The organism is Flindersiella endophytica (assembly GCF_054779015.1).
The window spans coordinates 1-230686 of sequence record NZ_BAAGYY010000016.1 but is presented as its reverse complement, the minus strand read 5'-3'; the positions used below and the strand labels follow the sequence as shown (position 1 = coordinate 230686).

General features: G+C 69.4%; 208 protein-coding genes and 2 pseudogenes. 70 read left to right on the top strand and 140 right to left on the bottom strand.

Annotated elements, in window-relative coordinates; translation table 11 throughout:
• Positions 1 to 40 precede the first annotated feature (40 nt).
• Entirely contained in the window at positions 41 to 613 is a 573-nt protein-coding gene (def, locus tag ACYVF6_RS18345; RefSeq protein ID WP_460522794.1) for a peptide deformylase, read from the top strand.
• Positions 614 to 835: 222 nt separating this feature from the next.
• On the opposite strand, the gene ACYVF6_RS18340 is transcribed toward def, so the two are convergent.
• The 4 genes from ACYVF6_RS18340 to ACYVF6_RS18325 form a co-directional block, all read right to left on the bottom strand.
• Positions 836 to 3961: an AfsR/SARP family transcriptional regulator gene (locus ACYVF6_RS18340; protein ID WP_460522792.1), complete on the bottom strand. Its 3126-nt coding sequence runs from the start codon at positions 3959 to 3961 to the stop codon at positions 836 to 838.
• 100 nt (positions 3962 to 4061) lie between these two features.
• Positions 4062 to 4334, bottom strand: coding sequence for a hypothetical protein (locus ACYVF6_RS18335; protein WP_460522790.1), 273 nt, complete (start codon positions 4332 to 4334; stop codon positions 4062 to 4064).
• A 145-nt stretch (positions 4335 to 4479) separates the two neighbouring features.
• Positions 4480 to 4875 (bottom strand): hypothetical protein, encoded by a 396-nt coding sequence (locus ACYVF6_RS18330; protein ID WP_460522788.1) that lies wholly within the window; start codon positions 4873 to 4875, stop codon positions 4480 to 4482.
• Positions 4876 to 4894: 19 nt separating this feature from the next.
• On the bottom strand, positions 4895 to 5422 hold the full coding sequence (locus tag ACYVF6_RS18325; RefSeq protein WP_460522786.1) for a M48 metallopeptidase family protein: 528 nt from the start codon (positions 5420 to 5422) through the stop codon (positions 4895 to 4897).
• Between the two features lie 565 nt (positions 5423 to 5987).
• Between ACYVF6_RS18325 and ACYVF6_RS18320 the strand changes: the two genes are divergently transcribed.
• Positions 5988 to 6146: a DUF5679 domain-containing protein gene (locus ACYVF6_RS18320; protein ID WP_460522784.1), complete on the top strand. Its 159-nt coding sequence runs from the start codon at positions 5988 to 5990 to the stop codon at positions 6144 to 6146.
• A gap of 368 nt (positions 6147 to 6514) precedes the next feature.
• Here the strand turns inward: ACYVF6_RS18320 and ACYVF6_RS18315 are convergent, their stop codons facing one another.
• The gene (locus ACYVF6_RS18315; RefSeq protein ID WP_460522782.1) at positions 6515 to 6862 is read right to left on the bottom strand and encodes a DUF3817 domain-containing protein; all 348 of its coding nucleotides are present in this window, start codon (positions 6860 to 6862) and stop codon (positions 6515 to 6517) included.
• The gene (locus ACYVF6_RS18310) at positions 6859 to 7293 is read right to left on the bottom strand and encodes a hypothetical protein (RefSeq protein WP_460522780.1); all 435 of its coding nucleotides are present in this window, start codon (positions 7291 to 7293) and stop codon (positions 6859 to 6861) included. Before ACYVF6_RS18310 ends, ACYVF6_RS18315 begins: the two co-directional genes overlap by 4 nt.
• A gap of 110 nt (positions 7294 to 7403) precedes the next feature.
• Between ACYVF6_RS18310 and ACYVF6_RS18305 the strand changes: the two genes are divergently transcribed.
• From ACYVF6_RS18305 to ACYVF6_RS18295, 3 genes are all read left to right on the top strand, one after another.
• Positions 7404 to 8513, top strand: coding sequence for a ThiF family adenylyltransferase (locus ACYVF6_RS18305; protein WP_460522778.1), 1110 nt, complete (start codon positions 7404 to 7406; stop codon positions 8511 to 8513).
• A gap of 41 nt (positions 8514 to 8554) precedes the next feature.
• On the top strand, positions 8555 to 9421 hold the full coding sequence (locus tag ACYVF6_RS18300; protein WP_460522776.1) for an LLM class flavin-dependent oxidoreductase: 867 nt from the start codon (positions 8555 to 8557) through the stop codon (positions 9419 to 9421).
• Positions 9422 to 10091: 670 nt separating this feature from the next.
• Positions 10092 to 11441: an ABC1 kinase family protein gene (locus ACYVF6_RS18295; protein WP_460522774.1), complete on the top strand. Its 1350-nt coding sequence runs from the start codon at positions 10092 to 10094 to the stop codon at positions 11439 to 11441.
• On the opposite strand, the gene ftsH is transcribed toward ACYVF6_RS18295, so the two are convergent.
• The 5 genes from ftsH to ACYVF6_RS18270 all read right to left on the bottom strand — a co-directional run bounded on the left by ftsH (position 11434) and on the right by ACYVF6_RS18270 (position 17885).
• Positions 11434 to 13485, bottom strand: a complete 2052-nt coding sequence (ftsH, locus tag ACYVF6_RS18290; protein ID WP_460522772.1) for an ATP-dependent metallopeptidase FtsH/Yme1/Tma family protein — start codon at positions 13483 to 13485, stop codon at positions 11434 to 11436. The two genes, ACYVF6_RS18295 and ftsH, sit on opposite strands and share 8 nt — an antisense overlap.
• A gap of 600 nt (positions 13486 to 14085) precedes the next feature.
• A complete protein-coding gene (locus tag ACYVF6_RS18285) occupies positions 14086 to 14367 on the bottom strand; it encodes a WhiB family transcriptional regulator (RefSeq protein WP_460522771.1) in 282 nt (93 codons plus the stop codon).
• A gap of 192 nt (positions 14368 to 14559) precedes the next feature.
• On the bottom strand, positions 14560 to 14886 hold the full coding sequence (locus ACYVF6_RS18280) for a hypothetical protein (RefSeq protein WP_460522769.1): 327 nt from the start codon (positions 14884 to 14886) through the stop codon (positions 14560 to 14562).
• 178 nt (positions 14887 to 15064) lie between these two features.
• Positions 15065 to 17206 (bottom strand): ATP-dependent DNA helicase UvrD2, encoded by a 2142-nt coding sequence (locus ACYVF6_RS18275; RefSeq protein ID WP_460522767.1) that lies wholly within the window; start codon positions 17204 to 17206, stop codon positions 15065 to 15067.
• A 436-nt stretch (positions 17207 to 17642) separates the two neighbouring features.
• On the bottom strand, positions 17643 to 17885 hold the full coding sequence (locus ACYVF6_RS18270; RefSeq protein ID WP_460522765.1) for a mycoredoxin: 243 nt from the start codon (positions 17883 to 17885) through the stop codon (positions 17643 to 17645).
• Between the two features lie 215 nt (positions 17886 to 18100).
• Here ACYVF6_RS18270 and ACYVF6_RS18265 point away from each other — a divergent pair, with 215 nt between their 5' ends.
• Genes ACYVF6_RS18265 through ACYVF6_RS18255 form a run of 3 tightly spaced genes read left to right on the top strand, consistent with a single transcriptional unit; the run spans position 18101 to position 20405 of the window.
• Entirely contained in the window at positions 18101 to 19510 is a 1410-nt protein-coding gene (locus ACYVF6_RS18265; protein WP_460522763.1) for an ArsR/SmtB family transcription factor, read from the top strand.
• Between the two features lie 26 nt (positions 19511 to 19536).
• Positions 19537 to 19887, top strand: a complete 351-nt coding sequence (locus tag ACYVF6_RS18260; protein WP_460522761.1) for a VOC family protein — start codon at positions 19537 to 19539, stop codon at positions 19885 to 19887.
• Positions 19884 to 20405 carry a GNAT family N-acetyltransferase gene (locus ACYVF6_RS18255; RefSeq protein WP_460522759.1) on the top strand — a complete coding sequence of 174 codons (522 nt, stop codon included), beginning with the start codon at positions 19884 to 19886 and terminating at the stop codon, positions 20403 to 20405. The genes ACYVF6_RS18260 and ACYVF6_RS18255 overlap by 4 nt, the downstream gene beginning before the upstream one ends.
• Here ACYVF6_RS18255 and nudC read toward each other — a convergent pair.
• Positions 20389 to 21258, bottom strand: a complete 870-nt coding sequence (gene nudC / locus ACYVF6_RS18250) for an NAD(+) diphosphatase (RefSeq protein ID WP_460522757.1) — start codon at positions 21256 to 21258, stop codon at positions 20389 to 20391. The genes ACYVF6_RS18255 and nudC overlap by 17 nt on opposite strands.
• 94 nt (positions 21259 to 21352) lie before the next feature.
• Positions 21353 to 22144 (bottom strand): peptidoglycan DD-metalloendopeptidase family protein, encoded by a 792-nt coding sequence (locus ACYVF6_RS18245; RefSeq protein WP_460522755.1) that lies wholly within the window; start codon positions 22142 to 22144, stop codon positions 21353 to 21355.
• A 76-nt stretch (positions 22145 to 22220) separates the two neighbouring features.
• Here ACYVF6_RS18245 and deoD point away from each other — a divergent pair, with 76 nt between their 5' ends.
• The 3 genes from deoD (at position 22221) to ACYVF6_RS18230 (ending at position 24410) form a co-directional block, all read left to right on the top strand.
• Positions 22221 to 22928 (top strand): purine-nucleoside phosphorylase, encoded by a 708-nt coding sequence (gene deoD / locus ACYVF6_RS18240; protein ID WP_460522753.1) that lies wholly within the window; start codon positions 22221 to 22223, stop codon positions 22926 to 22928.
• Positions 22921 to 23370, top strand: coding sequence for an NUDIX hydrolase (locus tag ACYVF6_RS18235; protein ID WP_460522751.1), 450 nt, complete (start codon positions 22921 to 22923; stop codon positions 23368 to 23370). Before deoD ends, ACYVF6_RS18235 begins: the two co-directional genes overlap by 8 nt.
• A gap of 251 nt (positions 23371 to 23621) precedes the next feature.
• Entirely contained in the window at positions 23622 to 24410 is a 789-nt protein-coding gene (locus ACYVF6_RS18230; protein WP_460522749.1) for an NAD(P)-dependent oxidoreductase, read from the top strand.
• 22 nt (positions 24411 to 24432) lie between these two features.
• Here ACYVF6_RS18230 and ACYVF6_RS18225 read toward each other — a convergent pair whose 3' ends face one another.
• Positions 24433 to 24924, bottom strand: a complete 492-nt coding sequence (locus ACYVF6_RS18225) for a peptidase inhibitor family I36 protein (RefSeq protein WP_460522747.1) — start codon at positions 24922 to 24924, stop codon at positions 24433 to 24435.
• A 110-nt stretch (positions 24925 to 25034) separates the two neighbouring features.
• Between ACYVF6_RS18225 and ACYVF6_RS18220 the strand changes: the two genes are divergently transcribed.
• Entirely contained in the window at positions 25035 to 26435 is a 1401-nt protein-coding gene (locus ACYVF6_RS18220) for a phospholipase D-like domain-containing protein (RefSeq protein ID WP_460522745.1), read from the top strand.
• A gap of 56 nt (positions 26436 to 26491) precedes the next feature.
• Positions 26492 to 27724: a heparan-alpha-glucosaminide N-acetyltransferase domain-containing protein gene (locus tag ACYVF6_RS18215; protein WP_460522743.1), complete on the top strand. Its 1233-nt coding sequence runs from the start codon at positions 26492 to 26494 to the stop codon at positions 27722 to 27724.
• Here the strand turns inward: ACYVF6_RS18215 and ACYVF6_RS18210 are convergent.
• The 12 genes from ACYVF6_RS18210 to ACYVF6_RS18155 all read right to left on the bottom strand — a co-directional run bounded on the left by ACYVF6_RS18210 (position 27611) and on the right by ACYVF6_RS18155 (position 42155).
• The gene (locus ACYVF6_RS18210) at positions 27611 to 28285 is read right to left on the bottom strand and encodes a hypothetical protein (protein WP_460522741.1); all 675 of its coding nucleotides are present in this window, start codon (positions 28283 to 28285) and stop codon (positions 27611 to 27613) included. The two genes, ACYVF6_RS18215 and ACYVF6_RS18210, sit on opposite strands and share 114 nt — an antisense overlap.
• Positions 28269 to 29387, bottom strand: coding sequence for an ABC transporter ATP-binding protein (locus ACYVF6_RS18205; RefSeq protein WP_460522739.1), 1119 nt, complete (start codon positions 29385 to 29387; stop codon positions 28269 to 28271). Before ACYVF6_RS18205 ends, ACYVF6_RS18210 begins: the two co-directional genes overlap by 17 nt.
• Before the next feature lie 16 nt (positions 29388 to 29403).
• On the bottom strand, positions 29404 to 30525 hold the full coding sequence (locus tag ACYVF6_RS18200; RefSeq protein WP_460522737.1) for an ABC transporter ATP-binding protein: 1122 nt from the start codon (positions 30523 to 30525) through the stop codon (positions 29404 to 29406).
• A gap of 9 nt (positions 30526 to 30534) precedes the next feature.
• Positions 30535 to 31554: a carbohydrate ABC transporter permease gene (locus ACYVF6_RS18195; protein WP_460522735.1), complete on the bottom strand. Its 1020-nt coding sequence runs from the start codon at positions 31552 to 31554 to the stop codon at positions 30535 to 30537.
• Positions 31555 to 31585: 31 nt separating this feature from the next.
• Positions 31586 to 32536 (bottom strand): carbohydrate ABC transporter permease, encoded by a 951-nt coding sequence (locus ACYVF6_RS18190; RefSeq protein ID WP_460522733.1) that lies wholly within the window; start codon positions 32534 to 32536, stop codon positions 31586 to 31588.
• 4 nt (positions 32537 to 32540) lie between these two features.
• Positions 32541 to 34202: an ABC transporter substrate-binding protein gene (locus ACYVF6_RS18185; protein WP_460522731.1), complete on the bottom strand. Its 1662-nt coding sequence runs from the start codon at positions 34200 to 34202 to the stop codon at positions 32541 to 32543.
• A gap of 26 nt (positions 34203 to 34228) precedes the next feature.
• The gene (locus ACYVF6_RS18180) at positions 34229 to 35626 is read right to left on the bottom strand and encodes a WD40/YVTN/BNR-like repeat-containing protein (RefSeq protein ID WP_460522729.1); all 1398 of its coding nucleotides are present in this window, start codon (positions 35624 to 35626) and stop codon (positions 34229 to 34231) included.
• Complete coding sequence (locus tag ACYVF6_RS18175) at positions 35619 to 37190, bottom strand: TCP-1/cpn60 chaperonin family protein (protein ID WP_460522727.1); 1572 nt, start codon at positions 37188 to 37190, stop codon at positions 35619 to 35621. The genes ACYVF6_RS18180 and ACYVF6_RS18175 overlap by 8 nt, the downstream gene beginning before the upstream one ends.
• A complete protein-coding gene (locus ACYVF6_RS18170) occupies positions 37187 to 38305 on the bottom strand; it encodes an ABC transporter ATP-binding protein (RefSeq protein ID WP_460522725.1) in 1119 nt (372 codons plus the stop codon). Before ACYVF6_RS18170 ends, ACYVF6_RS18175 begins: the two co-directional genes overlap by 4 nt.
• A gap of 25 nt (positions 38306 to 38330) precedes the next feature.
• Positions 38331 to 39101: a phytanoyl-CoA dioxygenase family protein gene (locus tag ACYVF6_RS18165; RefSeq protein ID WP_460522723.1), complete on the bottom strand. Its 771-nt coding sequence runs from the start codon at positions 39099 to 39101 to the stop codon at positions 38331 to 38333.
• Between the two features lie 6 nt (positions 39102 to 39107).
• A complete protein-coding gene (locus ACYVF6_RS18160) occupies positions 39108 to 40151 on the bottom strand; it encodes a LacI family DNA-binding transcriptional regulator (RefSeq protein ID WP_460522721.1) in 1044 nt (347 codons plus the stop codon).
• Positions 40152 to 40550: 399 nt separating this feature from the next.
• Complete coding sequence (locus ACYVF6_RS18155; protein ID WP_460522719.1) at positions 40551 to 42155, bottom strand: alpha/beta hydrolase; 1605 nt, start codon at positions 42153 to 42155, stop codon at positions 40551 to 40553.
• A gap of 208 nt (positions 42156 to 42363) precedes the next feature.
• Between ACYVF6_RS18155 and ACYVF6_RS18150 the strand changes: the two genes are divergently transcribed.
• Together ACYVF6_RS18150 and ACYVF6_RS18145 are read left to right on the top strand one after the other, a co-directional pair.
• Entirely contained in the window at positions 42364 to 43035 is a 672-nt protein-coding gene (locus ACYVF6_RS18150) for a toxin glutamine deamidase domain-containing protein (protein WP_460522717.1), read from the top strand.
• 11 nt (positions 43036 to 43046) lie between these two features.
• A complete protein-coding gene (locus ACYVF6_RS18145; RefSeq protein ID WP_460522715.1) occupies positions 43047 to 43349 on the top strand; it encodes a hypothetical protein in 303 nt (100 codons plus the stop codon).
• 1 nt (position 43350) lies between these two features.
• Here the strand turns inward: ACYVF6_RS18145 and ACYVF6_RS18140 are convergent, their stop codons facing one another.
• The 7 genes from ACYVF6_RS18140 to ACYVF6_RS18110 form a co-directional block, all read right to left on the bottom strand.
• The gene (locus ACYVF6_RS18140) at positions 43351 to 46707 is read right to left on the bottom strand and encodes a UvrD-helicase domain-containing protein (RefSeq protein WP_460522713.1); all 3357 of its coding nucleotides are present in this window, start codon (positions 46705 to 46707) and stop codon (positions 43351 to 43353) included.
• A 46-nt stretch (positions 46708 to 46753) separates the two neighbouring features.
• Complete coding sequence (locus ACYVF6_RS18135) at positions 46754 to 49918, bottom strand: ATP-dependent helicase (protein WP_460522711.1); 3165 nt, start codon at positions 49916 to 49918, stop codon at positions 46754 to 46756.
• Positions 49919 to 50086: 168 nt separating this feature from the next.
• On the bottom strand, positions 50087 to 51001 hold the full coding sequence (locus ACYVF6_RS18130; protein ID WP_460522709.1) for a nucleoside hydrolase: 915 nt from the start codon (positions 50999 to 51001) through the stop codon (positions 50087 to 50089).
• 16 nt (positions 51002 to 51017) lie between these two features.
• Complete coding sequence (locus ACYVF6_RS18125; protein WP_460522707.1) at positions 51018 to 52091, bottom strand: protein kinase family protein; 1074 nt, start codon at positions 52089 to 52091, stop codon at positions 51018 to 51020.
• Positions 52092 to 52136: 45 nt separating this feature from the next.
• Positions 52137 to 52427, bottom strand: a complete 291-nt coding sequence (locus ACYVF6_RS18120) for an MGMT family protein (protein WP_460522705.1) — start codon at positions 52425 to 52427, stop codon at positions 52137 to 52139.
• Positions 52428 to 52448: 21 nt separating this feature from the next.
• Positions 52449 to 53621, bottom strand: coding sequence for an adenylyltransferase/sulfurtransferase MoeZ (gene moeZ / locus ACYVF6_RS18115; protein ID WP_460522703.1), 1173 nt, complete (start codon positions 53619 to 53621; stop codon positions 52449 to 52451).
• Positions 53622 to 53735: 114 nt separating this feature from the next.
• A complete protein-coding gene (locus tag ACYVF6_RS18110; protein WP_460522701.1) occupies positions 53736 to 54671 on the bottom strand; it encodes an aldo/keto reductase in 936 nt (311 codons plus the stop codon).
• A gap of 142 nt (positions 54672 to 54813) precedes the next feature.
• On the opposite strand from ACYVF6_RS18110, the gene ACYVF6_RS18105 reads away from it, so the two are divergent.
• The 6 genes from ACYVF6_RS18105 to ACYVF6_RS18080 all read left to right on the top strand — a co-directional run bounded on the left by ACYVF6_RS18105 (position 54814) and on the right by ACYVF6_RS18080 (position 59826).
• Positions 54814 to 57096, top strand: coding sequence for an immune inhibitor A domain-containing protein (locus ACYVF6_RS18105; protein WP_460522699.1), 2283 nt, complete (start codon positions 54814 to 54816; stop codon positions 57094 to 57096).
• 41 nt (positions 57097 to 57137) lie between these two features.
• Positions 57138 to 58055 (top strand): DNA polymerase domain-containing protein, encoded by a 918-nt coding sequence (gene ligD / locus ACYVF6_RS18100; RefSeq protein WP_460522696.1) that lies wholly within the window; start codon positions 57138 to 57140, stop codon positions 58053 to 58055.
• A 62-nt stretch (positions 58056 to 58117) separates the two neighbouring features.
• Positions 58118 to 58261, top strand: coding sequence for a hypothetical protein (locus ACYVF6_RS18095; RefSeq protein WP_460522694.1), 144 nt, complete (start codon positions 58118 to 58120; stop codon positions 58259 to 58261).
• Positions 58261 to 58884, top strand: a complete 624-nt coding sequence (locus ACYVF6_RS18090) for a TetR/AcrR family transcriptional regulator (protein ID WP_460522692.1) — start codon at positions 58261 to 58263, stop codon at positions 58882 to 58884. Before ACYVF6_RS18095 ends, ACYVF6_RS18090 begins: the two co-directional genes overlap by 1 nt.
• Positions 58885 to 59201: 317 nt before the next feature.
• Positions 59202 to 59423: a DUF3107 domain-containing protein gene (locus ACYVF6_RS18085; RefSeq protein ID WP_460522690.1), complete on the top strand. Its 222-nt coding sequence runs from the start codon at positions 59202 to 59204 to the stop codon at positions 59421 to 59423.
• A 130-nt stretch (positions 59424 to 59553) separates the two neighbouring features.
• Positions 59554 to 59826 (top strand): GlsB/YeaQ/YmgE family stress response membrane protein, encoded by a 273-nt coding sequence (locus ACYVF6_RS18080; RefSeq protein WP_460522688.1) that lies wholly within the window; start codon positions 59554 to 59556, stop codon positions 59824 to 59826.
• Positions 59827 to 59968: 142 nt separating this feature from the next.
• On the opposite strand, the gene ACYVF6_RS18075 is transcribed toward ACYVF6_RS18080, so the two are convergent.
• The 5 genes from ACYVF6_RS18075 to sucC are packed head-to-tail and all read right to left on the bottom strand — an operon-like array spanning position 59969 to position 64919.
• The gene (locus ACYVF6_RS18075; RefSeq protein ID WP_460522686.1) at positions 59969 to 61402 is read right to left on the bottom strand and encodes a hypothetical protein; all 1434 of its coding nucleotides are present in this window, start codon (positions 61400 to 61402) and stop codon (positions 59969 to 59971) included.
• A complete protein-coding gene (locus ACYVF6_RS18070) occupies positions 61399 to 62052 on the bottom strand; it encodes a hypothetical protein (RefSeq protein ID WP_460522683.1) in 654 nt (217 codons plus the stop codon). The genes ACYVF6_RS18075 and ACYVF6_RS18070 overlap by 4 nt, the downstream gene beginning before the upstream one ends.
• Positions 62053 to 62095: 43 nt before the next feature.
• Positions 62096 to 62818: a ferritin family protein gene (locus ACYVF6_RS18065; protein ID WP_460522681.1), complete on the bottom strand. Its 723-nt coding sequence runs from the start codon at positions 62816 to 62818 to the stop codon at positions 62096 to 62098.
• 11 nt (positions 62819 to 62829) lie between these two features.
• A complete protein-coding gene (gene sucD / locus ACYVF6_RS18060; RefSeq protein WP_460522679.1) occupies positions 62830 to 63714 on the bottom strand; it encodes a succinate--CoA ligase subunit alpha in 885 nt (294 codons plus the stop codon).
• A 17-nt stretch (positions 63715 to 63731) separates the two neighbouring features.
• Positions 63732 to 64919 carry a succinate--CoA ligase subunit beta gene (sucC, locus tag ACYVF6_RS18055; protein ID WP_460522677.1) on the bottom strand — a complete coding sequence of 396 codons (1188 nt, stop codon included), beginning with the start codon at positions 64917 to 64919 and terminating at the stop codon, positions 63732 to 63734.
• 165 nt (positions 64920 to 65084) lie between these two features.
• Between sucC and ACYVF6_RS18050 the strand changes: the two genes are divergently transcribed.
• From ACYVF6_RS18050 to ACYVF6_RS18035, 4 genes are all read left to right on the top strand, one after another.
• On the top strand, positions 65085 to 65444 hold the full coding sequence (locus tag ACYVF6_RS18050; protein WP_460522675.1) for a hypothetical protein: 360 nt from the start codon (positions 65085 to 65087) through the stop codon (positions 65442 to 65444).
• Between the two features lie 83 nt (positions 65445 to 65527).
• Entirely contained in the window at positions 65528 to 66976 is a 1449-nt protein-coding gene (locus tag ACYVF6_RS18045) for an integrin alpha (RefSeq protein ID WP_460522673.1), read from the top strand.
• Positions 66977 to 67065: 89 nt separating this feature from the next.
• The gene (locus tag ACYVF6_RS18040; protein WP_460522671.1) at positions 67066 to 68493 is read left to right on the top strand and encodes an integrin alpha; all 1428 of its coding nucleotides are present in this window, start codon (positions 67066 to 67068) and stop codon (positions 68491 to 68493) included.
• Positions 68494 to 68583: 90 nt separating this feature from the next.
• Positions 68584 to 70023 (top strand): integrin alpha, encoded by a 1440-nt coding sequence (locus tag ACYVF6_RS18035; protein ID WP_460522669.1) that lies wholly within the window; start codon positions 68584 to 68586, stop codon positions 70021 to 70023.
• A 96-nt stretch (positions 70024 to 70119) separates the two neighbouring features.
• Here ACYVF6_RS18035 and ACYVF6_RS18030 read toward each other — a convergent pair whose 3' ends face one another.
• On the bottom strand, positions 70120 to 70617 hold the full coding sequence (locus ACYVF6_RS18030) for a cobalamin B12-binding domain-containing protein (protein WP_460522667.1): 498 nt from the start codon (positions 70615 to 70617) through the stop codon (positions 70120 to 70122).
• A gap of 710 nt (positions 70618 to 71327) precedes the next feature.
• Between ACYVF6_RS18030 and ACYVF6_RS18025 the strand changes: the two genes are divergently transcribed.
• On the top strand, positions 71328 to 72356 hold the full coding sequence (locus ACYVF6_RS18025; protein WP_460522665.1) for a M23 family metallopeptidase: 1029 nt from the start codon (positions 71328 to 71330) through the stop codon (positions 72354 to 72356).
• Positions 72357 to 72467: 111 nt separating this feature from the next.
• Positions 72468 to 72695 (top strand): hypothetical protein, encoded by a 228-nt coding sequence (locus ACYVF6_RS18020; protein WP_460522663.1) that lies wholly within the window; start codon positions 72468 to 72470, stop codon positions 72693 to 72695.
• Between the two features lie 50 nt (positions 72696 to 72745).
• Here the strand turns inward: ACYVF6_RS18020 and pcrA are convergent, their stop codons facing one another.
• The 5 genes from pcrA to ACYVF6_RS17995 all read right to left on the bottom strand — a co-directional run bounded on the left by pcrA (position 72746) and on the right by ACYVF6_RS17995 (position 84706).
• The gene (pcrA, locus tag ACYVF6_RS18015; RefSeq protein WP_460522661.1) at positions 72746 to 75082 is read right to left on the bottom strand and encodes an ATP-dependent DNA helicase; all 2337 of its coding nucleotides are present in this window, start codon (positions 75080 to 75082) and stop codon (positions 72746 to 72748) included.
• Positions 75083 to 75309: 227 nt separating this feature from the next.
• Complete coding sequence (locus tag ACYVF6_RS18010) at positions 75310 to 77424, bottom strand: ABC transporter substrate-binding protein (protein WP_460523105.1); 2115 nt, start codon at positions 77422 to 77424, stop codon at positions 75310 to 75312.
• A 250-nt stretch (positions 77425 to 77674) separates the two neighbouring features.
• A complete protein-coding gene (locus ACYVF6_RS18005) occupies positions 77675 to 79828 on the bottom strand; it encodes an ABC transporter substrate-binding protein (RefSeq protein WP_460522659.1) in 2154 nt (717 codons plus the stop codon).
• Between the two features lie 108 nt (positions 79829 to 79936).
• A complete protein-coding gene (locus tag ACYVF6_RS18000) occupies positions 79937 to 80800 on the bottom strand; it encodes a polysaccharide deacetylase family protein (RefSeq protein ID WP_460522657.1) in 864 nt (287 codons plus the stop codon).
• Between the two features lie 219 nt (positions 80801 to 81019).
• Complete coding sequence (locus tag ACYVF6_RS17995) at positions 81020 to 84706, bottom strand: S8 family serine peptidase (RefSeq protein WP_460522655.1); 3687 nt, start codon at positions 84704 to 84706, stop codon at positions 81020 to 81022.
• 376 nt (positions 84707 to 85082) lie between these two features.
• Between ACYVF6_RS17995 and ACYVF6_RS17990 the strand changes: the two genes are divergently transcribed.
• Positions 85083 to 85664 carry a winged helix-turn-helix domain-containing protein gene (locus ACYVF6_RS17990; protein ID WP_460522653.1) on the top strand — a complete coding sequence of 194 codons (582 nt, stop codon included), beginning with the start codon at positions 85083 to 85085 and terminating at the stop codon, positions 85662 to 85664.
• Positions 85665 to 85886: 222 nt separating this feature from the next.
• Entirely contained in the window at positions 85887 to 86612 is a 726-nt protein-coding gene (locus tag ACYVF6_RS17985) for a PIG-L deacetylase family protein (RefSeq protein ID WP_460522651.1), read from the top strand.
• Positions 86613 to 86625: 13 nt separating this feature from the next.
• Here the strand turns inward: ACYVF6_RS17985 and ACYVF6_RS17980 are convergent, their stop codons facing one another.
• A complete protein-coding gene (locus ACYVF6_RS17980) occupies positions 86626 to 86970 on the bottom strand; it encodes a hypothetical protein (RefSeq protein WP_460522649.1) in 345 nt (114 codons plus the stop codon).
• A gap of 117 nt (positions 86971 to 87087) precedes the next feature.
• On the opposite strand from ACYVF6_RS17980, the gene ACYVF6_RS17975 reads away from it, so the two are divergent.
• Positions 87088 to 88023 (top strand): RNA polymerase sigma factor, encoded by a 936-nt coding sequence (locus ACYVF6_RS17975; RefSeq protein ID WP_460522647.1) that lies wholly within the window; start codon positions 87088 to 87090, stop codon positions 88021 to 88023.
• Between the two features lie 227 nt (positions 88024 to 88250).
• Here ACYVF6_RS17975 and ACYVF6_RS17970 read toward each other — a convergent pair whose 3' ends face one another.
• Together ACYVF6_RS17970 and ACYVF6_RS17965 are read right to left on the bottom strand one after the other, a co-directional pair.
• Positions 88251 to 88937 (bottom strand): transcriptional regulator, encoded by a 687-nt coding sequence (locus ACYVF6_RS17970; RefSeq protein WP_460522645.1) that lies wholly within the window; start codon positions 88935 to 88937, stop codon positions 88251 to 88253.
• Positions 88934 to 90283 carry a PspC domain-containing protein gene (locus tag ACYVF6_RS17965; RefSeq protein ID WP_460522642.1) on the bottom strand — a complete coding sequence of 450 codons (1350 nt, stop codon included), beginning with the start codon at positions 90281 to 90283 and terminating at the stop codon, positions 88934 to 88936. The genes ACYVF6_RS17970 and ACYVF6_RS17965 overlap by 4 nt, the downstream gene beginning before the upstream one ends.
• A gap of 96 nt (positions 90284 to 90379) precedes the next feature.
• Between ACYVF6_RS17965 and ACYVF6_RS17960 the strand changes: the two genes are divergently transcribed.
• The 3 genes from ACYVF6_RS17960 (at position 90380) to ACYVF6_RS17950 (ending at position 92689) form a co-directional block, all read left to right on the top strand.
• Positions 90380 to 92173 carry a PspC domain-containing protein gene (locus ACYVF6_RS17960; RefSeq protein WP_460522640.1) on the top strand — a complete coding sequence of 598 codons (1794 nt, stop codon included), beginning with the start codon at positions 90380 to 90382 and terminating at the stop codon, positions 92171 to 92173.
• A complete protein-coding gene (locus ACYVF6_RS17955; protein WP_460522638.1) occupies positions 92166 to 92399 on the top strand; it encodes a hypothetical protein in 234 nt (77 codons plus the stop codon). Before ACYVF6_RS17960 ends, ACYVF6_RS17955 begins: the two co-directional genes overlap by 8 nt.
• Positions 92400 to 92461: 62 nt before the next feature.
• Entirely contained in the window at positions 92462 to 92689 is a 228-nt protein-coding gene (locus tag ACYVF6_RS17950) for a PspC domain-containing protein (protein WP_460522636.1), read from the top strand.
• Positions 92690 to 92755: 66 nt separating this feature from the next.
• Here the strand turns inward: ACYVF6_RS17950 and ACYVF6_RS17945 are convergent, their stop codons facing one another.
• Positions 92756 to 93748 (bottom strand): ABC transporter substrate-binding protein, encoded by a 993-nt coding sequence (locus tag ACYVF6_RS17945; RefSeq protein ID WP_460522634.1) that lies wholly within the window; start codon positions 93746 to 93748, stop codon positions 92756 to 92758.
• Positions 93749 to 93845: 97 nt separating this feature from the next.
• Between ACYVF6_RS17945 and ACYVF6_RS17940 the strand changes: the two genes are divergently transcribed.
• Entirely contained in the window at positions 93846 to 96644 is a 2799-nt protein-coding gene (locus ACYVF6_RS17940; RefSeq protein WP_460522632.1) for a WD40 repeat domain-containing protein, read from the top strand.
• 11 nt (positions 96645 to 96655) lie between these two features.
• Here the strand turns inward: ACYVF6_RS17940 and ACYVF6_RS17935 are convergent, their stop codons facing one another.
• Positions 96656 to 97582, bottom strand: coding sequence for a glutathione S-transferase family protein (locus ACYVF6_RS17935; RefSeq protein ID WP_460522630.1), 927 nt, complete (start codon positions 97580 to 97582; stop codon positions 96656 to 96658).
• A gap of 45 nt (positions 97583 to 97627) precedes the next feature.
• On the opposite strand from ACYVF6_RS17935, the gene ACYVF6_RS17930 reads away from it, so the two are divergent.
• From ACYVF6_RS17930 to ACYVF6_RS17920, 3 genes are all read left to right on the top strand, one after another.
• Positions 97628 to 99028, top strand: coding sequence for an amino acid permease (locus tag ACYVF6_RS17930; RefSeq protein WP_460522628.1), 1401 nt, complete (start codon positions 97628 to 97630; stop codon positions 99026 to 99028).
• Positions 99029 to 99038: 10 nt separating this feature from the next.
• Positions 99039 to 99533 carry a GNAT family N-acetyltransferase gene (locus ACYVF6_RS17925; protein WP_460522626.1) on the top strand — a complete coding sequence of 165 codons (495 nt, stop codon included), beginning with the start codon at positions 99039 to 99041 and terminating at the stop codon, positions 99531 to 99533.
• Positions 99534 to 99611: 78 nt separating this feature from the next.
• Positions 99612 to 100526 (top strand): WD40 repeat domain-containing protein, encoded by a 915-nt coding sequence (locus ACYVF6_RS17920; protein ID WP_460522624.1) that lies wholly within the window; start codon positions 99612 to 99614, stop codon positions 100524 to 100526.
• On the opposite strand, the gene ACYVF6_RS17915 is transcribed toward ACYVF6_RS17920, so the two are convergent.
• The 5 genes from ACYVF6_RS17915 to guaA form a co-directional block, all read right to left on the bottom strand.
• Positions 100517 to 101047 (bottom strand): hypothetical protein, encoded by a 531-nt coding sequence (locus tag ACYVF6_RS17915; RefSeq protein WP_460522622.1) that lies wholly within the window; start codon positions 101045 to 101047, stop codon positions 100517 to 100519. The genes ACYVF6_RS17920 and ACYVF6_RS17915 overlap by 10 nt on opposite strands.
• A complete protein-coding gene (locus tag ACYVF6_RS17910) occupies positions 101044 to 101517 on the bottom strand; it encodes a VOC family protein (protein WP_460522620.1) in 474 nt (157 codons plus the stop codon). The genes ACYVF6_RS17915 and ACYVF6_RS17910 overlap by 4 nt, the downstream gene beginning before the upstream one ends.
• On the bottom strand, positions 101514 to 101858 hold the full coding sequence (locus ACYVF6_RS17905; protein WP_460522618.1) for a PadR family transcriptional regulator: 345 nt from the start codon (positions 101856 to 101858) through the stop codon (positions 101514 to 101516). The genes ACYVF6_RS17910 and ACYVF6_RS17905 overlap by 4 nt, the downstream gene beginning before the upstream one ends.
• Before the next feature lie 69 nt (positions 101859 to 101927).
• A complete protein-coding gene (locus ACYVF6_RS17900) occupies positions 101928 to 102974 on the bottom strand; it encodes a zinc-dependent alcohol dehydrogenase family protein (RefSeq protein ID WP_460522616.1) in 1047 nt (348 codons plus the stop codon).
• On the bottom strand, positions 102971 to 104524 hold the full coding sequence (gene guaA / locus ACYVF6_RS17895) for a glutamine-hydrolyzing GMP synthase (RefSeq protein ID WP_460523103.1): 1554 nt from the start codon (positions 104522 to 104524) through the stop codon (positions 102971 to 102973). Before guaA ends, ACYVF6_RS17900 begins: the two co-directional genes overlap by 4 nt.
• An 846-nt stretch (positions 104525 to 105370) precedes the next feature.
• On the opposite strand from guaA, the gene ACYVF6_RS17890 reads away from it, so the two are divergent.
• A complete protein-coding gene (locus ACYVF6_RS17890; protein WP_460522614.1) occupies positions 105371 to 105925 on the top strand; it encodes a hypothetical protein in 555 nt (184 codons plus the stop codon).
• 19 nt (positions 105926 to 105944) lie between these two features.
• Here the strand turns inward: ACYVF6_RS17890 and ACYVF6_RS17885 are convergent, their stop codons facing one another.
• Both ACYVF6_RS17885 and ACYVF6_RS17880 read right to left on the bottom strand, forming a co-directional pair.
• Positions 105945 to 107609 (bottom strand): GMC family oxidoreductase, encoded by a 1665-nt coding sequence (locus ACYVF6_RS17885; protein WP_460522612.1) that lies wholly within the window; start codon positions 107607 to 107609, stop codon positions 105945 to 105947.
• Positions 107606 to 109153 (bottom strand): succinate-semialdehyde dehydrogenase (NADP(+)), encoded by a 1548-nt coding sequence (locus ACYVF6_RS17880; RefSeq protein WP_460522610.1) that lies wholly within the window; start codon positions 109151 to 109153, stop codon positions 107606 to 107608. The genes ACYVF6_RS17885 and ACYVF6_RS17880 overlap by 4 nt, the downstream gene beginning before the upstream one ends.
• Before the next feature lie 116 nt (positions 109154 to 109269).
• Between ACYVF6_RS17880 and ACYVF6_RS17875 the strand changes: the two genes are divergently transcribed.
• Together ACYVF6_RS17875 and ACYVF6_RS17870 are read left to right on the top strand one after the other, a co-directional pair.
• Positions 109270 to 109848, top strand: a complete 579-nt coding sequence (locus ACYVF6_RS17875; protein ID WP_460523101.1) for a short chain dehydrogenase — start codon at positions 109270 to 109272, stop codon at positions 109846 to 109848.
• Between the two features lie 46 nt (positions 109849 to 109894).
• Complete coding sequence (locus ACYVF6_RS17870) at positions 109895 to 110404, top strand: hypothetical protein (protein WP_460522609.1); 510 nt, start codon at positions 109895 to 109897, stop codon at positions 110402 to 110404.
• A 134-nt stretch (positions 110405 to 110538) separates the two neighbouring features.
• Here ACYVF6_RS17870 and ACYVF6_RS17865 read toward each other — a convergent pair whose 3' ends face one another.
• Positions 110539 to 114027, bottom strand: coding sequence for an efflux RND transporter permease subunit (locus ACYVF6_RS17865; RefSeq protein WP_460522607.1), 3489 nt, complete (start codon positions 114025 to 114027; stop codon positions 110539 to 110541).
• 199 nt (positions 114028 to 114226) lie between these two features.
• On the opposite strand from ACYVF6_RS17865, the gene ACYVF6_RS17860 reads away from it, so the two are divergent.
• Together ACYVF6_RS17860 and ACYVF6_RS17855 are read left to right on the top strand one after the other, a co-directional pair.
• On the top strand, positions 114227 to 114697 hold the full coding sequence (locus ACYVF6_RS17860) for a MarR family winged helix-turn-helix transcriptional regulator (RefSeq protein WP_460522604.1): 471 nt from the start codon (positions 114227 to 114229) through the stop codon (positions 114695 to 114697).
• 10 nt (positions 114698 to 114707) lie between these two features.
• Positions 114708 to 115706: a phosphotransferase family protein gene (locus ACYVF6_RS17855; RefSeq protein WP_460522602.1), complete on the top strand. Its 999-nt coding sequence runs from the start codon at positions 114708 to 114710 to the stop codon at positions 115704 to 115706.
• Positions 115707 to 115748: 42 nt separating this feature from the next.
• Here ACYVF6_RS17855 and ACYVF6_RS17850 read toward each other — a convergent pair whose 3' ends face one another.
• From ACYVF6_RS17850 to ACYVF6_RS17820, 7 genes are all read right to left on the bottom strand, one after another.
• Positions 115749 to 116447 (bottom strand): hypothetical protein, encoded by a 699-nt coding sequence (locus ACYVF6_RS17850; protein ID WP_460522600.1) that lies wholly within the window; start codon positions 116445 to 116447, stop codon positions 115749 to 115751.
• 146 nt (positions 116448 to 116593) lie between these two features.
• Positions 116594 to 118714: an ABC transporter ATP-binding protein gene (locus ACYVF6_RS17845; protein ID WP_460522598.1), complete on the bottom strand. Its 2121-nt coding sequence runs from the start codon at positions 118712 to 118714 to the stop codon at positions 116594 to 116596.
• A complete protein-coding gene (locus tag ACYVF6_RS17840; RefSeq protein WP_460522595.1) occupies positions 118711 to 120444 on the bottom strand; it encodes an ABC transporter ATP-binding protein in 1734 nt (577 codons plus the stop codon). Before ACYVF6_RS17840 ends, ACYVF6_RS17845 begins: the two co-directional genes overlap by 4 nt.
• On the bottom strand, positions 120438 to 121085 hold the full coding sequence (locus ACYVF6_RS17835; protein WP_460522593.1) for a TetR/AcrR family transcriptional regulator: 648 nt from the start codon (positions 121083 to 121085) through the stop codon (positions 120438 to 120440). Before ACYVF6_RS17835 ends, ACYVF6_RS17840 begins: the two co-directional genes overlap by 7 nt.
• A 136-nt stretch (positions 121086 to 121221) precedes the next feature.
• Positions 121222 to 122328 (bottom strand): GuaB3 family IMP dehydrogenase-related protein, encoded by a 1107-nt coding sequence (locus tag ACYVF6_RS17830; RefSeq protein WP_460522591.1) that lies wholly within the window; start codon positions 122326 to 122328, stop codon positions 121222 to 121224.
• A 76-nt stretch (positions 122329 to 122404) separates the two neighbouring features.
• Complete coding sequence (guaB, locus tag ACYVF6_RS17825) at positions 122405 to 123922, bottom strand: IMP dehydrogenase (RefSeq protein WP_460522589.1); 1518 nt, start codon at positions 123920 to 123922, stop codon at positions 122405 to 122407.
• 3 nt (positions 123923 to 123925) lie between these two features.
• Positions 123926 to 125200, bottom strand: a complete 1275-nt coding sequence (locus ACYVF6_RS17820) for an MFS transporter (protein WP_460522587.1) — start codon at positions 125198 to 125200, stop codon at positions 123926 to 123928.
• 82 nt (positions 125201 to 125282) lie between these two features.
• Here ACYVF6_RS17820 and ACYVF6_RS17815 point away from each other — a divergent pair, with 82 nt between their 5' ends.
• The 5 genes from ACYVF6_RS17815 (at position 125283) to ACYVF6_RS17795 (ending at position 129778) form a co-directional block, all read left to right on the top strand.
• Complete coding sequence (locus ACYVF6_RS17815; RefSeq protein WP_460522585.1) at positions 125283 to 125831, top strand: SigE family RNA polymerase sigma factor; 549 nt, start codon at positions 125283 to 125285, stop codon at positions 125829 to 125831.
• Positions 125828 to 126985, top strand: a complete 1158-nt coding sequence (locus tag ACYVF6_RS17810) for a WD40 repeat domain-containing protein (RefSeq protein WP_460522583.1) — start codon at positions 125828 to 125830, stop codon at positions 126983 to 126985. Before ACYVF6_RS17815 ends, ACYVF6_RS17810 begins: the two co-directional genes overlap by 4 nt.
• Before the next feature lie 116 nt (positions 126986 to 127101).
• Entirely contained in the window at positions 127102 to 127659 is a 558-nt protein-coding gene (locus ACYVF6_RS17805) for a SigE family RNA polymerase sigma factor (protein WP_460522581.1), read from the top strand.
• Positions 127656 to 128852, top strand: a complete 1197-nt coding sequence (locus tag ACYVF6_RS17800) for a WD40 repeat domain-containing protein (protein ID WP_460522579.1) — start codon at positions 127656 to 127658, stop codon at positions 128850 to 128852. Before ACYVF6_RS17805 ends, ACYVF6_RS17800 begins: the two co-directional genes overlap by 4 nt.
• A gap of 89 nt (positions 128853 to 128941) precedes the next feature.
• Positions 128942 to 129778 carry an exodeoxyribonuclease III gene (locus ACYVF6_RS17795; protein WP_460522577.1) on the top strand — a complete coding sequence of 279 codons (837 nt, stop codon included), beginning with the start codon at positions 128942 to 128944 and terminating at the stop codon, positions 129776 to 129778.
• Between the two features lie 13 nt (positions 129779 to 129791).
• Here the strand turns inward: ACYVF6_RS17795 and ACYVF6_RS17790 are convergent, their stop codons facing one another.
• Entirely contained in the window at positions 129792 to 130346 is a 555-nt protein-coding gene (locus ACYVF6_RS17790) for a hypothetical protein (protein ID WP_460522575.1), read from the bottom strand.
• A 70-nt stretch (positions 130347 to 130416) separates the two neighbouring features.
• Positions 130417 to 131652, bottom strand: a complete 1236-nt coding sequence (locus ACYVF6_RS17785; RefSeq protein WP_460522573.1) for a class I SAM-dependent methyltransferase — start codon at positions 131650 to 131652, stop codon at positions 130417 to 130419.
• Between the two features lie 184 nt (positions 131653 to 131836).
• Between ACYVF6_RS17785 and groES the strand changes: the two genes are divergently transcribed.
• The gene (gene groES / locus ACYVF6_RS17780) at positions 131837 to 132133 is read left to right on the top strand and encodes a co-chaperone GroES (RefSeq protein WP_460522571.1); all 297 of its coding nucleotides are present in this window, start codon (positions 131837 to 131839) and stop codon (positions 132131 to 132133) included.
• A gap of 100 nt (positions 132134 to 132233) precedes the next feature.
• The gene (gene groL, locus ACYVF6_RS17775) at positions 132234 to 133862 is read left to right on the top strand and encodes a chaperonin GroEL (protein ID WP_460522569.1); all 1629 of its coding nucleotides are present in this window, start codon (positions 132234 to 132236) and stop codon (positions 133860 to 133862) included.
• Positions 133863 to 133958: 96 nt separating this feature from the next.
• Here the strand turns inward: groL and ACYVF6_RS17770 are convergent, their stop codons facing one another.
• A complete protein-coding gene (locus ACYVF6_RS17770) occupies positions 133959 to 134603 on the bottom strand; it encodes a TetR/AcrR family transcriptional regulator (protein WP_460522567.1) in 645 nt (214 codons plus the stop codon).
• 95 nt (positions 134604 to 134698) lie between these two features.
• Between ACYVF6_RS17770 and ACYVF6_RS17765 the strand changes: the two genes are divergently transcribed.
• Entirely contained in the window at positions 134699 to 135436 is a 738-nt protein-coding gene (locus ACYVF6_RS17765) for an SGNH/GDSL hydrolase family protein (RefSeq protein WP_460522565.1), read from the top strand.
• Here ACYVF6_RS17765 and ACYVF6_RS17760 read toward each other — a convergent pair.
• Positions 135420 to 135857, bottom strand: coding sequence for a rhodanese-like domain-containing protein (locus tag ACYVF6_RS17760; protein WP_460523099.1), 438 nt, complete (start codon positions 135855 to 135857; stop codon positions 135420 to 135422). The genes ACYVF6_RS17765 and ACYVF6_RS17760 overlap by 17 nt on opposite strands.
• Positions 135858 to 135956: 99 nt before the next feature.
• Between ACYVF6_RS17760 and ACYVF6_RS17755 the strand changes: the two genes are divergently transcribed.
• The 5 genes from ACYVF6_RS17755 to ACYVF6_RS17735 all read left to right on the top strand — a co-directional run bounded on the left by ACYVF6_RS17755 (position 135957) and on the right by ACYVF6_RS17735 (position 140000).
• A complete protein-coding gene (locus ACYVF6_RS17755) occupies positions 135957 to 136430 on the top strand; it encodes an Lrp/AsnC family transcriptional regulator (RefSeq protein WP_460522563.1) in 474 nt (157 codons plus the stop codon).
• A gap of 12 nt (positions 136431 to 136442) precedes the next feature.
• Positions 136443 to 136823, top strand: coding sequence for a RidA family protein (locus tag ACYVF6_RS17750; RefSeq protein ID WP_460522561.1), 381 nt, complete (start codon positions 136443 to 136445; stop codon positions 136821 to 136823).
• 184 nt (positions 136824 to 137007) lie between these two features.
• Complete coding sequence (locus ACYVF6_RS17745) at positions 137008 to 138576, top strand: alkaline phosphatase D family protein (RefSeq protein WP_460522559.1); 1569 nt, start codon at positions 137008 to 137010, stop codon at positions 138574 to 138576.
• Positions 138573 to 139556, top strand: a complete 984-nt coding sequence (locus ACYVF6_RS17740; protein WP_460522557.1) for a hypothetical protein — start codon at positions 138573 to 138575, stop codon at positions 139554 to 139556. Before ACYVF6_RS17745 ends, ACYVF6_RS17740 begins: the two co-directional genes overlap by 4 nt.
• Positions 139557 to 139619: 63 nt before the next feature.
• On the top strand, positions 139620 to 140000 hold the full coding sequence (locus ACYVF6_RS17735) for a rhodanese-like domain-containing protein (protein WP_460522555.1): 381 nt from the start codon (positions 139620 to 139622) through the stop codon (positions 139998 to 140000).
• Positions 140001 to 140109: 109 nt separating this feature from the next.
• Here ACYVF6_RS17735 and ACYVF6_RS17730 read toward each other — a convergent pair whose 3' ends face one another.
• The 6 genes from ACYVF6_RS17730 to tsaD form a co-directional block, all read right to left on the bottom strand.
• Positions 140110 to 140931 (bottom strand): hypothetical protein, encoded by an 822-nt coding sequence (locus ACYVF6_RS17730; protein WP_460522553.1) that lies wholly within the window; start codon positions 140929 to 140931, stop codon positions 140110 to 140112.
• 131 nt (positions 140932 to 141062) lie between these two features.
• Positions 141063 to 142685, bottom strand: coding sequence for a sulfatase family protein (locus ACYVF6_RS17725; protein ID WP_460522551.1), 1623 nt, complete (start codon positions 142683 to 142685; stop codon positions 141063 to 141065).
• Positions 142686 to 142778: 93 nt separating this feature from the next.
• Positions 142779 to 147365, bottom strand: a complete 4587-nt coding sequence (locus ACYVF6_RS17720) for an nSTAND1 domain-containing NTPase (RefSeq protein ID WP_460522549.1) — start codon at positions 147363 to 147365, stop codon at positions 142779 to 142781.
• A 52-nt stretch (positions 147366 to 147417) separates the two neighbouring features.
• Complete coding sequence (locus ACYVF6_RS17715) at positions 147418 to 148431, bottom strand: LacI family DNA-binding transcriptional regulator (protein WP_460522547.1); 1014 nt, start codon at positions 148429 to 148431, stop codon at positions 147418 to 147420.
• Positions 148432 to 148547: 116 nt separating this feature from the next.
• A complete protein-coding gene (locus tag ACYVF6_RS17710; RefSeq protein WP_460522545.1) occupies positions 148548 to 150668 on the bottom strand; it encodes an ABC transporter substrate-binding protein in 2121 nt (706 codons plus the stop codon).
• A gap of 130 nt (positions 150669 to 150798) precedes the next feature.
• Positions 150799 to 151845, bottom strand: a complete 1047-nt coding sequence (gene tsaD / locus ACYVF6_RS17705; protein WP_460522543.1) for a tRNA (adenosine(37)-N6)-threonylcarbamoyltransferase complex transferase subunit TsaD — start codon at positions 151843 to 151845, stop codon at positions 150799 to 150801.
• A 112-nt stretch (positions 151846 to 151957) separates the two neighbouring features.
• On the opposite strand from tsaD, the gene ACYVF6_RS17700 reads away from it, so the two are divergent.
• A complete protein-coding gene (locus ACYVF6_RS17700) occupies positions 151958 to 152548 on the top strand; it encodes a Uma2 family endonuclease (RefSeq protein ID WP_460522541.1) in 591 nt (196 codons plus the stop codon).
• A gap of 81 nt (positions 152549 to 152629) precedes the next feature.
• Entirely contained in the window at positions 152630 to 152866 is a 237-nt protein-coding gene (locus ACYVF6_RS17695) for a hypothetical protein (RefSeq protein WP_460522539.1), read from the top strand.
• A 588-nt stretch (positions 152867 to 153454) separates the two neighbouring features.
• On the opposite strand, the gene rimI is transcribed toward ACYVF6_RS17695, so the two are convergent.
• The gene (gene rimI / locus ACYVF6_RS17690; RefSeq protein ID WP_460522537.1) at positions 153455 to 153922 is read right to left on the bottom strand and encodes a GNAT family protein; all 468 of its coding nucleotides are present in this window, start codon (positions 153920 to 153922) and stop codon (positions 153455 to 153457) included.
• Positions 153919 to 154572, bottom strand: a complete 654-nt coding sequence (gene tsaB / locus ACYVF6_RS17685; RefSeq protein WP_460522535.1) for a tRNA (adenosine(37)-N6)-threonylcarbamoyltransferase complex dimerization subunit type 1 TsaB — start codon at positions 154570 to 154572, stop codon at positions 153919 to 153921. The genes rimI and tsaB overlap by 4 nt, the downstream gene beginning before the upstream one ends.
• 101 nt (positions 154573 to 154673) lie before the next feature.
• Here tsaB and ACYVF6_RS17680 point away from each other — a divergent pair, with 101 nt between their 5' ends.
• Positions 154674 to 155678 (top strand): Rossmann-fold NAD(P)-binding domain-containing protein, encoded by a 1005-nt coding sequence (locus ACYVF6_RS17680; protein ID WP_460522533.1) that lies wholly within the window; start codon positions 154674 to 154676, stop codon positions 155676 to 155678.
• Positions 155679 to 155964: 286 nt separating this feature from the next.
• Here ACYVF6_RS17680 and tsaE read toward each other — a convergent pair whose 3' ends face one another.
• The 5 genes from tsaE to ACYVF6_RS17655 all read right to left on the bottom strand — a co-directional run bounded on the left by tsaE (position 155965) and on the right by ACYVF6_RS17655 (position 160291).
• Positions 155965 to 156900 (bottom strand): tRNA (adenosine(37)-N6)-threonylcarbamoyltransferase complex ATPase subunit type 1 TsaE, encoded by a 936-nt coding sequence (gene tsaE / locus ACYVF6_RS17675; protein WP_460522531.1) that lies wholly within the window; start codon positions 156898 to 156900, stop codon positions 155965 to 155967.
• Entirely contained in the window at positions 156897 to 157997 is a 1101-nt protein-coding gene (locus ACYVF6_RS17670; RefSeq protein ID WP_460522529.1) for an alpha/beta fold hydrolase, read from the bottom strand. The genes tsaE and ACYVF6_RS17670 overlap by 4 nt, the downstream gene beginning before the upstream one ends.
• Entirely contained in the window at positions 157994 to 159139 is a 1146-nt protein-coding gene (alr, locus tag ACYVF6_RS17665; RefSeq protein ID WP_460522527.1) for an alanine racemase, read from the bottom strand. The genes ACYVF6_RS17670 and alr overlap by 4 nt, the downstream gene beginning before the upstream one ends.
• A 63-nt stretch (positions 159140 to 159202) precedes the next feature.
• Positions 159203 to 159430 (bottom strand): hypothetical protein, encoded by a 228-nt coding sequence (locus ACYVF6_RS17660; protein ID WP_460522525.1) that lies wholly within the window; start codon positions 159428 to 159430, stop codon positions 159203 to 159205.
• 42 nt (positions 159431 to 159472) lie between these two features.
• Positions 159473 to 160291, bottom strand: coding sequence for a hypothetical protein (locus tag ACYVF6_RS17655; RefSeq protein ID WP_460522523.1), 819 nt, complete (start codon positions 160289 to 160291; stop codon positions 159473 to 159475).
• 84 nt (positions 160292 to 160375) lie between these two features.
• On the opposite strand from ACYVF6_RS17655, the gene ACYVF6_RS17650 reads away from it, so the two are divergent.
• Positions 160376 to 161275, top strand: coding sequence for an alpha/beta fold hydrolase (locus ACYVF6_RS17650; RefSeq protein ID WP_460522521.1), 900 nt, complete (start codon positions 160376 to 160378; stop codon positions 161273 to 161275).
• Between the two features lie 536 nt (positions 161276 to 161811).
• Here ACYVF6_RS17650 and ACYVF6_RS17645 read toward each other — a convergent pair.
• A complete protein-coding gene (locus tag ACYVF6_RS17645; protein ID WP_460522519.1) occupies positions 161812 to 162015 on the bottom strand; it encodes a hypothetical protein in 204 nt (67 codons plus the stop codon).
• Between ACYVF6_RS17645 and ACYVF6_RS17640 the strand changes: the two genes are divergently transcribed.
• Positions 162014 to 163123: a P1 family peptidase gene (locus ACYVF6_RS17640; protein ID WP_460522517.1), complete on the top strand. Its 1110-nt coding sequence runs from the start codon at positions 162014 to 162016 to the stop codon at positions 163121 to 163123. The two genes, ACYVF6_RS17645 and ACYVF6_RS17640, sit on opposite strands and share 2 nt — an antisense overlap.
• Before the next feature lie 218 nt (positions 163124 to 163341).
• Positions 163342 to 165165, top strand: coding sequence for a bifunctional metallophosphatase/5'-nucleotidase (locus tag ACYVF6_RS17635; RefSeq protein WP_460522515.1), 1824 nt, complete (start codon positions 163342 to 163344; stop codon positions 165163 to 165165).
• Positions 165166 to 165217: 52 nt separating this feature from the next.
• Here ACYVF6_RS17635 and ACYVF6_RS17630 read toward each other — a convergent pair whose 3' ends face one another.
• Genes ACYVF6_RS17630 through ACYVF6_RS17620 form a run of 3 tightly spaced genes read right to left on the bottom strand, consistent with a single transcriptional unit; the run spans position 165218 to position 167306 of the window.
• Positions 165218 to 165499, bottom strand: coding sequence for a 4a-hydroxytetrahydrobiopterin dehydratase (locus tag ACYVF6_RS17630; protein ID WP_460522513.1), 282 nt, complete (start codon positions 165497 to 165499; stop codon positions 165218 to 165220).
• Entirely contained in the window at positions 165496 to 166956 is a 1461-nt protein-coding gene (locus ACYVF6_RS17625) for a bifunctional ADP-dependent NAD(P)H-hydrate dehydratase/NAD(P)H-hydrate epimerase (RefSeq protein ID WP_460522511.1), read from the bottom strand. The genes ACYVF6_RS17630 and ACYVF6_RS17625 overlap by 4 nt, the downstream gene beginning before the upstream one ends.
• Positions 166953 to 167306 (bottom strand): holo-ACP synthase, encoded by a 354-nt coding sequence (locus ACYVF6_RS17620; protein ID WP_460522509.1) that lies wholly within the window; start codon positions 167304 to 167306, stop codon positions 166953 to 166955. Before ACYVF6_RS17620 ends, ACYVF6_RS17625 begins: the two co-directional genes overlap by 4 nt.
• A gap of 155 nt (positions 167307 to 167461) precedes the next feature.
• On the opposite strand from ACYVF6_RS17620, the gene ACYVF6_RS17615 reads away from it, so the two are divergent.
• The 3 genes from ACYVF6_RS17615 (at position 167462) to ACYVF6_RS17605 (ending at position 171848) form a co-directional block, all read left to right on the top strand.
• The gene (locus ACYVF6_RS17615; RefSeq protein ID WP_460522507.1) at positions 167462 to 168259 is read left to right on the top strand and encodes an SDR family oxidoreductase; all 798 of its coding nucleotides are present in this window, start codon (positions 167462 to 167464) and stop codon (positions 168257 to 168259) included.
• A 1139-nt stretch (positions 168260 to 169398) separates the two neighbouring features.
• A complete protein-coding gene (locus ACYVF6_RS17610; RefSeq protein WP_460522505.1) occupies positions 169399 to 170943 on the top strand; it encodes a cellulose binding domain-containing protein in 1545 nt (514 codons plus the stop codon).
• 173 nt (positions 170944 to 171116) lie between these two features.
• Positions 171117 to 171848 (top strand): VIT1/CCC1 transporter family protein, encoded by a 732-nt coding sequence (locus tag ACYVF6_RS17605; protein WP_460522503.1) that lies wholly within the window; start codon positions 171117 to 171119, stop codon positions 171846 to 171848.
• Between the two features lie 146 nt (positions 171849 to 171994).
• Here the strand turns inward: ACYVF6_RS17605 and ACYVF6_RS17600 are convergent, their stop codons facing one another.
• From ACYVF6_RS17600 to glmS, 10 genes are all read right to left on the bottom strand, one after another.
• Positions 171995 to 172924 (bottom strand): type II secretion system F family protein, encoded by a 930-nt coding sequence (locus ACYVF6_RS17600; RefSeq protein ID WP_460522501.1) that lies wholly within the window; start codon positions 172922 to 172924, stop codon positions 171995 to 171997.
• A 1-nt stretch (position 172925) separates the two neighbouring features.
• A complete protein-coding gene (locus ACYVF6_RS17595; RefSeq protein WP_460522499.1) occupies positions 172926 to 174584 on the bottom strand; it encodes a VWA domain-containing protein in 1659 nt (552 codons plus the stop codon).
• A gap of 19 nt (positions 174585 to 174603) precedes the next feature.
• On the bottom strand, positions 174604 to 175989 hold the full coding sequence (locus ACYVF6_RS17590; protein ID WP_460522497.1) for a CpaF family protein: 1386 nt from the start codon (positions 175987 to 175989) through the stop codon (positions 174604 to 174606).
• Entirely contained in the window at positions 175986 to 176162 is a 177-nt protein-coding gene (locus ACYVF6_RS17585; protein ID WP_460522495.1) for a hypothetical protein, read from the bottom strand. The genes ACYVF6_RS17590 and ACYVF6_RS17585 overlap by 4 nt, the downstream gene beginning before the upstream one ends.
• Entirely contained in the window at positions 176159 to 177349 is a 1191-nt protein-coding gene (locus tag ACYVF6_RS17580) for an AAA family ATPase (protein ID WP_460522493.1), read from the bottom strand. The genes ACYVF6_RS17585 and ACYVF6_RS17580 overlap by 4 nt, the downstream gene beginning before the upstream one ends.
• A complete protein-coding gene (cpaB, locus tag ACYVF6_RS17575; RefSeq protein ID WP_460522491.1) occupies positions 177346 to 178185 on the bottom strand; it encodes a Flp pilus assembly protein CpaB in 840 nt (279 codons plus the stop codon). Before cpaB ends, ACYVF6_RS17580 begins: the two co-directional genes overlap by 4 nt.
• Before the next feature lie 37 nt (positions 178186 to 178222).
• Positions 178223 to 179305: a pilus assembly protein TadG-related protein gene (locus ACYVF6_RS17570; protein WP_460522489.1), complete on the bottom strand. Its 1083-nt coding sequence runs from the start codon at positions 179303 to 179305 to the stop codon at positions 178223 to 178225.
• Positions 179293 to 179691: a TadE/TadG family type IV pilus assembly protein gene (locus tag ACYVF6_RS17565; RefSeq protein ID WP_460522487.1), complete on the bottom strand. Its 399-nt coding sequence runs from the start codon at positions 179689 to 179691 to the stop codon at positions 179293 to 179295. Before ACYVF6_RS17565 ends, ACYVF6_RS17570 begins: the two co-directional genes overlap by 13 nt.
• 82 nt (positions 179692 to 179773) lie before the next feature.
• Entirely contained in the window at positions 179774 to 179965 is a 192-nt protein-coding gene (locus tag ACYVF6_RS17560) for a Flp family type IVb pilin (RefSeq protein ID WP_460522485.1), read from the bottom strand.
• A 356-nt stretch (positions 179966 to 180321) separates the two neighbouring features.
• On the bottom strand, positions 180322 to 182184 hold the full coding sequence (gene glmS, locus ACYVF6_RS17555) for a glutamine--fructose-6-phosphate aminotransferase (protein ID WP_460522483.1): 1863 nt from the start codon (positions 182182 to 182184) through the stop codon (positions 180322 to 180324).
• A gap of 143 nt (positions 182185 to 182327) precedes the next feature.
• On the opposite strand from glmS, the gene coaA reads away from it, so the two are divergent.
• Positions 182328 to 183335: a type I pantothenate kinase gene (coaA, locus tag ACYVF6_RS17550; RefSeq protein WP_460522481.1), complete on the top strand. Its 1008-nt coding sequence runs from the start codon at positions 182328 to 182330 to the stop codon at positions 183333 to 183335.
• A gap of 156 nt (positions 183336 to 183491) precedes the next feature.
• Complete coding sequence (locus tag ACYVF6_RS17545; RefSeq protein ID WP_460522479.1) at positions 183492 to 183782, top strand: hypothetical protein; 291 nt, start codon at positions 183492 to 183494, stop codon at positions 183780 to 183782.
• Positions 183783 to 183787: 5 nt separating this feature from the next.
• On the opposite strand, the gene ACYVF6_RS17540 is transcribed toward ACYVF6_RS17545, so the two are convergent.
• The 9 genes from ACYVF6_RS17540 to ACYVF6_RS17500 all read right to left on the bottom strand — a co-directional run bounded on the left by ACYVF6_RS17540 (position 183788) and on the right by ACYVF6_RS17500 (position 192664).
• Complete coding sequence (locus tag ACYVF6_RS17540) at positions 183788 to 184792, bottom strand: GNAT family N-acetyltransferase (protein ID WP_460522477.1); 1005 nt, start codon at positions 184790 to 184792, stop codon at positions 183788 to 183790.
• A gap of 37 nt (positions 184793 to 184829) precedes the next feature.
• Positions 184830 to 185843 (bottom strand): GNAT family N-acetyltransferase, encoded by a 1014-nt coding sequence (locus ACYVF6_RS17535; RefSeq protein ID WP_460522475.1) that lies wholly within the window; start codon positions 185841 to 185843, stop codon positions 184830 to 184832.
• Positions 185836 to 186843, bottom strand: a complete 1008-nt coding sequence (locus tag ACYVF6_RS17530) for a GNAT family N-acetyltransferase (RefSeq protein WP_460522473.1) — start codon at positions 186841 to 186843, stop codon at positions 185836 to 185838. The genes ACYVF6_RS17535 and ACYVF6_RS17530 overlap by 8 nt, the downstream gene beginning before the upstream one ends.
• A 9-nt stretch (positions 186844 to 186852) precedes the next feature.
• Positions 186853 to 187857 carry a GNAT family N-acetyltransferase gene (locus ACYVF6_RS17525; RefSeq protein WP_460522471.1) on the bottom strand — a complete coding sequence of 335 codons (1005 nt, stop codon included), beginning with the start codon at positions 187855 to 187857 and terminating at the stop codon, positions 186853 to 186855.
• Between the two features lie 2 nt (positions 187858 to 187859).
• Positions 187860 to 188879, bottom strand: coding sequence for a GNAT family N-acetyltransferase (locus tag ACYVF6_RS17520; RefSeq protein ID WP_460522469.1), 1020 nt, complete (start codon positions 188877 to 188879; stop codon positions 187860 to 187862).
• A 68-nt stretch (positions 188880 to 188947) separates the two neighbouring features.
• Positions 188948 to 190294 carry a phosphoglucosamine mutase gene (gene glmM / locus ACYVF6_RS17515; protein WP_460522467.1) on the bottom strand — a complete coding sequence of 449 codons (1347 nt, stop codon included), beginning with the start codon at positions 190292 to 190294 and terminating at the stop codon, positions 188948 to 188950.
• A gap of 102 nt (positions 190295 to 190396) precedes the next feature.
• Positions 190397 to 190846, bottom strand: a complete 450-nt coding sequence (rpsI, locus tag ACYVF6_RS17510) for a 30S ribosomal protein S9 (protein ID WP_460523097.1) — start codon at positions 190844 to 190846, stop codon at positions 190397 to 190399.
• Positions 190847 to 190945: 99 nt separating this feature from the next.
• Complete coding sequence (gene rplM / locus ACYVF6_RS17505; protein WP_460522465.1) at positions 190946 to 191389, bottom strand: large ribosomal subunit protein uL13; 444 nt, start codon at positions 191387 to 191389, stop codon at positions 190946 to 190948.
• Positions 191390 to 191611: 222 nt separating this feature from the next.
• Positions 191612 to 192664 (bottom strand): helix-turn-helix transcriptional regulator, encoded by a 1053-nt coding sequence (locus ACYVF6_RS17500; RefSeq protein WP_460522463.1) that lies wholly within the window; start codon positions 192662 to 192664, stop codon positions 191612 to 191614.
• Between the two features lie 54 nt (positions 192665 to 192718).
• Here ACYVF6_RS17500 and ACYVF6_RS17495 point away from each other — a divergent pair, with 54 nt between their 5' ends.
• The gene (locus ACYVF6_RS17495) at positions 192719 to 196786 is read left to right on the top strand and encodes a S8 family serine peptidase (protein WP_460522461.1); all 4068 of its coding nucleotides are present in this window, start codon (positions 192719 to 192721) and stop codon (positions 196784 to 196786) included.
• Here ACYVF6_RS17495 and ACYVF6_RS17490 read toward each other — a convergent pair.
• The 8 genes and pseudogenes from ACYVF6_RS17490 to ACYVF6_RS17455 form a co-directional block, all read right to left on the bottom strand.
• Positions 196755 to 197807 (bottom strand): annotated as a pseudogene (locus ACYVF6_RS17490) (glycosyltransferase family 2 protein); the annotation flags it as partial. The gene ACYVF6_RS17495 and the pseudogene ACYVF6_RS17490 sit on opposite strands and share 32 nt — an antisense overlap.
• A 702-nt stretch (positions 197808 to 198509) precedes the next feature.
• Positions 198510 to 198827 (bottom strand): annotated as a pseudogene (locus tag ACYVF6_RS17485) (polysaccharide deacetylase family protein); the annotation flags it as partial.
• A gap of 374 nt (positions 198828 to 199201) precedes the next feature.
• Entirely contained in the window at positions 199202 to 199984 is a 783-nt protein-coding gene (locus ACYVF6_RS17480) for an EI24 domain-containing protein (RefSeq protein WP_460522459.1), read from the bottom strand.
• Between the two features lie 158 nt (positions 199985 to 200142).
• Positions 200143 to 200610 (bottom strand): hypothetical protein, encoded by a 468-nt coding sequence (locus ACYVF6_RS17475; RefSeq protein WP_460522457.1) that lies wholly within the window; start codon positions 200608 to 200610, stop codon positions 200143 to 200145.
• Positions 200583 to 201128, bottom strand: a complete 546-nt coding sequence (locus ACYVF6_RS17470; protein ID WP_460522455.1) for a hypothetical protein — start codon at positions 201126 to 201128, stop codon at positions 200583 to 200585. The genes ACYVF6_RS17475 and ACYVF6_RS17470 overlap by 28 nt, the downstream gene beginning before the upstream one ends.
• A 96-nt stretch (positions 201129 to 201224) precedes the next feature.
• A complete protein-coding gene (gene pulA, locus ACYVF6_RS17465; RefSeq protein WP_460522453.1) occupies positions 201225 to 206966 on the bottom strand; it encodes a pullulanase-type alpha-1,6-glucosidase in 5742 nt (1913 codons plus the stop codon).
• A 90-nt stretch (positions 206967 to 207056) separates the two neighbouring features.
• Positions 207057 to 210341, bottom strand: a complete 3285-nt coding sequence (locus tag ACYVF6_RS17460) for a S8 family peptidase (protein ID WP_460522451.1) — start codon at positions 210339 to 210341, stop codon at positions 207057 to 207059.
• Between the two features lie 151 nt (positions 210342 to 210492).
• Entirely contained in the window at positions 210493 to 212175 is a 1683-nt protein-coding gene (locus tag ACYVF6_RS17455) for an ABC-F family ATP-binding cassette domain-containing protein (protein ID WP_460522449.1), read from the bottom strand.
• 132 nt (positions 212176 to 212307) lie between these two features.
• On the opposite strand from ACYVF6_RS17455, the gene ACYVF6_RS17450 reads away from it, so the two are divergent.
• The 3 genes from ACYVF6_RS17450 (at position 212308) to ACYVF6_RS17440 (ending at position 215304) form a co-directional block, all read left to right on the top strand.
• The gene (locus tag ACYVF6_RS17450) at positions 212308 to 213996 is read left to right on the top strand and encodes a hypothetical protein (protein WP_460522447.1); all 1689 of its coding nucleotides are present in this window, start codon (positions 212308 to 212310) and stop codon (positions 213994 to 213996) included.
• Between the two features lie 88 nt (positions 213997 to 214084).
• Positions 214085 to 214606, top strand: a complete 522-nt coding sequence (locus tag ACYVF6_RS17445; protein ID WP_460522445.1) for a SigE family RNA polymerase sigma factor — start codon at positions 214085 to 214087, stop codon at positions 214604 to 214606.
• The gene (locus tag ACYVF6_RS17440) at positions 214603 to 215304 is read left to right on the top strand and encodes a hypothetical protein (RefSeq protein ID WP_460522443.1); all 702 of its coding nucleotides are present in this window, start codon (positions 214603 to 214605) and stop codon (positions 215302 to 215304) included. The genes ACYVF6_RS17445 and ACYVF6_RS17440 overlap by 4 nt, the downstream gene beginning before the upstream one ends.
• 1 nt (position 215305) lies before the next feature.
• Here ACYVF6_RS17440 and ACYVF6_RS17435 read toward each other — a convergent pair whose 3' ends face one another.
• The 28 genes from ACYVF6_RS17435 to ACYVF6_RS17300 form a co-directional block, all read right to left on the bottom strand.
• Entirely contained in the window at positions 215306 to 215896 is a 591-nt protein-coding gene (locus tag ACYVF6_RS17435; protein WP_460522440.1) for a class I SAM-dependent methyltransferase, read from the bottom strand.
• On the bottom strand, positions 215893 to 216705 hold the full coding sequence (gene truA, locus ACYVF6_RS17430) for a tRNA pseudouridine synthase A (protein ID WP_460522438.1): 813 nt from the start codon (positions 216703 to 216705) through the stop codon (positions 215893 to 215895). The genes ACYVF6_RS17435 and truA overlap by 4 nt, the downstream gene beginning before the upstream one ends.
• Before the next feature lie 62 nt (positions 216706 to 216767).
• Positions 216768 to 217256, bottom strand: coding sequence for a bL17 family ribosomal protein (gene rplQ / locus ACYVF6_RS17425; protein WP_460522436.1), 489 nt, complete (start codon positions 217254 to 217256; stop codon positions 216768 to 216770).
• A 139-nt stretch (positions 217257 to 217395) separates the two neighbouring features.
• Positions 217396 to 218418, bottom strand: a complete 1023-nt coding sequence (locus ACYVF6_RS17420; RefSeq protein WP_460522434.1) for a DNA-directed RNA polymerase subunit alpha — start codon at positions 218416 to 218418, stop codon at positions 217396 to 217398.
• A 112-nt stretch (positions 218419 to 218530) separates the two neighbouring features.
• Positions 218531 to 219139 (bottom strand): 30S ribosomal protein S4, encoded by a 609-nt coding sequence (gene rpsD, locus ACYVF6_RS17415; RefSeq protein ID WP_460522432.1) that lies wholly within the window; start codon positions 219137 to 219139, stop codon positions 218531 to 218533.
• A gap of 46 nt (positions 219140 to 219185) precedes the next feature.
• Positions 219186 to 219593 carry a small ribosomal subunit protein uS11 gene (gene rpsK, locus ACYVF6_RS17410; protein ID WP_460522430.1) on the bottom strand — a complete coding sequence of 136 codons (408 nt, stop codon included), beginning with the start codon at positions 219591 to 219593 and terminating at the stop codon, positions 219186 to 219188.
• 36 nt (positions 219594 to 219629) lie between these two features.
• Positions 219630 to 220010, bottom strand: a complete 381-nt coding sequence (rpsM, locus tag ACYVF6_RS17405) for a 30S ribosomal protein S13 (protein WP_460522428.1) — start codon at positions 220008 to 220010, stop codon at positions 219630 to 219632.
• A gap of 176 nt (positions 220011 to 220186) precedes the next feature.
• Positions 220187 to 220300, bottom strand: a complete 114-nt coding sequence (rpmJ, locus tag ACYVF6_RS17400) for a 50S ribosomal protein L36 (protein ID WP_020575560.1) — start codon at positions 220298 to 220300, stop codon at positions 220187 to 220189.
• Positions 220301 to 220309: 9 nt separating this feature from the next.
• The gene (gene infA / locus ACYVF6_RS17395; RefSeq protein ID WP_460522425.1) at positions 220310 to 220531 is read right to left on the bottom strand and encodes a translation initiation factor IF-1; all 222 of its coding nucleotides are present in this window, start codon (positions 220529 to 220531) and stop codon (positions 220310 to 220312) included.
• A 186-nt stretch (positions 220532 to 220717) separates the two neighbouring features.
• Positions 220718 to 221167 carry a DUF1707 SHOCT-like domain-containing protein gene (locus ACYVF6_RS17390; protein WP_460522423.1) on the bottom strand — a complete coding sequence of 150 codons (450 nt, stop codon included), beginning with the start codon at positions 221165 to 221167 and terminating at the stop codon, positions 220718 to 220720.
• A gap of 42 nt (positions 221168 to 221209) precedes the next feature.
• Positions 221210 to 222049, bottom strand: a complete 840-nt coding sequence (locus ACYVF6_RS17385; protein ID WP_460523095.1) for an RNA polymerase subunit sigma-70 — start codon at positions 222047 to 222049, stop codon at positions 221210 to 221212.
• Positions 222050 to 222356: 307 nt separating this feature from the next.
• Positions 222357 to 223181, bottom strand: coding sequence for a type I methionyl aminopeptidase (gene map, locus ACYVF6_RS17380; protein WP_460522420.1), 825 nt, complete (start codon positions 223179 to 223181; stop codon positions 222357 to 222359).
• A 7-nt stretch (positions 223182 to 223188) separates the two neighbouring features.
• Positions 223189 to 223758, bottom strand: a complete 570-nt coding sequence (locus ACYVF6_RS17375; RefSeq protein ID WP_460522418.1) for a nucleoside monophosphate kinase — start codon at positions 223756 to 223758, stop codon at positions 223189 to 223191.
• Positions 223758 to 225071 carry a preprotein translocase subunit SecY gene (gene secY, locus ACYVF6_RS17370; RefSeq protein WP_460522416.1) on the bottom strand — a complete coding sequence of 438 codons (1314 nt, stop codon included), beginning with the start codon at positions 225069 to 225071 and terminating at the stop codon, positions 223758 to 223760. Before secY ends, ACYVF6_RS17375 begins: the two co-directional genes overlap by 1 nt.
• 180 nt (positions 225072 to 225251) lie before the next feature.
• Entirely contained in the window at positions 225252 to 225716 is a 465-nt protein-coding gene (rplO, locus tag ACYVF6_RS17365; protein WP_460522414.1) for a large ribosomal subunit protein uL15, read from the bottom strand.
• 2 nt (positions 225717 to 225718) lie between these two features.
• Entirely contained in the window at positions 225719 to 225901 is a 183-nt protein-coding gene (gene rpmD / locus ACYVF6_RS17360; protein ID WP_460522412.1) for an uL30 family ribosomal protein, read from the bottom strand.
• Complete coding sequence (gene rpsE / locus ACYVF6_RS17355) at positions 225901 to 226506, bottom strand: 30S ribosomal protein S5 (RefSeq protein WP_460522410.1); 606 nt, start codon at positions 226504 to 226506, stop codon at positions 225901 to 225903. The genes rpmD and rpsE overlap by 1 nt, the downstream gene beginning before the upstream one ends.
• A gap of 24 nt (positions 226507 to 226530) precedes the next feature.
• Positions 226531 to 226914 carry a 50S ribosomal protein L18 gene (gene rplR / locus ACYVF6_RS17350; RefSeq protein WP_460522408.1) on the bottom strand — a complete coding sequence of 128 codons (384 nt, stop codon included), beginning with the start codon at positions 226912 to 226914 and terminating at the stop codon, positions 226531 to 226533.
• 3 nt (positions 226915 to 226917) lie between these two features.
• Positions 226918 to 227457, bottom strand: a complete 540-nt coding sequence (rplF, locus tag ACYVF6_RS17345; RefSeq protein WP_460522406.1) for a 50S ribosomal protein L6 — start codon at positions 227455 to 227457, stop codon at positions 226918 to 226920.
• 28 nt (positions 227458 to 227485) lie between these two features.
• The gene (rpsH, locus tag ACYVF6_RS17340; RefSeq protein ID WP_460522404.1) at positions 227486 to 227893 is read right to left on the bottom strand and encodes a 30S ribosomal protein S8; all 408 of its coding nucleotides are present in this window, start codon (positions 227891 to 227893) and stop codon (positions 227486 to 227488) included.
• An 82-nt stretch (positions 227894 to 227975) separates the two neighbouring features.
• On the bottom strand, positions 227976 to 228161 hold the full coding sequence (locus ACYVF6_RS17335) for a 30S ribosomal protein S14 (RefSeq protein ID WP_460522402.1): 186 nt from the start codon (positions 228159 to 228161) through the stop codon (positions 227976 to 227978).
• A gap of 14 nt (positions 228162 to 228175) precedes the next feature.
• Positions 228176 to 228745, bottom strand: coding sequence for a large ribosomal subunit protein uL5 (rplE, locus tag ACYVF6_RS17330; RefSeq protein ID WP_460522400.1), 570 nt, complete (start codon positions 228743 to 228745; stop codon positions 228176 to 228178).
• Positions 228746 to 228747: 2 nt separating this feature from the next.
• On the bottom strand, positions 228748 to 229152 hold the full coding sequence (gene rplX, locus ACYVF6_RS17325; RefSeq protein WP_460522398.1) for a 50S ribosomal protein L24: 405 nt from the start codon (positions 229150 to 229152) through the stop codon (positions 228748 to 228750).
• Positions 229153 to 229521, bottom strand: a complete 369-nt coding sequence (rplN, locus tag ACYVF6_RS17320; RefSeq protein WP_460522396.1) for a large ribosomal subunit protein uL14 — start codon at positions 229519 to 229521, stop codon at positions 229153 to 229155.
• 8 nt (positions 229522 to 229529) lie between these two features.
• Positions 229530 to 229838, bottom strand: coding sequence for a small ribosomal subunit protein uS17 (rpsQ, locus tag ACYVF6_RS17315; RefSeq protein WP_460522394.1), 309 nt, complete (start codon positions 229836 to 229838; stop codon positions 229530 to 229532).
• Entirely contained in the window at positions 229835 to 230080 is a 246-nt protein-coding gene (rpmC, locus tag ACYVF6_RS17310) for a large ribosomal subunit protein uL29 (RefSeq protein WP_460522392.1), read from the bottom strand. The genes rpsQ and rpmC overlap by 4 nt, the downstream gene beginning before the upstream one ends.
• Positions 230080 to 230499, bottom strand: a complete 420-nt coding sequence (rplP, locus tag ACYVF6_RS17305; protein WP_460522390.1) for a large ribosomal subunit protein uL16 — start codon at positions 230497 to 230499, stop codon at positions 230080 to 230082. The genes rpmC and rplP overlap by 1 nt, the downstream gene beginning before the upstream one ends.
• Positions 230500 to 230501: 2 nt before the next feature.
• On the bottom strand, positions 230502 to 230686 hold a 185-nt coding region (locus ACYVF6_RS17300), incomplete at its 5' end, for a hypothetical protein (RefSeq protein ID WP_460522388.1).

The following is a 230686-nucleotide window of genomic DNA, read 5'->3' as shown; positions in this document are numbered from 1 at the left end:
GGACTATACGGTGATCACCGCTACGTGAAGGGAGCATGGGGTGGGCGGACTACCTGAGGGCGGCAAGGTGCTGGCGATCACCCGCTGGGGCACGCCGGTGATGCACCATCTGTGTGAGCCGGTCAAGACGTTCGACGCGGAGCTCGAACGGCTGGTCGCCGACATGACCGCGACCATGGAGGCCGCGGACGGCGTCGGACTGGCCGGCAACCAGGTCGGGCTGTCGCTCGCGCTGTTCGTCTTCCGCTGCCAGGACGATGACGACGTCATGCACGAGGGCGCGATCTGCAACCCCGTGCTGACGGTGCCGGAAGGTGTGGAACGCCGCCTCGACGAGTCCGAGGAAGGCTGCTTGTCCCTGCCGGGCGCGTACGTGCCGTGTGCCCGCCCCGACCAGGCCACCGTCCGCGGCGTCGACCACCACGGCGAACCGATCGAAGTGACGGGGACCGGCCTGCTGGCCCGCTGCCTCCAACACGAGACCGACCACCTGGGCGGCATCGTCTTCGGCGACCGCCTGTCCAAGCGGTGGCGGAAGAAGCTGTTCGCCGAACACGAAAAAATCGCCGACCACTACCCCGCCACCTGGCCCATCGACCCGATGACCGAGTAGCCGCCCTCCCGGTGGTTGGCGCGGCGTCGCCGCAGTCGGCGGCTCGAAGCCAGAGCCACCCGGCCCAGCTCAGCACCGGCGCGGCGAGACAGCGGCGGCCCGGCGCCTGAACAACCCAGCTCAGCTCCGCGCTCGGCGTGAAGACACACCAGCCACGGCGGTCCCGCCGCGGCGCCACAGCGGGCAGCGGCCTGACGTCTGAGCAGCCCGGCTCGGCTTCCCTCAGTTCGGCGCCGGGCGCGGGGAGGCGCCCACGAGAGTCGGTGGTGGGGCGTCGTCGGGGCGGAGGTGGGTGAGGAGGCGGCGGGTACGGCCGGCGAGCAGGCGGTAGCCCACTCGTTCCGCCAAAGCAAGCGCGTGGTTCGCGAGCGTCAGGGCGCGTTCGGCCTCGCCGGCGGCGTGCTGCGCCGTGGCCAGGCCGATCAGCGCCTCCACCTCCGGATAGCGGGCGCCCGTCTCGCGGGCGCGGCACAGGGCCCGGTCGAGGTGCTCGATGGCCTGCGTGTGGTCGCCCGACAGCTGGTGGGCGGCGCCGAGCTGGTTACGGATGACCGCCTCGGTGTAGCGGTCGCCCGTTCGCTGGATGAGCTCCATGCCCTGCTCAGCCAGCTCCAGCGCGACGTCCGGCCGGCTCAGGTCGTTGTAGACCGCGGCCGCCGACGCCAGCGACATCGCCTGGCCGTTGAGGTTGCCCAGCTGCTGGTACAGCGTCAACGCCTCCGACAAGTACGCCAGCGCCTCGTCGGGCAGGCCCATCCAGGCGTACAGCTGGCCGAGCTGGTTGCAGCTGAACGCCTGGCTGTGCCGGTCGTCCTGCCGCCGGTGGAGCTCCAGCGCCTGGTGCAGGTGGGTGCCGGCCTCGGCCAGCCGCCCGGCGGTCAGGTGGACGTGGCCGAGGTTGTCGAGGTTGACCGCCTCACCCCGCAGCGACCCGCTCGCCTGGTTCAACGTGAGCGCGCGCTGGTGGTAGTCGACCGCGAGCTCCAGCTCACCGAGCTCGAAGTGCACGATCCCGAGGTTGCCGAGGGCGTTGGCGCGGCCCTCGTCCCAGCCGCCGCGTTCGCACAGGGCCAGCGCCCGGCGCTGGTGGCCGATCGCCTCGCGGTAGCGGTTCAGGCACAGGTTGGCCATGCCGAGGCTGAACTCCGCCGCCGCTTGTGCCCGCGGCTCGTCCTCGGCCTCGGCGGCGGCCAGCCCGGCTTCGGCGATGACCAGCCAGTCCACGCCGTGCCGGCGGATCCAGCAGTAGCCGCGCAGTACGTCGGCGAGCAACCACGCCTCGCGCCGCGGGCCGTACTCCGCGGCGTGCACGGTCGCCGCGACGAGGTTGGGGCGCTCGGCCTCCAGCCAGGCCAGCGCGGCCTCCGGGCCGGCATGCTCACGCGTGGTCATCGGCTCCGACTGAGGCAGGCGCAGCACCTGCGGGTAGAGCAGCCTGGCGGCGGCGTCGGCGAGTTCGAGGTACCAGGCGTACAGCCGTTCAGTCGACTTCACCCGGTCGGTCTGGTGCAGCTCGCCCTGCACCCGTTCGCGGGCGTACAGCTTGAGCAGGTCATGCACCGCGAACCGGTCCGACGCCGACCGTTCGACCAGGTGCGCCGCGACCAGCCGGCTCAGCGAGTCGCGGGCCTCGACCAGTGGTACGCCGGCCAGCGCGGCCGCCGCCTCGACGGTGGTATGCGGTCCGGGTACGAGGCCCAGCAGCCGGAACATCCGCGCCGACGCGGGCTCCAGTGCGGCATAGGAATGGTCGAACGCGACGCGTACGGCACTCTGCTCGTCGTCGCCGACGGAGAGGACGTCCAGCCGGGAGCCCTCGTCGAGCTCGGCCACCTGATCGGTGATCCGGCGCCAGGGCTGGCCGATCAGCTGAGCCGCGGTGATCCGCAGCGCCAACGGCAACTGCCCGCACAGCCTGGCCAGTTCTTCGCTGGCCTGCGGCTCGGCGTCGATGCGCTCCCGGCCGACCAGCCGGCCCAGCAGCTCGCCGGCCTCAACCGTGTCGAGTACGTCGAGCGTGAGCAGCCGGCCGCCGTCGCGGGCGATCAGGCCGGCGAGCCGGCCACGTCCCGTCACCAGGACCAGGCAGCCCGGCCCACCAGGCAGCAGCGGACGGACCTGCTCGACGGTCTGCGCGTTGTCGAGGACGACCAGCATCCGCTTGCCGGACAGCAGCGAGCGGTACAGCGCGGCCGCCTGCTCCGAGTCGACCGGCAGCCGGTCGGTCATCACGCCCAGCGCGTGCAGGAAGCCCGCCAGCGCCTCGGCCGTGGCCATCGGCGCGGTCGGCGCGTAGCCACGCAGGTCTACGTAGAGCTGCCCGTCCGGGAAGCGGTCGCGTACCCGATGCGCCCAGTGCACGGCGAGCGCGGTCTTCCCGACACCGGCCGCGCCGGACAGCACGGCGAGCACCCGCTGGCCCGTTTCGGCTTCGGCCAGCAGGTCGTCGAGCCGCGCGAGCTCGCCGGCGCGGCCCACGAAGTCTGCCGGCGCCGCGGGGAGCTGGGCCGGCACGGACATCGGCTGTACGGCCTCCGGCTCCGTTTCTCGTACCACCGACTCGTCGCTGCCTGCCGGAACGACCAGCTGATCCGGCTCGAGGCCGGCCAGGATCTGCTGGTGGAGCTGCTGAACGGTCGCGCCCGGCTCGACGCCGAGCTGGTCGACCAGCAGCTCACGAAGCTGCCGGTACGTCGCCAGCGCCTCGGCCTGCCGGTGGGATGCGTACAGGACAGTGATGAGCAGCGCCCACAAGTGCTCTCGCAGCGGGTGCTGCTGGACCAGGCTGCGGAGCTCGTCGGCCAGCCCGCCGAGCGCGCCGCGAAGCAGGTCGGCCCCGATGCGCTGCTCGAGAACGGTCAGTCGGCGCTCCTCCAACCGCTCGGCGTCGACCCGGCAGCCTTCGAGATCGAGGTCGTCGAGCGCCGGACCCCGCCAGAGCGCGAGCGCTTCGGCCAGCATCCCGGCGCGACGGTCCAGGTCCGAGCTGTTGCCGGCGGCCTGCACGAGCTCCTCGAACCGCTCGAGGTCGAGCTCACCTGGCGCGACGTTCAACAGGTAGCCGGGCGGGCGGGTCAACAGCGGCAGCTGCTCCGGGGCCAGATCGGCCCACAACACCCGCCGCAACCTGGCGACACACCCCTGTAGCAGCGCACGCGCCTTCGGCGGCGCCGGATCGTCCCACAGCTGGGCGATCAACCGGTCCGTCGACACGACACGGTTCGCGTTCAGCAGCAGGATCGCCAGCAGCGCTCTCGGCTGCGGGCCACCAACGGCCAGCCGCTGCTCGCCGCGCCACACCTCCAGTGGCCCGAGAAGCTGGTATCGCAACGTTCCCCCCAAACGCACAAGGAACTCCCCCGCGACCCTTTGTACGACAATCGAGCGCGAACGCGCTAGGGGTCGCCGTACTCAGTTCACGGGTTGCGATGCCCGTTGGTTCACAGGATCAGCCCCACAGGAACGGCACCCGGACGGATCGCAACCGGGCGTGTCCTGTCTGGTGACTGACTGTGGCCGCGGCCGGATAGTCGCTGCCACCTCGTACGGTAGCGACTACCGGCCCGCCGGCGCCGGACTCGACATCGGCACCGGCGTTGGTGACCGCCGGCAGCCCAGCGGTGCGCGCGGCCGCGCTGCTCTGCACGGCATGGAACTGACCGACTTCAAACCACTGCCCCAACGTCGGTGAGTCGATGCCGGCTCCGAGCCTGCTGGCCATGGCGCGCCTCCCCCTGGGTCTGCCGACCTCTTCCCGCCGGCCTGACGGGTTGACGCGGACCGCGTCAGACCGGCGTGGAACCAAGATCGCGCAGAGCGCTGTCCAGCCGATGGGAACGCGATGGGAAGCAGGTGGAAACCGCAGGTCAGACGTTGAACGGATAGAGCTGGATCTCGGGGGCGCGGAAGGTGATCAGCTTCTTCGCGACCAGCTCGGAGCGTCGGTGTGGGATCTCGATCAGCAGGATGTCGGCTCCCAGCCTGGCTTCCACCACCGGATCATCGCCGTGGTCCAACTGGACGATCTCGCAGGTGACGAAGGTATCGAGATCGTCTGCCCCTCCCGCGTTCGAGAGGGACGTTGCGTTTGTGGAGGCCGGAGCCCAGTCCGTGACCTCTTGGGGGATCTCGAGCTCGACGTCGAACTGGCCCACGCCGGCGGGATCGGCACCCATCCAGCGCCCGGACGCCGTGCCCGACTCGCAGCGGAAGAACACGATCCCTTGCGAACCTTCGGTTGTCCGCAGGACTTCCACCCGCACGTTCTGCTCCGGGCCGCGTTCAGTCGCAGTCGGCGATGGGGAGCTGGGCGGCGGCGGCCACGCCCTCGAGGTAGCCGCGGGCGCGGTCGGCCTGGGGGTAGCGGCGTACGAGGTCCCAGAACTCCCTGGTGTGGCCGGGCTCGAGCAGGTGGGCCAGCTCGTGGATGAGGACGTAGTCGACCACCCATCCGGGCATGCCGCGGAGCCGGGACGACAGCCGGACCGTGCCGTCACACGGTGTGCACGATCCCCAGCGCGCGTCCTGGTTGCCGACCCACCGAACGCTCGCCGGTGACACAGCGTCGTCGAGATAACGCCGGGTCAACATCCGGGCGCGTTCCATCAGCTCGCTGTCGCTGGGGTGGCGTCGGCGTTCCTGAGCGGCCAGGCGCTCGACCATGACGTCGACCCACTGGCGTTCCTCGGCGCGGGTCATCCGGTCGGGCAGCAGCACGACCACGCGATCGCCGTCGCGGTAGGCGCTTACCGTGCGCCTTCGCCGAGCGCTGCGACGTACTTCGACCGGCCCGGCCGGTGTCTGCCTCACCACTGGCTCTTTCCTGGCACGCTGAGCCGCACCGCGGGCGCGCGGAGAAGCTGCGCTCGCGGCACTCCTACGCCCGGTCAGCCGGTCCGGACGCTCCGCGTCAGGCTGGGCCACGCACAGCACGGTACCGCGAGGCACCCCCAAAACGCGACGGCTCGGCCGTGGCCACTTTTTCTGTCCACAGCGAGTGGATAACGATTTGTGCAGGTCAAGTGGCTCCGGATCGGGAGAATTCCATGCGGGCTCCACAGTCCACCCACAAGCTTTCAACCCGTTGACCCGTACCTTTGCACAGCTCATCCACAACGTTGTCCACAGGCTGGGGCGGCTTCGGATTGACGGGCCGGGAAGCCGGCCATAGATTTTCCGGTATTGGAGCCCCCGATCTTTCCGGGCCGTCCACATGGGGAAGGTGGACAAGCACGGAGAGGAGTCGGGGGCTTCGTAGTGCAGTCGACGGCGTGCCGCGCCGCAGCTACGGGGGTGGCCTGGCATAGGGTGACCCGAGACCGGGCGGCCCGGGCGGGCCCGCCCTGCCCTGACCCAGCAAGACAGGAAGGCCGTCATGGCTGAGACCTATTCCGGCGAGTTCTACTGCGTGAAGTGCAAGGCCAAGCGCACCGCGACCGGCGACGTTCACGTCAACGACAAAGGTACGCGGATGGCGAAGGCCAAGTGCCCCGAGTGCGGTACCAACCTCAACCGCATCCTCGGCAAGGCCTGAGGAACACGCAGTTCACTCCTAAATCACACAAAGTCACATAATGCGGGGGCGGCCGGCACGATTCGGGCCGCCCCGGTTGGACGGGCGACGTGTGCTCGCAAGGCGCGCGAGCCCGGTCCAACCGGTTGTTTACACCGGGGGACGACCCCCGGAACCCCGCAGCATTGGGCGAGTTGGATGAGGGCGGCGGCGTGCTCGCCACGACGGCGAGTCGCCTCCACTCACAGCGGAACGCAGCGCTCAGTCACCTTGGTGAATGAATATTTTGAGCGTGCGCCTTCCGTCGGCAGGTCGGGCGTCGTCGCGACAGCGATCGGCGCACGGCCGCGCCTCTCCTCGCGCCCTCCCGGCGCCTCCCCCCGCTCTTTCTAGAGCGTCCCGCCGGCCCTCAACCTGCGCGTCACGATCCGTTCGGCCACGAACGAGACGAACGGCACGGTGCCCGCGAGCAACACCAGCAGCGTTCCCTTGAGCGACCAGCGCGCGCGGCGGGCCAGGTCGAACGCGACCGCGAGATAGACCATGTAGCCGAACCCGTGGATCGGCCCGACGATGCCGACCAGCATGTCCTGGTGCCAGATGTACTCCAGCGGCATCGCGACCAGCGTGAGCACCAGCAGGAACACACCGACGACGTACGCGACAAACCGGTAGCGCAGCAGCCGGCCGCGCAGGCTGGGCTCTACCTCAGCCGGCGCCGAGTCGACCCCGGTCAACGCCCGGACCTCTCCGACAGCCCCGCGAGGTAGCGGTTGTAGGCCGCGAGTTCGGGGTCTTCCGCTTCGTCGGCTGCGATCCGGGCGGCCACGGCGTTCTCCTGCTCGGCCTGTGCGACGACCGGCGCCGGCTCGTCGACGTCGATCTTGGTCTCGAGGCCGTCGGCGCCCTGCTCGGGCGGTCCGGACTGCTCAGGCTTCTCGAGCGGCTCGGGCTTGGACGCGTCGCGCAGCAGGCGCCACCACAAATAGATGGCGAACGCGCCGAAAACCGGCCATTGCAAGGTGTACCCGAGGTTCTGGAACGAGCCACCGGCACCTTCGTACCTCTGCAGCTGCCACCACGCGAGAAAGACCGCGACAGCCGCTGCCACGAACATCAACGCGGTGAACGCCAACCACCGCGGAGTGAGTAGCCGCCGCATCATCACGGCTACGAAGCTACATCAAGCGGCTGTGGATAACTCCGGCGGGATCTTTCGCCCTCCTGCCATGCTCACCCTCAGTGTTTGATTGGTTTCACAAACGGGGGGTGGCGCAGATGCGTCCACAAATCAAGCCGGCACTGTCGTGGATCCAGCGGGACGCCGAGACCGTCCAGATCGGCCTCGATCCCGAAACCGCGGTCGTCCTGACCGGCCTCGACGTTCGGCTGATGCGCGTGATCCGCAGCCTGAACGGCCGGAACAGCAAGGAGACGATCCTCACCAAGGCACTCGCACTCGGCGTCGACAGCCGGTCCGCGCAGCTCGTCCTGCGGATGCTGACCGAAGCCGGAGCGGTGACCGACGGTGAGACCCACCGCTCGCCGTTGCGCGGGCTGCCGCTGGCCGAGCAGGAACGGCTGACGCCCGACCTGCTCGCGCACGGCCTCGCGTACGACACGAAACAGCACACCGAGGGCTTCCGCCGAAGACGGGCGGCCGCGGTGAGCGTCCACGGCGCGGGCCGGGTCGGCGCCACCGTGGCCGGCCTGCTGGCAGCCGCCGGCATCGGCCGGGTGGTCGTACAGGACGACACGCCGGTGAGCCGTGGTGACCTGGCACCTGGAGGGCTGCGGCGTACCGATCTCCGCGGCTCCCGGGCCGGTGGCGTGTGCCGGCTGATCGGCGACGTGGCGCCATCGACGTCGGCGGAGTACTCGCCGCGATCGCGGGCCGGCGCACCCGCCGAGGGCGGGCCGGGTGGTCCGGGTGGGGCACAGGAACGGCTGGCCATACTGGCGCCCGACCATGAGCCGGACCGGCGGCTCGCGCAGCAGCTCATGAAGTCCGGCATTCCGCACTTGGTCGTACGCGTCCGGGAGAACACCGCGATCGTCGGGCCGTTCGTCGTGCCGGGTGAGACGTCGTGCGTACGCTGCCACGACCTGCAGCGCTCCGCCCGCGATCCGGCGTGGCCGCGGATGCTTTACCAGTTGATGACCCGGCCGCCTCGGCAGGTCGCGTGCGACGTCGTACTCGCCACGTCGGCCGCGTCGTGTGCTGTCGCGCAGGTGCTCGCGTACCTCAGCGGCGACGAACCGCCGGCGACGAACCGCACGATCGAGCTGCAACTGCCGCTGACCGAAGTCGAGACTCGTACGTGGCAGGCGCATCCGGGCTGCCCGTGCCAGTTCGACCCGGCTCGGGCCGAGGACGCCGGGAGCTGACGTTCCGTGATGTGTCGGTGGTCTCGATTAGCGTGCTCGGCATGACTTCGCTTCGCTATGGATTCGTACTCGCCTACGGCGACGCTCGTACCGCCGCCGAGCTGGCCGAGCTCGCCGAACAGCACGGATGGGACGGCTTCTTCTGCTGGGAGGCGATCTGGGGCATCGATCCCTGGGTCTGCCTCTCGGCGGCCGCCGTCCGCACCGAACGGATCCGGCTCGGCACGATGCTCACGCCGCTGCCGCGACGAAGGCCGTGGGAGCTCGCCAACCAGACCTCGACGCTCGACAACCTCTCCGGCGGCCGGGTGATCCTGTCGGCCGGTCTCGGAGTGTCGGGGGAAGACGTGTTCTGGATGTTCGAGGACGATCCCGGTCGCAAGGTCCGCGCGGAGCTGATGGACGAAGGGCTGGAGATGCTCCAGCACCTGTGGCGCGGCAAGACCTTCGACTATTCGGGCAAGCACTACCGCTCCCGCAGCCTCGACCACGACCCGATGCCACCGGTGGCGCCGCCGCCGGCGCAACAACCCCGCATCCCGATCTGGATGGTCGGCGCCTGGCCCCGCCCGAAGTCCATGCGCCGCGCCGCGATGCTGGACGGCTGGCTCCCGCACTACGCCCCACCGGCAGGCGGCGAAGGCGAGCTGACGCCCGCGTTGCTGGCGGAGGGGGTCGAGTGGATCCGCGAGGCCCGAGCGGGCAACGGCCTCGACATGTCGGCCTACGACATCGTGGTCGAAGGCAACACCGATCCCGACAACCCCTCTGCCGGCGCCGAAAAGGTCCGCCCCTGGGCCGACGCGGGCGCCAACTGGTGGCTCGAAGCCGACTGGAGCGAGATGGACCCAACCCGCGTCCGGGAAGCCGCCGAACACCGCCTCCGCGCCGGCCCCCCGCGGTTGTAGCGGCCAGCACCTGACCAGCAGAACTCCGGCACTGAGCCAGCGCCCGCAGTGCCGGGGTGGCAAGCACGACTCACGCGCGCTCCAATCAAGCCGAGCCAAGCCACAGCCAAGCCGCACATCCGCGACTCGGGTGTGCCCCGACATGCCCGCATCGCCGCTTGTCAGGGCCGCGAGCGGCCCGCCTGCGCACGTGCTCCGCACCAGCCCGGCACCCGCGATGGCGACCCGACCGCCACCGCGCCGGCCACCCGCGCCGACTCCGATCAGGCCGAGCAGCGGGCGGTGACCACGCGCTTATCTGCGCCGGCAGCCGACTCCACCGCCCAAGCTTGCCCGCCGCGCGGTCGCATCGCCGCTGCTCAGAGCGCCCAGCAGCCCGCCAGAGCGCCGGCCGCCGCGTGGGCTCGGCACGCGTGCGCCGGTCGGCCGCACGGCCTGGGCGGGGCGCGGAGGCAATCGCGCGTTGGCGAGACGCCACTCTTCATGACTCGGGGTTGCCAAGGCGGGGTTGCCGGGCCGTGGGTGGAATCCGGACGGTTATCCACAGCCCGGACGGGTGGCGGGGCAGGGACGGCCCTCGGCGACCCCGGTTTGGGTACCGCGGGGGGCGCAGGTTGGAATACCTCGAAAGGGGGAGGTCTTCCGCGGACCCAGGCTGGAGAATGATCTCGTGAGCGACGAAGACGACCTGCCACGCAACACAGTTGCCCGGACCGCACGCCTGGCCAGCCTCCCACTCGGTATTGCCGGGCGGGTGACGCTTGGGCTGGGGAAGCGCATCGGTGGTAAATCGGCGGAGGTCGTTCGGGAGGAGTTCCAGAAACGTACGGCCGACCAGTTGTTCCGCGTCCTTGGGGAGCTCAAGGGTGGGGCGATGAAGTTCGGGCAGGCGATGTCGATCTTCGAGGCCGCGCTGCCGGACCAGATCGCGGGGCCGTATCGCGCGACGTTGACGAGGTTGCAGGATTCCGCTCCCCCGATGCCGGCCACCGCGGTGTATCGGGTGCTCGAAAGTGAGCTCGGCAGCGGCTGGCGGCGCAAGCTTCGCAACTTCGACGACCAGCCGGCCGCCGCCGCGTCGATTGGGCAGGTGCATCGGGCGCATTGGCCGGACGGCACCGAGGTCGCGGTGAAGATCCAGTACCCCGGCGCTGCCGACGCGCTGCGGTCGGACCTCAAGCAGATCGCACGGCTCGGCAAGTTGTTCTCCGCGCTGGTCCCCGGCCTCGAGGTACGGCCACTGGTCGAGGAGCTGCAAGCCCGGATTGGCGAGGAACTCGACTACGCCCTGGAGGCCGAGGCCCAGTCCACCTTCGCCGAGGCCTTCGACCAGGACCCCGACTTCGCCATCCCGCGCGTGCACCTGAACACGCCGCGCGTTCTCGTCAGCGACTGGATCGACGGCACTCCGCTGAACCAGGTGATCACCGACGGCACCCAGGAGGAACGCGACCGCGCCGGGCTGCTGTTCACGCGCTTCCTGTTCTCCGGACCGGCCCGCGCCGGGCTGCTGCACGCCGATCCCCACCCCGGCAACTACCGCATGACGCCTGACGGCCGGCTCGGTGTCCTCGACTACGGCCTGGTCGCGCGGCTCCCCAACGGGTTCCCGCCACAGATCGGCCGCCTGCTGCGGATCGCGATGGACGACGACTTCGAAGCAGTGCTCGAAGGGCTACGCGAGGAGGGATTCGTCAAGCCGGGCGCCAACATCAACGCCGACGACCTGCACGCCTACCTCGCCCCGTTCATCGATCCGGCCCGCGCGGAGAAGTACAAGTTCACCCGCGAATGGCTGCGCAGCCAGTTCGACCACGTGAGCGACGTCGGCAAGAACGGTGCCTCGCTCGCGCTGAAGCTCAACCTGCCGCCGTCGTACTTCCTGATCAACCGGGTGTGGGGCGGAGGCGTCGGCGTGCTGTGCCAACTCGGCGCGGAGGCCCCGTTCCGCGCCGAGCTCGACAGCTGGCTGCCCGGCTTCGTCGAAGACAAGCCGGCCGAGATCGAGCCGGCTACGTAGGGCTGGTCGCCGGGTCGACACCGGCCGCGGAGTACGCCTCGGCCTCGTCGAGCGTCTCCTTTGAAAGCAGCGCCCGCACGATCGCGTCGAGCTTGGAGCGGTTGTCCCGCAGCTGCCGGATCGCCTCGGAGTAGCACTCCTCCACGATCCGCCGCACCTCGCGGTCCACGGTGTCCATCGTCGCCGGCGCGACCTGGATGGGGTACTGCCCGTTGGTCGCCGGATCCGGCAGTACGGTCACCGGGCCGATCGCCCGCGACATCCCCCAGCGCCCGACCATGCCGCGCGCGATCTTCGCGACCGTGTCGAGGTCGCTCTCCGCACCGGTCGTCACCACGTCGTAGACCACTTCCTCGGCGGCCATTCCGCCGAGCGCTCCGATGATCCGGCCGCGGAGGTACTTCTCGTCGTAGGCGTACCGGTCGTTGTTCGGTGTCGACAGCGTGACGCCGAGCGCCCGGCCGCGCGGGATGATCGAGATCTTGCGTACCGGGTCGGCGCCGGGCTGCAGCATGCCGAGCAACGCGTGCCCCGCTTCGTGATACGCGGTCCGTTCGCGTTCGGTGTCCGGGATCACGATCGTCCGGGCCGCGCCGAGCTGGATCTTCTCCAGCGCCTCGGAGAAGTCAGCCGGCGTCACCGACGGGCGTTCGCGCCGGGCGGCGAGCAGCGCGGCCTCGTTCACCAGGTTCGCGAGGTCGGCGCCGGTCATGCCGGGCGTGGTCTTGGCGATCTGCTCGAGGTCGACCTCGCTCGCGAGCGGAACGCCGCGTACGTGCACCCGCAGGATCGCGGCCCGGCCCACGACGTCGGGCGGCGAGACCATCACCGAACGGTCGAACCGGCCGGGTCGCAGTAGCGCGGGGTCGAGCACATCCGGACGGTTGGTGGCCGCGACGACGATCACGCCCTCGAACCCGGTGAACCCGTCCATCTCGGTGAGGATCTGGTTGAGCGTCTGCTCGCGCTCGTCGTGCCCGCCGAGAGTCTGGCCGCCGCGCGCCCGGCCGATCGTGTCGATCTCGTCGATGAAGATGATCGACGGCGCGACCTTGCGCGCCTCGCTGAACAGCTCGCGGACCCGGCTCGCACCGACGCCCACGATCATCTCGATGAACTCCGAAGCGCTGGCCGAGAAGAACGGCACGCCCGCCTCGCCGGCGGTCGCCCTGGCGAGCAACGTCTTTCCGGTGCCGGGCTGCCCGGCGAGCAGCACGCCCTTCGGCACCCGCGCGCCGAGCTTCTGGTACTTAGCCGGCTCGCGCAGGAAGTCGACCACTTCGGTCAGTTCCTGCTTGGCCTCGTCGATGCCCGCGACGTCGTTGAAGTCGACCCGGATCTTGGACGGCTCGACCGGCTTGGCGGCCTTGGAGCGCCCCAAGCCGCCAAGCCCGCCGGACGCGATCTGGCTCTGCCGGCGGATCAGCCAGATCCAGACGCCGGCAAGCAGTGCGATCGGTAGCAACGACATCAGCAGGCTGGTCAGCAGACTGCGCTGCTGGAGCACGGGCTCGGCCTGGACGGTGACGTTCTTGGCGGTGAGCTGCTTGTAGAGATCGTCCTCGGCGAACGTCGGCCGCTCGGTCGTGAAGTGGTCGTACGTCTCGTCGGCGGCGCCCTCCGGCACCTTGGCGGTCTTCTTCAGGTCACCCTGGATCGACTCGCCCTTGGAGAAGATCCGCTCGACGTTGCCGGCGGCGACCTGCTTGGTGAACTCGGTGTACGGGATCGTCGGCGCGCGCTCGCCGCCGATCATCCAGGAGACGAGGGTGGACAGCAGATAGACGGCCACCAGCGTGATCAGGAAGTACTTCCAGTTGAACCGGCGGCGCGGCGTCTTCCCGTCGGCGGACTCCGGGAGCCCTTCGGTACGCCACGGCTTGCGGGTGCGTTCCGGCTCGGCGCCCTGACCCGCGCCGGGACCGAGATCGGAGCCGGAACCAGGGCCGGAGCCGGTGCCCCGGCTACCGCCGCTCGAGCTGCCGGACGCTGGATCGACGCTGGTCTGCTCCGGCCGGTTGACCTGCGGTGTCGGCTCGCCCATGCCACTCCTCGATGGATCTTGTGAAGAGCTCGCATCGTAGTTGACCGCGCCCGCCGAACGCGGTGAAGACAAGGCGGCCGGGGTGCCGTCACTCGCCTGCACGTGCGAGGAGACACCCCGGCCGCGAGCCGTCGCCCGGGACGCCGGCTCTTCGGGTGGTCGTCGAGGTGAACCAGCGGCTTCGTGCAAAGCCGCTGTGCGCGCTGGGCGTTGGGATACCGGTGCGGTCCCGTGCAAGGACCGCACCGGTGTTACCCATCCCTAGGTGGCTCGAGCCGGACCAGGCCGGTTCGAGGTCTTACTGGACGCGCAGTAACTGGAGGGCGTAACTCCTCCATCCGGTCGCCTGCTCCTGCCGGCGGCTCCGCTTCAGCTTCTCGGCGGTGCGCCAACATCGCGCGGCTTCGACACGGGCGCGTATCTGCGCCCGTGCCAGGTCTTCATGAATCAAATGCATTTCGTTGCTCCTGCGAAGGCTTCGGGTGGGCACGGCCGAAGGGATCGGGCCGTCCTGGTGTGTTCTGGTCATCGTTGGTCTTTGGTCTCGGGACGTGAGGAACCGACTGTGCAGTGCCGGATCCACTCCGTCGGACGGGTGGTTCAGGCAGCTACATCGTTCTTGCGGGGACGGCCACGCGGCCGTTTGCGAGGCACCACGACTCCTGCGACGAACAGCTCGCCGCCCCAGACACCCCACGGCTCACGCCGGGCGAGAGCACCTTCAAGGCACTCACGCTTGATGGGGCAGCTCTGGCAGAGGGACTTCGCGAACTCGACGTCGTCAGGGGACTCCGCGAAGAACAGCTCCGGATCGAAGGAACGGCACGGCAGGTCGAGGTCCACTGCCACCCGCACGACGGGCTCGAGGACGCTGATACTCACTTCCACTCACCTCCTTCCTCTCTTGTGGAGAGGGCTTGCTGGCCAAGTGCGCTTCTCTTGGTCAAAGCGGTGGTCTTTCTTTGTCGAGACGTGTGGGTCTCTGCTTGCAAAGGCGGTCTCTTTGCGCAAAAGAAAGGGCCGCGGTCCCGGTGTCGGGATCCGCGGCCTGGAGGTGACCGGTCTGGGTGTGTTCTAGACCGGTGGTCTCCAGGCTCTGACTCCCGACAGAGCGCTCCCCTTACGGAGGGTGCTCGTGGTGGCCTGAACCGAGATGGCCTCAACTTCGGCGGCGTACGTGCGGACTGGGTTGATCGAAGCGGCGGAGAAGCCGTCGATCTTGGTGGTGCTGCCCTGAGGAGCTGCCTGAGCCACGCCCATGAACCCGGCGCCAGGCAGGGTGGTCCCCTGGAGCTGAACATGACGCGGCGCGACACGGCGCTCGATCCGCAGCAGATCGGAATCCCGCAGAGCCGGGCACACTGGTGCGCCAGTGCCGAAGTTGTGAGTGTCGGTGATCATCTGTCGCACCTCCTTCTAGTGCTCGACATGGTGAGTCCAAACCTGGCGGTTGGGGACTTGGAGAGCTTAAGCCCGCAGCCGCGGCCAGAGCAAGCTTATTTCCCGACCGAACTTCGTCCGTTACCGATTTGTTTCGGTATCGCCCTAATCCGAGTGACGGCTCTGCCCATGGGGTTGCCTAAAGGGGCAAGGTCTCGGTCGAATCGTCAACACCCACAGGCGTCTCGCCGCTGCAGATCGCCAGCACGTCGTCTGCGTATTTTTCCAACTTCGTCGCTCCGACCCCCGGGATCTTCGCCAGCCCGCCCCGATCGGCGGGGCGTTCCTCGGCGATCGCGACCAGCGTGGCGTCGGTGAAGATGCAGTAGGCAGGGAGCCGCTGGGCCTGCGCCTGGCTGGTGCGCCACGAACGTAACTGGTCGTAGAGCTCCTCGTCGTAGGTCGGCGGGCAGGTGGCGCACCGCCCGACCTTGCGCTCGGCCGCGTCGTGCAAGGGCGTCTTGCAGGTGCGGCAGGCGGCGACTCCCCCGCGGCTCGACTGGCTCTTGCCGCGGCGGCCGGTGCGCTCGCCGGCGGCCACCTTGTCGGCACTGGCGGTGCCCTGCGGGCGGATCGCGTCGAGGAACCGGGACGGACCGCGCCGACCGCGACCGCCTGGGTTGCGTGCCAGCGCCCAGGAGATCGACAGGTGCTCGCGGGCGCGGGTGACGCCGACGTAAAGGAGTCGGCGTTCCTCCTCGATCTGCTCGTCGGTCTGGGCGTAGGTGATCGGGACCGTGCCCTCGTGGATGCCGGCCAGGAAGACGGCGTCCCACTCCAGGCCCTTGGCGGCGTGCAGCGTGCCGAGCGTGACGCCGTCGGCGGCCGGGGCGTGCTGGGCGGCCGCGCGCTCGTCGAGCACCTCGAGGAACTGCTCCAGGCCGGCGTCGGAGTCTTCCTTGGCGACGTCGGAGGCCAGCGAGACCAGGGAGTTGAGCGACTCCCAGCGCTCGCGGACGGAACCGGTGCCGTCGGGAGCCTGCGGCGACCAGCCGGTCGAGGCCAACACGGCCACCACGTCGGCGACCAGGCCGTCGCCGGACTGCTCGCCTGCCCGGGCGGCGCCGCGCAGCAGGACCGTGGCCTGGCGTACTTCGGGACGATCGAAGAACCGCTCGGCGCCGCGAAGGGTGTAGGGGATGTTGCGCTCGGCAAGCGCCTGCTCGTAGGCCTCGGACATGGCGTTGACCCGGAACAGGATGGCGATCTCGCGATGGGGGACACCGCGCTCGACGAGCCGCTCGATCGCGCGGGCGATGCCGTCGGCCTCGGCGGGCTCGTCGGAGTATTCGGTGAACGACGGCTGCGGGCCGTCGGGGCGCTGGGCGCGCAGCGTCAAGCGATGCTTGCTGGCCGGACCGGTGGCGCCGGCCAGCACGCCGTTGGCGACCCGGACCACTTGCGGGGTCGAGCGGTAGTCGCGCTCCAGGCGTACGACGGCGGCGCCGGGACGGTGCCGGGTGAACTCGAGGAGATAGGACGGCGTGGCGCCGGCGAAGGAGTAAATGGTCTGGCTGGCGTCACCGACGACGCAGAGATCCTGGCGGTCGCCGAGCCAGAGGTCGAGCAAGCTCTGCTGCAGCGGGCTGACGTCTTGGTATTCGTCGACGACGAAGTGGCGGTATTGGCTGCGAACGGCCTCGGCGACCTTCGGCGAGTCGGCGATCAGGGCGACGTTGCAGAGCAGCACGTCTTCCATGTCGATGAAGCCGCGGTCGCGTCTTACTTCTTCGTAGGCGGAGAAGACGCGGGCGACGGTGGCGGCGTCGTAGCCGGCGAGCTGGCGGCCGGTCCTGGCGGCGACGGCGGGATAGTCGTCGGGGCGGACATTGCTGACCTTGGCCCACTCGATCTCGCCGGCCAGGTCGCGGCGGCCGGCGAGGTCGGCCTGCACGCGGCAGCGGTTGGCGGCCTCGGCGACGTAACGCAACTTGCTCTCGACGATCGGGGGGAGGTCGGTGCCGTAGACCTTGGGCCAGAAATAGCGCGCCTGGCGTAACGCGGCGGAGTGGAACGTGCGGGCCGAGACGCCGCCGACGCCGAGCTCGCGAAGTCTTGTGCGCATCTCACCGGCGGCGCGGGTGGTGAACGTGACCGCCAGCACCTGCTGCGGCTGCCAGGCGCCGGACAGGACGCCGTAGGCGATCCGGTGCGTGATCGCCCGGGTCTTGCCGGTGCCCGCACCCGCGAGGATGCACAGCGGGCCACGTAACGTGGTCGCCGCTTCGCGTTGCTCGGGGTCGAGCGCTGCCAGCACGGTGTCGGCGTCGGGACTGCTCATGGCTCACCATGATGACAGCCACCGGGGACATAGCTCAGCCGCCGAGCCCGTCCGTGGGACGGGCCTTGAACGAGGCTTGACCTGACGGCGCTCAAGCGACCGGCCGACGGCTGCCACGCCGGGTCGGGCGAGCGGCCGTCGGCCGGGTGAGTGCGGATTGGTGAGGCGGCGCCTGGGCTGGTCACAGGGCTGGCGCGGGAGCTGGAGCTGGGGACCTGAGCCAGATCTGAGCCGCCGGAGCCGGAGCTGAGCCGGAACGCGCAACCGGACGAAGCGCTGCAGCGGCAGTCGAAGCTGCGACCGCGAGCCGAAGCTGAGCTTCGACCCGGCGCGGAACCGGAGGCCGAGCTGAGCCGCAGCCTGTGCAGGAGACGGAGCCGGAGCTCAGCCGCAGCCTGTGCCGAAGCTGAGCCGCCGCCTGTGCGGGAGCCGCGGGTCAGGCGGCGAGCTTCTGCTGGACCTGGGCCAGCGACGGGTTCGTCAGCGCCGAGCCGTCGGGGAAGACGACGGTGGGGACCGTCTGGTTTCCGCCGTTCAGCTTGGCCACCAGGTCGGCGGCGTCGGGCTGCTGCTCGATATCGACCTCGTTGTAGGAGACGCCCGCGCGCTCCAGCTGACCCTTCAGCCGGCGGCAGTAGCCACACCACGGCGTGGTGTACATCGTGATCGAGTTCGACATCGATCGAGCCCCTCTGTCTTGGTTGAGGATTGAACTATTGCTGTACCTGGTCAACGTCAACGCCAGACCAGATCTTCCCGTGCTCCCTTGCGGCATCTGAACCGATCCGCTACCTTGCAAATGTGGCAAGTGCGCACAACGAGAGAGGTGCTGGTGAGCCGCTGTTGCCCGGCCGGCCGGCGCCGGTGCTGACGTTGGCGCCGCCGTCTTTGGCCATGGCACTGCCCACCGCGATGTTGCTGGTCGACTACGCCGCTCGCGGCAAGACCACGCCCGGGGCCTGGCCGCAGGCCGCGGCGCGACGGCTGCCGGAGTCGCTGCTCGATGACGCGCTCGGCGTACGTGCGGTGCTCGGGCACGGCGACGGGCTACGGCGGTTCCTGCTGCTGTCGCTGCCGGCCGGGCACGCGGGACACCGGTCGTGGCCGGCGTTGCGGCGCTACTTGGGCGAGTTGGGGACGGATGGGATCGCCGAACTGATCGAGTACGGCGTGGCCGGCAATATCGTCTACGGCGAGCGGACCGGCTACCCCCTCAGCGCTGCCGACCGGCGAACGCTGGCGACCGCCGGCAAGGCGACCGGCGATCGAGCGCGCGAGCTGCGGGTGGCGTGGCTGCTGGCCGGCTGGGGCGTCCCCGATCCGAGCCGGATCGCGGGGCGGGTCGCCGATCCGGAGTCGTTCGGTGCCCGGCTGCTCGACCTCCTGGACGCGATCGTCGAGGCCGGATTCGAACGGGTGTGGTCGGAGTGGCTGCCCGGACTGGAGGCAGCTGGTGTGGGTGCCGGGGTGCAGCCGGCGCCGCCGGGCACGCCGCCGAGGGAGTGGGTGAGCCGGGTCAGCGGGCTGGTGCCGGACCCGCGCTGGGAGTCCTGGTTCGAGCGAGCGACGACGGTCGCCTGCATCCCGTGCCCCTTGCTCGGCCGGCACCTCACGGTGTTCGCGACCGGACACCTGGGCGACTGGCAGCACGCGACCACGATCGGAGCCACCACAGCCGACACCGAAACCGGCAACGCCGGCGACACCGTGTGGGTGGGTTACGAGCCCCACCCCGCCCGCCGGGCGGCAACCGCCTACCCCGCCACCAGCGTCGTGGGTGGCGCAGCCGGCGCAGCCGGCGTGGGTGGGGCAGCCGGCGCGAGCGGCACGGCTGGCGCAGCGCGCGACGTGGGCAGGTCGGGCGACGTTGGGGGAGCAAGCGGCGCACGCGCAGCCGGCGCTGGTCAGGTCATGGACTCAGCAAGCCAGGCGGCCGGAGCAACCCACGCGCGCGATACGGCTGCGGCGACATCCGCCGGCGCGGAAGCGGGAGCACCCGTGCCACGCAGCGCGGGCGAGGCGGCCGCGGATCTCGGGCGGCTCGGACGCCTTGGCCAGCAGGTCGGTGCGCTTGGCGATCAGACCCGGCTTTCCATCCTGCTCACGCTCGCCACGGGTGCGCGGACAGCCCAGCAGCTGTCCGACGAGCTCGGCGTCCACCTTTCCACCGTTTCCCGGCAGGTCGGCCAGTTGGAGCAGGCCGGGCTGCTGATCGTCGGCCGGCAGAGCAATGTCCGGCACTACGAGGTCGACCGCGGGGCCGTACGTGTGTTGTGCCGGACCATCGAGCAGGCCCTCGGATAACCCCCTCGGACAACCAAGGAGCGCACATGTACCTCGACCACGCCACGCTGATCGTCAGTGATGTCGCCAAGGCCGTGGCGTACTTCCGGAACGTCCTCGGGTTCGCCGTCCACGGAGACGGTGACGGGTACGCCGAAGTCGATCTCGGCACGCTCGTGTGCGGTCTGATGAGTGACGCGATGGTGCCGGTCAAGCCCGCCGAAGGAGTCATCCTCCAGGTACGTGTCGAAGACGTCGCCGGCACGCTCCGCACCGTTCAGCAGCGCGGCGCCAACGTCCTGCTCGAGCCCACCACCACCGACTGGGGCACGGAGTCCGCGATGGTCGCCGGGCCGGATGGGATCGTGGTCGAGCTCTACCGCGAGGTCCCCGCATGACCTTCAGCATCGAGATCCGCGAAGAAGTCGACGGCATCCAGGAAGAGCTGGTCGAGGTGTTCCGGCAAGCATTCGGCGCAAACGAGGGCGACGAAGGCCTCACCCTGTTCCGCGACGACCAGCTGATCCGTCACCCCCAGCGCGAGGACTTCCGGATCGCGCTCGCGCGCAACGAAGACAGCATCGCCGGCTTCGCGTACGGATATACCGGTCGCGCCGGGCAGTGGTGGACCGAGCGGATGCGCGAGCGCGTCCCACCGGAGCTCTACGCCGAGTGGTTCGAGGGCCACTTCGAAGTCGTCGAGGTCGCGGTCCATCCGGACCATCAGCGCCAGGGCGTCGGCGCCGCAGTGCTTCGCGCTCTCACGAAAGACCTCCCGCACGAGCGGGCCCTGCTGACCGGCGCCCGCCATGACAGCCCTGCCAGGCGGCTCTACCTCCGGGAGGGCTGGCAGCCGCTCGCCGACGTCGACGAGGACGCCACGTTGATGGGCAGAGACCTCACCAGGTGTCGGTGATCTCCGACCCGAACCAGGCCTCCACCAGCCGCCGCGCGATCGACACCCCACCTGGCGGCAGCACGGTCCCCGACTGGAACGCCTCGGCCAGCTCCGCTCGCGAGAACCACTGGGCCTGCGTGACCTCCACGCCGTCCACCTTGATCTCGGTCGTCACCGCGCGGGCGAAGAACCCCAGCATCAGGCTCGACGGGAACGGCCACGGCTGCGAACCGGCGTACTCCGGGTCGGCCACCACGATCCCGCTCTCCTCGTGCACCTCGCGGATCACCGCCGACTCCAGCGACTCCCCCGGCTCCACGAAGCCCGCGAGCGTCGAGAACCGCCCCTCCGGCCAGTTCGCGCCGTGTCCGAGCAGGCAGCGGTCCTGGTCGTCGGTGACGAGCACGATGATCGCCGGGTCGGTACGCGGGAAGTGGTCGGTACGGCACGCCGGGCACCGCCGGACGTGCCCTCCCTGGATCGCCTGCGTGGGCTTGCCGCACCTGGCGCAGAACCCATGGGCGGCATGCCAGTTGGCCAGTGCCAGCGAGTGAACGAACAATCCCGCATCGCGATCGGACAGCAGCCCGCCGATCTCGCGCAGGCCCGCCCACTCGCCCTCGGGAGGTGCGATGTCGCTCGGCCGCTCGCGGACGGCGAAGAACGGCGCGCCGTCCTCGTCCTTGCCCAGGAAGTACCGCTCCAGAGGAGCCGCGCCGTTCAGTGACGCCGGCGAGACGAACCGCAGCGAGGAGCCGCCGTCGACGACCGGCACCCGGCCCTCGCGGACCGGAAGGACCAGCGCGCGCGGATCGGTCCAGGCCGCGTCCACGTTGGCGTCGTCGATCCGCTCCTCGGTCGCTCGGTCCATGGCGTGGCGGGACAGGGCTAGGTGTTCAAGACGAGGCACGTCTCACGACCTTAACCCTGTCCCACCCGCTATCCGGTAAGCGGAGAGGGTTTTGTCAACAATCGGGCACGCCTGGCAGGTGGGCGTTCGGATCGTCGATGTAGATGTTGGTCATGTAGCCGTTCTGGTCGCGCAGCTTCGACCACCAGTTGTTGGTGTAGCCCTCGGCCGTCACCGTGTCGCCCTGCACCTGGCAGAGCACGTAGACCAGCGTCGGCCCGGAGAGCGTCGTCACGACGCTGCTCGACACGTGCGGACCCGACCGGACGTTCACGCCGCTCCCCCACGTCATGAACGGCTTACCGCCGCCGCTGCAGCCGTTGTCGCTGGTGAGGTGCTTCGAGCCGTAGGTGCTCGGGTACGGCGCGAGCGACGCACCGTTGATCACGATGACCTGCCCGACACCGTTGTAGAGCTGCTCGTAGTGGATGTGCGGACCGGTCACGTTGCCGGTCGCACCCGTCGTCCCGACCTGCTGGCCCTGCGCGACGGCCTGGCCGTTTGCGACGGAGTACGAACCCAGGTGGAAGTAGTACGTCTTCCAGCCACCGCCGTGCTCGACCGCGATGTACTGGCCGGCGCCGCCCGGCTGGTTGAAGCGGTACGCCGTACCCGCGGCCGAGGCCAGTACGGGCGTCCCGTTCGTGGTGCCACCGTCGGAGCGGATGAAGTCAAGCGCCTGCCGGACTTCCGCACTGTGGTGGCTGTAGGTCCAACGCTGACCGCACGGGAACGGCGCCTTGAACACCGGCGCGGCCTGTGCGGTCGTCGGCACCGCGAGCATGGTCGCGGCGATCAAGCCCAGGACACCGAGGACATAGCCCCCGAGTCTCATCAGCGTTCGCATGGCATCAGAGTGAGGCGTACGCGGACGAGTTGACCAGATCGTGGCAGCAAGCTGCCCGCGTGACAGGATCGCTTGTGTGAGTACGCACATTGGGGCCGAGCCCGGCCAGATCGCCGAAACCGTGCTGCTGCCCGGTGACCCGCTGCGTGCGCAGTGGATCGCCGAGAAGTTCCTCGCCGGGTCCGAGTGTTATTCGACCGTACGCAACATGCTGGGCTTCACCGGCACCTACCAGGGCAGGCGCGTCTCGGTGCAGGGCACCGGCATGGGCCAGCCATCGCTGGCGATCTACGTCAACGAGCTCCTGACGCAGTACGGCGCCAGGAACGTCATCCGGGTGGGGTCGTGCGGCTCGCTGACCGAACGGCTGGGCCTGCGTTCGATCGTGCTCGCGTCCAGCGCGGGCACCGACTCGGCGATGAACCGGCTGCGGTTCGAAGGGCTCGACTTCGCGCCGGTCGCCGACTTCGGGCTGCTGCGGCACGCGTACGACATCGCCACCGCACGCGGGATCGCTGTGGAGATTGGGCAGATCTTCTCCGCGGACTCCTTCTACAACGACCGCGCCGAGCTGGTGGCCCGGCTGGCCGACTACGGCGTACTGGCGGTGGAGATGGAGGCCAGCACGCTCTACACGCTGGCCGCCAAACACGGCGCCCGCGCGCTGTCGATCTGTACGGTCAGCGACGTGATCCCCACCGGCGCGGAGCTCTCGGCCGAGGACAGGCGGAGCTCGTTCTCCGACATGGCCGAGCTCGCACTCGAGGTGGCGATCCATGAGTGAGCGGACCACCTGGGACGGCCTGCCGGTCGCCGAGGAGTGGCCGCACGGAGCGACGGTCGTGGTGTGGCGACGCCTTCCAGGTAACGCGATCGAGCTGCTGTTGCTGCATCGGGCGCACAACGGCCCGGACTACACCGGAGACTGGGCGTGGACTCCCCCGGCGGGCTCGCGTTTCCCAGGCGAGGACGTCGATGTCTGCGCGGCTCGGGAGCTGCACGAGGAGGCCGGGCTCGAGCTGCCGATGATCCGCTTCGGCGACCAGGAGAACTGGGCCACCTACATCGCCGAGGCTCCGGCCGGCGCGGTCGTCACGTTGCACGACCGGGAGCACGACAGCTTCCGATGGGTGGACGCCGAGACGGCCTTGGGGTTGGTGAAACCGGACATCGTGCGCCTGGCCGTCGAGCGCGCGCTCACCCTGATCCCGGATACCGCCGGCTGAGCCGTCGCCGGCGCGGTCGGCGGGTGCGGTGGAGATCGACGGCACGTCGGTGGGTGGCTTCCGGTTTGCGGCGGCAGGTCGGAGTGGTGTTCCAGCAGCCGCGGCTGTCGGTGCATCCACGGTTCACGCTGCGACCGGCGATCGCCAAAGCTTGCCAGGCGGTGGTGATCCGCGGCCACTTGCGGACCTGGTGAAACGGCACGGCGACCGTTGTCGAGTGGGATGGCCTGGTGACCGGCTAACGTCACAGCATGACTGTGATTGGACTGCTTCATCCTGGTGACATGGGCTCCGCGGTCGGCAACGTGCTCCGGCTGGCGGGCCACGAGGTCTTGTACGCGTCGCAGGGCCGGTCGGCCGACACCGTACGGCGGGCGACCGCGGCCGGCCTGGTCGACGCGGGTTCGGTTGGCGAACTGACGTCGCGGAGTGAGGTGATCCTGTCGATCTGCCCGCCGCACGCCGCGCTGGACGTGGCACGGCTGGTCGACGGCTTCGCGGGCATCTACGTCGACGCCAACGCGATCTCGCCGGCGACCACCCGTACGGTCGCGACCGTCGTCGAGACCGGCGGTGCACGCTTCGTCGACGGCGGAATCATCGGCGGCCCGCCGTCGCCTTCGCGTCCCGGAGCGACGCGGCTCTACCTTTCTGGCGCCTCTGCCGAGGAGGTGGCGGCCCTGTTCGCCGGCACGGCCCTGGACGCGAGGACGGTCGGTTCCGAAGCGGGACACGCGTCGGCGTTGAAGCTCTGTTACGCCGCGTGGACGAAAGGGACGGCCGCGTTGCTGCTGGCGATCCGTGCGACAGCGGAGGCCGAGGGCGTCGGCGACGCGTTGCTGGCGGAGTGGGCGATCTCGCAGCCCGAGCTGACCAAACGCAGCGAGGGCGCGGTGAAAGCGGCCGAGAGCAAGGGCTGGCGCTGGACCGGCGAGATGGAGGAGATCGCGGCGACGTTCGCCAACGCCGGCCTGCCGGACGGCTTCCACATGGCGGCGGCCGAGGTGTTCGGCTACTACCCCAGGCCGTCCAGCGACTGACGCGCGCACGGCGATCCGGAGGTCAGCCGAACCTGCGGCTGCACTTCTTCCCACTCACCCGCTTGTGCGAGCTGATGCTGTTGGACCAGCTGCCCTCGGAGTCGCCGTAGAGATACAGCTTGTTCACCCAGCGACCCGGACCAACGCAGAAGGCGTCGCCCTTGTAGTCGGGCTTGCTGTAGAACGCGACCCAGTACTTACTGTTGTTGATCAGGGAGTCGGCATCGTTGTCGAAGTCCTTGATCCAGCCCGCCCCATCGCCCCAGTCGCTGTCCGCGGGCGTCGGGTCCTTCGCCGCGTGCGCGTTCAGGCAGTCGCTGCGGACGTAAGCGTAAATCGTGTCCTTCGGCTTGCCGAGAACATGGTCCGCCGTCTCCGAGCAGCTGTACTCCTTCTTCCGCTCCTTCTGCTCGACCGCGCTCAGTGCGGCGTTGCGGTCGTCGCCGCCGCCGGTGCAGGCCGCGAGCATTGCGAAGGTCGCCGCCACCGTCAGGACGAGTCTCAGTCGGATCATCGGTTCACCTTCCCCGTCGTGGACCACCACGAAGGCTAGAACCGCCTGCTTACAACTCACTACACCGAGCGCGTAAGCGGCTGTGTAGCGCGCGCACGTACGGTCCGGGCATGAGACCACGAGAGCTGATCAGGGGAATCGCACTCGCGGCGGCAGCCATCGTCGTGGCCGTCATCACGGCGTGCCAACCGCCCACGACGAACGCCGGCCAGGCGAAGGAGCCCAAGGAGGACTGGTGTCACTCCCAGCTCCCGGGCCTGGACGGGACGTACACCGAGGTCTTCAACAATCCGCACAGCAGTGATCCGCAAGACCAGGTTCGGATCTCCTGCTATATCCAGTCACTGATCAACGACATGGACAGCGGCGAGATCACGATCGCGACCTACCGGTTCCTGGACGGAGACCTTCGCCACAACCTCTCGCGGGCCGTTGGGCGGGGAGTGAAGGTCAAGGTGCTGCTCAACGGGTCGGCCAAGCCTGACTCCCAGCATCCGGTCCCGTGGAAGTGCGAGGATGGTGTGGGCGAGGACAGCGAGGAGTACTGCAAGCTGAAGAAGGAGATCGGCGGCAACCGCTCGGCCGACTCGTGGATCTCCTACTGCGGCGCCGGACAGCCGAAGCCGCTGGACGCCGATACGTGCATCGGTGGCCGAACGCCCAACTACAAGAGCAGCTGGCCGATCATGCACAACAAGTTCTATCTGTTCTCGAAGACCATGGGCAAAAGCAACGTCGTCGTGCAGACGACCTCCAACCTCAGCGAGTCCTCGGGACCGGACATGTTCAACACCGCGCTCGCGATCGCCGGGAAGCCGGAGCTCTACAAGGCCTATCAGGACTACTTCGCCGATCTGGCCAAGGAAGACAGGGATCCGGAGTACTACGAGCACAACAAGCCGGTCCGGATCGACGGCCGGCTGGAGCTGAACTTCTCGCCGCGACAGAACGGGAACACGGTCCTGGGCTACCTGAACCGCGTGGACTGCCCGAAGAAGGGCAAGCAGACGAGAGTCCGGGTGGCAGCGGCTGACATCCGGGGCGGAACCGGCGCGGAGATCGCCAAGAAGCTCTGGGAGCTGGACAACGACGGCTGCTACGTCGACATCGCGGCCGACCTGATCGGCTACGGAGAATATTCCAAGCCCCGGACCGACCCGCTGCGACGGCTGCTGAAACAACCGACGGGCAAGTACCACGGCCCGGACGTCCGCGAGTTCAGCAAGCACCGCAAGGGAGTCCACGAGAAGAACCTGCTGATCGACGGCCAGTTCGACGGGAAGGACCAGAAGGTCGTCTTCACCGGGAGCCTCAACTTCAACAACAAGTCCCGGTACGCCAACGACGAGATCTGGCTGATGGTCATCGACGACGAGGTACACGACGAGTTCCGGAAGAACTTCTGGGACATCCGCGAGTGCGCCAACCTGGTCTGGCAGGCGAGCAGCCCCGACCGGTACTGGGAAACGCCGACGCACATGCACAAGGACTGCCCGAAGTCACGGAAGTAGAGCGACAGCCGCCGGCATTTCGTGCGGCTTTCGAGTGGATCGGCCATGCTGGACGGGTGGAGCCAGTGACCGCACCTGCCGAGCGTGACGAGGCCGCCGGTACGCGTGGGCGGTTGATCGGCGTCGACGCGGCTCGCGGGGTGGCGCTGCTCGGCATGATGGCCGTCCACGTGCTACCGATGATCGGGCCGGATGGCGGCATCACGACGTCATACCGGGTCGCAGGCGGCAAGTCGGCGGCGGCGTTCGCTGTGCTGGCCGGCGTGAGTCTCGCGTTGTGGAGTGGTGGTGACCGGCCGCGGACGCAGGGCAGGGGCAGCTCGCTGGCGATCCGGGCGTTGATGATCGGCATCATCGGCCTGTTGCTCGACCTGGTGAACTCCGGGATCGCGGTGATCCTGCCCTACTACGCGCTGCTGTTCGCGTTTGCGATCCCGCTGATCCGGTTGCCGCGCAGGACGCCGGCCATACTCGCGGTGGCTGTCGCGGTCGTCGTGCCGCCGGTCAGTCACCTGATCCGTGCCGGCATCGACCCGCAAGGCGGGCAGGACCCGCTCAGCCGGCTGTTGCTCACCGGCTACTATCCCGTGCTCGGCTGGCTGGCCTATCTCTGTGCCGGGCTCGCCGTCGGCCGGCTGAACCTGCGCTCCAGCAGGGTCGCCGTCGGGCTGCTCACGGGCGGAGCCGCGCTGGCCGTCGTCGCCGCGGGCGCGACGTGGCTGTTGCTCGACGTCGCGGGCGGGCGGGAGCAGATCGCCACGGCCGAAGGGGTGGCGGTCGGCACGCAGGAGTTCGACCAGTTGCTCGGCACCACGCAGTACGGCGTCGCGCCGACGAGCACCTGGTGGTGGCTGGCCGTCGACACCCCGCACTCGACGACCACGCTCGACCTGGCGCACACGATCGGCACGTCGCTCGCCCTGCTGGGCGCCGCGCTGCTGATCGCTCGCCGGCTGCGCGGGATGCTGCTGCCACTGGCGGCCGCGGGCAGCATGACGTTGACGCTCTACACCGCGCACGTCCTCATCGTCGGCACGCACGTGCTGCCGGACGACGAGCTCTGGTCGTACGCCGTCCAGGTCGCGTTCGTCGTCGGCTTCGCGCTACTCTGGCGGCTCACCAGGCGGCGCGGACCGCTGGAGCAGCTCGTCGCGATCGTGGCCGAACGCCGGCCGTCACCGCAGCCGCGCGTACCGGTGGGTCTGCAGGATCGCGATCAGCATCGGGACGATCAGGACGAGCCCGCCGACCGAGACGACGCCGGCCAGCGCGGCGAGCACGACCACTAGCCACGTCACCAGCGCCTGCTCGGGCCGCCGCCACACCAGTCTCACCGACGCCCGCGCCAGGCCCAGCGCCGACAGCGACGGCCGGTCCGCGAACAACGGACCGAAGTACGTCGCAACCACCGACCACAACAGCGCCGCCGCAGTCAGCGCCGTCACCAGAGCCGGAACGCCCGCCGCCATCGCGAGCACGAGCAGCCACACCAGCACGCCGAACGTGCCGTACAGCGGCGCCAGCACCAGCAGGCTCCGCCGGACGTACGAGCGCAAGAGCTCGCGGGCCAGCCCGGCGTCGACGTGCTGGCCTTCGCACGCCTCGGCCGCCAGGCCGTACAACACGGCGGTGGCGGGCGGCAGCACGGTCGCGGAGTAGAGAGCGAGGACGATCCGCAGCCAGCCCGGCAGCTCCGGAAACCCCAACGCCACCAGGCCGGGCGCCAGCTGCACCGCCCACACGACGTTCGCGGCCACCAGGCGTTCGACCTGGCTCGCGACCGTCGCGAACGCGGCCCACACCGGCCCGCGCGGCTCGTCGCGCGGTCCGGTGTCATCCAGAAATGGCATCGCCGGTCTCCGGGTCGAACAGGTGCACCTTGCCGGTGTCGATGCCCAGCGGGATCTGCTGGTCGAGGTACGACGCGGGCAGCCGGACCTTGAACGTGGCGACGAAGTCCTGCGGCTCGCGCTCGTCGGTTGCGAGATAGACGGTGCAGCCTGTCGAGGTCGGCTCGATCAGCGTCACGACGCCGTGGATGGTGTTCTCCGGCGTCACCTCGAACGGAGCGAGCTTCGGCACGTGCAGGTGCTCCGGCCGGACGCCGAGCTTGATCTGCTTGCCCACATAGGGTTTCGCGCGCTCTGTCAAGCTGGCGTGCAGGTGCAGCTCGACGCCACCGCCGGAGGCGACCACCACGCCGTCCTCGAGCCGCAGCGTCATGTCGAACAGGTTGATGCTCGGCGTGCCGATGAAGAACGCGACGAACAGGCTGACCGGATTCTCGTAGAGCTCGGTGCCCGTTCCGACCTGCTGGATCCGCCCGTCCTTCATGACCGCGATCCGGTCGCCGAGCGCCATCGCCTCCGACTGGTCGTGCGTGACGTAGATCGTCGGCTTCTGCTTCTCGCGATGCAACGTGAGGATGTCCTCGCGGGCCTGGTGCCGCAGTTGGGCGTCGAGGTTCGACAGCGGCTCGTCGTACAGATAGAGCGAGGCGTCCTTCACCATCGCCCGCGACAACGCCACCCGCTGCCGCTCGCCGCCGGAAAGCTGGCGGGGCTTGCGGCGCAGGAGATGGTCGATCCGGAACTTCTCCGCCGCCTCCGGCACCAGCGTGCGCACCTGCTCCCGCGGCACGCGCCTGGCCCGCAATCCGTACGCGATGTTCTCGAACACCGTCAGGTGCGGGAAGACGGCGTAGTCCTGGAACACCATCGCGACGTTACGATCGCGCGGCCGGATCTCGTTGACCACCCGGTCGCCGAACCGGATCTCGCCGGACGTCACCGGCTCCAGGCCGGCCAGCATCCGCAACGTCGTGGTCTTGCCGCAGCCCGACGGACCGACGAACGCCAGCAGCTCCGACTCACCGATCTCGAAGCTCACACCGTCGACGGCCCGCTTCTCGCCGAATCGCTTCACGATGTCGTTGACGACGATCGCACTCATCACAGCACCACCTGCCTCAGAACAGCTCGAGCGGACCGGGGACGTGCAGCGGATCTTCGGAACCGAACGCGAAGAAGTAAGCGCGCTCCCAGTCGGGCAGCAGCCGCACCTCCGAGCTCTCCGGAACGGCGAGCGGCGCGCTCGCCGTCACCTTCGCATCGGCCACCGTGCCGTGCACGAACGCCGCGCGCTCGGTCGGCAGCCGCTCCAGATGCCTGACAGGCATGGCGAAACCCTCCGGCACGTCCAGCAACCAGCCCTCCGGCCGGACGCCGAGCCGCAACGCACCCTCCGGAAGCTTCGCGGCCAGGCCGTCGGGCAGCCGCAGTCGCGTCTCCCCCACGGTGATCCAGCCGGCCTGCACGTTCGCCGGGAGCACCGACATCGGCGGCGAGCCGATGAACGTGGCGACGTAGAGGTTCACGGGCGTGTAGTAGAGGTCGTCGAACGTGCCGGCCTGCTCGATGCCGCCGTCCCGCAGCACCGCGATCCGGTCCCCCATGAACACGGCTTCCTGCTGGTCGTGCGTGACGTAGCAGGTCGTGATGCCGAACTTCCGCAGCAGCTTGCGGATCTCCACGCGGGTCTGCTCGCGCAGCTTCGCGTCCAGGTTGGAGATCGGCTCGTCCATCAGGAACAGCTGCGGATCTCTAACGATGCACCGCGCGATCGCCACCCGCTGCTGCTCACCACCCGACAGCGTGGTCGGCACCCGCCCCAGCAGGTGCTCGAAGCCGACGCCCATCCGGTCGGCCGTCTCTCGCATCCGCCGCTCGGCCTCTTCCTCGGTGCGGTCGTGCACCTCGAAGTAGTACGCCAGGTTGCCCTTGCTCTTCATCGACGGGTAGAGCGCGTAGTCCTGGAACACCATGCCGACGCCGCGTTCCTGCGGGCGTACCTGCGTGACGTCGGTGCCGTTGAACGAGACCGTACCGCTGTCGGGGAACTCCAGGCCCGCGATCACCCTGAGCAGCGTGCTCTTCCCGCTGCCGGACGACCCGACCAGGCTGACCGTCTCACCGTCGGCGATCGAGAGGCTCACGCCGTCGAGTGCCGGCCTCGCCCGGCTCGCGCCGGTCTCGACCAGCCGCTCGGCGGCGTACCGCTTGGTCACGTGGTCGACGTCAATCCGCGCCATCGCAAGCCCTCACTTCAGCCCGCGCAGGCGGATGCCGCGCAGGAGGTATTCGCGGCAGACGATGAACGCGATGAACACCGGCAGCGACTGCAGGATGCCCAGCACCATCAGCCCGTTCCACGACAGTCCGGCCGTCAGGATCTCCTGCATCTGCTGGGACTGGGCAGACGCCTGTTCCGCGCTCATCGAGCCGGCATTGGCGAACCGGGAGATCAGGTGGTAGATCTCCACCGACGCCGGCACCTTCTCCGGCGACTGGATGACGATCAGCGGCCACAGGAACTGGTCCCACGCGCCGGAGAACGCCGTCCAGATCGCCACGGCGTAGACCGGAACGCTCATCGGCAGCACGATCCGCCGGAAGATGTTGAACTCCGAGCCGCCGTCGACGCGCGCCGCCTGGATCACCGAGTCGGGGATGGTGTCGAAGAATCCCTTGAACAGCAGGAAGTTGAACGCCTGGAACACGATCGGCACGATCACCGCCCAGAGAGTGTCCCAGATCCGGACCGTCGGAAACTCCATGCCGGTGCCGGGGATGTCCGGCGCCTGCGGCAACGCGAACGGGAAGTTCCGCGTGAGCAGGTAGCTCGGGATCAGCGTCAGCGCGGCCGGCATCATCAGCGTGCCGATGAAGAAGATGAACGACCAGCGGGCCAGCGGTCCGCGCTGCAGCTTGCTGTTGGCGTACGCCGCCAGCGACGTGATCGGAATCCCGAGCACCAGCACCCAGAACGTGATCTGGATGGAGTTCCAGAAGAACACGTAGAACGGCCCGTCCATCAGGTTGCCGACCGCCGAGCTGCCCTGCACCAGGCTGATCACCAGCTTCCAGCCGGCGAAGTTCGTGACCTCCGGCCACAGCGTCGGCGGGAACGCCAGCGCCTCCGACGCCGGCTTGATCGACGTGATCAGCATGAAATAGAACGGGAACAGGTGCAACGTGATGCCGAGCAGCAGGAACGCCACCACCGCCCACCATGCGATCCGCAGCGCTGGTTGCTTGCGCCCGACTAGAGGAAACAGCATCGTCGTCGCCCCTTCGTTGGTGATACAGCCTTCACTGGTCCGGGTCCTCGCGGAAGAACCGCCGCAGGACCAGCACGACCACCATCGTGCTGACGAACAGGAACACACCGAGCGCCGTCGCGTCGGCGTACCGGAGGTTGCCCAGCAGGTCGTAGAGATAGATGACGACGGTCCGGCTCGCCCCGCCCGGACCGCCGCCCGTCATGATGAGCGGGAACTCGAACGCCTGTGAGGATCCGATGACGGCGAACACCAGCAGCATCGAGATGACCGGCCGCAGCCGCGGCAACGAGATCGTCCAGATCTTCCGCCAGAAGCCCGCGCCCTCGATCTCGGCCGCCTCGTAGTACGACGCCGGAATCCCCTGCAGCGTTGCGAGATAGATCAGCCCCGGGCCGAAGAACAGGATGCCGGGGAACACCAGCCAGAACAGCACCTGGTCGCTGGAGTTCAGGAACGGCTGTTCCGGCAGGTGCAGCACGTCGGTCGCCACCCACTGGAACAGGCCGTACTGCGCGTTGAACATGTACCTGAACAGCATCGTCGAGGCGATCCCGGACAGCGGCAGGAACCACAGCAGCATCATCCAGCGGATGTGTCGCCTCGGCATCTCCATCAGCAGGATCGCCACGACGATCGGGATCATGAACGTCAGGCCGATGCTGAGCGCGGCGTAGATCGCTGTCACCTTGAACGACTGGGCCACCAGCGGGTCGTTCCACATCCGCTCGTACGACTCCAGTCCGGTGAACTCGATGTCACCGCGGAACCGCGCGTTGGTGAAGCTGATGACGAACGCCATCACCAGCGGGTACCAGCCCCACGACAGCTGGAACAGGAACGCGGGCAGCAGGAACAGGAACCCCTCCAGCCGCCGGCGCCGGCTCAGCTTCGGCCCGCTCGCCGGCGCCTTCGTGTGCTTCTCGTCTCCGAACCCGACTTCCTCGAGTTCTCCCTGCTTGTCGGTCTGTTGTGTCGACAAGAGCTCAGCCCTTCAGTGCTGGGAGAACGGTGTTCTCGTACCACCCCTTGAAGACATTGGTGTAGTAGTCGGGTGCGTTGGCCTGGAAGTAGTCCGCGGTCGCCTTGTAGTACTCCTCGGCGCCCTTGACGAACACGTCGTCGGGCACGCTGGAGTTGAAGCTCGCCGCCTGCTGGTTGCGGGTGTCGGTGAGCTTCTTCAGGTCGGCGCGGATGTCGATCGAGCCGCGCTCGTTGGCCCAGCGCGACCGCATGTCCTCGCGGATGGTGTTGGCCGGAGCCGGGTTGGTCTCGGCCGGGAAGTACCACGCGTCCCTCGGCACCAGAGGGGTCTTCGCCGCGCGACGCACCTGGTCCATGTACGGCTTGCCCCACGCCTCGTCCGGCGAGCTCGGCAGCTGGGCCTGGACGTCCTTCATCAGCGGCATGATGTTGGCCCAGTCGTAGACCCGCTTCGGGTCCTTCGTGGTGTCGTAGACGTTCTTGCGCAGGTGCACGAACCCGGGACCCTGCATGTGCAGCAGCAGGCTGACGGCCTTGTCGAGCTCGTCCTCGTCGAGATCCGGCGAGAAGCCCACCAGGTCGCACTGGCCCTGGGTGTTACCGGTGCGGCCGTTGGTGCCGTTCGGCTGCGTCATCCAGCCGACGACCTCCTCGATCGGCTTGTCCAGCTTCTTCGCCAGGTCGGCCGGCGCGTTGTCGCCGCCCGGGGTGACGGTGTAGTAGATGACGGTGTTGTTGTGCATCGCCACGTCGCCGCGGAAGAACGCCGCGAGCGTGTCGCCGTCGGCCATCGAGACGTCGGCCATCACCGACTTGTCCTGCTCGATCATCGCGCGGACCCGTTCGATCAGCGGCACCCACTGGTCGGCCAGGCCGAGGTAGTCCCACTTGCGGTTCCAGCCTGTGCTCGGCGCGGGCAGCTCGCTGTGGAAGTCGAACCCGTTGGCGTTGAGCCCCATGTCGACGCCCCAGCCCTGCAGCACGATGCCCTTGCGCTTGCCCTGTGTGAGGCCCTTGGCCAGCTCGCGTACGTCGTCCCAGGTCCAGTCCGGCGCCGGTTCCTTCAAGCCCAGCTGGCGGATCAGGTCGATGCGATAGTGGATGCCGGTGCCGACGTTGTAGATCCAGGGCGCGGCGTAGTACTTGCCGTCGATCGCCCACTTCTGCCAGATCGGGCGTACGTAGTCGGCGAGCTTGTTGTCGATGTCGTACGCCTTCAGCGGCTCGGTCACCTCGGCGGTGAGCCCCTGCGCCATGGCAGCGCGGACGTTGGTGGGGTTCCAGCTGCCGATCACGTCGCCGGGGAACGCCGATGGCGCGGTGCCGCCGGTGATCGCGGTCTTCAGCGCGTCGGTGTTCCAGACGTCGAGCGCGACGTTCTTGATCTTGACACCGGGGTTCTTGTCCATCCACTCCTTGAGCGCTTCGGCGTAGGCCTTCTGCCCCGGGTCGGCCTTCTGCTGCTTGGCGCTCGGCAGCACGCCGTACGGCCAGCCGTCGTGCGTCGTCAACGTGACGTCGACAGCCTTGCCGCTGCCGCCGTCGCCGCCGCCGCTCTGGCACGAGCTGAGCAGCCCGCCTCCTACGGCCAGAAAGCTCCCTGCCGCCATCGCCTTCAACAACTGCCGTCTGGTCGCCGTCGTTTCGATGTTGCCTGTCGACATGGAGCTTTCCGCCTCTCTACATGGTGCTAGATTCTCATTCCTGCTGACTCAGGGCCCTGCCATACGACTTCCCACGACGTTCCGTCGTCGCGGGATCCCCACACCGTGAGGATGTTCGTCCGCTGGTTGAGGGTCTTGACCATCACCGTCTCTTCGAACATCCGCAGCTCGATCGGCGCGAGCACGCCGAACGGCGTCGGAATCGGCTGCCAGTACGTGCCGCCGTCGCGCGTGCGCAGCAGCTGCCCGCCGTGCGTGGCCGACGACGCGAGGCCCGTGCCGTCGGGCCGAAAGCTCATCCGGCCGATCTGGCCGTCGTCGCCCTCGACCAGGCTGGTCCAGCCGTCGCCGTCGCGCAGGAACAGTCCCTGTGGCCCGGACGCCAGCAGCGCGTCCTTGGGCGTGACCGCGACGCACAACAACGGGAGCGGTGCGCCTTCGAGCACGTTCCAGCCGCCGTCCTGGGCCTGATGCGCCAGTCCGGAACGAGTGCCGGCGAACAGCGGCCTGCCCTGCCACAGAATCGACTGGCTGAAGTCGTGAGTCGGAGGCGCGGGAACCGCCTGCCAGGAAGGAGCATGGGACGGTCCGGCGCCGGTCCGGAACTGCAGGCCCAGTGCGGAGCCTGCGAAGACCCGGCTCGGATCCCCCGCCAGGCAGTAGATCTCGGGCGCGTCCTCGAGATCCACGGTCCACGTGTCGCCGTTGTCCGTCGAGGACCAGATGCCGGCGTCGACCGTTCCCGCGAGCAACCGGCCCACGGCCTCGACCACCGAGGTGACGGTTCCGGGCACGTTGCCGGCCGCCGACCAGGTGATGCCTGCGTCGGCCGAACGCAGCACGGCGCCGTCCTCGGTGAGCGCGATCGCCGGGCCGGCTTCGGTGTAGGTCAGCGCGGCGATCGTCCGTCGTTCCGTCCCCTTGGCCCGGCGCCAGCCCTGCCCGTCGCGGCTGTGGAAGACTCCCCTGGCCGTACCGGCGAGGAACGGACCGTCGTCAGGCCCGCACGCGACCGCGATCACCTCGAGGTCGTCCAGTCCGAAGTTGGACGTCACCCACGTCTTGCCGCCATCCGTACTGCGGAGCACGCCGTCGCCGAGCGTTCCGGCAATCAGCGCGTCGCTCTCGTAACCGGCGAATGCCGCGATCGGGGAGCCTCCGCTCTGGACTTCGGCGCGCTCCCACTCGGGACCGTCCGGCGTCTGAACCCGGCGCGCGATGCCTTCGGCACCGCCTGCGATCAGCGTCTCGTCGAGCGCCGTCAGCGCGGCGACCGCCGTGAGCAGCCCCTGCGGCGGCTGTCCGGAGGCTCCGCCGTGGCCGACACCGCCGAGACCACCGAGCCACAAGCTGCCGCGGAGGAAGCCGAGCGCCAGCACGGGCGACGGCAGGTCAGGCAGCACTGAGGTGTCCGATTCAGCCACGGCCGCTCACCACCTCGGCGGACACCAGCATCCCGGCGGTCTCCCCTGCAGCCCTGAGCGCTCCCGTGGCGACGGTCGTGACGTCGCGAACACCTGCTTTCACCATGTGGGCAAAGGTATTGGTTCGGACGTCGACGCCGTGGCCGGGCCCGAGCTCACGCGCCCTCGCCAGCGCCGTCCGCGGCTCCAGCCCGCCGGAGTTTCCGACCAGTTGCAGGAACGGCGCCTCCAGGCCGGCGCAGACGGCATCGAGCCCGGCGGCTTCGTCCTCACTCGAACACCCCGCCCGGGCGGCGCGAACCGCGGGCACGCAATCGAGGTAGGCGACGCCGCCGCCGGGCACGACACCCTCCCGCAGTGCGGCGCCGGCCAGCCGGACCGCCTTGCGAGCCTGGGCCTGGTGGGCCTTCAGCAACTGTTCGGTCTGCGCACGCACCCGCAACACGGCGACCTTGCCGGCCAGCCGCGCCTGCCGCAGCCACAGCCGGTCGCGGTCCCGTACGTCGGCGAGCTCCGATGCTCGGGTGCGCAGGCGGCCGGCCCGGTCGGCGACTGCCGTCTGGTCGCCGCCGCCGTTACGGATCGTCAGGTGCCCGCGCTGGACCAGGGCCCGGTGAGCGGTGCCGAGCTGCGACTGGCGTACCCGCTCGGGCGGTGTTCCGGCCTGCTCCGACAGCACCTCGGCGCCGGTGAGCAGCGCGAGGTCGGCGAGGTCCTCCGCCATCCGGGTGCGGGCGGTGGTCAGCACGACCGGCGCACTGACCAGCAGGCCGCGCCGGTCGTTGACGGCCAGCATCGTGAGCGCGTCGTCACTGATGTCGCGCGCGACCAGGAGTAGCGGTGGCCGACCGGGGAGCGCGGGGGCGAGTTCGAGCAGGGGGCGAATCTGCTCGACGCGCTGCAACACGCAGTCGGCCACCACGACGATGGGCTCGATCAACGTCAACTCGGTCTTGCCTTCGGGTAGCAGGTCCTTGTGCGCGGGCCGTCCGCGCCAGCGCGCACCGTCGACGTAGCCGTAGGTCGGCTTGGCGTCGAACCTCGGATCGGGGATCTCCTCGACCTGGATCGCACCGGTGGCGCCGAGCAGGTCCAGCAGCTCACCGATCAGCGCGCCGAGCCCGGCGTCGGCGGTCACGGCCGTGGCCAGCCCGGCCAGCTCGCGTTCACCCTCGACGGGCTCGGCCTGTGCCCGCAACGCGTCGCACGCGATCCCTACGCCTGTGCGGATTCCGCGGCGTACCAGCACCGGGCTGGCGCCGGCCGCGACGAGCTTGGCCGCGTAGGCCAGCATGCCGCTCGCCAGCACGGCCGCCGTGGCGCCGCCGTCGCCGGGCTCCTCACCCAGCCGCAACACCATGTCGCGCACGATCGACGCGCCCGCCGTCGCACGCCGGCCGGGCAGCGCGGTGATCCGGCGTACGACCGTCGCCGAGTCGCACAGGGTCTCGCTGCCGGTGCTGCCCACCGCACTGAGCACGTGGCCCCGCACGGGTCCGAGCGTGCCGGCCAGCAGACGGGTCATCGCGTCCACGCCGGCTGTCAGCTCGGACCGGGCACTCATGGGACCAGCGCCTGTTCGGTGTCGCTGTCGAACAGCCGGACGCGGCCGGGCTCGACGCCGAGCCGGATCACGTCGCCGGCTGTGAAAGCGTTTTCTTCACCGGCTGAGAACACCGCGGACAGCTGCAGCCGGGCCGGTGTCCGCAGGCGCACGACCGCCTCACCGATCAGCGGCTCGATCTCGACCACCTCGGCGGCGATCGTGCCGTGACCGTTCAGCTCGTAGCCGGCGCCGGCCTTGTGGGAGAGCGCGTCCGGGCGGATCCCCACCAGGACGGTGTCCTTGTGGTAGCCGTCGAGCGCGCGGTTCCACTGCTTGGCCAGCGGCAGCGCGGAGTCCTCCAGCTGGGCGAGGTACGTGCCGTCCTCGCTGCGCAGCTCCGCGCTGATCAGGTTCATCGGCGGCGAGCCGACGAAGCCCGCCACGAAGGCGTTCGCGGGGTTCTCCAGCAGCTCCTCGGCCGTGCCGGCCTGCTGCAACCGGCCCGCGGACATCACCGCGATCGTGTCGCCCATCGCGAACGCCTCGGTCTGGTCGTGCGTGACGTAGACGCTCGGCCGGTCCTTGTCGCGATGCATGGCGAGGATGTCGCGGCGTACGCGATAACGCAGCTTCGGGTCGAGGTTCGACAGCGGCTCGTCGAAGAGGTACGCGTCGGCGTCCTTCACCATCGCCCGGCCGAGCGAGACGCGCTGCTGCTCGCCGCCGGACAGGTCGGTGATCGGCTCGCGCAGCAACGGCTCGAGACCGAGCTTGCGGGCTGCCTCGTCGACGCGGCGTTCGATCTCGGCCTTGGAGAAGCCTCCGCGCGCCTGCAGGCCGTAGGCGAGATTGCCGAACACGTCCATGCTCGGATAGAGGCCGTACTCCTGGAAGACCATGCCCAGGTTGCGTTCCCGCGGCGGCAGTCCGGTCACGACCTTGCCGTCGATCAGGATGTCGCCGGCGTCCGGCTGCTCGAGCCCGCAGATCAGCCGCAACGTCGTGGTCTTGCCGCAACCCGACGACCCCAGCAGGACGAAGAACTCGCCGGGCTCGACGGTGATGCTCAGGTCGTCGACGGCGACGTGGTAGCCGAGCCGCTTGACCAGACCGCGCGTCTCCAAGCCGGGCACGTGTGTTCCTCCTCCCTGCCGGTCTTCAGTACGTCGCGAACGTCGCGTGGGCAAGGTCCTGCATGCCGTCCCACTCCCGCCAGATGTCGGTCATGCACTCCCAGCGCACGGACGTGTGGCCGAGGCGGTGCAGCCGGAAGAAGACGGCGTAACGGATGTTGGGCGAGGCGTTGCCGGCGATGCCGTGGCCCAGTTGGTAGTGGGCGAGCACGGCGTCGCCCGCGCGTACGGTGAGTTGCTCTGGCTCGGGCACCTCGACGTCCGGCATGCCCCTCAGCAGCGCATCCGGGCCGTGCTCGCGGAAGTAGCTTTCGTACGTGCGATGTGTGCCGCGCCAGACGGTGAAGTTGCCGGAGTACGGCCCGCGTACGTCGCTGAGGAAGACGCCGATCAGCGCGGTGAAGTTCTCGATCGTTCCCGCGGGCACGCCGTTGGTCGGCGTGTGCATGCCGTCGATGTGCGGGTACGGGTCCCGCGGCGGATCCATCGACGGAAACCGGAGCGCGATCTGGCCAGAGGAGACAGGGGCGACCTTTCCCTGGCCGATCGCGGACTCCGCCAGATCCCACAGTGGCGTCGTGGTGAGCAGGTCGGTGATCCACTGGGAGTTCTGGAGCTCGGGGCAGAACGACTGGGCGTTGAACGTGGTGAGCCGGTCAGGGTGGATTCCCTCCGAACCCAGCGAGGAGTTGATCGCCCACAGTGCCGCGTTGACGGTCTCGTCCGGCACGATGCCCGGCAGCCGGACGAGCCCATCTTCGTAGAGAGACTTCTTCTGCGTCCTCGTTAGCTCCATGTCTCCTCACCTCCGAGTGGCTGTGGAGCTTCGTTCGAGCAGGTCAACTCGCAAGCAGGTCTCGCGGACCGCGACACTGGGATGGGTGATCCGCTGGATGAGTGTCCAGACCGCCTGCATGCCGAGCAGTTCCTTGTCGACGGCGATCGTCGTCAACGGCGGAACGCTGTAGGACGCCATCGAGATGTCGTCGTATCCGATCACCGAAACCTCGTCGGGTACGGCGATGTTGCGTACTCGGAGGGCTTCCAGCGCGCCAAGCGCTGTCGCGTCGTTGCAGCAGAAGACCGCGGTGGGTGGCTTGGGCAGGTCGAGCAGGCCGTCCATGACTTCGCGGCCGACCTCGGGGTGCAGGCCGCCCTCACGTACTTCACCCACGTAGTCCGGGTCGGGTTTCAGGCCCGCCTCCGCGAGTGCTCGGTGGTAGCCGTCGAGCCGCGCCCGGATCGAGGAGATGTACTGCGGACCGGTGATGGTCGCGGGAATGGGATCGCGATGGCCGAGCTCGATCAGGTGCCGGGTCGCGATGTAGCCGCCGTGCTCGTCGGCTTGTATGACGCTGTCGACAGGCAGCTCGTCGGACCGGTAGTCGACCAGCACACAAGGGATTTCCGCGTCGAGCAGGTCCTGGATGTACGTGTGGTCGATGTGGCCGATCAGCAGCAGTCCCTGTGCCTGCCGGCGCTGCACGACCAGCGGCGGCCGGATGTCGTGCAGGTCCTCCTCGCGAGCGATGTCGAGGACGACGGACAGGCCGAGCTCGCCCGCGGCCATCTGGACGCCGTGCAGGACCGGACCGTAGAACGGATTGGCCGGGCCGACGTAACGCTTGTTGAGCGCCAGCAGCCCGATCGTCGTGAGCCCGTTGGCGACCTCAGGAGTCGGGCGACGCCTGTGCCGGTAGCCGAGCTCGTTGGCGGCGGCCTGGACGGCGGCTCTGGCCTCCTCCGAAACGGAGGTGTTGTTGGTGAACACAGCGGATGCCGTGCCGATGGACACACCGGCCAGGCTGGCGACTTCTCGCAGTGTTGTCCGTTGGCGTGCGGCCACCTTGCCCCTACCCGATATGAGGTGTTCGGTTGAAGGCGTTCATTGAATTTGTTCAATGAACGTTCAGACAATCCTTGCACTGCACGTTACGTGCATGTGACGAATGCATCTACTAGATGGCCGAAACCGGTCAATTTCAAGGATTGAAGAGAGGAATGCGCTTGCCGAAGTGAGTGCTGAACATTCAGCGAACTGAACGTTCAGCGCGTTATTCAAGCCGGTCGAGATGACGGAGCGGCCCTGGCCGAGCAGGCTGTCGGCGAGCATGTTGACGGCCCGGCGGGTCCTGCAGAGGCGGCAGTTCTTCTTCCAGGCGAAGAAGAACGCGCCCCCGGCATGGGCATTGCCGGGGGCGCACTCGGAAAGAACCGAGAGTGGTGCACTTCAGGGCACTTTGGCTCAGTCAGCCACCACACTGTCGCGGTCGTCACTCACGTGCGTCGGCCGATCGGCCGATGTGCCGGTGCTCGAGGGCGTCGTGCTCGAAGCGGGCTGGGTCGGATAGTCCGCCGGGCAGTGCGTCCCCGCCGGGGGCATCGTCAGCCCGATGAGGTACGCCTCGATGTGCCTGCGCGCGCAGGTCGGGCTGTTCCGGAACGTGCTGTGGCCGGCGCCGTCGTACGTCAGCAGCGTCGAGTTCGGCACCTGCGAGGCCGCCGCGAGGTTCCAGGCGTACGGCGTGGCGACGTCGTATCGTGAGGTGGCCATCAGGATCGGCGGCGTTCCGCTGATCGCAAGCCGGCGTTGCGGATTCCGGAGCGGACCACTCCAGCCGAGGCAGGAGGTGATGTCGGCCCAGAACGGCGACAGCTTCGTGTGAGGTGCGACCGTCTGCGCGAGCCGCGTGCGATACGACTGCAGCTGCGCGAAGCTGGTCACGTCCCAATGCCAGTCGGAGCACCAGATCGCGGGGTAGGAGTTCTCGACCTGATCCCCGGCGGCCGCCCGCAACGCCGGTACGGCAGGGTTGCCGTCGGCCAGCGCGGCGAGCCGGGTCGCGAGCGTGAACCACCGTTCACGTGGCCGGTACATCGCGTCGAACATCTCCACGCGCAACGACTCGGCGCTCATCGCCTCGCCCGTGCTCGGGTCGATCAACTGGCCCGCTTCGGCCTTGGTGTGCAGGGAATCCCACACCGCCACGGTGTCCCGGCCGTACAGCGCGCATGCCGCCGTCTTGTCGCACCATCCGGCGAACTGCAGGAACGACTTCTCCTGGTCCTCGGTCGTGGTTTTCAGGTAGTCGTAGGCCGAGGTGATGCTGTGGTCCATGTTGGAGTCGATCGCCATGGCGCGGATCTGGTTCGGATACCGTTCGGCGTACTGCTGCCAGAACTGCGTGCCGTAGGACACTCCGTACAACGAGACCTTGGTCTCACCGAGCGCCTGCCGGAGCGCGTCGACGTCACGCACGGCAGTGGTCGTGTCGACCAGGTCGAACAGCGGACCGGTGTTCTTCCGGCAGTCCTTGGCCAGCGTGTCGTTGAACGTCAGCAGCTTGTCGTAGTCGGCTTGGCTGGCAGGGAACTCCACCGGCGTGTTGTCCACAACATCGGAGCTGCAGACGACGGGGTTGCTCCGGACGACGCCACGCTGGTCGAACGAGACGATGTCGAAGTACTGCCGCAGCGGGCTGTCGTCCGGAATGCCGCGGCCGACGATGTAGGAGTTGATGCCCGAGCCACCCGGCCCACCAGGATGGACGAACAGCACGCCGATCCGCTTCGCCGGATCGAGCGCCTTCAGCCGCCCGATCGCGAGCTGGAACGTACGCCCGGTCGGGTTCCCCCAGTCGACCGGAACGGGAATGGTCGCGCACTCGCCCTTGAAGGTCGTCCCGCACTCCGACCATTGAATCGCCGCCGCGGGACGCGCAGTGGCCTGCGTCACGACCTGCGCGGCGCCTCGCGTTTCTCCTTGCGGATAAGCATATGCGGCGCTTGCCAGCGCCGTCGTGGACAGCACCAGCGCCGCCAGCGCCGTGCCGAACACACGTCTCTTCACTCAGCCTCCCCAGTTGGTCGCGTGGAGCAGTTCCACGCCGGGGATGAGTTGATCATGTGACGCCAGGCACGCACCAGGGAAATATGCGAGTAACTTCGCCTTGCGTACAACGAGATGAGCCGGCGGCTCCGAGGAAAAATGCGGCAGCTTCGGGCGTCTTGGTGCCAACGCCTTGACCGCGATGTTCCACGCTGGCCAGGATTCTGCGATGGCCAAGACGGGTGCCGCCACGAAGGCGGCCGGCGGATTTCTGAAGAAGATGCTCGGTGACCTGATCCGCCCGGCGAAGAAGCGGTTGGGCGACATCGCCGACGGCGCGGGTGACAAGGTGCGGCGCGAGGTCGTCGACGGTGTGAAGAAGTCCGCGGACAACGTCAACAAAGAGGTCGACGACACGCTCGCCAAGGTCAATCCCAAGTTCAAGAAGGGCGAGTCCGCGTACACCGAGAACTGCACCAGCGTCGTGCAGGCCAACGAGCTACGCCGGCGCGGAATGGACGTTCAGGCCGGGCCGTTGGAGAAGCACCTGTGGTCGAGCGAAGGCGGTCCTGGTGGGCGCTCGAGCTACGACATCATCAAGGACGTCTGGGGCCGGACGATGGCCAAGGGCGACAAGGACGACATCGTCAAGGCGTTCGAGGGCTACGGCGACGGCGCCCGGGGTGTGGCGCGGATCAGCTGGAACGGTGGTGGCGGGCACATCTTCAGCATCGAGAACGTCGGCGGTAACGTACGATTCGTCGACGCCCAGCCGCCCGGCGGCGTCCGCGACGTCTCCAACTACTTCGGCTTGGGCAAGGACACGATGTACGCCCGGCTGGACGACTTGCCCACCCCCGACAGCTCCAAGCTCGCGCCGTATCTTGAGCCGAAACCGTAGGAGAGATAGCCATGACAGTCACCTACGAACAGGCCCGCGAGACCGTACGCGGGGCATTCGAGCCCGGCTGGCGGCACGGCACGTTCTGCCTCGACGACCGGCAGATCACCGAGACCGACGAGGTCTACGCGTTCTCGGTGGGCGCGCGCGAGTTCCTCGTCGACGGCGACCTGTCCTACGCCGTCGAGGGCGGGATTCCGGTTGTCTACAAGGCCGATGGGCGGCTCGGCCAGCTGCCCTCTGTGGAGGTGGCGACCGACCCGACGACCCGGATCACGCCGAACCCGAATCCCACCCTGCGGCTGACGCCCTGACCTACGGGTCTTCGGTCTGCAGCGGGACCGAGGTCACCAGGTCTTCCAAGCCCTCACGATCGAGCAGGTCGACCGGGCGGACCGTACGGCGATGCCGGACGTAGTGGAACGCCGCCGCCACGCGTTCGAGGGGCAGCCCCGACAGCTGCGCCCACGCCAGCCGGTACGCCGCCAGCTGCACCGCCCGCGCGGCCGCGTCCTCGGGATCGGTCGGCGGGCGGCCGGTCTTCCAGTCGACGACCTCCAAGCCCGGCAGGCCGTCCGGGCCTCGGACCGCGAACACCGCGTCGGCCCGCCCCCGGATCACGATCCCCCCGACCACGACCTCGAACGGCACCTCGATCTCCGACGGCGTGCGATCGGCCCATTCTGACGCCAGGAACGCCTCCTGCAGACGTTCGAGGTCTTCGTCGGCCGCTGCCTGCTCATCGGCCGCACCGGGAAGCTCATCGAGGTCGAGCAGCTGCGGCATCCCGAACCGTGACTCGAGCCAGGCGTGGAACGCGGTGCCCCGCCGGGCCAGCGGGTTGGGCGCGTGCGGCACCGGCCGGCGGATCGACTCCGCCAGGCTGCTGGGATCCTTGCGCAGCTGGACCAGCTGGCTCACCGACAGGTGCTCGGGCAGCTCGACGACGATCTCCGCGCGCGCCGAGCGGCGGGCGCGTTCGGTCAGCAGCAGCTCGACGTCGCGGTCCCAGCGCAGGGCCGCCTCGGCCACCGGCTCGGCCAGCGGTGTGCCGGCCGACAGCGCCTGTTTGGCGGCCGCCACCAGGGACGCGCCGGCCTGGACCTCGGCGCGGCGCTCCGGGCCCATCGGGTCGTAGGGCCACGCGTGGCTCGGCGGCTCGGCGGACACGGGGTTTTCGGCCGAACGTTCTTCCTCGGTCACCCAGATGGCCAGCTCGCCATGGTCGTCAGGGCGTTGCCGGCACGCGTCGGCGAGCGCGGTGAGGAACTCCGAGGGGGTACGCGGCTGGGTGTTCTCCTCCCACCAGTAGCCCGACCAGACCAGCAGGCTGCGCGCCCGGGTGGCGGCGACGTAGGCCAGCCGCCGCTCCTCCTGCCTGGCCCAGGCCCCGGCGTCGAGCTGGAAGCGCTCGAACGCCTCCTTGACGTCGGTCTGGTCGGCAGCGCCGGAGAGGTCGAGCACCGGCAGCGCGTCGCGGTCGCCGCGGAGGGGGAACGGCAGCTCGCCGGGTTCGGAGAGCCAGGCCTTGTCCTTCTCGCCGGCCGACGGGAAGACGCCTTCGACCAGGCCGGGTACGAACACGACGTCCCACTCCAGGCCCTTGGCGCCGTGGACGGTGAGCACCTGGATCCGGTCCTCCGACACCTCGACCTGGCCGGGCTCGAGGCCGCGTTCCTCTTTCTCGGCGGCCTCGAGATAGGCGAGGAACGAGGTGAGCGACGGGTCGTCGCCTTGTTCGGAGAAGTCGGACGCGACGTCGAAGAAGGCGTCGAGGTCGGCACGGCTGACCGCGATGTCGCCCGTACGGGCGGCCACCTCGACGTCGAGGTGGAGCGTGCGGATGACGTCGGCGATCAGGTCGACGAGCGGCTGGTGGGTGCGGCGGCGCAGGCCGCGTAACTCACCGGCGAGCACAGCCAGCCGGCGGCGGCCTTCGGGCGAGACACCGGACTCCGGCGGCATCGAGTCGAGCGCGTCGACGGCGTCGATGATGCTGGCGGCGTCGGCATCATCGGACTCGGTCTCGGTGCCGTTGGTGCCCGGCTTGGTGCCTGGCTTGGTGGCCGGCGGCGCACCAGGGTCGGCACCTCGCCGGGTGGCGGCGAGCCGGCGCGACCAGGCGCCGAGCAGATGCAGGTCCCGCGGCCCGATCCGCCAGCGCGCACCGGTGACCAGCCGCATCAACGCGTTGCCCTGCGTGGGATCGGCGAGCACCTGCAGGGTGGCCACGACGTCAGCGACCGGTGGCGCGGTGAGCAGGCCGCCGAGCCCGATCACCTCGACCGGGAGCTCGGCCTCGCGCAGCTGGTGGGCGATCCGGTCGACCTGCGCCCACTTGCGTACGAGGATCGCGATCGTGCGGCCCTTGCCGCGGGCGCGCTTGCGGGCGTCCGCCTTCCAGATCTGCCGCGCGCGGTCGGCGATGTCGGCGGCTTCGTCGTCGATGGTGTTGTGCAGCGCGACCACGACGTCGCCGTCGCCGGTGGACGGGTGGGCGCTGAGCTCGGGTACGTCGAGCCCGTCGTTGCGTAACGGCTCGGCCAGCAGGTTGGCGGCACGCAGGATCCTTGCCCCGTTGCGGAAACTCGTCGTGAGTGACAGCGTGCTGCCGCCGAAGTGCTTGCCGAACGAGACCAGCGTGCCGGCGCTCGCACCGCGCCAGCCGTAGATCGACTGGAACGGGTCGCCGACCGCGGTGATCGGATGCGCACCGCCCTGGGCGCCGAACAGGCCGCGCAGCATGACGAGCTGGGCGTGCGAGGTGTCTTGGTATTCGTCGAGCAGGACGACGGCGTAGCGGTCGCGCTCGCGCTCGCCGACCTCCTCGAACCGGTCGGCCAGCCGGGCTGCCAGCGCGGCCTGATCGGAGAAGTCGACCACGCCACGCCTGCGCTTCTCGGCCTCGAACGCCGTGACCAGCGGCAGCAACTGCAGCCTGGCCAGCTGGCGGCGCAGATGCTCGGCGGTGTCGGCGTGGGTGGCGCCCTTGAGCCTGGCCCGGCCCGGCGGCCTGGCCATCACACTGGCGTGGAGGTTTTCGGTGTAGCGCTGCAGCTCGTCGGTGTCGACGAGGTGACCGGAGAGCTCGCCGTGCAGGGCGATCACGTCGCTGATGACGTTGACCAGCGCCCTGGTGACCTCGTCCATCGGGCCGTCGTAGGCCTCGACAACGCGGGTCGCGAACTGCCAGACCATCGCCGGCGTGATCAGCCTCGAGCCGGGCTCGTGGCCGAGCCGCAACGCGTGCTCGGCCACGACGCGCTGGGCGTAGGCGTCGTAGGTGGAGACCGTGACGTCGCCGGCCAGCCCGTCGGGATCGTCGCCGGTGCCGACGTAGCCGCGGTTGCGGAGCTGTCCGAGTCTGCGGCGGATCCGGGCGGCCAGCTCGCGGGCGGCCTTACGGGTGAACGTGAGGCCGAGCACCTGCTCGGGGCGTACGAGGTCGTTGGCCACCAGCCAGACCACGCGGGCCGCCATCGTCTCGGTCTTGCCCGACCCGGCTCCGGCGACGACGACGCCGGGCTCGAACGGCGCCTCGATCACCTCTGCCTGCTCGGGCGTCGGAGTGGGCAGGCGGAGCATCGCCGCGAGCTTGGTGGCGGAGTAACGAAGGCCGGCCTGGGTGAGCGGCAGCGCCAGCTGGTCCGGGTCGGAGGAGGAGACAGTCATGGCGTCACCAGCCCTCGGGGCTCGGCAGAGCTCGGCAAAGGTGCGATCACGGTGTCACCTGCGCACCCTCGGCGTGCAGCGGGCAGCTGCGGCGGACCGGGCAGATCGTGCAGTATTTGTTCTTCTTCGCACCGAACTCGGTGCCGGCCATCCCCTCCGCGGCCTCGTCGACCAGACGCTCGGCCCACGCCGGATCGTCGGACGAACTGAGGGGTTGCTGGGCTTGTTCGGCTGCTCGCTTGCCGTCCTTGCCGAGCTGGACGAGCATCGCGCCACCGGACTTGGTGCCTGGCGGGACGACCTGGCGGAACGCGCCGTGCTCGAGCGCGAGTTGGTAGACGCCGAGCTGCGGATGGCGTTCGAGATCGGCCCGCGGGACGGGCGACTTGCCGGTCTTGTAGTCGATCACGATCAACTCGCCGTCAGGCCCGCGGTCGATCCGGTCGACGGTGCCCTTCAGCCGGGCCCGGCCGATCGTGACCAGGAAGCTGTGCTCGGCGACGACCAGCTCGCGTGGGTTCGAACGCAGCCAACCGGCCAGGCGTACGACCATGTCGCGCACGCGATCGTGCTCGCGGCGGGCGTTCCAGCCCCGGCCGGCGTCGAGGCTCGGCCAGTGACGCTCGAACGCGTCGGGGAGGTCGTCGACACTGAGCCGGCCGGTCGCGACGTCGTAGGCCAGCCCGTGGATCAGCGTGCCGATCGCGAGGCTGAGGCCGGACGGCCCGGCGCCGCCGGAGCCTTCGAGCAGCCAGCGCAACGCGCAACGGTGATAGGCCTCGACCTTGCTGGGCGAGACCGAGACCAGCTCGCCCGGCTGGCGCAGCGGCGCGTCGTCGGACAGCGGTGGAAGGGCGTACCAGACACCTGGGTCGGCACCGCGTACGCCGGCGGCTGAGAGCCTGGCCAGCTGGTGGGCGGCGGCTTCTCGTTCGGCGGCGGCGTGGTCGCCGCCGGACGAGCACACGACCGAACGCAGCTCGGCGACGACGGCGGGGAGGTCGAGCCCACGGGGTACGCGGGTGAGCGGGCGTTCCTCGTCGTCGCCGGCGTAGGGCAGCAGCTCCTCCAGGAACCGGGACGGCTGGTCTTCCTCGTCGCGGATCGCGGTGACCAGCAAAGTGCGCCTCGCCCTGGTGACGGCGACGTAGAACAGGCGACGTTCCTCGGCCAGCGCCCGGCTGATCGCCTCCATCCCGCCGACCCGGCGGTCTTCGCTGTGCCGGCCGGCCAGGACGTCGACCAGGAACTCCGAGCCGAGCAGCGAGCCGCGCATCCGCAGGTCGGGCCAGGCACCGTCCTGAACGCCGACGACCGCGACGACGTCCCATTCCAGGCCCTTGGCGGCGTGGGCGGTGAGCAGAGCGACCGCGTCGCCTTCGGGTGCGCGCGGTGCGAGCGTGTCGGCCGGGATCTCCTGGCCCAGCAGGTGGTCGAGGAAGCCGTCGGGGCCGGAGTAGGGCATCCGGTCGACGAAGCGCGCCACGGTGTCGAACAGTGCGGTGACGGCATCGAGGTCGCGGTCGGCGGCGGCCGAGCCGGGTGCGCCGGACGCGGCAAGCATCGCCCAGCGTTCGGCGACCCGGCTCTCGGACCAGATCGCCCAGAGGATGGTCTCGGCGGTGGACTTCGGCGCGTCCTTGGCTTCGTGGGCGGCGGCGAGCAGGCGGGCGACCCGCGCGGCGGGAGCTACAGCGTCGAGGTCGAGGCCGTCGAGCTCCTCGAGGTCGCCCAGCGCGCCGACGAGCAACGCGTCGGACCCGCGGCTGCCGCCGGCGGCGAACTCCTCGCGGCGCAGCTCCTGGCGCAGTCGTCTCAGGGCGAGCGCGTCGGCGCCGCCGTAAGGGCTGGCCAGCAGGTCGATCGCGGTCTGCGGGTCGAGCTCGCGGCGGCCGGAGATCAGCTCGAGGACGGTGAGCAGCGGGCGGACCGCGGGCTGGTCGACCAGCGGCATCTCCTCCAGCCGGATCGCCGCTGGGACGCCCGCCGTGGCCAGCGCCCGGCGTACGACCGGCAACTGGGTGGCGGCCCGGACGAGGACGGCCATCCGCTGCCAGGGGATGCCGTCGACCAGGTGGGCCTTGCGCAGGCGCTGGGCGACGTAGGCGGCCTCGGAGTTGGCCGAACGCAGCAGGTGGACCTCGAGCTCGCCGTCCGGAACGTGCTGCGCGGGCTCGAGCCTGCGGTGCTTCGGCGGGCCGCCGAGCCGCCCCGCGACTCGCCTGGACGCTTCGAGCAGGGTCTTGCCGGACCGCCGGCAGGTGCGCAGGGCGACGGTCGGGGCCTCGGCGCCGTCGGCCTGGCGGAAGCGTTCGGGGAACCGGCGGATCACGTCGACCTCGGCGCCGCGGAAGGCGTAGATCGACTGGTCAGGATCGCCGACGGCGACCAGCTCGCTGCCGTCGCCGGCGAGCAGCCGGAGCAGCTCCTCCTGGGCGGGGTCGGCGTCCTGGTATTCGTCGACGAACACGACCGCGCGGGAGGCGCGTTCCTGGGCGAGGATCTCGCGGTCGGCGCGCAGCAGGTCGACGGCCGCCCGGACCAGCTCGGCGGGGTCGTAGGCGGGTGCTTCCGGACGCAGCGCGGTGACGGCGGCGTACTGGTCGGCGAACGTGGCGGCCGCCACCCAGTCGTCGCGCTTGTGCCGTCGTCCGAGTTGCCGAAGCGTCGGTGGGTCGATCCCGCGCTCGGCGGCTCGCAGCAGGAGGTCGCGCAGCTCCTCGGAGAACCCGCGGGTGGCGAGTGCGGGATGCAGGCGTGGCGGCCAGGCCCTGGCCTGGAACTCCTCGATGTCGCCGCGCAGCAGGTCGCGGATCAGGAGATCCTGCTCGGGCCCGGACAGCAGGCGTGGCTGCGGGGTGCCGCGCAGGACGGCTTCCTTGCGCAGGAGACCGAAGGCGTAGGAGTGGAACGTGCGCGCGACGGGGTCGCGGATGGTGCGGTCGAGCCGCGCGGCGATCCGGTCGCGCAGCTCGACGGCGGCCCGGCGTCCGAACGTCAGCGCCAGAATCCTGGACGGATCGATGCCGTCGCTCTGCACGCGGTCGATGATGCTCTCGACCAGCGTGGTGGTCTTGCCCGTGCCAGGACCGGCGAGCACCAGCAACGGCCCACCCCGATGCTTCACGACCTCCTGCTGGGCAGCGTCGAGCGCCGGCGCCGGTGTCTTGCTGACCGGGCGCCGCACGAGGCGATAGGCCGGGCTGGGCATGGTTGGTATTCGACCAGACGCCACCGACAGCCGTGGGCGAGGCCCGGCGACCACAGCGTCAACGGCTGATGACACTTCGCCGCCCAGCGGCCGGAACGCGCAGGTGGCCGCGCGCGCTGCCAAGGTCAGGGGGGTTGAGCCCTCACGCTGAGACGTCAGACGACCGATTCAGCGGTCTCGCATCCCGGGCGTGTCGCGGGTGAAGCGGCGCAGCTTGGCGAAGAAGTCCTCGTGGATGAACCGGGCATCGATGTTCTCGTACACGCGGATACCGCGGTTGGTGCCCCGATGCACGTAGTGCATGTCCTCGGTGAAGTCGGGCGCGGGACGCATCGACCAGTCACCACAGGCCGGATACATGATCACACCCACCGCCGGCGAGTCGCCGAGGGAGCGGTGTTCGATCGGGCTGCTGGAGTGGGTCGCGTTGTACTCGACGAGCTGGTCGACGAGGTAACGGCCGAGCGGCCCGCAGGGTGCGACCTTGTCCTCCAGTTCGGCGTAGGAGACCGGCATGCGGCGGTAGACCGGCGACGGGATCTGCCAGACCTCCAGCTCGGAGCGGAAGACGACGTTGGCGGCAGTGATGTCGTTGGAGAGGTTGAACTCCGGCCCGCCGCCCGGGTACGGCCCACCGCCGATCCACACGACACGGACGCCGCGTTCCGGCTCGGCGATGCGCGGCTCCATCAGCAGCGCTGAGGCCATGTCGGTCAACGGCCCGTAGAACGCGACGTGCAGCGGCCGGTCGTCGCCTACCTTCATGGCCGACTCGACGATCAGATCGGCGCCCGGCGACGGCACCGGCGTCCGGTCATCGGGCAGCGCGGTGGGAGCCCCGTTCTCGACGCGGACCTTGCCCGGGTCGTTCATCAACTCGAGCAGGAGGTCGATCTCGGCCCGGCTGTCCAGCATCGACGTGGCGGACTTCCGCGTGCCGAAGTGGGCGGCGATCACGCCCTCGATCTCGAAGCTCGGCGTCAGGAGAGCGTGGACGATGGCGAACTGGTCGTCGGCCTCGTTCTTGGCGTCGGTGTCGACGATGACGCGTGCGCGATGTGGATGTGGGTTCACTCCTGCCATCGTGCCCAACCTCAGCTCAGCCGGGAAGCACGCCGGAAGTCCGAAGCAGGTCAGCCAGCCCTTTGTCGTCGTATGCCGTGTCCTTGCGCGGGTTGGCGTCGAGCCGGGTGAAGAAGTCCAGCATGTACATGGTGATGTCGCGATACCGGACGGTCGCCGCGAACACGGCAGGCTTCACCAAGCCGTCCAGACGTTCGATCATGCTGACGATCAGCCGGATCAGCTCGGTCTGGTCCTCGCCGGCTCCGAGCAGAGTGCGTACGGACTCCTGCTCCTCCGGCGGGAGCGCGTGGTACCAACCGTGGATCAGCATCCAGGGCGCGCTGAGCACGACGCCGTAGTCGTAGTGCTCGTGGCGCTTCAGGAAGTCGCGCTCCTCGTCGGTCAGGTCGAACTCGGAGTCCGACGCGAGCCCGAAGTCGGTGAGGTAGGCGAGCTCGCCGTCCGTCACGACGTTGAGGACGTGGGCGTCGAAGTGAACGATGCCGTGGCCACGCAGGAACGTGACGGTCTCGCACAGCTGCGACAGCATGGGCTCGAGGTCTTCGGGATGGTCGGTCAGCCACTGGCCCAGGCCGTACGGCAGGTGCTCGAGGAAGACGGCCACCTGGTGGGTACCGGTGACTCGCTCGGTCATGAAGCGTCCGATTGCCTGGCTGGAGTTCCAGTTGCGGAGGTAGTCGTCCTGCTCCTTCTGGCTGGGCAGGTCGGCTCGGGCCGGCCGCTCGACGACGCGGTGGTGATACATGACCGGGAAAGCGGCGTTGGTGCCCTCGAGAACCCAGTTCGTCGTCCTGATGTGGGCGACGAGCTCGCGCCAGGTACCGAAGCCGGCCGAGCCGACTCCGTACTGGTAGAACAAGGGCAGGTCGTAGTGGTTGCTCGTGGAGTACGCGCAACCGCGCTCGAGGTCGGTGAGCGGGAGCAGCTTCACAAAAACCCGCTCCCCCGCCACCTCGACGGTCGTCGTGGTCCCCCAACTCGCCGGCGTCTTCTGGTTTCGGAGCAGGTCGCCCAGTGCGGCGTCGTCGAGTTGCGCCAGCGCTGCGCTGACCTTGGAGTATCTCGCCCGCCGGGCCGCCGAGTCCATGCCCAGCGTTATATCCCGGCAGACAGCGCCAGGCCCAGTCGATTTCTAGCCGAAGCGGGCTTCGCGCATGTCGATCCGGCCGGACTTGGTGAACGGGACGCCCTCCGCACGCAGGCGGCGGATCGCCTCACCGGCATGCGCCGAGTGTGGCGTCCCGTCCGCGCGGACCACCCGCCACCACGGCACAGCTCCACCGTGATGGGACATCACCCACCCGACCTGCCTCGGCCCGCCGACGCCGATGAACTCGGCCACGTCGCCGTAGGCCATGACCTTGCCGGCCGGGATCTGCTCCACGGCCGACAAGACCAGCTCGACGTATTCCTCGGACGGCACGCGGCCAATCGTAAGGAAGGCTCAGTACGCGGGCTTGTCCGGCTCGATCTGCCGGACCCAGGCCAGGACCCCGCCGCCCACGTGCACGGCGTCGCCGAATCCGGCGCCCTTGGTCGCGGCCAGAGCCTCGGCCGAGCGGCCGCCCACCTTGCAGTGCAGGACGATCTGCTTGTCCTTCGGCAGCTTCTCGAACGCCTCGCCCGTCAGGAACTCGCCCTTGGGGATCAGCACCGAGCCCGGGATGTTGACGATCTCGTACTCGTTGGGCTCCCGCACGTCGACCAGTACGAAGTCGCGTTCGCCGCGGTCACGCGCGTCGAGCCAGGTCTTCAGCGTGCGCACGTCGATCGTGGAGTCGACCACCGCGTCGGCGGCTTCCTCGGAGATCGCGCCGCAGAAGGCCTCGTAGTCGATCAGCTCGGTCACCGGCTCGGTCTCGGGGTCCTTGTTGACCTTCAGCTCGCGCCAGGACATCTCCAGCGCGTCGAAGACCAGCAGGCGGCCGACCAGCGGTTCGCCGATGCCTGTGATCAGCTTGATCGCCTCGTTGACCATCACCGAGCCGATCGAGGCGCACAGGACGCCGAGCACACCACCCTCGGCGCAGGACGGCACCATGCCGGGCGGCGGCGGCTCGGGGTAGAGGTCGCGGTAGTGCGGGCCGTGCTCGGCCCAGAAGACGGAGACCTGGCCTTCGAACCGGAAGATCGAGCCCCAGACGTACGGCTTGCCCAGGATCACCGCGGTGTCGTTGACGAGGTACCGCGTGGCGAAGTTGTCGGTGCCGTCCAGGATCAGGTCGTAGTCGGCGAAGATCTGGAGCGAGTTGGACGAGTCGAGCCGTTCTTCGTGCAGGTTGACCTGCACGAACGGGTTGATCTCGGCGATCGACTCCTTGGCCGACCGCGCCTTGGACTTGCCCACGTCGCTCTGGCCGTGGATGACCTGGCGCTGCAGGTTGGACTCGTCGACGGTGTCGAAGTCGACGATGCCGAGCGTGCCCACTCCGGCGGCCGCCAGGTAGAGCAACGCCGGACTGCCCAGGCCGCCGGCGCCGATCACCAGGACCTTGGCGTTCTTCAGCCGTTTCTGCCCGGCCATCCCGACGTCGGGAATGATGATGTGCCGCGAGTAGCGGCGCACCTCGTCGACGGTCAGCTCGGACGCGGGCTCAACCAGGGGCGGCAGAGACACGATTCATACTCCCTCGAGTGGTCAGGGGACCTCAGCTTCGTCCAACCCACAACTCCGCGATCATCTTCCCGTACGTGTCACGATGTGGACGCTCGCGGTCGCCTCACAGGGTTGTCAGACGATCGGGGCGAGCTCCTGGATCTCCGCCAGCTCCGCCTCGGTCGGCTCCCAGTCTCCCGCCACGGCGTTGGCCTTGACCTGCTCGGCCGTCGTCGCGCCCGCGATCACCGAGCCGCACTCCGGGTACGCCGCGAGCCCACCGATCGCCACCTCGAGCACCGAACGCCCACGTGCCTCGGCCCAGGCGATCAGCGCCTCCACCCGGTCCAGCTTGGACTCCGTGACGTAGCTCTCGCGGCCTGCCAGCCGGCTGTTCTCCGGAATCGACGCACCTCGTCGCACCTTTCCCGTGAGCAGGCCGTTGGCCAGCGGGAAGTACGGCAGCACGCCGACGCCGTAGTGGCCGGCCGCCTCGACGACGTCCTTCTCCGCCGCCCGTTCGAGCAGCGACCAGTGGTTCTGCGCGGAGACGAACGGGGTGACGCCGAGCTCGCTCGCGACGTGTGCCGCCTCCGCGAGCTGCCAGCCCTTGAAGTTGGAGTGCCCGACGTAGCGGACCTTGCCCTCCTTCACCAGCTCGTCGAGCGCCGCGAGCGTCTCCGAGATCGGGGTGTCCGGATCTGGCCGGTGCATCTGGTACAGATCGATGTAGTCGGTGCGAAGCCGCCGCAAAGAGGCCTCGACCGCGCGCCGGATATACGAGCGGCCGCCGGCGGCGCCCGCGACCGGGCCGTACCCCATGTCGCCCGCCCACTTGGTCGCGAGCACCACCTGGTCGCGCCGCCCGGCCAGCACCTGGCCGAGCAACTCCTCCGAACCGCCCTTGTTTCCATAGACATCGGCGGTGTCGAACAACGTGATGCCCGCGTCCAGCGCGGCGTCGACGACCTCGCGGGTGCGATCCAGGTCGAGGCGGCCGCCGACGTTGTTGCAGCCGAGCCCGACAACCGAAACCTTCAGTCCCGAATGTCCCAATGCTGTATATCGCATGAGTTTGCAGCGTACTCACCTGAGCCGAGGATCCAACTTTGCCGATTCGTCAGACAAAGCCGGGAGGGCGTGCGAACTTTCTCCAAGACGAGAGCCTCCGGCGAGCGATCCTTCGCCGGAGCAGCTCGGAGGAGGGAGTGCAGTGAACCCACGCAGGACCACCACGGCATTGGCGGCGGCAGCGGCAGCCGTCGCTCTCGCTGTCGCGAGCACCCAGCTCCCGGCAGTGGCAGCACCGCCACCGGCGGCCGACGCAGCACCGGCCGCTCGCAGCAACGCACCAGATGATCTGCCCAACCCGCTCGGCGACAAGCAGCGCGCCATGCGCAAGGCAGCCGTCGAGAAGGTTCTCCGCGGCGAGGCGACGGTCGAACGACGTGGCAAGTCCGACGTCGTGCGCGTGAGCAAGAACCAGTTCGCCCAGGTCAGCATGGAGCAGACCGACAAGATCTTCACCATCCTGACCGAGTTCGGTACGCAGACCGACCCGCGGACCGCTGGCACGCCAGGCCCGGTACGCAACCAGATCCCCGCGCCGGACCGCACCCGCGACAACACGACGTACTGGACCTCGGACTTCAGTCGTGACCACTTCATGGACCTGTTCTTCAACAGGGACAGCGAGTCGTTCGCCGACTTCTACAGCAAGCTGTCCAACGGCCAGTTCTCCGTCGCCGGCGACGTCAGCGACTGGGTGAAGCTGCCCTACAACGAGGCCCGTTACGGCAGCAACGCGATCCCGTCCAGCGACGGCTACTGGAACTACGTCAAGGACAGCGCGACCGCCTGGTACAACGCCCAGGTCGCCGCGGGCAAGACCCCGCAGCAGATCAAGGACTACCTCGCGCAGTTCGACTCCTGGGACCGCTACGACTACGACGCCGACGGCAACTTCGACGAGCCCGACGGCTACGTCGACCACTTCCAGGCCGTGCACTCCGGGGAGGGTGAAGAGGCCGGCGGCGGCGCCCAGGGCGGCGACGCGATCTGGTCGCACCGCTGGTACGCCTTCTCAGGAGCGCAGACCGGCCCGAGCTACAACCAGCGCGGCGGCGTTCCGCTGGGCACGAGCGGCCTGTGGATCGGCGACTACACCACAGAGCCCGAGAACGGTGGCCTCGGTGTGTTCGCCCACGAGTTCGGCCACGACCTCGGACTGCCCGACCTGTACGACACCAACGCCGGCCAGAACGGCACCGGGTTCTGGACGATCATGTCGTCCGGCTCCTGGCTGAACCACGGCACCGACACGATCGGCACCACGCCCGACTACATGGGCGCGTGGGAGAAGCTCATGCTGGGCTGGCTGGACTACGAAGTGGTCTCGCCCGACGAGGACAGCACCACGGTCCTTGGTACGGCCGCCGGCGGGCAGGGCATGCCGCAGGCCCTCGTCGTGCCACTGCCGAAGGAAGAGATCACCACGGAGTACAACACGCCGTTCTCCGGCTCGTACGAGTGGTGGGGCGGCAGCGCCGACAACCTCAACACCGCCTTGCGGCGCACGATCAACCTGACCGGGAAGACGTCGGCCTCGCTCACCACCAAGGCGTGGTACGACATCGAGGAGGACTTCGACTTCCTCTACGCGGAGGCGTCCGCCGACGGCGGCACGACCTGGGAACGCGTCGGCGACCCGGTGACGGGTTCGTCCAACGGTGCCTGGGCCGATCTGACGTATGACCTGTCGAAGTACGCCGGCAAGCAGATCCTGTTCCGCTTCCGCTACACCACCGACGGCGGAGTGCACCTGGCCGGTCCGATGCTCGACAACGTGGCGATCGTCGCCGACGGGCAGACCATCTTCACCGACGACGTCGAAGCGGTCCGTGGCTGGACGGCGGTCGGCTGGAGCCGGATGTCCGGCAGCGTCACGGACTACAAGGGCACGTACTACCTCGCCGAGAGCCGGCAGTACGTCGGCTACGACGCGACACTGAAGACCGGGCCGTACAGCTTCAACCGCCCGATCAGCAAGCCGGACTGGGTGCAGCGCATCCCGTACCAGAACGGCCTGCTGATCTGGTACTGGAACGAGAAGGTCGAGGACAACGACAACTCGCTGCACCCTGGTGAGGGCCTGATCCTGCCGATCGACTCCAGCTCGAAGGCGCTCCGGTACGACAACGGCCAGCTGGTGAGCAACCGGCTGCAGCCGTTCGACGCGACGTTCGGTGTGGAGAAGACCGACAGCATCACGTTGAGCAACGAGGTCCGCAAGGGCAACCGGGTGCAGGTCATCATGGCCAACGTCCCGTCCCGCGCGGGCGTGCGCGAGTTCAACGACACCAACCCGAACGCCTACTGGGACGCGTCCAACCCGCAGAACAGCGTCAAGGTCGGCGGGTACGGCGTCAAGATCGGGGTGGTCGAGCAGTCGGCCAAGGCCGCCGAACTGACCGTCCAGGTTCAGCCGGCCGGCTGACCGGCTGGCCGTTCCTGATCCAGGTTGGGCAGACTTGAGGCATGGTGCGAGTCAGTGTCGACGACCACATCCTCGAGCTGTCCAACCTGGACAAGGTGTTGTATCCGCACGTCGGATTCACCAAGGGCGAGGTCCTCGACTACTACGCCAGGGTCGCGGCGGCCATGCTGCCGCACATCCGCGACCGCGCCGTGACGAGACGGCGCTGGCCGGACGGCGTCGAGGGCCCGACGTTCTTCGAGAAGAACGCACCGCGCGGCAGGCCGAGCTGGGTCCGCACGATCATGGTGCCGTCGCCGGGGAGCACGCGCGGCACCGAAGAGGTCGAGTACCCCCTGATCGAGCACACGGCCGCGCTGGTCTACTTCGCCAACCTCGCGGCACTTGAGCTGCACGTTCCGCAGTGGCGGATCGACGAGGACGACGGCCTGCACGACCCCGACCGGCTGGTGATCGACCTCGACCCCGGCCCGCCGGCGTCAATCGTCGAGTGCTGCCAGGTCGCGCTTGCCCTGCGTGACCGGCTCGCGGCCGACGGGCTCTCGGCCTGGCCGAAGACCTCGGGTGGCAAGGGCATGCAGCTGTACGTCCCGATCGCCGAGACGCCGGCCGATGCCGTCGAGGGCTACGCCAAGGGGCTGGCCGGTCAGCTGGCCAGGGCCCAGCCCGACCTCGTGGTCGCCACGATGGCCAGACGGCTGCGGCCGGGCAAGGTCTTCCTCGACTGGGACCAGAACAAGCCGACCAAGACCACCGTGGCGCCGTACTCCCTGCGCGGCGAGGCGGAGCCGAGGGTCTCGACGCCGGTGACCTGGGAAGAAGTCGAGGCCTGCCGTACCGCGGGCGACCTCAGGTTCGGTCCTGCCGAGGTGCTGGAACGGGTCGAGAGCGACGGCGATCTGCTGGAGCCGATGTTCTCCATGGCCCAGCACCTGCCAGATCGGGTCTCCTCCCCCTAAACTGCTTGGACGAGCGTTTGCAACACGGCAGGTGACGGCACCTGACAGCTGAGGAGATCGCGATGTCCGACATCGACATCCCCTACGAGGGCGTACGGGAAGCCGAGGAGGCGCTTCCGCGTGCGGAGCTCGGCCCGGAGGCACCCGAAGCCGATGCCGTCGACCAGCTCCTGTCCGTTGATCTCGATGAGGACGACTACCGCTAGTGACTACTTCCGACGCGCGGCCTCGCAGCAGCCGGCTTCCCCGGCAGGCTCGGCGTGCTCAGCTCCTGGATGCGGCCCGTGCGGTCTTCGTCTCCTCCGGCTACCACACCGCGGCGATGGACGACATCGCCGACCGCGCCGGGGTCAGCAAGCCCGTGCTCTACCAGCACTTCCCGAGCAAGCTCGAGCTCTACCTCGCGCTGCTCGACAGCTCCAGCGACGCGCTGACCGACGCCGTACGCTCCGCACTCGACTCCACCCACGACAACAAGCTCCGGGTCCAGGCCACCATGCAGGCCTACTTCGACTTCGTCGACGACGACCTGGCCGCGTTCCGGCTGGTCTTCGAGTCCGACCTGACCGGCGAGCCAGCCGTACGCGAGCGCGTCGACCGCGTGGCACGCGAGTGCGCCGAAGCGATCGCCGTCGTGATCGCCGAAGACACCGGCCTGCCCCGCGACGAGTCCATGCTGCTGGCCGCGGGGCTGGCCGGCATGGCGCAGGTCACCGCCCGCTGGTGGGTCGCCGAGAACCGCCCCATCCCGCGCGACGCCGCCTCCGCCCTGCTGGCCACGCTGGGCTGGCGAGGCATCCGCGGCTTCCCGGCCCGCTCAGACGGCTGATCCGGCCACGCGAACCCGCCGACCGCTCCGCTCTGGCGCCGCCCGAGCGCGCCACCACGCGAGCTCACCGTCCACCCGAGGCCGTCGGCCGCTGTTTCTCGTTGCGCTGCCGACGCCGGCCTTCCCGGCTGCGAAACGTGTCGAGACGTGGCGCTGTGCCGATCATGCGGCTCCGCCGCGTGGCCGGATTTCCGTGGTTAACGTGGTCATTCGGCTCTCGGCGTAGTCGAGTCGCGGAGGCTTGGCGGGCAGGTAGATTTGGCGGACGTCATTCCGTTCCGCACAAGCAGATGCTTCAGCCACGAAAGAGGTGACCCGTGGAGGTCAAGATCGGCGTCCAGCATGCTCCGCGCGAGATCGTGTTCGAGAGCAGCGAGCAGCCGGAGGATGTCGAGGCGGCCGTTCGCCGGGCACTCGAGGACGGCTTGCTGACGCTGACCGACGAGCGCGGCCGGCTGGTGATCGTTCCGTCCAACCGGATCGCCTACGTCGAGATCGGCGCCAAGAGCGAGCGCAAGGTCGGCTTCGGCGCGATGTAGCGGTTGGGATCGGGGCTCAGCCCTGATCTAGCCCTGATCCCGTCCCGAGTATCTGGCGTCGAGCAGGGCTCGTTTGGCAGTCTCCTTCGAGGGAAGCTTTGGATAGCACCTTCCTCGAAGGAGACAGCACATGATTGGCACGATCATCGGAGCGTTGATCGCCGGACTGATCTTTGGTCCACTTGGCCGGCTCGTGCTGCCGGGCAAACAGAACATCGGCATCGGCTGGACGATCCTCGCCGGAGCCGTGGGTGCCCTGGTCGGCGGCCTGGCCGCTGACGGCCTGGGCCTGAGCGACACCGCGCACAACATCGACTGGCTACGAATCATCATCCAGATCGTCGTCGCCGCGGTCGCGGTCTTCATCGTTGCCGCCTGGCGCGGCAACCGACGCGCCGCCTGACGACCCTGCACGACTGCGCCACCTGGTCGTTCCGCGCCCTCTCCCGTCGGCGTCAGTGCACCGTTCGGTGTGCTCCGCCGGCGGGTTTGGCCGCGGCGACCTCTGTCTGACCCCTGCCCCTGAGCGCGGGCCGGCGCATCTCCTAGACCTTGGAACTATTCCAGGCGTCGATCAACTCACGGCTCGCGATGCCATACCCCGTCTCCGACCACGGCTTCACGTCGAGCATCCAGTACGGCTGCATGTGGCCGTTGCCTGAGTCGAGTACGAGGGGGTCGGCGACCGCGACTCCCTTGCGGGCCGCGGCGTGGCACGTCGCGCAGACGTCGGCCTGCTGTGGGGCCGAGGCCGGTGGGCGCTCCGCGGCGAGCGCGATGGTGGGTACCGGGCCGACCGCGGGGCCGTGGAACGGGTTGGCGAAGCAGTCGGCCGACCCCGTCAGTTCGCTGCCAGACTCAGCCGCGCCCGCGGCTTGCCGGCCGCGCGCGACGAGGACGAGGCCCGCCACGACGTCGGCGTGGGTCGAGAGGCTGTCACCGGTTTCGGCAGCGTCGGCGGTGTCGGCGATCCGGCCCGCCGTCTCGTAGCAGTCCAGCGCCAGTGCCCAGGTGTCGCCCGCGACGTCGTGCGTCGATGCGGACAGGCGTTCGCCCAGGGCGAGCAGCTCGTCGCGCAGGCGTTCGGCCCGCTCGGCGGCACGGACCTTGTTGAGCCGGACCAGGACGTCGTTCGGCGGCCGGTAGGCGAGGCGGTTCGCACGCCGCCGTTGCGCCGGCCTGGCCTCGATGTTCGCGATCGCCGGGCCGGCCTTGCGGCTGCGGTACGCCAGGGCGGCCAGCAACCCGAACATGACGACGAGCAGGACGGAGCTCAACGCCACAACAGCGCCGCTCGCGGCGACGAGGACGATCAGCAGCCCGAGCCCACCACCGGCCGCGGCGGCGAGCCAGATCGAGCCGACCGGCTGCCCGCCGTCGTCGTACTCCTCGCGCTCGCCCCGGAGCGGCACGGCGTCGAGAGCCTCGAGCGCCTGGGTGGCGGCTTCGGCAGCCGGTGACCCTTCCGTGCCGGGGATCGACGGCTCGGACTCGGCAAGCGTCGACGCGACCGCGGTCCGCCCGTTCCCGTCGACGAAGAGGAACCTGCCCTCCACGTTCGTCCGAGCCGCGACGTACTCGGCGATGTCGGGCAGCCATCCACGGTCGAGCGGCCAGACCACGACCTTCGTCGGCCGATTCGCCTCGGTCGCCTGCGCCCGCAGGGCCGAGAGGTCGGCCTCGTCGAGCACGCCGGCCGCCCGGGGATCCACGTAGACGCGATCCTCGCCCAGCGCCGCCGCGGCGGCGACGAGCGGGGCCTCGTCCTTCTGCTCGTCGAGAAACATCGATGCCGTCCACGCCGCGCCGACGTAGGTACCGGCGGCGAGCACGCCGGCGCCACCCCAGATCGCGACCTGGCGAAGGCCGCGGGCCCACAGCGGCGATGCCGGTGCCGCCGTCGTGGCCTGCTTGATCCCCAGCTGCCGCATGCGCCTGGTCCGGCGCTTTCGCAGCGCGCGCTCGCGCTTGGTCGTCACGGTGTGGTCTCCCGCCTGGCCTGCTCGTACCGGAACAACGCGGTCGGCAGGTCCTCGACGAGCGCTCCGTACCCGGTGACGGCCCACTGGTCGTCACCGCGGAAGTACGGCCCGCCGGGTCGCGTGTCGCTCGGCACCACGTCGAGCTCTCGCACACCCCGGCGGATGTCACCGTCGCACCGACGGCACGCGGGTACGGACACGGCACCGGCGTCGAGCGTGAAGTCGACCCGCTTGGTGGCCTGGTCGTGCAACGGGTTGAAGAAGCACGGCTGGTATCTGGTGTGGGAGCGCCCGGCGGCGACCCGCAGGTCGTCGAGACCGGAACGGGCGAGCGTGATCGCACCGACGACATCGGTCAGCCGCGAGGAGTCCAGTGCGCGCTCAGCCTCCGAACGGGCGAGCCCGGCGCGCTCGTAGAGGTCACGATCCACCTCGGCCGGGTTCGTCTCACTCAACTCGTGGGCGAGCCGGTTCAGCAGGTCGTTGGCCCGCTGCCGCAGGTCGGCTTCCGTGAAGACGGTCGCCGGGCGCGACGGCATCCGGCCGGAGAGCCGTACGAAGCTCGCGGGCGTCACCTTGCGGAGGACGAGAGCGGAGACGGCGAACACGACGACTGCCATCACGAGGGCGGGAACGTACGACTGCACGCAGGAACGATATGCGGCGTTTTCGGTACCGGCGGACTCGGGCTCAGGCTTGCAGGCCGAGCGTCGCCATCCGTTCCGTGTGCTTCTCCGTCAACCGCGAGAACATCCGGCCGATCGCCGCCAGGTCCATTCCCGGGCGGTCGACGCCACCCACCAGCAACGCGGTCAACGCGTCGCGTTCGGCGGCCACCCGCTGCGCCTGCGACAAGGCCTCGCCCACCAGCCGCCGGCCCCACAACGCCAGCCGGCCGGACACGCGTTCGTCCTCCGCGATCGCCTTGCGGACGCGGTCGACGATGAAGGCGACGTGGCCGGTGTTCTCCAGCACCTCGGCGACCAGCGCGCGGGTCGAGGCGTCGACGTAGGCCGAGACCTCGGTGTAGAAGTCGGTCGCGATGCCGTCGCCGACGTAGGCCTTCACCAGGCCCTCGAGCCAGGTCCGCGGCGCCGTCTGCTCGTGGAACGCGTCGACCGGGCCGCGGAACGGCTCCATCGCCTGCACCGGGTCGACGCCCAGCTCTGCGAGGCGGTCGCGCAGCCGCTCGAAGTGGTGGAACTCCGTGACCGCGAGCGCCGCCAGCGCAGCGGTGTCCTCGAGGGCCGGCGCCAGCTTGGCGTCCTCGGCCAGCCGCTCGAACGCGGTCAGCTCGCCATAGGCGAGCACCCCGAGCAGGTCGATGACCGCGGGCCGGTAGTCCGGGTCGTCGTACGCCGAACCGCCCGGCCCCTTCGGGGTGCTCTCCATAGCCTCACCAGCCTCGCCCATGGCAGGACAGCCTAGAGGCTGTTGACGACCTCGCGGACCAAACGAGCGGTCTCGCTCGGCGTCTTTCCGACCTTGACGCCACACGCCTCGAGCGCTGCCTGCTTGGCCGCCGCGGTGCCGGACGAGCCGGACACGATCGCGCCGGCGTGGCCCATGGTCTTGCCCTCAGGTGCCGTGAAGCCCGCGACATAGCCGACGACCGGCTTGGTGACGTTGGCCTTGATGAAGTCGGCCGCCCGCTCCTCAGCGTCGCCGCCGATCTCGCCGATCATCACGATCACGTCGGTCTCGGGGTCGTTCTGGAACGCCTCGAGCGCGTCGATGTGGGTCGTGCCGATGATCGGGTCGCCGCCGATGCCGACGGCGGACGAGAAGCCGATGTCGCGCAGCTCGTACATCATCTGGTACGTCAGCGTGCCGGACTTCGACACCAGGCCGATCCGCCCCGGGCCGGTGATGTTGGCGGGGATGATGCCGGCGTACGACTTGCCGGGCGACGCGAGACCGGGGCAGTTCGGGCCGACGATGCGGGTCTTGCCGGAGTTCTTCGCCAGCGTGAAGAACTCCGCGCTGTCGTGCACGGGCACGCCCTCGGTGATCACCACGAGCAGCGGGATCTCCGCCGAGATCGCCTCGATCGCGGCCGCCTTGGTGAACGGCGCGGGTACGAACGCCACGCTGACGTTCGCGCCTGTGTCGGCCATCGCCTCCGCGACCGTGCCGAACACCGGCAACGCGGTGCCGTCGACGTCGACCTTCGTTCCGGCCTTACGCGGGTTCACACCGCCCGCGATCTGGGTGCCGGCCCGCAGCATCTTCGTCGTGTGGTTCATGCCCTCGGAGCCGGTCATGCCCTGGACGATGACCTTGCTGTTCTCGTCGAGAAAGATCGCCATGGTCTTTGAAAGCCCCTCTACTTCGCAGCCGCTAGCCCGGAGGCAAGTTCCGCCGCGCGCTGCGCGGCGCCGTCCATCGTGTCCACCTGCTCGACGCCGGCCAGGGCGGCATCGGTGAGAATCCGCCGGCCGAGCTCGGCGTTGTTGCCGTCGAGCCGCACGACCAGCGGACGGTCGACCGACTCGCCGCGGTCCGCGAGCAGCTTGAACGCCGACACGATGCCGTTGGCCACCGCATCGCAGGCGGTGATGCCGCCGAAGACGTTCACGAACACCGACTTCACGGCGGGGTCGGACAGCACGATCTCCAGGCCGTTGGCCATCACCTCGGCCGAGGCACCACCGCCGATGTCGAGGAAGTTCGCGGGCTTCACGCCCCCGTGCGCCTCACCGGCGTACGCCACCACGTCGAGCGTGCTCATCACGAGGCCCGCGCCGTTGCCGATGATGCCGACCTGGCCGTCGAGCTTGACGTAGTTGAGGTCCTTCTCCTTGGCCGCGGCCTCCAGCGGGTCGGCGGACGCCTTGTCCTCCAGCTCCGCGTGGTCGGCGTGCCGGAACCCGGCGTTGCCGTCGAGCGTGACCTTGCCGTCCAGCGCCTCGATCTTGCCGTCGGGCCGCTTCACCAGCGGGTTGACCTCGACGAGGGTCGCGTCCTCCTTGACGAACGCGTCCCACAGCTTGACGATCTCGGCCGCCGCGTCGTCGTGGATCTCGGCGGGGAACTTCGCCTCCACGCAGATCTCGCGGGCCTTGGCCTCGTCGACTCCGGCCACCGGGTCGATCGTGACCTTCGCCACGGCGTCGGGGTTGGTGTGCGCGACCTCCTCGATCTCCACGCCGCCCTCGGCGCTCGCGATCGAGAGGTAGGCGCGGTTCGAACGGTCGACCAGGAACGAGAAGTAGTACTCCTCAGCGATCTCCGCCGCCGGCACGATCAGCAGCTTGCGAACGATGTGGCCCTTGATGTCGAGCCCGAGGATGTCGTTCGCCCGCGCCTCCGCCTCGTCGGGGTCCTTGGCCAGCTTCACGCCGCCGGCCTTGCCCCGCCCGCCGGTCAGGACCTGCGCCTTGACCACGACCGTGCCGCCATACTCCTCGGCTGCCGCCCGAGCCTCCTGCGCGGTCTCCACGACCTTGCCAACGGTGGTTCGTACGCCGTGCCGGGCGAAGAGCTCCTTCGCCTGGTACTCCATCAGGTCCACGGATGCTCTCCCGCTCTCAAAGATGCGCGTTCAGGTGTTGGTCACGCCCAGTTCGGGAGCCTAACGCCGCTCGCGGCCGGCCTGCCGTCCGGGGGCAACCATTCCGGCCGCTGGGAAGTCGGTATGGGCACACGAGGTGACTCGCAGGTGTCCAAAGGGGGGACCATGCGTAAACGTATCGCTACCGCGGCGTTGCTGGCCGCGGTCAGCGCCCTGCTCCTGTCACAACCGCTCAACTCGGTCGCCGAGGCCGCGACGTGCTCCGGCGACCACAAGGCCCATCCCGACTTCGACGGCTCGGGGGAGTCCGTCCGGATCTCGCGATCGGAGTACCCGGCGAAGACCTCGGCACGCAGGCCGACGCGGGCGTGGTCGAGGTCCGTTACGCAGGCGACACCCGCAGCCCGCAAGGCCTGTTCGGACCGTCCTTCCGAGCCGGCGACCGCTTCGGCACGGTGGCGGCAGGTCGCCGGCGCGCCGGAAGCAGGTGACGGCTACGGGCTCGAAGTCGACGACTTCTCCTGAGCCCCCAGCTCTTCCACCCCTCAGCTCGAACCATCCATCAACCAACCGATCAACACTCAACTCTCGTCCCGAAGAAGGGGACCATGCGCAAACAGATCATTTCCCTCGCGGTCGTGGCCGGCCTCGCGGTGGCCGGCGCGGCAGCCGCACCGCCACTGGCGTCGCCAGCCGCGGCGGCGACCTGCACCGGAGGGCAGAAGGCCTTCCCCGACTTCGACGGCTCCGGAGGCGACCGTCCCGACGTGGCGGTCGGCATTCCGGGTGAGGACCTCGGCACGGAAGCCGACGCCGGAATGGTGGAGATCCGCTACGCCGGCGACTCGCCGGCACCACAAGGGATCCACGGCCCCGGCTACCACGCGGGCGACCGCTTCGGTACGTCAATCGCCGCGTCCGATGTCAACCAGGACGGGTGCACCGACCTGCTGGTGGGTACGCCGGGCCGCGACGTCGGCGGACTGGCCGACGCCGGCTCGGTCGAGGTCTACCTCGGCTCGCCGACCGGAGTGCGGTGGTCGAAGACCATCACCCTGGAGGGACGTGGGCAGGCCGGCGCCCAGTTCGGCAGCGTCCTGTCGGTCTACAACGACGGGCAGGGGCCGTTCCTCGCCGGGCTTCCGCTGTACGACGTGTCCGGTGCGAAGGACGCCGGTGCGCTGGTGGAGTTCGGCATCGAAGGACTCCTCGGCGGGCCGTACACCCAGAACGAGGACTCGATCAGCGGTGCCGCCGAGGCCGGCGACCACTTCGGCGCACAGGTGGTAGCCGTCTTCTACGAAGGCGACGACCGCGGGTTCGAGACCAGTGCCCCGCTCGAGGACGGTGGCGGCGCGGTCGACGCCGGTGTCGCGTTCGAGTGCCGAGGGTCCACGACCGCGGCGCCCGACTGCACGGGTGTCAGCCAGGACAGCCCCGGCGTACCCGGCAGCGTGGAGCCGGGCGACCGGTTCGGCGCGGCGCTCGCCTACCGGTACATCGGTGTCCCGGGCGAGGACATCGGGTCGATCCAGGACGCCGGCATGGTCGTGTCGTACGACATGCAGGGCATCAGCCAGGACACCCCCGGCGTGCCCGGGGCTCCCGAGGCCGGCGACCAGTTCGGTGCGTCGCTGGCGGTCTTCACGCCCGTCCAGCCCGAACTGTCCACGCAGACCCTCCACGTCGGCGTGCCCGGAGAGGACATCGGCAGCGCCACGAACGCCGGCATGGTCGTGACCGTGCACCAGCCGCTGGATCCGGTCGACACTCCTACCGGCCTCAGCGCTCTTTCCGCGGACACGACCGCGGGCACGGTCGGTGCGGGTGACAGGTACGGCGCGGCACTCGGCTCGTACCGCATCCTCGACGGCGACCAGTGGTCGGAACTGCTGCTGATCGGCTCCCCCGGCGACCGCTCCGGCGCCGGTGAGGCGATCGCCGTGGAGACCGGCGACAACGGTGCCGGCTTGCTGGGCTCCCAGGCCTGGTCGCAGTTCTCGGGTGCGCCGGAACCAGGCGACGGCTACGGCTCGGAGGTCAGCTCCCTGTCCTGACCGGTCCCGCACAACCTTTGCGTCCTGCTCGGTATCTGACCCAGTGGAGGGCCTTCACGGGTCGGGGACCGAACAGGGGAGCGAACGGGATGAACGAGGGTGGCCACAGCGGCAGGCGCCGGATCGCCTTGGCGGCGATCACGGCGCTTGCCTGCGGGATGGGCGCGGCGGCCGGCGCACCGGCGTCGGCCGCGGCGCGGACCATGCCGCACGTGGAGATCGGCATCCCAGGGGAAGACCTCGGCACGCAGCGGGACGCCGGAGCGGTAGAGGTACGGCACACCGGGGGCGCCGTCAAGCAGCTGCAGGCTCCGGATCACCAGGCAGGCGACAAGTTCGGTACGGCCACGATCGCGTTCGACGTCGACCGTGACAACCGGCAGGACCTGTTCGTCGGAGCGCCAGGCAAGGACGTCGGCGGTAAGGCGGACGCCGGCGCGATCTACGTCTTCCACGGCACGGCATCCGGGTTCGTCCACTGGACGACGCTGACGATGGACTCGCTCAGCGTCGAGGGCGGCTCGCAGGCCGGTGCGGGGTTCGGCTCCAGCCTGTCGCGCGACTGGCGGCAGGGCGACAACCCCACCTACAAGTGGTTCGCGGCCGGCGCGCCCACCTACGACGTCGACGGCGCCGCCGACGCCGGTGCGGCCGTCGAGATCGGCATCGGCCAGGGCGCGCAGCCGTCGTTCGGCGGCCGGCTGTGGACCGCGGCCGACTGGCCCGGCACGACGCCCCGGGCCGGCGACCGGTTCGGCGCCGCGATCGCCGAGATGGACTCGATGCGCGCGGTCGGCGCACCCGGCAGGGACGTCAGCGGGCAGGCCGACGCGGGCGAGGTCTTCTTCGTCACGCTGCTGGCCGACGGCATCCAGAGCACAGTCACCCAGGACACGCCTGGCGTGCCCGGCGCGGCCGAGGCCGGCGACCAGTTCGGCGCCGCGCTGACGATGAACTGGCACCGGCTGTACGTCGGCATCCCAGGTGAGGACATCGGGACCGCCGCCGACGCCGGCATGGTGCAGGCCATGAACCTCCAGGGCTGGGAGAACCCACCGGCGGGCGGGCCGGGGTTCTCGCAGAACTCCGCCGACGACGTGACCGGCAAGCCGCTTGCCGGCGCGGCCGAGGCCGGTGACCGCTTCGGTGCCGCACTCGGCTGGTACTCCGAGCAGGGCGCGGCCTCCGACGCCGCCTCGTACATCCTGCTCGGTGCTCCCGGTGAGGACATGGGCTCGGCCAGGGATGCCGGCATGGTCAACGTCCTGCACGACCCGGCGATCGACGCGTACAGCGACTCCAGGCTCGGCGGCACCAACGAGGCGGGCGACCGGTTCGGCGCCGCGCTCTACGGCCGCGACGCCGAGCTGGCCACCGCGGCGATCGGCATCCCGGGCGAGAACGGTGGGTCCGGCGTCGTGAAGCCGGTCTTCCCGGTCAGGACCACCTGGTGGCAGGCCGGCGACCCGCGGGAGGCGGGCGACGGCTACGGAAGCTTCGTGGAGGGCTCCTTGTAGCTCCCCACGTGGACACCTCGGCCGGTGCTGCCCCTGCCGCAGCACCGGCCGAGGCGTCGAATCTTCAGGTGGACATTCGGGAGGGGACCCATGCATACGAAACGGGCTGCGGCACTACTGACCGCGGCCGGCCTGGCCGTGGCCGGGCTCGCCGCCGCCGCGCCGGTCCAGGCAGCCAAGGCGTTGCCGCTGGTCGCGATCGGCGTACCCGATGCCGACGTCGGCTCGCAGGCCGACGCGGGCAGCGTCGAGATCCGCAACCAGGCCGGCGTGGTGCAGCGGCTGACCGCGCCGAGCGCCAAGGCGGGCGACCGGTTCGGCGCCGTCACGACCTCAGGCGATCTGACGGGAGACGGCCGGCCCGAGCTGATCGTCGGTGCGCCGGGCCGCGACATCGGCGGCCTGCAGGACTCCGGCGCCGCGTTCATCTACCGCGGTACGGCGACCGGCTACCAGTACTGGCGGATCCTCGGCCAGGGCTACTCCGGCATCCCCGGCCGGGCGCAGGCGGGCGCCGCGTTCGGTGCCAGCCTGTCGTTCCAGTCGCCGTACCGCCTCGAGACCGGCGAGTACACCTTCGACGGCAGCCGCCTGTACGTCGGCGCACCGTTCACCGACATCGGTTCCGCCACCGACGCGGGCACGGTCGTCGAGCTGGACATTCCGCACGGCACTACGCCGGCGATCACCGGACGTGTGCTCACCGAGAGCTCGCATCCGGAGTGGGGGACGCCGGCCTCGGGCGAGCGCTTCGGCCAGGCCGTCGCCGCGGGAACGGAGCTCAGCATCGGTGCACCGGGTGAGACGGTGAACGGCCAGGCCGGAGCGGGTGCTGTGTTTCACAGGAGGTGGGGAGGCGACGAGTTCACGAACATGGTGATCACTCAGGACCTCGTGGTGGGCCAGGAGGACGTGCCGGGTGCCGCCGAGGCCGGTGACGAGTTCGGTCGTTCGCTGCTGGACTTCTCCGGGCACCTGTGGATCGGTGCACCTGGCGAGGACATCGGCACGCAGGTGAACGCCGGGTTCGTGAACCACTTCATCCACGGGATGCTGAACGAGCTCGACCCCGCCGAAGGGCTCACGCAGGGCAGCTACGACCCCGTCGCGCGGCGGCCCGTGGGCGACCAGGCCGAGGCCGGCGACCGATTCGGCGCGTCGATGACGGGCTACTGGCACGACATCGTGAACCACCCGTGGGTCTACGTCGGCGCGCCCGGCGAGGACATCGGCGGTGCCGTCGACGCGGGCATGGTGAACTCGCTGTACAGCCGCGGCAACCAGGACGTCCCGGTCTTCACCGACGCGACGCTGGGCGGCACCAACGAGCGCGGCGACAAGTTCGGCTCGGCGGTGAGCTCGGTGCTGCTGAGCACCGACCAGAGCCCGATCACGTACGGCCTGGTGATCGGCATCCCGGGCGAGAACGGCTACGGCGTGGTGAAGGTGGCCAGCCCGTTCCGCGTCACCTGGCGGCTCGCGTCGCCGAAGGCCGGCGACGGCTACGGCAGCGCGGTGCGCGTGAGCTGAGCCGGCTGATCGTCTGCTGAGCCGCGAATGACCACGTTAACCACGGCTTTGGCGGGTTAACGTGGTCATTCGCGCACTTCGCCCTTGTGCAGGGGGTCAGGCCGGGTCGCCGGCTGCGGCGGCTTCGGCGCCTGCTTCGGCGGCGGCTTGCGCCTCGGCCGGGGAGTCGGCGCCGAGGTGCTGGCGTACCCAGGCCACGATGTCCTGGGTGGAGCTGCCCGGCGTGAAGACCTTCGCCACACCCAGCTTGGTCAGCTCCGGGATGTCGGCGTCAGGGATGATGCCTCCGCCGAAGACGGCGATGTCGTCGGCATCGCGTTCACGCAGCAGCTCGACGACGCGGGCGAACAGGGTCATGTGCGCACCGGAGAGTACCGACAGGCCGATGCCGTCGGCGTCCTCCTGGATCGCGGTCTCGACGATCTGTTCCGGCGTCTGGTGCAAGCCCGTGTAGACGACCTCGACACCGGCGTCGCGGAGTGCGCGCGCGACGACTTTCGCTCCGCGATCGTGTCCGTCCAGCCCGGGTTTGGCCACGACGACACGAATCTGTCCCCCGGTAGTAGGCACCGACGTGTGGGTCCGCACGCTCATCTGCGCCTCCTCTCTAGGTGCCGAACCTATCTCGGGGACGCGGCTTCGACGGCCATGGAGTGACATCCAGACGGCTCGCGTGTGTCGGCTGGATTACGGCCAGTCATGCGCCTATTGTTACGAACACATCACTACCCGTAACTAGGAGCGACTGGATTGCGTTAAACGACCGGATTGTCCCCTAGGCCAGTGTCCGGATCCGGCACACACCGTACGGTCGGAGTTGGCAAGAGGAGACCGATCCGTTATCGTCCCTCCCATTCGCTCTCCAACCGGCTACCAACTGGTAGCCCTGCAGGAAGGCACAAGCGCAGGTGGCCGAACCCGGGAAGCATCGTGGCGTAGCTCAGCCGTCGCCGCGTGCAGGCGCCCCTGAGGCGCCCGCTCCGGCATACACGGCGACGAGCCCGCGGCGGAGCCGCGCGGCCGACTCTCGTTCCTCCGCTTACCCAACGCCGAGCGCTTCCACACCGGCGTATCAGTCCCCGGCTCCCGCTCCGGCGCCTCGTTACGCCGCACCGGCACCGGTCTGGTCCCAGGCGCCGATGCCCGCTCCGGCTCAGGCCTCGGCAGCTGTGCCCGACCGGCCGGCTCCGGCCGCCCGGCACTCGGCCCCTGCCTGGTCGCCCCAGCCGTTCCCGGCCCCCGCGCCCGCTCCGGTCCAGGCTCCGCCTCCCGCGTTCACAGCCCGGCCGGCGTACGAGCCCGCGATGGACCTGCCGCCCGCCTACCTTCCGCCCGTGACGCTCGCTCCGCCGCCCGCACATCCGGGCGCTGACAGCCGCCGCGCCGCGCGCGCTCCGCAGGCCGAGCCTTTAACCGACTTCCGGGCCACCCAGCCCGAGCCCCGCCGCTCCCCCGCTCCCGCCTCCGGCGAGCCGCGCGACGGCGGCAACCGCGCGACTGGTGGATCCGCAGCGGTGTCGTCCGCCGGACGACGCAAGCAGCCGGCCGGCCACCGCAAGCGCTCCCGGCGCAGGGCGTTCCCGGCCGTTCCGGTGGCCGCCAGCATGGTGACGCTGGTCGCCGCCGCCTCCGGCGCGATGAGCCTCCACCCTGGCCAGAAGGCCGACGTCAAGTCGGCCTCGGAGGAGCGGGCCATGCCCGCCGGCATCGCTCTCAGCCTCACCCAGCTCGGCACCGAACGCGACAAGGCCGCTGCCCGGTCCGACCGTTCGGATCGCAACTCCTACGCCGGCACCGTCGATCGTTCCAACTTCGACCGCGAGCAGCAGGCCGACGAGGCCCGCGACCGCGCGCAGTGGGAGCAGGAGCGCGCCAAGGAGCTCTCGGGCATCCGCGGCACCGGCGACGGCGAGACCGGCGTCGTGCTCGACCGCGCGATCCACTGGGTGCTGCCGGTCTCCGGCTACCGCCTCACCGCCGGGTTCGGCGACGGTGGCTCGCTCTGGAGCAACAACCACACCGGCCAGGACTTCGCGGCGCCGCTCGGCACCCCGGTTCGCTCGGTCGGAGCCGGCGAGATCATCTCGGCCGCCTACGACGGCCCGTACGGCAACAAGATCGAGGTCCGGCACCTCGACGGCACGGTCACCTGGTACTGCCACCTGTCGGGCTACGCCCAGAAGAGCGGCTACGTCGCCCCGGGCGAAGTGATCGGCTACCTCGGCAGCACCGGCAACTCCACCGGCCCGCACCTGCACTTCGAGGTCCGCCCCGACGACGGCGACCCGATCGACCCGATGCCGTGGCTGCGCGACCTCGGCCTCAACCCCTGAGCTTCTCCCCACGCTCGCCTGCTCGCTGAGCAGCAGTCTGTCCAGAGGCCCCGACCCTGCCCAGGCGGACAACAAGAGCCTGCAGGTGGCGGCGAGCTGCCGCTCGAAGAGATGCGCGCACTCATCGAGGAGATGACCGCCGGACCCGGCGGTGTCGCGACCGGCGTCGTGCCGTGGCTCGCGGAGGCAGGTGAGCGGAAGCCGGCGCCTGCGGTCCAGTCGTTGCCGGTCCAGCGTGCGGCACCGGGCGCGCCCGTCGTGACACCGGCGGCTGCCACGCGTGGCTCGAAGCCGGGTGGTGAGCTCGCTGCAGGGCACCTACGACGCATGCTCGGGTGAGCTGTACGCCAGCGGGGGCCCTGGCACGACGGGCGGGTTCCCGCGGGCGGCTACAGCTTCTCGATCGGGGCGTAGCGGAGCAGGAAACGCTTCACGCCCTCGGATCCGAAGTCGATGCTGGCCTCCGCGTCGTCGCCGGCGCCGCGGGTGGTGACCACTGTGCCGAGGCCGTAGGAGTCGTGGATCACGCGGTCGCCCGCCTTTACCGAGACCACCGACTTCTGGGCCTCCGAGCGGCGCGCGCGGCGGCCGGACGCGGACGTGGAGTGCCACGTGACCTGGTCGACCTCGGTGCGGCGCCAGTCGACCAGCTCGGCCGGGATCTCGGTGAGGAAGCGGGACGGGTCGTTGTGGGACGGCGCTCCCCACGCGCTGCGTACGCCGGCCCGCGAGATGTAGAGCCGCTGCCGGGCCCGGGTGATGCCGACGTAGGCCAGCCGGCGCTCCTCCTGCAGCTCGTTGTCGTCGGTGCGGGAGCGCTCGTGCGGGAAGATGCCTTCCTCCAGGCCGGTCAGGAACACGACCGGGAACTCCAGGCCCTTCGCGGTGTGGAGCGTCATCAACGTCACCACGCCGTCGTCCTGCGCGGCGCCCGGAATGGAGTCGGCGTCGGCGACCAGCGAGACCCGCTCCAGGAAGTCGGCCAGCGCCGCCGGCTGGTTCTCGGCCTCGGCGTTCTCGGCGAACTCGCGCGCCACCGCGACCAGCTCGCCGACGTTCTCGATCCGGGTCTTGTCCTGCGGGTCTTCGGACTGCTCGAGCTCCTCGATGTAACCGGTGCGGTCGAGCACGCGCTCGAGGACCGTGGCCGGCTCGGAACCCTCCTCGACCATCGCGTGCAGCTCGTCGATCAGCGTCACGAAGCCGGTGATCTGGTTGAGCGACCGGGTGGCGAGGCCGGGTGCCTCCTCGGCCCGGCGTAACGCCTGCCAGAACGAGATCCGCTCGCGCTGTGCCAGCGCCTCGACACACGCCTCGGCCCGCTCGCCGATCCCCCGCTTCGGAACGTTGAGGATCCGGCGCAGCGAGACCGTGTCCTCGAGGTTGGACAGCAGCCGGAGGTAGGCCAGCGCGTCGCGCACCTCGCGCCGCTCGTAGAAGCGCACGCCGCCGACCACGCGGTAGGGCATGCCGACCCGGATGAACACTTCCTCGAAGACCCGGCTCTGGGCGTTGGTGCGGTAGAACACCGCGACGTCCTTGGGCTTGGCCTTGCCGGCGTCGTTCAGCCGGTCGATCTCCTCGGCGACGTACTGGGCCTCGTCGTGCTCGTCGTCGGCGACGTAGCCGACGATCTTCTCGCCGTCGCCGGAGTCGGTCCAGAGGTTTTTGGGCTTGCGGCCGGAGTTGCGGCTGATCACGGCGTTGGCCGCGGACAGCACGGTCTGCGTGGAGCGGTAGTTCTGCTCCAGCAGGATCACCTTGGCGTCGGGGAAGTCCTGCTCGAACTCGTCGATGTTGCGGATCGTCGCGCCCCGGAAGGCGTAGATCGACTGGTCGGCGTCGCCGACCACCATCAGCTCGCCGTGCTTGGGACTCTCCTGGTCAGGGATCGTCAGCTCGCGCACCAGGGTGTATTGCGCGTGGTTGGTGTCTTGGTATTCGTCGACCAGCACGTGCGCGAACTTCTCGCGGTAGTAGTCGCGCGCCTCCGGGAACGCCTGGAACAGGTGCACCGTGGTCATGATCAGGTCGTCGAAGTCGAGCGCGCTGGACTGCTGCAGGCGGTTTTGGTATTCGGTGTAGGCCTCGGCGTAGGTCCGCTCGAGCTGCGTGTGGGCCCGGGCGCTGGCTGTCTCGTGGTCGATCAGCTCGTTCTTGAAGTTGGAGATGTGGTTGAGCACGGCCCGGGGGTTGAACCGCTTCGGGTCGAGGTCGAGATCACGGCACACCAGCGTGATCAGACGTCTGCTGTCGGCATCGTCGTAGATCGAGAACGACGAGGACATGCCGAACCGCTTGATCTCGCGCCGCAGCAGGCGCACGCAGGCCGAGTGGAACGTGGAGACCCACATGTATTGCGCGGCCCGCTCCCCCACCAGCGCGGCGACCCGCTCGCGCATCTCACCGGCGGCCTTGTTGGTGAACGTGATCGCGAGGATCGAGCTCGGCCGGGCGTCGCGCTGGCCGAGCAGCCAGGCGATTCGCCTGGTGAGCACCCTGGTCTTGCCCGAACCCGCACCCGCGACCACGAGCAGCGGTGAGCCCTCGTGGATCACCGCGGCCCGCTGGGCGGGGTTGAGCCCGGCGAGGATCTCCTCGGCGTTCTCGGCCTTCAGAGCGGCCCGTTCCTCGGGCGTGAGCTTGGGCCGAGCGGCCGGCTTGGCGGGCTCAGCGGGCTGTTCCCCGGCGGGGACTTCGGTGGGGTTCTGGGCGGCTGCGCTCATCGCGGTCCAGCCTACGGAACCCCACCGACATACGTCGCGTCAGCGGCCCATGCGGCGAGACGGCTGCTGGTCGATCACGGTCACCTTGGCGGCCGGGAGCCGCTCAGGGCAAGCACCTGGGCCCTGGTCAGGCCGCCCACGACGTCCCAGCCTCGGCGTCGCCCACCGCGTGCCGGCCGCGACTTCGGTCGCGGCCGGCACGATGGTGAACCAGGACGAGCGAGGTGCTACGTCGAGTGCTTGTCGGGGTTGCTCCAGAAGTACGTCTCCGGGTCGTAGACCGCCGGCGAGGGAAGGATCCACGGGTTGACCCAGCCGCCGAGCGCGAGGTTCTCCTTACGCGGCACGTTCTGCAGGTCCTGGTGGGCCAGCACGATCCGCGGCACGTTGGCGACCGCGCCGAGGAAGAACGGGCCTTCCTCCACGTGGATCTTCACCACGTCCCACAGCAGCTGCGTGCGCTTCAGCTCGTCGGTCTCGACGCGCGCCTTGGCGTAGAGGTCCCACAGCCGCGCGACCGGCTCCTTCTCGTTGTCCGGCACGATCCACGGCGGCGTCCGCTTCCACGGCGAGACGTTCGCCTGCTTCTTCAGCGCGCCCGGGTCGCCGGTCTGCAGCTGGAACGCCTTGCCGTGCAACGGCGCCCAGTGCCCGGTCTCGACGGGGATCACCCAGCCGGGGTAGATCAGCGGGCTGTTGTCGCCCACCTCCCAGGCCGTCGTGGTCATCAGTTCACCACGGCCCCAGCGGTCGCCGAACGTGTCGGGCGAGACGGGGTTCATCTGGGTGGCGATGCCGACCGCTTCCCAGCTCCGCTTGACGAACTCGTTCTTCTGCTTGTGCTCGTCACCGGCGTCGGCGGGGTAGTCGAGCAGCATGAGGAACTTCTTGCCGTTCGGCAGCTCGCGCATGCCGTCGCCGTTCTTGTCGACCATGCCGAGCTCGTCGAGCATGGCCTTGGCCTTCTCCGGGTCGTACTTGACGTAGGAGTCGCGCCATTCCGCGTAACGCTTCTTGGACTCGGCGTCCTTGGAGAAGATCGCGCCCTTGGGGCTGAGCGTTCCCGTTGTCAGCTCGCCGGAGTTGAAGTAGACGCCCTTGCGTACGTCCGGCCGGTTGTAGGCGTGCGAGAGCGCCTGCCGGAACTTCTTGTCGCGGAACACCTTACGAATCTCGGGGTCCGGGTGGTCCTGGTTCCAGAACAGGATCGAGCCGGTCCCCGAACCACCGTCCCAGAAGAACAGCTGGACGCCGGTCTTCTTCTCGCCGCCGCGAAGCGCCTGGACGTCGCCGAGGATGAGGTCGGTGTGGCCGCCGTGCACGTAGTCCGCGGCGCCCTGGATGAACTTGAGCTTCTGCACCTGCTGGTCGGGGATCAGCTGGTAGCGCAGCTCGTCGACGTAGGGCAGCTGGTTGCCCTTGGTGTCGACACACCAGTAGTACGGGTTGCGCTCGAACGTCGCGTTGCGGCCCTCGTTGTAGGACTTCAGCCGCCAGCCGGTCATCGTCGGGCAGTCCTTGTTGAGCGACCAGTCAGACATCGAGTCGTGCTTGTCGTACCAGTTGCTGCTGGCCTTGATCTTCTTGTTGTACTTGGGGTGGAACTGCGAGAGGTAGTGCTTCGGTTCCATCCAGCGCGGGCCGTTGCCGCGGTTGGTCCACGCGGCCAGGCGTTCCGGCGTGATCGGCGCGGGTGCGTCGAACGTCAGCACCAGCGTCGTCTCGTCGGGCGCGGTCACCTTGGCCACGGTGTCGCGGCCCGAGCGGGTGTCGTCCGGCGGCAGGTCGGGGTGCTGCTCGTTGAGCACCATGTCCTCCCACCAGTACATGATGTCGGCGGTGCTCCACGGCTCGCCGTCCGACCACTTCAGTCCCTTGCGGAAGTGGAACGTCCACACCGTCGCGTCCTCGTTGGACTCCCAGCTCTCGGCCAGGCCGGGGCCGATGTCCAAGCCGTCGTTGAGGAAACGCAGGATCGAGTGCCCGTACATGTACTCCTTGAAGGCGTACGTCGGGTCGTCTCCGAGGATCATCTGCAGGTTGCCGCCGTACTGGCCGGTCTTGACCCAACGGTGCGGGATGACGTACGGCTTCTCCGGCAGGCGTTCGGCCAGCGCCGGGATCTTCCCGGCCTTGGCGAGCTCGGTGAGCTTCGGCGACTCGGCGAACTTCGCCGGTGTCGGCATCGGTTTTGTCTCCGAGCCCTTCGCCTTGGTCTCTGGCTTGGCACCCGGTTCCTTGTTCGACGAGGAGCTGGTTCCAGGCGAGCAGGCTGCGAGTGCGGCCAAGCCGGCGGCTGCGGCCGAGGTTCGAAGCAAGTCTCGACGAGTCAAACCCGGCATACGGTCGTTGAACAAACTGCTCATGCAACACTCCCTGTTCCCGGCCACGCTCCCACACGGGGAGACCGATGCCGATAGGAAATAGCATTTCCTGTGGAAACCGCTAGGCCTTCAGCTCTCCGATACCGGACACACGCGTGAACGCTGTCCGAAACGTTACTGAAATCGGACAGTCCGTGTCCCGGTAATCGCCGTTGGAACGCGTTCCGTGTTCGGTTGGGGACGCTGAGAGGCGGCGCCCTTGTTCCTTCTAGTCGGTGTGGTCGGCCGGGTTGTTCCAGAAGAACGACTCCGGGTCGTACGCCGCCGGCGACGGCAGGAACCACGGATTGGTCCAGCCGCCCAGCGCGAGGTTGGCCTTGCGCGGGACGTTTCGCAGGTCCTTGTGCGCCAGCACGATCCTCGGCGTGTTCGACACCACGCCGAGCAGGAACGGTCCTTCTTCCACATGGACCTTGAAGATGTCCCAAAGCAACGAAGTTCGCCTCACCGGGTCGATCTCGATCCGCGCCTTGGCGTACAGCTCCCACAAGCGGGCGATCGGGTCGTCGTCGGAGTCGGGAAGCATCCATGGCGGCGTCCGCTTCCACGGCGAGAGCTTCGCCTGCTTGGCGAAAATGCCCGGGTTCGCGACCTTCTGCTGGTAGGCGTTGCCGTGCAGCGGCGCCCAGTGCGCCGGCTCGACCGGCACCACCCAGCCCGCGTAGATCAGCGGCTGGTTGTCACCGATCTCCCAGTCCGACTTGATCATCAGCTCGCCGCGGTCCCAGCGCTCGCCGAACGAGTCGGCCGAGATCGGGTTGAGCTGCGCGGCGATGCCGACCTTGGCCCAGTCGGCGACGATGTGCCGGTTCTTCTCCTTGTGCTCCTCCGCCGCGATCGCCGAGTGGTCGAGCGTCAGCAGCAGCTTCTTTCCGCTCGGCAGCTCACGCTTGCCGTCACCGTTCTTGTCGACCACACCGAGCTCGTCCAGCAGCGCCTTTGCCTTGCCGGGGTCGTGCGTGACGTAGGAGTCGCGCCACTCGACGTATCGCCGCATGCCCTCCTTGCTGCCGACGAACGAGGTGCCCTTCTTGCTGAGCGTCCCGGTCGTGAGCTCGCCAGAGTTGTAGTAGATCGCCTTGCGGACGTCGGCGCGGTCGTAGGCGTACGACAGCGCCTGCCGGAACCTCTTGTCGCGGAACAGCGTGCGCAGCTCGTCGTCGGGATAGTCGTGGTTCCACATCAGCAGCGAGCCGCTGCCCGTCCCGCTGTCCCAGAAGAACTGCTCGACGCCCGTACGTTCCTGCTCGCGGCGCAGCAGCTGCACGTCGGACAGCGGCAGCGGACCGTGCACGTAGCCCTGCACGAAGTCGAAGGCGCCCGCGACGAACTTCGTCTTCTGGACCTGCTCGTCGGTGATCAGCTCGAAGTTCAGCTCGTCGATGTAGGGCAGCTGGTTGCCCTTGGGGTCGACGACCCAGTAGAAGGGGTTGCGCTCGAAGACCACGCTGCGCCCTTCCTCATACGACTTCGAACGCCAGCCGCACATCGTCGGGCACGCGGGGTTGAGCACCCAGGTTGCCATCTGGTCGTGCTTCTCGTACCAGGTTCTCGAGGTCACCTTCTTGTTGTATTTCGGGTGAAACTGGGAGATGTAGTGCTTCGGCAGCATCCACCACGGTCCGACACTGCCGGAGCTGTTGACGTACGCCGCCAGCTTCTCCGCGGTGATCGGTGCGGGCGCGTCGAACGTCAGCACCAGCGTGGTCTCGTCGGGCGCGGTCACCTTGGCGGTGGTGTCGCGGCCGGAGCGTACGTCGTCGGGTGGGGTCGCCGTGTGCTCGGTGTTGAGCACCAGGTCCTCCCACCAGTACATGATGTCGGCGGTGCTCCACGGCTCGCCGTCCGACCACTTCAGCCCCTTGCGGAAGTGGAACGTCCACTCGCTGGCGTCGGAGTTGGACGACCAGCTCTCGGCCAGTCCCGGTCCGATGTCCTTGCCGTCGTTGAGGTAGCGCAGGATCGAGTGGCCGTACATGTTCTGGTTGAGCGCGTACTGCGGATCGTTGGCGGTCTGCGTGAGGTTGAGCGTCCCGCCGTACTTCCCGGTCGTGAGCCACCTGTGCGGCACCACGTACGGCTTGTCCGGCAGCCGGTCGGCGACCTTCGGCAGCTGTCCGGCTTTCACCAGTTCGGCGAGCTTCGGGGACTCGCCGAAGCGCTTTGGCAGCTCCAGCGGCTTGGTCTCGGAACCCTTCCCGGTGCCCGTTTTCTCCTCACCCGCGGCGGGCTGGTCGGGGCTTTCGTCCTGTCCACCACCCGAGCAACCAGCCAGCAGGGCGGCACCGGCGGCGACTGCGGAGAGGTGCAGGATGCTCCGGCGGCTCAGGCCGTCCGGGGCAAGCTGGGTTGGGGTCGACATGCCGTCAGGAAATAGCATCGCGGGCGGTTCGCCAAGTGCGGCGGCTTCGCCGATTCCGGACAGCTCGTGGGACAGGCGTCGAAATCCCGTCGAACCTGGCCGTCCGGCTCAGCAGTCGAGGCTGCGGAAGAGGTAGCCCTGGCCGTACAGCTCGCGGAGGATGGTGTCGAGTGCCGCGACCGTCTGAGCGCGGTTGGCGCCGCCGTCGTGCATGAGCACGATGTTGCCGGGGCGCGCGTGGCTGACGACCGTCTGCGCGATCCGGTGCGAGCCCGGCCGGGTCCAGTCGAGCGTGTCGATGTCCCACAGGACGATGTCGTGGACGCCCTCCGAGCGCAGTACCGAGCGCACGCGGTGGTTGATCGCGCCGTACGGCGGGCGGAAGCAGGGCGAGTCCGGGCCGTTGCGAACCTCCCAGCGGATGGCGCCGTCGGACAGCATGGTCAGGTCCCGGTGGATCGTGCTGTGGTTGGCGATCGTGTGACCGGCCGCTCGCACCCGGCGGGCGAGGGCCGGGTACGCCCGCTGCGCGCGGCCGAGCTCGAAGAAGGTGGCCTTGGCGTCGTAGCGGTCGAGCACCTCGAGCACCTTCGGCGTCCATTCCCGGCTCGGGCCGTCGTCGAAGGTCAGGTAGAGCACCTTCACCCGGTCCCGCCGCTGGGTCGCCTGGCGCTGCGCACCGGCGGACCCCGGCCCGCTGTGCCCGCCCGGCCCGGTGAGAGGAACGGCGGTGGTCGGGCCGACCCTGGGTGCCGGACGCCTGCGCGGTACCGGATCCGCACTGGGGGTGGCCGGGCTGGGCGTGGGCGGCTGCTGCGCACGCACCGACGGCTCGGCGATCGTTCCCGACCCGGCGAACGCGGGCAGCTCGGACCGCTCGTGCTGCCCGGCGACCCACGTGCCGAACCCGACGACGGCTGCGATGGCGATGAGACGCCAGGTACGACCGGCTTGACCACCCGTGCGGGACATCTGCGTGCTGTGCTTCCTACTGCTTTGCCGAATCGGAACACTTATCCGATTCGTCCCCCATCAGACGTCAAGCCAATCTTTACGGCACTTCGAGACTACGAGAGTTTCGGTTACCGGCCGCCAACCCGCGCTGCCGGCGAGCAGGGCCGCGACGCCCGGCCGGAGCGCGAGGGCTCCGGCCGGGCGTCGCGAGCGATGGTGCCGAACCGGCGGGCGGGCTTACAGGTCCGGCCGCTGGACCACGCGGATGCTGTTCACCACCGACGGCTGGTATCCCCGCCGGTCGCTGAAGTTCACCGCGAGATCGCCACCCTCGGGCACCTCGACCCGGTAGGTGTAGCTGTCCGCGCTACGACCGCCGACCTTCTGCGCGATGTCGTAGCCGACCAGCACGTACGAGCCGTTGATGTCGACGTCGAACCGGCGCCAGTCGACGCGCGGCGAGATGCCGAGCTCGGCGAACCCGAGCGTCACCTCGTACGTGCCGGCGGGCAGGTCGTCGAACCGGTAGGCGTCCATGCCGATCCGCTGGCTGCGGAACAGGGCGTCGTCGGACGTGTTCTTGATGTCGACGTTCGTGCCGACCGACCGCGTCGTGGCGTCACCAACGGAGTCGACGAAGCCGTACGACCCTTCGGCGTACGCCTGGTCGGTCGTCCACGGCAGGCCGGCCGCGTCGAGCGACTCGCCCGCGGCTCCGGCGTCGACGCCCTTCCAGTAGGCCGAAACCACAACCTGGACAGGGACCTCGACGCGCGGCGTCCGGCCGCTGTTGGAGTCGATCGCGATCTTCGCGTCGTGCACGCCGGCCGGTACGCCGGTGGTGTCGATGCCGACCGTGATCTCGCTCTTGCCGCCGACCGGCAGCTTCGCACCCAGCAACGAGAGCGACAGCCACGGCTGGTCGGACTCCAACTCGACACTCGACCAGTCGAGCACGGCCGAGCCCGTGTTGGTGACCGTGAACTTCTTCACCTGCTGGTTGCCCTGCGGGAGCACCCACGAAAGTTCCGGCGAGGCGACCGACGCACGCGGCGTCGCGAGCGCGAAGTCCGTGGCGACGAACTTCCCGGCGCCGACGGCCTTGCTGACCGCCGCGGCACTGACGTAGTTGGTCGCCGCGGCGTCCACGTCGTAGTCACCGGTCCAGACCTGCGCCATGTACGTGCCGTCGGCGGCGGTCTGGAGCGTCTTCGGCGTGCCACTGCCCTGCTTCACCGTGACCGTTGCACCCGCGACCGGCTGGCCGTCGTTCTTGTCCGTCACGGTTCCGAGCAGGAAGCCGTTCGCGGGCAAGCTGAACTTGACGGCGCCGTTGCGCAGCGAGGTCGCGTTGAAGGCGTACTGCATGGCGTCGGTGCCGGCGGCGTTCTCGACGCCGACCGTTGCCGAACTGCCGGTCTCGCGGGCGTTGGCCGGGTCGATGTTGCGGTAGGCGACCTCGACGTCGGAGTTCTCCGACAGCTTGATCTCGGCGTCGATCCGGTTGGACGTGCCGTAGATCAGCACGTTCCGCCACTCGATGATGAACGTACGATTGGGCGCGGTTCCGACGGTCTTGGTGTAGACCTTCGCGCTGTCGTCGACGTTCAGGTCGTCCCAGAACGCGTAGATCGCGGCGTTCGGAGCCGCGGTCGTCGGGATGGCGGTGTTGGAGTACGACGTCGAGGCAGCGGTGAAGCTGAGGTGCCCGTTCGTCGACACGTTGGCCCTGGTGTAGGCCTGGCCGTACAACCACGCCCGGAACGGCAGGTCGACCGCCTGGCTGGCGTCGTCACCGGTCAGCGCGAGCGCGCTGTCGGCTTCGGCGTAACCCGTGGTCGCGATCGAACACGTGTAGCCGTAGGTGTCGCTGCGGTTGCCGAGGCGGAAGTTCACGATCTTCCGGCCGTCGATCGTGACCGACTTGTTCGCACCGGCGAGGCAGCCACCGGGGCTGGCGACGCGGAACGTGTACGTACCAAGCGGAACCGCGTCGAATCCGTACGTACCGTCGGCCGCCGTCGTCACCGGAGCGAGTGGCGTGCCTTCGATCGTGACCGTCGCGCCCGCGACCGGGTTGCCGGCGGAGTCGGTCACCTCACCGTAGGCGGGGTAGGACGCGACCGCTGTCAACGCGATGTTGCCGTTGGCCGTTTCGCCCACTGTGACGGTGAACGTGCTCGTACCTGTCTCGTAGCCGTACTTGCGTGCGGTCACGGTGTACGTCCCGACCGTCAGGTTGACGGAGTACGTGCCGGTCGTTCCGGTCGTCACCGTCCGGCTGTTCGGGCCGGTGATGGTGAGCTGCGCGCCCTGCAGTGCGGCACCGCTGGCCGAGTCGGTGACCGTGCCGGCCAGGACTCCGACGTCGCCACGCGGTGCGGCCTGGACCGCGGCGAGCGCGTCCAGCTTGCCCTCGCCCCAGACGTTGTTGTTCTCGGCCGTGCCACCGCAGGTGGTGTTGTTCTGGTCGACCGCGGTCTCGTTCAGGAGTGCCCGCGTACCTTCGATATCGCCGACCAGGGCGGGCGATGCCGACCAGATCAGCGCGACCGCGGCCGCGACGTGCGGTGCGGCCATCGAGGTGCCGTCGGCGAGGCCGTACTGCCCGCCCGGCAGCGCCGACCGGACGCCCTCACCGGGTGCGGAGATGTTCGGCTTCACCATGCCGTTGCCGCCGGGGCCGCGGCTGGAGAAGCTCGAGATCGCGCCGCTCTGCTGGAAGGCGCCAACGCTGTAGGTGTAGATCGAGTCGCCCGGCGAGCCGGCCGAGTCGCAGCCCGGGCCGCTGTTGCCGTTGGAGTAGACGCCGAAGATGCCTGACGCCGTCCACGCGCGGCTCACGTCGTCGAACTCCGGGTCCTCGACCGAACCGTTGGCCGCGCCCCACGAGTTGTTCACGATGTTCGGGCGGAGGTCGGCGCGCGGGTTCTGGTTGTCGAGGTCGGTCGGCGCGAGGATCCACTCCGCCGAGTCGAGCAGGGCCTGGTCGCTCGGGCAGCAGCCGGCCGCGGTGATCCACTTGGCGCCCGGTGCGACACCGATCTGGTTGCCCTGACCGTCGTCGCCGGTCATCGTGCCCATCGTGTGGGTGCCGTGCCAGTGCGAGTCGCCGCACGGCTCGTCGTCACAGAAACCGGCAGGGTCGAACCAGTTGTAGTTGTGGTCGAACGTGCCGTCGCCGTTGTTGCCGCGGTAGGAGCCGATGAGCGCCGGGTGCCGGAAGTCCGTACCGGTGTCGATGCTGGCGACCGTGATGCCCTCGCCGCGGTCACCGTACTGGTCCCACACGTCATCGGCGTTGATCGCCTGGACGTTCCACTCGATGGCGTCGGCGGCCGCGTCGGCCTGCTTGTCGATGTCGTACTTGCCGCGAACCGGCTCGACCAGGTCCATCTTCGTCGGGGCGGCGATCTCCTTGACGCCGTTGACCGTGGCCATGGTGCCGGCCAGCTTGGCGTCGCCGTCGTGGACGATGATGCGGTTGCTGATCCAGTAGGTGTCGAAGTCGGCGCCTGCCTGCTGCAGCTTCTCCACAGCGCCCTGCTGGCTGGCGGTGGCGGCCTGCTTCAGCGTGTCGACGACTGCCTGGCCGCGCTTGTTCCAGTCTTTGACGGCGGCGGCCTGGCTCAGGTCCGCTCGCTGGTTGAAGACCACCCAGAAGTCGGTGGCCTTGTCCTTGGCCAGTTCCTTGCTGACCGCCGCCGCGATCGGGGCGGGCTTGGGCGCGGGCGCGTTGGCCGGCTCGGACGTCTGCGTGTCCGGATTCGCCGGCGACACACCGTCCGGGCCTGGGTTCGGCCCGGCCATCGCCGCTGCCGGCATGAGGGCAGCGGAGAGCAGCGCGAGCGCTGCCGTGGCGGTCACGGCCAGCGTGGATCGCACGCCGCGCCGCTGCCCACCGGTTCGTACTCGGTTTCTCAAGGACGTTCCTCCCTGGTCTGCTCCCGGCCGCAGCCTCGTTCGAGGCTTTTCGCGTCCAGGGGGTTGGCGGCACAGACATCGGACCGCCGGTTGGGCTTACGAAGGCAGCAAACGCGACCGGCGATGCCGTTTCCAGGTCTGGTTCCGGGCGTTCGGCGGGCAGTTCGTGGTCGCGGGGTCGCGGGCTGGCCAGCCGGGGCCAGCGGCCAGAGTTGGCCAGCCGCCGTTCGTGACATCTCGGTTAAACGAATCCCGGTTGGGGTTTCGCGGTGCGAAACTTAGTTTCTGTCACAGGGCGTCACCCGGTTGTACGTTCCTTGGCAGTCTTTCCGACGGCCGCGTAGCGCCGGTGGAACGCTCGGTGGGGGGTGGGATAGTGCGTCAGAACGACCAGTTGGGCGACGGCGCCATCGGAAACACCGCCGTCGTCGCAACTCAAGCGCTCGTGCTCTGCGTGGGCAACGCCCACGAACTGTTCTCCACGATCATTCGGAGCGTCGGTACAGCGGCCGTCGTCCTGGTGATGCCGGACGCGCGGACCGCGGCCGAGGTGCTGCGTACCGGCGTTCGCGAGCCGGCATCCGTGCCGGACGGCGCGAGGGCACCCGAGCCCTCGGTGGCGTTCGGCGGGCTGCGGCTGTCCAAGCCGTCCCGCGCGGCGAACTGGCGAGGCCGGACCCTCCAGTTGTCGGAACGGCAGTTCGACCTCTTACTCACCCTGGCCGGCGACCCCGGCCGCGTCTGGACCTTCGCCGAACTGACGGAATCGGTGTGGCAACGCCGCTACGTCGGCGACGACGACGCGGTCGCGTCCACCGTCAAACGCCTCCGCCGCGCGATCGCCGGCGTCACGCCGGAACTCGTCATCGAATCGGTGCGCGGGGTGGGCTACCGGCTGGCCTTACTGACCACACCCCTCGCCCCCCGCGAACGACCCCGCCGAACGAGAGGACGGTGATCCGAGCTCGAGCCAGCCGGCCCTGAGGGGGACGGCGGCACCCGCACCGTCGGCAGCGGCGACTTGCAGCACGTTTCGCTGTGCTTCACCGCCGCCACTCCCGCCGGTGCGGTGCGAGGGTGTGCTGCAGCGAACCCGACCGTGCCTGGGGTGGCCCGGATGCCGCTCGCCAGGCCCATCAGGACGAGCGCCGGCGGCCGACAGCGGGTACATTCCTGCGTCGTGGTGCTTTCTGACTCGGAGGTCTCGCGGGCGCTGGTGATCACGGCGCATCCCGACGACGTCGACTTCGCCGCGGCCGGCACGATCGCAGGCTGGACGGCGGCCGGCATCGAGGTCGTCTACTGCATATGCACCGACGGCCAGGCCGGCGGCTTCGACGTGGACCTCGACCGTGCCGAGCTGCCCAGGATCCGGCGGGCCGAGCAGGAGGCGGCCGCGCGGGCCGTCGGCGTCACCGACCTACGCTTCCTCGGCCGGATGGACGGCGAGCTGGTCGCCGACGCCGGCCTCGTACGCGAGCTGACCGCCGTGATCCGTTCGGTACGCCCGGACCGGCTGCTGACCCAGAGCCCCGAGCGGATCTGGGAGCACCTCGTACGCAGCCACCCCGACCACCTGGCCGCGGGCGAGGCGGCGATCCGCGCGATGTACCCCGCCGCGCAGAACGCGTTCGCGTTCCCCGACCTGCTGGCCGGGCAGGGCTTGGAGCCGTGGAACGTACGCGAGTTCTGGCTGGCCGACCATCCCGGCGAGCCGAACCACGTCGTCGACGTTACCGAGACGTTCGAGACGAAGCTGACCGCGGTGTTCAGCCACGAGAGCCAGCACAAGGAGCCGGAGCAGCTTCGGGCCGCGCTGAAGCAGGGCTTCACTCAGTCGGCTGTCAGCGCCGGGCTCGGCGAGGGCAGGCAGGCCGAGACGTTCAACGTCTACCCGACGCCGTAGGCGAAGGCCGGGCTCAGGTCCAGAACACCGCGATCGCGACGTTCAGCAGCGCGAGCCCGCCGAGTCCGAAGAACAGGCCGTTGGACAAGCCGCCCCGCTTGCGCAGGACGAACGCCATGACCGTCACGAACAGCGCGATCACCAGCTTGACGCCGATCTTGATCTGGTTGACGTCCTTGTCCATGGCCTCCAGCACGCCCACCAGGAGCACGCCGGTCACGACCTGGGTGATCCCGCCGTGCAACATCGCCGCGACGACGCGCCGGTCGGGACCCTTCAGCTGTACGAGAAAACCGCCGAGCAGGCTGGCCAGGCCGACGAAGTGGAGAACCAGCAGCAGGTTCCGTACGAACACCATGACGGCGCAGCTTACTCCTACTACCCCGCGTCGTAGAAACTGCCACGTATCCTCCGGCCGGCGGCATCCGTCGATACGGGTAAAGGATTCTTCGCCCGCCCGAGGAGGCTGTTCGACGTGCTGGACAACGAGCTGCGGAAGACGATCGGCGAGGCCCGGCGCCGATTCCTGGCCCAGGTCGCGCCGCTGCGGCCCGACCTGCACCGCTACTGCCGGCGGCTGACCGGCAACGTGTGGGACGCCGAGGACCTGCTGCAGGAGACGCTCACCCGCGCGTTCACCGCGGCGGCCCAGGCCCACCAGGAGATCGAACGCCCGCTGGCCTGGCTGCTGCGGATCGCCGGCAACACCTATGTCGACTGGGTACGGAAGTCGTCGCCGCTGCCCGCGGCCGTGCCGGACAGCGCGGCGGCACCCGCTCCCGCCGATCCGGCCGAGGTACGCGACGCCCTGGCCGAGGTGGCAACGCGGCTGCCACCGCAGGAACGGGCCGCGCTCGTACTCAAGGACGTCTTCGACCTGCCACTGGCCGAGATCGCCGGCTTGGCGGGCACCTCCGTCGGCGCTGTCAAGGCCGCACTCCACCGCGGCCGTGGCCGGCTGGCGGAGCCGGACCGCGCGTACCGGCCGAAACCGGATCGCCGGGTCGTCGACGCCCTGGCGGCAGCGTTCACCGCGTACGACCTGGACGAGCTCGCGCGTCTCCTCCTGGCCGACGGCGTGGTCGAGGTCGTCGGCGCGGTCCGCGAAGAGGGCCGCGAACAGGCGCGTTCGGGCTCGCTGCGGCACACCCTCGTGCTGGAGACCCACGTCCGCTACCGAGCCGAGGTGCGCGAACTCGATGGCGAGGCGCTCGTACTGCTGTTCGGCACTCGCACCGACGGCAGCGGCGGCGGCGAAGCGCTGGAAGACGTCCTACGCGTCGACACCGCCGACGACGGCGTGCGGCGGCTGCGCTGGTACTACTTCTGCCCCGAGACCCTGACCGAACTGGCCGAGCACTGGCGCGTGCCGGTGCGAACGAACGGGTACAGCGTGAACAGCCAGAGCTGAGCCGGATCACCTGCCCCTCGCCCCGCCTCGCCGGTCTCGACCGGCGAAGGGATCATCGGCGCCCGGGCAGCGGCAGGCGAACGGCACGCCTAGCCGCCGTCCTCGAGTGCTCGGAATCGCGGCGGCCACGGCCTGTTGGCCGCACCGCCCGGTGGCTCGCCGTGCTGATGCGAGCTCGACGGCAGGGCGCAGGCCCGGCCGACAGCGGCGAAGCTCCGGCGGTGGGCTCAGACCAGGCGACGGTCGGTGGCCCAGCGGGTCAGCTCGTACCGGTTCGACAGCTGCAGCTTCCGCAGCACCGACGACACGTGCGTCTCCACCGTCTTCACCGAGATGAACAGCTCCTTGGCCACCTCTTTGTAGGCGTACCCCCGCGCGATCAGCCGCAGCACTTCGCGCTCGCGCTGGGTGAGGCGGTCGAGCTCCTCGTCGATCGAGCCGGGGTCGACGGCGCCCGCGAAGGCGTCCAGGACGAAGCCGGCCAGCCGCGGCGAGAAGACCGCGTCCCCGTCGGCGATCCGGCGGACGCCTGCCACGATCTCCGCGCCCGTGATGGTCTTGGTGACGTAGCCTCGCGCACCCGCCCGGATCACGCCGATCACGTCTTCGGGGGCGTCCGACACCGACAGCGCCAGGAACTTGATGTCAGGCTTCACCGCCAGCACCTGGCGGCACACTTCGGCGCCACCACCGCCCGGCAGGTGGACGTCCAGGAGTACGACCTCGGGCTCGGTCTGCACGATCACCTTGACCGCGCTGTCGACGTCCCCCGCCTCTCCTACGATGTCGACGGCATCACCGATCTCGGTGCGTACGCCGGTACGGAACATCGCGTGGTCGTCGACCAGCACGACACGGCGTCGGTCAGCCGAGCCGCCGGCGGTGCCGGTGGGGCTGCCAGGGGAAGCAGTCACGAGTTGTTCTCCTTGCCATTCAGGTCAACGACGAGCCGGACCTCGGTGCCTTCACCAGGCGCGCTCTTGATATCAGCCTTCCCCCCATGACGTTCCATCCGCCCAAGGATGCTCCGCTTGACGCCGAGCCGGTCCTCGGACACGGAGTCCAGGTCGAAACCGACCCCGCGGTCGCGGACGAAAACCTCCACGCGGTCGGACTCGGCCTCGGCGTAGACGTCGATGCGCGGCGCCCCGGAGTGCTTGGCCGCGTTGACCATCGCCTCCCGCGCGGCCTGCACCAGCGCCAGCACCGGCGGCGCCAGCGGAGCGTCACCGACCGCGACCACCTCGACGGGTACGCCATGGTAGTCCTCGATCTCGGCCGCGCCCTTACGCAGCGCGCTCCGCAACGTGGCGCTGGAGTCCTCCTGCTCGCCGTACAGCCACTGCCGAAGATCGCGCTCCTGCGCCCGGGCCAGCCGCTGAACGGTGCGCTGGTCGTGGGCCTGCTTCTGGATCAGCGCCAGCGTCTGGAGTACGGAGTCGTGCAGGTGAGCAGCCATGTCGGCGCGCTCCTGCGAACGAATGCGCTCCTGCCGTTCCTCCGACAGGTCAGTGGTGAGCCGCCACACCCACGGCCCGATGATCAGCCCGATGCCGAACAGCCCGATCAGCACGGCCGCCAGCGCCTGGGCGATACCGCTCTGCTCGCTCGCGACCAGCGCCCACGTGGCGGCACCGATGATCAGCGCGATGCCGGTCAGCGCCCGCATGATGCCGGACAGCCCACCGGTGAAGACCCGGCGGATGCCCTTCGGCGCGCCGGACGTCCAGCGCACGCGCTGCGCCTCGTCGACCTGGCGCCACAGCACGGCCAGCCCGACGCCGCCGACCAGGATCGGCCAGAACACGCGGGGGTCGAAGTTGCCGAGCTGCTGCAACAGGAAGATGAGCCCGATCGCGAGCGCCACGATCGCGATGACCGGACCGGCGTCCTCACGACGGAACCGGCCGCGTTCCTTGCGCAGCCCGCGCCGGGTCGCGGCGGCCACGCCCGCCGGCTGGTTGACGTTGGCGAGCATGGTGTCCTGCGGCAGGAAGATCCACAGCGCGGCGTAGACGAAGATCGAGAACCCGTCGAACATCATCAGCACGACGAACGCCAGGCGCACGTACATGGCGGGGACGCCGAAATGGTCGGCCAGCCCGCCCGCGACGCCGCCGATCACCTTGCCGTCGGTACGCCGGGCGCAGCGCCGATACGCGCTCGCCTGCCGGGTGCCGGTGTTGTCGACGAAAATGGTGCTCTCCTGGGTCTTAGGATCTCTACATCGATCGTCACACGCCGAGCGCGTGGTGACCACCCGTATAGTCCCGCAAATCCGGGGTGGGAGCCGTCGGGAACAGTTCAGGGTCCTCCCCGATGTCCTCACCCACCCACACGTCGCAGTATCGAGTACATGACCGAGAGTCCGTCCACACCACCGCCGCCACCGCCCGACCAGGGCGAGCAGTCGGGGCCGTCTGGGCAGTCCGGACATTCCGGGCAGCACGACCAGCGCAGCCATCACGGGCAGTCCGGCAGCACGCTGTCGGAGTTCCGAAAGCTGCGCCGGGCCAAGGCCGGCCGCGTCGTCGGTGGAGTGTGCGCCGGACTCGGGCGTGACCTGCGGATCGATCCCGTGATCCTGCGCGTCGTGGTCGCCGTCATGATCTTCTTCGGTGGTGCCGGCCTGCTGATCTACGGCGCAGCCTGGTTGCTGATCCCGGAGGAGGGCGACGACGCTCGGTCGATCCTCGAACGTCAGCTGGGTCGCCGGCCCAACGGACAGCCCGACAACGCGGTCGTGGTCGGCGGCGTGGTCGTGCTGTTCCTGCTGATCGCCTCGGTGCCTTGGTGGGGTTTCTCCTGGCACCCGGCTGCGCTACTGCTACTCGCCGGTGCGGGACTCTACTTCCTGCTCCGCCGGAACGCCGGCAGCCAGCCTGGTGACGGGTTCGGCGCGACGCCACCGGGGCCGCCCAGCGGTTCCGGCGACGGCGTCCAGTCGTGGTTTGGCGAGCAGTACCCAGCGACCGGACCGGCTGGGGCTGGTGCCCCTGCGACCAGACCGGTCCAGGACCGGGTCAACGGCCCGGCTGATAGCCCGGCCGGTGCCGGTGGGCAACGGCCCGCCGGCCCGGCAGGGGCGCCGGGCGCACCCGTACCCTCCGTTTCGCCCGCCATGGGTGCCACGAGCGGAGTTACGGCTCCCCTCGGTCCCGCTGGCCCGGGCGGTTCCGGTCAGCCCGGCGGACCCAGTGGCCCCGGCAGCCCGCAGGGCTCTGGGCGTCCGAACGGTCCAAGCGGACCAGCCAGTCCAGCCGGCCCAGGTAGTCCGGGCGGCCTGGCGATGCCGGAGCCGTCGCCCACCGGGTCCTGGCGCGACTTCCGGCCACTGCCCCGAGACTTCTGGAACCAGCCCGACCCGCTCGGACTCGAGTCCGACTCGCCCGGTGAAGCGCACACGCCCGTCCAGTGGACGGCACCGCTCCCGCCCGTTCCGCGCCGGCGCTCCCGGCTGTTCTGGGTGACGTCGGCGTTCGCGCTGATCGTGCTCGGCGCGATGGCGCTGATCGACCAGGCCGCCAACGTGAGCTTTCCGGCCGCCGGCTACGTCGCCGCGCCGCTCGCGGTCGTCGGTCTCGGCCTGATCGCCGGCGCCTGGTGGGGCCGTTCGCCAGGGTTGGTCGTCAGCGGCGTCCTGCTGTCGCTCGCGCTGGTTCCGACCACGGTCGGCGAGTACGTGAGCGAGGCCGGCGCGGGCTCGGTCCTCTACCAGCCCAGGTCGGTGAGCGAGATCAAACCGTCGTACGACTACGGCGCCGGCCAGTTCACCCTCGACCTGCGCAACGTCACCTTCGCCGACGAGGACACCGTGAAGACGGCCATCGACTGCGGTGCCTGCGACGTGCAGGTGCTGCTTCCAGCCAACGTCGACACGACTCTTTCGGCCGACGTGGCGCTCGGCGACATGCAGCTGTTCCCGCAGTACGTGTCCGAGCCCGACGCGCTGAAGCGACCGGAGATGCCCGAGCGGCCCGACCCGCGCGACCAGGTGGTCGACGAGTCCGGCCGGCCGATCGAACCCGATCTCGACGGCGTCGATGACCAGCTCCGTACGACCGACCTCGGCGTCGACGGTGCCGGTGGCGGAAAGCTCAACCTGAACGTCGATCTGGGCGTTGGAAACCTGGAGGTGTCCCGTGGCTAAACAGAAACCAACTGCCGGCAGACACCCGCTCAGCGTCGGTTCGCTGGTGGTCGGGCTGATCTTCTGCGGCATCGCGCTCGCGTGGTTGTTGAACGCCACCAACGTCCTGCACGCCGACGACCTGCAGTGGGCGATCCCGATCCTGCTGGTCGGAGTCGGAGCGATCGGTGTCGGCGCCTCGATCGCTCGTGGGCGCAACCGCGGCTCCGGGGACAGCCGGGGATAGCCGGGGTTGAGACCGGAGCATTCCGGATGGTCCGCGAGAGCCCTGGCGGAGAGGCTTGGGACATGAACGCTGTAGACATGAACGAGGGCGAGTACAAGAAGATCTACCGCCAGCGGGAAGGCCGGATGGTCGCCGGTGTCTGCGGTGGCCTGGCTGACTATCTCAACGTCGACGTGGCCATCGTCCGGCTGGCGATGGTGGTGCTCGCGCTGCTCGGCGGCATCGGGCTGGTCGTCTACGGCGTGGCCTGGATCCTCGTTCCCGAACGTCTTTCCTCCACCACCCCCTGAAAGATCACGTCCGCCACCCCAAAACGTATGAGGTGGCGGACGTGATTAGGTCCGGGCGGTCTCGGTCTACCTCTGCGGATCGACGCCGAACGTCTTGGCCAGGTCGTCGAGGATGTACTCCGCGCCCTGGATGCTGCAGGGCGTCATCCACAAGGCGTCGTCGACCTCGTGCACCTGCCCCGAAAGCAGCTTCCACAACGGGTTCTGCTCGAACTTGGCCTTCGTCTTGGCGCCGGAGCCGGCCTCGTCGGCGTACGTCGTGACGAAGATGTGGTCCGCGTCGGCGTCGGCGATCCGTTCCTCGGAGATCTCGGCGGCGAAGTCCTCGACGTCCTGCGACTTCGGCCGGGCCAGTCCGGCGTCCTGCAGCACGATCCCGCTGAACGAGGCCTTCTGGTAGAGGCGGGTCGGGCCGTCGACGAACCGTACGACGGAGATCGTCGGGTTGCCGGCCTTGGCGTTGATCTCGTCACCGATCGCCTTGGCCCGCTTCTCGTACGCGCTGATCTCGGCGTCGGCCTTCTTCTCCTCGCCGAGCGCCTTCGCCAGCAGGCGTACGTTCTCTTTCCAGGTCGGGCCGGTGCTCTCCGACATGACGGTGGGCGCGATCGCGCTGAGCTCCTGGTAGATCTTCTCGTGGCGCACCTTCGCGGACACGATCAGATCGGGCTTCAGCTGGTAGATCTTCTCCAGGCTGGGCTCCTCCAGCGTGCCGACCGAGACCGCGTCGGCGGCGTAGGTGTCCCGGTCTGCGCCGAGGTAGTCGGGCAGCTTGTCGTGGATCGCACGGTACGACGTGAAGCCCACGACCTGGGTGTCGAGGAGCAACGCGTCGTCGACGTAGCTCGCGTCCAGGGCGAGCACGCGCTTCGGCTTGCTCTTGATCTCCGTCGAGCCCATCGCGTGCTCGATGGTCCGCGGAAAACCCTCCGACGCCGCAGTGGCCTCGGCGGAGGTGGTCTTGTCGGGGGTCGCGGCAGCGGTGTCCGAGTCGGTCGAAGCACCGCAGCCCGCGAGCGCCACCAGCGCGAGTCCGGCCAGGGCAGCAACTATCTTCATGGCGGCGAGGTTAACTTAGGCACACCTAACCAGGCCACCTCGAGGTCCGGCCTCGGACGTTTGGCGGATGTTTGGCGCGCGGGCCTAGTGTGCTCCGGTGCATATCTCGACGCCTGGATTCGCTGAGCTTCCCGCGCCCGCGAGCGGCCCCGACCACTTCCTGACGGCGCTGCTGAACGCCGACTGGGCCGCGTTCGAGCCCGCCCGTGATCTCGTACCGCTGCGCTCTGCCCTGGCCGAGCTCGAGCGGCAGTACGGCGTGACGGACGCCCACCGGTTCGCGACAGGGCACGTCAAGACTCGCGGTGCCGCGGTGCTCCGTCACCCCGACGGGCACCTGGTCGAGATCGACGCGTTCGCGCTGAGCCCGTGCGCGCGGTATCTCGCGGTCGGTTCCTGGTGCGGTGACGATTACGAACGCGGTGGCGTCCTGCAGGTCTGGGAGCTCGCAACCGGGCGTTGCGTCAACAAGCTGGACGGCATCGAGGGTGGCGTGGGCTGGCCGGGTTACGCACGCAGCATCCAGTGGTCGCCGGACGGCCGGCGGGTCGCGCTGGCGTTCAACACCAACGGTGTCGGGTTGTTGGATCCGTTCGGCGAGGACGGCGACCCGATCGCCGACGCCTACGTGACCGACGGCGGGTCTCGTCCGCCCGAGTTCGCGTTCGCGCCGGACGGGACGCGTGCGTACATCGGCATGCGAGCACGGGAGCCGCACGAGGTGCACGGCTGTATCGCGCCCCTGGAGGAAGGGAACTTCTTCTACAACGCCTACGACGAGGACGGGCCGCAACCGGGCTGGCTGGCCCGGACCCTGCCGCCACAGATCAAGGAGCGGCTCGGCGACGACGAGCTCTTCTTCGAGCAGGTCTTCTGGTCGCGCGACGGGTCGCGGATCTACGGCTACAGCCGGCGCAACTGGGCGGCGTCGATCGACGTGGCGAGCGGGCAGGTGGCGTGGCTCGACCAGGCCGAGACCCACGGCCAGGCTCCGGCCTGGAGCCTGGACGAGCGCCTGCTGGCCGTCCACCTTTCCGGGCGCGTGCTGATCGCCGACGCCCGTACCGGCGCGCTGGTGACCGAGCTGCCGGGACCCGCGGAACCCTCGCGGCTGTGCTGGGGTGCCGGCGGCCGGCTGGCGGTGGTCGTGGCGGAGGGCTACTTCCCTCGCGTGGTCGTCCATGACCCCGACCGGCGCAGCCATCACCTCCGCGTAGCGCCGAAGGACGTCGCCTGGGAGCTTCCCGACGCCACCCCCTGGGCGTGGTCGCCCAACGGCGCCTACGCCGCCTGCCTCACCACCGACGACCAGATCGAGGTCTGGTCGCTTGCTCCGGGCGAGCAACCGCGGCGAGTGGACGCCTTCGACGTACCCGAGGAGACCGCCGGCGTGGTCTGGGGCGCGAGCGGCGTGCTCGTGGCGGTCGGCCGGAAGACGCTGCGCTTCCTCCGGGCGGCCACCGGCGAGGTGCTCAGCGACTTCCACTTCCTGCGCGAGCCCTACGCTCAACGCCCGCTCGAGCTCGACGGCGACGACGCCGGATCGGACCTGCGGTACGAGGAGTACGGCGACCCCACGTTCGTCCTCGACGACGACAGCTGGGCCGCGGCGTTCGCGCCGGGACTGGTGATCGCACCGGACGGACGGCGAGACGACCTCGACGCGCTGCTCGCGTGGGTGGTCGACCGGCGCTACTCCTGGCCGACGCGGTGGAGCGAGCTCGACATCGTTCCTTCCGCGGCGGCCGCGGCCGAGCGGCTCGGGCCGCCGTACGACGAGTACCTCGAGCCGTTCCTGAACGCGCCGGAGCCCGCGGCCGCCGAGAGCTGGCCGCCGCCGAACACCGCGACCGTAGAGGATCTGTTCCGGCTGGCGCTGGAGTCGACCGCGCCGCTGCACTCGGGCTGGGACCACCACGTGAGCCAGAACATCCGGCACGCGGCCCGGTTGCGGGCCCGCCGCGGCGAGACCCGGGGCGCTCTGGAACTGCTGGATGCCATCCCCACACCGTTCGAGCTGGTCCGCGGCACGGCCGAGGTCGCGCTGATCCTGGCCGCCTCCGGGCGGGTCGACGAGGCCCGGTCGGTCTTCCGTTACTCCGACGCGGACGTGGAGGACGTGCTCGACGAATACAACGTCGCCTTCGTCGCGTCCGCGGTCGGCGGTGCGTGCGCGGCCCTCGGCGACGCCGCCCGTTCCGATGCATGGTTCGGCCGGGCGATGGCCGCGATCGAGCCCGAGACGAACGCGGGCGAGCATCGCCTGGCCGTCGCCTGGGCCCTGCTCGAGTGCGGCCGGGTCGAGGATGCCCGCGCCGTCTGGCAGGGAGCGACCACGACGCCGTCGAGCTTCTACACCACGCCGTTCCTCGCCTACCTCGTCCTGACCCGGCGGGACGACCTCGCCCGGGAGGTCCTCGCGATGAAGGGCACCTCGGGGACGGACTACGTCTCCTACGCCGAGGACGGCACGCAGGAGTACCTCGGCTATCCCGAGGAGGGCTGGTACGACGGCTGGGAAGGCGTCGAGGTGCTCGCGGCGCTGGGCCGTCCGGACCTGATCCAGGTCTGGGCCCGGATCTACGGCGACGGGTACGCGTACGAGGACAAGCTCGAGCAGGCGGAGGTCAACGCGCGCCGGCGGCGGAACACCAGACCGACACCGGCGGACATCTCGGGACTGGTCGACGAGTACGGCACGCTGCTGAAGACGCCCCGGGCCAGGCGCGAGCACCCGACCGAGCTGCTCGCCCGGCAAGCCGCCGAGTGCCACCACCTCGGCGCCGTACTCAACCTGATCGCGGCGCTACCCGCGGACGACTTCAACGGCCGCCCCGCATCCGCGTTCCGTGCCCTCTGGATCGCCACCACAGGCGTGGACGTGGAGACCTGGTGAGGCGGTGAGTCCTAGGCCGGCTGCTCCCAGCCCGAGAGGTCGGGGCCTTTGGGGACGATGCCGGACGGGTTGATCTGGTGGTGGGTGGCGTAGTAATGGCGCTTGATCTGGTCGAAGTCGACCGTTTCGCCGAAGCCGGGCAGGTGGTAGAGCCGGCGTGCGTAGGCCCAGAGCGCCGGCAGCTCGGTCAGCTTGTTGCGGTTGCACTTGAAGTGGTTGTGGTAAACCGCGTCGAAGCGGACGAGGGTCGTGAACAGGCGGACGTCGGCTTCGGTGAGCTGGTCGCCCACCAGATAACGCCGGTCGGTCAGGCGCTGCTCGAGCCAGTCCAGCCTGGCGAACAACGCGTCGTAGGCCTCTTCGTACGCCGACTGTGTGGTCGCGAAGCCGCATTTGTAGACGCCGTTGTTGACGTCGTGGAAGACGAGCTCGGCCACCTCGTCGATCTCCGAGCGCAGCGACGCGGGATAGAGCGAGGGCGCGTCGGCGGCGTGGAAGGCCGTCCACTCGGTCGAGAAGTCGAGCGTGATCCGCGGATAGTCGTTGGTCACCACGAGCCCGCTCGGTACGTCGACCAGGCAGGGCACCGTCACCCGTCCGGAGAACGACGGGTCGGTCGCGAGATAAGCCTCGGAGAGGTACGAGATCCCCAGCACCGGATCGCGCCCGTCGGCGTCGAGTGTGAAGCGCCAGCCCTTCTCGTCGCGCAACGGGTCGACGGTGGCCAGCGAGATGACGGAGTCGAGGCCCAGCAGCTTGCGGACGATCACCGCGCGGTGCGCCCAGGGGCAGGCCCGCGACCACACCAGGCGATACCGTCCCGCCTCGACCGGCCACTGTGAGGAGACCCCGATCCGGTCGGTGAAGCGGTTGGCCTGCCGGACGAACTCGCCCTTGCTACCCGATTCCTTGACGAACTGTGCGCTCGGTTGTCCCATGGAATCAGTGTCTCCCAGTGCACCACCCATTCACTGGAGGTACCCATGGCGTTCGGTCGCGAGCTCTTCCGCACCCAGTCGATCACCGACGAGGCGCCACCGGGCGCTCCGGGCACGACCCTCGTACGCACCCTCGGTCTTTGGCAGCTCACCGCCATCGGCCTCGGCGCGATCATCGGCGCCGGTATCTTCGCGCTGGCCGGCTCGGTCGCTAACGGTGTCGCCGGCCCCGCGGTCAGCATCTCGTTCGTCATCGCGGGGATCGCGAGTGCCGCGGCCGCGTTCAGCTACGCGGAGTTCGCCGGCCTGATCCCGCGCGCCGGATCCGCGTACACCTACGGTTACGCCGTTCTCGGCGAGCTCCCCGGCTGGCTGATCGGCTGGGACCTGCTGCTGGAGTACACCGCGATCGTGTCGGTCGTCGCGATCGGCATCTCGGGGTACTTCGGCTTCCTGCTGGAGCAGCTCGGCATCCACCTGCCGGCCTGGATGCTCGGCGCACCCGGCACCGCCCCGGGTCACGTGGTCGACCTGTTCGCGATGCTGCTCTGCCTGCTGATCGCGTTCCTGCTGAGCCGCGGCATCAAGACCGGCGCGCGCGTCGAGACGGTCCTGGTGTTCGTCAAGCTGGCGATCGTCGTCGCCGTCATCATCGTCGGCGCGTTCTTCGTCAAGGGCGGCAACTTCGATCCGTACTTCCCGTACGGCATCGGCGGTGCGATGACCGGCGCGGCGACGGTGTTCTTCGCGGTGTTCGGGTACGACGCGATGTCGACGGCCGCCGAGGAGTCGAAGGACGCGCAACGCCTGCTGCCCAAGGCGATCGTCTACTCCCTCGGCATCGCGATGGTGCTCTACCTGCTGGCCTGCACGGTGCTCACCGGCATGATCAGGTTCGACCGGATCGACACGAAGAGCGCCTTCGCCACGGCTTTCGCGGACGTCGGCCTGCCCGGGTTCGCGACCGTCATCGCCGTCGGCGCGATCGTCGGCATCCTCACGGTCATGTTCGGATTCATGCTGGGCGCGTCGCGGGTCTGGTACGCCATCAGCCGCGACGGCCTGCTCCCCCGCTGGTTCGCCGAGACCCACCCGACCCGGCACGTGCCGCACCGTACGACGTGGATCCTCGGCGTCGTCTCCGCGCTGATCGCCGGCCTGATGCCGATCGAGGAGGCGGCCGAGCTCACCAACATCGGCATCCTGCTCGCGTTCGTCGTCGTCTGCGCGGCCGTCATCGTGCTGCGCTACCGGCGACCGGACCTGCCACGTTCCTTCCGTACGCCAGGCATGCCCGTCGTACCGCTGATCGGCATCGCGTTCTCGCTGTGGCTGGTCACCCAGCTGCAGCCGCTCACCTGGCTCCGGTTCGGCGTGTGGTTCCTGATCGGCCTCGCGATCTACGGCCTCTACGGCTACCGCCACTCCAAGCTCCGCGGTCCGTAAGGTTGGCCGGGTGGAGATCAGGGAAGCCACCGACGCCGACTGGCCACGGATCTGGCCGTTCTGGCACCAGATCATCGCGGCCGGCGACACCTACGACTGGGACCCCCAGACCGACGAACGGACGGCCCACGGCTACTGGATGATGCGGCCGCCAGGCCGTACGTTCGTCGCCGTCGCCGATGGTACGGACGGGGAGATCGCCGGCACGTACAAGATGGGGCCCAACCGCGCCAAGCTCGGCGACCACATCGCCAACACGAGCTATATGGTCGACCCCGCGCTGCACGGCCGGGGCGTCGGGCGCGGGCTCGTCGAGCACAGCATCGCCCGGTGCCGGAACGACGGCTATCGCGCGATCGTGTTCAACGCGGTGATCGAGACCAACGTGCACGCCGTGAAGCTCTATCTCGACCTCGGCTTCGAGATCATCGGAACGATTCCGGAGGGCTTCCGGCACCCGACCAGGGGGTTCGTGGGCTACCACATCATGCACCGCAAATTGTAGTCAGCCGATCACAACTCTTTCGGGGTCCGGCGCATCTGGCCGGGCATGACGCTTACCAGGGGCACGGAGAGAGTTACAGTGCGCAGGCAGGCCGCGGTCGCCGTACTGGTCGCGGCGGCGATCGTGATCGGACTGTGGAGCGCTCCGCCGACGACGACGCCGGCGAGTGTCACGATCGACCTCCAGCGCCTGCCGGTCGGCGCGGCGACGGACGTGTCGTGGCAGGCCAGGAAGGCTTTCGCCGGTGTGGCGGCGCGGGGCGAGCTCGACCGCCGGCGGCAGGAACCCGACCAGGTGATGGCGCTGGTCGGCGTCTCGCCGGACGGGAAGTACGAACTGGCGCGCCAGGACGACAGAGTCGTGTGGGTGCTGCGAGCCGACACCGGCTACCCCCTGTTCGACCTCGTGGCCGGCACCGGCTCGATCCGGCGAGTGGCGTGGGAGCCCGACGGCAACCTCGTCCTCGACATCTGGCACAGCGGTCAGGCTGCGTCCGTACGCTGCACGCTGGCGCGCACGTGCGAACGAGCCGGCGGCAGCACGACACGTAAGACTCCGCCCCGGGTCACCAAGGTCATGCTGAAGACGTCGACCGAGCTCACCAGCGGAGTCCACCTCGCCCCGGAACAGAACGACGTCAAGAAGAACGACGACCGGATCACCCGACGACCGGAACGCACCCAGCAGATCAGCCAGACCGACCCGCCGGCCGACCATCAGCGACGGCCCACGACGCCGGCGGCCACGGATCAACGCAGGGCACGTGACTGGATGTCCGCGGCGGTCGAGCAGTACCTGCGCGCCCACGCCGATCAGTACTCCTACGACTTCGGCGGGGTCGACGACGGCCGAAGCGGCGAAGAGTACGAGAGCTCAGAGCGCGACAGTTCCGAGCGCGACGGCGAGTACGACGGCTGGTCGCGCGACTCCGACGACCACGACTGGGACTACGACTGGGACTCCGGCTACTCCTACGGCGACCATCACCGCTGAGCGCCCGGCCCGCCGGCGGACCGGCGGCGGTCTGTGAGCAGCAGCACGCCCACCACGATCCACGCTGCTCCGAACGCGGCCGTGCCGCCGTAGTCCCGCACCACACCGCTGGTCACCACGCCCGCGACGAGGACGGGGCCGATCCAGCGGTGTCCCGTGCCGGCCCGAAACACGGCGACGGTCAGGACCAGCAATCCGGGCAGGAACAACACCGAGCCGGCCACGAACAGCAGCAGCGCCAGGCCCTGGCTCGAGTCCCCGGTGAGGACGCCCGCGACCGCGCTGGCAGCCTGCAGCAACTGGCCGGCGCCGGTCGCGGCCGCACCGAGCAGCCCGAGCCGGCCGTACGCGGCGCGGTAGTGCCGGTGGATTCCGGCGACGCCGATGAGGCCGACCAACAGGCCGGCCGCGAGCAGCAGATCGGCGAGAGCCTGCGCGGCGTTCGCGAGCTGGCAGATCCCGGCGGCGACCAGCAGACCGCCACAGCCGAAGGCACCGAGCGCGCCGGGCGCCTGCTTCACAGCTCGTCCCGGTGCTGCTCGAACCACTCCTGCCCACGCTCCCGCAGCTCCTGCGCCGCGGGATCTTCCACCCGGCTGGCCAGCGACCACTGATGACCGGAGATGTCCTCGATCTGGGCGTACCGGTCGCCCCAGAACGCGTCGTACGGCTCCATCAGTACCCTCGCGCCGGCCTCGACAGCTCGCGCGAACCAGGCGTCCACATCGTCGACGTACAGGTGGAGCCGCACCGGTGTGCCGCCCAACGTCTTCGGCGAGATCGAGCCCGACTCAGGGAACTCGTCGTGCACCAGCACGCGCCCGCCGTTGATCAGCAGCTCGCAGTGCATGATCCGCCCGTCCGGCAGCTCGGTTCGCAGCAGCTCGTCCGCCGCCAGCGCGGCGACGTAGAACGCCACGGCTTCGGCGGTCCTCGGAACGACGAGCTGGGGCGTGACGCCGCCGAACTCCTCGGGTACCGCTGTGGTCACAACACCCCTCGTTTCCTTGCCGCGTCGACGAGGACAGCCAGCCGCTGCGCCTCGGCAGCCACCGCCCGGCATCCGTCCGGCGTGATGCGATAGCTGCGCCGGCGCTCGGAACGGCGATCCGGACCGGGCTCGGAGGCGTCGTCGTCGATCTCCTCGATCAGGCCGTCGACGCGCATCCGTTGCAGGGAACGGTAAAGCGTGCCCGGGCCCAGCCTGATCGACCCGCCGGTGATCTGCTCGACGTCGGCCATCAACGCGTATCCGTGCCGATCGCCTTCGAGCAACGCGAGCAGCAACGCGAAGACGGCAGGCGTGAGTGGCTGATCCAAGCTGATCCTCACGGTGACTGAACTTATATCTGTGATGGATACTATCCACCTCGGATATAACTCCGCAAGCAGCGGCGGCGGCTAGGTGAACGAAACCACCGTCAGTCCGGGCGTCGCAGACGCGAGCGTGTCCATCGCAGCCAGTGCGGCCGGCAGCTCACCCAAGCCGATCCGCCGCTGGATCAGCCTCTGCGGCCGCAGCCGTCCGGATTCGATCCGGGCCAGCAGCCGCGGGTACTCATGCGCCTGCAGCCCATGGCTGCCGACGACCTCCAGCTCGTGCGCGATCACCAGCTCCATCGGCACCGCGTCGGCGTACGAGCCGGCCGGCAGCAGCCCCACCTGCACATGCCTCCCCCGCCGCCGCAGGCCTCGGACCGACGCCGCACACGTGAGCCGATGCCCCAGACAGTCGAGCGACACGTCCGCCCCTCCGCCGGTCAGCTCCCGTACGGCCGCCGCCGTATCCCCCACGGCCGACGCGTCGACCGTGACCTCCGCGCCGAGCTCCTGCGCCAGCTCGAGCGCCCCCGCCGCCACGTCGACGGCGACCACCCGCGCCCCTGCCGCCGCCGCGATGTCGACCGCGGCCAGCCCCACCCCGCCGCAGCCGTGCACGGCCACCCAGTCGCCGGCCCGCACGCCGCCCCGCCTGAGCACGGCACGGTACGCGGTGCCGAACCGGCAGCCGAGCGACGCCGCGGTCTCCACGCCGAGCTCCCCGGGAAGCTCCACGAGGTTGACGTCAGCGTGATCGATCGCGACCAGTTCGGCGAACGAGCCCCAGTGCGTGAACCCCGGCTGTGTCTGCGAAGGACACACCTGCTGGTTGCCGGACGCACACTCACCGCACCGCCCGCACGCGCAGATGAACGGCACCGTGACGCGTTTCCCCAACCAGGGCTGGCGTACGTCGCCGCCCACGGCGACCACCGTTCCGGCCAGCTCGTGGCCGCCGACGTGCGGCAGGCTCACGTCGGGGTCGTGCCCCTTCCAGGCATGCCAGTCACTGCGGCACAGCCCGGTCGCGGCAACCTGGATGACGGCACCGTCAGCCGGCGGCGCCGGGTCGGGCAACGTGCGAACCTCGGGCAGGACCCCGAACTGCTCGTAGTAAGCAGCTCTCATTCCCACTCGATGGTGCCGGGCGGCTTGCTGGTGACGTCGAGTACGACGCGGTTGATTTCCCTTACCTCGTTGGTGATCCGAGTGGAGATCCGCTCCAGCAGGTCGTAGGGCAGCCGCGACCAGTCGGCGGTCATGGCGTCCTCGCTGGAGACCGGGCGCAGCACGATCGGGTGACCGTAGGTGCGGCCGTCGCCCTGGACGCCGACCGAACGGACATCGGCCAGCAGCACAACGGGAAACTGCCAGACGTCGCGATCGAGACCGGCGTTGGTGAGTTCCGCCCGCGCGATCGCGTCGGCCTCGCGCAGCACGTCGAGCCGATCGCGCGTGACCTCACCGACGATCCGGATCGCCAGGCCAGGACCCGGGAACGGGTGCCGCCACACGATCTCCGGCGGCAGGCCGACCTGCTCGCCGACCCGGCGTACCTCGTCCTTGAACAGCGCACGCAACGGCTCGATCAGCTCGAACTCGATGTCGTCGGGAAGACCGCCGACGTTGTGGTGCGACTTGATGTTGGCGGTTCCGCTGCCGCCGCCGGACTCCACGACGTCGGGATAGAGCGTGCCCTGCACGAGGAACTCGAAGTGGGCCTGCTCGTCGACCTCGCGGGCCGCGCGCTCGAACGTACGGATGTATTCCCGGCCGATGATCTTGCGCTTCTGCTCCGGGTCGGTGACCCCGGCCAGCGCTCCGAGGAAGACGTCGGAGGCGTCGACGACCTTCAGCTGCACACCGGTCGCGGCCACGAAGTCCTTCTCGACCTGCTCGGCCTCGCCCTTGCGCAGCACGCCGCCGTCGACGAACACGCACGTGAGCTGGTCGCCGATCGCCTTCTGGACAAGGGCGGCCGCGACCGCGCTGTCGACACCGCCGGACAGCGCGCACAGCACGCGGCGGTCGCCGACCTGGGCGCGGACGGCCTCGACGGTCTCCTCGACGATGTTGACCATCGTCCAGGTCGGGCGGCAGCCGGCGATGTCGTAGAGGAACGACTCCAGGACCTTCTGGCCGTGCTCGGAGTGTGCGACCTCGGGGTGCCACTGCACGCCGGCGAGCCGGTGCTCGCGATGCTCGAACGCGGCCACCCGGGCACCGTCGGAGGAGGCGACGACCTCGAACCCCTCGGGCGCCGCGATCACCTCGTCGCCGTGCGACATCCAGGCGTTGAACCGCTCGGGCAGGCCGGCCAGCAACGCGTTTCCGCCGTTGATCGAGACCGGCGTGCGGCCGAACTCGGACTGGCCGGTCCGCAGCACCTCGCCGCCGAGCGACTGGGCCATCACCATGAAGCCGTAGCAGATTCCGAACGTCGGAACGCCGGCCTGGAACAGCCCCGGATCGACGCTCGGCGCACCCTCGGCGTAGACGGAGGCCGGTCCGCCGGACAGGATGATCGCCTTCGGCCGGCGGGCCAGGATCTCGGCCACGGGCGTGGTGTGCGGAACAATCTCGGAGTAAACCTTCGCCTCGCGGACGCGGCGGGCGATGAGCTGGGCGTACTGTGCGCCGTAGTCGACAACCAGAACAAGATCGTGTTCGGTCACGATGACCCTTCGGACGGACCTACTGAAGACAGGAGTCTACTGGTCAGCCGGTGATCACCGGCGGTTGCCCCGCAGGGGTTCACCCCTAGGCCTCGAGGCTGATTCACCCAGGTCCCGTGACCTATCCGGCGGACGTCAGGTTGATCCGTTCAGCCGATGCCCGCAGCACCTTCGCGAGCGAAGCTTGACGACATGAACGCGATCGACTTGGTACAGGTGCTCTTCGTGGTGATCGGGATCCCCGCGATCCTGGCGGCCGCGACCATCGAGCTGTGGCGCAACTAGGCCACAAGATTCCACACTGTCAGTTCCGACCGGACAACACGGAGTAGTTCCGCGCGCAGCTCCCGCTTGACGCGACAACTTGCCCGAAACGGCACGTTCAGCCGAACGCAAGGTGCGCGGAACGCCCGATTCATACCGATGCGCGGAAAGCGCCGAACAAAGTTCCACGCAAATCCGTGGACCCGCGTAACCTCCTCCGTCCACGGATCGTTGTGAAAAGCGACGGAGCGATCGGGCACTCAGTGCTCGCCGTCCGTGCCGGACACACCGCTAGCGGCCTCGCGGTTATCCGGTACGAGTTTTGGGGCCCGGCCTCTCGCCTGCTGGGGCCGGGCCCGAACTCGCGAGATGGGTGAATTCTGTTCGCTGAAAAGCGCGAACCGGCTCTCGCTCGTCATCTACACGGGGGGACGACCCCCCGAACCCCCCGCGGAGCGCACGGTCTGCCCTGGCTCGCGTAGTGCCGCGCCTCGACCCCCGGACCTCGGCGGCTGGCTCGTCTGGGCGGCGGTGGTGCTGTGGTCGGCGTGGGAACCGGCTGGGCACCACCTACGTCGCACAGGTATGAACGTTTCAGAGCTTCGACGCGGCACATCCGCGGCAGTAATCGCGGGTCTGCTGGCCGTCGGGGTGTTGGCCTGCGGCACAGAGCAGTCGCCGGGCGCAAAGGTGGAGACTCCAAGCGCGTCACCCTCGACAGCACCAGCAGATCAGCAGTTGACCTCACCGATCACCTATCGGCGGACCGGCGGCTTCGCCGGCTTCAACGACACGTTGGTCATCCAGCCCGATGGCAGCGCCACCTTGACAGACCGGCAGGGCAGCTCATTCCAGTGCCATGTCGACAAGGGTGCACTGGCGCAACTCAGCGTTGCCACCAATGCCATTTCCTCGACCTCGACACCCACCGGAAAACCCACACCCAAGACGCCAATGCCGGATGCCTTGTATTACTCGATCACAATCGACGGCCAGACCTACAGCACGCGTTATGACGTGAAATACGATGACTCGGTGAGTGACGTGTTCGGTTTGCTGCACCGTGTATTCCAGTCCGCTGCGGACGGCCAGAAAGGCAAGAAGCCTTCCGCCAAGGCCAGCGCTCTTTGCGCAGTCTGATCTCAGCCCCGTCAGCGATTTACGGGAGTTTCAGTTCGCCGGGGGCGCCTAGCGGAACCGCTGGGCGCCACGGCTCCACCGATTTCACCAGACGATAGGCCGCACCAAGCGGCGGCCGCTGGTCCACCTCTCCCTTGTTCGGCCAGAAGGCCATCGCCCGCTCCGCCTGCGCGGTAATTGTCAAGGATGGATTGACGCCAAGGTTGGCCGAGATCGCCGATCCGTCGACGACATGCAGGCCGGGATGGCCGTAGACCCGATGGTAGGCGTCTACGACACCATCGTCGGGAGTCGCTCCGATCACCGCTCCACCGATGATGTGCGCCGTCAAAGGTATGTTGACAATCTCTCCGATGGTGCCGCCGGGCACTCCGTCGATGATTTCCGCGAGCCGGCGTACGACGTCGTTGGCCGCGGGAATCCACGCCGGGTTTGGGGTTCCGTGCCCCTGCCGAGACGTCAGCCGGCCGCCGCGCAAGCTCACCGTGAGGGAGTTGTCGAGCGACTGCATGACCAGCGCGATGATCGTCCGCTCCGACCAGTTGCGCAGGTTGAACGACTGCGCGAAGTGGTACGGATGCCTGGCCACCTCGCCCATCCAACGCAACCAGCGCCGCTCGCCGCCGTCGGTCAGCAGTGTCTGCAGCATGCCCATCGCATTGCTGCCCTTGCCGTACCTCACGGGCTCGACATGGGTGTGCGCGTCGGGGTGGAACGACGAGGTGATCGCAACGCCCTGGGAGTAGTCGACGTCGCGCCCCCGCGTGACCGCACCGACGATCGACTCGGAGTTGGTCCGGGTGAGCTCACCGATCATCGGCGACAGCCGCGGGAGTACGTGGTCGTCGCGCATCTGGTGGAGCAGCCGCTGGGTTCCGAGCGCGCCGGCGGCGAACACGACGTGCGCGGCGGTGAACGTCCGCCGGCCGCGGCCGGCCCGCGCACCGGTTCGCGTGGTGTCGATGGCGTAACCGCCCCTGGCGAGCGGGCGTACGGTACGCGCGGTCGTCAGCGGGTGGACCACGGCACCGAGCTGCTCGGCGAGGTAGAGGTAGTTCTTCGTCAATGTGTTCTTGGCATTGTGCCGGCAGCCGGTCATGCACTCACCGCACTGGATGCAGCTGCGCCGTGCCGGGCCGGCACCACCGAAGTAGGGGTCGCCGACCTGCGCACCGGGCGGCGTTCCTTCGTCGCCGAAGAACACACCGACCGGCGTCAGCCGGAACGTGTCTCCGACGCCGAGATCGTCGGCGACCTTGCGCATCGCGACGTCGGAGGGCGTCATGGTCGGGTTGACGTTGACGCCGAGCATGCGGGTGGCCTGGTCATAGAACGGTGCGAGCTCGGCCTTCCAGTCGGTGATCCCGAGCCACTGGCGGTCGGTGAAGAAGTCGTCGAGCGGCTCGTACAGTGTGTTGGCGTAGACCAGCGAGCCGCCGCCGACGCCCGCGCCCGCCAGCACCATCACGTCGTCGAGCAACGAGATCCGCTGGATTCCGAAGCAGCCGAGGCGCGGCGCGAACAGGAAACGCTTGAGCTGCCAGGAGGTCTCGGCGAACTCGTGGTCCTCGAACCGCGCGCCGGCCTCGAGCACAGCGACGCGATAGCCCTTCTCCGTAAGGCGAAGCGCCGCGACACTGCCGCCGAAGCCGGAGCCGATCACGACGACGTCGTAGCTGGTCATCGACGGCCGATCCTGCGGAAGGCCTTCAGGCCGAGCTCGAACGACTTGGCGAACGTGTCGTAGGTCATCGAGCCGATCGGCTTCAGCGGCACCCGCTGGGTGGCGACGGTCTGGCCCTCGGTGTACTTCAGCAGGCCCTCGGCGCCGTGCCGACGGCCCAGGCCGGAGTCCTTGAACCCGCCCATCGGCGAGTCGATGCTGCCCCAGGCCGGGGAGTAGGCCTCGTTGACGTTGACGGTTCCGACCTGGAGACGCGAGGCCACGGCCCGCCCGCGGCTGACGTCGCGGGAGAAGACGGCGGCGTTCAGGCCGTACGACGAGTCGTTGGCCGCGGCGATCGCCGCCTCGTCGTCGGCGACGCGGTAGACCGAGACCAGCGGACCGAACGTCTCCTCGCGGTGGCAGGTCATGCCGGCGGCGACGTTCTCGAGCACGGTGGGCTCGAAGAAGTACGGCCCGATGTCGGGGCGGTGCTCGCCGCCGGTCAGCACCTTGGCGCCCTTGTCGCGGGCATCGGCGAGGTGCGTGGAGACGGTCTTCAGCTGCTGCTCGGAGATCAGCGAGCCCATGTCGGGCCCGAAGTCGTAGGTCGCGTCGAGCCGGATCGCCTCGACATTCCTCACGAAACGGTCGACGAACGCGTCGTAGACCTTCTCGGCGATGTAGAGGCGTTCGGTGGAGATGCACAGCTGGCCGGCGTTGGAGAAGCAGGCCCTGGTGGCGGTCTCGGCGGCCAGCTCGAGGTCGGCGTCGTCCAGCACCAGAAGGGGATTCTTGCCGCCGAGCTCGAGTGTGCAGCCGATCAGGCGCTCGCCGGCCCGCTTGGCGATCTGGCGTCCGGTGGCCGTCGATCCGGTGAAGCAGACGAAGTCGGCGTGGTCGACGATCGCGCCGCCCACGACCGAACCCTCGCCGATCACGACCTGCCAGAGGTCTTCGGGCATGCCCGCCTCGGCGAGCAGCTCGACACCGTAGAGCGCGGTGAGCGCGGTCTGGCTGGCCGGTTTGGAGACGATCGCGTTGCCGGCGGCCAGCGCCGCGATGCCATCGGAGAGCGCCATCGTGAAGGGGTAGTTCCAGGGCGAGATCACGCCGACGACGCCCTTGGGATGGCGCAGCTCCTGCGTACGCGTGAGGCCGGGAATCAGGCCGGCGCGGTGATGGGGCCTGAGGAGGTGTGGCGCGCGACGGGCGTAGTAGCGGGAGTTGAGCGCGACGTCGCAGGGCTCCTCGAACGCGTGCTTGCGGGCCTTGCCCGACTCGGCCTGGATGACGTCGAGGATGTCCTGCATGCGGTCGAGCACGAGGTCGTGGTAGCGCAGCAGCATGGCCGAGCGATGGCGTACCGGCGTGGCGGCCCACTCGGCCTGGGCCTTGCGGGCTCGGTCGAACGCGACAGCGACGTCTTCCGGCGTGGAGACCGGGATGGTGGCCAGCGGCTCGCCGGTGGCGGGCGCGGTGGTCTTCATGGTCTCGCCGGAGTCGGCGACCACGCGGGTGGTGAGTCCGGCGACCCGGCTGGAGACTGTGGCAGGCACCGTCATGTACTCCACAGTAACCAGCCGGGTGGCTCCCGGCTACGGTTCGGGGCCGATCCGGGGTCCTGGCGCGCCCGCGGCGGCTACCGTGGGCGGGCCGTAGGATCGCGGGCGTGCAGATCATGGTCATCGGGGCGACCGGCGTCATCGGATCGGCGGTGGTGGCGGCGCTGTCGGCTGCTGGGCACGAGGTGGTCGCGGTCTCACGTTCGTCGTCACCGTCGGTGGACCTCGGCTCGGCGCGGTCGGTGGCCGCACTGTTCACCGCCGTGGGCGACCTGGACGCCGTGGTCTGCTGCGCGGCCAACACGCCGCTGGGCGACTTCACCGCCCAGACCGACGCGGACTTCACCCGTACGGTGTCGGCGAAGCTGTTCGGCCAGGTGTCGGTCGCTCGTTCTGCGGCCGCTTCACTGCGCGACGGAGGTTCGATCACCCTCACCTCCGGCGCGATTCCGGAAGGCCTGCCCGGCAGCGCGGCGGGAGCGCTGGTGAACGCGGGCCTGGAAGCCTTCGTCCGGGCGGCCGCCGTGGACCTGGCCCGCGGCATCCGCGTCAACGCCGTCAGCCCGGGCTGGGTTGCCGAAACCCTCACCAACCTCGGCCTCGACCCGGCGGACGGCACGCCAGTGGCGGAGGTCGCCCAGGCGTACGTGAGATCCGTGGAAGGCAGCGCCAGCGGCGAAGTGCTCCGCCCATAGCTCTGGCCGGGGACCGGTCCCGGCTGCCTGGGGCCACGGTGGTGGGGTGGAGCCGGATCAAGTGGTGCGGTGCGAGTCCCGTTACTTTCCGACCGGGGTCGCGGGGGTCGGGCTGATGTGGCTCGTCGGCCTGGTGGCGGCGGTGGTCTACCGCCTGCGCGATCCCGGTTCGTTCGAGCGCTACGGACCGGCGGCGTTTCCCCTCACCCTGCTGGTCTTCGGTGGGCTGTTGGTTCTCACCATCAGCCTTGGCGTGATTCTGGACCGGTACGTCGTACGCGCCATCGAGTTCGGCAGGACGCACGTCCGGCTGGAAAGCCGCGCCCGCGTACGGACCGTACCCGTCGCCGAGCTCACCGGCGTCCGCGTCAGCCATGGCGGCGACACCGAGCGCGGCTACCAGCAGACCTCGCTCACTCTGCGCTGGCTCGGCGGAGGCCGCACGATCGACTGCGACCACGATCCCGCGCTGGGCCAGGCACTCACCCGGCTACTCCCCTCCCGCGTCGCGATCACGGAACAGTGGAACGAACTCGACGAACCGGACCCCAGCTAGCCTCCACGCTGCCAGCACCGGGCCGACGACTGACAGCGGCACGATGACGCCGACCAGCCACACCGCCGCGCCGGGCCGGACACGGCAGCAGCCCGGCCTCGTTCCCGAGACCGGGCTGCTGGTTCGCGCTTCTGCTACGTGGTTTCGTTGCGTACCACGACCTCGACCGTGATGTGCGCCGGCTGGTCGGGGCTCACCACCGTGGTCGCCGTGGCGGTACGCGGGGCGGTGGGCTCCGCCGCATGGGTCGGCGAGAAGCCGTTGCCGGCCCGGACCACAGTCCCGACCGGTGTACGCACCGGCGCCTCCCCGGGCTCCTCGGCCCCTGCCGACGACGACGCCTGCTCGGCCACCGGCGCCGCCGGCGCCTCGCCGCGCTTGCGGGCGCGCTTCTCCCGGCGCCGCTCCTTGAACGACTCGACCATCGTGTAGAGCGTCGGCACCAGCACCAGCGTCAGCAGCGTCGAGCTCACCAGCCCGCCGATCACCACGATCGCCAGCGGCTGCGAGATGAACACGCCGCCACCGGTGAGCCCAAGCGCCATCGGCACCAGCGCGCAGATCGTTGCGAGCGCGGTCATCAGGACCGGGCGCAGCCGCTGCCGCCCACCCTCGATCACCGCTTCCCGGATCGGACGGCCCTGCTCTCGGTACTGGTTGATCAGGTCGATCAGCACGATCGCGTTCGTCACCACGATGCCGACGAGCATCAGCAGGCCGATCAGCGCCGGTACGCCGAGCGGCGTGTCGGTGAGCAGCAGCAGCCCAATCGCACCGGTCGCCGCGAACGGCACCGACACCAGCAGGATCAGCGGCTGGATCAGGCTGCGGAACGTCGCCACCATTACCAGGAACACGATCGCGATCGCGGCGAGCATCGCCATGCCCAGTTGGACGAACGCGTCGTTCTGCTCCTGGCTCACGCCGCCGATCTCGTACGACGCACCGTTCGGCAGGTCGAGGTCGTCGAGCCGCGTGGTGAGGTCGGTCGTCAGCGCACCGAGGTTGGACGTGTCGGACGGGGTGGCCGTGACCGACGCCGTACGTTCGCCGTCGGTGTGCGTGACCTGGGCCGGCGCCGTCACCTGAGCGACGTTCGCGACGTCGGACAACGGAACCGTCTGCCCGAGCGGCGTCGCGATCTCCAGCTTCTCGATCGCCGACACCGTCGTGGGTGCCGTGGTGCCGCGCAACAGGACGTCGATCGACTGCCCGTCGAGTACGACCTTGCCGGCCTGCTCACCCTCGAACGCCGAACGGACGGCCTGGCCGATCTGCGCGTCGGACAGGCCCAGCGCGGCCGCCTTGGACCGGTCCGGCGTCACCGTGATGCTCGGCTGGTCGGTGGCGAGGTTGTTGGTCACGTCGGTGGTGCCCGGCGTGTCCTCGACCACCTTCGCCACCTGGTCGGCGGCCTTCTCCAGCGTCGCGTTGTCGGACGCCTTGACCAGGACCTCCACGTTGGTGGAGCCGAAGCCGCCACCGCCGCCCGAGCCGATCGTCAGCTCGCCGGCGTCCTTCACCTTGTCGAGCTCCCCACGCAGCTTGTCCTCGAACGCCACCATGTCGGTGCCGTCCTTGACCGCGACCTGGAAGTCGGCCTTGTTGCTGCCGCTCGGCCCGAAGAACGCGTTGTTGGTCGAACCGACCGTCGCCTGGTACGTCTCGACCTCCGGCAGCCCGGCGATGACGTCCTCGACCTGCTTGGCGGCCTCGTCGGTCTTCGCCAGCGACGTCGCCACCGGCATCTCCTGCGTCACGGTCAGCGTGTCCTGGCCGCTGTCGTCGAGGAAGTTCGTCTGGACGCGGGTGCCCAGCGCGAACGTGCCCGCCAGGATCGCGATTCCGGTGAGCACCGTGATGACGCGGTGCTTGGTCGTCCAGCGGATCACCGGCACGTACACGCGCTGCAGCGGGTTGCGCCGCTCCTTGGCCAGTGCCTCCTCGCGGGCGCGGGCCTGCTCCTCCGGCGCAACGGTCCTCGGCTTGACGAACCAGTACGCCAGTACCGGGATGATCGTCAGCGCGACGAGCAGCGAAGCGAGCAGTGCGACCGCGATCGTCACACCGAACGGGCGGAACAGCTCACCGGTCTGCCCTCCGACGAACGCGATCGGCAGGAAGACGCCGACCGTCGTGATCGTGGACGCGGTGATCGCGCCGGCGACCTCGCGTACGGCGGTGAGGATCGCGTGGATCTTCTCCTCGCCGTACCCGATGTGCCGTTTGATGTTCTCCAGCACAACGATCGAGTCGTCGACCACCCGGCCGATCGCGACCGTGAGCGCGCCGAGCGTGAGGATGTTGAGGGAGTAGCCGCCGGTGTAGAGGCCGATCATCGCCACCAGCAACGAGAACGGAATCGACATCGCGGTGACCAGCGTGGTGCGGACCGACAGCAGGAAGATCAGGATCACCAGGATCGCGAACGCCAGGCCCAGCATGCCTTCGGTCGTAAGGCCTTCGATCGAGTCCTCGATGAACGGCGCCTGGTCCCAGACGACGGTCAGCTTGGCGCCGCCGCCGATCTGCTCCTCGAGGTCGGACAGCTTGTCCTTGACGCCGTTGGCCACGGTGACGGTGTTGCCGTCGGGAGTCTTGGTGATCGCGATGCCGAGGGAGGGCTTGCCGTCGGTACGGCTGATCGACGTGGGCGCCGCCAGCTCTTCCTTGACAGTGGCAACGTCGGACAGCTTGACGGGCTTCGGCGTGGCCGGCGGTGCGGTCTGCTCCTGGCCGGTCTGGCCCTGCTGGGTTTCCTGGCCCTGACCCTGCTGGCGCTGGCTCTGGTCACCCTGTTGGTTCGGCTGGCCCTGCTGTCCTTGTTGGTTCTGCTGCCCCTGGTTCTGCTGGCCCTGGTTCTGCTGGCCCTGCGCGGCCGCGGTCGGCATGACGCGCAGGTCTTTCAGCTGCTGTACGGAGGTGAACTGCGCGCCGACGTCGACCGGGAACGTCTTGCCGCCGGCCGTGACGTTGCCGCCCGGGATGCTCACACCGTTGGCCTGCAGCGCCTGCGAGATCGACGAGGTGGTCAGCCCGGCCTTGGCGAGCTTGGCGTCGTCGAGCGCGATCGTGACCTGCTCGGTACGCGCGCCGCTCACCTGCACGTCGCGTACACCCGAGATCTCCTGCAACTCGGGCACGGCGACGTCGTTCAGCCGCTGCGTCAGCTCACGCTCGTCCAGATCGGAGCTGGCGGCGAGGGCCATGATCGGGATGTCGTCGAAGCTGCCGGCCTGCACGGTCGGGTCCGCGTCGTCGGGGAGCTGGCTCTGCACCCGGTTGACCGACTGCTGCAGGTCCTGGACGGCCTTGCCGATGTCGGTGCCGTACGTGAACTCGGCAGTCACCACCGACATCCCGTTCGAGGACGTCGAGGTCGTACCCTCCAAGCCGTCGACGCCGGAGATGGCCGACTCGATCGGCTCGGTGACCTCACGTTCGACGATCTCGGGTGAAGCGCCCGGGTAGGTGGTCATGGTCACAGCCATCGGCAGCTGGAGTGAAGGGATCAGCTCCTGCTTCAACGAGGTGGTTGCGACAAAGCCGAAGATCACCACCGCGATCGAGGCGAGTGCTACCAGGCTTCGGTTGGCCAGGCTGAGTTTGGCCAATCTGGACATGATGGACGCTTCTCCTTCATCGGTCATTCCCCACCAGTCCGGAGGCATGGACGCGCCATTCTCGGACCGTCCCCGGACGCGGTCGACGATACTTCGCTTCGTACGAACTATCCTCGCCGCAGTGGTCATCTCAGGGTTTTCCCAGGGAAGCGTCATGCGGTAGTAACCGAGAGATCATTCGGAAGGAGGAGCGGCGAGGGTGTCAGAGTCTCAGGACGAGCTGATCGGTCGCATCGAGCAGGCGGAGTCTGCGCTGCGCAAGCTGGCGATCCAGAAGGGCGACCTCGGCCTGTTCTCGATGGACCTCACGATGCAACAGCTCAAGGTCCTGCTCGTACTGGCGGCATCGGGCAGCCGTACCTCCCACGACCTCGCACAGGCCCTCGGCGTAGGCGCGACGACGCTGACCGGCATCGTCGACCGGCTGGAGGCACGTGGGTTGGTCGCCCGCAAGCCGGACGTACGTGACCGGCGGGTCCGGCTGGTCGCGCTGTCGGAGCACGGAGAGCAGCTGGTCCGAGACGCGCACGAGATGCACCGGGAACACTCGCGCCGCCTGCTCGGCCGCCTCGAGCCCCGCCTGCTGGCCAACCTGGCCGAAGTACTGGAAGCCATGGCCTCCCTCATCGACGACGACTGCCCGACCAGCCAGCCGCCACCGTCGAGCTGAGTGCCGTGCCGTGACGCCCAGCTCCCACCGCGACGCGAACCATCCGGAGCACGCCCGCCGCGCGATCGACCTCGTTCTGAGGGCCGCCGGTCTTCCGACGGACGGCTACACCTCCACGCCGCTAGGGCCGTTGCTGGTCAACGCCACCTACCTGATCCAGTTCGATGCCGGTGACCGTTACGTCGCACGGATCTATCGCTGGCCGTTCGACGGGCCGGATGACCTTGACCGAGCGGCAAAGGAGATGTGGCTCTCCGATCTACTGCGTCGGTACGGCATCCCCGCTCCGCGAGTCCTGACAAAGGTCGAGACGGACGACGGTACGGCCGTCCTGTGTTCGTTCCTGCCTGGACAGACCCTTGGCGACCTGTCCGAGATCAACGACGGCGCCTGGCGGACAGTTGGCGAAAGCCTGGCGCGCGTACACGAGATCCAGGTCGGCGACGGCAGCGCCGGTGTCATCGTGGGCAGCCGAGTGCGGCCGTTTTCCGAAGGCAGCTGGGGCGGCTGGCAGCTCGCGAACGCCCTCGCACACAGCGAACAGGTTGCCCGCCACGGCGAGTACGACATCGACCCGGACCGGGTGGGCGCGCTCTACCAGCGCGCGGTGACTCTGTTCGATGAGCGACCGGTGAGGCTCCTGCACAACGACCCGCATGCATGGAACGTCCTGGTCGACTGCGAGCCGGCCGGCTGGCGCTGCACCGGCTGGCTGGACTGGGAGTTCGCCTGGGCCGGCGACCCCGCCTGGGACCTCGCGCGTCTCGACATCTTCCGCCTCAAGGACATCGGTCCCACGCCGCTCTCGTTCTATGAAGGCTATGCGGCCGGACCCGCACCGATTGTGAGCGAGCTCTACGAGTTCGCGATCCTGCTCTGGATGGCCAACCAGGCAGCCACCGGCGACCAGACGCTGCTACCCACCTACCGGCGGGCGCATCGCCACCTGCTCCGGGCGCCGGCCGTCCTGGCAAATCTCGAACAACTCGTGCCCCAAGCCGAGGGCTAGGCGATCCACCAAGCCGACAGCCGGGCGGACGCGGTTCGCCCGTCAGTATTCGAAGACCGTGAGCCACTCCGCGCTGCGCGGCAGGTAGTGCAGCCGGGCGCCAAGAGCGTTCACCACGCCAGGCACGTGCCCTGCCCCGTAGACGACGGCGACGGTGATCGGCTCCGAGTGGCGCTCGTCGTGGATGGCGGTGAGTGCATCCACCACGAGGGTGTCCCGCCGGTCGACCACCACGTCGTCGTGCTCGGTGAACATGTCGCCGATGAGCTCGTCCGTCGGCGTGGGCAGGTCGTCCATGGCCAGGTGGGAGCCGAGCAGCTCCCGGCTGGCGAACAGCCTGATCCCGAGGCCGACTACCGGCCCGGCCACGCCCAGAAGGAAGCGCTGGCCGAGCGGCACGCGGCTGTACTGCCGGCTGAACTCCTGGCCGGTCAGGTCCGGGTAGATCACAGGTACGCCCAGTCCACCGAAGTCGATCGACTGGACGACCAAGCCGAGCCGCGAACTCGAACCGGCGAGGCGGTAGGAAGCCGTCAGCAGCGACATCGGCGCCGACTCGCCCTTCACGCCCTCCGCGACGATCAGGTCGCAGATCCGCAGGCGTTCGGCCACGGCGTCGTAGAAGGCCGGCTCGGCCAAGTGCACCATAGGGAACAGGATGAACCGCAGCTGCGTCTCGCGCCGTCGCAAGGTGAGCACCGCCGACCGCAACCCGAAATCGCTCGACTCCAGGATTTGCATCCACCACCGCCCCCGGTAGAAAGGTCGCGAACGGACCTTCGTGGAGTCCATGGTGCCAGCGGAGCGGTGGTTTCGCAGGCGACCAGACGTTCGGAGCCGGCGGCGGAGCAGCGAGGATCGCGCGCTGCCGCCGGCTCCCTGGTCGGTCAGCGACCGGCCGGCATGGGTTGGCGGCCGCCCGGGGGTTCTTCGGCGTCGATGTCGACGTCGGGGGCGGTGAACTGGGCTTCGTACAGGGCTGAGTACGCGCCCTTGCGGTGCAGCAGTTCCGCGTGTGTGCCCTGCTCCACGATCTGCCCGTCCTCCATCACCAGGATCAGGTCGGCGTCCCGGATGGTCGAGAGGCGGTGCGCGATCACGAAGCTGGTCCGGTCGGTACGCAGCGCCGCCATCGCGTGCTGCACCAGCAGCTCCGTACGCGTGTCGACCGACGACGTGGCCTCGTCGAGGATCAGCAGGGCCGGGTTGGCGAGGAACGCCCGCGCGATCGTGATCAGCTGCTTCTCGCCCGCGCTGACGTTGCTCCCCTCCTCGTCGATCACCGTGTCGTAGCCGTCCGGCAGGGAACGCACGAACCGGTCGACGTACGTCGCCTCGGCGGCCGCGATGATCTCGGCCTCCGAAGCGTCCGGCCGGCCGTAGGCGATGTTGGCCCGGATCGTCCCGCTGAACAGCCAGGTGTCCTGCAGCACCATGCCGAGCTTCGACCGCAGCTCCTCGCGGGTCAGCGCCGCGATGTCGACGCCGTCCAACGTGATCCGCCCGCCGTTGAGCTCGTAGAAGCGCATGACGAGGTTGACCAGCGTCGTCTTCCCCGCGCCCGTCGGCCCGACAATCGCCACCGTGTGGCCTGGCGACGCGACCAGCGAGAGGTCGGAGATCAGCGGCGTGTCCGGGTCGTAGCTGAACGAGACGTGCTCGAACCGCACTTCACCCCGCGGCGCGGACACCGGCCGAGCGTCGGCCGGGTCGGGGATCTGCTCCTCCTCGTCGAGCAGCTCGAAGACGCGCTCCGCCGACGCCACACCCGACTGCAGCAGGTTCGCCATCGACGCGACCTGCGTCAGCGGCTGGGTGAACTGCCGGGAGTACTGCACGAACGCTTGTACGTCGCCCAGCGACATGGTGCCCGACGCGACTCGCAGGCCGCCGATGACGGCGATGCCGACGTAGGTGAGGTTCCCGATGAACATCATCGACGGCATGATGATCCCGGAGATGAACTGCGCGCCGAACGAGGCCTTGAACAGCTCGTCGTTCTTCTCGGTGAACCGCTTCTCGACCTCCTTCTGCCGCCCGAACACCTTCACCAGCGAGTGTCCGGTGAACATCTCCTCGATCTGCCCGTTCAGCTCGCCGGTGTGCCTCCACTGCGCGACGAACTGCTTCTGCGACCGCTTGGCGATCACGGTAGTCAAGACCACCGACAGAGGTACGGCGACCAGCGCGACCAGCGCCAGCAGCGGCGAGATCACCACCATCATCACCAGCACACCGACGACGGTCAGCAGCGAGTTGAGCAGCTGGCTCATCGTCTGCTGCAGGCTCTGGCTCACGTTGTCGATGTCGTTGGTGACCCGGCTCAGCACCTCACCGCGCGGCTGCTTGTCGAAGTACGACAGCGGCAGCCGGTGCAGCTTGTCCTCGACGTCCGAGCGCAGCTTGAAGATCGAGCGCTGCACGACGCCGTTCAGGATGTACGCCTGCAGCCACTGGAACACCGAGGCCAGCACGTACACACCCAGCGCGAACAGCAGGACCTTGCCGAGGTGATCGAAGTCGATTCCCTGCCCTGGTACGACATCCATCCCGGACAGCAGGTCGGCGATGCCGTTGTCACCACGGTCGCGAGCGGCCTGGATCGCCTGCTCCTTGGTGATGCCGGCGGGCAGTTGCTTGCCCATGATGCCGGTGAAGATGGCGTCGGTGGCCCAGCCGAGCACCTTCGGACCCAGCACCGCCAGCGCCACACTGATCACGGCGAGCCCGATCACAACGCTCACGAGCATGCGCTCGGGCGCCAGCCGGCCCAGCAGGCGACGTGCGGACGGCCAGAAGTTCATCGCCTTCTCGGCCGGAATGCCGGCTCCCATGCCACCGGGGCCACCGCCGAACCCGGCGCCGCGCGGCCGGTTCGCGTCTCTCGCACGCGACTTCGGCGCCGCGCCGTTGCCGCCCGCGGCCTGCGCTCCGTTCCCGGAGGCGCCGTTGCCGGAAGCGCCGTTCTCGGCCGGCGTACCCTGACGATCAGGCGTCGGCGTCGTCATGCGGCCTCCCTCTCAGTGAGCTGCGACGAGACGATCTCCTCGTACGTGGGACAGGTCGAAAGCAGCTCGTCGTGCGTGCCCTTGCCGACGATCTCGCCGTTCTCCAGCACGATGATCTGGTCGGCGTCCATGACCGTCGACACGCGCTGAGCCACGATCACGACCGTGGCGTTCCGGGTACGGGGACGCAGCGCGGCCCGCAGTCGCGCGTCGGTCCCGAGGTCGAGCGCCGAGAACGAGTCGTCGAACAGGTAGAGGTCCGGCTTGCTCACCAGCGCCCGCGCGATCGCCAGCCGCTGCCGCTGACCGCCGGACACGTTCGTACCGCCCTGCGCGATCGCCGAGTCGAGCCCGTCCGGCATCGCCTGTACGAAGTCAGCCGCCTGGGCGACCTCGAGCGCGTCCCACAGCTCGGCCTCGGTGGCGTCCGGCTTGCCGTAGCGGAGGTTCGAGGCGACCGTGCCGGTGAAGAGGTACGGCCGCTGGGGCACCAGTCCGATCCGTACCCACAGCAGGTCGGGCTCGAGCTCGCGGACGTCCACGCCGTCGACGAGCACCGACCCGCCGGTCACGTCGAACAGCCGCGGGATGAGCGACAGCAACGTCGTCTTGCCCGCGCCCGTGCTCCCGACGATCGCGACCGTCTGGCCCGGCCGGGCCTCGAACGCGATGTCGCGGAGCACGGAGTCGTGCGCGCCGGGATAGCGGAACTCCACGTCGCGGAACTCCAGGTCGCCGTGCCGCGCCAGTTCGGTGACGGGATTGTCGGGCAGACGTACCGACGGCTCGGTCTCGAGCACCTCGACGATGCGTTCGGACGAGACCGCCGCGCGCGGCACCATCACCGCCATGAACGTCGCCATCATCACCGACATCAGGATCTGCAGCAGGTAGTTGAGGAACGCGATCAGCGAACCCACCTCGACCTGTCCGGCGTCGACCCGGTGGCCGCCGAACCACAGCACCGCGACGCTCGAGGCGTTCAGCACCAGCATCACGGTCGGGAACATCAGCGCGAACAGCCGGCCGGCCTTCAACGCAGTGGTGGTCAGCTGGTCGTTCGCGGTCCTGAACCGGTCGGTCTCGTACGGCTCCCGGACGAACGCGCGGACCACCCGGATGCCGGTGATCTGCTCGCGCAGGACGCGGTTGACGTCGTCGATGCGCTCCTGCATCGCCCGGAACTGCGGAACCATGCGGACGACGATCTGGGAGATCGCCAGGATCAGCACGGGTACGCAGATGAGCAGCAGCCAGGACAGTCCGGCATCCTCCTGCAGTGCCATCACGACGCCGCCGACCATCATGATCGGCGCCATCACCATCAGCGTGCAGCTCATCATGACGAGCATCTGCACCTGCTGGACGTCGTTCGTGGTGCGGGTGATGAGCGACGGCGCACCGAAGTGCGACACCTCCCTGGCGGAGAACTCACCGACGCGATGGAAGACCGCCGACCGTACGTCGCGGCCCAGCCCCATCGCGGTACGCGCGCCGAGGAAGACCGCTCCGATCGAGCAGACGATCTGAGCCAACGTGACCAGCAGCATCCAGCCGCCGGTGGTGAGGATGTAGCCGGTGTCCCCGCGCGCGACACCCTTGTCGATGATGTCGGCGTTGAGGCTCGGCAGGTAGAGCGATGCGATCGTCCCCAGCAACTGGAGGAGGACGACCCCCGTAAGTGCTCCGCCGTATGGCTTCAAGTGAATGCGGAGCAGGCGAATCAGCACTGATGACTCCCCTCGATCTGGTCCGATGTCGAGCAGCCGTCCGGGTCGGGACAGGCGACTCCGTGGAGAAAGGTGTCGACGAGTTCTGCTGTGGTGAACGGCGGCTCGTCGGTGGGCTCGGCGCGGGCTTGGTGCAGCGTCACCATGAGCATGGGGCCGACCAGCCGCGCCGCCTTGCGTGGCGTCACGCGGAGCCGGTGTGCATCCGGCTCGAGCAGCTCCGCCAGGGCTTTCGTGAGCGGCTCGAAGCTACGGCGGACCTCCATCAGCGGCAGCTTGTTCTTGTCGGTCTCCGTCGCCCGGATGGCCGCGAACAGTTGCCAGGTGGCTTCGATGCCCTCTCGCATCAGGTCCAGCACCGCGGCCAGGCGTTGCTCGAGTGGCAGCGAGCGGTCGACCTTGGCCAGCGCCGCGGCACCGGCGTCCGGATCGAGCGCGGCCTCGACCGCGGCCTTCAACAGTGCCCGCTTGTCCGGGAACACACGAAACAGCGTCCCCTCGGCGACGCCCGCGGCCTTCGCGATCTGGCGAGTACTCACAGCGAGACCATGCTCACGTACGAGCGGCACGGTCGCGTGCAGGATCGCCGCTCGGCGCTCCTCGGGCGGCAACGGCCGTGCTCGGATGTTCCTGCTGGTCACAGGTACGAAGGTAACTGAGTGAACACTCACTCACAAGCTCAATTATGGCCGCCGACAGTTCGCAGGTAGACCCGTGATTTGCCGCCGCCGGAGCGGTGAGTGCCGGACCTGATGGCCCGGAGCACTCACTTCACAGCTACTGGACGACGACCTCGATGCGCTGGAACTCCTTCAGGTCGGTGTAGCCGGTCGTCGCCATCGCGCGGCGCAGGGCGCCGATCAGGTTCATGGTGCCGTCGGACTGGCGGGACGGGCCGAACAGGATCTCCGACATGGTGCCGATCGAGCCCATCTCCACCCGCGCGCCGCGCGGCAGCTCACCGTGGTGTGCCTCCTGGCCCCAGTGGAAGCCCTGGCCCGGCGCCTCCTCCGCCCGCGCCAGCGGCGAGCCCAGCATCACCGCGTCGGCACCGCAGGCGATCGCCTTCGCGATGTCGCCCGAACGGCCGACCGAGCCGTCGGCGATCACGTGGACGTAGCGACCGCCCGACTCGTCCAGATAGTCCCGCCGCGCCGCCGCGACGTCCGCCACCGCCGAGGCCATCGGCACCGCGACGCCGAGCACCGTACGCGTCGTGTGCGCCGCTCCCCCTCCGAAGCCGACCAGCACGCCGGCGGCGCCCGTACGCATCAGGTGCAACGCGGCCTGATAGGTCGCGCACCCACCGACGATCACCGGAACGTCCAGCTCGTAGATGAACTGCTTGAGGTTCAGCGGCTCGGTCTGGTGCGAGACGTGCTCCGCCGACACCGTGGTGCCGCGGATCACGAAGATGTCGACGCCCGCGTCGACGACGGTCTTCCAGAGCCGCTTCGTACGCGACGGCGACAACGCGCCCGCCACGGTCACGCCGGCGGCGCGGATCTGCGCCAGCCGGTCGGTGATCAGCTCGGGCTTGATCGGCTCGGAGTAGATCTCCTGCATCCGCCGGGTCGCCGTGGCGGCGTCCAGGCCGGTGATCTCACCGAGCAGCGGCTCGGGGTCCTCGTAGCGGGTCCACAGGCCTTCGAGATTGAGTACGCCGAGCCCGCCGGCCTTGCCGAGGGCGATCGCCGTGTCGGGCGACATCACGGAGTCCATCGGCGCGGCGACCACGGGCATCTCGAAGCGGTACGCGTCGATCTGCCAGGCCGTGGACACGACCTCGGGGTCACGGGTGCGCCTGCTGGGCACGATCGCGATGTCGTCGAAGGAGTACGCGCGGCGACCGCGCTTGCCGCGGCCAATCTCGATCTCGGTCACCGACGAATTGTCCCAGGTGGATACGCATCCGGCCCTCCCGGGCTGGACTCGGGAGGGCCGGCACTGCGCTCTGTGGTCAGCGCGTCCAGTAGTTGGGCGCCTCGACCGTCATCTGGATGTCGTGCGGGTGGCTTTCCTTCAGCCCGGCCGAGGTGATCCGGGTGAACCGGCCGCGTTCCTGCAGCTCGGGGATCGTGCGGCCGCCGACGTAGAACATCGACTGCCGCAGCCCGCCGACCAACTGGTGCGCGACTGCCGCGAGCGGCCCGCGGAAGGGCACCTGACCCTCGACGCCTTCGGCGATCAGCTTGTCGTCGGCGGAGACATCGGCCTGGTAGTAGCGGTCCTTGGAGTAGGACCGCGCCTTGCCGCGAGAGCTCAGCGCACCGAGCGACGCCATGCCGCGATAGGTCTTGTACTGCTTGCCGTTGATGAACACCAGGTCGCCGGGGCTCTCCTCGCAGCCGGCCAGCAGCGAGCCGATCATCACGGTGTCGGCGCCGGCGACGATCGCCTTGGCGATGTCGCCGGAGTATTGCAGCCCGCCGTCGCCGATCACCGGAATGCCGGCGCGGCGCGCGGCCTGCGCGGCCTCGAAGATCGCCGTGACCTGCGGCGCGCCGATGCCCGCGACGACCCGCGTGGTGCAGATCGAGCCGGGTCCGACGCCGACCCTCACCCCGTCGGCGCCGGCGTCGACGACCGCCTGCGCACCGTCGCGGGTGGCGACGTTGCCGCCGACGACATCGACGTGTGCGGCCGCCGGCTCGACCTTCAGCTTGTGGATCATGTCCATCACGATGCTGGTGTGACCGTGGGCGGTGTCGACGATCAGCAGGTCGACGCCGGCCTCGATCAGCGTCATCGCGCGCTTCCACGCGTCCTCGAAGAAGCCGACCGCGGCGCCGACGCGGAGCCGGCCGGAGTCGTCCTTCGTGGCCAGCGGGAACTGGTCGCGCTTGACGAAGTCCTTCAGCGTGATCAAGCCCTGCAGCTTGCCGTTACCGTCGATCAGCGGCAGCTTCTCGACCTTGTGCTGCCGCAGCAATGCCATCGCGTCGTCGGCCGAGATGCCGACCGAGCCGGTGACCAGCGGCATCGGCGTCATGACGTCGCTGACGAGCTTCGTCGGGTCGGCCTCGAACCGCATGTCGCGGTTGGTGACGATGCCCAGCAGCTCGCGGTTGGGCGCGACCACCGGCACGCCGGAGATCCGGAACTGCGCACAAAGGCTTTCGGCCTCACCGATCGTGGAGTCGGGGCCGATCGTGATCGGCTGGGCGACCATGCCGGCCTCGGAACGCTTGACCAGATCGACCTGCTGCGCCTGGTCCTCGATCGAGAGGTTGCGGTGCAACACGCCAAGCCCGCCTTGGCGCGCCATCGCGATCGCCATCCGGGCTTCGGTGACTGTGTCCATCGGACTGGACAGCAAGGGAATCTTGACGCTGATCCGCCGCGACACGCGGCTGGTCGTGTCTACTTCACTGGGGATGACGTCGGAGTGCCCGGGCAGCAGGAGCACGTCGTCGAACGTAAGACCAAGGGGGGCGAACTCGGAAACTGCGGCGTCTGGGCGGGGGCTCAGGTCCATGCCTCATGCTAACGAACCGCTGCCACCTGAATCCCCACGGCTCGGTAAAGCTCCGCCACCTTCTTGGTCGTCGGCGGCTACGGCCGGCTTCGCCCGTTTCGGTCCGGGGATCCGGCGCGGAATCCAGTAGCCCAGCATGGTCGCGGCGACGACCCCGACGACGCCCATCATCGCGATTCCCGCCCACAGTGCGAACACTGCGGCGACCGCACTGATCGCCACCGGGCCGAGGCCGTTGCCGATGTCGGAGCACAGCCGCCACGCGCCGAGGAACTCCGGCCGGCGACCAGGCGGCGAGAGGTCGGCACCGAGCGTCATCACCAGGCCGCTGCCCATGCCGTTCCCGATCCCCATCAGCACGGCGACGGCAGCCAGGCCGGCGACACCGGTTGTGAGCGGCAGCAGCGCGATCGCCAGCCCGAGCAGGGCCATCGACGGCACCGCGACCCAGTTACGGCCACGTCTGTCCATCAGCAGACCTGACGGATAGAACAACAGCATGTCGACGGCACCGGCAACGCCGAAGATCAGGCTCGTGTGCGCCGGGTCCATGCCGAGATGGTCCGCCCACAACGGGATCACCACGTTGCGGGACGCACGGACGGCTCCGACCATCAGCACGCCGAGCCCGAGCGTACGCAGCACCGGGAACGAGTCGCGGCCCATCCGCAGGACGTCCTTGATGCTGCCGCGCCGGGCGTCTCCGGAGTTCGCGCCGCGCGGCTCCGGCAGTCCGACCAGCACGATCAGTGCGATCCCGACGGCCGCGATGAACAGCAGGAACGGTCCTCGTACGCCGAGCAGGCCGACCACGGCCGCGCCCACGAACGGCCCGGCGAACTGGCCGATCCGGTGCACACCGCCCAGCGTCGACAGCGCCCGTGCCCGCAACTCCGGAGCGACGGCCTCGGCGATGTAGGCCTGCCTGGCCAGCATCCACACCGAGCCCGCGAGCCCGATCGCGAAGATGCCGAGCCCGAGCGCCCACACCGACGGCGCGAACCAGCACAGCACCAGCGCCACGGCGATCAGCCCGCCGGCCGCCAGCATCGCCTTGCGCTCTCCGATCCGGGCCGCCAGCGCGCCCGCGGGTACGTCGGCGACGAGCTGGCCCAGCCCGAGGAAAGCGACGATCAGGCCCGCCGTGCTCACCGAGGCACCCAGGTCGCGCGCTGCCAGTGCGATGATCGGCGCGATCGCGCCCTGGCCGAAGCCGTAGAGGGTGGCGGGCACGTACACCCGGATACCGACTGCTCGAAGACTCAGTTCACCGGCCATCGGAAACTATTTTCCCATGCAACCTTCGCGGCACCACGTTCCATCCAGGGAACACAATGGCCGATAGCGGAGGGGCGGAGAGGTGCCTGGAAACAGCACGGAAACAAACGAGGCGTTCAGCGCCTACGTGGCGGCCCGGCAACATGTCCTGGTCCGGACAGCGTTCCTGCTGACCGGCGACCACCACAGCGCCGAGGACCTGGTGCAGGCCGCGCTTGCCCGGACCTACCTCGCCTGGGGCCGGATCCGCGACGAGTACGCGATCGACGCATACGTACGCCGGATCATGATCAACGAGCACACTTCGTGGTGGCGACGGGCCTGGCGGCACCGCGAACGCGTCACCGACCAGCTACCAGAGCCGCCGCCGGCTGCCGAGCTCGATCTCGGCCAGCGCGACGAGGTGTGGGAGCTGGTCCAGACCTTGCCACCCAAGCAGCGCGCGGTCGTCGTCCTGCGCTTCTACGAGGACCTCACCGAAGCCGACACCGCTGACGCGCTCCGATGCTCGGTCGGCAACGTGAAGAGCCAGACCAGCCGCGCACTGGCCAGCCTGCGGAAACGCCTCGCGCCGGGCTCCGGCACACCCGGCAACGGCTTCATCTCCACTGAAGGGGGGATCACGCGATGACGTCCGACCTCCAGGACAAGTTCACCGAGTCCCTGCGGCGGCACGCCGAACCAGTGAGTGCCGGCCCCGGGCTGGCGCAGTCCGCCCACCGGCGCGCGCTTCGGCTGCGGATGCGCCGGCGGATCGCGGCCGGCGCGGCCTGCCTGATCGCGCTGGCGGTCGCCATCCCACTCGGCTACAACCTGCTCGGCGGGCCGGTGCGGACCGACATCGCGCCGGCCGGCACGAACGAGGTCAGGATCGACGTCGGCACCCTGTCACGCGGCCCGGATCCCCGGATTCCGTGGTTCCAGGACGGCGCGATCCACGACGGTGACCGCACGGTTCCGATCCAGGGCCGCCCGGGCGCGACGTACTCCTTCGTGCCGACCGCGGGCGGCTATCTGCTCCTCGACGAGGACAACCAGGCGTTCCGGTGGGTCGGCAAGGACGGCGCGGTGATCAGGTCGATGCCGAACGAGGCGATCGAAGGCCTGCCCGTCGTGTCGGCCGACGGGCGAACGCTGGCCTGGACCCAGATAGTAGGAAACGGGGAGGGGTCGACGCTGGTCACCGCCGATGCCGTGACCGGCACCCTGCTGCACCGCAAGCCGGTGCCGGGGCACGTTGCCGTGGCGGTCGGCTTCATCGGCGACGCTGTGGTGTCCTCCGAGGAAGCACCCGACGGCGGTACGACCCGCTGGTGGGAACCGAAGACCGGTGTCTTCGTCACCGTCGACCACGTCGCCGCGGCGTACGGCACCAACGGCCGGAACGTGCTGGTCGCCGACTCGGCAGGCTCGCCCGTCGAGCCGTGCCTGGGAGTCTTCGATCCCACCAAGGACTCCAGCAAGCTCTGGGACAAGTGCTCACTCCAGCTCGCGCTGTACGCCTCGTCGGCGGACGGGAAGCTGCTGGCGTTCATGAGCAACGACGAGTCGCCGAAGATCTACGTCTTCGACGCTCGTACCGGAAAGCTCCGGCTCACCGTCGACGGCGTGGAGAGCGTCCACAACATGACGTTCGAGCCGGGCGGCAGCCTGCTCGTCCACGGGGCCGAGGGCACCGAGAGGTTCCTGGTCCGCTGCACGCTGAGCGGGACGTGCGAAGCCGCCTCCGACCCGATCGACGAGCGGAAGGTCCCGGCCCCGGTGCTGCCCGGGCCCAACAACTGAACCACAGGCGAAAAACACCGCGCGCCGATGAACCTCGGCGCGCGGTGCTCGCATCCTCTTCCTTTCGAGAGTTCCTTATCGAGTGGTGGACACGAGAACGTGGAGGGAGGTGGACGATGATCCAAGCCGCAACCGAACCCGGCACCACGACCGGCCGGCGGGCGACCGCCGCGGAGGTGGACGAGGAGTTCAGCGCGTACGTCGCCGCTCGTCGCAAGGCACTGATGCGGACGGCGTACCTGCTCGCGGGTGATCATCACGCCGCCGAGGACCTGGTGCAGAGTGCGCTGGCGCGCGTCTATGCGTCCTGGCGCCGGATCCGGCACAGGGGCGCGGTCGACGCGTACGTCCGCCGGACGTTGCTCAACGAGCATCTGGGCATCTGGCGGCGGGCCTGGCGACGCTTCGAGCACAGCACCGACGAGATCCCCGAGAACGCCGCGCCGCCGCCGGTGGTCGAGGACACGGACCTGGACGTCGAGCTCTGGAACGCGATCCAGGTCCTGGCACCACGGCAGCGAGCGGTCATCGTGCTGCGCTACTACGAGGACCTCAGCGTCAACGAGATCGCCAACGCTCTGGGGTGCTCGGAAGGCACGGTGAAGAGCACCTCCGCCCGCAGCATCGCGAAGCTTCGGGAACAACTCGGCACCGGCAAGGAGGTGGACCGATGACCGACCAACTCGAAGAGCGCATCAGCCGGCTGCTGCGGGAACGGGCCGGGCAGGCCGGCAGCGGTGACGAGGTGGCAGGGGTCGCCCATCGCCGAGGGCGACGGATCATCCTGCGCCGGCGGATCGTCGCCGGGGTGGCGGGTCTGGCCGCCTTGGCGGTCGCCGTCCCAGTCGGGCTCAACGCGCTCGGACCGGAGACACAGAAGATCGAGCCGATCGAGACCTCGACGCCACTCCCCCGTCGTACGCTCCCGGCCAAGGAGACCAAGGTGACGCTGGACATCGACAAGCTTCAGCAGGGCAAGACGCCCGCTGTCCCGTACTACTCCGACGGCGCGATCCACGACGGCGCGAAGACCATCCCGGTTCCCGGCGCGAAGACGGACTCCTACGTCAACTTCGTCCCGGCTGCCGGGACGTACGCCGTGCAGATCGGCGACGGGCCGGACGGGAAGAGCATGCTGCTCGACTCGAACGGCGCGAAGATCCGTGATCTGCCGGTCCTGTCGGCGCACGTGTCGTTGGTCCTGCCCGCGATCTCCGCCGACGGGCGCACTCTGGCCTGGCCCGAGTGGGACGCCAGCGGCTCGGGCGAGATGGTGGTCGCGAACGCGTCCACCGGGCAGGAACTGCATCGCCGGCGGGTCGACAGCGACCAGTTCCCGTACCCAGCCGGCTTCATCGGCCAGCAGGTCCTCCTCACCGACGACTACGGCGGCTACGTCCGGCTGTGGGAGCCGGAGAGCGGCCGGCTCAGCTCGATCGCCGGCGTACGGCACGCGCTCACCACCGACGGCAGGCAGCGGCTGGTGGCCGACGAGGACGGTCGGTACCCCGTTTTCGACGCCCGCACCGGCAGGCGGCTGTGGGACACCGCCGCGGGGATACGGCTGCTGCGTGGCGGGCAGTACGCCTACTTCGCCGACGAGGTCAGCAGGCCCGGCACCGATGAGGTGACCATGCAGACGACGATCGTCGACGCGGCGACGGGCCGGCACCTGCTGGAGGTCACAGGGACGAAGGACGGTCCCGTGGCCGCCGAGCCTGACGGGACCATCCTGTTCGGAGCGGACAGCCCGACCGGCGCTGGTGCGGCGCTGGTCCGGTGCACGATCGACGGGAAGTGCGAACGTGCGACGGAGAAGAGATCCAGCGACAACGGCTTCCCCTGGACACTGCCCTGGCCGCGCTGACGTCGCTCGCGTTCTCGTGAGCTGCGGCGGGCTCCTCGATCCGAGTGCCGGACCGGGGAGCCCGCCGGCGTTGCGGTAGAAAGGCTCGCGTGAGAGTCGCGACGTGGAACGTCAACTCGGTGGTGGCCCGGCTGCCCCGGCTGGAGGAATGGCTCGACCTCGTCCAGCCCGACGTGGTGTGCCTGCAGGAGACCAAGTGCGCGTCGGACGCGTTCCCCGGCGCCGGCGCGATCGAGCGGGGCTACGAGGTGGTGGCGCACGGGGACGGGGCGTGGAACGGCGTCGCGATCCTGTCGCGGGTGGGCTTGTCCGATGTGTCGCTCGGGTTCCCCGGACAGCCGGGGTTCGCGCGGGCCGCCGCGGGCGCCGACCCGGCCGAGCCGGCCCTGCTGGACGTGGCACCGACGCCGGTCGTCGAGGCGCGGGCGCTCGGTGCGACGTGCGGGCCGCTGCGGGTGTGGTCGGTGTACGTACCCAACGGCCGGACGCTCGACGATCCGCACTACGCGTACAAGCTCGAGTGGCTCGCCGCGCTGCGGTCGGCACTCCAGCCCGAGATCGCGGCGGCCGAGCACCTCGTACTCACCGGAGACTTCAACGTCGCCCCGACCGACGCCGACGTCTGGGACCCGTCGCTGTTCGTGGGCTCGACCCACGTCACGCCGGCCGAACGGGAGGCGCTGGCGGCGTTGCGCGAGCTCGGCCTGACCGACGTGATCCCGCGGCCGCTGAAGTACGACCAGCCGTTCACGTACTGGGACTACCGCGCCGGACGGTTCCACAAGAACCAGGGCATGCGAATCGACCTGATGTACCTCACCGCCGCCACGGCCAAGCAGGTCACCGACGCCTACATCGACCGGGACGCGCGTAAGGGCAAGGGCCCGTCCGACCACGCCCCAGTCGTCGTCGACCTGGACCTGTAGCGCCGCCGTCCGCTCAACCGGCCACGACCGCCGCCGCGAGCGCGATCCGGTGGTCCCTGGTCCAGGGCGGGCCGAGCCTCGCCCGCGGCCCGTCGAGCACCTCGCCGGCCCGCTCGCCGAGGACGTGACGAGCCTGACTCTCCACGTCGCGGGCGGTGTAGAGGTGGACCGCCCAACCCCGCGCCTCCGCGAGCTCGGCCAGCACCTGGCAGTACATGACCGAGTCGGCGCGGGAGTTGTACGGCGCCCGGCGCAGCACGCCGATGTCGCCGGGGAAGTCGAGCGGCCACGACCGCAGCGACATCGACACCATCGGCTCGGACACACCGGACAACGCGATGGACAGCTCGTCGAGCGCCGCAGCGGCCGCTCGGAAGGCCGAGGCACGTACGTTCGCCACCAGCAGCTCCGCTGCTGCGTCGTCGAGCGACCTGCTGTCGTGTTCGAACGGCGCAGTAGGCACGCCAGGCTCGACCAGCTCGATCCGCCGGCGGTCCAGCACCCGATGGCCGGCCGACGCCGTGACCGCCACTGCCCAGCCAAGATGATGAGCGATGCCGAGCCGCATGCGGCCGACCCTACCGACGCCCGGCCGCCTTGCGAACCAGCCGAAGGGCAGTCAGCACGCCGGCGCCACGTCATACCGGCTGGGCCACCGGGTCGACCAGGAGTGCGAGCGTGCGCTGTTCGGTACGGGTTATGACAAGCGTCGCGGTGGCTGGGCCGCGGGCGATCAGCTGCTTGCGTAGCTTCACCGGATCGAGGTCGAGGCCACGCCGTTTGATGGTCAGGGTGCCGACCTGCCGGGCGCGCAGCTCGCGCTTCAGCAGCTTCAGGTCGTACGGGAAGACGTCAAGCACCCGGTACGCGGTCGCGAACGGCGTGGCGGTCAGGCGATCGGACGTCAGGTAGGCGATCTTGGGGTGGAGCATGCCGCCGTCGATCAGGGGTGCGACGGCGGTGACCAGGCCGGCGCGGATGACGGCGCCGTCCGGCTCGTACAGGTAGGTCTGCGGCTCGCGGACGTCCGCCTCGCCGGGGTCGTCGGCCTCGGTCAGTGTCGCGTCCGCCGGCAGCACGGTGGCCCGGCGGCGCGCGCCGGTCGCGTAACGGCCGGACCAGAGCGCGGCCTCCTTGACCTCGCCGCGCTCGCTGACCCACTCGGCCTCGACGCCGGGCGGCACGAGCGCGTGCGGCAGGCCCGGTGCCGTCTTCACGCAGGCGTCGCCGGCGAGCACGTCCAGCACGAACGACCACGGCGGCGAATAGTCGTCGGGATCGAACGTCCGGCCGCGTGCGTTGCGCCGGGCGGGGTCGACCACGACACCGTCGTACGGCGAACGGTCGTGGGTCTCGACGTCGGCGACCTCGACCGCGACCTTTCCAGGGCGAGCGAGCCCGAGCGCGCTCAGGTTGGCGCGGGCGATCGCGGCCGTCAGCGGGTCCCGGTCGACGCCGGTCGCCTCGATGCCGGCCCGGGCCAGGCCGAGCAGGTCGCCGCCGATCCCGCAGCACAGGTCGGCGACGCTTCCGCCGCCCAGACGCCCGACGCGTCCGACGCGTCCGACGCGTCCGATGCGTTCGGCGCGGTGGGCCGCGACGGCCGCGGTCGTGGCCTGCTCCATGCCGTCGCGTGTGAAGTACATCGCAGCGGAGTCCGCGCCGAACTTCGCCGCCGCCCGTCCACGCAGCTCGACCTGGGTCAGTGCGGCAGCCACCAGCTCGGCGGGGTACGTTTTGCGTAACCGGGTCGCGACCGCGACCGCATCGCTTGCACCGGTGTACGAGGCGTGGGCCAGCTCCAGCAGCTCCTGCCCTTCCGGCCGCAGTAGCGCCTCGAACGTCGCCAGATCCAGGGCGAGCTCCCCAATCAACTCGAATCTTTTGGCACTCGGGTTGCGTGAGTGCTAAAGACGTCATAGATTCTCGTTAGCACTCTCGACCTTAGGGTGCCAGCAACGCCGCACGACACGAGGTCCGGCACCCGCGACGACGGGCCTTCGGGTCGTCCATATGGTCAGCAATCCGTGACATCCCGTGAAAGGGGAGGTCAGACAAGTGTCGGTCTCCATCAAGCCGCTTGAAGACCGGATCGTCGTCCAGGCTCTCGAAGCCGAAGAGACGACGGCCTCCGGGCTCGTGATCCCTGACACCGCGAAGGAGAAGCCCCAGGAGGGCGAGGTCATCGCGGTCGGGCCGGGTCGTATCGACGACAACGGCAACCGTGTGCCGCTGGACGTCAGCGTCGGCGACAAGGTGATCTACAGCAAGTACGGCGGCACCGAGGTGAAGTACGCCGGCCAGGAGTACCTCATCCTGTCCGCCCGTGACGTCCTCGCCATCGTCGAGAAGTAAATCAGCCGCCGACTTAGCTGAAGCGCGACGATTTGCCCGGCCCCGGATCCCAACGTAACGGGGCACCGGGGCCGTCGTCGTGGGAAGGACGAGAACCGCAATGCCGAAGATTCTGGAGTTCGACGAGGACGCCCGCCGCGCGCTCGAGCGCGGCGTCGACGCCCTCGCGAACACCGTGAAGGTGACGCTCGGCCCCAAGGGCCGCAACGTCGTCATCGACAAGAAGTGGGGCGCTCCCACCATCACCAACGATGGTGTGACCGTGGCCCGCGAGGTCGAGCTGGACGATCCGTTCGAGAACCTCGGCGCCCAGCTCGTCAAGGAGGTCGCGACCAAGACCAACGACATCGCTGGTGACGGCACGACCACCGCGACCGTGCTCGCGCAGGCCATGGTGCACGCCGGCCTGCGTTCGGTCGCCGCCGGTGCCAACCCGATGGGTCTGAAGCGTGGCATCGACGCCGCCGTCAAGGCGGTCAACGACAGGCTCCTGGAGACCGCGAAGCCGGTCGACACCAAGGAAGACATGGCGGCTGTGGCCACCATCTCCGCGCAGGACGCGGAGATCGGCTCGCTGATCGCCGAGGCGTTCGACAAGGTGGGCAAGGACGGTGTGATCACCGTCGAGGAGTCCAACACGCTGGGCACCGAGCTCGAGTTCACCGAGGGTATGCAGTTCGACAAGGGCTACATCGCCCCGAACTTCATCACCGACCAGGAGCGTATGGAGGCCGTCCTCGACGACCCGTACATCCTGATCAACCAGGGCAAGATCGCCGCGATGGCCGACCTGCTCCCGCTGCTGGAGAAGGTCGTCCAGGCGTCCAAGCCGCTGCTGATCATCGCGGAGGACGTCGAGGGCGAGGCGCTGGCGACGCTGGTCGTCAACAAGATGCGCGGCACGTTCACCTCGGTCGCGGTCAAGGCGCCGGGCTTCGGTGACCGCCGCAAGGCCATGCTCGACGACATCGCCACCCTCACCGGTGGTCAGGTCGTCGCGCCGGAGATCGGCCTGAAGCTCGACCAGGTCGGGCTCGAGGTGCTCGGCAAGGCGCGTCGCGTCGTCATCACCAAGGACGACACGACGATCGTCGACGGCTCGGGCGAGGCCGCTGACGTGGCCGGGCGCGTTGCCCAGCTGCGTGCCGAGATCGAGAACACCGACTCCGACTGGGACCGCGAGAAGCTCCAGGAGCGGGTCGCGAAGCTCGCCGGTGGCGTGTGCGTGATCAAGGTCGGCGCGGCCACCGAGGTCGAGCTGAAGGAGAAGAAGCACCGCATCGAGGACGCCGTGTCCGCGACGCGGGCGGCCATCGAAGAAGGCATCGTGGTCGGCGGCGGCACCGCGCTGGTGCACGCGTCGACGGTGCTCGAAGGTGGTCTGGCTGACGCTTCCGAGGGTGACCCGAAGGTCGGTGTCGAGGTCGTGCGCAAGGCTCTGTCGGAGCCGCTGCGCTGGATCGCCGAGAACGCCGGCGTCGAGGGTTATGTCGTCGTGGAGAAGGTCAAGACGGCGGGGCCGGGCACCGGCTTCAACGCCGCGACCGGCGAATACGGCGACATCGCGGCGCAGGGCGTCACCGACCCGGTGAAGGTGACGCGTTCGGCGCTCGCCAACGCCGCTTCCATCGCGGGCATGCTGCTCACGACCGAGACTCTGGTCGTGGACAAGCCCGAGGAGGAAGAGGCAGCGGCTGGTGCTGGTCACGGCCACGGGCACGGCCACTAAGACAGGCCGCGTTCGCGCAAGCTCTACATCGAAGGGCTCCTCGATCCACTGGATCGGGGAGCCCTTCGGCCTTTTCGGAGCATGGTGCCGAAGATTTCAGACCAGGCTCGACCGGGCCGCCGCGTCCACGGCCGCCCGCGCAGGGGGCGCTGGGCAGCCGGCGCCGACGTGGAGGGAGTAGACCAGCTGGTCGAACGCCGCGCCGGCCGCGTCCGCTGCCAGGAAGTAGCCGTTGAGCTCGAGCATCACGTGCCCGTGAACAGCTGACCAGATCGCGAACGAGACCGGCCACGGGTCGCCGGCGGTGTAGACGCCCTCGGCCATCAGCCGCCGCACGGCGTCGACGCCGACCCGGAACGCCTGATGTCCGATCAGCCGATCGTCCTTCGACAGCGAGAACCCCGCGATCCCCGACCCACCGAACATCACGCGGTAGATGTGCGGGTCGGCCAGCGCGCTCCGCCGGTACACCCACAGCAAGCGCGTCGCATCGAGCAAGGCGTCGTCGGTGGGCTCGGCCTGGTGCAGCCGGTCGTCCAGGCGGGTGAACCCCTCCCGGACCACCGCGCGTACCAGTTCCGGCATCGCGCCGAAGTACGTGTAGACCGCCGTCGTCGACACACCGGTCTCGGTGGCCAGCCGACGCGTGGACAGCGCCGCCGGGCCGTCCTCCGCCAGCACGCGGGCGGCGTTCTCCAGCAGCGCGGTCCGGATCTCGGCACGGACAGGTCGCGGGCTCACTCGCTTGACACCTCCTCGCCCGTATGGTGTCATGACCGTTAAGTAACAGCGTTACGCAACATCGTCATCTTACGTCTCGGGGAGAGGCAACGCAGATGAGCGCACTGCTCGCCAAGGCCGCGCGGACCGTACGCCGCCGGATGTTCAGCCAGGTGCCCGTCCTGCCCGAAGCGACCGGCGACCGCGGCCGGACCGCCAACGGAACCGAGCCCGCCCTGCGGCTCGCCGTGCTCGGCGACTCGTCCGCGGCAGGCGTCGGAGCGACGACGCACGACGAGGCGCTGGCCGGCCGGCTCGCCACCATGCTCGCCGGGCTCACCGGCCGGGCGATCTCGTGGCGCGTGATCGCCGAGACCGGCGCCACGACGGCCCGCGTCGCCGGGACGCTCACCCGCGACCTCACCATTCCCGTGGAAGGCTGGCGGCCGGACGTCGTGCTCGTGGCGACCGGTGTCAACGACCTGCTGCGCTGGCGGCCGCTCCCGGCCTTCCGGGCCGATGTCGAGGAACTCTTCCGGCAGATCCACCACCGCACGCCCGACTCCGTGGTGGTCGCGTCCGGACTGCCGCCGGTCGGCAGCTTCCCGTTGCTGCCGGGACCGCTGCGCCCCGCCGCCGGGCTCCGTGTACGCCAGCTGGACCGGATCCTCGGCGAGGTCGCGCCCAAGCTCGGGCACACCCACGTGCCGTTGCGAGGGTCGACGCGGGAACGCTGGTTCGCAGAGGACGGCTTCCACCTCGCGCCCGCCGGCTACCAGGCCTGGGCCAGGCTCCTGGCGCTCGCCGTCGCCGACACCCTCGACGCCACGGCCGCCGTCAGCAGTCGCAGCTGACGGCCGTCACCGGACCAGGAACAGGTACGGTCAGCGGATCGGGCGCCTGCCGCACCACACCGTCGTCGGTCTCCAGCGGCAGGCCCTCCCGGATCCAGTACTCGATGCCGCCGATCATCTCCTTCACCCCGAACCCCAGCCGGGCGAACTCCAGCGCCGCCCGGGTCGCGCCGTTGCAGCCCGGGCCCCAGCAGTACGTCACGACCGGCACCGCCGGATCCAGCTCCGCGGGTGCTCGCGCGGCAATGGACGAGGTCGGCAGGTGCAGCGCGCCAGGCACTCGGCCCTGCCGCCACGCCGCGTCGCCGCGCGAGTCGACCAGTACGAACGAGCCGGATCCCAGCTCGGCATGCACGTCCGACACATCGGTCTGAAAGCTCAACGCCGCGGTAAAGAACGCCACGGCGGATTCGGAAGTCATCGTCACGCCGGAAACGCTATGTGGGCGGAAGCCGGCGCAGAACCAACGATCCACGGACTTCACCTGGCCGACCACCGCTTTCCCTGGTATCCACGCAGCATGACCGCTGATTCCCTGGACGATACGGACTGGCGCCTGCTGATCGCTCTCCAGCACGATGCCCGCGCCAGCTATGCCGACCTGGCCCGCCAGGTCTCGATGTCGCCGAGCGCGGTCACCGAACGCCTGCGGCGGCTGGAGGACCGCGGCGTCATCGCGGGCTATTCCGCGGTCATCGACCCCGAACGCCTCGGCCTGACCATCACGGCGTTCGTCCGGCTGAAGCACCCGACGTCCAACTACAAGCCGTTCCACGACCTCCTCGACCGCACGCCGGAGATCGTCGAGGCCCATCACGTCACCGGCGAGGACTGCTTCGTGCTCAAGGTGCTGGCCCGTTCGATGCGCCATCTGGAACAGATCAGCGGCAAGCTGGCGGGCTTCGGCTCGGTCACCACCAGCGTCGTCTACTCCAGTCCGCTCCCCCGGCGAACGCTCGGATCTGACACGCTTGGCCCACTATCTCCCACTTGAGAAGGGCTCACCATGGCACGGGAAGAGGTCCGCACCGACAAGGCACCGGCACCGTCGGGTGCGTACTCACAGGGCATCGTCGCCAACGGATTCCTTTACACAGCAGGCGTTGGGCCGATCGACCCGGTGACGCGTGAAGTTGTCGGCGAGAACGTCGCCGAGCAGACGGAGCACGTGATGCGCAGCCTGGCGGCGATCCTGGCCGAACGTGGCGCGACGTTCGGCGACGTTGTGAAGGCGACCGTTCACCTGGCCGACCTCGCGGATTTCGCGGAATACAACCGGGTGTACGAGTCGTTCCTGACGCCGCCCTACCCCGTGCGCACGACCGTCGGGTCCACGCTGAACAGGATTCTCGTCGAGATCGACCTGGTGGTCGCACTGCCGTCCTGAGAGTCCTCACTCACGCCCGGATCCAGCTCGAGACCCGGGCGTCGAGCGGGCGTTGAGCTTCGGCCAGGTTCCGTTCTCCTGAGTGAACGGTCGTGTTCATCGTGTAAGGAGTCTTCGCGCGTCGTTCACCAGGCTGACACGCGCATACACGCCGGGTGTCGTCTGACCTGCCGAACCTGTGGCTGTGCATCCCATCAGCCGCAGGGGTTTGCTCATCACCGCTGTCGCGGGCGCGGTCGGTAATCGGATACCGGCCGCGCCACCACCGGCTTCCAAGGCACGGCTTCGCTATCCGTTCACGTTGGGCGTCGCCTCCGGTGAACCCACCTCTGACGGCTTCGTGCTGTGGACCCGGCTGGCTACCGACCCGCTTGCCGCCAACGGCAGGGGCGGCATGCCGGACCGCGATATTGAGGTTGAGTGGCAACTCGCCATTGACGAGAAGTTCGCCTACGTCATCCATCAGGGCACCGTGCCGGCTCGCCGAGCCGACGCGCACAGCGTGCACCTCGAGCTGGCCGGCCTGCAGCCCGGACGCGAGTACTTCTACCGCTTCCGGGTCGACTCGCACGTGTCGCCGGCCGGCCGCACCCAGACCGCTCCGGCCTGGAACGTCTTCGGGCCTCCGCTGCGGATGGCGGTCGCGTCGTGCGCCCACTACGAGCACGGCTACTTCAACGGCTACCGGGCGATCGCCGCCGACGAGCCGGACGTCGTCGTTCACCTCGGCGACTACATCTACGAGTACGCCAAGCACAAGCAGGACTTCGCCGTCCGCGACCACGAGGGCGGCGAGACCCGGACGCTGGCGGACTACCGGCGCCGGCACGCGCAGTACAAGACCGACCCGGACCTGCAGGCCGCGCACGCGGCCGCGCCCTGGATCATGATCCTGGACGACCACGAGGTCGCCAACGACTGGGCCGACGAAATACCGCAGAAGCCCGAAGCCGGCTTCCGGGCGCGCCGGGCCGCCGCGTTCCGCGCGTACTACGAGAACGCTCCGCTGCGCGCGAACGCCAGGCCGCGCGGGCCCGACATGCAGCTCTACCGCCGCCTCACCTGGGGGCAGCTGGCCCGCTTCCACCTGCTCGACACCCGGCAGTACCGCGACGACCAGCCGTGCGGCGGCCGGTGGGCGACGCCGAGCTGCGAGGAGCTGGACTCCCCCAAGCGGGAGATGCTGGGCGCGACGCAGGAACGCTGGCTGGTGGACGGGATCCGCAGCTCGCCGTCGGCGTGGAACTTCCTCGGCCAGCAGATCCCGATGATCGTCCGCGACTTCGATCCCGGCCGGTCCTGGAAGGTACCGGTCGACGGGTGGGACGGGTATCCCGCCGCTCGTGGGCGGCTGCTCGGCCAACTGGCGTCGGTCGGGTACAAGAACCCGGTCGTGCTGACCGGCGACGCGCACATGCACCTGGCCGGCGACCTGCACGTACACGGGGACGACCCGGACTCCAAGCGCGCCGCGGTCGAGCTGTGCGCGACCTCGATCTCGTCCGAGGGCGACGGCGTGGCCCGTACGCCCGACACGGACCTGCTGAAGTCGCAGAACCCGGCGCTGCGTTACGTCGACTCGCGGCGGGGCTACCTGCGGGTGCGGGTTCAGCCGGACAGCATCGACGTCGACTTCCGGGTGGTGCCGTACGTCAGCCGGCGCGGCGCCGAGGCCGAGACCAGCCGGTCGTTCACCGTGGAGTACGGCAGGCCGGTGTTGCAGCGGACCAGTTCGGGAACCAATCCCGTGTGATCGAGCTTCTCCTGGGGGTTCTGGCGCTGGCGCCGGTGCCGATCGACTTCGAGCACCTGCCGCCCGGCCAGGCGCCGACGATCTCCTGGTACTCCGACGGCGTGATCCACAGCGGCGACGGGGTTGGTGAGGCCGGGCTCGGCGGCCGCGACCCCGCGAGCTTCGTGGAGGTACATGGCGGGTACGTCGCGCACGTCTGGGGCGGACCAGGTGAGCCGAGCGCCGACGATGCCCTGGTGTTCCTCTCCCGCGGCACCACGCGGGTGCTGGCGACCGCGCCGGGCGACTCGGCGGAGATCTTCGGCCCGGTGCTCTCCGGCGACGGGCGGCGGATGGCCTGGTCGGTGGTCGAAGGACTGGACGGCTTCGGCTCCGATGCGGACGGGCCGCTGTCCACGCTCGTACTCGCCGACACCGAGACCGGCGACACGATCAAGACGTTCCGCGTCGACGACGACCTGTGGGCCAAGGGTTTCGTGGCCGATGCCGTCGTACTCAACCGCGGCCTCGACACCGGTGTGGTGAGCTGGAGCCCGTACCTCGGCACGCTGCTGGAGTGGAAGGACGCCGGCGAGGTCACCGCGGTCTCCGACGTACGCGGGCTCGCCGCCGTGTCCGACGGGCAGGGCTGCACCTCCGTACGCGACGTGCGCCGGGAGCGGGAGCGCTGGCGGACCTGCGAGGGTACGGTGGCCGGTTTCTCGCCCGACGGGGAGTTCGCGGTCGTACGGCAGGACGTCGACGACGACACGGTGATGGTCGGCGTACTGCAGGCGGCGACGGGCCGGCCGATGCTCCGCCTCTCGACCGGCGGCGGCACGCCCGAGGTGGCCTGGGAGTCGTCGCGCTCGTTCGTCCTGACCGCGTGGGACACCGGCCGGATGGCGATCGTCCGCTGCACCACGACCGGCGAGTGCGGCCTGGCGACGCCCCCTCGCCCGACCGACGCCGGCTGGCCCTACCTGCTGCCGGACCAGTAGCCAATCCGTACTCCCGCGAATGAGTGTCCCGGGGCTCCGGTCGTAGGGCTTAGCATCGTTCGGGTGGAGGCCGAGGAGATCGATGTCGCTGCGGCGCACTCGATGTGGCGGCTGGGCGATGTGTTCGTCGATGTTCGTTCGGCGGAGGAGTACGCCGCCGGGCACATCCCTGGCGCGCTGAACATCCCACTGGACAAGCTGGCGTTCCGGCTGGAAGAGCTGCCCGAGCACAGCCAGGTCGTCACGGTCTGCTCGATGGGCAACCGCTCGATGCGCGGCGCGGAGAAGCTCGCCCGGCTCGAACGTGCGGCGCTGTCTCTACGTGGCGGCACCAAGGCCTGGGCCGCGGCCGGCCACCCCGTCGAAACGGGCGGTGTGTCCGGCGAGCGCACCGCCTCGAGCGGATCCGGCCTGCGCGGCCTCCTCCGTAGGCTGCGCCGCTAACCGCGGCGGGTTTCCAGCAGACCGTACGCCGCGGGCAGGAGCAGCCCGAGTATCCCGAGCACCCCAGCCAACGCGACGACGTTCGTGGCCTGGTTGATCCGCCACGCCATCACGTCTCCCGCCCGGCCGCTGCTCGCTCGACGGCGTCGAGATCATCGGAGGTGACCAGCTGGTAGTCCGCGACCCGCTTGCCCACGGCGTAGCGAGGGTTCTGGATCCGGCCCGTCCGCGCCTCCGCGTAAGGGTCCTCCAGCTCCCCGAACGCGATCCGTGAGACCGAACGGATCGCGTCGTCGACCCGCTGCGAGCGCTCGAGGTTCCAGGCCTCGCCCCGCCAGTGCAGGATCCGCTCGTAGATCCGCCGGTTCGTCGGCGGGAACGGCGCGTCGTCCTGGCCGGCCAGCCACGGCTCGGCCAGCGCGAGCGCGACGTACCACTCCTTGCTGTGCGGTGCGAGCCGGTGCTGCTTCAGGTGCGGCTTCGGCTCGGTCAGGCCGTGGGGTACGACGCCCAGCGGGTCCTCCGTGTCGCCGGAGACCGCGCCGCTGAGCAGGAACGTCAGCTCGAAGTCGGCGTACAGCCCGCTCACCTTACGACCGGACAGGATGAGCAACTCGTTCTTGCCGCCGTCGAGCATCGCCCGCAGCCCGCGCGTCAACGTGACTCTGCGGGCGCCGCCGGGTGCGTCGAACAGGCTCGACAGCCGGCCCTCGCCCGCGCCGAGCCACCGGATCCACGCCGCCTCGACGCCGACCACCAGCTCCGCCACGACCGCGGAGACGTGTGGAGCACAGCCGGGCAGCCGGATCGCCGTGACACCGGGCGTTCCGGCGTCGACGGCGTTGTGCGGGTCGCGGCCGAACAGCAGCCGTTCACCGGTACGGAACGCCACCGGATGCAGGTCCCGGCCGCGCATCAGCACGTGCAGCATCGCGTCGCCTCCAACCGCCGCCGAGGGTACCGGCGGACCCAGACACGGACCCGGACCCGGGTGCGGTGCCGGACGCGAACTCCGGCACCGCACCCGACGCCCCCACTCCCCCGCTGTCCAACCCCCGTACGTCAGGTCCGCCGGCCGAGCTGCCAGCAGCTCTGCCTGCCCTTCTTCCCGCAGTCGACGTACTTCGTCATCCACTCGTTGAACTGTTTGACCACCTTCGGGTGGTCGCGCCACACGTTGTGGTTCTGGCCCGCGTCCTTGCGCAGGTCGTACAGCTCTGGCCGGCTGCCGTCGTTGTACCGCACGTACAACCACGCCTTCGTCCGGATCGCGTTGTACGGATGGAAGGCGGGCAGGAACGTCGCGCGCTCCGCGGCCGCCACGTCGCCGTCGAGGTCCGGGTCGGTGCTGGTGGTCGTTCCCGCCTTGTTCTTCGCGACCTGCGGCTTGTGCTCCATCAGCGCGCCCTCCCGCCACTTCGGCTTGCCGCCGCGCAGCAGGTCCATCAGCCCGTGTCCGTTGCTGGGCTCGGGATCGCGGCCGGCGATGTGCTGGAACGTCGGGTAGAAGTCGATGTTCTGCACCAGCTCGGAGCGCTCCTGCCCCTTGCGCACGCCCGGCCCTTCGACGACGAGCGGCGGGTTGCTGTCGTGGTCGTACGCCGTGCCCTTGCCCCGCAGCATTCCGTGCTGCCCGAGGTGGAAGCCGTTGTCCGCGGTGAACACGAAGTACGTGTTGTCCAGCTGGCCGTTCTTCGCCAGCTGCTTACGCAGGTTGATGATCTGGTCGTCCAGCGACTGCATCATGCGGACGCGGTTGCGGAAGTCGTTGTCCAGCTTGTCGTAGGTCTTGCTGTCGAACGCCCCGGTCCGCTTCACCTTCAGGTCCTGGCAGTCGTAGCGTCCGCCGCCGGGCTTGGTGCCGCAGTCGCCGTGTGCGTACTGGCCGCCCGGCCGGTCGCGCTCGGCCGGCGGGAACAGCGGCTGGTTCTTGTGGTCGTTGCCGACCTTGCTGTGCGGCGCGAACGAAGAGATCTGCAGGAAGAACGGCTGCTCGCCGCGATGGGCGCGGTCGACGAACTCCCTGGCGCGCCGGCCCAGCAGGTCGTTGAGATACATCTTCGGCTGGCTGAGATGCTTCGCGCCGCCTTTGCGCTGGACGTCGGTGATGCTGTACGTCCCCGCCATGTTCGTGTAGCCGTTGGAGGCCACGTGCCACTCGTCCCAGCCGCGCGGCACCACGTCGTCGGCGACCTTGTAACCGTTGAGGTACTTGCCCATGAAGCCGGTGCGGTAGCCCGCGGCGTCCAGCTCGACGGCGTACGTGTGCTTCTGGTTCTCGTACTTCTCGAACGCCTCGTACCCGCCGGGGAAGTCCTTCCGGTTGCCCTCGTTCACCAGCACGTGGGTGTTGTGCGGGTAGTCGCCGGTGAGAATGCTCGACCGCGACGGGCAGCAGAGGCTGTCGGCGACGAAGTAGTTGGTGAACGTCGTTCCGTTCTTGCGCATCGCGCGCACCGACGACATGTACGGGATCAGGTTCTTGGAGAGGTCGTCGGTCAGGATGAAGACGATGTTGGGCTTGCCCTTGGCCTGCGCCTCGGCGTCCGGGCCAGGCATCGCGGTCGCGTTGGCCCTGGACCGCTCCGGCCGCAACATCGCCGATGACGTACCGGTGAGCAGCCCGCCGGCCAGGCCGGCCGCCAGCAGCACGGCGAGGGCCCTGCTCCGCCATGGTTTCCGCATGTTTTCGTCACGCCTCCTTGTCCCCTGTCGTTGGCGTGCCCATCACAGCGGACTCCGGCGGTCCGGCGGAAGCGGAACGTTCCTCCCGTACGGCTAGCACTCGAGCGGGCGCTCGCCCGCGTCGGCCAGGTCGGCGCAGATCTGCTCGGCCGCGTCGGTCGTACGGACGAGCCACAGGCCGACGTCTGTGTCGGCGCCCGCGCTGGCGAGCATCCGGCTGTCCGGTGAGAACTCCAGGTCGCTGATCTGGTCGTGGTGCCACGTGAGCTGGCCGACCCGCTGGCCGGTCGTAAGATCCCAGAGCCGGATGATCCGATCGTCCGTCGTCGCGGTCGCCGTCAGCCTGCCGTCCGGCGAGACGGCCAGCGCCTGGATGGCCGCCGGGTGCGTGCCGAACGCCTTCAGCACACGGCCGGTCCGTCCGTCCCGCAGCTGCATCCGTCCTCCGCTCGTCGTCGTGACGAGCCGGCCGTCGGGAGTGAACGCGGCGTCGTCGATGACACCGGATCCGATCCGCCTGGTGCCGATCCGCTGCAGGTCCGGCGATCGCCAGGTCCGGATCTCCGCGCCGTACGGCTCGCCCAGCTCGGCGATCCGGATCACGCCGGCCAGCGAACGGCTGTCGGGCGCGAACTGGAGTCTGGTCGGCAGATGGTTCCGGCCGATCTCGGCGACACCCCGCTGGCGTCCGGTCGCCCGTTCCCAGACGCGGATCTCGTACGTCTCGCGTCCCGGCACCACGGTGGGGTCCTGCAGCACGGCAGCGACGAGCGTGCCGTCCGGCGACACCACCAGGTCGGCGAGCCGCCGGTCCGGCACGCGCAGGGTCCGGCTCGCCGTTCCCTTGCCGGGCGGGGTGATCGTCACCGTCGCGTCGTCGCTGCCGACGACCTGGGTGCCGTCCTTGGTGTATGCGACCGCGACCGGCTTGCTCCCGCTCGTCGCGGTCAGGGCCGACCGTGCTCCCGTCGAGGTGTCCCAGGTGAAGACGCCGTCGCCGGCTGCCGCCGACAGCTGCTTCGTACCCGGCACGAAGGCCACATCGCTCACCGCAGCAGTCGGGTCGGCGTACCAGTGCGGATTGCGCCCCCAGCGCCGGACGGTCCCGTCGGCGAGCACCGCCACGACCTCGCCGTCGCCGGAGGCAGCGATCGCGCTGATCGCCGAGCGGCCGCCGTTGCTGCCCACCGGACCGCGCACGTAGGTGGCGTACTCCTCCGACCGCGGTTCGTCCGGGCTCAGGCCGACGACGACCGTGCCGTTGACGTCGGGCGCCAGCAGGCTCCTGCCGTCGGCGGTGAAGACGACCGGACCGCCGCGCTTCCCGCGCGGATCGTCGTAGGTCGGGTCCTCGATCTCGCCGGCCGGCTTGCCGGTTCTCGGATCCCAGAGCCGGATCAACCGGTCGTTGGCGGCTCCGCTGGCGAGGTACTGGCCGGAGAACGTGACGTACGCGGGCGACCTGCGGCCGCCGGCCGCCTGGACGTGCGCGCGCGTGAGCAGCAGCCGCTTCCGGCCGGCGGTGTCCCACAGGTCGACCGTGCCGTTGACCAGCCCGAGCGCGAGCCGGGTGCCGTCGCGGCTGTACGCGATCGTGTGCACCGGGCGGCTCGCCAGGGTCGGCTCGGTCAGCCGGCGCAACTCGGCGCCGGTGCGGGCCTGCCGTTCCGCGATGACGTAGCCGCCGCCCGCCTGCTGTGCCGTGGCGACGACCTCGCCGGAACGCCAGGCCACCGCGGCGCCGACGCCCTGGATCGTGCGGACGGGCCGGCCGGACGGCACCGCCCAGATCCTGACGTCGGCCGCCGTCGCCGTCGCGAGCAGCCGGCCGTCCGGGGAGAACTCGGCATCGGTGACGGCCTGGCCGTGCTTCAGGCCGGTGGCCACCGGCTCGCGGCTACGGGAGTCGACGACCGCGACCTCGCCCTCGACGCCGCCGACCGCGACGTACCGGCCGTCCGGGCTGAAGTCGACGGCGGTCGGCGTGTCCACGCCGGACTCGAACGTCGCCGGATAGCCGGGCACGACGTTGGAGAGCAGCGCGCTGCGTGCCTCGCCGGTGCTGCCGGTCCGCCAGGCCTCCAGTGCGGAGCGCCTGGCGCGTACGGGGTCGTTGTCGACGTGGGTGAGGGACTCGGCCGCGAGCCGGCGGGAGTTCGCGAGGGCGGCGGCGTGCTCGGCCGTGGCCTTCTCCCGTTCGGCGGTGTTCCGGGACATGACCGCCAGGGCGCCGGCGACCAGCGAGAGCACGAGCAGGCCGGCCAGCGTCACGACGGTCGCGCGGAGCCGGCGGGTGGCCCGCCGCTGCAGGCGGCGGCTCTCGGCGAGGAACGCCTGCTCCTGCTTCGTGAGATCGGTGCGACCGTCCGCCCATTCCAGTGCGGCGGCCAGCCTGGCGCCCCGATAGAGCTCGCCCTGGTCGCGACCGCCTGTCTCCCAGGAGGTGACCGCCTCGCCGAGCCGCTGGCGGAGCAGCAGGCCCTGCCGATCCTCCTCGACCCACTGCCGTAGCCGCGGCCACGCGGTCAGCAGCGCGTCGTGCGACAGCTGGACACCCTCGGTGCCGGCGCTGGCCAGCCGCGCCTCGACCAGGCGATCCACCAGCTCGTCCGGGATCTCGTCGCGGCTCGCCCGGCGTCGTGCCAGCCCGCCGCTGTCGACGACGGCGACCATCCGGAGCAGGGCGGCACGCAACCGCGGTCGCTCGGCCTCGGGCAATCGCTGGTACACGCCGTCGGCCGTCTGTGCGACGGCCCGGTCGACGCCACCGGTCTCCTGGTAGGCGCGCAGGGTCAGGACGTTGCCGGACCTGCGTTCCCAGGTCTGGCGCAGCGCGTGGGCCAGCCGTGGGAGTACGCCGGGTTCGTCGAGCCGGCCGCCCTGCGCGCCCACGTCGGTGATCAGCCGGTCGACGAGACCGGGCTCGAGCTCCAGCCCGGCCAGGCGGGCCGGCTCGGTGATCACCCGTTCCAGGTCGGTGGCTTCGAGCGGGCGGAGGAGGTACGGATGGGCGAGCGCCGGCCGCAACGGAGGCAGCCGCAGGCACTGCTCGAGGAAGTCGGCGCGGACGGCGACCACGGTCAGCGCCGGCCATGCATGGGTGAGCGCGGTTGCGAACGCCTCCCGCTCGGCAGGATCCGCGACGGCGGTGAACAGCTCCTCCGCCTGATCCACGACGAGCACCAGGCGGTCCGGGAGCGCGCTGCCGAACCGGTCGGGGTGTTCGCGCAGCCGGCTCGCCAGCCGGCCGGGGTCTGTACCCAGGATCGGCGCCAGCCTGGCGGCCAGTGTGCCGAACGGGTTCGAGCCCGGCGTCAGGACGACCTGCGGCCAGGCTCCCTCGGCGGCCGCGAGCGCGGGCAGCACACCGGCTCGCAGCAGCGACGACTTGCCCGTACCCGACGCTCCGGTCACGAGGAGCAGGCTGTCCACCCGCGTGAGCCGCGACATCCGTACGAGTACGTCGGTCACGGCCTGCTCGCGGCCGCGGAACAGCTCGGTCTCCTGGCCGCTGAAGCTGCGCAGGCCGGGGTACGGGCACCGGTCACCGGGCGGCGGCGCACTCGTGGGAGGCCCGGCTGGAATTAGTTTGTTTGGGTGACCCGTAAAAACTAATTCCTGGCGCCCTCCACCGGGCGGCGTCGCACTCGTGGAGGGCCCGGCTGGGATTAATTCGTTTGGGTGACCCGTAAAAAACAATTCCTGACGCCCTGCCCCCGCTGCTGCCGGCATGCGGTTGCCGGCGACCGAGACGATCGCGCGCAGGATCGGTGCGGCGGCCGCGTCCGTCATCGGGCCCAGCGCAGGCTCGAGGGTGGGCGCGGGACCCGCGTTCACCGCGTTGACCACGCCTGGTGCCGGCTTCAGCGCGGCCGCGGCGGCGGCCATCAACTGGCCGGCGGTCGGGTAGCGGCGGGCCGGGTCCTTGTCCATGCCGGTCGCCACCACGAGGTCCAGCGCCGGCGGCAGGCGGCCGAACAGCGACGGTGCCGGCGGCGGATCGTTGAGCTGCGCCGCGAGCTTGCCGGCGGGATCCTCGGCGGGAAACGGCAGCTTGCCGGTCAGGCACTGGAACAGCACGCAGGCGAGCGCGTACACGTCGGCGCGACCGTCGACGTCGGCGCCCAGCAACCGTTCGGGAGCCATGTAGTCGAGCGTTCCGATCTGGCCGGCGCTGGTGAGCTTCGTGGCGTCGGCGCTCAGCGGCTTGGCGATCCCGAAGTCGGCGAGCACCGCCTGGTCCGCAGCCGGTCCGGCCAGCAGGATGTTGGAGGGCTTGACGTCTCGGTGCACGATGCCGGCCCGGTGCGCCGCGTCGAGCGCGTCCGCCACCTGGGTCAGCACCCGCACGGCATACCCCGGTTCCAGGACACCGCTGGCCAGCCGGCGTTCCAGGTCGGTGCCCTCGACCAGCTGCGTCGCGAGGTAGGGCTGACCGCTGACCTCGCCGTAGTCGAGGATTCCGACCACGTGCGGATGCCGCAGGGCGTTCAGCAGCTCACTCTCACGGCGAAAACGCTCTCCGGCGGCGGGATCGGCCGTCGGCAGCACGAGCCGCTTCAGCGCGACCCACGTGTCGTTCCGGGTGTCGTAGGCACGCCAGACCTCGCCCATGCCGCCACGACCGAGCGTCTCCTCCAGCCGGAACGGCCCGAACGGCTCTCCGTGGGTCGTCGGCATCGCTACCAGCCTCCCGCGTCTTCGCGGGCAGCATAGTGACCGGCTGCCTGACCTACGCCCCGCCCGGTGGCCGCGGCCCCTTCGAGCTCTCCCGGATCCTGAGCGTCGTGGCCAGCGTCACCAACTGGGGCACGGCGCTCTCACCGCCCAGCCGGTCGAGCAGCAAACTCGCCGCCGTCTGGCCGAGCTGGTACGTCGGTTGCTCGACCGTCGTCAACGCCGGTGCCATCAACGGCGCCCACGGCGAGTCGTCGAAGCACACCATGCCGAACTGGTCCGGGATCTTCGCCCCTCGCTCGACCAGCGCCCTCATCGCGCCGGCCGCCATCAGGCTGTTCCCGACGAAGAACGCGTCCGGCGCCGGGCTCTGGTCCAGCAGCTCGCACGCCGCCGCGTAGCCGCCGGCCACCCGGTAGTCGGTCCGCCGTACGTACCGCTCTCCCACAGCGCCGTGCCCGCGATCCTCCAGCGCCGCGAGGTACCCCAGCCGCCGCTCCTCAGCCGTGCTCACGTCCGCCGGTCCGGAGATGCACGCCACCCGCTCGTACCCGTTGTCGAGCAGGTGGTTCGTCGCGTGCTGCGCGCCGGACCGGTTGTCGACGACAACCGCGTCGAGAGCCACGCCACCGATCCGGCGGTCGATCGTCACGACGGGAACGCGATGGGCCTGCAGCACACCGAGATCCGTACGTTCGGTCGCCGGCGCGATGATCACGCCGGCGGCCTGCTCGGCGAGTACGACGTCGAGGTAACGCCGTTCGCGCTCGGGGTCCTCGTTGGTGTTGCAGAGCACGACGGAGTAGCCGTGCTCGAGCGCTGCCTCCTCCACACCGCGAGCCACCGAGGTGAAGAAGGGGTTCTCGATGTCGGAGATGAGCAGCGCCCAGACGCTGCCGGCCCGCCTGCGCAGGTTTCTCGCGACGCGGTTGGGGCGGTAGCCGAGCGCGTCCGCCGACCGCCGAACTCGCTCGGCGAGCTCGGGGTCGACGGTCGGCGCGTTGTTCAGGGCGCGGGAGACCGTCGCCGTCGAAACGCCCGCGTGGGCCGCGACGTCTCGGATCCGCACCCGTCTAGCGTCCATGGCGAGTCCGCCCGTATCCGATCAGGCCGAGCAGACCGACTGGCCCGGCCGGCCGGCTGTCAGGCTTCGTGCGCACGGGCCCCCGCTTCGACTGTTGCCGCTCACACATGCTGGTCTGGGTTCTCCCAGTACCACGTTTCGGGGTCGTACACGGCGGGCGAAGGGTGGATCCACGGAGCGGCGAAGCCGCCCATGGCGAGCTCCTCCTGCTTGGGGACGTTCTTCATGTCCGTGTGCACCAGCACAACATACGGCGTGTTGGCACAAACTCCCAGGAGCCATGGCCCGTCGGTGATGTGGATCTTCGCCATCTCCCAGACCAGCCTGTGCCGTTTGAGCTCATCTGGCTCGACTTTGGTCTGGTCGTACAGCTTCCACAGCTTCTCGACCGGTCCGCCCTCTTCGGGCTCCATCCGCGGCGGCGTCCGCTTGTACGGGTCGACGTCGAGCTGCTTCTTCTCGTTCGGCGTGCCGCGCTGGTTGTAGAACTCGCCCTGCAACGGCGCCCACCGCGACGACTCGATCGGGACCATCCACTGCGGGTAGACCAGGCAGTTCGGGCCGTCGCCGGTCTCCCAGTTGGTGTTGGTCATCATCTTGCCGAACCGCCACTGGTCGGCGTAGGTGTCCGGCGGCACGGGGTTGAGCTCGGTGTCGACGCCGATGGCGTTCCAGTCGCGCTTGAGCAGCTCGTTCTTCGACTTGTGCTCCGGAGCGCTGTCGGCCTGGTAGTCGAGCCGGATCCGCAGCTTGGTCCCGTCGGGCAGCTCGCGCTTGCCGTCGCCGTTCTTGTCGACGACACCGATCTCGTCGAGGATCTGCTTGGCCTTGTCCGGGTTGTACTCGATGTAGCTGTCGCGCCAGTCCTTGTAGAGCTTCTCGCCCTCGTCGTTGACGTGGAACTCGATCCCCTTCGGGCTCATCGTGCCAGTGGTCAGCTCACCGGTGTTGTAGTAGACCGAGCGCTGCACCGCCTTGCGGTTGTACGCGTGCGAGAGTGCCTGGCGGAACTTCGCGTTGCGGAACAGCTTGCGCAGCTTGGGGTCCTTGTAGTCCTGGTTGAAGAACGTCAGCGAGCCGCTGCCGTCACCGGCGTCCCAGAACCGCACCTCGAGCCCGGTCTTGGCCGTTGCCTTGCGCAGCGCGGACACGTCGTCGAGGAAGATGGCGGTGAACCCGGCGTACTGGAAGTTCACCTTGCCCTGCTGGACGTTGAGCTTCTGGATCTCGGTGTCCTTGACGACCGTCAGCTCGATCTTGTCGATGTACGGAAGCTGGGCACCGTCCGGCGAGACGCACCAGTAGTAAGGGTTGCGCTCGAAGACGACGCTGCGGCCCTCGGCGTACTTCTGCAGCTTCCAGCCGGTCAACGTCGGGCAGTCGGGGTTGCGCGTCCAGGCCCGCTTGGTGTCGAACAGGCCGTCCGTGGTCGCCCAGGTCTTGCCGACCTTCTTGTTGTACTTGGGATGGAACTGCTTCATGTAGTGCTTGGGTTCCATCCACGTCGGGCCGTTGCCGCGCTTGACCCACATCGCGAGCCGGTCGGCGGTCAGCGGCGCGGGCGCGTCGAACTCCATGAGGATGGTCAGCGCGTCGGGCGCCGTCATCTTCATCACGCCGCCCGTACCCGACTTCGCCTCATCCGGCGGAACCTCGGGGTGCTCCTCGTTGAGGACCATGTCCTCCCACCAGAACATGATGTCCTCGGTCGACCACGGCTCGCCGTCGGACCACCTCAGGCCCTCGCGGAAGTGCAGCGTCCACTTGGTCGCGTCCGCGTTGGACTCCCAGCTCTCGACCAGGCCCGGGCCGACGTCCTGGCCGTCGTTGAGCCAGCGCAGGAGCGAGTGGCCGTACATGTACTCCGCGTGGCCCGCGTCCTCGCTGGAGCCGGTGATGGACAGGATCGTGCCGCCGTACTTGCCGGGCTTGATCCAGTTGTGCGGCACGACGTAGGGATTCTTCGGGAGTCGCTGCTCGACCGGGTCGAGCTTGCCGGACTTGACGAGCGTGGCCAGGTCCGGGGCCTCCTTGAACTGCTTGGGCTTCGGGAGTGGCTTGGTTTTCGAACCCTTCAGCGCGGGGTTTTCGGTTGCTCCGTCTTTGTCTCGTGAGTTCGTGTTGCCACCGGACGGGCCGGAGCATGCGGCGAGCGCCACACCACCGGCGGCGACGGCGGACAGCTTCAAGAGCGCCCGCCGGTCGAGACCCGTGCTGACCATTCGTTCCACCTAGGTAATCGTTTTCTGAGTAATCGATTGCTGGGCAAAGTAGGTTACAGCCGGGTTTCGTGTCAACGGCACTGTCAGTTACGCGTCCGGCATCGGTCACGGCCCGCGGGGCTGTCTGTCGTCAGACCAGGACGGAGGTCACCGGCATCGCGGAGTCGGCCGGCAGGTCGAGCTGTGAGGGCATACGGCCGCGGGCCACCATCTCGGCTCCGAGGGCCGCCACCATCGCGCCGTTGTCGGTGCACAGCTTCGGACGCGGGACGCGTACCCGGATGCCCTTTCCGGATGCGCGTTCCTCGGCCATGGCCCGGAGCCGCGAGTTGGCTGCGACGCCGCCGCCGATCAGCAGGTCGGTGATGCCGCGGGTCTGGCAGGCGTCGATGGCCTTGCGGGTGAGAACGTCGCAGACCGCCTCCTGGAAGCTCGCGGCCACGTCGGCGACCGGCACCGGCTGCCCGTCGTGCTCACGGGCCTCGACCCAGCGCGCGACCGCGGTCTTCAGTCCGGAGAACGAGAAGTCGAAGCGGTGGCGCTCGAGGTCGCGGGGGCCGGTGAGTCCGCGCGGGAACGTGACGTAGGCGGGGTCGCCCTCGCGGGCGGCCTTGTCGATGTAGGGGCCGCCGGGGAACGGCAGGCCGAGCAGCCTGGCCACCTTGTCGAACGCCTCGCCGGCAGCGTCGTCGATCGTGGCGCCGAGCGGGTCGACGTCCTGCGTGACGTCCTCGACCAAGAGGAGCGAGGAGTGGCCGCCGGAGACCAGCATCGCAAGGCACGGCTCGGGCAGCGGCCCGTGCTCGAGCGTGTCGACGGCGACGTGCGCCGCGAGGTGGTTGACGCCGTAGAGCGGCTTGCCGAGGCCGATGGTCAGCGCCTTCGCGGCGGCGACGCCGACCAGGAGGGCGCCGGCCAGGCCCGGGCCACTGGTGACGGCGAGCGCGTCGACGTCGCTCAGGCGTACCCCGGCGTCGGCGCAGGCCCGCTCGATCGTCGGCACCATCGCCTCCAAATGCGCGCGACTCGCGACCTCGGGCACCACACCGCCGAAGCGTGCGTGCTCGTCGAGGCTGGAGGCGACGGCGTCGGCGAGCAGGGTCGCACCCCGCACGATGCCGACGCCGGTCTCGTCACAGGACGTCTCGATTCCGAGGATCAAAGGCTCATCGCTCACGGGGACGAGCTTACTGTCGGTGGGCTGTGTCACACTTCTCGTGGACGCTCGTCAAACTCCTTCTCGTGGACGTCCCGTTAACCCTCCGGAGTTCCAAAGAACGGAGTACTCCATGACCGCTCAGCCAATCGAGGTTCACGTAGAAGGCCACGAAGGCCCGTGGACCGAGGATGACTACTTCGCGCTCAGCGAGACTCGCGACCGGATCGAGCTGTTCGACGGGAGTCTCATCGTGAGCCCAGGACCTACCTACCGACACCAGTTCATCTCCGACCGGCTCCTTGTGAAGCTCGATCGTGTGCTGGATGACAGCCACACCCCGGTGTCGGCCGTTGACGTGCGTCTTCAAACCGAGAGGATCTTCGTCCCAGATGTGGTGGTCACCTCCGCGTCGCCTGATCAGGATGTCCTCGAAGCCGATCAGATCGCGTTGGTCTGCGAGGTGGTCTCGCCGGGCAACTCGGGCAACGACCGTGTGCTGAAGATGTGCGTCTATGCGACCGCCTGGATTCCGTGGTACCTCCTGATCGAGCCGACGCAGAAAGGTGACCAGATCTCAGCTTCGCTCTACCGGCTCGAGGACGAGCACTACGTACCGCACGGGCGGGCCGACGCCGGTCAGACGCTGCGTCTACCCGATCCGGTAAACGTCGAGCTCGATCCGGCGGAGCTGCTGCGCCGCGAGGTTGCGGGGCAAGGGTAAATTCCTGCGAACTCACTCCAAGGACCGCCAGGTTCTGCCTAGAGTCAGATCCGTTATGTGCAAGCGGATGAGAGGCAGGACATGGCCAACTCGTGGGTGAAGAAGGCAGTCGCCACCGCGGCGATCGCGACCGGACTCGCGGTCGCCGCGCCGGCAGCGGCCAACGCAGGCATCTACACCTGGCACTACCAAGCGACCTACTCGTCAAACGACGCTTGCGTCGCGGCGGGAACGGCGGCCGTCAGCTCGCAGGACGCTGACGCCTACCGGTGCACCGGCACAGGCGGAGTCGACCTCTACCTCGGCTACATCTGGTAGCGACGCCTGGCAACACCGCTATCCAGCGGCCGCGGCGACGCGCACCAGATCCGATCCGAGCACCACCGCGTCGCCCCGGCCGCCAACGCAACAGCCGTTCCCGGCGCGCACATCGCGATCAAAGGCCAGCCTGCGCCGACTCACCTGCCTCGGCGACGGACTAGCAAGCCGAACCTCAGCAACAGCTCGTCACCCCGGCCACCGCCGCGCCAGCCCCGCTCGCGGCGCATGTCGCGGCCGTAGCCCGTCGACACCGACCAACCGGCTCACCCACCCGGCGACCCATCGGCAAAGTCCACCTCAGCAACAACGCGTCTCCGGCCGCCATCGCATTTGCCGAGCTCCCGGCACGCACATCGCGGCCGTAGCCAGCCGGTGCCCGCCAACCGGCACGCCCGCCCGGCAGCCCACAGGCAAGCCCAACTCAGCAACAGTCCCTCACCCCAGCCACCGCCGCCCCCGGCGCACCTCGCGGCCAAAGCCGACCGGTGCCCGCCTCGGCAACAGTCCGTCACTCCAGCCACCGCCACGGCAGCCTGCCTCGGCCCGCACCACGCCGGCCAAGGCCGGCAGGTGCCCCACGACCGCTCACTCGCTCCGGCGGCCTGCCGGCAAGCCCAACCTCAGCAGCAGTGCGTCACCCTGGCCGCCGTCGTAGTAGCCGCGGCGGACGGAGATCTGCTCGAAGCCGAACGCCTCGTACAACCGCAGTGCGGGCGTGTTCTCCTCGTGCACCTCGAGCAGCAGCTCTTCGCATCCCGTCCGAGGCAGGGCGTCGAGGGTCGCGCCAAGCAGCGCACGGCCTACACCGGCTCTCTGGGAGTCCGGGTGCACTGCGATCCGCAGCAGGTCCGCGCTCGTACCCGCCAGCGACGTGCTCGCATAGCCGGCCACCGCGCCCCCGACCCCGGACTCGGCGGCGAGCAGCAGCCGGTTCTCCGCGTCCAACTCGTCGCGCAGCAGCCCCTGGCTCCACGCCTCCCGTCCGAAGCACATCCGTTCCAGCTCGCACAGCGCCTCGAGATCGGCGGTACGCGCCGGCCGTACGACGGTCATCGGCCGCTGGTCAGCACACTCTTGCGCGCGCCCGGCTCGACCGCATCGGGTCGGCGGAGGTAGAGCGGCACCGGCTCGAGCAGCGGCACCGCACGCTTCGACGCCAGCCCGGCCAGGTCACCCGCCGACGGGTTCGCAGGCCCGACGGCGTTCGGGAACGCCTCGGAGTAGAGCGTCGCGCCCCGCCCGACCACGTGGTCGCGGGTCGCGATGTCGGCGGGACGCGCGACGTGTGGTCCCTCGACGCGGCGGCGCTGGTCGTTGTAGCGCGCCCAGTAGACCTCCTTGCGCCGCGCGTCGGTCGCCACCAGGAACGTCTCCGGCACGTCGGCGCCGAACTCCGCCGCAGCGGCCAGCACGTCGAGTGTGCACACCCCACGCACCGGCACGCCGAGGACATGTCCAAGCGTCCGCGCCGTGACCAGCCCCACCCGCAGCCCGGTGAACGGCCCCGGCCCGACGCCCACCGCGATCTCCGTCAGGTCGCTCGGTACGGCACCAGCCTTGTCGAGCACCGCGGCGATCCCCGGCGCCAGCAGTTCGCCGTGCCGCATCGCGTCGACGGTTGTCGACTCGGCGAGCACGCGTTCACCGTCGTGCAACGCGACCGTGGCGGCCGGCGTGGCGGTGTCGAATCCGAGCACAAGCACGTGGCCGAGGTTAGCAACCGGCAATACGCTCAGGGCTGAACGCCTCCGCTCACGGCGAACGCGACTACCGGCCGGCCCGGCCGCGCACCAAGGTGGCGGGTATGCGAATCATCATCTTGGGCGGTACGGCCTTCATCGGCAGGGCCATGACGGAGCACTTCACCGACCAGGGCCACGAGGTCATGGTCGTCCACCGCGGCGAGACCGAGCCGCCCGGGCTGCCCGACGTCCAGCACCTGCACGTCGACCGTTCCGACCTGGCCGGCGCCGACGCCCGTGCGGCGATCGAGGCGTTCCAGCCCGACGCGGCCGTCGAGGTCTACGCCATGAACCGCCAGGAGGCCGAGACCGCGCTTTCCGTTCTGCCGGAGGGAATCCGGCTGGTCGCGATCTCCAGCTGCGACGTCTACCGCGCCTACCAGTCGCTCCACACCGGCAAACAGACCGACGTCCTGCCGCTCGTCGAGACGTCTCCGCTGCGGGATGCCGGCTGGACCGAGCCCACGCCCGTACGCGGCGACACCACGCGAAGCTTCCAGAATCTCGAAGTGGAGCAGGCATATCTCGCGCGTGGCGCCACAGTGCTCCGGCTCGTCGCGGTCTACGGACCGCACGACAGGCAACGCCGGTTCGAGTACGTCCTGCGCCGGGTCCGCGCCGGGCGCAAGCAGATCCCGATCGGCGCGGGCACGTTCCTGTGGAGCCGCGTGTACGTCCACGACGTCGCCACGCTAACCCTGCTCGCGCTGACCGACAACGCCGCGCGCGGCGAGATCTTCAACGTCAGCGAGCGGTTCAGCGCGCCGATGCGGCTGCACTCGCAGCAGATCCTGGACGCCGTGGGCTCCGACGCGGAGCTCGTCACCGTGCCCGATGCCGCGCTGCCGCCCGACCTCGAGACCACCGGCACGATCAGCCAGCACCTCGTCACCGACTCCGCCAAGGCGCGGGCGCTGCTCGGCTGGGAGCCGACCGACCAGGAGGAGGCGCTACGTACGTCGGTGCAGTGGCACCTGGCCAACCCACCGTCCCAGTCGAGCGACGACTTCACCGCCGACGACGCGGCACTCGCGGCAGCCGCGGATGCGTCCGAGGGCAGCTCCTGAGCTGGAGCCCTCCCCAGCACCCGGAACGTCAGCTCCGCCGCGCCATCCGCCCACGCCATCCGCCCACGCCACCCGCCCACGCCACCCGCCCACACCACCCGCCCATGTCGTCCGCCCGCGTCGTCCGCCCATGCCATCCGAGGACCCGGCGCAGGCGGTCCCGCAGGACCCCGCGGACGTGGTCGATGAATTAATTAGTTTGGGTCACCCAAACTAATTAATTCATCACCGAGCAGACGGCGGCGATGCTGTGCGCGCGCAGCCCGCGCCGCCGGAAGTCCGCCGCTCAGCTCGCGAGCTGAGCCCGTAGTGGCGCGTCGATCCAGCGCGGCCCGATCGGAATCACCCGGACCCGGCGCGGCTCCTCGCCCTCCGGATCGCCCGGGCCGCCGGTCGGCCGGGTCAACACGATCTCCAGCCGGTTGGCGGCCAGCCCTTCCGCCAATCCCTCCCCCCACTCCACGACGGTCACGGCATCGTCGAGCGAAGCGTCCAGGTCGAGGTCGTCGAGCTCGGCGACGCCGCCCAGCCGGTACGCGTCGACGTGCACCAGCGGCGGCCGCGCCCCAGCCGCCCGGTGCACCCGCGAGATCACGAACGTCGGCGACGTCACGTCCCCGCGTACGTTCAGCCCGGCGCCGATCCCCTGAGTCAGCGTCGTCTTGCCCGCCCCGAGCTCGCCGTGCAACAGCACCAGATCGCCCGGCCGCATCAGCTCGGCCAGCCGCAGCCCCAGCTGACGCATCGCATCCGCCGAGGGCGCCTCCACCTCGACCGGCAGCCGCTTGGCGAACACCACCTCCGGCGAAGCGCGCCGCGCCTCGACGTACCCGCGCCGCTCCCAGAACCGCAATGTCATCGGCAGCTCGACCCGGGCCGTGAGCCGCAGCCCGTCGACGCCCGCCGCCTCGGCGACCTCCTCGGCACAGCCGACCATCGCCGTACCCACACCGCGGTGCTGGAAGCGCGGATGCACCGACACCCGCCGCAGCTCGAGCCAGCCGTCGGACTCCGCGAAGAGTACGGCGCCCGCCGGAGCGCCGTCGACGGTCGCGAGCAGCCCGCCGTGCTCCCGGATGGCGGCCGCGACCCCGGCGACGTTCTCGTGCAGCGCCGACCCGGGAGGGTCGAGCGGCGGACGGGCGCCGAACGCCGCGTGGATCACGTCGACCAGCGCGTCCGCGTCGTCCGGCTTCGCTTCCGCCACGTGCAGGTCGATCATCGGCTGGCCTCCCACGCCGCTGCGTCGGCGGATCGCTCGACCAGCTCACGCAGTCGTTCGTTGATCACTTCTGGGTACTCGATCATCAGCATGTGCCCGCAGTCGGAGAGCTCGAGGAAGTCGGCCGACGGCAACCGCGCCGCGATCGCCCGGCTGTGTTCGATCGGCGTGATCAGGTCGTTCTTGCCGCACATGATCTCGACGTCTACGTCGGCCAGTTGCTCGAGCGCCTCGTACTTGTCGTGTATGCCGAACGCCGGGAAGAACTCAGCGACCACCTCGATCGGCGTCGCGGCCAGCATCTCGGCGACGAACTCCACGCGCGCCGGCGGGACCTTCGACGCGAAGGAGTAACGCTTGGTCAGCAGGAACTCGATGTCGCTGCCGGCCTTGCGCCCCTGGTTGATCAGGTCGGGCATCCGCGACATCGCGCCGACGAACGTGGGCACCACGCGGCCGACCAGCTTGCCCGCGAGTCCGGGCGCCCCGAGCGTGACGTTGTTGAGGTTGCCGGCGCTGGTGGCCAGCAGCGCGACGCCGATCACGCGGTCGGCGAACTTCTCCTGGTAGTGAGCGGCGAACGCCATGATCGACATGCCGCCCATGGAGTGGCCGACCAGCACGATCGGTCCTTCGGGTACGAGGTCCTCGATCACCCGGGCCAGGTCGTCGCCGAGCTGGTCGACCGTGCACTTGTCGGCGGGCGAACGTCCGGACCGGCCGTGCGAGCGCTGGTCGTACAGGACCATTCGCGCCTGGCCGGCCAGCGCGCGCCGCTGGAAGTGATAGCAGTCGAGGTTGAGCGCGTAGCCGTGGCAGAACACGACGTTGACGAGGCTCGCGCTGGCCGCGCCGGGCGGCTCGTCGACCTCGGCGTACAACTCCAGGCCGTCGGTCGTCTCGACGATGTGGGGCTTGCCGCGGCGAGAGCCGAACGGCTCGTCGAGCGCCGGGTCGGGCGTACGGCGACGGCCGACGAGGTAACGCTCGACGGCGAGTCCGGCACCGACGCCGGCGGCGAGTACGCCGGCCGCGGCACCGACCAGTCCAGTCCGGCGGCCGATGGCGTTGGCCGCTGCTCCTGCGCTCCTACTCACGCGTCAAGTCTGCCGGTATACGTGCGTGGAACTCGAACCCCCACGCGGGTCACGATCTCGTACGACAGCGTGTCGAGTGCGTCCGCCCAGTCCTGAGCGGTCGGCTCACCGCGCTGACCTGCACCGAAAAGCACCACTTCGTCCCCCGCTCGCGCTTCGGCATCGTCCAGATCGAGAACGAACTGGTCCATGCAGACAGTGCCCGCGATCGTCCGGCGGCGGCCGGCGGCCCAGACCGGCGCGGTGTTGCCGGCCGCGCGCGGCACGCCGTCGGCGTACCCGAGCGGCACCAGGCCGAGGCTGGTCTCCTGCTTGGTGACGTAGCGATGGCCGTACGAGACGCCGGCGCCCTCGGGCACTCGTTTGACCAGCGCGAGCCTGGCGCGCAGCGTCATCGCGGGGCGGATGCCGAGCTGTTCCGAGGGATGAGTGTGCGGGACGGGCGACAGGCCGTAGACCGCGATGCCCGGGCGTACGAGGTCGAAGTGAGTCTCGGGCGCGGTGAGCGTGGCGGCGGAGTTGGCCAGGTGGCGCAGGTCGGGGCGGATGCCGTTGGCTTCGGCGACGTCGATCGCGCGCTCGAACTCCGTGACCTGCCTGGCGATCGAGGGGTGGCCCGGCTCGTCGGCGCGGGCGAGGTGGGACCAGACACCGGCGATATGGATCAGACCATCTGACTTTGCACGCGCGGCGGCGGTCAGCAGGTCGGGCCAGTCGGACGGGAGCGCGCCGCCGCGGCTGAGGCCGGTGTCGACCTTGAGATGGACCCTCGCGGCTGTACCACTGGCGGCGGACGCACTCGCGATCTCGTCGATCTGCCACGGCGCGTAGGCCGAGACGTCGACGGCGGCGGCGATCGCGTCGGCGTACGGCTCGCCGGGTGTGGACAACCAGGACAGGATGTGCGGCTCGGTGATGCCGGCCTTGCGGAGCGCGATCGCCTCCTCGAAGCCGGCGACGCCGAGCCAGCTCGCACCGCCGGCGAGCGCCGCCTCGGCGACGGGCAGCAGGCCGTGGCCGTAGGCGTCCGCCTTGACGACGGCCATCACCTCGGCACCGCGCGCACACTCGGTCAACGCGGCGACATTCTCCCGGATCGCCGCGAGATCGATCAGCGCCTCAGCACGTGGGAACGTGTCCATTGCGGGCGTAAGTCTTGCATATCGGCCCTGTTCAGAGCGGGATCGGCTGGCTTCGTGCTTGGCCTATACGTAGGCGATCAGGCGGCCGCAGGCGATGATCGCGGCCCAGACCAGGATCGACGCGACAGCTGAGACCTTCGCTCTGGCCGGGATCCGGTCGGTCCAGTCGCCGATCGAACGATAGGGGCCGAGCTGGAACGCGAGCGCGTTCAGGCCCGCGACGGCGATCAGGGCGAGCTTGAGCTGGAGAGCTGGGTTCCCGGCGAGGCCGGAGGCGTTGGCGGAGAACATCAGCAGGCCTGTCGTGGCGACGACGGCGAGTCCGGCCCAGGTCTAGGGCAGCAGCTGGCGGGCGGCGTTCGCCACCGGGACCTGTTTGGCGGCGCCGAGCAGGCGCAGGTCGAACATCGCGGCGGCGCCGACCAGGATCGCGATGCCGGCGATGTGGGCGCTCTCCATACCGGGATAGAGCCAGGGGGTGGCGCGTACCGTCTCGGCGACCGGGGTGTCCTCGACGGCGTGGAGGGTGCGGTCGAGGGCGTTGTCGCTGTGGGCTTCGGTTGCCTGGGGGCGGGCGTCGTCGGGCGAGGTCTGGCTCGGTTCGGTGTCTCTACCTGGGCCTGCCTGCTCTGTTTGCTGCTCGGCTTCGTCGGGGCAGCCGTCGGTCATCCGCGTGATCGTGCCCTCGTACCGCAACTGCTGGCTGCCGAACGAGATCTGCTGCACGCGCAGCTCCCCGGCGTAGTCGTCGCCGGCGCAGCGCTGGTAGGCGATCGCGCGGATCGTGTCGCCTCTGGCCGGGCGGCTGTCCATCCCGCCGAGCGTGCCGGTGATGTCGGGTGAGAGCAGCAGCTCGTGGCGCTGGCCCGCGCCGAACGCGATCGGGGCGTCGTTCCAGAACTCGCGGCCTCGCAGCTGGTCGAGGCCGGTGAGATCGGCCGGGACGTCGAGGTTCGGCGGGACCTGGAGGTCGAGTACGGCGTGCGGGAAGCCGTACTTCGTGGCGGTGACGGTGCCGCTGAGGTAGAGCGGACGGCCGGCGTCGTAGTCGCCAGTACCGCCGTGATGGGCGTTTGCCGCCGGCGCGAAGCCGAGGCCGACACCGACGAGTCCGAGCCCAACGAGTCCGAGGCCGATCAGTAGTCGCCGCATGGGTTCAGAGCCTCGCGGACGCCTGCGAAAGCCGTCCGAAACGGCCGAAGGGGTTATGTCGGTGGTCGATGGCAGAGTTTGGATGTGGCCACGGAGAGCGTTGTCGACGAAAGGATGGTGGAGCTTGGTGAGCTGCGTATCTACGTGAAGCGGATCGGCGCGCCCGAGCTGCCGCCGTTGATCGCCGTCCACGGCGGACCGACGTGGGACCACTCCTACCTACTGCCGGCGGTAGGCGAGTTGTCCGACGTACGCCAGGTCCACCTGCTCGACGTCCGCGGCTGCGGACGAAGCGGACGCGAGCTATCGGTGGACGCCTTGCGCCACGTCGAGGCGGCCGAGGACATCCTGCGGGTGGCCGACGCCCTCGACCTCGGCGCGTTCGATCTGCTCGGCTTCTCCTACGGCGGCGCCCTGGCGATGCGCGTCGCCGAACGCCACCCGGACCGGCTGCGGAGCCTGATCCTCGCGTCGACTTCGGCGTACGGCAACGACATCCCGTTGCCGCCCGCGCTGGAGGCCGAACGCGCCCGCCGCGAACCGCCAGGCCCGGCCAGCTGGGAGAGCGCGGACACCCTCGGCCCCGACCCGGACGCGAGCGCCCGCGCGGACGCCCTCGCGGCTGCCGCCGTCCACATCTGGGACCTCCGCCGGCTGCGGGAGTGGCGCCAGGTCCTGGAGCGCATCCGGTGGTCCGGTGCGTGGAGCCTCCGCTACGTCGAAGGCCCCCTCGACTCCCCGCGCCCCTCCGACCCGGAGGAAGCGTTGCGCCAGGCCGGCGTACCGATCCTGATCCTCCACGGCGAAAACGACCTCGGCTTCGCGGTCGAGTCGGCCCACCGCCTCCACGCCGCCGTCCCTGGCAGCCGCCTCGTAGTCATGCCGGGAGTGGCCCACATGGCCCAGTTCGAGCAACCCCAGGCGTGGGCCGCCCACATCCGCGAGTTCCTCACCATGCCGGCCGCCAACCCCCGCCCGAGCTGAGCCACCCGCCGATCCGCCCACCAACGCCAAAGCCGGACCGCAACCCGCCAACAACGCAAACTACCGCCTCCCTGCGATGCCCCGGCAGCTCCTGCAACCCCAGCGGCCACTCGCGGACCGCCTCCGCCACCTGCACGCCCTCGCCTGCCCATCGACAACAACCTCGACCACGCCGCCGAGCCACCCGACCGCCGCCACACCCCGGCGACCGGCCGGCGGCCACGCCCGCCCACCTAGACGATCTATTCCAAGGGGTCGCCGGTCAAGCGCGCGGCGCATGGCGCCGTTCGTGAGGGTGGGCACAGCCGGAGGAGGAGCCAGGAGGGCCTCCGGCGATCGACGACAACGCAGCCAGCGTGGATGCCAGGCGTCGCGCGTCAGGCGACCCCTTGGAATAGATCGTCTAGGTCACGGTCCGCGTCAGTCGGAGGCGGGCCGCTCCGCACCGCCGCAACACGGCGACCAGCCACGCCCCCGCGCCGCGCCCCTATCAACTGCAGACACGAACGGCCCCTGTCCCGCAGTTCGTCACCGAATCAAGCAGCCACCCGCGAGCCGCGGACCCGCTCCCCGATCACCGGCCCACGACCCGGCATCCCGACCGCTCCACGCTGCCACTCCTGGTGGGCGAACCACGCCGGCCCGCGGCGCGGCGCCTCCAGCAGCTGCACCGTCGCTCTGCGGCTGAGGCGCTGCACCTCACCGAGCCGACCGAGGCGCGGATTAGGGTCAGATTTCATGGCGAGTAACCCTTACGGTGCGATCACCGAGGTTCCGGGCATTCAGGTTGGCCACGCTGAGCGGATCGGTGACGGTTGGTTGAGCGGTGTCACCGCCGTCATCCCGCCGCCTGGCACGATCGGTGCGGTCGATGTTCGCGGGGGCGGTCCTGGCACTCGCGAAACCGACGCGCTCGCGCCTGGCACGCTGGTCGACACCGTTGACGCCATCACGTTGACCGGCGGCAGCGCGTTCGGCCTCGCATCCGCGACCGGCGCGCAGCGATGGTGCGAGGAACAGGGTCGCGGGGTGCCGATCCGGCCTGGCCTCGTCGTTCCCGTCGTACCCGCGGCCGTCGTCTTCGACCTCGGTAAGGGCGGCGACCCGCAGGCCCGGCCCGACGCAGAGATGGGCTACGCCGCGGCCGCCGCAGCCGCAGCCGCACCCGGCGACCTACGCACCGGCTGCTGCGGCGCCGGCACAGGCACCACGCTCGGCCACTCGTCCCTCAAGGGCGGCATCGGTACGGCCTGCATCCACCTCCCCGGCGGGGTCGTCGTCGGCGCGCTCGCCGTCGTGAACGCGTTCGGCTCCCCCTGCGTCCCCGGCTCGGCTGCCCTGCTCGCCGCCCAGCTGGTACGCGACAAAGCCCTGCGCCCCCGTACACCCGATCCCGACGAGGACGCCACCGCACGAGGCACTGAGCTCCCCATCCCGCTCAACACCACGCTCGCTGTCGTGGCGACGAACGCGCGCCTGACCCACCCCCAAACCCTCCGCATGGCCGCCGCGGGTCAGGACGGCATCGCCCGCGCCATCCGTCCCGCCCACACCCTGGTCGACGGCGACTCGGTGTTCGGCCTGGCCACCGGCGAGATCGACCCGGCCGAAGCCGTCGCCGGCATCGCCGCCATGCCCACAGCCGGCGGCAGCAGCGACAGCGGCACCGCGAACACCCCCTGGCCCATCGGCGGCGTCGCCGCTGTCCAGGCCGCCGCCGCGGACGCCGTGGCCCTCGCCATCCTCGACGGCATCCTCGCCGCCACCGGCGTCAGCACACCGGCGGTCACCATCCCCGCCTACCTGGAGCGCTACCCCTCCGCACGCCCACCCGCCTACCCCGCCTGACGGCCGAACCCCCACCCACCTGGCAGGTTGGCGCCACCCCACGCCGCCCGCCCGCGTGCGGTCACTTCTGTGACCGTTTCGGCCCTGGTGCCTCACCGCGAATTTCAGGTACGGTGCCGCCGAACCATCCACTATCCAGCGGGCGATCCGCTCCGGCAGCCCAGCCGCGGCGAGACCAGGGGCGGTCGAACGTCACACAGCAAGAGGGGCACCCACCCATGAGCGACCTCCGTCGCGGTCGGCTCCGTACCTCGGGGCCGGTACGTCTGCGCCGTACCGCCGCGCTCGGCACGGCAGCGCTGCTGACCAGCACACTGGCCGTCAGCATGCTGTCGGTTGGCACATCCGCAGCGGGCAGCGCCGGTCCGGCCACCGCCGACTTCCACCGGCCGCGGCCGATCGAGCTCCAGCTGCTCGCGATCAACGACTTCCACGGCAACCTCGCGCCCAACCCGGCCTCCAGCTCCTCCGGCAACGTCAACGGAACGCCGGCCGGCGGCGCGGAATACCTCGCCACCCACCTCCGCGAGCTCCGCAAGCAGGCCAAGCACGACGGCAAGTACTCCGCGACCGTCGCCGCGGGCGACCTGATCGGCGCCTCGCCCCTGCTGTCGGCCGCCTTCCACGACGAGCCGACCATCGAGGCGATGAACAAGCTGGGTCTGCAGGCCGCCTCGGTCGGCAACCACGAGTTCGACGAAGGCTGGCAAGAGCTGCTGCGCATGCAGAAGGGCGGCTGCCTCGACGACGGCGACGGCGAGAACAACCAGAACTCCTGCCCCGACGCCGAGCACCCGTTCGCGGGCGCCGACTTCCAGTACCTCTCGGCCAACGTCTTCAAGGAAAACACCGACAAGACGATCCTTCCGCCGTACTTCATCGAGCGGTTCGGCGGCGTCAAGGTCGGCTTCATCGGCATGACGCTCGAGGACACGCCCAACATCGTCACGAAGTCAGGTGTCGAGGGCCTCAGCTTCACCGACGAGGTCGAGACCGCCAACGCGCTCGTGCCCAAGCTGAAGCGCAAGGGCGTCGAGGCGATCGTCGTCCTGCTGCACGAGGGCGGCTTCCCGGTCGACCCGTCGGCCTACAACGCCTGCCCGGGCATCTCCGGCCCGATCATGGACATCGCAGCCGGCCTCAGCCCTGAGATCGACACGATCATCAGCGGGCACACGCACCAGGGCTACAACTGCGTGCTTCCCGACCCCGACGGCCAGCCGCGGCAGGTCACCAGCGCGTCGGCGTTCGGCAAGCTGGTCACCGAGGTCGACCTCACCATCGACCGCCGTACGCGCGACGTCGTACGCGACAAGACCGTCGCCAACAACCGCATCGTCACGCAGGACGTGCCGAAGGCCGCCGACATCACGACACTGATCAGCAAGTACACCGACCTGGTGGCTCCGATCGCCAACAAGGTGATCGGGCACACCAGCGGTGGCGCGATCGTCCGTACGCCGGACGACTCGCTGGAGTCGCCACTCGGCAACCTGATCGCCGACTCCATGCTCGCCGACCCGTCGACGGTGACGGGTGACAAGAAGCCGGACATCGCGCTGATGAATCCGGGCGGCATCCGGGACGACCTGGCGGCCGGCGCCGACGGCTCGGTCACGTTCGGCGCGGCGTTCAAGGTGCAGCCGTTCAACAACTACCTCGTGTCGCTCGATCTGACCGGTGAGCAGCTCACCAAGCTGCTGGAACAGCAGTGGTCGGAGAAGAACGGCGGCGGCGAGGCGAAGTGGAAGGTCCTGCAGATCGCGGGCCTGGAGTACACCTGGAACAAGGCCGCACCCGAAGGCTCCAAGCTGGTCGCCGGCTCGCTGATGGTGGCCGGCCAGCCGCTCGACCCGGCCAAGACCTACCGCGTGGTGACGAACAGCTTCCTGTCCGACGGCGGCGACGGGTTCAGCGTGTTCGCCACCGACAGTGCGAACAAGTTCTACGGCGGGCTCGACATCGACGCGCTCGCGGCGTACCTCACCGCGAACGACCCGTACACGCCGGTCGCTACCGACCGGATCGACCTCGGTTCCTGAGTCTCAGGGCGTAGTTTCCCCAACCCAGGAACGGATCGGGCCCTTGCCGGTGTCAGCCGGCGAGGGCCTCGATCGTTTCGGCCAGGTCGAAGTCGGCCGCGGTCAGGCCGCCCTCGGAATGCGTCGACAGCGCCAGCGTGACCTTGTTCCACCGGATGTCGATGTCTGGATGGTGATTGCGTTCCTCGGCCAGCCCGCCGACCTGGTTGACGAACACCAGAGCCTCGGCGAAGTCCTTCAGCGTATAGGTTTTCCGGATCTCGACGCCTTCCCGCTCCCAGCCGCTCAGCTTGGCGAGCCGCTCGTCGGCCGTAGCGTCATCGAGTACGGTCATGGCGAAACCTCCTTGTTTACTTGGCCATTGGCTTGGTCGTTCAGCACGTAGCGCATCGCGTCCGGCAGCGCGCGGACGATGTCGTTCGCGGTGATCGGCCCGCCGCCGGACGCGAGCACTCCGGCGGTCTCGTGCAGATACGTACCCACGCTGCCGGCGTCCAACGGATCCAGGCCCGCGGCCAGCAACGAGCCGCACAGCCCGGACAGCACGTCGCCGGAGCCGGCGGTGCCGACCCAGGCCGTTCCGGTCGTGTTGACACGTACGCGTCCGTCCGGTGCGGCGATCACGGAGTGCGCGCCCTTCAGGAGTACGGTCGCGTTCCAGCGCTGGGCGGCCGTACGTGCGTAGTGCAGCCGCCTCGCCTCGACCTCGGACCGTTCGACGCCGAGCATGCGGGCCAGCTCACCCTCGTGCGGGGTGAGCAGGACGGGACCCGAGCAGCGATCGGGCAGGTGCCGTAGACCGTCGGCGTCGACCAGCGTCGGCAGGGCGGCGGCGAGCGTGTCCTGGACGTCGTTCGCGCGCCCTGGGTCGTCGCCGAGGCCGGAGCCGACGACCCAGGCCTGCACGCGGCCGGTGCCGTGGACCACCTCGGGGTAGCGCCGGCGTACCTGGTCGGCGGGCTCCTGCGGGCCGACGTACCGCACCATGCCGGCGGGGCCGGTCAGCGCGCCGCCGACGGCGAGGACGGCCGCGCCGGTGTACTGCTGCGAGCCGGCCAGGACGCCGACGACGCCACGGGTGTACTTGTGCGAGGTCACGCCGGGCACGGGCAGCCGCTCGGCGACATCTTCGCGGCCGAGCACCTCGATGGCGGGGGCGCCGAGGTACGGCGCGAGGCCGATGTCGACGAGGTGCACAACGCCGGTAGCGCTGGCGCCAGGGTCGACGAAGTGGCCGATCTTGTGGGTGCCGAACGTGACGGTGAGCTCGGCGCGTACGTGGTCGGCGGGGGTCTCGCCGCTGTCGACGTCGATGCCGCTCGGCACGTCGACCGCGACGATCGGCAACCCGGCTTCGACGATCCGGCCGACGATCTCGGTCGCCGGCGCGCGCAAGCCGGGCTTGCCACCGATGCCGACGATGCCGTCGAGCACGAGATCGGCGCGCTGGATGGCGCGTGCCAGGTTGTCGTACGGGGGCAGCAGGATCGTGCCGCCGGCTTCGCGCAGAGCTGTGAGGCCTTCGCGGTGGACCTTCTCGGGGTTGAGGACGACCGCGCTGACCCGGGCACCGCGCTGGGCGAGGCGGGCGCCGGCCCACAGCGCGTCACCGCCGTTGTCGCCAGAGCCGGCGACGACCAGCACGCCGCTGCCGTACACGCGTCCGAGGTAGTCGGCGCACGCGGTGGCCAGGCCCATCGCGGCGCGCTGCATGAGCGTGCCGGCGGGGAGCTTCGCCATCAGCGCGGCCTCGGCGGCGCGTACCTGCTCCACCGTGTGCGCGTACCTCATCGAGCCTCCAGAATCACAACCGCCGACGCGATACCCGCGTCATGGGACAGTGACACGTGCAGATCGGTGACACCGAGTTTGCTGGCCTGCGCCTCGACGGTGCCTCTGACCTCCAGCCAGGGGCGGCCCGTGCCGTCGGTGACCACCTCCGCGTCCTGCCAATGCAGCCCGGCGGGGGCGCCGAGCGCCTTGGCCAGCGCCTCCTTGGCCGCGAACCGCGCGGCGAGCGAGGCGGGGGCGCGTTCCTGCTCGGCTGGGGTGAACAGGCGCTCGCGGAGCCCCGGCGTACGTTCCAGGGACTCGACGAACCGTTCGATGTCGACCACGTCGATGCCTACGCCAACGATCACGTGCCCATCTTCGCGCACTCCGACCCTGGGTGGCGGTGGTGGCAGTGGTGGCGCAGCGGGCGCTCGTTCTGGCGTCGCTCTCTTTGCTCGGTGTCGGCGGATGTCGAGGATAAGGACTGGCGCGGATCGGCCTGCGTCTGGTGGGGTGGGCTGCCGTGAACAAAGAACTACCTCTGGCCGGGCGGGTCGCGCTCGTCACGGGCACAAGCAGGCGGATCGGGATCGGGGCGGCGATCGCGCGGCGGTTGGGGCGGGACGGCGCGAAGCTGTTTCTGACGTCCTGGCAGCCGGCGGACGCGGAGATGCCGTGGGGCGCTGACCCGGATGGGGCGGAGGCGCTCGTCGCGGAGTTGCGGGAGGGTGGTTGTGAGGTGGCGCACGCTGCTTCGGACCTCGCGGATCCGGCGGCGCCGAAGGCGCTGATCGAGCAGGTGCACCAGCGGTACGGCGGGCTGGACATCATCGTCGCCAACCACGCGCGGTCGTCGACGTACGATCTGGCGGCCTTGACCTCGGACGAGATCGACCTGACGTACGCGATCAACGTGCGCGCGACTCTGCTCTTGGTGAAGGAGTACGCGGCGCGGCGGCCGGGACGTGAGGATCGGCCGGGCGGGCGGGTGGTGCTGTTCACCAGCGGCCAGCACAAGGGGCCGATGTCGCGGGAGCTGCCGTACGCCGCGAGCAAAGGGGCGCTCCATCAGCTCACCGCCAGCCTCGCCGAGGCGCTGCTGCCGCAAGGCGTCACCGTGAACACGGTCAACCCAGGACCGACCGACACCGGCTGGGCGACGCCCGAACTGTACTGGGTGCGCGACCACACCCTCGCCGGCCGCTGGGGTACCCCGGACGACGCGGCGCGGGCGGTGGCCTGGCTTGCGTCGGACGAGGCACGGTGGATCACCGGCCAGGTCCTCGACTCCGAGGGCGGCTTCGGCTGGGGCAACCGCTAGCGAGAAACCGGTTCCCGCCACGGACCTCCGAAGGGACGGGGGGCCCGGGAGAAACCGGTTTCTGCGGGGCAACGCCCAGCCGAGAAACCGGCTCCTCCGGACGACGAGGATGGGTGCCGATGAGCCAGAAACCGGTTTCTCGGACGCTCGGTCTTCAACCAGCTGGCACCTGAGAAACCGGTTTCACCAGGCGAAGCCGATCGCTGACGACCCGAAGGGGTTGTCGCGAACCCAAGAAACCGGTTCCCCGCTCGACCGAGCCGATCGCCGACGAGCACGAGACGGCGGCGGGCACCCGAGAAACCGGTTCCCGCACAGCCAACGCCGGCTGCGGACGATCACGGGCGGCTGTTGCGATCTCGAGAAACCGGTTCCTCAGCCGGTCGAAGCGGACGCCCCTAGAAACCGGTTCCTGACCGACCAACAGCTCATCGCCGCGCTCCCGCGGCCGGCCCGAGAGATCCGGCGTCGAGAAACCGGTTCCCGCCCAGCCGACACCGGCCGCCGACCAGCGCCGGGGTGCGGCGGGTGTCACGACTTGAGAAACCGGTTCCCGCACGACCAGCGCCAGCCGCCGACGAGCACAGGCGGCTGTTGCGATCTCGAGAAACCGGTTTCTCAACCGGTCGAAGCGGACGGCCCTAGAAACTGGTTCCCGGGCGTGGGCTTCGCAACCGGTCTCCGGTGGGCGCGCGACGGCACTTCGGCGGCTGCCAAGTTGCAGGAAACCGGTTTCGGCACAGTCCCGCCGACGCGAGAAACCGGTTTCGGCAGAGTGTCCGGCCGACGCGAGAAACCGGTTTCGGATGTGGGTTCTAGCGATGGCGAGAAACCGGTTTCAGGGGGCTTGGCACGGCTGGAGCCCCTGGCTCGGCTGGCCTGGCGACATCCCGTTGCGTGGCGAGCTGGCGGTCCGGCTGGAGAAACCGGTTTCTCGAGCCCCCACAACCCAGACAACACCCCTCGACAGCCCCCGCCATGGGCAAAGGGTGACAGTCGCTTGACGGCGAGCGAGCGGGGCAGTACATTCCCGACCAACAAACAAGAAGGTTTCCTTTCAGTACTGCGACCCCACCCGCAATCCGCGGAGTCAGCGTTGTATGTCCGCACTGGCCCTGCACTGGCGCCAAGGAGCCTGAATGAGACGACTGATCACCCTCGGCAGCGCGGCCCTGCTCGTCGTCGCCGGGGTGTTGTTCCAGGCCAGCCCAGCGGCTGCCGCCACCGCCAGTTTCACCAAGACGTCATCCTGGTCCAGCGGCTACGAAGCCAGGTACACGATCGTCAACAACACTTCCAGCACGATCAACTCCTGGCAGGTTGCCTTCGACCTGCCGAGCGGTACGGCCGTCACCTCGCTCTGGGACGGCAGCTACACCCGCTCCGGCACCCACTACGTCGTCAACAGCACCTGGAACGGCACCCTCGGCCCGAACGCCACCGCCGCGTTCGGGTTCGTTGCCTCCGGCGGCGGCGATCCGACGAACTGCACGGTCAACGGAGCGGCGTGTACAGGCGGCGGCGGTACGCCAGGCGCCCCCAGCGCCCCCGGCAGCCCGACGGTCACCGCCACGGCCAACAACTCGATCTCGCTGTCGTGGTCGGCGTCCAGCGGCACCGTCACCGGATACCGCGTCTACGAAGGCTCGACCGTACGCGCCACCGGCTCGGCCACCAGCGCGACGATCAGCAACCTCGCGACCTGCTCCAGCCACACCTACACCGTCAAGGCCTACAACTCCGCCGGTGAGTCCGCCGCGACCTCCCCCGTCTCGGCCACCACCAAAGGCTGCGTCCAGCCCGCGGTCAGCGCCGGCGCGCCATACATCTACCTCGGCTGGGGCAACCCCCCGAACGCACCGTCTGTGATGTCGGCGACAGGCGTCAAGACGTTCACGATGGCGTTCGTACTCTCCGGCGGCGGATGCACGCCGGCCTGGGACGGCGCCCGGCCGCTGACCGGTGGCGTCGACGCGCAGGCGATCAGCCAGATCCGCGCGGCCGGCGGCGACGTGATCCCGTCGTTCGGCGGCTGGAGTGGCAACAAGCTCGGCCCGAACTGCTCGTCGCCGCAGGCACTGGCCGGTGCGTACCAGCAGGTGATCAGCGCCTACAACCTGAACGCGATCGACATCGACATCGAGAACACCGACGAGTTCGAGAACGAGGTCGTGCAGGACCGGATCCTCAACGCGCTGAAGATCGTCAAGCAGAACAACCCAGGCATCAAGACGATCGTCACGTTCGGTACGTCGACGACCGGGCCGTCCTTCTGGGGCACGCGGCTGATCAACCAGTCCGCGGCGCTGCAGGCGAACATCGACGTGTTCACGATCATGCCGTTCGACTTCGGCGGCGGCGCGAACATGTACCAGAGCACGGTCAACGCCTCCGAGGGCCTGAAGAACGCGCTGAAGAGCGCCTACGGGTGGAGCGACGACACGGCCTACCGGCACATGGGCATCTCCGGCATGAACGGCCTGTCCGACCAGCAGGAGCTGACCTCCGTACAGACGTGGCAGCAGATCAAGGACTGGGCGCAGGCCCGGCACCTGGCGCGGCTGGCGTTCTGGGCGCTCAACCGGGACCGCGGCTGCGCGGGCGGCGGCGTCCGCTCCGACTGCAGCGGGATCGCGCAGGCGGACTGGGACTTCACCCGGATCACGGCGCAGTTCAGCGGATAGCCGCGTACAAGACCAGCATCGCCGAGTCGCGGCACAGGGGCGAGTCGCGCGGCGGTGGGGGATGGATCGGCAGGCGATCCATCCCCCACCGCAGGCCCCGCTGAGGCAAGGCTTTGCTGCCTGAGGCAAGCCTGAGCGCGAGGTCCGTACTCGCGCTTGTTTACGGTGTCGGCATGGCAGACGCTGACAGTACGGCGGCGCAGCCGCACCCAGGCGAGGAGCACACCGGCAACGGACTCGCCAGCCGGCTGAACTGGCTGCGCGCCGGCGTACTCGGCGCCAACGACGGCATCGTCTCCACCGCCGGCATCGTGATGGGTGTCGCGGGTGCGACGTCCGACCGCGGCGTGATCCTCACGGCCGGCATCGCCGGGTTGATGGCGGGCGCGCTGTCGATGGCGATCGGCGAGTACGTCTCGGTCAGCACCCAGCGCGACACCGAGCGGGCCCTGCTGGCCAAGGAGAAATGGGAGCTGGAGAACCTCCCCCAGGCCGAGCTCAAGGAGCTCGCCGAGATCTACGAGCAGAAGGGCGTCGAGCCCGAGCTCGCCCTCAAGGTCGCCGAGCAGCTGACGGCGAAGGATCCGCTTCGTGCGCACGCGGAAGCCGAGCTCGGCATCAGTCCGGACGGCCTGACCAGCCCGTGGAACGCCGCGATCGCCTCGTTCGTCGCGTTCACGGTCGGCGCGTTGCTGCCGCTGCTCGCGATCGCCCTGCCACCGCAGCCCGCCCGGATCGCGGTCTGCGTGGTGGCGGTGGCGCTCGCGCTCCTCCTCACCGGCGCGATCAGCGCCCGGCTCGGGCAGGCGAACCTACGACGCGCGATCCTGCGCACGGTCGGCGGCGGCCTACTGGCGATGGCGATCACCTACGGCGTGGGCACGCTCATCGGCGTCGGCGTCTGACCGGAGGGCCGTCGAGCAAGGCACCGTTACGACGCCACCTCGCCGCACGCGGCACTCGCGAACCTCGGCGGCAGACCGTCGGCGACGGGCCGTCACCTACGGCGTGGGCACGCTCATCGGCGTCGGCGCGCTCGTGGATGCAGGCCCTAACCTGCGAACATGTGGTAGATCCGGATCGCGGCTGGGCCGACGACGACCACGAAGAGCGCTGGGAAGATGAACAGCAGCACCGGGAACAGGATCTTGATCGGCACCTGCTGCGCCTGCTCCTCCGCACGTTGCCGCCGCTTCAGCCGCATCTCCTTGGCCTGCTCACGAAGGATGTTCGCGATCGGAATGCCGAGGCTGTCGGCCTGCACGATCGCCGAGACGAAGGCGGCCAGGTCGGGCACCGCGTTGCGGTCGCCGAGTGCACGCAGCGCCTCGAGACGGGACGTTCCGAGCTGCATCTCGCGCAGCACCCTGGCGAACTCACGGCCGAGCGGCCCGTCGGTGTTACGCGCGACCTGGCCCAGCGCGCCGTCGAAGCCGAGACCCGACTCCACGCAGACGGTCAGCATGTCGATCGCCTCCGCGAGGGACTTGCGGATCGCGGCCTGGCGTTTCAGCGCGGCGTTGTACAGCAGGAGATCCGGCAGGTAGAAGCCCGCCGCTGCCGCCGCCACCGGTACGAGGATCGCGCCGATCGGTCCGAACCGGGCGCCGTACCGCAGCCCGAGGAAGCCAAGCCCCAACAGGGCAAGGGCCTTGACCCCGAACAGTCGCTCCAGCGTCCAGCGCCCGGGGTTTCCCGCGCGGTCGAGCATCGTACGGATCCGGTCGGCGTACCCCACCGGTGTGAGCAGACGTCCGAGCCCCGCCAGCTTCTGGAACAGGGGGACGAGCACGCGCTCGAAGAACGACGTCGGCAGGACCCGTGGGTCGTGGTCGGGCGAGCCCATCCGTTCGGCCAGGGCAAGCGACCGCTCGACCGCCAGGCGCTTGGCCGAGGCCGGCAGCGCCAGCGCGAGGATCGCCAGCAACAGGCCGAGAAAGAACGTCCCCATGACGAAGTAGAGGATCACACTGCTGCCCATGTCAGGCCTCCACCCGAATGATCTTGCGCATGATGATGACGCCGATGGTCATCGAGACCACAGCACCCGCGACGAGGACGAGACCGATCATGTCGGTGTACAACGTGCGCACGTACGCTCCGCGCACGACGAACAGGAACGCCGCGATGCCGACCGGCAGCGCGGTCAGGATGTAGGCCGACAGCCTGCCTTCGGCGCCGAGCGTACGGACCTGGCGGCGCAGGTAGGCCCGTTCCCGCATGGTCGCGACCGTTGTACGCAAGGTCTCGGCGAGGTTGCCGCCGACCTCGCGCTGGATCCGGATACTCATCACCGTGAGCTGCAGGTCGCGGCTGTCCATCCGAACCGCCGTTCGTTCCAGGGCGTCCTCGAGATCGGCGCCGAGCCGCGCCTCGGCCAGCGCCCGGTTGAACTCCGCCGCGACCGGCTCCGGCCCGCGCTGTGCCACCGAGTCCACCGCCTGGGCGAACGCGAACCCGCTGGCGAGTCCGCTGGCCAGCAACTGCAACGCGTCGGGCAGCCGCTCGTCGAACGCGCGGGCCCTCCGCTTCGCTTTCTGCGTCAGCCAACCATGCCCGGCGAGCACACCGGCCACCAACCCGAGCAGCACGCCGATGAGCACGTGGCCGGTCAGCATCGCGAACACGACGACCAGCGCGATGACCAGCCCGGCCTGTACGAGAAGCCACTCCGCCGGCTGCAGCCCGAGGCCGCCGCGCGACAGCAGCACCGCGAGCCGTCCGCCGATGCCCTTGGACGCCGCCATCCGGGACGCCATCGAAAGCGCCGCCCCCATCACCGGGCTCCGGTCGTACAGCGACGCGTTCTCCCCGGCTCCCCCGCCCGAGCTCGTGCCGTACGACTCGACGATCCGGCGGACCCGCCGATCCTTCCGGCGCAGGCTACTGGCCAGCCAGAACGCCCAAGCCAGCAAGGCGAGAACGCCGACGAAGAACATGATCAGGACCGTCCGCAACGCGCCGGACACCGCCAGGCCTTCGCCGTTGTCCGGCTGCACAGGCTTGGGAGTCGGCTTGACGACCTTCGGCAGCGCGGCCAGCGCCTTCGCCAGCTCGGCCGCGTTCCTCGCCATGACGGCTTTGCCGTGCCCCGCGCCCGCCAGCCGGCGCAAGCCGGCACCGGGTACCTTGGCGGGCCGCATGTCGACCGCGTCGAGCCGGATTCCTGATCGGGCGAGAGTGTTCGCGGTCACCGTCAAGGTAGCCTTGCTCGTCGAGTCGTTCCCGTCGGTGATGACGACGATCCTGCTGGCCCCCGCTCGATCGGCCACACGAACGGCAGCGAGCACCGCGTCATAGAGGCTGGTGCCGCCACGCGGACGCAGGCTCGCCAACGCGGTGTCGACGGCTTGCCGGTCGCGAGTCGGGCGCAGCTCGACCGTGGCCTTCGAGGCGAACGCCACGACACCGACCCGCACGTCGCTCGGCAGCGCCGAAGCGTAGGCGGAAACGGCGGTACGGGCACCCTCCAGTTTCGCGCCCTTCATCGACCCGCTCGTGTCGATGACGAGCACGACACTCCTGGCGGCGTTCGCGTCGCCACCGCCGGTCGTGGTGTCCGCCCGCGCCGGCGAGGCGAACAGCGTCCACACCGACATCAGCAGGCAGGCCAGACCGATCGCGACCTTCTCGCGTCGCATGAGAATCTCCTTATACCGCTCAGGTCTCGAAGGCGAACAGGTTCGGCGGCAGTGCCACGTCGTGTGCGAACAGCTCGTCGACGAAGTGCGGCCGGATACCGGTCGACTTGAGCCGGCCCCGGAACATCCGGTTCTCGTCGACGCCGGCGGCGAAGTCGAACTTGAAGAGGTCCTGCAGCGTGATGATGTCCCCTTCCATGCCGACCACCTCGGTGACGTGGGTGATCCGGCGAGTGCCGTCTCTCAGCCGTTGCGTGTGAACGACGAGGTCCAGCGCGCTGGCGACCTGCTCCCTGATCGCCCGCACCGGCAGGTCGAATCCCGCCATCAGCGTCATCGTTTCCAGCCGGGCGAGCGCGTCGCGTGGACCGTTGGCGTGGACGGTGGTCAGGCTGCCGTCATGGCCGGTGTTCATCGCCTGCAGCATGTCGAGCGCCGCACCGTCGCGTACCTCACCGACGATGATCCGGTCCGGCCGCATCCGCAGGGAGTTGCGCACCAGGTCGCGGATCGCGATCTCGCCACGCCCCTCGATATTGGCCGGCCGGGACTCCAGGCGGAGCACGTGTTCCTGGTGGAACTGCAGCTCCGCCGCGTCCTCGATCGTCACGATCCGCTCGTCACCCGGGACCGAGGACGACAGCACGTTCAGCAACGTCGTCTTGCCAGAGCCCGTGCCGCCACTCACGACGATGTTCAGCCGGCCGCGCACGCAGGCGTCGAGCAGCTCGAACACGGGGCCGGTCATCGTGCCGAATCCGATCAGATCCGTGGCTGTGAAGGGATCCGCGGCGAACTTGCGGATCGTCAGCATCGAACCGTCCAGTGCCACCGGCGGGATGACGGCGTTCACCCGGCTCCCGTCGGGCAGGCGAGCGTCGACCATCGGGCTCGACTCGTCGACCCGCCGGCCCACCCTGGCCACGATCTTGTCGATCGTACGGCGCAGGTGTCGCTCGTCGCCGAACGAAGCGTCGACCTGGTAGAGCCTGCCGCGCCGCTCGACGTAGATCTGTTCTGGACCGTTGACCATCACTTCGGTGATGTCGGTGTCGCGCAGGTACGGCTCGAGCGGGCCGTAGCCCAGGATCTCGTCGGCGATCTCGCGGGCGATGCCCGACCGCTCGTGCGGGCTGAGCTGGCTGTCCTGCTGGTTCAGCACGTCGTGCAACGTGCTTCGCACTGCCCGCTCGAGCTCGGTCTGGTCGGTCTCCCCGTCGTACAGCTTCGGGCCGAGCGTCTCCAGCAAAGCGTCGTGTACGCGTGCCTTGAGCTCGGCGAACCGGTTGATGCCGGCACGTGGCGGGCGGCGCTGCTCGACCCTCGGGGTGAGCCCGGTGGCCGCCGGCTCCACCGTCGCAGCCGACTCCCGGTGATTGCCGTTCAGGCGATCGGCGAGGCTCATGTGTGCTTCACCTGCTTCCGCACGTTCCGGCCGGAACGCCGCCGGCCCTTGCCCTGCTCGGTTTCGTCAGCCGCGAAGTAGTCCTCGGCGAACCGTCGCAGGGCAGGGCTCACCGGCACGGGTGCCGTCGTCGCGTCGAGCGGCCCGCGAGCGTGTCGATTCCGGTGACTCATGCCGCCACCGCCTTCCGCCGGCGCAGCACACCCGCGAGGCGCCCACCGTCTTCCTGGTGCCCGCGGGACGGCCCGAACTGCGCCTCGACGAAGTGCCGGAACGCCTTGCTGACCGGATGTTTCGGCGTGACGAGCGAGAGGATCTCACCCCGGTTGATCGCCGCCGGCACGGCCCGGCTGGACGGGATCTGCGCGGCGATCGTGGTCTTGGCGAGTTGCTCCACGTCGTCGCCCGTGACACCCACGTTGGAGTCGGCCCGGTTGAGCACGACCTTGCGTACGTGGTCCGGAACGCCGAGCAGCCGGATCATGTCGATCGCGAGCCGCAGGTTCTTCACCGCCGGGATGTCAGGCGTCGTCACGAGCAGCAGCAGGTCGGTACGGTCGATCGCCGCGAGCACCTGGTCGGTGAACGACGGCGGCGTATCCACGACGACGAACTCGTACATCGAGGTGAACGCGCGCAGGACGTCGCCGACGAGCGCCGGTGAGATGTGGTCGGCCTGGCTCGGCTCGGTCGGTGCCAGCAACGCGTCCAGGCCGGGACTGTGGTTCACCACGAGCCCACGCAGGGCCGCGTCGTCGAGCTGCTCGCCCAGTTGCTGGGCTTCGACGATGGTACGAACAGGCTGCAGCTGCAGGGCGATCGCGAGATCGCCGAACTGCAGGTCGAGGTCCACCAGGCAGACCTTGCGGCGGCCGCCGTCGGCGAGCTGTGCCGCGAGGTTGGTGGCGACTGTCGTCTTGCCCGAGCCGCCCTTGCCCGAGAACACCGTCACGACCCGGCCGCGGCGCGCCTGGCCCGCGCTGTCCGTACTCGCCGCTCGCGACAGCTGGTGGGAGACCTCGTGCGAACGGGCGCAGGCCGCGGCCAGTCCGGGCGCGTCATCGGCCTGGACGACCTCCCGCACACCCGCGCGCAACGCCCGGACCAGCAGGTCGGCCACCACCCGGTGCCTGATCAGGATCACGCCGAGGACCGGGCGCAGCACCCGCTCCTCTTCGGCGAACTCCAGGGCGGTCTCCACCTCGACGCTTGGTCCGATCACGACGAGTTGGTCGTCCGGCCGGTCGGTCATGATCCTGGTGAGCGCCGGCAGGGAGCCCGCGATGGCCACATCGTCGTCTCCGATGGTGAAGGCCAGGCTTTCCGCGGTGGCGCGGTGGGGTTCGAGCAGGATGGTCATTGTGCGCCTCCGTACGTGAACAGGTCGCGCGTACGGACGCCCGGACCGTTGGTTACCTTCGAGCCGTCGCCGAGCAGCGCGAGCCACGGCTTGCCGCTCTGCGCGACGGTGATGAGGCGCTCGGCCTCCGCCTGGGTCAGTGCGAGTGTGACGAGCATGCTCGTCTGCGCCGCACCAGCCGCGGACTTCGTGAGGCCACCGCTCTGCTTGCTGTCCTTGTCCTTGGTGTCGCCCTGTGTCGCCTGCGCCGTGGTCTGGCCGATCGCGAGCACAGTGGCCTTGGCAACGACGACCCTGGTGGTGTGGACGTCCGCCTTGTCGGAGCCGAGGTTCTCGCCGGTGGGGTTGTTGCCCTTGCGGTCCTTGCCCTCCCAGATGGTGAACGTGTCGAACACCGCGACCTCGGCACCGGGCTGTACCAGACCTGCCACCCGGGCGGGGTCCTCGAGCTTCACGCTGACAGCGATCTTGCCCTTCGGGATCACCAGTCCGGTCCTGTTCACCGCCTCGGGGGCGGCGAAGACGGACTTCATGACCAGCGATCCAGCGGGGATCTGCACCGAGGCCACCAGCTTCTCCACGTCGCTTCCGATCGTGGTGAGCGCTCCGACCGGTACGGTGCGCCGGGCCAGTTGCTCGGTCTTGATCAGGCCGCCGGCACGTGCGGCTTCCGCGCTGGTGCCGACGGGGACGGTCTTCGCGGCGACGTACGCCTCGACGACCTCCTGGCCGCGCAGGGCTCGAGCGTCGGCACTCTTGGCGTAGAGGCCGACACCGGCGGTGCCGGCAGCAGCCAGTATGACCGCGATCGCGGTGAACAGGATGCGTCGCAACATCGTTCTGATCCCTCTTGTTTCTGGGCTTTCCGGGGTGTCAGCCGGACAGGGCTACGGCGGAGACACCCATGGACGGGCCGCCGAGGCTGATCGGGTTGGGCATGAGTGTGGAGGTGAAGAAGCCGGACAGGCAGTTGACCGATCCGCCGGCGCTGCAGGTCTTGTTGGTGAGCCAGGACTTCTTCGAAACGCTGGGGAACTTGTATCCCGTGACGACGAACGCGGCCCAGCCCTGCAAGCTGTACGTGCCGTTGCTGCCGTTGCCGGTCTGGCCGTTGTAGACGGGCACGTAGACGATCGCGTGCTGGGTCCAGGCGTTGAGCAGCTGTGCCTGGCAGGCGTCGGAGGACGAGGTTCCCGGATCAGCGTCGTAGGTCCCACCGGCGCTCACCGTGGCGCTGCAGTCCTTGTCGGTATCGCTCAGCCAGCCGAACCCACCGGGCAGGTCCCAGCCGGACGCGCCTCCCCCGCAGTCGGAGGTGTTGTGCGCTGCTCCGGAGTGGAATGCCAGGACGCGCTCGGCAGCCAGCAGCTGCGAGGAGTACGGCGAGGTGTACGGCGGCGGAGGCGCGTACGTCGTGCCGTCGCTCGTCGCCTGGTTCCACTCGCAGAGCGAGATGGTCAGCGCCAGCGATGTGGCAGTCTGCACACTCCCCCACCCGGCCCGGGCGCAAGCGCCGACGGTGGTGTCGTTTCCCCCGAAGAACGAACTGATCACCGAGCCGCTGCCGTTCAGCGTCGCGGTGCGCACCTGGACGTACGGACCGGTGAGGCCGCCGGACGGCTCCAGGCAGTTGGTGAGCTCTGTGCCGCTGGCCGCTCCGCAGCCGGGCAGGCCCGGAGCGTCGCCGCAGACCTCGGTGACGGCTGCCAACTCGTCGTTGGCGTTGCCGTTGGCGTACGGCTCGGCGTACGACGGATCGCAGGTCGAGGTGACCGCACAGGACTGGGCGACGGCGAGCGCGGCAGCGTCGGCGCCGTTCTGCAGCTGGCGGCGTTCGACGTACAGCTGGCCCACGTCGATCGTGATCAGGCCGGCAGAGAGCACGACGAACGCCAGGAAGACCGCCGTGACGGTCGCCACGGCGCCCCTCTCGTTGGTGCGGGTCAGCCGCCGCATCGCATGTCTCCCTTGCCGGTGAGAGTCTTCGTCTCGCCGAAGCCGATGAGCGCCGGCAACGGCGTGAGGAACGTGTAGGGATAGGTGACCTGGACCTGGCCGGCGCCGCCCGGGCTGCAGGCCTGGGTGATCGACACGGCCAGCAGGCCCGCAGGCAGTGGTTCGCCGGCCAGCTTGGCGCGCGATTCCACGTCGCCCGCGGACTGGCCGAGAGCCAGGGCACGGACGCCCTCGCGGGCCGAGGCGGTAACCGCCTGCTGTGCGTTGAAGGCGAGCGCGAAGTCGATGAAGCCGAACAGGAGGATGAGCAACGGCAGCAGGACGATGGCGAACTCGACCATCGCGGCACCGCGCTCAGAACGCCCAAGGCGGGCTCGTAGCGTCATCAAGGCTCCCGATTTCAGGTCCGACATGATGGGGCCGGCGTGATCATCCCCCCCTGGGGCTGACCACGCCGGCCACCGCGTCTCAGGGAGCGGCCGGCAGCGCGTCGCTGACGGTCTGGAAGAGCGCGTCCAGCTGGCCGCCGAGCACGCCAACCGTGATGATGATCGCGACCGCGATCAGGCCGACCATGATGCCGTACTCGACGGCGGTCGCGCCCTTCTCACGGGAGAGGGTGAGCAGCCGGGCGTAGACCTTGCTGTAGAGGTTGATCATGATGGGTTCGTCCTCGCAGGTGTCGTGTGTGTTCGTGGAGCACCCGAAGCGGTTCGGGCTTGCGAGGATGAGTCAACCGTTGATTGCTGCTGTGGCGCAGCGGTCAATAGGTCTGTAACCGGGTCCCTAACGGTCCGAGTGGACGGGACGAACGGGAGGCCGAAAAAGGTTCGGAAGGCCCGGCGAATTCACGTAACCCAAAAGGGCGCTTTTCGTCCACGGGCTCCCTGACGGAGAATTCGTCCGCGTGGTTACACCATACACCATTGGCCAAAACGAGTTACATACAAGCAAGAATTGACGGAAACGAGTGCCGCCCCAGGATCGCTCCCGGGGCGGCAACAGGCTGGATCTGATCATTCAACGGTGACGGACTTCGCGAGGTTCCTCGGCTGGTCGACGTCGTTGCCGCGGGCCATCGCCAGCTCGCAGGCGAAGATCTGCAGCGGAACGGTGGCCACCAGCGGCTGCATCAGCGGGGGCACGACCGGCAGCCGGATCAGGGTGTCGCTCCACTGCTCTACGGCATCGTCGCCCTCCTCGGCCAGCACGATCGTACGGGCGCCGCGGGCGCGGATCTCCTGGATGTTGCTGACGATCTTGTCGTGCAGCAGCGGCTCCGAGCGGCTCGGCACCACGACGACCACCGGCAGCTGGTCCTCGATCAGCGCGATCGGGCCGTGCTTCAGCTCACCGGCCGCGAACGCCTCGGCATGCATGTAGGCCAGCTCCTTGAGCTTCAGCGCACCCTCGAGCGCCACGGGGTAGCCCACGTGGCGTCCGATGAACAACACCGACTTGCAGCCGGCGAGCTCCTGCGCCAGCGACCGGATCGCCGGCATCGTCTCCAGGGCCTGCTCGACCGCCTCCGGCATCCGCGCCAGCTGGTCGACCTCGGCCCGCAGCGCGTCGCCGGACTTGGAGAGGTCGCCGCGTACCTGCGCGAGGTAGAGCGCGATGAGGTAGCACGCCACGACCTGTGTGAGGAACGTCTTGGTCGCCGCGACCCCGACCTCGGGCCCGGCGTGGGTGTACAGAGCGGCGTCGGACTCGCGTGGGATCGTGGAGCCGTTGGTGTTGCAGATCGCCAGCACCCGGGCGCGCTGCTCGCGCGCGTGGCGTACGGCCATCAACGTGTCCATCGTCTCGCCGGACTGGCTGATCGCGACGACCAGCGTCGACGGCGACAGGATCGGGTCGCGGTAGCGGAACTCCGACGACAGCTCGACCTCGCACGGGATCCGCGTCCAGTGCTCGATGGCGTACTTCGCGGTCATGCCGGCGTAGAACGCGGTGCCGCAGGCCACGATGACGATCTTGTCGATCATCCGCAGCTCGGCGACGGACAGCCGCATCTCGTCCAGCGACAGCTCGCCCTCGGCGGTGAGCCGGCCGAGGAGCGTGTCGGCGACCGCGTGCGGCTGCTCGGCGATCTCCTTCAGCATGAAGTAGTCGTGGCCGCCCTTCTCGGCGGCGGAGATGTCCCAGTCGACGTGGTATTCGCGGGTAGGCGCGGGCGCGCCGGCGTAGTCGGTGACCGTCACGCCGTCGGGCGTGATGGCGACCACCTGGTCCTCGCCCAGCTCGACGGCCTCGCGGGTGTGTGCGATGAACGCGGCGACGTCGGACGCCAGGAAGTTCTGCCCCTCGCCGCGGCCCACGACCAGCGGCGAGCTGCGCCGCGCGCCGACGATCAGATCGGGCTGCTCGGCATGGATCGCGACCAGCGTGAACGCGCCCTCGAGCCGCTGGCAGACCCGGCGCATCGCCTCGGCCAGGTCGCGGCCGGCGCCGGCATAGGTGTCCTCGAGCAGGTGCGCGACGACCTCGGTGTCGGTCTGGGAGCGCAGCACGTGGCCGGCGGCTTCGAGCTCGGCGCGCAGCGCGGCGAAGTTCTCGATGATGCCGTTGTGGATGACGGCGAGACGCTGCTCGCAGTCGGCGTGGGGGTGGGCGTTGTCGTCGTTGGGCACGCCGTGGGTCGCCCAGCGCGTGTGGCCCATCGCGGCGTGGCCGCCGGGCAGCGCGTGCTCTGACAGCGCCTTCTCGAGGTTGCCGAGCTTGCCCGCCCGCTTCTGGATCGCTACGCCGTCACCCTCTGGTACGGCGATCCCGGCGGAGTCGTAACCCCGATACTCCAGCCGGCGGAGGCCCTCGACAACGATGTCGACGGCGCCTGTCTTACGACGGGCGCCTACGTAACCGACGATTCCACACATGCGGCTCACCCTAACCACACTTGGTGAACAGTGGGCAACTTGCTGGTCCCAAGCGCGGCCTGGCCGGCCCTGGGTCCGCCATGACCGTAGCTGGTCGGAGGCGGTGCGCTGGTCAGCAGGGGCGGAGAAGGAGAATTGACCGTATGTCGAACAGCCGGCAAGGCCACCCGGGCACGCCCGTGACGTCCCAGTCGACGCCGTACGTCGAACTCGACCGCCCGGTCTGGGCGCGGTTGGCCGCCCAGACGCCGCAGCCGCTCACCGCCGGTGAGGTCGAGACGCTGCGAGGACTCGGCGACTTCATCGACCTGGACGAGGTGCGCGAGGTCTACCTGCCGCTCACGCGGCTGCTGAACCTCTACGTACGCGCCAGCCGAGGGCTGCATCGCGCGACGCAGACGTTCCTGTCGGGGCTGGACGGTGGAGGTGCCGGGCGGGAGGACCTGTCGCCGCGTACGCCGTTCGTGATCGGCATCGCGGGCTCGGTCGCGGTGGGCAAGAGCACGGTCGCGCGGCTGCTGCGCGAGCTGCTGGCCCGCTGGCCCGACCACCCGCGCGTCGAGCTCGTCACGACCGACGGCTTCCTGCTGCCGAACGCCGAGCTCGAGCGGCGCGGAATCATGCAGCGCAAGGGCTTTCCGGAGTCGTACGACCAGCGCGCGCTGCTGCGGTTCGTGGTCGCGGTGAAGTCAGGCGTGCCGGTGGTGAGCGCCCCGGTCTACTCCCACCTCCACTACGACATCGTTCCCGACGAGCGGCTCGAGGTGCACTCGCCGGACATCCTGCTGGTGGAAGGCCTGAACGTCCTCCAACCGGCCCGGATCCGTACGGACGGGCGGCGAGGCCTGGCGGTGTCGGACTTCTTCGACTTCTCGATCTACCTGGACGCGCCGGAACCGACCGTACGGCAGTGGTACGTCACGCGGTTCCTGGCGCTGCGGGAGACGGCGTTCCGTAACCCTGCCTCGTACTTCCGCCGCTACGCCGACCTCAGCCACGACGACGCGGTCAAACGCGCGGAGGAGATCTGGGACACCATCAACGGCATCAACCTCCGCGAAAACATCCTCCCGACGCGAGGGCGCGCCACCCTCGTCCTGCACAAGGCCCTCGACCACGCGGTGAGCCGGGTGCGGCTGCGCAAGGTCTGACCACGCAGCGTCCACGGGGACGCTTGCTGTGTAATCGATGTCAGGTCTACTGTTTTGCCTGGAATCGGCCAGAGCCAGCCATCGACCGTCTGGACGATCACGGGGATGTGGGGCATAGATGTAGCCGGGGTGCCTGCCGAGGACTCGAGCGGATGTGTGCGTGCGACCGCTGATCCGGCCGGCAGGGTTGTCGAGATCGAGATCTCCACGGGCGAAGTGGCCAACGCCACCGATCCCGATCCGCTGGCCCGCTCCGCCAAGCCGTCGGACCGAAGCTGCGGCTACGCATGGCGGGCTGGCTCCGAGACGACGGCTCAGGTGATTGCCGCGCAGTCGGTCGACACGGTTTCGATCGTCTACCAGAAGCGCGACTCCGACCCGGCGACGGCCGGTGGCTCGGCCGTCGAGCTTGCGGATGGGGTGTTGGCCAGGTTGGCGGCGCCGTAAGCCGCCTAGGGGAGGTTGCCCTGCCACAGTTGCTCGATCTCGATGATCTCGAAGCCCACATCGACGTTGATCTTCACCATCGCGGCGTTCTGCTCGGCGTTGGATGTGAGCACCGACCGCAGGTCGCCGTGGGCGGCTTGCAGCGTGCGCAGGTTCGCCACCTTCAGCGCCAGCCCCAGCCGGTGGCCGCGATGCGCACGCAGCACCAGCGTGTCGTACTGCAACGCCGGATTCTGCGAGTCCTGCACGCCGATCACCGTGTGCCCGGCAAGCGAGCCGTCGGGCGCCACCGCGACCGTGACGAAGCGCGACTCGCCGCTGGCGGCCGACCTCTCCTCGGTCTCCCGCAGCCGGGCGGCGTCCCACTTCTCCTCTTCCATCTCGAGGTCGCCCTGCGGCTGCTCGACGGACAGCAGGCCCTTGAGCTTCGCGTACTCCTCGACGTACTCCTGCGGGCACGCGCCGACCCAGGTCAGCAGCTGGTACCCCGCCAGCCGTTCGGCGGCCCTGGCCTCCAGCAGGTCGAGCCGATCCCGCGGCACCGGCAGCCGCAGCCGGCGCCGGATCAACGTGTTGCGGGCCGTCAATCCACGCTTGCGCAGGAACGACACGCCCGGTGCCGTCTCGAGATCCTCCGGCGCGACCTCCAGCTGGCACACCAGGCTGGTACGCCCTTCGGCCCGCGCCCGCTCGAGCGTGTGGTCGTACAAGGCGGCCCCGATGCCCCGCCGGCGCCACCCGGGAGCGACGCCGATCGCGAAGAAGGCCATCTGCGGGTTGTCGAGCAACGGCAGCTGGATCCCGCCGCCCCCTGCCGGCTGGTCGTCGTAGAGCGCCAGCCAGACCTCGGTCCGGGACGCCGAGCTCGGCGTCAACATCAGCCGCAGGTCGTCGCGGGCCGGGAGGAACGGCTCCGGGCGGCCGAACGTCAGCGCCTCCCGGTAGACGTCGTACCAGGTGCGAAACGTCTCCTCGTCGGCCAGATCGACCGGAACTACGCGAATCACCATGGCGTGGCCCTCCCCTGTAACCGCAGGTCCTCCCACCCTAGAGGTCGCGCTGGTAGGCCTCCACCCGCTCGATGATCTCGAAGCCCAGTTGGACGTTGACCTTGATCATCGGAGCGTTCTGCTCGGCGTTCTCGGTGTCGATCCGATTCACGCCGGGCCGGGAAGCCAGCAGCGCACGCAGGTTGGCGAGCTTCATCGCCAACCCGAGCCGGTGCCCGCGATGCGTCGAAAGGACAAGGGTTCCGCCCTGTTCGGCCCGGTCCGGCGCCGCCGGGTGGAAGTAGAGCCGAGTGTGCCCGGCCAACTCACCAGACGGTGCGATCGCGGCCGAGACGTACACCGTGCGGCCCTGCGCCATGGTCCGGCGCTCGTGCTCGCGCTGCCGCTCGGCGTCCCAGTGCTCCTCCTCCACGGTCAGCGAACCGCTCGGAACCTCCGTGGCCATCAGTGCCCGCAGGTTGGCGTACTGCCCGACGTACTCCTCCGGGCACGTGTCGACCCACGACACGACGCGATAGCCGTCGGCGCGCTCGGCGGCGTACGCCTCCAGCTCCTCCTGCCGCCCGGGCGCCAGCGGAACCCGAGCCTGGCGGCGGATCTCGGTGTTCCGCAACGTGAATCCGTGCCGCACCGCGAAGCGCGCGCTCGGGTCGTCCGAGGCCGAGGCGCCGGCAGGCACCCGCACCCTGGCGAACCATCGGTCCCGCCCCACGGCCGTCGCCAGCTCACCGACGTGCCCGAACAACGCCGTTCCGGCGCCGCGCCGACGGTGGTCCGGCGGCACACCGACGAAGACGTACGCCGTCCGCTTGTTGTCCTGCTGCGGCAGGACGAGCGACGCCGCCCCCACGCACTCGCCATCCCGGAACGCGGCGTACGCCTCGAATCGCTCGTGTGCGCTCGGGTTTCCGACCGCCTGCGCCATCTGCTCGTACGTCACGACCTCCGGATCGGTCCGGCCCGCGGACAGCGCGAGGTCCGCTGCGTCGAACCACGCACGGAACTCCTCCGGCCGGTCCGGATGCACCTGCCGAACGTCGAAGTCACTCATCGGTCAGCTCCCCCTGCCATCTCTCCACGCGTTCCACCACGACGAAGCCCAACTGGGCATTGACCGCCACCATCGGCGCGTTCTGCTCGGCGTTCAACGTCTCGATCTGCCGCACCCGCGGCTCGGCGGCCAGTACCTCGCGTTGGTTCGCCAGCTTCATCGCCAGCCCCAGCCGATGACCGCGATGTCCTTTGACGACAAGGGTTCCGCTCTGCTGCACCTGCGGGGACGCTGTGCTGAACAGGTGGGTGAAGCCGGCCAGCCCACCATCCGGCGCCACGGCAACGGTGACGTACGTCGTCCGGCCACGGTCCGCTCGCCGCCGCTCGTTCTCGCGCTGCCGGGCGGCGTCCCAACCGACGACCCTACGGGGCAATGGTCCGGGCGGAGCCTCGGTGGCCATCAGCCCTTGCAGCTCAGCGAACTGCTCGACGTACTCCTCCGGGCAGGCACCCACCCACGACACCAGCTGGTAGCCGACGGAACGCATCGCCGCGTACGCCTCGAGCTCGGCCAGCCGCCCAGGCGGCAGCGGAACCTCGAGTATCCGGCGGATATCGGTGTGCCGCAAGGTGAATCCGTACCGCCGCGCGAACCGTGGCCCAGGTGTGCCGGCCTCGCCGGAAGGGGGCACGTAGACGGTCGTGATCAGGCCCGGCCATCCCCCTGCCCTGGCATCGGCCCGGACCCGCTCCAGCAACGCCGTGCCGACACCACCGCTTCGATACTCCGGCAGCACGGCGAGCAGAAAACCCGCAGGGTCTGGTTTCTCGCGCAGGGACGCGCGGAACTCGGCCGCGCCGGCGCAAACGCCGTCGACGAACGCGCCGACCGCCTCGACGCGTTCGTCCTCTCCGGATTGCGCGTGCAGCCGCGACGCCTCCTCGAAAGCAGGGAAGGGCACCGCCGGATCCCGTCCGGCGGTGCTCGCCGCACGAAAGGTCTCGAACCAGGCCCTGAACTCCGTGGCCTTGTTCGGATCCACCGTACGTACGTCCATGGTCACCCCCTAGACGTTCCCCTGCCACTCCTGCAGTCGCTCGACGATCTCGAAGCCGAGCTCGACGTTGACCGCGACCATCGGGCCGTTCTGCTCGGCGTTCCAGGTCGTGATCCGCTCGATCTCCGGATGCTCGGCCTGCAGCGCGCGCAGGTTGGCGACCTTCAGCGCGAGCCCGAGCCGATGCCCGCGGTGCTCCGGCAGGACGAGCGTGTCCCATTGGTACGCGCGCCCAGGCTCGGCTGACGGCACGACGGCCTGCGTGTGCGCCGCGACGCTGCCGTCAGCCGCCAGCGCCACAGCTGTGTAAGCCGTCCGGCCCTGCGCGACCAGCTCCGCCTCGCCCTCGCGCAGCCGCTCGACGTCCCACTGCTCGGCCTCGTAGTCGAGCGCGCCGATGGGCGCCTCTGTCATCAGCAGGCCCTTCAGCTGGGCGTACTGCGAGGCGTACTCGTCCGGGCAGGCACCCGTCCACAGCACCAGGCGGTAGTCGCCGGCCCGCTCGGCGGCCTTGGCCGCCAGCTTGTCCAGGTGATCCGTGGCGACCGGCATCGCCAGCTGCCGCCGGATCTCGTTGTTGCGGCAGGTAAATCCGCGCTTGGTGGCGAACGCGACAGCCACGCTCTCGTCAGCCTCGGGCGGCAGGAACAGCTCGGTCAGCAGGCTGGTCCGCCCATCCTCGGAGGCGAGCCGCACCAGGTGGTCGTAGAGCGCAGTGCCGACGCCCTGCCGCCGAAACCGCGGCGCGACCGCGAGGGCGAACATCGCGAGCTGGAGGTTCTCCTTCAACGGCAACTCGAGCTCCAGACCACCCGCAGGCGACCCGTCGACGTACGCGACGAAGAACGTCCGTCGCTGCGACGACGTGGGCCGGCCGTACGAGACCAGCGCCTCCTGAACGGTCCACAGCGGAGGGTCGATCCGGCCGGCGCCGGCTCCCTCCAGGTACGCGGTGAAGCCCGCCCGGAACGTCGCCTCGTCGGCCGGGTCGATGGCTCGGATCTCGATCGTCATGCTCACAGGCTCCCCTGCCAATCCTGGGCGTATTCGATGATCTCGAAGCCGAGGTCGAGGTTGACCGCGACCATCGGCCCGTTCTGCTCGGCGTTCCAGGTGTCCATCCGGCCCGCCTCGGGGTGGGCGGCCTGCAGCGCGCGCACGTTGGCGACCTTCACCGCGAGCCCCAGCCGGTGACCTCGGTGCTCCGGCACCACGAGCGTGTCCCACTGGAACGCGCGGTCGGCATCACCGCCCCGGACACCCGCCTGCGTGTGCGCGGCCAGCGCGCCATCCGGCGCGACGGCGACCGTGGTGTAGACCACGCGCCCCTGCTCGCGAGACCGTGCCTCGCCCTCGCGCAGCCGCTGGACGTCCCACTTCTCCTGCTCGAACTCCACGTCGCCGAGCGGTGCGTCAGTGCTCAGCCTGCCCTTGAGTGCGGCGTACTGCTCGGCGTACTCCTCCGGGCACGCGCCAGTCCAGGACTGGATGCGATAGTCGCCCGACCTCTCGGCCGCCTTCGCGGCCAGTGCGTCGAGCTTGTCCGCGGGGATCGGCAGCTTCAGCTGGCGGCGGATCTCGGTGTTGCGGTGCGTCAGCCCCTGCTTGCTGAGGAACGCCGCAGCCGGAGCGGACTGCTCGTTGCCGGGCGCGATGTCGACCTCGGCGTAGACGCTCGTCCGGCCGTTGGCCTTGGCCAGCTCCCGGAGATAGCCGAACATGGCCGAACCGACGCCCTGCCGGCGGAACTCCGGCGGCACCGCGAAGTCGCACTGGGCCAGCGTGGTGTTGTCCTGCTGCGGGAACACCACATCGCCCGCGCCGACAGGCGTGCCGTCCTCGGCGTAGGCGATGTAGAGCTCCAGCTTGCGGAAGGTTCCCGGTTGGCGGAGCTGAACGCGTACCTCGTCGAGGGTCCAGGTCGTCGGATCGATCCGATCCGCCTCGGAGCCCCTGGAGAACGTCGCGTGGTAGGTCTGGAGCGCCGCTTCGTCATCCGGCGCTACGGGCACAACCCGGTAGTGAGATCGCTGCACGTCCGGGAGCATGTCATGCCGACGGCGGCCGGCACCAGGCGTTTTCGGGCCGTGTCGAGAACGGGCGGTCAGAGCGCGAGCGAAGTCTCCACGACCTTCGCCAGGTCGGACGCCAGCGCCTGCGCCTGCTCCGACGTCGGTGCCTCGACCATCACGCGTACGACCGGCTCGGTTCCCGACGGCCGCAGCAGCACCCGCCCGGACTGGCCCAGCGCGGCCTTGACGTCGGCGACGGCTGCCTGAACCGCTTCGTCGGAGTCGGCCTTGCCCTTGTCGACACCACGCACGTTGACCATGACCTGCGGCAGCCGCTGCATCACCGCCGCCAACTCGGCCAGCGGGCGGCTGGTGGCCGCCATCCGGGCCAGCATGTGCACGGCGGCGAGTACGCCGTCGCCGGTGGTGGCGTGGTCGAGCAGGATGACGTGCCCGGACTGCTCGCCGCCCAGGCCGAAGCCCTTGGCGCGCATCGTCTCCAGGACGTAGCGGTCGCCGACCCGGGTCTGCTCGACGCGGATTCCTTCGCGCTGCATCGCCAGCGTGAGCCCGAGGTTGCTGAGCACCGTGGCGACGAGTGTGTCGTGCGGCAGCCGGCCGGCCTCGCGCATGGCCAGCGCGAGGATCGCGAGGATCTGGTCGCCGTCGACGAGGTTGCCTCGTCCGTCGACAGCCAGGCAACGGTCGGCGTCGCCGTCGTGGGCGACACCGGCGTCGGCACCGTGCTCCAGGACCGCGGAGACCAGGGAGTCGACGTGGGTGGAGCCGCAGTTTTCGTTGATGTTGAGCCCGTTGGGATCGGCGTGCAGCGCGATCACCTCGGCGCCCAGCCGGCGCAGCGTCTCCGGAGCGGCGCGGTAGGCCGCGCCGTTGGCGCAGTCGACCACGACCTTCAGGCCATCGAGACGGTGCGGGGCGCTGTCGACGAGATGCGAGACGTACGCCTCGAAACCGGCACCGTCGTCGCGGACGCGGCCCACGCCTGCACCGGTCGGACGCTGCCACGGCTCGCGCAGGCGGGCCTCGATCGCGTCTTCGATGGCGTCGTCGAGCTTGTGCCCGCCACGCGAGAAGAACTTGATGCCGTTGTCGGGCATGGGGTTGTGGCTCGCCGACAGCATGACGCCGAGGTCGGCGCCGAGCTCACCGGTGAGGAACGCGACGGCGGGTGTGGGCAGGATGCCGAGACGTACGACGTCGACGCCCGCGGAAGCCAGACCGGCGACCACAGCCGCTTCGAGGAACTCGCCCGACGCCCGCGGGTCCCGTCCGACCACAGCGAGCGGACGGTGACCAGCGAACACGCCGCGCTCGCCGAGCACGTGCGCGGCGGCGACCGAAAGGTCGAGCGCGAGTTCAGCGGTGACATCGCCATTGGCGAGGCCACGTACGCCGTCGGTGCCGAAAAGCCGGCCCACCGACTTTCGGGGGGTGTGGGGGGTCGTCCCCCCACTGTCACGACGGGATGGATCTGGGCTCGTGCTGTTGGCGAGCACAGGGGTGCCCATCCAGCCCGCGCCCTACCGCTTGGAGTACTGGGGAGCCTTGCGGGCCTTCTTCAGGCCGGCCTTGCGGCGCTCCTTGGCCCGCGGGTCGCGGGTCAGGAAGCCCGCGCGCTTCAGCGGCGGACGGTTGAGCTCGCTGTCGACGTCGTTCAGCGCACGCGCGATGCCGAGGCGCAGCGCGCCGGCCTGGCCGGTCACACCGCCACCGTCGATCCGGGCGACGACGTCGTAAGAACCGTCGAGCTCGAGGATCGCGAACGGCTCGTTGACGTGCTGCTGGTGCACCTTGTTGGGGAAGTACTCGTCGAGGCTGCGGCCGTTGACCTTCCACTGCCCGGTGCCCGGGGTGATCCGGACGCGCGCGACCGCTTCCTTGCGCCGGCCGGTGGCGGCGGCGGGAGCGATGGCGGCACGGCGCTGCGGAGCAGTCGTCGGGGTCGGCGTGCTCTCGGAGCTGTAGGCGATGCCCGTCTCCGGGTCAGCCTTTACTTCCTCGACGTCCGGCTCGGGGGCTGTGGTGGGCTCGGTCACCGATTTCCTTCTTTACCGTCTTTGGGGCGCGCTCTACTGCGCGATCTGGGTGATCTTGAACTCGTTGGGCTGCTGGGCCTTGTGCGGGTGCTCGGGACCCGAGTAGACCTTGAGCTTCTTCAGCAGCTTCCGGCTGAGCCTGTTCTTGGGGAGCATGCCCCAAACCGCGCGCTCGACCGCCTTGCGGGGATCCTTGTCGAGCAGCTCGCCGTAGGGAACGCCGGTGAGGCCGCCGGGGAAGCCGGAGTGGCGGTAGGCCAGCTTGGCGTCACGCTTGTTGCCGGACAGCGCGATCTTGCCGGCGTTGACAATGACGACGAAGTCGCCGGTGTCGACGTGCGGAGCGAACGTCGGCTTGTGCTTGCCGCGCAGCAACGTGGCGGCCTGGCTCGCCAGCCGGCCGAGGACCACGTCAGTGGCGTCGATCACGTGCCACTCACGCGAAACTTCGCCGGGCTTCGGGCTATACGTACGCACAGTCGTCGACCTTTTCGCTAGTTCGTCGGTGTTGTCGTGCAAGCCGCCCGACAGAGGCGGTTCAGGGGTTCGCGCGCCAGGCCTTGACACAATCCAGCCAGCGCAACGACCGCCCAGGATACCCGCGCCCGTACACCCAGTCAAAACGGGCCCTGCCGAGGCAGTGCCTGGCAGGCGGGTAGCGGTCAAATCGGACAGATCGACCACGCTGGCCATCAATCACTACAACCAGCCGCGTCGTGCAGCGTACAGGCCCGCCTGGAACCGCGTCTCGACGCCCAGCGACGTGAGCAACGCGGCGATCCGGCGTCGCGTGGTGCGGTAGCTCCAGCCCAGGTGGTGGGCGATCGCCGCGTCCTTCATGCCGGACGACAGCAGGGCCAGCAGCCGCCGCTCGTCCGGCCCCGGCTCGTCCTGCGGTGGCGGCTCGACCTGCCCACGGACATGCGGCGGCTCCAGCGACAGCGGCGTCGCCTGGCTCCAGAGCTGGTCGAAGACGTAGAGCAGGACGTCCAGCAGCGAGCACGGATGGACCACGATCGCGCTCGCGACGTCCTGCTGCTGGACGCTCTGCGGCACGAACGCCAGCTTGCGGTCGAACGTCGCCAGCTTCAGCGGGAGCCGCGAGGTCACCCGGGCCTGCTCCCCCGCCGCGACGTAACGCAGGATCGCGTTCACGGCGTTCGGCGCGCGCTCGAGCGCGGCCCGGTCGTAGATCGCCTTGCAGGTCACGCCGCGACGCAGCACCTCGAACTCCACGTCGTTCGGTGACGGGCCGGCCGGTCCGGCGTACGGAGGCGTGTCCAGCACCTGGATCTCCTCCGCCGCCGAGCGCTGCAGCTGGTCGAACCGGTGCAGGACGGCCTCCGAGCCCGTGACCAGCTCGATCAGCTCGGTCGGTCCGGTCCAGCGGCCCTCGCGGTACTCCGTCATCCAGGTCTCGGCCAGCCCGCGTACCCGTTCCAGCTCGGCCACCCGGTCCAGGATCAGCGCCTCCAGTCCGACGTCGGGTGCGGCGGGCAGGTAGCGCGACGACGCTCCGGACGTACGGCTGACCAGCCCGGAGCGCTCCAGCGAGTCGAGGATCCAGCGCAGGCGTACCGGGCCGAGGTCGAGTGCCTCGGTCAGCTCGGAGACCGTCCGTCCCGGCGAACGCAGCAAGACGCGGTAGACCTGCTCCTCGTCCGCACCGATGCCGAGCGCGGCCAGGTTTGCGGAACTCGCCGACTCGTCGACCGGCCCCGACCCCACCGGGACAGTTCTGTCCTTGGCCATCGGGGGCCACGCTAACCGCTGGACGATGAGAGCGCTACCGACAACCATCTGCGTGTGCTGACCCGCCTCCTCGCCGCAACGGCCGCGTGCCTCGTCGCCGTTTCCGGACTCCCGCAGGCCACCGCGGAACCGCCCGCGCCCTGGCAGCAGAAGGTCCAGCCGGCTGTTCGAGACCGCCTTGCCGCCAAGGGGACCTCCGACGTCCTCGTTCACTTCGCCGACCGCTCCGACCTCGCGAAGGCGTCCCGCATCAGAAACTGGGACGACCGCGGCGCCTACGTCGTCGACCAGCTGCGGAAGACGGCGAACGCGAGCCAGCATGACGCCAGGGTGTTGCTGGACGACGCGCACGCGACCTACCAGGCGTTCTGGGTCAGCAACGCAATTCTGGTCAAGGGCGCTCCCTCCGAACTCGCGCACAGCCTGGCCGCCGAGCCGGAGGTCGCCGAGCTGTCCGAGGTCACGACGTACAAGGCCCCGGCTGTCGAACCCGCGAAGGCCGTAAGGCAGGCGGGCGCGGTCGAGTGGGGCGTCGCCAACGTGCACGCCAACCAGGTGTGGGACGAGCTCGGCACCCGCGGCGACGGGATCGTCGTCGCCAGCATCGACACCGGCGTGCAGTTCGACCACCCCGACCTGGCCGAGCGGTACCGCGGGCGAAAGGCCGACGGCACGTACGACCACGACTACAACTGGTACGACCCGTCACAGGTCTGCGGCAGTCCCGCGCCGTGCGACAACATCGGCCACGGCACCCACACGATGGGCACGATGGCCGGCGGCGACGCGAGCGGTACGAGCATCGGCGTCGCGCCCGGCGCCCGCTGGATCGCGGCCAAGGGCTGCGAGGACGAGCAGCGCGGCTGCACACTCGGCGCGCTGCTGGCCGCCGGCCAGTGGACGCTCGCGCCCACGCGCCAGGACGGCAGCGCGCCTCGTCCCGACCTGCGGCCCCAGATCGTCAACAACTCCTGGGGCGCCGACAACGGCCCGATCGAGGAGGACTTCTACAACGACATCCTTGATGCATGGGAGGCGTCCGGCATCTTCGCGACGTTCTCCAACGGCAACTTCGGCACCAAGGGCTGCGACTCCGGCGGCTCCCCCGCCGACGTCGGGACGGCCTACGGCGTCGGCGCCTACGACGTGACCAACGCGATCGCGTCGTTCTCCAGCCGCGGTCCCGGCGAGAACGGCAAGGTCAAGCCCGACATCTCGGCACCCGGCGTGAGCGTGCGGTCGAGCGTTCCCGGCAACGGCTACGCCTACTACTCCGGCACCTCCATGGCTGCCCCACACGTCTCGGGAGCCGTCGCGCTGATGTGGTCGGCGGCTCCCGCGCTGACCGGCGACCTTTCCGCAACCCGTGAGCTCCTCGCCCAGACCGCGGTCGACGCCCCCGACCTGAGCTGTGGCGGTACCCCGGAGCTCAACAACGTGTTCGGCGAGGGCCGGCTGGACGCCCGCGCGGCGGTGGTCGCGTCGCCGCGCGGGCAGACCGGCGTGCTCACCGGGACCGTGACGGACGCCTCCGGAGCCCCGGTACGCGATGCCGCCGTCGCGGCCGCCGGGCCGGACTACCACCGCGAGACGACGACCGGCGCCGACGGGCGGTTCCGGGTCGCGGTTGTCGCGGGCACGTACGAGATCTCCGTTACGGCGTACGGTTTCCGGCCGGCGACCGTCACCGGTGTCGCGGTCGGCGGCGGCGAGACGGTGACGCGCGACATCGCGCTGGCCAAGGTGCCGATGGCACGGGTCAGCGGCACGGTGACCGACGGCTCCGGGCATGGCTGGCCGCTGGCGGCGACGCTCACAGTCCACGGTGTGCCGGATGGCGTCTTCCACACCGATCCGGCGACCGGCCGGTACTCCTTCTCGCTGCCACGCGAGAACACGTACTCCGTCGACGTCCGGGCCACCTATCCCGGATACGTCGCGCACCAGGACCAGCTCGTGATCGGCACGCGTGATGTCGTGGCGCCGTTCCGGCTCACGGCGGACGCCACCGAGTGCGACGCGCCGGGATACCGGACGACGTACCAAGGGTTGTTCGAGTCGTTCGACGGCGGCGCACTGCCGGCCGGCTGGACCGAGGCGCACGAGCTCGGCGACGGCTGGGAGTTCGGGGATCCCGGCGAGCGCGGCAACCTCACCGGCGGTTCCAGGGCGTTCGCCAGCATCGACAGCGCGGCGGGAAAGCTGCTGGAGAAGGGCGTTCTGACCACGCCGGCGATCGACCTGCGCGGGCAGGCCGCGCCCGTGCTGGCGTTCCGTACCGACTTCCCCTACCGTGCGGGCGCTCGCGGCAGCGTCAACGCCGAGCTGTCGGTCGACGGCGGCGCGACCTGGAAGACCGTGTGGAGCCGGGCGAGCATCCTGCGCGGCCCTTACCTGGTGGAGGTTCCGCTGCCGGACGCGGCGGGGGTGGCGGACGTCCGGGTGCGTTTCGGCTACGACTCCGGCTGGACGTACGACGGCTGGTGGCAGGTCGACGACGTGCTCGTGGGCGCGAAGACCTGCCAGGCGCTGCCCGGCGGGCTGGTCGTCGGGCACGTGACCGACGACCGTACGCACGAGCCGATCGGCGACGCGACCGTACGCAGCCGCTCCGACGCGAGCCTGACCACGACGACCGACGCGGCCGGCTTCTACTGGCTGTTCTCGCCACGCACCGGCCGGCAGGCGTTCACGGCGTCGAACTCCTACGCACAGTACGACTCGCGCGATCGTACGGTCCGGGTCAGCGCACACCGCGTGACCGAGGCGGACTTCGCACTGGGCACGGGCCGGCTGCGGGTCAGCCAGGCCGAGATCGAGCGCGAGGTACGGATCGGCGACCGGCGGACCGTCTCGTTCACGGTGAAGAACACCGGCACGGCGACCGCGACGTTCCAGCTCACCGAGCACGCCAGCGACCTCGACCAGGCGGGTCAGTCCGCCCTGAGGGCGGAGGGTGCGGCGGTCCAACGGTTCCCCACCACAGACCAGGGGAACCGGCTCCCTCCGGCCCAGCAGAAGGCGAAGACGTCGGTCGCCGATCCCAAGGCGGCCGAGTGGACGCAGCTGCCGAGCATGACCGTGGAGAACCTCGACCAGGTGGCGGCCGTTCACGACGGCAAGCTCTACGCCGTCGGAGGCGCCAGCACGCAGCCCAACGACCAGGGCCACTCGGTGTACGACTTCGCCACCGAGCAGTGGAGCCCGATCGCGCGTACGACCGTGTCGCGCGAGAAGCCGACCGGCGGGTTCATCGACGGCAAGCTGTACGTCGTCGGCGGCTGGAGCTGGGACGGCGAGACCGGCACCACCCAGATCTACGATCCGGCGAGCGACATCTGGTCGTTCGGCGCGGACGCTCCGGTGAAGTTCGCCGCCGCTGCCTCGGTCGTACTGGACGGCAAGCTCTACGTGATCGGCGGGCGCACCGACCGCGATCCCGAACGCGGGTCCACGCACGTCCTCGTCTACGACCCGAAGGCCGACTCCTGGTCGCGCGTGGCGGACTATCCCGAGCCGATCTCGTGGCAGTCCTGCGGCGTCATCGACGGGCTCGTCTACTGCGCCGGCGGCCAGGACGGCGGCGAGAAGCACAAGCGGACGGCGTATGCCTACAGCGCGACCGTCGACCGCTGGTTCCGGATCGCGGACCTGCCGGCGACGGTCTGGGGCGCCGGCTACATCGCGGCGAACGACCTGCTGCTCGTCTCCGGCGGCGTCGTCGACGGCTACCGCAGCAACCAGGGCTTCTTCTACGACCCGGCGACCGACCGCTGGGACACGCTGCCGAACTCGCTGTTCGCGCTGTACCGGGTGGCGAGCGCCTGCGGATTCTACAAGGTCGGCGGGTCCGAAGGCCTGTACGGCAACAAGCCGTACGTCGAGCAGCTGCCCGGCTTCGACCGGTGCGACTCGGCGGCGAACCGCGTGCCGTGGCTCGCCGCCGGTGCCCGGACCTGGACGCTACGGCCCGGGCAGTCGACGCAGGTCACCGTCACGCTGGACGCCCGCCGAGTCAGGCGCACCGGCACCTACACCGCGCGGCTGCTCCTGCACGAAGACACGCCGTACCCAGGCGTCCAGCTCCCGGTCACCATGGAGGTCGTCCGGCCGCCGCACTGACCCGCTGCGGCGGCGCCGCGGCGGCGAACGTTCCCTCCCGCCGGATCTGATGCCACCGCAACGGCGTCCCCACCACTGCCGTCACCACCGACTGGATCACCACGACGTACATGAACTGCCGGTAGAACAACTGCTGCAACGGAATCGTCCACAGCGGACTCAACGACTCCCGGTCCAGCCGCAACGCGTACGCCGCGATCAGCGCCTGCCCCACCACGAACGCCAGCCACACCCAGAGCATCCGGCCGGCGTCGCCGAACGCCAGGGAGTACAGCGCCAGCACATCCACCGCGGGCGCCAGCAACGGCAGGAGGTACTGGAACAACGCCAGATAGGTCAGCCCGCGCCGCCCGAACACCCCGGCCGGCCCACGCTGGACGACTGCCCGGCGGTGCTTCCACATCGCCTGCAACGTGCCGTAACACCACCGGTACCGCTGCTTCCACAGCTGCCGTACCGAACTGGGCGCCTCCGTCCAGGCCCGGGCCCGTTCCTCATAGACCACCCGCCAGCCGGCCCGGCAGATCGCCATCGTGAGGTCGGTGTCCTCCGCGAGCGTGTCCTCGCTGACCCCGCCGACGCCCGCGATCGCGTGCCGGCGGAACGCGCCCACCGCGCCCGGCACGGTCGGCATGCACTCCAGCATGTCGAACATCCGGCGGTCGACGTTGAACCCGATGACGTACTCGATGTGCTGCCAGAGCCCGAGCAGCCCCTTCGCGTTGCCGACCTTGGTGTTGCCGCTCACCGCGCCGACGTCCGGGTCGGAGAACGGTGTCACCAGCCGTTCGATCGTGCGCGGCCCGAAGACGGTGTCGCCGTCCACGAGGATCAGGATCTCGCTCCTGGCGTACGCCATGCCCGTGTTGAGCGCGGCGGACTTGCCGGAGTTGCGCTGCCGGATCAGCCGGACGCCCGGAATGCCCAGCTCCTCCACGATGTCGGCGGTCCCGTCGGTCGAACCGTCGTCGACGACGATCACCTCGAGCCAGCCGGCGTACCTCGTGTCGACCAGCGAGTACACGGTCGCCGCGATGCCCGCCGCCTCGTTGTACGCGGGCACGATCACGGTGACCGGTGGGGCGTACGGCGCTGCCTCGACGGCCAGGTCTCTCGCGCGGTCGCGCGCCCTGGCGACCCGGCCGCGCGCCAGCCGGCCCCGGCGGCCCGAGCCGACCGCGCGGGCGTGTGCGTTGACCGCACGGGCCTCGGCTTTCAGCGCGCGGGCGCGGGCCTTGAGCTTGCGTGCGCGCTCCCGCCGGGCACGGATCGCGTGCCGCCGGGCGTAGTAGAGCAGAATCAGCATCCGGCCGATCGTGAGCACGCTCGCCGCTCCCAGTGCGGCACCGAGCCCGGTCAGCGCCCACTCCCCGCCCTGCCTGGCGGCCAGCAGCGCCTCGCCGCCGATCCGGCCCGCCGGCCCCGCGGGCAGGTTGGCCGACCGGATGCCGAGACCGTCGGAGACGGTGGTGGCGCGGAAGTGCCGGTCGTCCAGGTCGGACAACATCCGGTCCAGTGCCGCGATCACCGCCGTACGGTCGCCGCCGGCATCGTGGAACGACACGACGAGGCCCTGATCATCGGCCGGCATGGTCTGCTTCAGCACCTGCCGGCTGGTCAGGCCGGACAGGTCGCTCGGCTCGCGATCGGCGAGCACGGTCAGGTAACCGTTCTCACCGGCGGCCCGGGCGGCGTCGTAGGCCCTGCCGGTGAGCCGCTGCGGCGTGGAGGAGTACGGCGGCCGGAACAGGCCGGTGCGTACCCCGGCGGTGCCGGCGAGCGCCTCCTGGGTCAGGCCGAGCTCGAGCCGCTTGCGCCAGCCGGGCAGCCCGGCGAAGTCGGCGTGGGTGAAGCCGTGCGACCCGATCTCGTGCCCCTCCGCCACGATCCGGCGGGTCAGGGCGGGATGCTCCATGACGTTCGCGCCGACGACGAAGAACGTCGCGTGAGCGTCGTGCTTGCGCAGCACGTCGAGGATGCGCGGCGTCCAGAGCGGATCCGGCCCGTCCTCGAACGTGAGCGCGATCGTGCGTTCCGGCATGCGTGCGCCGGCCGGATCGGCGTGCGAAAGGTCGACGACCGGATGTCCGGCCGGGAGGATCGGCTCGCCGGCCGATCGGTCGTGTGCGGGTGAGGTGAGCAGGTTCGCCGGCCGTTTGGCGGTGTACCCCTGAAACACCAGCGCGGCGAAGAGAAGGAAGAGCAGGAGGCTGATGAGCAGCCAGTGGCGGCGTGGTTCCCGAAGCCTTAAGTGCCGCGCCACCTCAGCCTAGAGAGGCGGGACGAGGTGGACTGGAATAGCGGACTTTCTGACGATTTGAGCGGAACGACTGCCGTTTCATGGTCGTGCAGTCTACGGAGGGCGGCTCGGCGAAGTCCACAATCCCCTTTACTGTAAGGGATTTGAGTGGTCAATCACAGCTTGCCCGCACTAGGGATGATTCCGTCCGATTCGCGTAGTACGCGCCGGGACAGTACGGTCGCGCCGGCGACGCAGACCGGGAGCGCGATGATCGCGAGCAACGGGACCAGGCAGAGCAGGTAGGCGGGAACCCCGAACCCGATCGTGAGTAACGGCCGCTTCCGCAACGCCCGCCGCCTGGCCTTGAAGTCGATTCCACGCTGGTTGAACGGCACGCTCGCCAGCTCCACCGCCAGCAGCCAGCCACCGGTCAGCGCCGCCAGCACCGGCACCACCGTCTGGCCGACGACCGGGATCAACCCCGCCAGGAAGAGGGGGATCGCCCGGCTGATCGACATCAGCATGAAGACGCCGGACTCCTTCAGTCCGCGCCGGATCTCCTGCCACGGCGAGAGCTCCGGCGCCTTGGGGATCTCACCGAGCGCCTGATCGACCCGCTCGGCGATCTTCTCGTAGAACGGGCTACCGATCGCCAGCGTGAGCGTCGCGAACGCGAGCACGGCCAGCATCCCGAAGCCGGCGACCAACGCCACGGCCAGCGCGATCCGCAGCAACGACTGCCAGCCCTCCGACCAGCCGTCGGCGAACGGCGTCGCCCAGTCCACGAAGTCGTCGGCCCAGATCAGCATCAGGACGAGGCCGAGGAGCAGCAGCACCGTGGTGACGACCGCGGGCAGCGCGCCGAGCAGCAGGAGCTTCGGCCGCCGGAACAGGATCGACGCCCCCTTGAACAGACACCCGATCCCGGCCGGAACGTCGGACAGCTGTGTCGCCATGGGTCGGAGCCTAGACCGCCAACGCCGCGCCGGGCGCGAATGACCACGTTAACCACGTATTTGGCTGGCTAACGTGGTCATTCGCGCCTCGCCACGCTGGATGGACCTTAGCCACGCCCCGGGGCGTGGTTAACCCGCTGATTACGTGGTTAACGTGGTCATTCGCGGCGGCGGCGCGGGCGGATGAGGGTCCGGGTGAGCGGGACCAGCATGGCGAGGCCGAGCACCGCCATGCCGACCGTTGGGATCCATTCGTTCGATCCCTCCGGCGGGTAGACCCGCGCCGGGCGGCCGACGTCCAGCGCCGCCACCTGCTCCCCCGGTCTCAGCGCCTGCTTGCCGCGGCCGTAGAGGTACACGTCCGGCCGCGGCACCGCCCCTGCCATGCGTGCTCTGAACGTGCCGTACCAGAAGCACTGCTCGTGCCCCGCGTGGTTCGCGCACGTCACGTGCGACGCCATGAACGTCCCTGGCACACCGTCGGCCCGCGCCGCCCGAAACGCCAGCCCCAGGTTGGGCACCGACAGCAGCAACAGCAGCACGCCCGCCGCGGCAGCGACCCAGGGCCAGACCGAACCCCGTCGCTGCCGAGTGGACGTCACGCCCGCGCGTACGCGCACGAGCACGGCGACTCCACGTGGTCCGCCGCCGGTATCCGCCGGTGCAGCACCATGGCGACGACCATCGGAACGAACACGATCGTGTTGTAGAACAGGTGCAGCTCGACCCGCGGCACCAACGTCTGGACGATGCTCGTCGGCACCGCCGCGCCGAACAAGAAGTACCCCGTCCAGGCCTGGACGAGCAACAGCAGGTGCTCGAAGTGATGCCAGACCTGAATTCCCAGCGCGACGTTCCACCACGTCCGCGCCGTTCCGGAGAAGCCCGGACGCAGCAGCAGGAACGCGATCAGCATCACGACCGCATAGCCGTAGTGCAGCGCCTCCGACGTGATCAGCCACGGGAAGAACATGCCGAGCACACCCCGCGACTCCTTGATCTGCATGCCGAGCACGTAGATCTGGACGGCTTGCGCGATGTGCTCCGCCCAGTGGGCCAGCACGATGACGAGATAGACGGCGAGCGCCGTACGGTGACCACGTCCGTTGAGATAGGCCAGCGCACGCTTGGCAGATGCGACCATCGCGATTCCCCTTCGGACCCCGGAGCGGGCTACATCCGTTGTCCACGGACCGAAGAGCGGAACGGTTCAAAATTCCCCTAGGACCCCCTCGGCAGCTCACCGTTCCACGAAGACCGCGACCGTACGCGGCGGCACGGTCAGCGTGCCGGTCGCGCGGTCGTACGACGACTGCTTGACGACCGCATCGCCGCCATGCGCCTGTACCGGATGGAGCGACACCCGCCGGCCGGCCAGCCGCGGGACGACCTGCGCCTGCGTCTCGTCGCTCCCGTTGAGGACGACTGTCACCGACTCCCAGCGCGGATCGACGTCGGCGCCGACCCGATCGTCGAGCAGCATCGTCACCACACCGGGCGTCTCGTCCGAGCCGGACAGCGGGAACGACAGGTGCCGCTGCACCGACGCTTGCGAGCCGAGCCGGAACAGCGGCGAGGAGCCGCGGATCTCCAGCAGTTCCTCGAAGCGGTCACCGGCGTCGGTCATCGCGGGACAGCCGGCGCGCAAGCCAGGATCGCCCAGCAACGGCCGCATGTACGGCCACGTGTCCTGGTTGTCGGCGGCGAGCGGCAGGCCCGAGCCGAAACCGTTGCCGAGCCGGCAGTCCACGTGCAGCCGGTTGAACCAGTCACCGGAGTTGTAGGAGTTGCGGTCGAGCGACTTCGATCGCAGGACGTCCGAGCCGGCCTGCAGGAACGCGGGGCCCTGCCCGAGCTCGACCGTGGCGAGCGAAAGCGCCTGCATCCGTACGCGATCGGGCATCGACGTCGACTGCGGCAGCTTGTAGACCAGCGCGTCGTACAACGTCTCGTTGTCGTGCGCGTCGACGTACGTGATCGCCTCCTGCGGATCGGCCGTGTAGCCCGCCGGCGAGCCGTTGTAGTCGACCTCGCGGCCCTTGACCGTGCGCCCGCTGGAGTCGGTGAACGAGAACTCCGCGAGGTTGCCGGCGAGCCCGACCTTCACCAGGTCCTGCAGGTGCAGCAGCCGGGCGCGCTGCTGCTCGGCCGAGCCGTTCACGTCGTCACCGTTGGGATCGGTGAACAGCCCGCTGCCGAAGCCCTGCACCCGCGGGTTGCCGTCGAACGGGCCGCCGCCGCGTACGGCGTCACGCAACCGGTCGTTGAACGTGCCGATGCCCGTGCCGGCCAGGTTCGCCTGGGTGGCTTGGACGAACCGGGCGTCGTTCGCGACCTCGCCGAAGTTCCAGCCTTCGCCGTACAGCAGGATCCGCTTGCCGTCGACGCCGTCCTCCGCGAGCGTCAGGCCGTCGAGCGCCTTGCGGACGGCCAGCAGGTTGCTCTTCGGATGGTGGCCCATCAGGTCGAACCGGAAGCCGTCGACCTTGTACTCCTTGGCCCAGGTGACCACGGAGTCGACGACGAGCTTGCCCATCATCGCGTTCTCCGGCGCGGTGTTGGCGCAGCAGGTGGAGTTGGCGACCGTGCCGTCGTCCTGCAGGCGCTGGTAGTAACCCGGGACGATCCGGTCGAGCACGGACTTCCCGTCCTGCCCGGCGGCCGGCGTGTGGTTGTAGACCACGTCCATCACGACCCGCAGGCCTGCGGCATTGAGCCCGCCGACCATCTGGTGGAACTCCCGGATCCGGGCGGTGCCGTCCGGATCGCCGGCGTACGAGCCCTCCGGAACCGTGTAGTGCAAGGGGTCGTAGCCCCAGTTGTAAGCATCTTGGCCGGCGACCCGATCGACACAGGCCTGCTGCTCGTCGGAGTCCGGCGCGTACGACGCGAGGTCGCACGGCGGCTGCTGCTGGTCGGCCCGGCGTTCGGGAATGGACGCGATGTCGAAGACCGGCAGCAGGTGGACGTAGGTCAGGCCCGAGCCGGCCAGCCCCCGCAGGTGCTTCATGCCGGCCGATCCCGTGTCGGTGAACGCGAGGTAGCCGCCGCGGTGCGCTGCCGGGACCGTGGAGTCGCTCGCGGAGAAGTCGCGTACGTGCAGCTCGTAGATCGACGCCTGCTCGAACGGCACCGCCTTCGGCTTGCGCGGCGAGAAGCGGTAGTCGGCCAGGTCGACGAGCTGGCTGCGCGTGCTGTTGGCCGACAGCGAGACGGAGTACGGATCGGTGACGGCGTTCGTCACGACCTGCTGGACGGACGGCTGCCAGACCTTGACCTGGTAGCGGTAGTACAGGCCTTTCCAGGCACGCGATCCGCGCACGCTCCAGACGCCGGTGCTCTCGTTCCGGGCGAGTTGAACGAGCCGCGGCTCGCCACTGGACGGGCCGTCGTAGAGCTGCAGCTCGACGTCCTGGGCGGTCGGCGCCCAGACGGCGAGTGCCGGCACGCCACGCGACCAGGTGACGCCGAGCCGCGCGGAGGTGGCCGGGGCGTACAGGTCGTCGAGTACGCCGGGGAGCTGGACGCCGGTCGCGCTGAGCAGGCGGCCGGCCGGATCGCGTTCGGTGGCGACGACCTGACCGCGCAACGCGGTCTTGACGCGCCGCGCATCCCGCGGGTCGACCGTGAAGACGGCCCGCCCGGCCAGGTGCGGCCAGCGTTGGCGCTGGGCCGCGGTGAGCCCGTCCGGCTTCCAGCGCAGGCGGATCCAGCTGCCGGTGGTGAGGTCGCCGTTCTCGACCTCGAGGCTCCCGTCGGCGGACGAGACGAGCGCGTAGCCCGTCGACTGCGCCGGCTCGACGTCCCAGACGACTGTGTCACGGTCGATCCACTGGGCCTTGGCCTTGGTGAGGTCGGCGTCGAGGGTTGCTCCGCCGACCTGCGGGAGCAGGTAGCGCTCGCGGCCGTTCAGCAGCCACACCTCGTTGCCGAACGTCGACAGGTCGAGCGACTGATCGGCCGGCAGGTCCTTCTGGTCGCCCTTGTGGACGATGTAGCTGAGCGAGCTCGCGCCCTCCGCGAGGGGAACCCGGAAGACCAGCCCGAAGCCGTCGCGGCCGATCGGCTGTAGCGGCTGCTCCCACGTCGTGGTTTGCGCCGCGCCGGTCCAGACGTGCAGGCCCCAGCCGTCGTAGTCGCCGTCGTCGCGGTGGTAGTGCAGCACGGCGGCGTTCTCGGCGGCGGGTCGGCTCGCGTTCACTCGCGTGTCACCGGAAGCGATCCACGCGTTCGGTGTCTTGGCGGGCGTCAGGAACTGGTCGGGTCCGGGGTCCTTGGTGTCGCCACGGTGCACGATGAATCCCAGCTGGGCATCGGGATCGACCACCGGCACCTTCCAGAACGGGCCGAAGCTGTCGGTGCCGTCAGGCGCGCGCGGCGCGTCCCAGCTGGTCGCGGTCCCCGGCGCGATCGCGTCGCCCCACAGGTGGAGTCCCCAGCCGGCGTAGTCGCCGTCCGGCCGGTGATAGCGGATCGTCGTGTAGCCCTGGGCCGCTGCCTGCGACGGGAAGACGTCACAGCTGCCGCTCTTCAGCCAGATCTCGCCGTTCCTGCCCGGGTTGACGAACCTGTCCTGCGCACAGTCCTTCTCGTCGCCCTTGTGCGCGATGAAGCCGACGTTACTCGCTCCCGGTGCGAGCTTCACCCAGGCGAACCGGCCGTAGGAATCCTCGCCGGAGAAGGGAATCGGCGACGCCCACTGCACCTCGCCCTCGATGTCGCCCCACGCGTGCAGGCCCCAGCCGTCGTAGTCGCCGGCCGGGCGCTGGTAGTGCACGAGCAGCCAGTCGCGCGGCACCTCGCCGCCGCCACCGCCGTCGGAGGGCTCCTGGCCCTTGGTCACGTCGACGGTCGTGGACGCGAGCCGGCCGGCCGAGTCCTTGGCGATCGCCTTGTACGTAAGCGCTGTGCCGGCCGGGATGCTCGTGGTGTCGTGGAAGATGCGGTACGGCGGGTTGTCGTCGGTACCGAGCCGCTGCCAGGCGCCGTCGCCCTGCTTGACGGCGAACGTGACCTGGGCGAATCCTCCGGTCGGCACGTCGGCGGCGATCTCCGTACGGCCCTTGACCTGGCTGCCGGCGGTGGGCGCGGTGAGTGTGATCGCCGGGCCGTCGGCGAGCGGGGTGAGCTTCGCGCTCGCCTGGAAAACAACGGCTCCGAGGGCCGGCACCGTGACCTCGATCGTCCGGTCGCCGGCGGAGGTGACGGATCCCGCCGCGTCGCCGGTAGCCCAGATCGGATCGAACCGGAGGCCGGCGGAGTAGGTCGGCACGCGTACCGTCTGAGCGGACTCGGCGTTGTTGACGGCGACGACGTACTCCACCTGGTCCCGCGCGTCGATCCGGCTGAACGCGTAGACGCCGGCCGAATCACTTGCGTACCGGTCGATCTGGGCGCCGTCGCGCAGGGCTGGGTGCTCGGTCACGACGTCGGAGAGATCCTTGATCGTGCGGTAGAGCGGGTGCGTGGCGACGTAGTTGTCCTGCGCGTGCGTCGCGTCGGTGCCGATCAGGTCGTCGTCGAGGTAGTCCTGCGTCTGGGTGGCGAACATGTCCTGGCGCGCGTCCTTGTCGCCGCCCGCACCGGTGAAACCCTGCTCGTCGCCGTAGTAGACGACAGGCTGGCCGCGGCTGAAGTACATCAGCGCGTGCGCGAGCCGGTCGCGCGCCAGCTGCTCGGCGTCGGACGCGCCCGGGTTGTCCTGGGCGATGAACGTGCCGATCCGGCCCATGTCGTGGTTGCCGAGGAACGTCGGCGAGGAGTAGACGTTGGAGTCGGCGTCGGTGAAGTAGTCGCCGGAGGCGAACAGGTCGCGCAGCCTGGTCGCCGGTGCCGACTGGCTGGCGTAGGCGCGGGCGGCACTCTGGAACGGGAAGTCCAGCGCGGCCTGGAGTTTGCCTTTGGTCGGATAGGTCGAGACGTACGCCGGGTCGCTGTCGAAGATCTCGCCGAACATGAAGAAGTCGTCGTTGCCGAGCTTTGCCGCGTAGCCCTTCAGTGCGGGCGCGAACCGCTGCCAGAACTCCAGGTTGACGTGCTTCACGGTGTCGATCCGGAAGCCGTCGACGCCGGCGTCGCGTACCCAGGTCTGGTAGATGTCGACCATGCCGTCGACGACCTCGGGCCGCTCGGTCCACAGGTCGTCGAGGCCGGCGAAGTCGCCGTACTCGCTGGACTCGCCGGCGAACGTCGAGTCGCCGCGGTTGTGGTACATCGTGACGTCGTTCAGCCAGGCCGGCGCCTTGGGATAGGCCGGATCGGCTGCGGGCGTGTACGGGAACGTCGTCGCGTCGACGGGCGGGAAGGTGTCGCCGCTCGCGTACGCCTTGTCGTCGAAGGGCGTTCCGGACGTGTCGAGATAGGGATAGGCGGCCTTGCCGCGATAGGTGTACTGCTTCTCCTGGTAGTCGATGACGTCGGCGGTGTGGTTGGTGATGATGTCGAAGAACACCTTCATCCCACGCCCGTGCGCCGCGTCGACGAGCGCCTTCAACTCCTCGTTCGTACCAAGGTGCGGGTCGATCCTGGTGAAGTCTGTGACCCAGTAACCGTGGTAGCCGGCCGAGGCGTTGGCGCCGGTTCCCTGGACGGGCCGGTTCTGGAACGAAGGAGTCAGCCAGATGGCGGTGGTGCCGAGGCCCTTGATGTAGTCGAGCTCGGCGTTGATGCCGGCGAGGTCGCCGCCGTGGTAGAACCCTTTGTCGGTGGGGTCGAGGCCGGTCTGCAGGCGGTCGCCGCTGAGCCCGCCGCGATCGTTCGCGCTGTCACCGTTGGCGAAGCGGTCGGCCATCACGAAGTAGAACCGCTCCTTGGTCAGATCGACCCTGAGCGAGTCCTGCGCGAGCTCCGCGTCCCCGGCTTCGGCAGTCGTGGAGACGACCGGAGGCGCCGGCTCCCGCGCGGACACCGCCGCCGGCACCGCGGTCGTACCCGCCGCGACCAGACCGAACGCGAGGACGAGTCGAAGCTTTGCGTGCTGCATGGCGGACCTCCCACTCCCTTCCGGGATCATCCGCCATGCAGCAAACAGTCGTACGGTGTTTCGGTCAGATTCCCTGGCCTACTTTGCGCCTCACTTCAGGGCATATGCGTGCATCGTGGTCTGGTGCATCCGGTTGCCGTTCGAGTCGGATGCGGCGACGTCGATCGAGACGTACGCCGACCCGGCCGGCGGTTTCACACCGAGCAACCAGGTGTTGCCGTGCAGGCGCCTCGGCTTGACCCGTTTCCAGGTCGCACCGTCGTCGGTGGAGATTCGGACGGTCAGCGACTCGATCTCGCCGGCCGGCGCGCCCTCGATCGTCTCCAGCCGCATCGGCACCCCGTGCGGCCTGGCCGGAACCCGGTTGTGGTCGTCGACGGCGGGCGCGTACCGCGCCACCCACAACGGCAACGGCTGTGCGGACTCCGTCGCCGCCGAACGGAACTCCCAGGTGGACGAGGTCTTCGTCGACAGGTCGAAAGCACTCGAACGATCCGCCTCGAGCGTGAGACGGTAGTCGGCCGGAGTCGCCGGCAGCCCGTCCGCCCAGATCATGCCGAACCAGTCGCCGTCCGCTACCTTCTCGCCGTCGCGGTACAGCGCCGTCGACCACGAGTCGAGCGCGGACGTGGAGCCGGCGTGGCCGTTCTGGTCGCCGTACATCGACAGCTCCGACCAGATCGTGTCGCCTTCCCGCGCGGCCCACATGCCACGTCTGCCGGTGAAGCCCGGCGTGAACGCGGCGGCGTTCCAGCGTTCCACCACGGTCTTGCCGGGACGGTAGACGCGTTCGGTGTCGACCAGGCTGCTCAGCAGGTCTGTCTCGCCGTCGTCGGTTCGTACGAACTCACCGAAGCCCTGTTCCCAGCCGGGGCCGGCCGACAGCAGGAGGGTGGTCCGCGACGGCAGCGCGACGCCCCAGCTCGTACGGAACGTCGGCATCGCTCCCGGCGGGCCGCCCTCCAGCGAGCGGAAGGCTTCGTGCCCGGCCGTTTGTGCCGTGTGCAGGCTGACCACGCGAGCGAGCTCGCGGTCGCGTACGGCCTTGTGGTAACCGTTCCAGAACCGGCCGGACCGATAGTCCAGCACGCCGTAGACGTACGGACTGCCGGCGAGACTTCCGTTGTCGTCGAGCTCGCCCCAGCTCGAGGCGACCGTCGCGAAGAAGTGGTAGTCCGGCTGGTCCGGGCCCACCTGCGCGGCGAAGATGTGATCGAGCTGTTGTGTGCTCACGCCCGTTCCCCAGCCGCCGAACTCCGTGGTGACCTGGTAGCCGACTTCCGCCCGCGCCATCTCCGCGGTCGGCCGTTCGACCTCGACCTCGACCGGTTGGCCGAGGCGGGCGTCGGCGGTCCATTCGGTGTCGCGGTCCAGCAGCAGGTTCGGGCGGACGATCAGGCTGGCCGTGGAGTCCTCGCCTTCGCCGGTGTCGACCAGCCCGTCCAGCAGATACCGGCCGCGAGGCAGCCGGAACGTCTGAGTCTCCTCGCCGGAGCCGAACCAGATCCCGCCGAATCCGTTGTCCAGGCCGGTCAGCGAGTAGCTCGCGATCGGTGGCGGGCCGCCGGTGCGGTCGACGCTGCCGACGGTGAGCTCGTACATCTCTCCCTCGCGCTCGACACCGACCGCTGTGACGAGCCGCAGATCGCCGGCGGTGGCGGTGATCCGGCCGCCGTAGGCGCCGTCGGCACCCTCGAAGCTGGTGTCGACGGTGGCAGTCACCGCAGCGGTGCCTCCTGCCGGAACCGTCAGCCGGCCGGTGTCCAGGGTCAGCGCGCCGGCCGGTGCCGGGCGGCCGTCCGGGCCGTCCAGCTCGGCCGTGAGGTTCAGCGTGATGTCGGTGGCGCCGTCGTTCCGGTAGGTGAGGCGGCGCGTGACCGGCTCGTCGTCGTTGTGCGGCCAGGCCGTCTTGCCGAACGAGAGGCTCGCCGGCCCGGGCACGATCTGCTGGCTGATCGCCCTGGCGAGGTCGACGCGGCCGGTCCCCTGCGCGAAGCTGCCGAGCCCGTCGCCGGGCGCGGCGGAGCTGGTGAGTGCGGACTTCAGCTCCTGAGCCGTCCAGTCGGGGTGCTGCTGGACGAGCAGGGCGGCAGCACCGGCGACGTGCGGGGTGGCCATCGACGTACCGTCGAGGCTCGTGTAGGCGTCGTCGACCGGCGTGCCGATCTCCGTTCCCTCCGCCCGGGCGGCGACTATGCCCACGCCGGGTGCGGTGAGGTCCGGCTTGAGGCCGGAGTCACCGGGGCTCGGTCCCCGGCTGGAGAACTCAGCCAGCTCGTCCGCCTTGTCGACCGCGCCGACAGTCAGTGCGGCCTCGGCGCTGCCAGGGCTGGAGATCGTGTGGTCGGCCGGGCCCTCGTTGCCGGCGGCCACGACGAACAGCGTTCCAGTCTGCTCGGTGAGGGTGTTGACGGCGTCCTCGAGCGGGTCGAGGCCGGGATCGTCCGGTCCGCCGATGCTGAGATTCACCACGTCGGCGTGCTGCCCCTCGGCCGCCCACTGCATGCCGGCGAGGATCGCGGACTCGTCGCACCAGTCGCTGAAGCAGACCTTTCCGACGAGGAGCTTCGCGTCGGGCGCGACGCCCTTGTACTTCCCGCCCGAGGCGGCTCCGCTGCCGGTGACGATCGAGGCGACATGGGTGCCGTGGCCAACCGTGTCGTCGATGCCTTCGCCGGTGAAGTCCTTGGTGGCCTGGACGGCGTCGGCGAGGTCCGGGTGGCCTTCGTCGATGCCCGAGTCGAGCACGGCGACAGTGGTGCCTTCGCCGGTGAAGCCGGCGCCCCAGGCGGTGGGAGCTCCGATCTGCGGGACGCTCTGGTCGAGCAGGAGACGGCGCTTGCCGTCCAGCCAGATCTTGCCTGTCGTGCTTGCCTGCTTGAAGAACGCCGACGCCTGCCGCTTGTCGACGGCGACGGCACGGGCCCCGACGGCGCGGAGATCCCGGCGTACGGTCGCGTGCTTCGGTGCGGCCTTGCCCTCGACGATGAGCGGGATGTGCTTGCTGTGCTGGTCGTCGTAGCCCGCCTCGACCAACGCGGTGACGTCGAACAACCTCGGGTCGAGCGTCCGCTTGGCGAGCGCCGGCCCGGCATCTCCCGGAACGACATGCAGGTGGCCGTCGGCGACGTATTGGCGGAACCGAACGTGCTCCCGGCCGGCGCCGGGTTCGATGGTGGCGCCGGTCGGCTCCTTGCCGGTGACGGTGATCCGGTCGCCCGTCAGCAACGTGACCGTGACGCTCGCGCCGTTCGACCGTCCGCCGTTCGCGGCCTGCTGTGTGGAAGCTTGGGCCAGGCTCGGCGCCGCGGGCGCGGCCAGGCCGAACGCCAGGATCGCCGGAATCGCCAGGCACATCAGGGATCTTCGGTGCATCCTGCTCATCCCCTCCTCAGGACGTGATCCGTTACCTGTAGAGAGGGGTTGAGGACCGCAGGAGGTTTGCAGCCCACCGAACTTCTCATCGGCGGGCTCTCGCGCAGGGTGGCCGATCAGCTCCGGAGGCGCGAGAGTCGGCGGTGCCGGCTCAGCGGACTCGCCTGACGCGGCCTTCGTCCCAGACTGGTTCGTCGGACTCGTAGACGGAGCCGTCGGCGCCGAAGACGAGGTAGCGGTCGAAGCCGCGGGCGAACCAGCGGTCGTGGGTGACTGCCAGCACCGTGCCCTCGAACGCCGCCAGGCCGTCCTCCAGCGCGTCCGCCGAGACCACGTCGAGGTTGTCGGTCGGCTCGTCGAGGAGCAGAAGGGTGGCACCCGACAGTTCCAGCAGCAGGATCTGCAGCCGCGCCTGCTGTCCACCAGACAGCGACTCGAAGACCTGCTCGCCCGCATGCGCCAGCTCGTAGCGGTCCAGGACCTTCGCCGCCTGCTCCTGTGGCATCCCGTCGCGGTGGTCGTCGCCGCGGTGGAGGATCTCGAGCAGGGTGCGGCCCATCAGCTCCGGGTGCTCGTGCGTCTGCGCGAACCACCCCGGCCGTACGCGCGCGCCCAGCCGCGCCATGCCCTGGTGCTCGACCGGCGCGATCGGGACCTCGCCCACCGGCCGGTGCTCGACGTCCGGCAGCGAACCGCCGGCGGCCAGCAGCCGCAGGAAGTGCGACTTGCCGGAGCCGTTGGAGCCCAGCACCGCGACCCGTTCGCCGTACCAGACCTCGAGGTCGAACGGCTTCATCAGCCCGGTCAGCTCGAGCGACTCGCACACCACGGCGCGCTTGCCGGTGCGTCCGCCGCGCAGGCGCATCTCGACGTTCTGCTCGCGCGGCAGCGCCTGCGGCGGCCCGGCCTCCTCGAACTTCCGCAGCCGGGTCTGCGCCGCCTTGTAGGCAGCCGCGGCACCGTCGTTGACCATCGCACGCCGCTTCATCAACGCGACGAACGCCTTCAGCTTCGCGTGCTGCTCGTCCCAGCGGCGCCGCAGCTCCTCGAGCTTCTCGAACCGGGCCCTGCGCGCGGCGTGATAGGTGGCATAACCCTGCGGATGGGTCCACGCCGAGTTGCCCGCGATCTGGAGCTCCACCGTGACGACCCGGGTGGCGGTGTTGGCGAGCAGCTCACGATCGTGCGAGACGTAGAGGATCGTCTTCTGGGACTCGCGCATCCGCTCCTCGAGCCAGCGCTTGGCGGGTACGTCGAGGTAGTTGTCGGGCTCGTCGAGCAGCAGCACCTCGTCGGGGCCGCGCAGCAACGCCTCCAGGACGAGCCGCTTCTGCTCACCGCCGGAGAGCGTGCGCACCTCGCGGTAGCGCGCCCGGTCGAACGGGATGCCGATCGCCTCGGTGCAGCAGGTGTCCCACAACACCTCGGCCTCGTAGCCTCCGGCGTCGCCCCACTCGGCGAGCGTCCGGGCGTACCGCAGCTGGGTCTTCTCGTCGTCGCGCTGCATCATCGCGAGCTCGGCCTGCTCGACAGCCTCGGCCGCGGCCTGGATTCGCGGCGGCGCCACCGAACGCAGCAACTGCTCGACGGTGGTGTCGTCGCGCACGCTGCCGACGAACTGGCGCATCACGCCGAGCCCTCCGGTACGTACGACGGACCCGCCGTGCGACTGCACATCCCCGGCAACGATCTTCAGCAGCGTGGTCTTGCCCGACCCGTTCGCCCCGACCAGCGCGACCTTGGCGCCCTCGCCGACCCGAAACGACACGTCGTCGAGCAGCCGCCGACCGTCCGGCAGCTCGAACTCCACTCCTGCGACATCCACATGACCCACGCCACCCAGTGTGACCGGTGGACCGGCGAGGAAGCGAACGCATTTCGCGTTTCTCCAGCAACCACCGGCGCACCAGCACACTCCTAGTGAGATGTAGGGCTCCATTACGGAGCTTCAGGAGGGGGAATCTCCATGAGACGCACAGTCATGCCTGTGCTCGTGCTCGTCACCGGACTGGCCCTGGGCCTCGGTACGACAGCGCAGGCGGCCGTATCAGCACAGCCAGCACGGCCGTCCAGCCAAACGACAACCCGTACCGAGACGCACACGCTGACGATCGAGGTGCTGGATCGCAACGGCGAGCCCGCCCAGAACTCCGGCACCGTGCTCGTGGGGCTCGACTCCGACTTCGAGATGCCGGTCGACGGTCCGTCGTTCCAGGCCGACCTGCCCGAGGGCAGGTATCTCCTGGACGCCCAGATCACCACGGCGACAGCGAACGGCGAGGAACGCACCCGGCTCGTCCAGCCTCTGATCGATCTCGACCGGGACACCACGATCAGCGCGGACGCCCGCCTCGGGCGGCCGCTCGAGGTCACGCTTCCCGAGCCGTCCGCGAAGCTGGCGAACGGCCAGATCCACTTCCGGCGCTTCGTGGACGGGAAGCCGGTGTACGGCAGCGCGTTCGCCCTACTCGACCTCGACCACCACTTCACCGCACAGCTCGGCCCGGCCGTCCCCGCGGAGGAGATGGAGGTCTACGTCGACGGGCAGTGGGGCAAGCCGAGCGGTGCCACGGAGTACGAGATGCGGTTCTTCAACACGCCGTACATCTACGGTCTGATGTGGCGGGAGCCGGCGTATCCGACCGGGCTGCGGAAGACCGTCACCGATGCGGAGCTGGCGACCGTGACGTCGCGGCAGTTCTCCAGCGCCACGGGGTCGAGGTCCCGGCTCATGCCCGGCGCCAGCCTCGGCGGGATCAGCTCCAGCCCTGGAAGCTTCCGGTTCGACCTGCCGGCAACCGTCACTCTCCATCTGTCGAGCGGTGACGTGCGGTGGAGTGCGAACTTCTACGAGCACGCGCCTCCGTTCGACCCGACCCAGGGCTCGGTCGAGCTGAACTACCTCGGCACCGCTCGGAGCAGGTCTTACGTGGCCGGGCGGAGCTATCGCGAGACCTGGAACTCGGCCGTGCTGGGCCCGCAGATTCCGACCTGGCTCCGGCCCGCGCCTGATCTTTCGGACGACCCGTGGCCGTGGTTCGCCCGGAACGGCGACCTCATCGCGGTCCAGACTCCGCTGCTGTCCGACCGGTCCGGCCACGTCAACCTCCAGGCACCGTACGCGGGCGTGGAGAACCCTCGGACCGCGTTGTACCGCGACGGGACGCTCCAACAGGAGTTCCTCTCGTACGGATACATCGACGCGTACGGGCTCGACCCCGCACCTGGCAGCTACCGGCTCGAGACGAGCTTCGAACGGCCGCTGGCCGACATCTCGACCAAGTTCAGCGCGGCGTGGACGTTCGGGTCCGCCCACACCGACGGACCGGCGGCCCTGCCGGTGTCGACGATCCAGTTCGCGCCGGCGGTGAACGAGCGCAACCAGGTGACCTGGCGGCCCACGTACACCGTGCCGGTGACGGTCCAGCGGCAGGCCGGCTCCACCGCCGGTCCGGTCCGCACGCTGGACGTCGACGTCTCGGTCGACGACGGCCAGACCTGGATCGACACCAAGCTGACCCGCGTGGGCTCCAACCGCTGGCTCGCCACCGTCAGCACGCCGCAGGGCACCCACGTCACGATCCGGGCGAAGTCGGCCGACACCAACGGGAACACCGTCGAGCAGACGATCACCCGGGCGTACGGGTTGAGCTAGCCGCACGAAATCCGCTCGTACGCATGCATAGTCGCGGCACGCTCTGGGCGTCTGGGAAGTTGAGAGCCCAACGACAGGGGAAAACTTCGTGGACAACCGAGCTGAACGCGAGTTCCGCGACTTCGTGGAAGCGAGATCGCTCGCGCTGCTGCGTACGGCGTACGTCCTGACGGGCGACCAGCATCTGGCCGAGGACCTCGTACAGACGGCCCTGGCCAAGCTGGCCGCCCGCTGGGGCAAGGTGAACGACCCCGAGGCGTATGCCCGGCGGACGCTGTACCACGACCAGGTCAGCTGGTGGCGACGCCGGGCGCGGGCGCGCGAGGATCTGGTGGCCAGCGCGCCCGAACGCATCTCCGGCGCGGGCGTGGCCGAGCAGGCCGCCGACCGGGTCGATGTCTGGCAGGCCCTGCACCGGCTCGGCACCCGGCAGCGGGCCGTCCTCGTGCTGCGCTACTTCGAGGACCTGCCCGAACGCGAGGTCGCCGACATCCTCGGCTGCTCGGTCGGCACCGTACGCAGCCAGTCCAGCCGCGCGCTGGCCAGGCTGCGCGTGGTCGCTCCCGAGCTCGCCCATCCGCCTGTCCTGACAACGGAGGTAAAGCAGTGAACGAAGAGGAGTTCCGGAGCACGCTCAAGGCCTTCGGCCAGCTCGTCCGGCCGGTTCCGGGGCTGGCCGACCAGGCGCTGCGGCAGGCGCGGCGACGCGGGAACGTGAAGCGGGTCGCGATGGTGGGCGGGGCGACCTTCGCCGTCGTCGGTGTGCTCGGCGCGGCGGCGACGCTGCCCGCGCTGCAGAACGTGTTCGACCCGGCGGACGGCGGACCCGAGCCGGCGCCCGTGTGCCCGACGGAGTCCACACAACCTCCTACGCCCGAGCCGACGTCGTACCCAACGCCGTACCCGACGGCGACGCCGGCAGAACCCCAGCCGACGGATCCCGAACCCAAGGCGACCGCGACGGCCCCGGATCCCGAGCCGACCGAGCCGCCGACACCCGAAGCCTTGCCGAAGTCCGGCACGGTGCCTCCGACTCCGCGGCCGAAGCCGTACGACGACCCGGCGCCGGAGCCGACCTGCGCCGACCCCGAGCCGACGGCAACCACTCAGCCGACGCCCAGGCCGACAGCCATGCCGTCGGACGCACCGACCCCGGAGCCGACGGCCATGACGCTGCCCACCGACGCCCCCGAGCCGACAGCGACCGCCACCACCGACCCCGAGCCGGTACCGACGGCGACCACCGATCCGTCCACACCGGTTCCCCAGCCCACTCCGAGACCGACCCGCGTCCCTGCCCCGCGCTGAGCTATCGGCTCACTCGCAACACCCGGAAACCCTTGGCGCTGGCGTGCCGCCCGGCACGCCAGCCCTGGTCGTTCAGCCAGCGCTGCAACGAGTCGCCGCCCAGGTTCTTGCCGACCACCAACCACGCCACACCGTCGGCCGCCAGCCGCGGCAGCCAACGCTCCAGCAGCTCGTGCAGCGCCGCCTTCCCCACCCGGATCGGCGGGTTCGACCAGATCTCGTCGAACTCCAGCTCTTCGGGCACCTCATCAGGCAGGGCCGTACGAACCGGCAGCCCGAGCTTCCGCGCGTTCGACGCGGCCAGCTCCAGCGCCCGCGTGTTCACATCGACCGCCCACACCGTCGAGCCCGGCACCCGGTCGGCCAGCACGCACGCGATCGGACCCCAGCCGCAGCCCAGGTCCAGGAACGTCCCCGCCCGCCCCGGCAGCGGCGCCTCCCGCATCAGCACCGACGTGCCGAGGTCCAGCCGGTCGCTGGAGAAGACACCGGTCGAGGATCCCAGCTCGTACGACGCGCCGTACGCGTCGAAGCGAACCGTCCGCGGCGAGGCCGCGGAGTCCGGCACGGCCGAGAAGTAGTGATCGCTCATCGCGGTAGAGGGCTCCTCATCCGGCGGGCCTCACCGGCCCGGGCGGCCAGCTCGCCGTCCGGAGGGTAACCGACCTCCTCCAGCGTGAGTCCCCGCGCCGGCACGACCTGAACGGCCGAGTCGCGTACGCCGGCCGACAGCACCACGGCCGGCCACGAGACCGGCTTGCGTCCGGTGCCGACGGCGAGCAGAGCGCCGACCAGTGCCCGCACCATCGAGTGGCAGAACGCGTCGGCGACCACGCGCGCCACCACCAGGCCGTCGTCGTCGCGGGACCAGCCGAAGTCGAGCAGCGCGCGGATCGTGGTCGCGCCCTCGCGCCGCTTGCAGTACGCGGCGAAGTCGTGCTCGCCGGTCAGCGCCGCGGCCGCGGCGTTCATCGCGGCCAGGTCGAGCGGCCAGGGCCACGGCAGTACCTCGTGCCGGCGCAGCGGATCGGCGCTCTCCGGCCCGTCGCTCAGCCGGTAGGCGTACCGCCGCCAGACCGCCGAGAACCGTGCGTCGAACCCCTCCGGCGCCACGGCGACCCGGTGCACGCGGATGTCGTCGGGCAGTGTCCCGTTCAGCCGCCGTTCCAGCTCCGAGACCGGCACCTCGACGTCGGCGGGAACGTCCAGGTGGCTCACCTGTCCCCGCGCGTGTACGCCGGCGTCCGTCCTCCCGGCGACGGTCAGCGCCGCCGGTGCGGGCAGCCGCAGCACGGTCGTGAGCGCGGCCTCCAGCTCGCCCTGCACCGTACGCCGGCCCGGCTGCGCGGCCCAGCCGGAGAACTCCGTGCCGTCGTACCCGAGATCGATCCGCAACCGCACACAACGCCGCGACCCGCCGTCCGAATCCGGAGCGGCGGGTCGTGGCGGTTGCTGCGAGTGCGTCAGGACTTGTCCTCGTCCTTGGCTTCAGCCTCGGTGGTGTCGACGTCGGTGGCCTCCGCCTTCGTCTCCTCGGCGGGAGCCGGAGCGGAGTCGGCCGGCGCGTCCGTTGTGGTCACCGTCGCCGCCTCCGGCATCGGGTCGACCAGCTCGATGACGGCCATCGGCGCGGCGTCGCCCTTACGCGGACCGACCTTGGTGATCCGGGTGTAGCCGCCGGGCCGGCTCGCGAAGCCCGGTCCGATCTCGGCGAACAGCGAGTGCACGACGCTCTTGTCGCGGATGACCGAGTGCACCTGGCGCCGCGCGTGCAGGTCGCCGCGCTTGGCCTTGGTGATCAGCCGCTCGGCGAACGGACGCAGCCGCTTCGCCTTGGTCTCGGTCGTCGTGATCTTGCTGTGCTTGAACAGCTCGGTGGCGAGGTTGGCCAGCAGCATCCGCTCGTGCGCCGGGCTGCCGCCGAGACGGGGACCCTTGGTGGGCTTGGGCATGGGTGGTTCTCCTTCCTGCACCGGCCGTGTGAGGTACCGGCGTCGGTCCGGCCGTATGAGGTACCGGGGTTTCGGTTGTCTGGCCGGGCTCAGGTCGAGCCCGGCTCAGCGGCTCACCGCTGTCAGGACGTCAGTACGTTTAGTACTGCTCGGTCTCGGCGGCGTCGTAGTTGTCGTCGTCCTCGTCGTCGAACGCGTCGACAGCAGCGCTCGGGTCGAAGCCCGGGGCGCTGTCCTTCAGCGAGAGGCCCATGCCCGCGAGCTTGGCCTTCACCTCGTCGATCGACTTGGCGCCGAAATTCCTTATATCCAGCAGGTCCTGCTCGCTGCGCGAGATCAGCTCACCCACGGTGTGGATGCCTTCGCGCTTGAGGCAGTTGTACGAACGGACCGTGAGGTTGAGGTCCTCGACCGGCAGCGCGAGGTCCTGCGCGAGCTGCGCGTCGACCGGCGACGGGCCGATGTCGATGCCCTCGGCGTCGACGTTGAGCTCACGGGCCAGGCCGAACAGCTCGACCAGCGTCTTGCCGGCGCTCGCCACCGCGTCGCGCGGCTGCATGCACGACTTGGTCTCGACGTCGAGGATCAGCCGGTCGAAGTCGGTGCGCTGCTCGACACGAGTCGCCTCGACCTTGTAGGTGACCTTCAGCACCGGCGAGTAGATCGAGTCGACCGGGATCCGGCCGATCTCGGCGTCGGCGCGCTTGTTCTGCACGGCGGAGACGTAGCCGCGGCCGCGCTCGACGACCAGCTCCATCTCGAGCTTGCCCTTGCTGTTGAGCGTCGCGATGTGCAGGTCGGGGTTGTGCACCTCGACACCGGTCGGCGGGGCGATGTCGGCGGCCGTGACGTCGCCGGGGCCCTGCTTGCGGAGGTACATCGTGACGGGCTCGTCGTGCTCGCTGGAGACGACGAGCTCCTTGAGGTTGAGGACGACCTCGGTGACGTCTTCCTTCACACCGGGGATCGTCGAGAACTCGTGCAGCACGCCGTCGATCTTGATGCTCGTGACCGCCGCGCCCGGGATGGACGACAGCAGCGTGCGGCGGATGGAGTTGCCGAGGGTGTAACCGAAGCCGGGCTCCAGCGGCTCGAGGACGAAGCGCGAGCGGTAGTCGCCCGCAACTTCCTCGGCCAGAGTCGGGCGCTGTGCGATCAACATGAGATTTTCTTCCTTTCCGCGCTGTCCGCCATATGACAGTCGCGAAGGTGGTGTTGCTATCCATTGTGCCGCGCGGGTGCGAATCACGCCCCCGCGCGGCGTACGTCAGCGACTAGAGCTTCGAGTAGTACTCGACGATCAGCTGCTCGTTGACCGGAACGACGATCTGCTGCCGGGTCGGGAGCTGGTGCACGAGCACACGCAGCGTGTTCGGCAGCACCTCCAGCCACCCCGGAGCCGGACGGTCGCCCTGGGTCTCGCGGGCGATGATGAACGGCGTCATCTCCCGGGACTTCGGCCGAACGTCGATCACGTCGTGCTCGCTCACCTGGTAGCTCGGGATGTTCACCTTCTGGCCGTTGACCAGGAAGTGACCGTGCACGACCATCTGGCGTGCGGCCCGGCGGGTGCGGGCGATGCCCGAGCGGTAGATCACGTTGTCGAGGCGGCGCTCGAGCAGCTGCAGCAGGAGGTCACCGGTCTTGCCGGTCTTGCGCGACGCCTGCTTGTAGTAGCTGCTGAACTGCTTCTCCAGCACGCCGTAGGTGTAGCGAGCCTTCTGCTTCTCGCGAAGCTGCAGAAGGTATTCGCTCTCCTTCGGACGGCCGCGGCCGTGCTGGCCGGGCGGGTAAGGACGGCGCTCGAACGCCTTGTCCTCGCCGACCAAGTCGGTGCCGAGCCGGCGCGACTTCTTGGTCATGGGGCCGGTGTAACGGGCCATGTCTCTGCTTACTCCTTCGGGCTCTTAGGGCTCGTGTCGCGCTGTCTCAGACCCGGCGCCGCTTGGGCGGCCGGCATCCGTTGTGGGGCACGGGGGTGACGTCCTGGATCGTTCCGACCTCGAGGCCGGTGGCCGTGAGGGAACGGATCGCGGTCTCGCGGCCGGAACCCGGACCGCGAACGTAGACGTCGACCTTCTTCATGCCGTGCTCCATCGCGCGGCGGGCAGCAGCCTCGGCGGCCAGCTGTGCCGCGAACGGCGTCGACTTGCGCGAGCCCTTGAAGCCGACGGTGCCGGCACTGGCCCACGAGATCACCGCACCGGTCGGGTCGGTGATCGTGACAATCGTGTTGTTGAACGTGCTCTTGACGTGCGCGTGACCGAAAGAGACGTTCTTCTTTTCCTTGCGGCGCACCTTCTTGGCGGCACCGGCAGTCTTGCTCCTGGGTGGCATGTGGTGTGAAAGCTCCTGTCGCTGTCGAGGTCTCGGCTACTTCTTGCCGGGCTTCTTCTTGCCGGCCACGGTCTTCTTCGGGCCCTTGCGCGTACGCGCGTTGGTCCGGGTGCGCTGACCGTGAACTGGAAGGCCGCGACGGTGCCGCAGACCTTCGTAGCAACCGATCTCGATCTTGCGCCGGATGTCGGCCGCGACCTCACGGCGGAGGTCACCCTCGACCTTGTAGGTCGCCTCGATCCAGTCGCGGAGCTTGACCAGCTCATCGTCGCCCAGTTGGTGGACGCGCAGATCCGGGCTGACCCCGGTCTCACGCAGCGTCTCCTGAGCGCGGGTACGGCCCATGCCGTAGATATAGGTGAGCGCGACCTCGATGCGCTTGTCGCGCGGGAGGTCTACGCCGACGAGACGTGCCATCTTCGGGCAGGTGTCCTTTCGGGTTCGCGGAGGTTTCGGTACGCGGTGCGTCCCTACCTGCCCGATAGGGCCCCGGCCTCCGGTCCGGGGGCGACGCCCAGGAAGTCGACCTGGACGAGCGATCCGCGTTTTTACTTGTTACGTCTGTGCACCTGCGTGCGGGGTGTGATCTTCGCTCAACCCTGGCGCTGCTTGTGGCGCGGGTTCTCGCAGATCACCATGACCCGGCCATGACGGCGGATCACTTTGCACTTGTCACAGATCTTCTTGACGCTCGGCTGGACCTTCATGTCTCTCTCTTAGCGGTAGCGGTAGACGATCCGCCCACGGTTAAGGTCGTACGGCGACAGCTCGACGACTACGCGATCCTCGGGGAGGATCCGGATGTAGTTCTGCCGCATCTTGCCGCTGATGTGCGCGAGGACCTTGTGCCCGTTCTGAAGCTCCACGCGGAACATCGCGTTGGGTAGCGCCTCGATGACCGTACCTTCGATCTCGATGACGCCTTCCTTCCTAGGCATATCCTCCACAATCGTTGAGTTCAGGGTTTGAGCAGAGCCAGCGCAACATCATCTCACGGCACACAGACCGACCGTGAAGTGTACGCGACACGCCGACAAGATGCGAATCGCAGGGTATCTCACTAGCGCTGAACTGCCAAAATCACCCCGGAAACGTCAACGATAGCCCAGGGCACGGCGGCGGGGTCAGGCGCGTGGCTTGGCCGAGCGCCGGATGATGTCGATCGTCAGCAGCACGGCACCCCACGGGCCGGCCACCCACATCGGCCAGAAGTACTCCAGGTTGCCGTTGCCGAGCGACACGAGCACCCAGATCACCAGGTTGATGCTGACCGCGCAGGCCCAGATCGTCCACAGCACGCGCATCGCGCGGTCGCCGCCGCCTTCCCTGCCCCTCGGCGGCGGAACGGGCATCTGCTGCGGCTTGACGATGTCAGGCGTCTTGTGCGTACGCATGACCGGAATGTCTCGGATGAGCGGTTCCAGCTCGCCGTAGGTCTGCGCTGTATAGGCGGCGTTCAGCCGATCCTCGAACTCGTCGGCTGACAGCCGACCCTCCACGTGCGCGTCCCGCAACCGGCCGACGATCTTCTCGCGATCGCCGTCCGATGCCCGCATCTCCGGTCCGTAGGCCACGGCCCTAGTTTGCCTCCCCCGGGTGGGGGCGCGCATCAGGGATCACCCGAAAAGGGGCGCGGGTTTTCCCTCAGCATCGAGCCGCGCGGGCAGGCCGAACAGCGGGAACAGCCGGTCGGTCGCACGGAACGCGTTCAGCCCGGAGATCCGTCCGTCGCGAATCTCCAGCACGTGCAGTGCCCAGGGGTCGTAGCCCTGGCCGGTCTCGCTCGGACGGTACTGCCCGAACGCCGGCGATCCGTTGGCGAACGTCCGCACCAGTCGCGATCCACGGCAGCCGACACCCGGGCCGCGCAACCAGCGGCGAATCCCCTCCGGACCCTGGATCCACGTGGTGTACGGCGGCAGCGACAACGTGGCGTCGATGTGAAGGAGGTACACCAACGCGTCGATGTCGAAGCTCTCGAACGCATTGACGAAGTGCTCCAGCAGCACGGACTGCGCGGCGTTCAGCGGTCGCGTGGGCGTCGTGCCGCCCATCGGTCCGGCATCGCCTTCGGCTCCGGCCCGCAGGCCGGCCAGCGTGGCGCGGGCCCGCTGCAGCGCGCTGTTCACCGACTGTGGTGTCGTGCCCACCAGCTCGGCGATCTCGGGTGTGGACAGGCCGGCCACCTCGCGCAGGAGCAGCGTCGCCCGCTGCCAGGGCGGGAGGTACTGCAGCATCGCGACGAACGCCAGCCGGATCGACTCGCGGGCCATGGTCGCCGCGGCCGGGTCTCCACCGGCCGGGAGGACCCAACGGTCCGGCACCGGCTCGACCCACCTGGCCAGCGGCAGCGCCTCCCCCGGCGACGCCGGGTCGACCGCCGGAGCGGAGAGGTCCATCGGACGGGCCCTGCGCTTGCCGGCGTCGAGCAGGTCGAGGCAGACGTTGGTGGCGATGCGGTAGAGCCAGGTGCGCAGGCTGGAGCGATTCTCGAACGCGTCGTGGTGGCGCCAGGCACACCAGCGTCTCCTGCGCTGCGTCCTCGGCCTCGAACGCCGAGCCCAGCATGCGATAGCAGTATCCGACGATCTCGCGCCTGTGCTCGAACAACTGGTCGGTCAGCGCGGCTTGGTCCTCGAGCGTGGACTCACTCATCGGCCCACCACCTCCTGCGTGCGTACATCCATCATCGCTGGGTAGACGGCACGCCGCAGCCGACCTCATCGGCCTGCGGAGCGGAAACTGCGGAAAACCGCGACTCGCTTACGCGCCGGTGGGAGCGCCGCAGGCCACGCCGAGCTCGGCGAGCTTGGCCGCTCCCCCGTCCAGCGCCGTGAGCACCCACGGGCCTTCGGCGGTCAGCGCGATCGTGTGCTCCCAGTGCGCCGACGACGACCCGTCGCGGGTGACGACCGTCCAGTCGTCCTCGAGCACGTCGGTCTCGCGTCCGCCCAGCGTGATCATCGGCTCGACGGCGATCGTGAACCCCGGTACCAGCCGCGGGCCGCGCCCGGGCTTGCCGACGTTCGGCACGTTCGGCGCCATGTGCATCTCGGTGCCGATCCCGTGGCCCACGTAGTCTTCGACGATGCCGTAGTCGCCCTGGCCGCGTACGTACGTCTCGACGGCCGCCGACACGTCTGACAGCCGGCCGCCCAGCTTGTAGGCCGCGAGGCCGCGCCACATGCCTTCCTCGCATACCCGGGAGAGCTCGGCCAGCTCGGGCGCCACCTCACCCACGGGTACGGTCACCGCGGAGTCGCCGTGCCAGCCGGAGAAGATCGCGCCGCAGTCGATCGAGATCAGGTCACCCTCGCGCAGCGCGCGGCCGCCGGGGATGCCGTGGACCACCTCGTCGTTGACCGAGGCGCAGATCGACCCGGGATAGCCGTGGTAGCCCTTGAACGACGGCACCGCACCCGATCGCCGGATGTTCTCCTCGGCGAGCGCGTCGAGATCGGCCGTCGTCACATCTGGTGCCACGGCATCGCGCAGCAGCTCGAGCGTGCGGGCGACCACCAGGCCCGCCTCACGCATCAACGCCAGCTGCTCAGGAGTCTTCAGCTGGACCTTTTCACCGAACAACAACGAAAACCTACGCCTCGTTGACCAGTGACTTCAGCACGCGGTTGGTGACGTCGTCGATGTCGCCCATGCCATTGACGATGTCGAGCAGCCCGCGCTGGGCGTAGACGTCGAGCAGCGGCTCGGTCTGCTCGGAGTAGACCTCGAGCCGACGCCGGATGACGTCCTCGGTGTCGTCGGAACGACCGGAGGACTTCGCGCGGCCGAGCAACCGCTTGACCAACTCCTCCTCGTCGACGTGCAGGACGATCACGCGGTCGAGCGCCACCCCTTCGTCGGCGAGGATCTTGTCGAGCGTCTCGACCTGCTTGAGCGTGCGGGGGTAGCCGTCGAGGAGGAAGCCACCCTCGGTGTCGGGCTCGTCGAGCCGGGTGCGCAGCATGGAGTTGGTGAGCTCGTCGGGGACGTACTCGCCCCGGTCGAGGTAGCGCTGCGCCTCGCGGCCGAGCAGGGTGTGCTCGCTGACGTTCTTACGGAAGATCTCACCCGTGGAAATGGCCGGGATGGACAGCCGTTTCGCGATCTCTGTCGCCTGTGTGCCCTTCCCCGCGCCCGGCGGGCCCATGATGAGAAGCCGCATCAGCGCATGAACCCTTCGTAGTGCCGCTGCTGCAGCTGACTCTCGATCTGCTTCACGGTGTCGAGACCGACACCAACGATGATCAGAATGGAGGTACCTCCGAACGGGAAGTTCTGATTCGCCTGAATCGTCGCGAAGGCGATCAGCGGGATCAGTGCGATCAGGCCCAGGTACAAGGAGCCCGCCGCGGTGATCCGCGACAACACGTACTGCAGGTATTCCTCCGTCGGCTTACCCGCCCGAATGCCTAGGACAAATCCTCCGTACCTCTTGATATTGTCCGCCACGTCCTTCGGGTTGAACGTGATTCCGACGTAAAAGAACGTAAAGAACAAGATCAGCGCGAAATAGCTGATCATGTACATCCAGTGGTCACCGTTTTGGAAGTTGCCCTGGATCCACACGGCCCAGCCGGCCTGCGGGTTGAAGCCCGCCGCCAGGATCGGGATGTAGAGCAGGCTGGACGCGAAGATCACCGGGATGACGCCCGCCTGGTTGACCTTCAGCGGGATGTAGGTCGACGAGCCGCCGTAGGAGCGCCGGCCGATCTGCCGCTTGGCGTACTGCACCGGGATCCGGCGCTGCGCCTGCTCGACGTAGATGACCGCCGCCATGATCACCAGACCGACCGCCATCACGGCGAGGAAGACTCCCCAGCCGCGGGTCTTCTGGATCGCCCAGAGCGAGGTCGGGAAGCCGGCCGCGATCGAGGTGAAGATCAGCACGGACATACCGTTACCGACGCCACGTTCGGTGATCAGCTCACCGAACCACATGATGACCGCGGTGCCCGCCGTCATCACGACGACCATCGTGGCCAGCTTGAAGATGCTGGCGTCGGGGATGATGCTCTGGCACTCCTTCGCGCCACCGCGGAACATGTTGCCCGAGCGGGCCAGCGCGATGATCGTCGTCGACTGCAGGATCGCCAGGCCGATCGTGAGGTAACGGGTGTACTGCGTGATCTTCTGCGTGCCGGTCTGACCCTCCTTCTTGAGGGTCTCCAGCCGCGGGATCACGACCGTCAGAAGCTGCAGGATGATGCTCGCCGTGATGTACGGCATGATCGTCAGCGAGAAGACCGACAGCTGCAGCAGCGCGCCGCCGGACAGGACGTTCATCATGCCGTAGATCGCGTTGGCACCACTCTGGTCCGCCATCAGTGGCGTGACGCAAGCCTTGAGCGCCTTGGCATCCACGCCGGGCGTCGGCAACAACGAGCCGAGCCGGAACAGCGCGAGGATGAACAGGACGAAGAGCAGCTTCTTACGCAGGTCCGGCGTCTTGAACGCGTTTACGAACGCGGAAAGCACCCTGTCCTCCTGCTGTGCCAGCCTGGCCGGCGGTCGAGTTCGGTGTCGGTACCTAGCTGAGACGACATGTCCGGGGGTACGCGAGCGTCCCCCCTGGTCCAATGGACTTTAACAGCCGCACAGCGAAAGAGGGGCGTCCTGGTGGGGTTCTGATCAACCCACCAGGGCGCCCCGCGCCTCTTACAGCTCAGTGGCAGTGCCGCCGGCAGCGACGATCTTGTCGCGGGCGGAGCCAGAGAACTTGTGCGCGCTGACCTGCAGCGCGACCTGGATCTCGCCCTCGCCCAGCACCTTCACCGGCAGGCCGGAACGCACCGCGCCCTTGGCTACCAGGCTCTCGACCGTAACCTCGCCGCCCTCCGGGAAGAGCAGAGCAAGGCGGTCGAGGTTGACCACCTGGTATTCCTTGCGGAACGGGCTCTTGAAGCCCTTGAGGTAGGGCAGCCGCATGTGCAGCGGCAGCTGGCCACCCTCGAACCGCGCGGGCACCTGACCGCGGGCCTTCGTGCCCTTGGTACCGCGACCACCGGTCTTGCCGCGCTTGCCGGCCTCACCACGGCCGATCCGGACCTTGGCCTTCTTGGCACCGGGTGCCGGGCGCAGGTGGTGCACCTTCAGCGGACTGCCGTTTTCCGATGCAGCCATGACTACTTGACCTCCTCGACCGCGACCAGGTGTGCCACGGTCGCGATCATGCCCCGGACCTCAGGGCTGTCGTCGCGCACGACCTCCGCACCGATCCTCTTCAGACCGAGGGTGCGGAGCGTCTCGCGCTGGTTCTGCTTGCAGCCGATCTTGGACTTGACCTGCTTGACCTTCAGCTGCGGCATTACGCGGGCACCTCCGCTCGCGCCTTCAGCAGCGCCGCCGGCGCCACGTCCTCGACCGGCAGGCCACGACGGATCGCGACCTTCTCCGGCGACTCGAGCATCTTCAGAGCCGTCTCGGTGGCGTGCACGACGTTGATCGCGTTGGCCGAGCCGAGCGACTTGCTCAGTACGTCGTGGATGCCTGCGCACTCAAGGACCGCGCGAACGGGGCCACCCGCGATCACACCGGTACCGGGAGAGGCCGGACGCAGCAACACCACGCCCGCGGCCTTCTCACCCTGCACCGGGTGCGGGATCGTGCCCTGGATCCGCGGCACCTTGAAGAAGTGCTTCTTGGCTTCCTCGACACCCTTGGCGATCGCGGACGCGACCTCCTTGGCCTTGCCGTAGCCGACGCCGACAGTACCGTCACCGTCGCCCACCACGACCAGCGCGGTGAAGCTGAACCGGCGACCACCCTTGACGACCTTGGCCACCCGGTTGATCGAGACAACACGCTCGATGTAGGCGACCTTCTCCTGGACCGAGCCGCCCCGACGTTCGTCCCGGCGGTCCCGGCGCTCGCCACCAGTGCCACCACCGCGGCGCTGTTGGGCTTGTGCCATTACCTTCTCCTAGCTTTCCGAACGTCAGAACTGGAGCCCGCCCTCGCGAGCGCCCTCTGCGAGCGCCGCGAGCCGGCCCTGGTAGCGGTTGCCGGCGCGGTCGAACACGACCGCCTCGACACCCTTGGCCTTGGCCCGCTCGGCGAGCAGCTCGCCGACCTTGCGGGACTTGGCCTTCTTGTCGCCGTCCAGCGTCCGCAGGTCGGCCTCCATCGTGGAAGCCGATACGAGCGTCTGGCCGATCGTGTCGTCGACCACCTGCGCGAAGACGTGGCGCGCCGAGCGCGTCACGACCAGGCGCGGCCGGGCCGCCGACCCGAAGATCTTCTTGCGGCCACGCAGCTGGCGGCGCAGCCGAGACCGCGCCTTGGTGCTCGTGGACTTGTGCAGCTTGAGACTGGTCGCCATCGCTTACTTGCCCGCCTTTCCGACCTTGCGGCGGACCTGCTCGCCGGCGTACCGCACACCTTTGCCCTTGTACGGTTCCGGCTTGCGCAGCTTGCGAATGTTCGCCGCGACCTCGCCGACCTTCTGCTTGTCGATCCCCGAGACCGAGAACTTCGTCGCCGACTCGACGGCGAACGTGATGCCCTCGGGCGCCTCGAAGCTGATCGAGTGGCTGTAGCCCAGGGACAGCTCGAGGTTCGTGGGTCCCTTGGGTACCACGCGGTAACCGACGCCGATGACCTCGAGCTTGCGCTCGTAGCCGGCGGTCACGCCGGTCACCATGTTGGAGACCAACGTGCGGGTCAGCCCGTGGAGTTCCTTGCTCTTACGCTCGTCGTCCGGGCGCAGGACCTCCAGGTTGCCGTCGTTCTGCTTCACCTGGATGGGCACCGCGACAGTGTGGCTCAGGGTGCCCTTGGGCCCCTTCACCGTGACCGTCTGGCCGTCGATCGTGACATCGACACCCGAAGGCACCGGAATGGGGAGCTTGCCAATCCGCGACATACGGTTCTCTTCCTCCTTCCGGCCTTCGTCACCAAACGTAGGCGACGACTTCGCCGCCTACCTTGCGCTTGCTTGCCTGCCGGTCCGTCAGCAGGCCCTGGGATGTCGAGATGATCGCGATCCCGAGGCCGCCGAGGACGCGCGGCAGGTTGGTCGACCTCGCGTACACCCGCAGACCCGGCTTGGAGATCCGGCGGATCCCCGCGATCGAACGCTCCCGGTTGGGACCGAAGCGCAGCTGGACCGTCAGCGTCTTGCCGACGACGCCCTCTGCCGGCTCCTCGACGTGCCAGCCCGCGACGTACCCCTCCTGCTGGAGGATCTCGGCGATGCCGGCCTTCAGCTTGCTGTAGGGCATCGTCGTGCTGTCGTGGTACGCCTGGTTGGCGTTACGCAGACGAGTCAACATGTCTGCGATCGGGTCGGTCATGCTCATGGTGCTGTGAGCCCACTTTCTCGCCGTGGTTTCCGCTGGCCTTGCGGGGCCGCGGACCTTCGGCGCTAGAGGTCTAAGTTGGTTACCAGCTGCTCTTGGTCACGCCGGGAAGCTCGCCACGGTGGCCCATCTCCCGCACGCAGATCCGGCACAGGCCGAACTTGCGGAAGACCGCCTTCGGCCGGCCACACCGCTGGCAGCGGGTGTAGGCGCGGACCGCGAACTTCGGCTTCCGCTTCGCCTTGTTGACCAGCGCGGTTTTCGCCATCTGTCCAGTGCTCCTTACCGCTCAGCGAAGGGAAAGCCGAGCTCCTTGAGCAGGGCGCGACCCTCGTCGTCGTTGCTTGCCGTGGTCACGATCGTGATGTCCATGCCACGCGACCGGTCGATCCGGTCCGGGTCGATCTCGTGGAACATCACTTGCTCGGTGAGACCGAAGGTGTAGTTGCCACGCCCGTCGAACTGCCGGGGCGACAGCCCGCGGAAGTCACGGATGCGCGGCAGTGCCAGCGACAGCAGCCGGTCGAGGAACTCCCACATCCGGTCGCCACGCAGCGTCGTGTGCGCGCCGATCGGCATGCCCTCGCGGAGCTTGAACTGCGCGATCGACTTGCGGGCCTTGGTGACCGCCGGACGCTGACCCGTGATCGCGGTCAGGTCGCGGACGGCGCCGTCGATCAGCTTGGAGTCGCGGGCCGCGTCACCGACACCCATGTTGACGATGACCTTGACCAGCGTCGGCGTCTGCATCGGGTTGGCGTAGCTGAACTGCTTGCGCAGGTTCGCCACGATCTCCTCGCGGTAGCGCAGCTTCAGGCGAGGCTGCACTTTCTCTTCTGTTACGGCCGTCATCCTCAGATCTCCTCGCCGGTCTTCACCGCGATACGCACGCTGCGGTAACCGGTGTACGTCGAACCGTCGGCGCGGCGCTTCTCGACCTCACGGCGCTGGTAGCCGACGCGAGTCGGCACCTTCTTGCCGTCGACCTCGACCAGCAGCGTGACGTTGGAGACGTCGATCGGCGCCTCCTGGGTCACGATGCCGCCGGTCTTGCCCTGGCGGCCCTGCGCCTGCTGGACCTTGGTGTGCCGCTTGACGCGGTTGGCGCCCTCGACCAGCACCCGGCCCTTGACACGGTCGACGCCGATCACGCGGCCCTCGACGCCCTTGTCCTTGCCGGCGATCACGAGCACGTGATCGCCCTTCTTGATGTTCAGCTGCAACTTCTTCTTCTGCTGCTGCTTGACTGGGGCAGCCATCTACAACACCTCCGGAGCGAGCGACACGATGCGCATGTAGCGCTTCTCGCGCAGCTCACGGCTCACCGGGCCGAAGATACGAGTGCCGCGGGGCTCACCGTTCGGGTTGAGCAGCACGGCCGCGTTCTCGTCGAACCGGATGTAGGAGCCGTCGGGACGACGGTGCTCCTTGACCGTACGGACGACGACCGCCTTCACGACCTCGCCCTTCTTCACGTTGCCACCGGGGATGGCGTCCTTCACCGTCGCGACGATGACGTCGCCGATCCCGGCGTAGCGTCGCCCGGAGCCGCCGAGCACACGGATGCACAAGATCTCCTTGGCACCGGTGTTGTCGGCCACTTTGAGGCGCGACTCCTGCTGAATCACGGCTGCTCCTACTTGGCTTTCTCGAGGATCTCGACGACGCGCCAGCGCTTGGTCGCGGACAACGGCCGGGTCTCCATGATCTGCACGCGGTCGCCGACGCCACACGAGTTGGCCTCGTCGTGCGCCTTCAGCCGGCTCGTACGGCGAATGACCTTGCCGTAGAGCGGGTGCTTGACCCGGTCCTCGACGAGAACCACAACGGTCTTGTCCATCTTGTCGCTGACGACGAGCCCTTCGCGGGTCTTGCGGAAGCCCCGCGTCCGGCCCGTGTCGGCAGTGGTGTCAGCCACGTTCTCCACCTTCTCGCTCGTTGTCATGCTTCGCCTCCGGCGGTCGCCTCGACCGGGGCATCGACGATGCCGAGCTCACGCTCGCGCATCACCGTGTAGATCCGGGCGATCTCGCGACGGATGGTACGCAGCCGGCCGTGGCTCTCGAGCTGACCGGTAGCAGCCTGGAAGCGCAGGTTGAACAACTCTTCCTTGGCCTCGCGCAGCTTGTCGGCGAGCTCTTCATCACCGAGGTTGCGCAGCTCGGTGGCCTTCGAGGTCATCGCCATCAGGACTCCGCCCCCTCTCGAGTGACGATGCGGCACTTCATGGGAAGTTTGTGGATCGCACGAGTAAGGGCCTCGCGAGCGATCTTCTCGTTCGGGTACGAGAGCTCGAACATCACACGGCCGGCCTTGACGTTGGCGACCCACCACTCCGGCGAGCCCTTACCGGAACCCATCCGGGTCTCAGCGGGCTTCTTGGTCAGCGGGCGGTCGGGGAAGATGTTGATCCACACCTTGCCGCCACGCTTGATGTGCCGGGTCATGGCGATACGAGCTGCCTCGATCTGCCGGTTGGTGACGTAGTGGCCCTCGAGCGCCTGGATGCCCAGCTCGCCGAACGTCACGGACGTACCGCCCTTGGCACGGCCACCGCGCTTGGGGCTGTGCTGCTTGCGGTGCTTGACCTTACGCGGGATGAGCATGCTCAGCCCTCCTGTCCACTCGCGCTGGGCTGGGCCCCAGAGTCGGGCGCGGCTGCCGGCGCCGCCGGCTGCTCGGCCGGAGCGGCCTGCGCCTGCTGCTGCTCGCCGCCGCGCGCTCCGCCACGGTCGCCACCGCGGCCGCCACGACCACCACGGTCACCGCCGCGGCCACCACGGCCGCCACGCT

Excerpts from the sequence above, each read along its gene's own strand:
- pcrA (WP_460522661.1), bottom strand. The coding sequence starts at position 75,082 with ATGAGCGCAGCCGCCCAGAACCCCACCGAAGTCCCCGCCGGGGAACAG.
- ACYVF6_RS18030 (WP_460522667.1), bottom strand. The coding sequence starts at position 70,617 with ATGAGCGTGCGGACCCACACGTCGGTGCCTACTACCGGGGGACAGATT.
- ACYVF6_RS17470 (WP_460522455.1), bottom strand. The coding sequence starts at position 201,128 with ATGGTCGCATCTGCCAAGCGTGCGCTGGCCTATCTCAACGGACGTGGT.
- ACYVF6_RS17375 (WP_460522418.1), bottom strand. The coding sequence starts at position 223,758 with ATGCGGCTTCTCATCATGGGCCCGCCGGGCGCGGGGAAGGGCACACAG.
- rpsE (WP_460522410.1), bottom strand. The coding sequence starts at position 226,506 with ATGGCACAAGCCCAACAGCGCCGCGGTGGTGGCACTGGTGGCGAGCGC.
- ACYVF6_RS17700 (WP_460522541.1), top strand. The coding sequence starts at position 151,958 with ATGACCGCTCAGCCAATCGAGGTTCACGTAGAAGGCCACGAAGGCCCG.
- ACYVF6_RS18080 (WP_460522688.1), top strand. The coding sequence starts at position 59,554 with ATGATTGGCACGATCATCGGAGCGTTGATCGCCGGACTGATCTTTGGT.
- rpsH (WP_460522404.1), bottom strand. The coding sequence starts at position 227,893 with ATGAGCATGACCGACCCGATCGCAGACATGTTGACTCGTCTGCGTAAC.
- rpmJ (WP_020575560.1), bottom strand. The coding sequence starts at position 220,300 with ATGAAGGTCCAGCCGAGCGTCAAGAAGATCTGTGACAAGTGCAAAGTG.
- ACYVF6_RS17790 (WP_460522575.1), bottom strand. The coding sequence starts at position 130,346 with ATGCGGCTCGGCATCGCTCATCATCTTGGCTGGGCAGTGGCGGTCACG.
- ACYVF6_RS18185 (WP_460522731.1), bottom strand. The coding sequence starts at position 34,202 with ATGTCGACAGGCAACATCGAAACGACGGCGACCAGACGGCAGTTGTTG.
- ACYVF6_RS18125 (WP_460522707.1), bottom strand. The coding sequence starts at position 52,091 with ATGGACTCGGCGGCCCGGCGGGCGAGATACTCCAAGGTCAGCGCAGCG.
- ftsH (WP_460522772.1), bottom strand. The coding sequence starts at position 13,485 with ATGGGCGAGCCGACACCGCAGGTCAACCGGCCGGAGCAGACCAGCGTC.
- ACYVF6_RS17610 (WP_460522505.1), top strand. The coding sequence starts at position 169,399 with ATGAGACGACTGATCACCCTCGGCAGCGCGGCCCTGCTCGTCGTCGCC.
- ACYVF6_RS18210 (WP_460522741.1), bottom strand. The coding sequence starts at position 28,285 with ATGCCATTTCTGGATGACACCGGACCGCGCGACGAGCCGCGCGGGCCG.
- ACYVF6_RS18235 (WP_460522751.1), top strand. The coding sequence starts at position 22,921 with ATGAGTGAGCGGACCACCTGGGACGGCCTGCCGGTCGCCGAGGAGTGG.
- ACYVF6_RS17820 (WP_460522587.1), bottom strand. The coding sequence starts at position 125,200 with ATGGCCGGTGAACTGAGTCTTCGAGCAGTCGGTATCCGGGTGTACGTG.
- cpaB (WP_460522491.1), bottom strand. The coding sequence starts at position 178,185 with ATGTTGCGACGCATCCTGTTCACCGCGATCGCGGTCATACTGGCTGCT.
- ACYVF6_RS18320 (WP_460522784.1), top strand. The coding sequence starts at position 5,988 with ATGGCTGAGACCTATTCCGGCGAGTTCTACTGCGTGAAGTGCAAGGCC.
- ACYVF6_RS18045 (WP_460522673.1), top strand. The coding sequence starts at position 65,528 with ATGCGCAAACAGATCATTTCCCTCGCGGTCGTGGCCGGCCTCGCGGTG.
- rpmC (WP_460522392.1), bottom strand. The coding sequence starts at position 230,080 with ATGGCGATGACCTCGAAGGCCACCGAGCTGCGCAACCTCGGTGATGAA.
- rplO (WP_460522414.1), bottom strand. The coding sequence starts at position 225,716 with ATGGCTGCATCGGAAAACGGCAGTCCGCTGAAGGTGCACCACCTGCGC.
- ACYVF6_RS18040 (WP_460522671.1), top strand. The coding sequence starts at position 67,066 with ATGAACGAGGGTGGCCACAGCGGCAGGCGCCGGATCGCCTTGGCGGCG.
- ACYVF6_RS17560 (WP_460522485.1), bottom strand. The coding sequence starts at position 179,965 with ATGATCAACCTCTACAGCAAGGTCTACGCCCGGCTGCTCACCCTCTCC.
- ACYVF6_RS17805 (WP_460522581.1), top strand. The coding sequence starts at position 127,102 with ATGATCCAAGCCGCAACCGAACCCGGCACCACGACCGGCCGGCGGGCG.
- infA (WP_460522425.1), bottom strand. The coding sequence starts at position 220,531 with ATGCCTAGGAAGGAAGGCGTCATCGAGATCGAAGGTACGGTCATCGAG.
- ACYVF6_RS17645 (WP_460522519.1), bottom strand. The coding sequence starts at position 162,015 with ATGAAATCTGACCCTAATCCGCGCCTCGGTCGGCTCGGTGAGGTGCAG.
- ACYVF6_RS18275 (WP_460522767.1), bottom strand. The coding sequence starts at position 17,206 with ATGAGCAGTCCCGACGCCGACACCGTGCTGGCAGCGCTCGACCCCGAG.
- ACYVF6_RS17585 (WP_460522495.1), bottom strand. The coding sequence starts at position 176,162 with ATGAGTCACCGGAATCGACACGCTCGCGGGCCGCTCGACGCGACGACG.
- ACYVF6_RS17885 (WP_460522612.1), bottom strand. The coding sequence starts at position 107,609 with ATGACCAGCTACGACGTCGTCGTGATCGGCTCCGGCTTCGGCGGCAGT.
- ACYVF6_RS18220 (WP_460522745.1), top strand. The coding sequence starts at position 25,035 with ATGAGACCACGAGAGCTGATCAGGGGAATCGCACTCGCGGCGGCAGCC.
- ACYVF6_RS18255 (WP_460522759.1), top strand. The coding sequence starts at position 19,884 with ATGACCTTCAGCATCGAGATCCGCGAAGAAGTCGACGGCATCCAGGAA.
- ACYVF6_RS17890 (WP_460522614.1), top strand. The coding sequence starts at position 105,371 with ATGAACGTTTCAGAGCTTCGACGCGGCACATCCGCGGCAGTAATCGCG.
- ACYVF6_RS17865 (WP_460522607.1), bottom strand. The coding sequence starts at position 114,027 with ATGTCCAGATTGGCCAAACTCAGCCTGGCCAACCGAAGCCTGGTAGCA.
- ACYVF6_RS17930 (WP_460522628.1), top strand. The coding sequence starts at position 97,628 with ATGGCGTTCGGTCGCGAGCTCTTCCGCACCCAGTCGATCACCGACGAG.
- groL (WP_460522569.1), top strand. The coding sequence starts at position 132,234 with ATGCCGAAGATTCTGGAGTTCGACGAGGACGCCCGCCGCGCGCTCGAG.
- ACYVF6_RS17525 (WP_460522471.1), bottom strand. The coding sequence starts at position 187,857 with ATGACGATCGAGATCCGAGCCATCGACCCGGCCGACGAGGCGACGTTC.
- ACYVF6_RS18300 (WP_460522776.1), top strand. The coding sequence starts at position 8,555 with ATGACTTCGCTTCGCTATGGATTCGTACTCGCCTACGGCGACGCTCGT.
- ACYVF6_RS17765 (WP_460522565.1), top strand. The coding sequence starts at position 134,699 with ATGAGCGCACTGCTCGCCAAGGCCGCGCGGACCGTACGCCGCCGGATG.
- ACYVF6_RS17655 (WP_460522523.1), bottom strand. The coding sequence starts at position 160,291 with ATGCGGCGACTACTGATCGGCCTCGGACTCGTTGGGCTCGGACTCGTC.
- ACYVF6_RS17760 (WP_460523099.1), bottom strand. The coding sequence starts at position 135,857 with ATGACTTCCGAATCCGCCGTGGCGTTCTTTACCGCGGCGTTGAGCTTT.
- ACYVF6_RS17420 (WP_460522434.1), bottom strand. The coding sequence starts at position 218,418 with ATGTTGATCGCACAGCGCCCGACTCTGGCCGAGGAAGTTGCGGGCGAC.
- sucD (WP_460522679.1), bottom strand. The coding sequence starts at position 63,714 with ATGGCGATCTTTCTCGACGAGAACAGCAAGGTCATCGTCCAGGGCATG.
- ACYVF6_RS17845 (WP_460522598.1), bottom strand. The coding sequence starts at position 118,714 with ATGACGACGCCGACGCCTGATCGTCAGGGTACGCCGGCCGAGAACGGC.
- ACYVF6_RS17635 (WP_460522515.1), top strand. The coding sequence starts at position 163,342 with ATGAGCGACCTCCGTCGCGGTCGGCTCCGTACCTCGGGGCCGGTACGT.
- rplP (WP_460522390.1), bottom strand. The coding sequence starts at position 230,499 with ATGCTCATCCCGCGTAAGGTCAAGCACCGCAAGCAGCACAGCCCCAAG.
- ACYVF6_RS18175 (WP_460522727.1), bottom strand. The coding sequence starts at position 37,190 with ATGAGTGCCCGGTCCGAGCTGACAGCCGGCGTGGACGCGATGACCCGT.
- ACYVF6_RS18000 (WP_460522657.1), bottom strand. The coding sequence starts at position 80,800 with ATGTCCCGCACGGGTGGTCAAGCCGGTCGTACCTGGCGTCTCATCGCC.
- ACYVF6_RS17500 (WP_460522463.1), bottom strand. The coding sequence starts at position 192,664 with ATGGCCAAGGACAGAACTGTCCCGGTGGGGTCGGGGCCGGTCGACGAG.
- ACYVF6_RS17595 (WP_460522499.1), bottom strand. The coding sequence starts at position 174,584 with ATGCGACGCGAGAAGGTCGCGATCGGTCTGGCCTGCCTGCTGATGTCG.
- rplF (WP_460522406.1), bottom strand. The coding sequence starts at position 227,457 with ATGTCGCGGATTGGCAAGCTCCCCATTCCGGTGCCTTCGGGTGTCGAT.
- ACYVF6_RS17750 (WP_460522561.1), top strand. The coding sequence starts at position 136,443 with ATGGCACGGGAAGAGGTCCGCACCGACAAGGCACCGGCACCGTCGGGT.
- ACYVF6_RS17480 (WP_460522459.1), bottom strand. The coding sequence starts at position 199,984 with ATGGCGACACAGCTGTCCGACGTTCCGGCCGGGATCGGGTGTCTGTTC.
- ACYVF6_RS18195 (WP_460522735.1), bottom strand. The coding sequence starts at position 31,554 with ATGCTGTTTCCTCTAGTCGGGCGCAAGCAACCAGCGCTGCGGATCGCA.
- ACYVF6_RS17850 (WP_460522600.1), bottom strand. The coding sequence starts at position 116,447 with ATGCAAATCCTGGAGTCGAGCGATTTCGGGTTGCGGTCGGCGGTGCTC.
- ACYVF6_RS18145 (WP_460522715.1), top strand. The coding sequence starts at position 43,047 with ATGACAGTCACCTACGAACAGGCCCGCGAGACCGTACGCGGGGCATTC.
- ACYVF6_RS17580 (WP_460522493.1), bottom strand. The coding sequence starts at position 177,349 with ATGACCATCCTGCTCGAACCCCACCGCGCCACCGCGGAAAGCCTGGCC.
- ACYVF6_RS17530 (WP_460522473.1), bottom strand. The coding sequence starts at position 186,843 with ATGGACGTACGTACGGTGGATCCGAACAAGGCCACGGAGTTCAGGGCC.
- ACYVF6_RS17630 (WP_460522513.1), bottom strand. The coding sequence starts at position 165,499 with ATGACCGTACTCGATGACGCTACGGCCGACGAGCGGCTCGCCAAGCTG.
- guaB (WP_460522589.1), bottom strand. The coding sequence starts at position 123,922 with ATGGACCTGAGCCCCCGCCCAGACGCCGCAGTTTCCGAGTTCGCCCCC.
- ACYVF6_RS17450 (WP_460522447.1), top strand. The coding sequence starts at position 212,308 with ATGAGACGCACAGTCATGCCTGTGCTCGTGCTCGTCACCGGACTGGCC.
- ACYVF6_RS18130 (WP_460522709.1), bottom strand. The coding sequence starts at position 51,001 with ATGGCAGGAGTGAACCCACATCCACATCGCGCACGCGTCATCGTCGAC.
- rplE (WP_460522400.1), bottom strand. The coding sequence starts at position 228,745 with ATGACGGCCGTAACAGAAGAGAAAGTGCAGCCTCGCCTGAAGCTGCGC.
- ACYVF6_RS17950 (WP_460522636.1), top strand. The coding sequence starts at position 92,462 with ATGAACGCTGTAGACATGAACGAGGGCGAGTACAAGAAGATCTACCGC.
- ligD (WP_460522696.1), top strand. The coding sequence starts at position 57,138 with ATGGTGCGAGTCAGTGTCGACGACCACATCCTCGAGCTGTCCAACCTG.
- ACYVF6_RS17435 (WP_460522440.1), bottom strand. The coding sequence starts at position 215,896 with ATGAGCGATCACTACTTCTCGGCCGTGCCGGACTCCGCGGCCTCGCCG.
- pulA (WP_460522453.1), bottom strand. The coding sequence starts at position 206,966 with ATGCAGCACGCAAAGCTTCGACTCGTCCTCGCGTTCGGTCTGGTCGCG.
- tsaE (WP_460522531.1), bottom strand. The coding sequence starts at position 156,900 with ATGATCGACCTGCACGTGGCGGAAGCGAAGCCGGACGACGCGGACGCG.
- rpsM (WP_460522428.1), bottom strand. The coding sequence starts at position 220,010 with ATGGCACGTCTCGTCGGCGTAGACCTCCCGCGCGACAAGCGCATCGAG.
- ACYVF6_RS17535 (WP_460522475.1), bottom strand. The coding sequence starts at position 185,843 with ATGAGTGACTTCGACGTTCGGCAGGTGCATCCGGACCGGCCGGAGGAG.
- ACYVF6_RS18205 (WP_460522739.1), bottom strand. The coding sequence starts at position 29,387 with ATGAGTGCGATCGTCGTCAACGACATCGTGAAGCGATTCGGCGAGAAG.
- ACYVF6_RS18245 (WP_460522755.1), bottom strand. The coding sequence starts at position 22,144 with ATGCGAACGCTGATGAGACTCGGGGGCTATGTCCTCGGTGTCCTGGGC.
- ACYVF6_RS17935 (WP_460522630.1), bottom strand. The coding sequence starts at position 97,582 with ATGGGACAACCGAGCGCACAGTTCGTCAAGGAATCGGGTAGCAAGGGC.
- ACYVF6_RS17880 (WP_460522610.1), bottom strand. The coding sequence starts at position 109,153 with ATGACGGTGCCTGCCACAGTCTCCAGCCGGGTCGCCGGACTCACCACC.
- ACYVF6_RS17660 (WP_460522525.1), bottom strand. The coding sequence starts at position 159,430 with ATGTTCTCCGCCAACGCCTCCGGCCTCGCCGGGAACCCAGCTCTCCAG.
- ACYVF6_RS18135 (WP_460522711.1), bottom strand. The coding sequence starts at position 49,918 with ATGCCCAGCCCGGCCTATCGCCTCGTGCGGCGCCCGGTCAGCAAGACA.
- ACYVF6_RS17960 (WP_460522640.1), top strand. The coding sequence starts at position 90,380 with ATGACCGAGAGTCCGTCCACACCACCGCCGCCACCGCCCGACCAGGGC.
- rpsK (WP_460522430.1), bottom strand. The coding sequence starts at position 219,593 with ATGCCACCCAGGAGCAAGACTGCCGGTGCCGCCAAGAAGGTGCGCCGC.
- ACYVF6_RS17695 (WP_460522539.1), top strand. The coding sequence starts at position 152,630 with ATGGCCAACTCGTGGGTGAAGAAGGCAGTCGCCACCGCGGCGATCGCG.
- nudC (WP_460522757.1), bottom strand. The coding sequence starts at position 21,258 with ATGGACCGAGCGACCGAGGAGCGGATCGACGACGCCAACGTGGACGCG.
- ACYVF6_RS17590 (WP_460522497.1), bottom strand. The coding sequence starts at position 175,989 with ATGAGCCTCGCCGATCGCCTGAACGGCAATCACCGGGAGTCGGCTGCG.
- ACYVF6_RS17460 (WP_460522451.1), bottom strand. The coding sequence starts at position 210,341 with ATGCACCGAAGATCCCTGATGTGCCTGGCGATTCCGGCGATCCTGGCG.
- rpsD (WP_460522432.1), bottom strand. The coding sequence starts at position 219,139 with ATGGCCCGTTACACCGGCCCCATGACCAAGAAGTCGCGCCGGCTCGGC.
- ACYVF6_RS17605 (WP_460522503.1), top strand. The coding sequence starts at position 171,117 with ATGGCAGACGCTGACAGTACGGCGGCGCAGCCGCACCCAGGCGAGGAG.
- ACYVF6_RS18305 (WP_460522778.1), top strand. The coding sequence starts at position 7,404 with ATGCGTCCACAAATCAAGCCGGCACTGTCGTGGATCCAGCGGGACGCC.
- rplQ (WP_460522436.1), bottom strand. The coding sequence starts at position 217,256 with ATGCCCAAGCCCACCAAGGGTCCCCGTCTCGGCGGCAGCCCGGCGCAC.
- ACYVF6_RS17720 (WP_460522549.1), bottom strand. The coding sequence starts at position 147,365 with ATGCCGACGACCCACGGAGAGCCGTTCGGGCCGTTCCGGCTGGAGGAG.
- ACYVF6_RS18260 (WP_460522761.1), top strand. The coding sequence starts at position 19,537 with ATGTACCTCGACCACGCCACGCTGATCGTCAGTGATGTCGCCAAGGCC.
- ACYVF6_RS17710 (WP_460522545.1), bottom strand. The coding sequence starts at position 150,668 with ATGGTCAGCACGGGTCTCGACCGGCGGGCGCTCTTGAAGCTGTCCGCC.
- ACYVF6_RS18150 (WP_460522717.1), top strand. The coding sequence starts at position 42,364 with ATGGCCAAGACGGGTGCCGCCACGAAGGCGGCCGGCGGATTTCTGAAG.
- ACYVF6_RS18005 (WP_460522659.1), bottom strand. The coding sequence starts at position 79,828 with ATGTCGACCCCAACCCAGCTTGCCCCGGACGGCCTGAGCCGCCGGAGC.
- ACYVF6_RS17900 (WP_460522616.1), bottom strand. The coding sequence starts at position 102,974 with ATGAGAGCTGCTTACTACGAGCAGTTCGGGGTCCTGCCCGAGGTTCGC.
- coaA (WP_460522481.1), top strand. The coding sequence starts at position 182,328 with ATGTCGAACAGCCGGCAAGGCCACCCGGGCACGCCCGTGACGTCCCAG.
- ACYVF6_RS17730 (WP_460522553.1), bottom strand. The coding sequence starts at position 140,931 with ATGCTGCACGTGCTGATGCGCGGCCGGGACCTGCATCCGGTGGCGTTC.
- ACYVF6_RS17600 (WP_460522501.1), bottom strand. The coding sequence starts at position 172,924 with ATGGGCAGCAGTGTGATCCTCTACTTCGTCATGGGGACGTTCTTTCTC.
- ACYVF6_RS17980 (WP_460522649.1), bottom strand. The coding sequence starts at position 86,970 with ATGGTGTTCGTACGGAACCTGCTGCTGGTTCTCCACTTCGTCGGCCTG.
- ACYVF6_RS18095 (WP_460522694.1), top strand. The coding sequence starts at position 58,118 with ATGTCCGACATCGACATCCCCTACGAGGGCGTACGGGAAGCCGAGGAG.
- ACYVF6_RS18230 (WP_460522749.1), top strand. The coding sequence starts at position 23,622 with ATGACTGTGATTGGACTGCTTCATCCTGGTGACATGGGCTCCGCGGTC.
- ACYVF6_RS18110 (WP_460522701.1), bottom strand. The coding sequence starts at position 54,671 with ATGCGATATACAGCATTGGGACATTCGGGACTGAAGGTTTCGGTTGTC.
- ACYVF6_RS18335 (WP_460522790.1), bottom strand. The coding sequence starts at position 4,334 with ATGGCCAGCAGGCTCGGAGCCGGCATCGACTCACCGACGTTGGGGCAG.
- ACYVF6_RS18065 (WP_460522681.1), bottom strand. The coding sequence starts at position 62,818 with ATGGGCGAGGCTGGTGAGGCTATGGAGAGCACCCCGAAGGGGCCGGGC.
- ACYVF6_RS17625 (WP_460522511.1), bottom strand. The coding sequence starts at position 166,956 with ATGAGGTACGCGCACACGGTGGAGCAGGTACGCGCCGCCGAGGCCGCG.
- glmS (WP_460522483.1), bottom strand. The coding sequence starts at position 182,184 with ATGTGTGGAATCGTCGGTTACGTAGGCGCCCGTCGTAAGACAGGCGCC.
- ACYVF6_RS17800 (WP_460522579.1), top strand. The coding sequence starts at position 127,656 with ATGACCGACCAACTCGAAGAGCGCATCAGCCGGCTGCTGCGGGAACGG.
- rplX (WP_460522398.1), bottom strand. The coding sequence starts at position 229,152 with ATGGCTGCCCCAGTCAAGCAGCAGCAGAAGAAGAAGTTGCAGCTGAAC.
- rplR (WP_460522408.1), bottom strand. The coding sequence starts at position 226,914 with ATGGCGACCAGTCTCAAGCTGCACAAGTCCACGAGCACCAAGGCGCGG.
- ACYVF6_RS18140 (WP_460522713.1), bottom strand. The coding sequence starts at position 46,707 with ATGACTGTCTCCTCCTCCGACCCGGACCAGCTGGCGCTGCCGCTCACC.
- ACYVF6_RS17945 (WP_460522634.1), bottom strand. The coding sequence starts at position 93,748 with ATGAAGATAGTTGCTGCCCTGGCCGGACTCGCGCTGGTGGCGCTCGCG.
- ACYVF6_RS18035 (WP_460522669.1), top strand. The coding sequence starts at position 68,584 with ATGCATACGAAACGGGCTGCGGCACTACTGACCGCGGCCGGCCTGGCC.
- rpsQ (WP_460522394.1), bottom strand. The coding sequence starts at position 229,838 with ATGACAACGAGCGAGAAGGTGGAGAACGTGGCTGACACCACTGCCGAC.
- rpmD (WP_460522412.1), bottom strand. The coding sequence starts at position 225,901 with ATGCCGCAGCTGAAGGTCAAGCAGGTCAAGTCCAAGATCGGCTGCAAG.
- ACYVF6_RS18280 (WP_460522769.1), bottom strand. The coding sequence starts at position 14,886 with ATGATCACCGACACTCACAACTTCGGCACTGGCGCACCAGTGTGCCCG.
- ACYVF6_RS18265 (WP_460522763.1), top strand. The coding sequence starts at position 18,101 with ATGGCACTGCCCACCGCGATGTTGCTGGTCGACTACGCCGCTCGCGGC.
- ACYVF6_RS18165 (WP_460522723.1), bottom strand. The coding sequence starts at position 39,101 with ATGGAGCTAACGAGGACGCAGAAGAAGTCTCTCTACGAAGATGGGCTC.
- rimI (WP_460522537.1), bottom strand. The coding sequence starts at position 153,922 with ATGACCGTCGTACGGCCGGCGCGTACCGCCGATCTCGAGGCGCTGTGC.
- alr (WP_460522527.1), bottom strand. The coding sequence starts at position 159,139 with ATGGACACGTTCCCACGTGCTGAGGCGCTGATCGATCTCGCGGCGATC.
- ACYVF6_RS18225 (WP_460522747.1), bottom strand. The coding sequence starts at position 24,924 with ATGATCCGACTGAGACTCGTCCTGACGGTGGCGGCGACCTTCGCAATG.
- ACYVF6_RS17755 (WP_460522563.1), top strand. The coding sequence starts at position 135,957 with ATGACCGCTGATTCCCTGGACGATACGGACTGGCGCCTGCTGATCGCT.
- ACYVF6_RS17680 (WP_460522533.1), top strand. The coding sequence starts at position 154,674 with ATGCGAATCATCATCTTGGGCGGTACGGCCTTCATCGGCAGGGCCATG.
- ACYVF6_RS18010 (WP_460523105.1), bottom strand. The coding sequence starts at position 77,424 with ATGCCGGGTTTGACTCGTCGAGACTTGCTTCGAACCTCGGCCGCAGCC.
- ACYVF6_RS17565 (WP_460522487.1), bottom strand. The coding sequence starts at position 179,691 with ATGACGCTACGAGCCCGCCTTGGGCGTTCTGAGCGCGGTGCCGCGATG.
- ACYVF6_RS18050 (WP_460522675.1), top strand. The coding sequence starts at position 65,085 with ATGCGTAAACGTATCGCTACCGCGGCGTTGCTGGCCGCGGTCAGCGCC.
- ACYVF6_RS18200 (WP_460522737.1), bottom strand. The coding sequence starts at position 30,525 with ATGGCGCGGATTGACGTCGACCACGTGACCAAGCGGTACGCCGCCGAG.
- ACYVF6_RS17810 (WP_460522583.1), top strand. The coding sequence starts at position 125,828 with ATGACGTCCGACCTCCAGGACAAGTTCACCGAGTCCCTGCGGCGGCAC.
- ACYVF6_RS17640 (WP_460522517.1), top strand. The coding sequence starts at position 162,014 with ATGGCGAGTAACCCTTACGGTGCGATCACCGAGGTTCCGGGCATTCAG.
- ACYVF6_RS17335 (WP_460522402.1), bottom strand. The coding sequence starts at position 228,161 with ATGGCGAAAACCGCGCTGGTCAACAAGGCGAAGCGGAAGCCGAAGTTC.
- ACYVF6_RS18020 (WP_460522663.1), top strand. The coding sequence starts at position 72,468 with ATGCGCGCACTCATCGAGGAGATGACCGCCGGACCCGGCGGTGTCGCG.
- ACYVF6_RS17725 (WP_460522551.1), bottom strand. The coding sequence starts at position 142,685 with ATGCGGAAACCATGGCGGAGCAGGGCCCTCGCCGTGCTGCTGGCGGCC.
- ACYVF6_RS17875 (WP_460523101.1), top strand. The coding sequence starts at position 109,270 with ATGGTCATCGGGGCGACCGGCGTCATCGGATCGGCGGTGGTGGCGGCG.
- ACYVF6_RS17540 (WP_460522477.1), bottom strand. The coding sequence starts at position 184,792 with ATGGTGATTCGCGTAGTTCCGGTCGATCTGGCCGACGAGGAGACGTTT.
- ACYVF6_RS18025 (WP_460522665.1), top strand. The coding sequence starts at position 71,328 with ATGGACCTGCCGCCCGCCTACCTTCCGCCCGTGACGCTCGCTCCGCCG.
- ACYVF6_RS17570 (WP_460522489.1), bottom strand. The coding sequence starts at position 179,305 with ATGCGGCGGCTGACCCGCACCAACGAGAGGGGCGCCGTGGCGACCGTC.
- ACYVF6_RS18270 (WP_460522765.1), bottom strand. The coding sequence starts at position 17,885 with ATGTCGAACTCGATCACGATGTACACCACGCCGTGGTGTGGCTACTGC.